The sequence below is a fragment of the Terrabacter sp. GCM10028922 genome (assembly GCF_042666095.1).
In the GTDB taxonomy this organism is placed as follows: Bacteria; Actinomycetota; Actinomycetes; order Actinomycetales; family Dermatophilaceae; genus Terrabacter.
The window spans coordinates 114,325-341,583 of record NZ_JBHTFG010000006.1 but is presented as its reverse complement, the minus strand read 5'-3'; the positions used below and the strand labels follow the sequence as shown (position 1 = coordinate 341,583).

205 protein-coding genes, 6 tRNA genes, 1 other RNA gene and 3 pseudogenes (1 of these 215 only partly in view) are annotated in these 227,259 nt (G+C 70.0%); 90 read left to right on the top strand and 125 right to left on the bottom strand.

Annotated elements, in window-relative coordinates:
- Positions 1 to 33: 33 nt before the first annotated feature.
- The 6 genes from obgE to ACFQU3_RS06440 form a co-directional block, all read right to left on the bottom strand.
- Complete coding sequence (gene obgE / locus ACFQU3_RS06465; protein ID WP_385907892.1) at positions 34 to 1,626, bottom strand: GTPase ObgE; 1,593 nt, start codon at positions 1,624 to 1,626, stop codon at positions 34 to 36.
- A gap of 131 nt (positions 1,627 to 1,757) precedes the next feature.
- A complete protein-coding gene (gene rpmA, locus ACFQU3_RS06460) occupies positions 1,758 to 2,027 on the bottom strand; it encodes a 50S ribosomal protein L27 (protein WP_030200289.1) in 270 nt (89 codons plus the stop codon).
- A gap of 47 nt (positions 2,028 to 2,074) precedes the next feature.
- A complete protein-coding gene (gene rplU, locus ACFQU3_RS06455) occupies positions 2,075 to 2,383 on the bottom strand; it encodes a 50S ribosomal protein L21 (protein WP_188031777.1) in 309 nt (102 codons plus the stop codon).
- A 124-nt stretch (positions 2,384 to 2,507) separates the two neighbouring features.
- Positions 2,508 to 5,723 (bottom strand): Rne/Rng family ribonuclease, encoded by a 3,216-nt coding sequence (locus ACFQU3_RS06450; protein WP_385907890.1) that lies wholly within the window; start codon positions 5,721 to 5,723, stop codon positions 2,508 to 2,510.
- Between the two features lie 209 nt (positions 5,724 to 5,932).
- Complete coding sequence (locus ACFQU3_RS06445; RefSeq protein ID WP_385907888.1) at positions 5,933 to 6,706, bottom strand: TIGR03936 family radical SAM-associated protein; 774 nt, start codon at positions 6,704 to 6,706, stop codon at positions 5,933 to 5,935.
- 46 nt (positions 6,707 to 6,752) lie between these two features.
- Positions 6,753 to 7,523, bottom strand: a complete 771-nt coding sequence (locus ACFQU3_RS06440) for a lysophospholipid acyltransferase family protein (RefSeq protein ID WP_385907886.1) — start codon at positions 7,521 to 7,523, stop codon at positions 6,753 to 6,755.
- A 78-nt stretch (positions 7,524 to 7,601) separates the two neighbouring features.
- Here ACFQU3_RS06440 and ACFQU3_RS06435 point away from each other — a divergent pair, with 78 nt between their 5' ends.
- The 7 genes from ACFQU3_RS06435 (at position 7,602) to ACFQU3_RS06405 (ending at position 16,014) form a co-directional block, all read left to right on the top strand.
- Entirely contained in the window at positions 7,602 to 8,825 is a 1,224-nt protein-coding gene (locus ACFQU3_RS06435; RefSeq protein WP_385907885.1) for a DUF2207 family protein, read from the top strand.
- A gap of 96 nt (positions 8,826 to 8,921) precedes the next feature.
- Positions 8,922 to 11,588 (top strand): valine--tRNA ligase, encoded by a 2,667-nt coding sequence (gene valS / locus ACFQU3_RS06430; protein WP_385907883.1) that lies wholly within the window; start codon positions 8,922 to 8,924, stop codon positions 11,586 to 11,588.
- A gap of 97 nt (positions 11,589 to 11,685) precedes the next feature.
- The gene (locus ACFQU3_RS06425; protein ID WP_385907881.1) at positions 11,686 to 12,429 is read left to right on the top strand and encodes a DUF4129 domain-containing protein; all 744 of its coding nucleotides are present in this window, start codon (positions 11,686 to 11,688) and stop codon (positions 12,427 to 12,429) included.
- On the top strand, positions 12,426 to 13,061 hold the full coding sequence (locus ACFQU3_RS06420; protein WP_385907879.1) for a hypothetical protein: 636 nt from the start codon (positions 12,426 to 12,428) through the stop codon (positions 13,059 to 13,061). The genes ACFQU3_RS06425 and ACFQU3_RS06420 overlap by 4 nt, the downstream gene beginning before the upstream one ends.
- A 4-nt stretch (positions 13,062 to 13,065) precedes the next feature.
- Entirely contained in the window at positions 13,066 to 14,055 is a 990-nt protein-coding gene (locus ACFQU3_RS06415) for an AAA family ATPase (RefSeq protein ID WP_385907877.1), read from the top strand.
- Between the two features lie 5 nt (positions 14,056 to 14,060).
- Positions 14,061 to 15,374 carry a DUF58 domain-containing protein gene (locus tag ACFQU3_RS06410; protein WP_385907875.1) on the top strand — a complete coding sequence of 438 codons (1,314 nt, stop codon included), beginning with the start codon at positions 14,061 to 14,063 and terminating at the stop codon, positions 15,372 to 15,374.
- Positions 15,375 to 15,387: 13 nt separating this feature from the next.
- On the top strand, positions 15,388 to 16,014 hold the full coding sequence (locus ACFQU3_RS06405; RefSeq protein ID WP_385907873.1) for a hypothetical protein: 627 nt from the start codon (positions 15,388 to 15,390) through the stop codon (positions 16,012 to 16,014).
- A 10-nt stretch (positions 16,015 to 16,024) separates the two neighbouring features.
- Here the strand turns inward: ACFQU3_RS06405 and ACFQU3_RS06400 are convergent, their stop codons facing one another.
- Both ACFQU3_RS06400 and ACFQU3_RS06395 read right to left on the bottom strand, forming a co-directional pair.
- Positions 16,025 to 16,207 (bottom strand): hypothetical protein, encoded by a 183-nt coding sequence (locus ACFQU3_RS06400; RefSeq protein ID WP_385907872.1) that lies wholly within the window; start codon positions 16,205 to 16,207, stop codon positions 16,025 to 16,027.
- An 86-nt stretch (positions 16,208 to 16,293) separates the two neighbouring features.
- Positions 16,294 to 17,061 (bottom strand): tetratricopeptide repeat protein, encoded by a 768-nt coding sequence (locus ACFQU3_RS06395; RefSeq protein ID WP_385907870.1) that lies wholly within the window; start codon positions 17,059 to 17,061, stop codon positions 16,294 to 16,296.
- Positions 17,062 to 17,214: 153 nt separating this feature from the next.
- Between ACFQU3_RS06395 and ACFQU3_RS06390 the strand changes: the two genes are divergently transcribed.
- Positions 17,215 to 17,856, top strand: coding sequence for a TetR/AcrR family transcriptional regulator C-terminal ligand-binding domain-containing protein (locus ACFQU3_RS06390; RefSeq protein WP_385907868.1), 642 nt, complete (start codon positions 17,215 to 17,217; stop codon positions 17,854 to 17,856).
- Positions 17,857 to 17,928: 72 nt separating this feature from the next.
- Positions 17,929 to 19,476, top strand: a complete 1,548-nt coding sequence (locus tag ACFQU3_RS06385; protein WP_385907866.1) for a DHA2 family efflux MFS transporter permease subunit — start codon at positions 17,929 to 17,931, stop codon at positions 19,474 to 19,476.
- A gap of 117 nt (positions 19,477 to 19,593) precedes the next feature.
- Here the strand turns inward: ACFQU3_RS06385 and ACFQU3_RS06380 are convergent, their stop codons facing one another.
- The 9 genes from ACFQU3_RS06380 to tig all read right to left on the bottom strand — a co-directional run bounded on the left by ACFQU3_RS06380 (position 19,594) and on the right by tig (position 27,423).
- Positions 19,594 to 20,232, bottom strand: coding sequence for a hypothetical protein (locus ACFQU3_RS06380; RefSeq protein WP_385907864.1), 639 nt, complete (start codon positions 20,230 to 20,232; stop codon positions 19,594 to 19,596).
- Between the two features lie 46 nt (positions 20,233 to 20,278).
- Positions 20,279 to 21,556, bottom strand: a complete 1,278-nt coding sequence (gene clpX, locus ACFQU3_RS06375; protein ID WP_385907862.1) for an ATP-dependent Clp protease ATP-binding subunit ClpX — start codon at positions 21,554 to 21,556, stop codon at positions 20,279 to 20,281.
- Between the two features lie 149 nt (positions 21,557 to 21,705).
- A complete protein-coding gene (locus ACFQU3_RS06370) occupies positions 21,706 to 22,368 on the bottom strand; it encodes a hypothetical protein (protein ID WP_385907860.1) in 663 nt (220 codons plus the stop codon).
- A 133-nt stretch (positions 22,369 to 22,501) separates the two neighbouring features.
- Complete coding sequence (locus ACFQU3_RS06365) at positions 22,502 to 23,425, bottom strand: DUF559 domain-containing protein (RefSeq protein ID WP_385907858.1); 924 nt, start codon at positions 23,423 to 23,425, stop codon at positions 22,502 to 22,504.
- Positions 23,426 to 23,574: 149 nt separating this feature from the next.
- On the bottom strand, positions 23,575 to 23,829 hold the full coding sequence (locus ACFQU3_RS06360; RefSeq protein ID WP_385907856.1) for an acyl-CoA-binding protein: 255 nt from the start codon (positions 23,827 to 23,829) through the stop codon (positions 23,575 to 23,577).
- Between the two features lie 107 nt (positions 23,830 to 23,936).
- Positions 23,937 to 24,590: an ATP-dependent Clp protease proteolytic subunit gene (locus ACFQU3_RS06355; protein WP_385907854.1), complete on the bottom strand. Its 654-nt coding sequence runs from the start codon at positions 24,588 to 24,590 to the stop codon at positions 23,937 to 23,939.
- 33 nt (positions 24,591 to 24,623) lie between these two features.
- Complete coding sequence (locus tag ACFQU3_RS06350) at positions 24,624 to 25,229, bottom strand: ATP-dependent Clp protease proteolytic subunit (protein WP_385908284.1); 606 nt, start codon at positions 25,227 to 25,229, stop codon at positions 24,624 to 24,626.
- Positions 25,230 to 25,513: 284 nt separating this feature from the next.
- The gene (locus ACFQU3_RS06345) at positions 25,514 to 25,897 is read right to left on the bottom strand and encodes a hypothetical protein (protein WP_385907852.1); all 384 of its coding nucleotides are present in this window, start codon (positions 25,895 to 25,897) and stop codon (positions 25,514 to 25,516) included.
- 158 nt (positions 25,898 to 26,055) lie between these two features.
- Positions 26,056 to 27,423, bottom strand: coding sequence for a trigger factor (gene tig / locus ACFQU3_RS06340; protein WP_385907850.1), 1,368 nt, complete (start codon positions 27,421 to 27,423; stop codon positions 26,056 to 26,058).
- 150 nt (positions 27,424 to 27,573) lie between these two features.
- Between tig and ACFQU3_RS06335 the strand changes: the two genes are divergently transcribed.
- Positions 27,574 to 28,107 (top strand): hypothetical protein, encoded by a 534-nt coding sequence (locus ACFQU3_RS06335; protein WP_385907848.1) that lies wholly within the window; start codon positions 27,574 to 27,576, stop codon positions 28,105 to 28,107.
- On the opposite strand, the gene ACFQU3_RS06330 is transcribed toward ACFQU3_RS06335, so the two are convergent.
- Together ACFQU3_RS06330 and ACFQU3_RS06325 are read right to left on the bottom strand one after the other, a co-directional pair.
- Entirely contained in the window at positions 28,097 to 28,396 is a 300-nt protein-coding gene (locus tag ACFQU3_RS06330) for a DUF2087 domain-containing protein (RefSeq protein WP_385907846.1), read from the bottom strand. The two genes, ACFQU3_RS06335 and ACFQU3_RS06330, sit on opposite strands and share 11 nt — an antisense overlap.
- Before the next feature lie 502 nt (positions 28,397 to 28,898).
- Positions 28,899 to 28,972 (bottom strand) — tRNA-Gly (locus ACFQU3_RS06325).
- A 107-nt stretch (positions 28,973 to 29,079) separates the two neighbouring features.
- Between ACFQU3_RS06325 and ACFQU3_RS06320 the strand changes: the two genes are divergently transcribed.
- Positions 29,080 to 29,153: transfer RNA gene (locus tag ACFQU3_RS06320), tRNA-Pro, on the top strand.
- A 160-nt stretch (positions 29,154 to 29,313) separates the two neighbouring features.
- Here ACFQU3_RS06320 and trmB read toward each other — a convergent pair.
- From trmB to ACFQU3_RS06300, 4 genes are all read right to left on the bottom strand, one after another.
- The gene (trmB, locus tag ACFQU3_RS06315; protein ID WP_385907844.1) at positions 29,314 to 30,048 is read right to left on the bottom strand and encodes a tRNA (guanosine(46)-N7)-methyltransferase TrmB; all 735 of its coding nucleotides are present in this window, start codon (positions 30,046 to 30,048) and stop codon (positions 29,314 to 29,316) included.
- A gap of 101 nt (positions 30,049 to 30,149) precedes the next feature.
- Positions 30,150 to 31,265 (bottom strand): PP2C family protein-serine/threonine phosphatase, encoded by a 1,116-nt coding sequence (locus ACFQU3_RS06310; RefSeq protein WP_385907842.1) that lies wholly within the window; start codon positions 31,263 to 31,265, stop codon positions 30,150 to 30,152.
- A 47-nt stretch (positions 31,266 to 31,312) separates the two neighbouring features.
- Positions 31,313 to 31,795: a ribose-5-phosphate isomerase gene (locus ACFQU3_RS06305; RefSeq protein WP_385907840.1), complete on the bottom strand. Its 483-nt coding sequence runs from the start codon at positions 31,793 to 31,795 to the stop codon at positions 31,313 to 31,315.
- Between the two features lie 116 nt (positions 31,796 to 31,911).
- On the bottom strand, positions 31,912 to 32,583 hold the full coding sequence (locus tag ACFQU3_RS06300) for a DsbA family protein (protein WP_385907838.1): 672 nt from the start codon (positions 32,581 to 32,583) through the stop codon (positions 31,912 to 31,914).
- Between the two features lie 140 nt (positions 32,584 to 32,723).
- Between ACFQU3_RS06300 and pepN the strand changes: the two genes are divergently transcribed.
- The 4 genes from pepN to ACFQU3_RS06280 all read left to right on the top strand — a co-directional run bounded on the left by pepN (position 32,724) and on the right by ACFQU3_RS06280 (position 37,671).
- Positions 32,724 to 35,297, top strand: a complete 2,574-nt coding sequence (pepN, locus tag ACFQU3_RS06295) for an aminopeptidase N (protein ID WP_385907836.1) — start codon at positions 32,724 to 32,726, stop codon at positions 35,295 to 35,297.
- 196 nt (positions 35,298 to 35,493) lie between these two features.
- Positions 35,494 to 36,417 carry a mechanosensitive ion channel family protein gene (locus ACFQU3_RS06290; RefSeq protein WP_385907834.1) on the top strand — a complete coding sequence of 308 codons (924 nt, stop codon included), beginning with the start codon at positions 35,494 to 35,496 and terminating at the stop codon, positions 36,415 to 36,417.
- An 89-nt stretch (positions 36,418 to 36,506) separates the two neighbouring features.
- A complete protein-coding gene (locus ACFQU3_RS06285; RefSeq protein WP_385907832.1) occupies positions 36,507 to 36,893 on the top strand; it encodes a globin in 387 nt (128 codons plus the stop codon).
- Positions 36,894 to 37,047: 154 nt separating this feature from the next.
- Positions 37,048 to 37,671 (top strand): hypothetical protein, encoded by a 624-nt coding sequence (locus ACFQU3_RS06280; protein ID WP_385907831.1) that lies wholly within the window; start codon positions 37,048 to 37,050, stop codon positions 37,669 to 37,671.
- A 10-nt stretch (positions 37,672 to 37,681) separates the two neighbouring features.
- Here ACFQU3_RS06280 and ACFQU3_RS06275 read toward each other — a convergent pair whose 3' ends face one another.
- Together ACFQU3_RS06275 and ACFQU3_RS06270 are read right to left on the bottom strand one after the other, a co-directional pair.
- Positions 37,682 to 38,089 carry an NUDIX domain-containing protein gene (locus ACFQU3_RS06275; RefSeq protein ID WP_385907830.1) on the bottom strand — a complete coding sequence of 136 codons (408 nt, stop codon included), beginning with the start codon at positions 38,087 to 38,089 and terminating at the stop codon, positions 37,682 to 37,684.
- Complete coding sequence (locus ACFQU3_RS06270) at positions 38,086 to 39,297, bottom strand: FAD-dependent oxidoreductase (protein WP_385907828.1); 1,212 nt, start codon at positions 39,295 to 39,297, stop codon at positions 38,086 to 38,088. The genes ACFQU3_RS06275 and ACFQU3_RS06270 overlap by 4 nt, the downstream gene beginning before the upstream one ends.
- Before the next feature lie 55 nt (positions 39,298 to 39,352).
- Here ACFQU3_RS06270 and ACFQU3_RS06265 point away from each other — a divergent pair, with 55 nt between their 5' ends.
- Entirely contained in the window at positions 39,353 to 39,838 is a 486-nt protein-coding gene (locus tag ACFQU3_RS06265) for a MarR family winged helix-turn-helix transcriptional regulator (protein ID WP_385907826.1), read from the top strand.
- A gap of 67 nt (positions 39,839 to 39,905) precedes the next feature.
- Here the strand turns inward: ACFQU3_RS06265 and ACFQU3_RS06260 are convergent, their stop codons facing one another.
- Positions 39,906 to 40,760 carry an LLM class flavin-dependent oxidoreductase gene (locus ACFQU3_RS06260; protein ID WP_385907824.1) on the bottom strand — a complete coding sequence of 285 codons (855 nt, stop codon included), beginning with the start codon at positions 40,758 to 40,760 and terminating at the stop codon, positions 39,906 to 39,908.
- A 111-nt stretch (positions 40,761 to 40,871) separates the two neighbouring features.
- Between ACFQU3_RS06260 and ACFQU3_RS06255 the strand changes: the two genes are divergently transcribed.
- The 5 genes from ACFQU3_RS06255 (at position 40,872) to ACFQU3_RS06235 (ending at position 47,670) form a co-directional block, all read left to right on the top strand.
- Positions 40,872 to 42,701, top strand: coding sequence for an alpha-amylase family glycosyl hydrolase (locus ACFQU3_RS06255; RefSeq protein ID WP_385907822.1), 1,830 nt, complete (start codon positions 40,872 to 40,874; stop codon positions 42,699 to 42,701).
- 136 nt (positions 42,702 to 42,837) lie between these two features.
- Positions 42,838 to 43,191: a hypothetical protein gene (locus ACFQU3_RS06250; RefSeq protein ID WP_385907820.1), complete on the top strand. Its 354-nt coding sequence runs from the start codon at positions 42,838 to 42,840 to the stop codon at positions 43,189 to 43,191.
- Positions 43,188 to 46,070 (top strand): hypothetical protein, encoded by a 2,883-nt coding sequence (locus ACFQU3_RS06245; RefSeq protein WP_385907819.1) that lies wholly within the window; start codon positions 43,188 to 43,190, stop codon positions 46,068 to 46,070. The genes ACFQU3_RS06250 and ACFQU3_RS06245 overlap by 4 nt, the downstream gene beginning before the upstream one ends.
- 76 nt (positions 46,071 to 46,146) lie before the next feature.
- Positions 46,147 to 46,827, top strand: a complete 681-nt coding sequence (locus ACFQU3_RS06240; protein WP_385907817.1) for a hypothetical protein — start codon at positions 46,147 to 46,149, stop codon at positions 46,825 to 46,827.
- A 51-nt stretch (positions 46,828 to 46,878) separates the two neighbouring features.
- Positions 46,879 to 47,670, top strand: coding sequence for a glycerophosphodiester phosphodiesterase (locus tag ACFQU3_RS06235; protein ID WP_385907815.1), 792 nt, complete (start codon positions 46,879 to 46,881; stop codon positions 47,668 to 47,670).
- Positions 47,671 to 47,727: 57 nt separating this feature from the next.
- Here ACFQU3_RS06235 and ACFQU3_RS06230 read toward each other — a convergent pair whose 3' ends face one another.
- Together ACFQU3_RS06230 and ACFQU3_RS06225 are read right to left on the bottom strand one after the other, a co-directional pair.
- On the bottom strand, positions 47,728 to 48,366 hold the full coding sequence (locus ACFQU3_RS06230; RefSeq protein WP_385907813.1) for a hypothetical protein: 639 nt from the start codon (positions 48,364 to 48,366) through the stop codon (positions 47,728 to 47,730).
- On the bottom strand, positions 48,363 to 48,866 hold the full coding sequence (locus tag ACFQU3_RS06225; protein ID WP_385907812.1) for an acyl-CoA thioesterase: 504 nt from the start codon (positions 48,864 to 48,866) through the stop codon (positions 48,363 to 48,365). Before ACFQU3_RS06225 ends, ACFQU3_RS06230 begins: the two co-directional genes overlap by 4 nt.
- 123 nt (positions 48,867 to 48,989) lie before the next feature.
- Between ACFQU3_RS06225 and ACFQU3_RS06220 the strand changes: the two genes are divergently transcribed.
- Both ACFQU3_RS06220 and ACFQU3_RS06215 read left to right on the top strand, forming a co-directional pair.
- Positions 48,990 to 51,131 (top strand): RecQ family ATP-dependent DNA helicase, encoded by a 2,142-nt coding sequence (locus ACFQU3_RS06220; RefSeq protein WP_385907810.1) that lies wholly within the window; start codon positions 48,990 to 48,992, stop codon positions 51,129 to 51,131.
- A 53-nt stretch (positions 51,132 to 51,184) separates the two neighbouring features.
- Complete coding sequence (locus tag ACFQU3_RS06215) at positions 51,185 to 52,153, top strand: acyl-CoA thioesterase (RefSeq protein WP_385907808.1); 969 nt, start codon at positions 51,185 to 51,187, stop codon at positions 52,151 to 52,153.
- A 32-nt stretch (positions 52,154 to 52,185) separates the two neighbouring features.
- Here the strand turns inward: ACFQU3_RS06215 and treZ are convergent, their stop codons facing one another.
- The 10 genes from treZ to ACFQU3_RS06165 all read right to left on the bottom strand — a co-directional run bounded on the left by treZ (position 52,186) and on the right by ACFQU3_RS06165 (position 66,186).
- The gene (treZ, locus tag ACFQU3_RS06210; protein WP_385907806.1) at positions 52,186 to 54,006 is read right to left on the bottom strand and encodes a malto-oligosyltrehalose trehalohydrolase; all 1,821 of its coding nucleotides are present in this window, start codon (positions 54,004 to 54,006) and stop codon (positions 52,186 to 52,188) included.
- Positions 54,003 to 56,465 carry a malto-oligosyltrehalose synthase gene (gene treY / locus ACFQU3_RS06205; RefSeq protein ID WP_385907804.1) on the bottom strand — a complete coding sequence of 821 codons (2,463 nt, stop codon included), beginning with the start codon at positions 56,463 to 56,465 and terminating at the stop codon, positions 54,003 to 54,005. The genes treZ and treY overlap by 4 nt, the downstream gene beginning before the upstream one ends.
- Entirely contained in the window at positions 56,462 to 58,633 is a 2,172-nt protein-coding gene (gene glgX / locus ACFQU3_RS06200; protein ID WP_385907802.1) for a glycogen debranching protein GlgX, read from the bottom strand. Before glgX ends, treY begins: the two co-directional genes overlap by 4 nt.
- A gap of 277 nt (positions 58,634 to 58,910) precedes the next feature.
- A complete protein-coding gene (locus tag ACFQU3_RS06195) occupies positions 58,911 to 59,891 on the bottom strand; it encodes a siderophore-interacting protein (RefSeq protein ID WP_385907800.1) in 981 nt (326 codons plus the stop codon).
- Positions 59,888 to 60,841, bottom strand: coding sequence for an ABC transporter ATP-binding protein (locus ACFQU3_RS06190; RefSeq protein ID WP_385907798.1), 954 nt, complete (start codon positions 60,839 to 60,841; stop codon positions 59,888 to 59,890). The genes ACFQU3_RS06195 and ACFQU3_RS06190 overlap by 4 nt, the downstream gene beginning before the upstream one ends.
- Position 60,842: 1 nt before the next feature.
- Positions 60,843 to 61,934, bottom strand: coding sequence for a FecCD family ABC transporter permease (locus ACFQU3_RS06185; RefSeq protein ID WP_385907796.1), 1,092 nt, complete (start codon positions 61,932 to 61,934; stop codon positions 60,843 to 60,845).
- Positions 61,931 to 63,025, bottom strand: a complete 1,095-nt coding sequence (locus ACFQU3_RS06180) for a FecCD family ABC transporter permease (protein ID WP_385907794.1) — start codon at positions 63,023 to 63,025, stop codon at positions 61,931 to 61,933. The genes ACFQU3_RS06185 and ACFQU3_RS06180 overlap by 4 nt, the downstream gene beginning before the upstream one ends.
- A complete protein-coding gene (locus ACFQU3_RS06175) occupies positions 63,025 to 64,080 on the bottom strand; it encodes an iron-siderophore ABC transporter substrate-binding protein (RefSeq protein ID WP_385907792.1) in 1,056 nt (351 codons plus the stop codon). The genes ACFQU3_RS06180 and ACFQU3_RS06175 overlap by 1 nt, the downstream gene beginning before the upstream one ends.
- A 202-nt stretch (positions 64,081 to 64,282) precedes the next feature.
- Positions 64,283 to 65,041 (bottom strand): SDR family oxidoreductase, encoded by a 759-nt coding sequence (locus ACFQU3_RS06170; RefSeq protein ID WP_385907790.1) that lies wholly within the window; start codon positions 65,039 to 65,041, stop codon positions 64,283 to 64,285.
- On the bottom strand, positions 65,041 to 66,186 hold the full coding sequence (locus ACFQU3_RS06165; protein WP_385908282.1) for an acyl-CoA dehydrogenase family protein: 1,146 nt from the start codon (positions 66,184 to 66,186) through the stop codon (positions 65,041 to 65,043). The genes ACFQU3_RS06170 and ACFQU3_RS06165 overlap by 1 nt, the downstream gene beginning before the upstream one ends.
- A 97-nt stretch (positions 66,187 to 66,283) precedes the next feature.
- On the opposite strand from ACFQU3_RS06165, the gene ACFQU3_RS06160 reads away from it, so the two are divergent.
- Entirely contained in the window at positions 66,284 to 66,916 is a 633-nt protein-coding gene (locus ACFQU3_RS06160) for a TetR/AcrR family transcriptional regulator (protein WP_385907788.1), read from the top strand.
- Positions 66,917 to 66,933: 17 nt separating this feature from the next.
- Here ACFQU3_RS06160 and ACFQU3_RS06155 read toward each other — a convergent pair whose 3' ends face one another.
- Positions 66,934 to 67,617 (bottom strand): YitT family protein, encoded by a 684-nt coding sequence (locus ACFQU3_RS06155; RefSeq protein WP_385907786.1) that lies wholly within the window; start codon positions 67,615 to 67,617, stop codon positions 66,934 to 66,936.
- Between the two features lie 62 nt (positions 67,618 to 67,679).
- On the opposite strand from ACFQU3_RS06155, the gene ACFQU3_RS06150 reads away from it, so the two are divergent.
- Positions 67,680 to 69,113 carry a PLP-dependent aminotransferase family protein gene (locus tag ACFQU3_RS06150; RefSeq protein WP_385907784.1) on the top strand — a complete coding sequence of 478 codons (1,434 nt, stop codon included), beginning with the start codon at positions 67,680 to 67,682 and terminating at the stop codon, positions 69,111 to 69,113.
- Positions 69,114 to 69,187: 74 nt separating this feature from the next.
- Here the strand turns inward: ACFQU3_RS06150 and ACFQU3_RS06145 are convergent, their stop codons facing one another.
- The 7 genes from ACFQU3_RS06145 to ACFQU3_RS06115 all read right to left on the bottom strand — a co-directional run bounded on the left by ACFQU3_RS06145 (position 69,188) and on the right by ACFQU3_RS06115 (position 77,444).
- A complete protein-coding gene (locus ACFQU3_RS06145) occupies positions 69,188 to 69,793 on the bottom strand; it encodes a GNAT family N-acetyltransferase (RefSeq protein ID WP_385907782.1) in 606 nt (201 codons plus the stop codon).
- A 63-nt stretch (positions 69,794 to 69,856) separates the two neighbouring features.
- The gene (gene ettA / locus ACFQU3_RS06140; protein ID WP_385907780.1) at positions 69,857 to 71,539 is read right to left on the bottom strand and encodes an energy-dependent translational throttle protein EttA; all 1,683 of its coding nucleotides are present in this window, start codon (positions 71,537 to 71,539) and stop codon (positions 69,857 to 69,859) included.
- A gap of 103 nt (positions 71,540 to 71,642) precedes the next feature.
- Entirely contained in the window at positions 71,643 to 72,251 is a 609-nt protein-coding gene (locus ACFQU3_RS06135; RefSeq protein WP_385907778.1) for a single-stranded DNA-binding protein, read from the bottom strand.
- 180 nt (positions 72,252 to 72,431) lie between these two features.
- A complete protein-coding gene (locus tag ACFQU3_RS06130) occupies positions 72,432 to 74,126 on the bottom strand; it encodes a YfjP family GTPase (protein WP_385907776.1) in 1,695 nt (564 codons plus the stop codon).
- Positions 74,123 to 75,832 (bottom strand): dynamin family protein, encoded by a 1,710-nt coding sequence (locus ACFQU3_RS06125; RefSeq protein WP_385907774.1) that lies wholly within the window; start codon positions 75,830 to 75,832, stop codon positions 74,123 to 74,125. The genes ACFQU3_RS06130 and ACFQU3_RS06125 overlap by 4 nt, the downstream gene beginning before the upstream one ends.
- Positions 75,833 to 76,124: 292 nt before the next feature.
- Positions 76,125 to 76,197, bottom strand: a tRNA-Arg gene (locus ACFQU3_RS06120).
- Positions 76,198 to 76,253: 56 nt separating this feature from the next.
- Positions 76,254 to 77,444: a PrsW family intramembrane metalloprotease gene (locus ACFQU3_RS06115; protein ID WP_385907772.1), complete on the bottom strand. Its 1,191-nt coding sequence runs from the start codon at positions 77,442 to 77,444 to the stop codon at positions 76,254 to 76,256.
- Positions 77,445 to 77,523: 79 nt separating this feature from the next.
- Between ACFQU3_RS06115 and orn the strand changes: the two genes are divergently transcribed.
- The 3 genes from orn to ACFQU3_RS06100 all read left to right on the top strand — a co-directional run bounded on the left by orn (position 77,524) and on the right by ACFQU3_RS06100 (position 78,774).
- Positions 77,524 to 78,147 carry an oligoribonuclease gene (gene orn / locus ACFQU3_RS06110; RefSeq protein WP_385907771.1) on the top strand — a complete coding sequence of 208 codons (624 nt, stop codon included), beginning with the start codon at positions 77,524 to 77,526 and terminating at the stop codon, positions 78,145 to 78,147.
- A 145-nt stretch (positions 78,148 to 78,292) separates the two neighbouring features.
- Positions 78,293 to 78,368, top strand: a tRNA-His gene (locus ACFQU3_RS06105).
- 333 nt (positions 78,369 to 78,701) lie between these two features.
- Positions 78,702 to 78,774 (top strand) — tRNA-Lys (locus ACFQU3_RS06100).
- 13 nt (positions 78,775 to 78,787) lie between these two features.
- Here ACFQU3_RS06100 and ACFQU3_RS06095 read toward each other — a convergent pair.
- The 3 genes from ACFQU3_RS06095 to ACFQU3_RS06085 all read right to left on the bottom strand — a co-directional run bounded on the left by ACFQU3_RS06095 (position 78,788) and on the right by ACFQU3_RS06085 (position 81,208).
- Entirely contained in the window at positions 78,788 to 80,275 is a 1,488-nt protein-coding gene (locus tag ACFQU3_RS06095) for a tyrosine-type recombinase/integrase (protein ID WP_385907769.1), read from the bottom strand.
- Positions 80,276 to 80,284: 9 nt separating this feature from the next.
- Positions 80,285 to 80,494, bottom strand: coding sequence for a helix-turn-helix transcriptional regulator (locus ACFQU3_RS06090; protein WP_385907767.1), 210 nt, complete (start codon positions 80,492 to 80,494; stop codon positions 80,285 to 80,287).
- A 138-nt stretch (positions 80,495 to 80,632) separates the two neighbouring features.
- On the bottom strand, positions 80,633 to 81,208 hold the full coding sequence (locus tag ACFQU3_RS06085) for a TetR/AcrR family transcriptional regulator (RefSeq protein ID WP_385907765.1): 576 nt from the start codon (positions 81,206 to 81,208) through the stop codon (positions 80,633 to 80,635).
- A gap of 94 nt (positions 81,209 to 81,302) precedes the next feature.
- Between ACFQU3_RS06085 and ACFQU3_RS06080 the strand changes: the two genes are divergently transcribed.
- Together ACFQU3_RS06080 and ACFQU3_RS06075 are read left to right on the top strand one after the other, a co-directional pair.
- Positions 81,303 to 81,467 carry a hypothetical protein gene (locus tag ACFQU3_RS06080; RefSeq protein ID WP_385907763.1) on the top strand — a complete coding sequence of 55 codons (165 nt, stop codon included), beginning with the start codon at positions 81,303 to 81,305 and terminating at the stop codon, positions 81,465 to 81,467.
- Between the two features lie 109 nt (positions 81,468 to 81,576).
- A complete protein-coding gene (locus ACFQU3_RS06075) occupies positions 81,577 to 82,266 on the top strand; it encodes a DUF981 family protein (protein ID WP_385908281.1) in 690 nt (229 codons plus the stop codon).
- A gap of 414 nt (positions 82,267 to 82,680) precedes the next feature.
- On the opposite strand, the gene ACFQU3_RS06070 is transcribed toward ACFQU3_RS06075, so the two are convergent.
- Positions 82,681 to 83,385, bottom strand: a complete 705-nt coding sequence (locus ACFQU3_RS06070) for a hypothetical protein (protein ID WP_385907761.1) — start codon at positions 83,383 to 83,385, stop codon at positions 82,681 to 82,683.
- A 1,133-nt stretch (positions 83,386 to 84,518) separates the two neighbouring features.
- Here ACFQU3_RS06070 and ACFQU3_RS06065 point away from each other — a divergent pair.
- The 4 genes from ACFQU3_RS06065 (at position 84,519) to ACFQU3_RS06050 (ending at position 86,821) form a co-directional block, all read left to right on the top strand.
- The gene (locus ACFQU3_RS06065) at positions 84,519 to 84,854 is read left to right on the top strand and encodes a hypothetical protein (RefSeq protein ID WP_385907759.1); all 336 of its coding nucleotides are present in this window, start codon (positions 84,519 to 84,521) and stop codon (positions 84,852 to 84,854) included.
- Between the two features lie 343 nt (positions 84,855 to 85,197).
- Positions 85,198 to 85,773: a GTP cyclohydrolase I FolE gene (folE, locus tag ACFQU3_RS06060; protein ID WP_385908279.1), complete on the top strand. Its 576-nt coding sequence runs from the start codon at positions 85,198 to 85,200 to the stop codon at positions 85,771 to 85,773.
- 142 nt (positions 85,774 to 85,915) lie between these two features.
- Positions 85,916 to 86,260, top strand: coding sequence for a hypothetical protein (locus ACFQU3_RS06055; RefSeq protein ID WP_385907758.1), 345 nt, complete (start codon positions 85,916 to 85,918; stop codon positions 86,258 to 86,260).
- Between the two features lie 222 nt (positions 86,261 to 86,482).
- On the top strand, positions 86,483 to 86,821 hold the full coding sequence (locus ACFQU3_RS06050; protein WP_385907756.1) for a LuxR family transcriptional regulator: 339 nt from the start codon (positions 86,483 to 86,485) through the stop codon (positions 86,819 to 86,821).
- Positions 86,822 to 86,879: 58 nt separating this feature from the next.
- On the opposite strand, the gene ACFQU3_RS06045 is transcribed toward ACFQU3_RS06050, so the two are convergent.
- The 10 genes from ACFQU3_RS06045 to ACFQU3_RS06000 all read right to left on the bottom strand — a co-directional run bounded on the left by ACFQU3_RS06045 (position 86,880) and on the right by ACFQU3_RS06000 (position 98,798).
- Positions 86,880 to 87,350, bottom strand: a complete 471-nt coding sequence (locus tag ACFQU3_RS06045) for a hypothetical protein (protein WP_385907754.1) — start codon at positions 87,348 to 87,350, stop codon at positions 86,880 to 86,882.
- 8 nt (positions 87,351 to 87,358) lie between these two features.
- Positions 87,359 to 89,155, bottom strand: coding sequence for a glycoside hydrolase family 15 protein (locus ACFQU3_RS06040; protein WP_385907752.1), 1,797 nt, complete (start codon positions 89,153 to 89,155; stop codon positions 87,359 to 87,361).
- Between the two features lie 39 nt (positions 89,156 to 89,194).
- Complete coding sequence (locus tag ACFQU3_RS06035) at positions 89,195 to 90,106, bottom strand: hypothetical protein (protein ID WP_385907750.1); 912 nt, start codon at positions 90,104 to 90,106, stop codon at positions 89,195 to 89,197.
- 229 nt (positions 90,107 to 90,335) lie between these two features.
- Positions 90,336 to 91,673: an FAD-dependent oxidoreductase gene (locus tag ACFQU3_RS06030; protein ID WP_385907748.1), complete on the bottom strand. Its 1,338-nt coding sequence runs from the start codon at positions 91,671 to 91,673 to the stop codon at positions 90,336 to 90,338.
- A gap of 127 nt (positions 91,674 to 91,800) precedes the next feature.
- On the bottom strand, positions 91,801 to 92,586 hold the full coding sequence (locus ACFQU3_RS06025; protein WP_385907746.1) for a DUF2877 domain-containing protein: 786 nt from the start codon (positions 92,584 to 92,586) through the stop codon (positions 91,801 to 91,803).
- A complete protein-coding gene (locus tag ACFQU3_RS06020; protein ID WP_385907745.1) occupies positions 92,583 to 93,977 on the bottom strand; it encodes a DUF1116 domain-containing protein in 1,395 nt (464 codons plus the stop codon). The genes ACFQU3_RS06025 and ACFQU3_RS06020 overlap by 4 nt, the downstream gene beginning before the upstream one ends.
- A 20-nt stretch (positions 93,978 to 93,997) precedes the next feature.
- Complete coding sequence (locus ACFQU3_RS06015) at positions 93,998 to 95,563, bottom strand: argininosuccinate lyase (RefSeq protein ID WP_385907743.1); 1,566 nt, start codon at positions 95,561 to 95,563, stop codon at positions 93,998 to 94,000.
- Positions 95,560 to 96,582 carry a 1-aminocyclopropane-1-carboxylate deaminase/D-cysteine desulfhydrase gene (locus ACFQU3_RS06010; RefSeq protein WP_385907741.1) on the bottom strand — a complete coding sequence of 341 codons (1,023 nt, stop codon included), beginning with the start codon at positions 96,580 to 96,582 and terminating at the stop codon, positions 95,560 to 95,562. The genes ACFQU3_RS06015 and ACFQU3_RS06010 overlap by 4 nt, the downstream gene beginning before the upstream one ends.
- A complete protein-coding gene (locus ACFQU3_RS06005) occupies positions 96,579 to 97,937 on the bottom strand; it encodes an adenylosuccinate lyase family protein (RefSeq protein WP_385907739.1) in 1,359 nt (452 codons plus the stop codon). Before ACFQU3_RS06005 ends, ACFQU3_RS06010 begins: the two co-directional genes overlap by 4 nt.
- Positions 97,938 to 98,027: 90 nt before the next feature.
- The gene (locus ACFQU3_RS06000) at positions 98,028 to 98,798 is read right to left on the bottom strand and encodes a phosphosulfolactate synthase (RefSeq protein ID WP_385907737.1); all 771 of its coding nucleotides are present in this window, start codon (positions 98,796 to 98,798) and stop codon (positions 98,028 to 98,030) included.
- A gap of 64 nt (positions 98,799 to 98,862) precedes the next feature.
- On the opposite strand from ACFQU3_RS06000, the gene ACFQU3_RS05995 reads away from it, so the two are divergent.
- Positions 98,863 to 99,885: an AIR synthase related protein gene (locus ACFQU3_RS05995; protein ID WP_385907735.1), complete on the top strand. Its 1,023-nt coding sequence runs from the start codon at positions 98,863 to 98,865 to the stop codon at positions 99,883 to 99,885.
- 124 nt (positions 99,886 to 100,009) lie between these two features.
- Here the strand turns inward: ACFQU3_RS05995 and ACFQU3_RS05990 are convergent, their stop codons facing one another.
- Entirely contained in the window at positions 100,010 to 100,408 is a 399-nt protein-coding gene (locus tag ACFQU3_RS05990; RefSeq protein ID WP_385907733.1) for an OsmC family protein, read from the bottom strand.
- A 119-nt stretch (positions 100,409 to 100,527) separates the two neighbouring features.
- Positions 100,528 to 101,097, bottom strand: coding sequence for a cupin domain-containing protein (locus tag ACFQU3_RS05985; RefSeq protein WP_385907731.1), 570 nt, complete (start codon positions 101,095 to 101,097; stop codon positions 100,528 to 100,530).
- 257 nt (positions 101,098 to 101,354) lie between these two features.
- Here ACFQU3_RS05985 and ACFQU3_RS05980 point away from each other — a divergent pair, with 257 nt between their 5' ends.
- Positions 101,355 to 101,720, top strand: a complete 366-nt coding sequence (locus ACFQU3_RS05980; protein WP_188031493.1) for a DUF488 domain-containing protein — start codon at positions 101,355 to 101,357, stop codon at positions 101,718 to 101,720.
- 118 nt (positions 101,721 to 101,838) lie between these two features.
- Here ACFQU3_RS05980 and ACFQU3_RS05975 read toward each other — a convergent pair whose 3' ends face one another.
- From ACFQU3_RS05975 to ACFQU3_RS05965, 3 genes are read right to left on the bottom strand one after another with little or no spacing between them, the layout of a single operon-like run.
- On the bottom strand, positions 101,839 to 102,354 hold the full coding sequence (locus tag ACFQU3_RS05975; protein ID WP_385908277.1) for an MSMEG_0567/Sll0786 family nitrogen starvation N-acetyltransferase: 516 nt from the start codon (positions 102,352 to 102,354) through the stop codon (positions 101,839 to 101,841).
- A gap of 11 nt (positions 102,355 to 102,365) precedes the next feature.
- The gene (locus ACFQU3_RS05970) at positions 102,366 to 103,556 is read right to left on the bottom strand and encodes an MSMEG_0568 family radical SAM protein (RefSeq protein WP_385907729.1); all 1,191 of its coding nucleotides are present in this window, start codon (positions 103,554 to 103,556) and stop codon (positions 102,366 to 102,368) included.
- Positions 103,553 to 103,954, bottom strand: coding sequence for a hypothetical protein (locus ACFQU3_RS05965; RefSeq protein WP_385907727.1), 402 nt, complete (start codon positions 103,952 to 103,954; stop codon positions 103,553 to 103,555). The genes ACFQU3_RS05970 and ACFQU3_RS05965 overlap by 4 nt, the downstream gene beginning before the upstream one ends.
- A gap of 92 nt (positions 103,955 to 104,046) precedes the next feature.
- Here ACFQU3_RS05965 and ACFQU3_RS05960 point away from each other — a divergent pair, with 92 nt between their 5' ends.
- The 7 genes from ACFQU3_RS05960 (at position 104,047) to ACFQU3_RS05930 (ending at position 111,340) form a co-directional block, all read left to right on the top strand.
- Positions 104,047 to 105,576, top strand: coding sequence for an FdrA family protein (locus tag ACFQU3_RS05960; protein WP_385907725.1), 1,530 nt, complete (start codon positions 104,047 to 104,049; stop codon positions 105,574 to 105,576).
- Entirely contained in the window at positions 105,573 to 106,739 is a 1,167-nt protein-coding gene (locus tag ACFQU3_RS05955; protein ID WP_385907723.1) for an MSMEG_0565 family glycosyltransferase, read from the top strand. Before ACFQU3_RS05960 ends, ACFQU3_RS05955 begins: the two co-directional genes overlap by 4 nt.
- A gap of 113 nt (positions 106,740 to 106,852) precedes the next feature.
- Entirely contained in the window at positions 106,853 to 108,217 is a 1,365-nt protein-coding gene (locus ACFQU3_RS05950) for an amidase (RefSeq protein WP_385907721.1), read from the top strand.
- A gap of 39 nt (positions 108,218 to 108,256) precedes the next feature.
- Positions 108,257 to 109,084 carry an amidohydrolase family protein gene (locus ACFQU3_RS05945; RefSeq protein ID WP_385907719.1) on the top strand — a complete coding sequence of 276 codons (828 nt, stop codon included), beginning with the start codon at positions 108,257 to 108,259 and terminating at the stop codon, positions 109,082 to 109,084.
- A gap of 130 nt (positions 109,085 to 109,214) precedes the next feature.
- On the top strand, positions 109,215 to 109,700 hold the full coding sequence (locus tag ACFQU3_RS05940; protein ID WP_385907717.1) for an MSMEG_0572/Sll0783 family nitrogen starvation response protein: 486 nt from the start codon (positions 109,215 to 109,217) through the stop codon (positions 109,698 to 109,700).
- 130 nt (positions 109,701 to 109,830) lie between these two features.
- Complete coding sequence (locus ACFQU3_RS05935) at positions 109,831 to 110,826, top strand: universal stress protein (protein WP_385907715.1); 996 nt, start codon at positions 109,831 to 109,833, stop codon at positions 110,824 to 110,826.
- Between the two features lie 118 nt (positions 110,827 to 110,944).
- The gene (locus ACFQU3_RS05930) at positions 110,945 to 111,340 is read left to right on the top strand and encodes a carboxymuconolactone decarboxylase family protein (RefSeq protein ID WP_385907713.1); all 396 of its coding nucleotides are present in this window, start codon (positions 110,945 to 110,947) and stop codon (positions 111,338 to 111,340) included.
- A gap of 3 nt (positions 111,341 to 111,343) precedes the next feature.
- On the opposite strand, the gene ACFQU3_RS05925 is transcribed toward ACFQU3_RS05930, so the two are convergent.
- The 3 genes from ACFQU3_RS05925 to ACFQU3_RS05915 all read right to left on the bottom strand — a co-directional run bounded on the left by ACFQU3_RS05925 (position 111,344) and on the right by ACFQU3_RS05915 (position 114,633).
- Positions 111,344 to 112,525 carry an FAD-dependent oxidoreductase gene (locus ACFQU3_RS05925; protein WP_385907711.1) on the bottom strand — a complete coding sequence of 394 codons (1,182 nt, stop codon included), beginning with the start codon at positions 112,523 to 112,525 and terminating at the stop codon, positions 111,344 to 111,346.
- A 55-nt stretch (positions 112,526 to 112,580) separates the two neighbouring features.
- Positions 112,581 to 112,961, bottom strand: coding sequence for a VOC family protein (locus ACFQU3_RS05920; RefSeq protein WP_385908275.1), 381 nt, complete (start codon positions 112,959 to 112,961; stop codon positions 112,581 to 112,583).
- Positions 112,962 to 113,355: 394 nt separating this feature from the next.
- Positions 113,356 to 114,633 carry a PucR family transcriptional regulator gene (locus ACFQU3_RS05915; protein WP_385907709.1) on the bottom strand — a complete coding sequence of 426 codons (1,278 nt, stop codon included), beginning with the start codon at positions 114,631 to 114,633 and terminating at the stop codon, positions 113,356 to 113,358.
- A 544-nt stretch (positions 114,634 to 115,177) separates the two neighbouring features.
- Between ACFQU3_RS05915 and ACFQU3_RS05910 the strand changes: the two genes are divergently transcribed.
- The 3 genes from ACFQU3_RS05910 (at position 115,178) to ACFQU3_RS05900 (ending at position 118,413) form a co-directional block, all read left to right on the top strand.
- Entirely contained in the window at positions 115,178 to 115,624 is a 447-nt protein-coding gene (locus tag ACFQU3_RS05910) for a hypothetical protein (RefSeq protein WP_385907707.1), read from the top strand.
- A gap of 460 nt (positions 115,625 to 116,084) precedes the next feature.
- Positions 116,085 to 117,872, top strand: coding sequence for a cytochrome c oxidase subunit I (ctaD, locus tag ACFQU3_RS05905; protein ID WP_385907705.1), 1,788 nt, complete (start codon positions 116,085 to 116,087; stop codon positions 117,870 to 117,872).
- A gap of 133 nt (positions 117,873 to 118,005) precedes the next feature.
- Positions 118,006 to 118,413: a RidA family protein gene (locus ACFQU3_RS05900; protein WP_385907703.1), complete on the top strand. Its 408-nt coding sequence runs from the start codon at positions 118,006 to 118,008 to the stop codon at positions 118,411 to 118,413.
- An 85-nt stretch (positions 118,414 to 118,498) separates the two neighbouring features.
- Here the strand turns inward: ACFQU3_RS05900 and ACFQU3_RS05895 are convergent, their stop codons facing one another.
- The 4 genes and pseudogenes from ACFQU3_RS05895 to ACFQU3_RS05880 form a co-directional block, all read right to left on the bottom strand.
- On the bottom strand, positions 118,499 to 119,497 hold the full coding sequence (locus tag ACFQU3_RS05895; RefSeq protein ID WP_385908296.1) for a hypothetical protein: 999 nt from the start codon (positions 119,495 to 119,497) through the stop codon (positions 118,499 to 118,501).
- A 69-nt stretch (positions 119,498 to 119,566) separates the two neighbouring features.
- Positions 119,567 to 119,830, bottom strand: a pseudogene (locus tag ACFQU3_RS05890) (AAA family ATPase); the annotation flags it as partial.
- A complete protein-coding gene (locus ACFQU3_RS05885) occupies positions 119,746 to 120,099 on the bottom strand; it encodes an AAA family ATPase (RefSeq protein ID WP_385907701.1) in 354 nt (117 codons plus the stop codon). The gene ACFQU3_RS05885 and the pseudogene ACFQU3_RS05890, both read right to left, overlap by 85 nt.
- Before the next feature lie 525 nt (positions 120,100 to 120,624).
- A complete protein-coding gene (locus ACFQU3_RS05880) occupies positions 120,625 to 121,722 on the bottom strand; it encodes a DMT family transporter (protein ID WP_385907699.1) in 1,098 nt (365 codons plus the stop codon).
- A gap of 225 nt (positions 121,723 to 121,947) precedes the next feature.
- Here ACFQU3_RS05880 and ACFQU3_RS05875 point away from each other — a divergent pair.
- The 3 genes and pseudogenes from ACFQU3_RS05875 to ACFQU3_RS05865 all read left to right on the top strand — a co-directional run.
- Positions 121,948 to 122,079: pseudogene (locus ACFQU3_RS05875) on the top strand (IS110 family transposase); the annotation flags it as partial.
- A gap of 641 nt (positions 122,080 to 122,720) precedes the next feature.
- Positions 122,721 to 122,846 carry a hypothetical protein gene (locus ACFQU3_RS05870; protein WP_385907697.1) on the top strand — a complete coding sequence of 42 codons (126 nt, stop codon included), beginning with the start codon at positions 122,721 to 122,723 and terminating at the stop codon, positions 122,844 to 122,846.
- 9 nt (positions 122,847 to 122,855) lie between these two features.
- Positions 122,856 to 124,673, top strand: a complete 1,818-nt coding sequence (locus ACFQU3_RS05865; RefSeq protein ID WP_385907695.1) for an amino acid permease — start codon at positions 122,856 to 122,858, stop codon at positions 124,671 to 124,673.
- A gap of 23 nt (positions 124,674 to 124,696) precedes the next feature.
- Here the strand turns inward: ACFQU3_RS05865 and ACFQU3_RS05860 are convergent, their stop codons facing one another.
- Entirely contained in the window at positions 124,697 to 126,652 is a 1,956-nt protein-coding gene (locus tag ACFQU3_RS05860; RefSeq protein WP_385907693.1) for an APC family permease, read from the bottom strand.
- An 80-nt stretch (positions 126,653 to 126,732) separates the two neighbouring features.
- Between ACFQU3_RS05860 and ACFQU3_RS05855 the strand changes: the two genes are divergently transcribed.
- The 6 genes and pseudogenes from ACFQU3_RS05855 (at position 126,733) to ACFQU3_RS05830 (ending at position 131,452) form a co-directional block, all read left to right on the top strand.
- Positions 126,733 to 128,196 (top strand): DUF4118 domain-containing protein, encoded by a 1,464-nt coding sequence (locus ACFQU3_RS05855; RefSeq protein WP_385907691.1) that lies wholly within the window; start codon positions 126,733 to 126,735, stop codon positions 128,194 to 128,196.
- On the top strand, positions 128,193 to 128,888 hold the full coding sequence (locus tag ACFQU3_RS05850; RefSeq protein ID WP_385907689.1) for a response regulator: 696 nt from the start codon (positions 128,193 to 128,195) through the stop codon (positions 128,886 to 128,888). The genes ACFQU3_RS05855 and ACFQU3_RS05850 overlap by 4 nt, the downstream gene beginning before the upstream one ends.
- A gap of 115 nt (positions 128,889 to 129,003) precedes the next feature.
- Complete coding sequence (locus ACFQU3_RS05845; RefSeq protein ID WP_385907687.1) at positions 129,004 to 129,786, top strand: ABC transporter ATP-binding protein; 783 nt, start codon at positions 129,004 to 129,006, stop codon at positions 129,784 to 129,786.
- Positions 129,783 to 130,544, top strand: a complete 762-nt coding sequence (locus ACFQU3_RS05840) for an ABC transporter permease (RefSeq protein ID WP_385907685.1) — start codon at positions 129,783 to 129,785, stop codon at positions 130,542 to 130,544. The genes ACFQU3_RS05845 and ACFQU3_RS05840 overlap by 4 nt, the downstream gene beginning before the upstream one ends.
- A gap of 133 nt (positions 130,545 to 130,677) precedes the next feature.
- Positions 130,678 to 130,827, top strand: a pseudogene (locus ACFQU3_RS05835) (MerR family transcriptional regulator); the annotation flags it as partial.
- A gap of 310 nt (positions 130,828 to 131,137) precedes the next feature.
- Complete coding sequence (locus ACFQU3_RS05830; protein ID WP_385908294.1) at positions 131,138 to 131,452, top strand: hypothetical protein; 315 nt, start codon at positions 131,138 to 131,140, stop codon at positions 131,450 to 131,452.
- 647 nt (positions 131,453 to 132,099) lie between these two features.
- On the opposite strand, the gene ACFQU3_RS05825 is transcribed toward ACFQU3_RS05830, so the two are convergent.
- Positions 132,100 to 134,118 (bottom strand): phosphocholine-specific phospholipase C, encoded by a 2,019-nt coding sequence (locus ACFQU3_RS05825; protein WP_385907683.1) that lies wholly within the window; start codon positions 134,116 to 134,118, stop codon positions 132,100 to 132,102.
- A gap of 53 nt (positions 134,119 to 134,171) precedes the next feature.
- Positions 134,172 to 135,275 (bottom strand): glycerophosphodiester phosphodiesterase family protein, encoded by a 1,104-nt coding sequence (locus ACFQU3_RS05820; RefSeq protein ID WP_385907681.1) that lies wholly within the window; start codon positions 135,273 to 135,275, stop codon positions 134,172 to 134,174.
- A 238-nt stretch (positions 135,276 to 135,513) separates the two neighbouring features.
- On the opposite strand from ACFQU3_RS05820, the gene ACFQU3_RS05815 reads away from it, so the two are divergent.
- Together ACFQU3_RS05815 and ACFQU3_RS05810 are read left to right on the top strand one after the other, a co-directional pair.
- Positions 135,514 to 139,458, top strand: coding sequence for a Pls/PosA family non-ribosomal peptide synthetase (locus tag ACFQU3_RS05815; protein ID WP_385907679.1), 3,945 nt, complete (start codon positions 135,514 to 135,516; stop codon positions 139,456 to 139,458).
- Complete coding sequence (locus ACFQU3_RS05810) at positions 139,458 to 140,822, top strand: M1 family metallopeptidase (protein ID WP_385907677.1); 1,365 nt, start codon at positions 139,458 to 139,460, stop codon at positions 140,820 to 140,822. Before ACFQU3_RS05815 ends, ACFQU3_RS05810 begins: the two co-directional genes overlap by 1 nt.
- Before the next feature lie 38 nt (positions 140,823 to 140,860).
- Here the strand turns inward: ACFQU3_RS05810 and ACFQU3_RS05805 are convergent, their stop codons facing one another.
- Positions 140,861 to 141,565, bottom strand: coding sequence for a 4'-phosphopantetheinyl transferase family protein (locus ACFQU3_RS05805; RefSeq protein WP_385907675.1), 705 nt, complete (start codon positions 141,563 to 141,565; stop codon positions 140,861 to 140,863).
- A gap of 388 nt (positions 141,566 to 141,953) precedes the next feature.
- Here ACFQU3_RS05805 and ACFQU3_RS05800 point away from each other — a divergent pair, with 388 nt between their 5' ends.
- Both ACFQU3_RS05800 and ACFQU3_RS05795 read left to right on the top strand, forming a co-directional pair.
- On the top strand, positions 141,954 to 142,211 hold the full coding sequence (locus tag ACFQU3_RS05800) for a three-helix bundle dimerization domain-containing protein (protein WP_385907673.1): 258 nt from the start codon (positions 141,954 to 141,956) through the stop codon (positions 142,209 to 142,211).
- Between the two features lie 269 nt (positions 142,212 to 142,480).
- On the top strand, positions 142,481 to 143,959 hold the full coding sequence (locus tag ACFQU3_RS05795) for a DNRLRE domain-containing protein (protein ID WP_385907672.1): 1,479 nt from the start codon (positions 142,481 to 142,483) through the stop codon (positions 143,957 to 143,959).
- A gap of 149 nt (positions 143,960 to 144,108) precedes the next feature.
- Here ACFQU3_RS05795 and ACFQU3_RS05790 read toward each other — a convergent pair whose 3' ends face one another.
- Positions 144,109 to 145,464, bottom strand: a complete 1,356-nt coding sequence (locus tag ACFQU3_RS05790) for an alkaline phosphatase PhoX (RefSeq protein WP_385907670.1) — start codon at positions 145,462 to 145,464, stop codon at positions 144,109 to 144,111.
- 293 nt (positions 145,465 to 145,757) lie between these two features.
- On the opposite strand from ACFQU3_RS05790, the gene ACFQU3_RS05785 reads away from it, so the two are divergent.
- From ACFQU3_RS05785 to ACFQU3_RS05745, 9 genes are all read left to right on the top strand, one after another.
- Positions 145,758 to 147,317, top strand: a complete 1,560-nt coding sequence (locus tag ACFQU3_RS05785; protein ID WP_385907668.1) for an alkaline phosphatase D family protein — start codon at positions 145,758 to 145,760, stop codon at positions 147,315 to 147,317.
- Positions 147,318 to 147,558: 241 nt separating this feature from the next.
- The gene (locus ACFQU3_RS05780) at positions 147,559 to 149,151 is read left to right on the top strand and encodes an Hsp70 family protein (RefSeq protein WP_385907666.1); all 1,593 of its coding nucleotides are present in this window, start codon (positions 147,559 to 147,561) and stop codon (positions 149,149 to 149,151) included.
- A gap of 298 nt (positions 149,152 to 149,449) precedes the next feature.
- Entirely contained in the window at positions 149,450 to 150,049 is a 600-nt protein-coding gene (locus ACFQU3_RS05775; RefSeq protein WP_385907664.1) for a TetR/AcrR family transcriptional regulator, read from the top strand.
- Positions 150,050 to 150,188: 139 nt separating this feature from the next.
- A complete protein-coding gene (locus tag ACFQU3_RS05770) occupies positions 150,189 to 151,838 on the top strand; it encodes a glycosyl hydrolase (RefSeq protein ID WP_385907662.1) in 1,650 nt (549 codons plus the stop codon).
- 32 nt (positions 151,839 to 151,870) lie between these two features.
- Positions 151,871 to 152,134 (top strand): helix-turn-helix domain-containing protein, encoded by a 264-nt coding sequence (locus tag ACFQU3_RS05765; protein ID WP_385907660.1) that lies wholly within the window; start codon positions 151,871 to 151,873, stop codon positions 152,132 to 152,134.
- An 87-nt stretch (positions 152,135 to 152,221) separates the two neighbouring features.
- Positions 152,222 to 152,827, top strand: a complete 606-nt coding sequence (locus ACFQU3_RS05760) for a helix-turn-helix domain-containing protein (protein ID WP_385907658.1) — start codon at positions 152,222 to 152,224, stop codon at positions 152,825 to 152,827.
- On the top strand, positions 152,820 to 153,476 hold the full coding sequence (locus tag ACFQU3_RS05755) for a B3/4 domain-containing protein (RefSeq protein ID WP_385907656.1): 657 nt from the start codon (positions 152,820 to 152,822) through the stop codon (positions 153,474 to 153,476). Before ACFQU3_RS05760 ends, ACFQU3_RS05755 begins: the two co-directional genes overlap by 8 nt.
- 138 nt (positions 153,477 to 153,614) lie before the next feature.
- Positions 153,615 to 154,304 (top strand): FMN-binding negative transcriptional regulator, encoded by a 690-nt coding sequence (locus ACFQU3_RS05750; RefSeq protein ID WP_385907655.1) that lies wholly within the window; start codon positions 153,615 to 153,617, stop codon positions 154,302 to 154,304.
- A gap of 118 nt (positions 154,305 to 154,422) precedes the next feature.
- The gene (locus ACFQU3_RS05745) at positions 154,423 to 154,881 is read left to right on the top strand and encodes a methyltransferase family protein (protein WP_385907653.1); all 459 of its coding nucleotides are present in this window, start codon (positions 154,423 to 154,425) and stop codon (positions 154,879 to 154,881) included.
- Positions 154,882 to 155,277: 396 nt separating this feature from the next.
- Here the strand turns inward: ACFQU3_RS05745 and ACFQU3_RS05740 are convergent, their stop codons facing one another.
- Entirely contained in the window at positions 155,278 to 156,069 is a 792-nt protein-coding gene (locus ACFQU3_RS05740) for an alpha/beta fold hydrolase (RefSeq protein WP_385907651.1), read from the bottom strand.
- 130 nt (positions 156,070 to 156,199) lie between these two features.
- The gene (locus ACFQU3_RS05735; RefSeq protein ID WP_385907649.1) at positions 156,200 to 156,598 is read right to left on the bottom strand and encodes a CBS domain-containing protein; all 399 of its coding nucleotides are present in this window, start codon (positions 156,596 to 156,598) and stop codon (positions 156,200 to 156,202) included.
- 408 nt (positions 156,599 to 157,006) lie between these two features.
- On the opposite strand from ACFQU3_RS05735, the gene ACFQU3_RS05730 reads away from it, so the two are divergent.
- Entirely contained in the window at positions 157,007 to 157,369 is a 363-nt protein-coding gene (locus ACFQU3_RS05730) for a nucleoside deaminase (protein ID WP_385907647.1), read from the top strand.
- A 52-nt stretch (positions 157,370 to 157,421) separates the two neighbouring features.
- Positions 157,422 to 158,447, top strand: coding sequence for a molybdopterin-dependent oxidoreductase (locus ACFQU3_RS05725; protein ID WP_385907646.1), 1,026 nt, complete (start codon positions 157,422 to 157,424; stop codon positions 158,445 to 158,447).
- A 73-nt stretch (positions 158,448 to 158,520) separates the two neighbouring features.
- Here ACFQU3_RS05725 and ACFQU3_RS05720 read toward each other — a convergent pair whose 3' ends face one another.
- Positions 158,521 to 158,757 carry a hypothetical protein gene (locus ACFQU3_RS05720; RefSeq protein WP_385907645.1) on the bottom strand — a complete coding sequence of 79 codons (237 nt, stop codon included), beginning with the start codon at positions 158,755 to 158,757 and terminating at the stop codon, positions 158,521 to 158,523.
- Positions 158,758 to 159,096: 339 nt separating this feature from the next.
- On the opposite strand from ACFQU3_RS05720, the gene ACFQU3_RS05715 reads away from it, so the two are divergent.
- Positions 159,097 to 159,483 (top strand): J domain-containing protein, encoded by a 387-nt coding sequence (locus ACFQU3_RS05715; RefSeq protein ID WP_385907642.1) that lies wholly within the window; start codon positions 159,097 to 159,099, stop codon positions 159,481 to 159,483.
- 44 nt (positions 159,484 to 159,527) lie between these two features.
- Here the strand turns inward: ACFQU3_RS05715 and ACFQU3_RS05710 are convergent, their stop codons facing one another.
- Positions 159,528 to 160,598 (bottom strand): carbohydrate kinase family protein, encoded by a 1,071-nt coding sequence (locus ACFQU3_RS05710; protein WP_385907640.1) that lies wholly within the window; start codon positions 160,596 to 160,598, stop codon positions 159,528 to 159,530.
- Between the two features lie 143 nt (positions 160,599 to 160,741).
- On the opposite strand from ACFQU3_RS05710, the gene ACFQU3_RS05705 reads away from it, so the two are divergent.
- Complete coding sequence (locus ACFQU3_RS05705) at positions 160,742 to 161,767, top strand: tagatose 1,6-diphosphate aldolase (RefSeq protein ID WP_385907638.1); 1,026 nt, start codon at positions 160,742 to 160,744, stop codon at positions 161,765 to 161,767.
- Positions 161,768 to 161,926: 159 nt separating this feature from the next.
- Here the strand turns inward: ACFQU3_RS05705 and ACFQU3_RS05700 are convergent, their stop codons facing one another.
- Positions 161,927 to 162,751 (bottom strand): alpha/beta fold hydrolase, encoded by an 825-nt coding sequence (locus ACFQU3_RS05700; RefSeq protein WP_385907636.1) that lies wholly within the window; start codon positions 162,749 to 162,751, stop codon positions 161,927 to 161,929.
- Positions 162,752 to 162,949: 198 nt separating this feature from the next.
- Here ACFQU3_RS05700 and ACFQU3_RS05695 point away from each other — a divergent pair, with 198 nt between their 5' ends.
- Positions 162,950 to 163,771, top strand: a complete 822-nt coding sequence (locus ACFQU3_RS05695) for a hypothetical protein (RefSeq protein WP_385907634.1) — start codon at positions 162,950 to 162,952, stop codon at positions 163,769 to 163,771.
- 15 nt (positions 163,772 to 163,786) lie between these two features.
- Here ACFQU3_RS05695 and ACFQU3_RS05690 read toward each other — a convergent pair whose 3' ends face one another.
- From ACFQU3_RS05690 to ACFQU3_RS05675, 4 genes are all read right to left on the bottom strand, one after another.
- On the bottom strand, positions 163,787 to 164,128 hold the full coding sequence (locus tag ACFQU3_RS05690) for a GroES family chaperonin (protein WP_385907633.1): 342 nt from the start codon (positions 164,126 to 164,128) through the stop codon (positions 163,787 to 163,789).
- A gap of 39 nt (positions 164,129 to 164,167) precedes the next feature.
- Positions 164,168 to 164,419, bottom strand: coding sequence for a DUF3618 domain-containing protein (locus tag ACFQU3_RS05685; RefSeq protein ID WP_385907631.1), 252 nt, complete (start codon positions 164,417 to 164,419; stop codon positions 164,168 to 164,170).
- A 27-nt stretch (positions 164,420 to 164,446) separates the two neighbouring features.
- Complete coding sequence (gene bcp, locus ACFQU3_RS05680) at positions 164,447 to 164,920, bottom strand: thioredoxin-dependent thiol peroxidase (RefSeq protein WP_385907629.1); 474 nt, start codon at positions 164,918 to 164,920, stop codon at positions 164,447 to 164,449.
- Between the two features lie 156 nt (positions 164,921 to 165,076).
- Positions 165,077 to 165,157: transfer RNA gene (locus ACFQU3_RS05675), tRNA-Leu, on the bottom strand.
- A 79-nt stretch (positions 165,158 to 165,236) separates the two neighbouring features.
- On the opposite strand from ACFQU3_RS05675, the gene ACFQU3_RS05670 reads away from it, so the two are divergent.
- Positions 165,237 to 165,638: a RidA family protein gene (locus ACFQU3_RS05670; RefSeq protein WP_385907627.1), complete on the top strand. Its 402-nt coding sequence runs from the start codon at positions 165,237 to 165,239 to the stop codon at positions 165,636 to 165,638.
- 12 nt (positions 165,639 to 165,650) lie between these two features.
- On the opposite strand, the gene ACFQU3_RS05665 is transcribed toward ACFQU3_RS05670, so the two are convergent.
- The 6 genes from ACFQU3_RS05665 to clpS form a co-directional block, all read right to left on the bottom strand.
- Positions 165,651 to 167,216, bottom strand: a complete 1,566-nt coding sequence (locus ACFQU3_RS05665; RefSeq protein WP_385907625.1) for a molybdopterin-dependent oxidoreductase — start codon at positions 167,214 to 167,216, stop codon at positions 165,651 to 165,653.
- Positions 167,213 to 167,833, bottom strand: a complete 621-nt coding sequence (gene rdgB / locus ACFQU3_RS05660) for an RdgB/HAM1 family non-canonical purine NTP pyrophosphatase (protein ID WP_385907623.1) — start codon at positions 167,831 to 167,833, stop codon at positions 167,213 to 167,215. Before rdgB ends, ACFQU3_RS05665 begins: the two co-directional genes overlap by 4 nt.
- Positions 167,830 to 168,570 carry a ribonuclease PH gene (rph, locus tag ACFQU3_RS05655; RefSeq protein ID WP_385907621.1) on the bottom strand — a complete coding sequence of 247 codons (741 nt, stop codon included), beginning with the start codon at positions 168,568 to 168,570 and terminating at the stop codon, positions 167,830 to 167,832. The genes rdgB and rph overlap by 4 nt, the downstream gene beginning before the upstream one ends.
- 207 nt (positions 168,571 to 168,777) lie before the next feature.
- Positions 168,778 to 169,545: an MBL fold metallo-hydrolase gene (locus ACFQU3_RS05650; protein WP_385907619.1), complete on the bottom strand. Its 768-nt coding sequence runs from the start codon at positions 169,543 to 169,545 to the stop codon at positions 168,778 to 168,780.
- Between the two features lie 57 nt (positions 169,546 to 169,602).
- Entirely contained in the window at positions 169,603 to 170,328 is a 726-nt protein-coding gene (locus ACFQU3_RS05645; protein WP_385907617.1) for a DUF2017 domain-containing protein, read from the bottom strand.
- Positions 170,328 to 170,633, bottom strand: a complete 306-nt coding sequence (gene clpS / locus ACFQU3_RS05640; protein ID WP_385907615.1) for an ATP-dependent Clp protease adapter ClpS — start codon at positions 170,631 to 170,633, stop codon at positions 170,328 to 170,330. Before clpS ends, ACFQU3_RS05645 begins: the two co-directional genes overlap by 1 nt.
- Before the next feature lie 133 nt (positions 170,634 to 170,766).
- Between clpS and ACFQU3_RS05635 the strand changes: the two genes are divergently transcribed.
- Positions 170,767 to 172,017 (top strand): nicotinate phosphoribosyltransferase, encoded by a 1,251-nt coding sequence (locus ACFQU3_RS05635; RefSeq protein WP_385908273.1) that lies wholly within the window; start codon positions 170,767 to 170,769, stop codon positions 172,015 to 172,017.
- A 3-nt stretch (positions 172,018 to 172,020) separates the two neighbouring features.
- The gene (locus ACFQU3_RS05630) at positions 172,021 to 172,635 is read left to right on the top strand and encodes a nicotinamidase (protein WP_385907613.1); all 615 of its coding nucleotides are present in this window, start codon (positions 172,021 to 172,023) and stop codon (positions 172,633 to 172,635) included.
- A 39-nt stretch (positions 172,636 to 172,674) separates the two neighbouring features.
- Here ACFQU3_RS05630 and ACFQU3_RS05625 read toward each other — a convergent pair whose 3' ends face one another.
- Both ACFQU3_RS05625 and ACFQU3_RS05620 read right to left on the bottom strand, forming a co-directional pair.
- Positions 172,675 to 173,346: an IclR family transcriptional regulator gene (locus ACFQU3_RS05625; protein ID WP_385907611.1), complete on the bottom strand. Its 672-nt coding sequence runs from the start codon at positions 173,344 to 173,346 to the stop codon at positions 172,675 to 172,677.
- A 4-nt stretch (positions 173,347 to 173,350) separates the two neighbouring features.
- Positions 173,351 to 174,622 carry a homogentisate 1,2-dioxygenase gene (locus ACFQU3_RS05620; RefSeq protein WP_385907610.1) on the bottom strand — a complete coding sequence of 424 codons (1,272 nt, stop codon included), beginning with the start codon at positions 174,620 to 174,622 and terminating at the stop codon, positions 173,351 to 173,353.
- Positions 174,623 to 174,703: 81 nt separating this feature from the next.
- On the opposite strand from ACFQU3_RS05620, the gene ACFQU3_RS05615 reads away from it, so the two are divergent.
- The 3 genes from ACFQU3_RS05615 (at position 174,704) to ACFQU3_RS05605 (ending at position 177,745) form a co-directional block, all read left to right on the top strand.
- A complete protein-coding gene (locus tag ACFQU3_RS05615; RefSeq protein WP_385907608.1) occupies positions 174,704 to 175,564 on the top strand; it encodes a hypothetical protein in 861 nt (286 codons plus the stop codon).
- Positions 175,561 to 176,799 (top strand): fumarylacetoacetase, encoded by a 1,239-nt coding sequence (gene fahA, locus ACFQU3_RS05610; RefSeq protein ID WP_385907606.1) that lies wholly within the window; start codon positions 175,561 to 175,563, stop codon positions 176,797 to 176,799. Before ACFQU3_RS05615 ends, fahA begins: the two co-directional genes overlap by 4 nt.
- Before the next feature lie 148 nt (positions 176,800 to 176,947).
- Positions 176,948 to 177,745, top strand: a complete 798-nt coding sequence (locus tag ACFQU3_RS05605) for a DinB family protein (RefSeq protein WP_385907604.1) — start codon at positions 176,948 to 176,950, stop codon at positions 177,743 to 177,745.
- Positions 177,746 to 177,802: 57 nt separating this feature from the next.
- Here ACFQU3_RS05605 and ACFQU3_RS05600 read toward each other — a convergent pair whose 3' ends face one another.
- The 3 genes from ACFQU3_RS05600 to hppD form a co-directional block, all read right to left on the bottom strand.
- Positions 177,803 to 179,365: a DHA2 family efflux MFS transporter permease subunit gene (locus ACFQU3_RS05600; protein WP_385907603.1), complete on the bottom strand. Its 1,563-nt coding sequence runs from the start codon at positions 179,363 to 179,365 to the stop codon at positions 177,803 to 177,805.
- 197 nt (positions 179,366 to 179,562) lie between these two features.
- A complete protein-coding gene (locus ACFQU3_RS05595; protein WP_385907601.1) occupies positions 179,563 to 180,381 on the bottom strand; it encodes an RDD family protein in 819 nt (272 codons plus the stop codon).
- 57 nt (positions 180,382 to 180,438) lie between these two features.
- Positions 180,439 to 181,671: a 4-hydroxyphenylpyruvate dioxygenase gene (gene hppD, locus ACFQU3_RS05590; RefSeq protein ID WP_385907599.1), complete on the bottom strand. Its 1,233-nt coding sequence runs from the start codon at positions 181,669 to 181,671 to the stop codon at positions 180,439 to 180,441.
- Positions 181,672 to 181,779: 108 nt separating this feature from the next.
- On the opposite strand from hppD, the gene ACFQU3_RS05585 reads away from it, so the two are divergent.
- The 3 genes from ACFQU3_RS05585 (at position 181,780) to ACFQU3_RS05575 (ending at position 185,012) form a co-directional block, all read left to right on the top strand.
- Positions 181,780 to 182,289: an Lrp/AsnC family transcriptional regulator gene (locus tag ACFQU3_RS05585; RefSeq protein ID WP_385907597.1), complete on the top strand. Its 510-nt coding sequence runs from the start codon at positions 181,780 to 181,782 to the stop codon at positions 182,287 to 182,289.
- Positions 182,290 to 182,376: 87 nt separating this feature from the next.
- A complete protein-coding gene (locus tag ACFQU3_RS05580; protein ID WP_385907595.1) occupies positions 182,377 to 183,687 on the top strand; it encodes an alpha-amylase family glycosyl hydrolase in 1,311 nt (436 codons plus the stop codon).
- A 404-nt stretch (positions 183,688 to 184,091) separates the two neighbouring features.
- Entirely contained in the window at positions 184,092 to 185,012 is a 921-nt protein-coding gene (locus tag ACFQU3_RS05575) for an aminoglycoside phosphotransferase family protein (protein WP_385907593.1), read from the top strand.
- Between the two features lie 99 nt (positions 185,013 to 185,111).
- On the opposite strand, the gene ACFQU3_RS05570 is transcribed toward ACFQU3_RS05575, so the two are convergent.
- From ACFQU3_RS05570 to ACFQU3_RS05535, 8 genes are all read right to left on the bottom strand, one after another.
- Positions 185,112 to 186,962, bottom strand: coding sequence for a bifunctional metallophosphatase/5'-nucleotidase (locus tag ACFQU3_RS05570; protein ID WP_385907591.1), 1,851 nt, complete (start codon positions 186,960 to 186,962; stop codon positions 185,112 to 185,114).
- A gap of 137 nt (positions 186,963 to 187,099) precedes the next feature.
- Complete coding sequence (locus tag ACFQU3_RS05565; protein ID WP_385907589.1) at positions 187,100 to 188,860, bottom strand: DEAD/DEAH box helicase; 1,761 nt, start codon at positions 188,858 to 188,860, stop codon at positions 187,100 to 187,102.
- A 139-nt stretch (positions 188,861 to 188,999) separates the two neighbouring features.
- A complete protein-coding gene (locus tag ACFQU3_RS05560; protein ID WP_385907587.1) occupies positions 189,000 to 189,965 on the bottom strand; it encodes a zinc metalloprotease in 966 nt (321 codons plus the stop codon).
- Positions 189,966 to 190,108: 143 nt separating this feature from the next.
- Positions 190,109 to 190,450 (bottom strand): DUF3039 domain-containing protein, encoded by a 342-nt coding sequence (locus ACFQU3_RS05555; RefSeq protein ID WP_385907585.1) that lies wholly within the window; start codon positions 190,448 to 190,450, stop codon positions 190,109 to 190,111.
- Positions 190,447 to 191,298, bottom strand: a complete 852-nt coding sequence (locus ACFQU3_RS05550) for a glutamate racemase (RefSeq protein ID WP_385907584.1) — start codon at positions 191,296 to 191,298, stop codon at positions 190,447 to 190,449. The genes ACFQU3_RS05555 and ACFQU3_RS05550 overlap by 4 nt, the downstream gene beginning before the upstream one ends.
- A 10-nt stretch (positions 191,299 to 191,308) precedes the next feature.
- Complete coding sequence (locus tag ACFQU3_RS05545; protein ID WP_385907582.1) at positions 191,309 to 191,869, bottom strand: YqgE/AlgH family protein; 561 nt, start codon at positions 191,867 to 191,869, stop codon at positions 191,309 to 191,311.
- A 29-nt stretch (positions 191,870 to 191,898) separates the two neighbouring features.
- On the bottom strand, positions 191,899 to 194,175 hold the full coding sequence (locus ACFQU3_RS05540) for a DEAD/DEAH box helicase (protein ID WP_385907580.1): 2,277 nt from the start codon (positions 194,173 to 194,175) through the stop codon (positions 191,899 to 191,901).
- A gap of 287 nt (positions 194,176 to 194,462) precedes the next feature.
- A complete protein-coding gene (locus ACFQU3_RS05535) occupies positions 194,463 to 194,822 on the bottom strand; it encodes a VanZ family protein (RefSeq protein ID WP_385907578.1) in 360 nt (119 codons plus the stop codon).
- A 70-nt stretch (positions 194,823 to 194,892) separates the two neighbouring features.
- On the opposite strand from ACFQU3_RS05535, the gene ACFQU3_RS05530 reads away from it, so the two are divergent.
- Both ACFQU3_RS05530 and trxA read left to right on the top strand, forming a co-directional pair.
- Entirely contained in the window at positions 194,893 to 195,516 is a 624-nt protein-coding gene (locus ACFQU3_RS05530; RefSeq protein ID WP_385907576.1) for an SIMPL domain-containing protein, read from the top strand.
- 81 nt (positions 195,517 to 195,597) lie between these two features.
- Entirely contained in the window at positions 195,598 to 195,996 is a 399-nt protein-coding gene (gene trxA, locus ACFQU3_RS05525) for a thioredoxin (RefSeq protein ID WP_385907574.1), read from the top strand.
- Between the two features lie 30 nt (positions 195,997 to 196,026).
- Here trxA and ACFQU3_RS05520 read toward each other — a convergent pair whose 3' ends face one another.
- Positions 196,027 to 196,512 carry a GNAT family N-acetyltransferase gene (locus ACFQU3_RS05520; protein ID WP_385907572.1) on the bottom strand — a complete coding sequence of 162 codons (486 nt, stop codon included), beginning with the start codon at positions 196,510 to 196,512 and terminating at the stop codon, positions 196,027 to 196,029.
- 139 nt (positions 196,513 to 196,651) lie between these two features.
- Positions 196,652 to 197,018: a transfer-messenger RNA gene (ssrA, locus tag ACFQU3_RS05515) on the bottom strand.
- A 295-nt stretch (positions 197,019 to 197,313) separates the two neighbouring features.
- On the opposite strand from ssrA, the gene ACFQU3_RS05510 reads away from it, so the two are divergent.
- Positions 197,314 to 200,688 (top strand): pyruvate carboxylase, encoded by a 3,375-nt coding sequence (locus ACFQU3_RS05510; protein WP_385907570.1) that lies wholly within the window; start codon positions 197,314 to 197,316, stop codon positions 200,686 to 200,688.
- 120 nt (positions 200,689 to 200,808) lie between these two features.
- Entirely contained in the window at positions 200,809 to 201,384 is a 576-nt protein-coding gene (locus tag ACFQU3_RS05505) for a hypothetical protein (protein WP_385907568.1), read from the top strand.
- A gap of 7 nt (positions 201,385 to 201,391) precedes the next feature.
- On the opposite strand, the gene ACFQU3_RS05500 is transcribed toward ACFQU3_RS05505, so the two are convergent.
- Positions 201,392 to 202,237: a winged helix-turn-helix transcriptional regulator gene (locus tag ACFQU3_RS05500; RefSeq protein WP_385907566.1), complete on the bottom strand. Its 846-nt coding sequence runs from the start codon at positions 202,235 to 202,237 to the stop codon at positions 201,392 to 201,394.
- Positions 202,238 to 202,290: 53 nt separating this feature from the next.
- Between ACFQU3_RS05500 and ACFQU3_RS05495 the strand changes: the two genes are divergently transcribed.
- Positions 202,291 to 203,487, top strand: coding sequence for an MFS transporter (locus ACFQU3_RS05495; RefSeq protein ID WP_385907564.1), 1,197 nt, complete (start codon positions 202,291 to 202,293; stop codon positions 203,485 to 203,487).
- 21 nt (positions 203,488 to 203,508) lie between these two features.
- On the opposite strand, the gene ligD is transcribed toward ACFQU3_RS05495, so the two are convergent.
- From ligD to ACFQU3_RS05410, 17 genes are all read right to left on the bottom strand, one after another.
- Positions 203,509 to 205,122 (bottom strand): non-homologous end-joining DNA ligase, encoded by a 1,614-nt coding sequence (ligD, locus tag ACFQU3_RS05490; RefSeq protein ID WP_385907563.1) that lies wholly within the window; start codon positions 205,120 to 205,122, stop codon positions 203,509 to 203,511.
- A gap of 90 nt (positions 205,123 to 205,212) precedes the next feature.
- Positions 205,213 to 207,189 (bottom strand): DUF2207 domain-containing protein, encoded by a 1,977-nt coding sequence (locus ACFQU3_RS05485; RefSeq protein WP_385907561.1) that lies wholly within the window; start codon positions 207,187 to 207,189, stop codon positions 205,213 to 205,215.
- Between the two features lie 104 nt (positions 207,190 to 207,293).
- The gene (smpB, locus tag ACFQU3_RS05480; protein ID WP_385907559.1) at positions 207,294 to 207,767 is read right to left on the bottom strand and encodes an SsrA-binding protein SmpB; all 474 of its coding nucleotides are present in this window, start codon (positions 207,765 to 207,767) and stop codon (positions 207,294 to 207,296) included.
- A gap of 170 nt (positions 207,768 to 207,937) precedes the next feature.
- The gene (locus tag ACFQU3_RS05475; protein WP_385907557.1) at positions 207,938 to 209,440 is read right to left on the bottom strand and encodes a M23 family metallopeptidase; all 1,503 of its coding nucleotides are present in this window, start codon (positions 209,438 to 209,440) and stop codon (positions 207,938 to 207,940) included.
- A 191-nt stretch (positions 209,441 to 209,631) separates the two neighbouring features.
- On the bottom strand, positions 209,632 to 210,537 hold the full coding sequence (gene ftsX, locus ACFQU3_RS05470; protein ID WP_385907555.1) for a permease-like cell division protein FtsX: 906 nt from the start codon (positions 210,535 to 210,537) through the stop codon (positions 209,632 to 209,634).
- Positions 210,538 to 210,561: 24 nt separating this feature from the next.
- Entirely contained in the window at positions 210,562 to 211,470 is a 909-nt protein-coding gene (gene ftsE, locus ACFQU3_RS05465; protein ID WP_385907553.1) for a cell division ATP-binding protein FtsE, read from the bottom strand.
- A 170-nt stretch (positions 211,471 to 211,640) separates the two neighbouring features.
- Positions 211,641 to 212,228 carry a hypothetical protein gene (locus ACFQU3_RS05460; protein ID WP_385907551.1) on the bottom strand — a complete coding sequence of 196 codons (588 nt, stop codon included), beginning with the start codon at positions 212,226 to 212,228 and terminating at the stop codon, positions 211,641 to 211,643.
- 162 nt (positions 212,229 to 212,390) lie between these two features.
- On the bottom strand, positions 212,391 to 213,503 hold the full coding sequence (gene prfB / locus ACFQU3_RS05455) for a peptide chain release factor 2 (RefSeq protein ID WP_385907549.1): 1,113 nt from the start codon (positions 213,501 to 213,503) through the stop codon (positions 212,391 to 212,393).
- 365 nt (positions 213,504 to 213,868) lie between these two features.
- Positions 213,869 to 214,393, bottom strand: a complete 525-nt coding sequence (locus ACFQU3_RS05450) for a M57 family metalloprotease (RefSeq protein WP_385907547.1) — start codon at positions 214,391 to 214,393, stop codon at positions 213,869 to 213,871.
- Between the two features lie 307 nt (positions 214,394 to 214,700).
- Positions 214,701 to 215,219, bottom strand: coding sequence for a lamin tail domain-containing protein (locus ACFQU3_RS05445; RefSeq protein ID WP_385907545.1), 519 nt, complete (start codon positions 215,217 to 215,219; stop codon positions 214,701 to 214,703).
- Between the two features lie 194 nt (positions 215,220 to 215,413).
- A complete protein-coding gene (locus ACFQU3_RS05440) occupies positions 215,414 to 215,920 on the bottom strand; it encodes a pilus assembly protein TadG-related protein (RefSeq protein WP_385907543.1) in 507 nt (168 codons plus the stop codon).
- The gene (locus tag ACFQU3_RS05435; RefSeq protein ID WP_385907541.1) at positions 215,917 to 216,393 is read right to left on the bottom strand and encodes a pilus assembly protein; all 477 of its coding nucleotides are present in this window, start codon (positions 216,391 to 216,393) and stop codon (positions 215,917 to 215,919) included. The genes ACFQU3_RS05440 and ACFQU3_RS05435 overlap by 4 nt, the downstream gene beginning before the upstream one ends.
- The gene (locus tag ACFQU3_RS05430) at positions 216,393 to 216,929 is read right to left on the bottom strand and encodes a TadE family protein (protein WP_385907539.1); all 537 of its coding nucleotides are present in this window, start codon (positions 216,927 to 216,929) and stop codon (positions 216,393 to 216,395) included. Before ACFQU3_RS05430 ends, ACFQU3_RS05435 begins: the two co-directional genes overlap by 1 nt.
- Entirely contained in the window at positions 216,926 to 217,141 is a 216-nt protein-coding gene (locus ACFQU3_RS05425) for a hypothetical protein (RefSeq protein WP_385907537.1), read from the bottom strand. Before ACFQU3_RS05425 ends, ACFQU3_RS05430 begins: the two co-directional genes overlap by 4 nt.
- A 55-nt stretch (positions 217,142 to 217,196) precedes the next feature.
- Positions 217,197 to 218,174: a type II secretion system F family protein gene (locus ACFQU3_RS05420; RefSeq protein ID WP_385907535.1), complete on the bottom strand. Its 978-nt coding sequence runs from the start codon at positions 218,172 to 218,174 to the stop codon at positions 217,197 to 217,199.
- Positions 218,171 to 219,037 (bottom strand): type II secretion system F family protein, encoded by an 867-nt coding sequence (locus ACFQU3_RS05415; RefSeq protein WP_385908271.1) that lies wholly within the window; start codon positions 219,035 to 219,037, stop codon positions 218,171 to 218,173. The genes ACFQU3_RS05420 and ACFQU3_RS05415 overlap by 4 nt, the downstream gene beginning before the upstream one ends.
- Positions 219,037 to 220,275: a CpaF family protein gene (locus ACFQU3_RS05410; protein WP_385907533.1), complete on the bottom strand. Its 1,239-nt coding sequence runs from the start codon at positions 220,273 to 220,275 to the stop codon at positions 219,037 to 219,039. The genes ACFQU3_RS05415 and ACFQU3_RS05410 overlap by 1 nt, the downstream gene beginning before the upstream one ends.
- Positions 220,276 to 220,561: 286 nt before the next feature.
- On the opposite strand from ACFQU3_RS05410, the gene ACFQU3_RS05405 reads away from it, so the two are divergent.
- The 3 genes in view from ACFQU3_RS05405 to ACFQU3_RS05395 are tightly spaced (at most 7 nt apart) and all read left to right on the top strand, a layout consistent with a single transcriptional unit that may run on beyond the window.
- Positions 220,562 to 225,112, top strand: a complete 4,551-nt coding sequence (locus ACFQU3_RS05405) for an FtsK/SpoIIIE domain-containing protein (protein ID WP_385907532.1) — start codon at positions 220,562 to 220,564, stop codon at positions 225,110 to 225,112.
- A gap of 7 nt (positions 225,113 to 225,119) precedes the next feature.
- Complete coding sequence (locus ACFQU3_RS05400) at positions 225,120 to 226,799, top strand: HAD-IIIC family phosphatase (protein WP_385907530.1); 1,680 nt, start codon at positions 225,120 to 225,122, stop codon at positions 226,797 to 226,799.
- Positions 226,792 to 227,259, top strand: partial view of an MBOAT family O-acyltransferase gene (locus tag ACFQU3_RS05395; RefSeq protein WP_385907528.1) — the 5' end (the start) only. Its footprint extends 747 nt past the window's final position; the window shows 468 of its 1,215 coding nt (coding positions 1-468); the start codon lies at positions 226,792 to 226,794; the stop codon falls past the right edge of the window. The genes ACFQU3_RS05400 and ACFQU3_RS05395 overlap by 8 nt, the downstream gene beginning before the upstream one ends.

Sequence of the window (227,259 nt, the reverse complement as noted above, 5' to 3'; positions counted from 1 at the left end):
AAGCGCCCACTCGACGGTGGAGACAAGGATGGGTCAGGCGTCGTCGGACGTCGTGTCGGCCTTCGTGTCGGACGTCATGTCGGACTTCGCGTCTGACTTCGTGTCGGGCTCGGTGTCGCCGTCGCGCAGCTGCCAGAGGCCGGCGCGCCGCTCGGCCTCGAGCTCCTCCTGCGTTGCGGCCCGAGCTGCGTAGCGGTCGCGCTGCGCCTCGCGCTTCTCGTCGCGCGTCGGACGGGAGGCCTCCGACAGGCGCAGGTCGGTGCCGCGCGAGCCGAGCAGCTCTGCGCCGGCCTGCAGCGTGGGTTCCCAGTCGAAGACGACGGCGTCGTCGGTGGCGCCGATCACGACGGTGTCGCCCGCCACGGCGCCGACCTTGTAGAGCTCCTGCTCGACACCGAGACGGCCCAGACGGTCGGCGAGGTAGCCGACGGCCTCGTCGTTGCTGAAGTCGGTCTGGCGCACCCAGCGGATCGGACGGTCCCCTGTGACGCGGTAGAAGACCCCGTCGGGGCCGTTCTCCTTCGTGACCGTGAAGCCCCGGTCGTCGACCGAGCGCGGCCGCAGGACCACGCGCTTGGGCAGGACCTCCCCGACCTCCTTGCGGGCGGCCTCCACGTGGCGGGCCATCGCGAAGCTCAGCTCGCGCAGGCCCAGGTGAGCGACGGCCGAGACGACGAAGACCTCGAGGCCGCGCGCCTCCAGGTCGGGCCTGACCATCTCGGCCAGCTCGCGCGCCTCGGGGACGTCGGCCTTGTTGAGCACGACGATGCGCGTGCGCTCGGACAGGGGCCGGCCGCCGAGGTCGGCGTCGGGCACGTAGAGCGAGAGCTCGTTCTCGATGACGTCGAGGTCGGTCATCGGGTCGCGACCGGGTTCGAGCGTCGCGCAGTCGATGACGTGGACGAGCACCGAGCAGCGCTCGACGTGGCGCAGGAACTCGAGGCCGAGCCCCTTGCCCTCGTGAGCACCCGGGATGAGGCCGGGCACGTCGGCGACGGTGAACCGGCTGGACCCGGCCGTGACGACGCCGAGGTTGGGCACGAGAGTCGTGAACGGGTAGTCGGCGATCTTCGGCCTGGCCGCCGACAGCACCGACACGAGCGAGGACTTGCCGGCGCTCGGGAAGCCGATGAGCGCGACGTCGGCGAGCGACTTGAGCTCGAGGACGACGTCGATCTCCTCTCCCGGCTCCCCGAGGAGCGCGAAGCCCGGAGCCTTGCGACGGGCGCTCGCGAGGGCCTTGTTGCCGAGGCCACCACGACCGCCGGCGGCGATGACGTGCTCGCTGCCCATGCCGACGAGGTCGACGATGATGTGGCCGGAGGAGTCCTTGACCACGGTGCCCTCGGGCACCAGCAGCACGAGGTCGTCGCCGTCGGCGCCGTTGCGCTCGTCACCGGCACCGGGCGCGCCGTTGCCGGCCTTGCGGTGCGGGTGGCGGTGGTAGTCGAGCAGCGTCGTCGACGAGGGGTCGACGCGGAGGATGACCGAGCCACCGCGCCCGCCGTTGCCGCCGTCGGGCCCGCCGAGCGGCTTGAACTTCTCACGCTTGACGGAGGCGACGCCGTGCCCGCCCGCGCCGGCGCTGAGGTGCAGCACGACACGGTCGACGAAGGTCACTGCCATGGGAGGTCACTCTTCCAGATGAGGGTGGGCGGACGGCATACGCCGGCTGGCGAATGCCGTGCGCCCGGGAAAGGCGGAAGGGCGGGCCCCGCGGGCCCGCCCTTCCGGTACATCAGTGGTGATCGAGGCGATCACTCAGCGGCAGCGGTCTCCGGCTGCTCGATGTTGACCGTCTTGCGGCCACGCTTGGTGCCGAACTTGACCGCGCCGGCCACGAGGGCGAACAGCGTGTCGTCGCCACCGCGGCCGACACCCTCACCCGGGTGGAAGTGCGTGCCGCGCTGACGGACGAGGATCTCGCCCGCGTTGACCTTCTGGCCGCCGAAGCGCTTGACGCCGAGGAACTGTGCGTTCGAGTCGCGACCGTTGCGGGTCGAGGACGCACCCTTCTTGTGTGCCATGTCAGTAACTCCTTGGGAAGTCTGTGCCGAGCCGGGTCAGGCGTCGATCACGCGTTGATTTCGGTGATCTTCACCTGGGTCAGCGGCTGACGGTGGCCCTGACGCTTGCGGTAGCCGGTCTTGTTCTTGTACTTCATGATGACGATCTTGGGGCCCTTGGCGGCCTTGACCACCTCGGCCTTGACCGAGACCTTCGACAGCTTGTCGGCGTCGGACGTGACGGTGGTCCCGTCCACGAGGAGCAGCGGCGTGAGCTCAATGGCATCGCCGGGCTGACCCGTCACCTTGTCGACGAGCAGGACATCGCCCACCGACACCTTCTCCTGGCGACCGCCAGCGCGAACAATCGCGTACACAGTGAAACTCACTCTCTCATCAGGGTTGGGAACGCCACTTTCGGCACCGGCCCGTCAACACGGGCCCGGTGGGCGCACCAAGGAAGAAGATTACCGGCTGGAGAGGTCCAGCTCCAAACCGAGGTCAGGCGCTGCCGACGCCGGTGTGGTCGCCTGCCGGCTCGCCACCGGAGTGCGCGGTGGCACGCGGTGGCCCCGCAGGCGCGACGACGCGTCCACGCCGGCGGCGTCCGCGAGCTGCGGGCTGCACCTCGACGGCCGCCTCGATCGGCGTGGGGCCATCGGACGCGACGGTCACCTCGACCGCGGTGGCGCCCGCGGTGGCGCCACCCTCGTCGGTGGTGTCGGTGGTGTCGGTGACGTCGGACTCGAGCTCGACGTGCGCGCCGCCCTCGGTGCCCTGCGCGTCGTCGCCCGGTCCCGCCTCGTGCGCGTCGTCGCCGGCCCATGGGCCGTCGTCCTGCGGGAATGACTGCTCGCGCTGCTCCGTGTGCTCCCTGTGCTCCGCCTGCTCGGCCTCGGGCGTCTCCCGGGGCGCCTGCTCGGGCGAGGTGTGGGCCGATGCCTGCACCTCTGCGACGGCCTCGGCCGCCGCCTCACCCGCCGGCTGGCCGGAGGCGCTCTTGAGCGCCGCGGCGTGTGCCGCAGCCGCGATCTGGGCCGCCGTCGGGCCGCTGCTCTTCGGTTCGACCGGGGCCGAGGCCGCTGGGTGCTGGGACTGCTGGGACTGCTGGGACTGCTGGCCGGACTGCTGGTTGCCGGCGCCGCCCTGGCTGCCACCCCGGCCGCGACGTCGGCTGCCGGCCGCACCGTCACCCTGGTTCTGGTTCTGGTTCTGGTCCTGAGGGTTGGCACCGCGGTCGACGGGGTCGGCGTGGATGATGAAGCCGCGCCCGTTGCAGTGGTCACACGTCTCGGAGAAGACCTCGATGAGGCCCGAGCCGACTCGCTTTCGGGTCATCTGGACGAGGCCGAGCGAGGTGACCTCGGCGACCTGGTGCTTCGTGCGGTCACGGCCGAGGCACTCGAGCAGTCGGCGCACCACGAGGTCGCGGTTGCTCTCGAGGACCATGTCGATGAAGTCGATGACGATGATGCCGCCGATGTCGCGCAGCCGGAGCTGTCGCACGATCTCCTCGGCTGCCTCGATGTTGTTCTTGGTGACCGTCTCCTCGAGGTTGCCTCCCGAGCCGACGAACTTGCCGGTGTTGACGTCGACGACGGTCATCGCCTCGGTGCGGTCGATGACGAGGGAGCCACCGGACGGCAGCCAGACCTTGCGGTCCATCGCCTTGGCGAGCTGCTCGTCGACGCGGTGGTGCGTGAAGAGGTCCTCGGCACCGGTCCACTTGGAGACGCGGTCCGCGAGGTCCGGGGCGACGGACGCGATGTACGGGTGGATCTCGTTCCAGGCCTGGTCACCGGCGACGACGAGCTGCTTGAAGTCCTCGTTGAAGACGTCGCGGATGACACGGACCGTGAGGTCGGGCTCGCCATGGAGCAGCATCGGCGCCTGTCCGCCGGCCACGGAGCCGGTGCCGCCGTTCTTCTTCTTGCCCTTGCTCTTGCCCGCCCGCGGCGTCGACGCCGCCTCGGCCTTGGCCTGGATGTCCTCCCAGGTACGCGTGAGGCGCTCGACGTCGGCGCGCAGCTCCTCCTCGCTCGCCCCCTCCGCGGCAGTGCGGACGATGACGCCCGCGGAGTCCGGCACGACCTCACGCAGGATCTTCTTGAGGCGGGCGCGCTCGGTGTCGGGCAGCTTGCGGCTGATGCCGGTCATCGAGGAGTTCGGCACGTAGACGAGGTAGCGGCCCGGCAGCGAGATCTGGGACGTCAGGCGCGCGCCCTTGTGTCCGATGGGGTCCTTCGTGACCTGCACGAGGACGGTCTGGCCGGAGCTGAGGGCGTTCTCGATGCGCTTGGGCTGGTTGGCCTCCAGGCCGGCGGCGTCCCAGTTGACCTCACCGGCGTAGAGCACGGCGTTGCGGCCCTTGCCGATGTCGACGAACGCCGCCTCCATCGAGGGCAGGACGTTCTGCACGCGGCCGAGGTAGATGTTGCCGGCCATCGAGACGTTCGTGGCCTGGTCGATGTAGTGCTCGACCAGGACGCCGTCCTCGAGCACACCCATCTGGGTGCGGCCGTCCTTGTTGCGCACGACCATGACGCGGTCGACGGCCTCGCGGCGGGCGAGGAACTCGGCCTCGGTGATGATGGTGCGCCGACGTCCGGCCTCGCGCCCCTCGCGGCGGCGCTGCTTCTTGGCCTCGAGCCGGGTCGAGCCCTTGACCGCGACCGGCTCGTCGCTCTGGCTGCGCGGCTGGCGGACGCGGGTCGACACGTTGGGGCTGTCGTCGCCCGAGTCGGCGGACGAGCCTGCCCTCCGGCGCCGCCGGCGACGGCGGCTGGTGCCGCCCTCGTCGTCGGTGTCCTGCTCCGCCTCGTCGGTGTCGGCGTCGGACGCCTCGCCGCGGTCGCGGTCCTCGCCGTCCTCTCGCTCCTCGCCGGCGTCGCTCGCGTCGGTGTCGCTCTCCGGCCCCTGGTCCTGGGTGTCGTCGTCGGAGGCGCGGCCGCGGCGGCCCTTGCCACCACGGCGGCGGCGCGAGCGGCGCGGAGCGCCCTCGTCCTCTGGCTGCTCGTCGGACGAGGCGGACTCCTCGTCGGCCTCCGCCGTGGGCTCCTCGTCGAGCTCAGCGATCGGCTGCTCGACCGCGGGAGCGGGGGCGCCTCGACGACGCCGCGTGGGCGTCGCCTGGCTCGCGTCGGGTGCCTGGAAGAGCACGCTGAAGCTGGGGACGACGGCGGCGGGGCGCTCGTCGAGCCGGTCGAGCTCGTCGAGGGAGTGGGCATCCGCATCGCTGCTGGTCACGGAGTCGTCATCGAGGTCGACCATCGCGTCGACGTCGACGAGGGCGTCAGCCGTGGTGTCGTGGGCGGGCTCGAGAGCACCGTCGTCTGCGGGCTGCACCTCGGCGACGAGCTCCTCGACCGCGGCTGCGGCCCGGTCGGCCTTGGTGCGTGAGCGGCGCTTCGCCGGGGTCGCGGGCGCCTCGTCGGCCTCCGCCTTCTTGCGCGCGGCCCGCTTGCGGGCCGGCCGCTTGATGGGCTCGCCCGCGTCGGCGGTCTCGACCTCGGCCGGTGCAGCATCGGCCGGCGCGCCGGTGTCGTTGCCGGCCAGAGCTGGATCGGTGGTCGGGTCGGTGGTCGGCGCGGCGGCCTTCTTGCTCGTGCGGCGCGTGGTGCGGCGCCGTGGAGCCGGTGCCGCGTCGGTGGCCTCGGCGGCGAACAGCGTGGCGTCGTCGGCGCCGGTGTCGGTGGAGCTGGTGTCGTTGGTTGCCATCAGGCAGCCTCCCGTCAGGTGCGGTGTGACCCACACGCGGCCGGGGCCGTCGACACCGCACGAGTGCGGTTGCAGTCGTCGCGCCGCATGTGCGACGGGACGGAAGTCGTCTCGCTACACCCGAAAACGGTTCGCGCTGGGCGCGGCCCCGTGATCGAATGCCGTCGACGTTCTTGTCGGCAGCCGCTTCGCCGTCGTGACCTGGCAGGTCACTCCAACGGGTCGGTCACCCTCGCGGTTGCGGTGTCGAGCGGTCCCTGCGCCAGACGCGTCACCAGAGGTGAACGCGGAGGCTGCAGGTCGGCGATCTCACGCAGCGCGGTCAGAATGTCGTCGGGGCGTACAGCAGGTGTGGTGTGCCGCACGACCATGCGCAGTATCGCACAGTCGGGCCCCACCGCGTGAGTCGCCACGGTGTCGGCGAGCGCATCCGAGGGGGTCAGCACGCGGGCCGACACGATGGAGCCACGCACGTCGAAGGTGCGCGGACCCGACTTCGTCAGGCGTGTCACCTCGGCGGTGTCGCGCGACAACAGGGCCTCCACGGCCGCCTGAAGCACCTCGATGGGCAGGCCCTGGAACTCGAGGACCCAGTCGCTCGCCTCGAGCCGGTCCGCCAGCGCGCCGGGCGCCGCCTCGACCACCTGGAGGATGTCGATCCCCTCGGGCAGGGCCTCGTCGAGCGCGGCCCGGACCGACTCAGGCTCGACGCGCTGGGTCACCGAGATCTCGAAGTACTCGGCCTCGCTCGCCGTGCCCGTGGCGGCGGCGTTCGCGTAGCTGATCTTGGGGTGAGGGTGGAAGCCCGCCGAGAACGCCATCGGCACGTCGGCACGCCGCAGCGCGCGCTCGAGGGCGCGCTGGAAGTCTCGGCTGGAGGTGAAGCGGAGCCGCCCCCGCTTCGTGTAGCGGATCCGGAGCTTCTGGACCGCGGGGTCCGGCGCCGGACCCTCGGGGACGCGCTGACGTGCCTGACGAGCCATGCCCGGAAGGCTACCGGCGTGCCGCGGCGGCCCCGACCGGCCAGGTCTAGGAGGAGAAGCCGCGTCGCTCGTCCGCCCTGCGCTGGCGCTGGGCCGCGTCTGCCTCGTCGAGACGGGTGGCCTCGGCCAGGGTCGGGGCGGTGCCGCCCATGCTCGCCGGGAGGTACTTGAGGTCGGGACCGGTCAGGGGTTCGTAGGCGGCCCGCGCGATCTGCAGCAGGTCGGCCATGACGGACTTGTACTGCGCGGTGACGGCCTCCGGGTCCGCGTCGCCGGCAACGGGGATCGGCTCTCCGACGGCGATGACGATCGGCACACCCGTGCGGCCCAGACGCTTCGGGTGCCCCTTGGTCCAGACCCGCTGCGACCCCCAGATGACGACGGGCAGGATCGGCACGCCGGCCTCGGCGGCCATCCGCGCGGCGCCGGTCTTGAACTCCTTGAGCTCGAAGGACCGGGAGATCGTGGCCTCCGGGAACACGCCCACGATCTCGCCGGCCCTGAGCGCCTTCACCGCAGCTGTGTACGACGTGGAGCCCGCGGTCCGGTCGACCGCGATGTGCTTCATGCCGCGCATGAGGGGGCCGCTGACCGGGTGCGAGAAGACGCCGTCCTTGGCCATGAACCGCACGAGGCGGCCGGACTTCTGCGCCGCGAGGCCTGCGTAGGCGAAGTCGAAGTAGCCCGTGTGGTTCACCGTCATCACGGCGCCCCCGGTGCGGGGGACGTTGTCCTCGCCGAGGATGGTGAACTTCAGGCCTTGCATCGCGAACAGCCCGCGGGCAAAGCCGATGACGGACGAGTAGACGGGCTCCATGGGGACACTCTGCCCTGCGCCGCTACGCTTCGGCACGCCGATGGGGCATCGGACGAGTCACACGAACAGGGGACGACCGTGACCACCAGCATGGGGTATGCCGTCGCGCCGGCTCTCGTGGACCGCGACACCCTCGTCGGCGCATCCGTCCTCGGGCTCGTGCCAGTGCTGCTCGCGGGCGTCGTCGTCCTCGTCAAGTGGTGGCGCGGGCGCGACGAGATGTTCGACGCGGTGACCCCTGGCCTGCTGCCCGACGACCCCGCGAGCGCCGCGCGCCACCGCGTACGGGGTGGCGAGTGGTCGGGCACCGTCGCGCCGGCCTTCGCTCCCCCGCGTGACGTGCGCCCTGGCGTCGTGGGCACGGTCGTCGACGGCGTCGCGCACGCCCACGACGTGAGTGCAACGCTGCTCGATCTCGCCGTACGCGGCTGGCTCCACATCGTCCAGGTGTCGGGGGGCTCCGAGCGCGACTGGGAGCTGCGCCGCACGACCCCGCCACCGGCGGAGGCGCCGACGGCCTTCGAGCGGCTCCTGCTCGACCGTCTCTTCGAGGGCCGCGACCGGGTGCGCCTGTCGGCCCTCAAGGGATCCTTCGCGATGACGATGCGCGAGGCCCAGATCGGTCTCTACCGGGAGGTCGTCGACCGAGGGTGGTACGCCCGTCACCCCCGGGCCCGCAACGGCCGGACCCGCGCGATCGGCCTGCTCGTGCTCGTGCCGCTGACGGTCGTCGCCGCGGTCGTCGTCCTGGCCGGGCTCGTCGACGGGCACGACTGGTCCCTGACGCCCGTCCTGGTCGGGCTCGTCGCCGCGCTCGTCGTGCTCGCCCGCTGGGGCGGGGCGCGCACGCCTCGCACGGCCGAGGGCACGGCGCTGCGCATCCAGGCCCTCGGCTTCCGCGAGTACCTCGCGACGGCGGAGGCCGACCGGCTGCGCTTCGAGGAGAAGCGGGCCCTGCTCAGCAGCTACCTGCCGTATGCCGTCGCGTTCGGTCTGACGGCCCACTTCGCCGCGCTGCTGCGCGACCTCGCGAACGACAGCCACTGGACCGACTACGTGGACGGGCTCTCGTGGTACGACTTCGGCGGCTGGGGCAGTGACGGTGGTGACCTCTCGCTCGGCGACGCCCTGGTCGACATCGGGGACACGACGACCGGGCTTGCCGACGTCGGCGACGTGTTCGACGGTGTGGAGGGCTTCACCGACGCGACCGACTCGCTCTTCTCGTTCGAGGGGCTGTCCGGCTGCGGAACCGGCTTCGACGGCTGCGACGGCTGCGACCTGCCCGGTTGCGACCTCTGAGCGGGCCCGTCGCCCGGCCACCCGGCATACGTCCGCTTGGCTCGCACGGTGAAAGACGGTCGAGGACACCCCTGCGCCCATGGAAGGATTGACCGCATGACTGACGCACCTGCACGCACGACCTCGCGGATCCCCGAGCGCCCGACGCTCGAAGGCCTCGAGGAGAAGTGGATGCAGGTATGGAAGGACGAGCGCACCTACGCCTTCGACCGTGAGAAGGCGCTGTCCCTGCCTCGCGAGCAGGTCTTCGCCATCGACACGCCTCCGCCGACCGCCAGCGGGTCGCTCCACGTCGGCCACGTGTTCTCCTACACGCACACGGACTGCATGGCCCGCTACAAGCGGATGCAGGGGTTCGAGGTGTTCTACCCGATCGGCTGGGACGACAACGGCCTGCCGACCGAGCGCCGCGTGCAGAACTACTACGGCGTGCGCGGCGACGCCACGCTCCCCTACGTCGAGGGCTACGAGCCGCCCTTCACCGAAGGTGTCGACGCGAACGGCAAGGCGATCAAGGCGGCCGACCAGCAGCCGATCAGCCGCAAGAACTTCATCGAGCTGTGCGACATCCTCACGGTCAAGGACGAGGTGACCTTCGAGTCGCTCTTCCGCCGCCTCGGGTTCTCGCTGGACTGGGGGATCACCTACCGCACCATCGACGAGCGGTCGCGCACTGTCGCGCAGCAGGCGTTCCTGCGCAACCTCGAGCGCGGAGAGGCCTACCAGAGCGAGGCCCCGGGTCTGTGGGACGTGACGTTCCAGACCGCCGTCGCGCAGGCCGAGCTGGAGGCGCGCGACTATCCCGGCGCCTACCACCGGGTCGCGTTCCACCGCCCCGACGGCACCCCGTTGTACATCGAGACCACGCGCCCCGAGCTAATCCCGTCGGTGGTCGCGCTCATCGCGCACCCCGACGACGAGCGCTACCAGCCCCTCTTCGGCACGACCGTCACCTCGCCCCTCTTCGGTGTCGAGGTGCCCGTGGTCGCTCACCGCGCCGCGGAGATGGACAAGGGCGCCGGCATCGCCATGTGCTGCACGTTCGGCGACCTCACCGACGTCATGTGGTGGCGCGAGCTGCAGCTGCCGATGCGTTCGCTCATCACCCGCAACGGGCGCCTCCAGGCGGAGACGCCGGAGTGGATCGCCGGAGGCCCGGGCGAGGCGCTGTACGCCGAGTCGCTCGCGACGAAGACCACCTTCAGCGCGCGTGAGGCCGTCGTGGCGGCCCTGCGCGAGTCCGGCGACCTCGACGGCGAGCCGCAGAAGACCCAGCGCAAGGCGAACTTCTACGAGAAGGGCGACAAGCCGCTCGAGATCGTGACGTCGCGCCAGTGGTACATCCGCAACGGCGGCCGCGAGGCGCAGCTGCGCGGCAAGCTCGTGGGGATGGGCGACGAGGTCGACTTCCACCCGCCCTTCATGCGCTCGCGCTACACGAACTGGGTCGAGGGCCTCAACGGCGACTGGCTGATCTCGCGCCAGCGTTTCTTCGGCGTGCCCTTCCCGGTCTGGTACCCCGTGACCGCCGAGGGCGAGACCGACTACGACCACCCGATCGTGGCACCCGAGGCGGCGCTGCCCGTCGACCCGCAGATCGACGTGCCCGAGGGCTACGACGAGTCCCAGCGCGGTGCGGCCGGTGGCTTCGTGGCCGACCCCGACATCATGGACACGTGGGCGACGTCCTCGCTCACGCCGCAGATCGCCGCCGGGTGGCCGGTGCGCGAGGGCGCTGCCGCCGATGACGACCTCGGTTCCGACGAGGCCCTGTTCACCGCCCTGTTCCCCTACGACCTGCGCCCCCAGGGGCACGACATCATCCGCACCTGGCTCTTCGCCACGGTGACGCGCTCGTACTTCGAGCACGGCACGGCGCCGTGGAGGCACGCCGCGATCAGCGGCTGGATCCTCGACCCCGACCGCAAGAAGATGAGCAAGTCCAAGGGCAACGCCGAGACGCCCGAGGACGTCGTCAAGGCCAACGGCGCCGACGCCGTGCGCTACTGGGCCGCCTCCGGTCGCCTCGGCACCGACGCGGCCTACGACACCGGACAGATGAAGGTCGGCCGGCGCCTCGCCATCAAGGTGCTCAACGCGAGCAAGTTCGCGCTCGGCTTCGGCGACGTCGAGGGCGAGCTGCACGCCGCGGTGACGCACCCCCTCGACCTCGCGATGCTCGCCACGCTCGGGGACGTCGTCGACAAGGCGACGGCCGGCTTCGAGGCCTGGGACTACACCCGCTCGCTCGAGGTCACCGAGACGTTCTTCTGGACGTTCTGCGACGACTACCTCGAGCTCGTGAAGGACCGCGCGTACGGCGGCCAGGGCGACGAGGCCGCTGCGAGCGCGCGCGCCGCCCTGCGCCTCGCGCTCGAGACCCTGCTTCGCCTCCTCGCGCCGTTCATCCCGTACGCCACCGAGGAGGTCTGGTCGTGGTTCGGGGAGGGCTCGGTGCACCGCCAGGCCTGGCCCGTGCGCGACGAGCTCCCGGCCGGTGGCGACGCCGCGGTGCTCACGTCGGTGAGCACCGCACTGGCCGGCGTGCGCAAGGTCAAGTCCGAGGCCAAGGTCGGCATGCGCGCCGAGGTCCGCACGATGACGCTCGTCGCCCCGGCCGCGTCGGTCGAGCACGTGCGCGCGGCCGAGGCCGACCTGCGCGCGAGCGGTCGCATCAGCGAGCTGGCATACGCCGAGGGCGAGACCGTCGAGGTCCGCGATGCCGAGCTCGTCCCCGTCGAGAAGCAGCCCGCCCAGGCCTGACCCGCCCACGAGCACGTCGTCGTCCCGACCTATCGGGACGACAACGATCGGCGCGCATCCCGACCCCCGGAGGCACGGGAGGCATAAGGTCACGCACATGTCGAGACGGGGGGTGCAGGGCACCGTCGTGGGCGGCGCCGTCGTCATGGCGGCGCTCGTCGTGGCGGCGTCGGGCCGGCCCGTGCCGCTGCTCTCGCGCCCCGTCGACGACCGCACGGTCACCCGACTCGAGACCGTGACGTCCGACGTCCCGAGGCCACCGACGGCCACCACCGCGACGAGCGCCCCGCCGCTGCCCTTCGAGCCGTCACCGTTTCTCGTCGCGCTCGTCCAGATCGTCGTCGTGCTCACCGCCATCGTCGTCCTCGTCGTCATCGCGCAGCTGCTCCGGTCGCTCCTTCGGCGGCGGCCGCACCTCGCCCAGCACGAGGAACCCGACTTCGCCGTCCCGCTCGTGCCCTCCGAGCTGCTCGAGGCGGCCCGTGACCGGCTCCGCGACCTCGAGACCGGTGAGCCGCGCAACGCGATCGTCGCCGCATGGCTCGGCCTCGAGACCTCGGCTGCCGCCACCGGGCTGCCCCGGCAGCCGGCCGAGACCTCGACCGAGTACACCGAGCGCGTCATCGGGGTCTGGCCCGTCGACTCCCGGCGGCTCGGCGACCTCGCGACCCTCTACCGTGAGGCTCGCTTCTCGGTCCACGAGCTGGGCGAGGCGCACCGGCGGCGCGCGATCGCCGACCTCCGGGTGCTCGTCGACGACCTCGACCGCGTGGCCGCGCAACAGGCCGTTCAGTCCGAGACGGCCGCGCCCCGGCATCCGCGTCGGGAGGAGGAGGCGTGAGCACCGAGCCGGACGGCATACCTCCTCGGACCCGCCGGGAGGCGCGGGACCGCGCGGCGGCCGCCTCGGGACGCCCGCTGCCTCGCGGAGCGGTCCGCCGCGAGCCGACCCGGCTCGACGCGTTCAGGCGTGCGTTCCTGCCGTGGCGGCGACGGGTCGTGGGTCTCGCGCTCACGTGGGCCGGGGCGTCCCTGTTCATGGCGGCGCTCGGGCTCGCGCCCGACGTGCCCGTCATCCTCGCGATCCTCGTCGCCGGCGCGCTCCTGCTGTGGCACGCCGTCGACCACACGGCGCCGCAGCACCTCACCACGTGGCCCCTCGTCGACGGGGACATCGGCGGGCAGGGGCGCGGCAACGACTTCCGCGTCACCAACCTCGCCGGACGGCTCGAGGCGGCGAACACCCGCGGCGAAGGACGCGAGAGCGTCGTGCACGACCTGCACGTGCAGCTGCAGGTCCTCATCCGCGAACGCCTTCACGCCAGGCACGGCATCATCGCCGAGGAGGAGCCCAGATGGGCCCAGGGCGTCACGCCGCCAGAGCTGTGGGACCTGCTCGTCGGCCTGCCACCACCCGACCTCTACCGCCCGCAGCGCCTCGACCCCATCCTCCGAAGAATCGAGCAGTGGTAACCCCATGACCGAGATGAACCTGGCCCGAGTCAGCGAGCTGAGCAGCGCCGTCCTCGACGAGGTCGACCGTGCGGTCGTCGGCAAGCGCGAGGCCCTGCGCCTCGTCCTGTCCGGCATCCTGGCCGGCGGGCACGTGCTCATGGAGGACTTCCCGGGCCTGGGCAAGACGCTCGCGGCGCGCAGCTTCGCGCAGACCCTCGGGCTCGAGTTCAAGCGCGCGCAGTTCACGCCGGACCTGCTGCCCGGCGACATCACCGGCTCCTTCATCTATGACCAGCGGGCCGGCGAGTTCGAGTTCCGAGCCGGGCCGCTGTTCGCGGGTTTGCTGCTCGCCGACGAGATCAACCGCACGCCGCCGAAGACACAGGCCGCGCTCCTCGAGGCGATGCAGGAGAAGCAGGTGACCGTCGAGGGCCGCACGTTTCAGCTGCCGCGGCCGTTCCATGTTCTAGCGACGGCGAATCCCGTTGAGTACGAAGGCACGTACCCACTTCCCGAGGCGCAGCTCGACCGCTTCCTCATGCGCATCTCGTTCGGCTACCCCACCCTCGACGAGGAGTGGCAGATTCTCTCCAACCGGATGGCGCGGCAGCGCGAGGAGCAGGAGCTCGACCCGGTCGTCGACGCCGACCGGCTGCTCGCGATGCAGGCGGCGATCGAGGCGACCGTCGTCGACGAGTCCGTGGGGCGCTACTGCGTCTCGCTGGCCGCCGCGACCCGCGTCCACGGCGACGTGCTCATGGGCGCCTCTCCACGCGGCGCGCTCGGGCTGTTGCTGTGCGCCCGGGCGTATGCCGTCGTCGACGGCCGCGACTACGTGACCCCGGAGGACGTCAAGGCCGTCGCCGTACCGGTCCTCGCCCACCGCATCACGGTCAAGCCGGAGCTGTGGATGAGCAACGCCACCGGCCGCAGCATCGTGGAGAGCCTCCTGCGCACCGTCGCGACGCCATCGGCGCGCGAGCCGCTCGGCACCGACCCGTCGCTGGGCTGACCGTCGTGCAGACGTGGCGACCGCACGGCACGGCCACCCGCCACCTCGGCGGCTGGGCGTCGACCGCCGCGCACCAGCGCGCGATCCTCCTCGCTGCCGGTGGGGCGATCGTCGCCGTCGCCGGCCGCCGCGCCGACCTGCTCGTCATCGTCGCCCCGCTCGTCACCGCCGCCCTCTGGGGGCACCTGGCCCGCCCACGGGCCGAGGTCACCGGCACCGCCCGGCTGGGCGACACGACGGTGCGCGAAGGGGCCGTCACGGGCCTGCACGTGCGCATCCAGCCGGCCCTGCCCGACGTCCACGGGCTCGTCACCGTGGCCAAGGCACCGTGGATCGAACGCAAGCCGTCGAGCGGCATCGCCGAGCTCGAGGACGGGGCCGCCTCGATCGGCCTGCGCTCCACCCGGTGGGGGCGGCGCCGCGTCGGCACGGTGAGCATCGCGCTCGTCAGCACGTGGGGCGCCTTCCGCGTCGGCCCGGTCGACCTCCCCGACCTCGACACCGCGACCCTCCCGCTGCCGGCGGCGTTCGACGCGAGCGCTCCCACGCCGCATCCACGCGGCATCGTCGGCCTCAACCGGTCGAACCGGCCCGGGTCCGGCTCCGAGTTCCACACGATCCGGCAGTTCCACCCCGGCGACCGGCTCCGCCGCATCCACTGGCCCACCTCGATGCGCACGGGAGCGCTGCACGTGACGTCGACCTTCACCGACGAGGACGCCCACGTCTTCCTCCTCGTCGACTGCTTCAGCGACCTCGGGCCCCGCGAGGGCATCGACGGCCGCCCGACGAGCCTCGACGTCACCGTGCGCGCCGCCGGCGCGGTCAGCGAGCACTTCCTGCGGAGCAACGACCGCCTGACCCTGCGCACGGTCGGGGCCGCGGCCGTACCGACCCTGGGTGTCGGCTCGGGCACCAACCACCTGCGACGGGTCCTCGACACGCTTGCCGCCATCTCGCCCGCGACGGAGCGGCGTGACACCGGCGAGCAAGCGATCCGCGGCGTCGACCCCATGGCCCTGTGCCTCGTGCTGTCGCCGCTCATCGAGACGACGATGGTGACGCTCGCGCACCGGCTCGCGGCGCGCGGCATGACGGTCGTCGTGGTCGACACCTTTCCCGACCACCTCGTCGACGACCCGACGAACGTCTACCAGGCACTCGCCTGGCGTGTCCGGCTCCTGTCCCGCGACGCCGAGGTCCACAGCCTTCGCCTGCGCGGTGTACCAGTGGTCCCGTGGCGGGGCCCCGGCTCACTCGACCAGGTGCTGCGCGACATCGCCCGCAGGGCGTCCGCCCCCCGAATGACGAGGCGGTGACGAGGCGGTGACGATGGACGACGAGACCCGCGAGACCCCCGGTACGGCTCGCCCGGCTCCGCCCGACGGACCCCTGCCACCCGTCACGCTCGCGCCACCGGTGCGCCGCACGGTGCACTTCGGCGCGGGACGGGAGTGGTCCCTGAGCCAGCTCGGAGCCACGGCCGCGGCCGTCGGCGGGGTCGTCGTCTACCTCGCGAGCCTCTCCCTGGCCGTCGGCGGCTTCGACTCCCTGTGGTGGGCGCTCGCAGCGCTGCCCCTCGTCACGATGGCGTGGGCCGGCTCGGCGGCTCCCCTGCTCTACTGGGCGCTGCTGCTCTACGGGTGGTTCACCCTCACGCCCGCCGGGAGCTTCTCGTGGTGGTCCCTGCCGGCCGCGGCCGGACTCGCCGTCGGTCACGCGGCCGCGGCCCTGTCGGCGTCGTCGCCCCCCGCCGGGTCGTTCACGGCGCGGACCGCGAGGCGCTGGGTCCGGCACACGGCGATCGTCTCGGGGACGGCCGTCCCCGTCGCGGTACTCGCCGGGCTGCAGGTGGGCCGTTCCCTCGGGATGGTGCAGGCGGCATACGTCATCGGGCTGGGCGGCGTGGCCGCCGGCCTCTGGCTCGTGCGGACCAACCCGCCCGCCCCGCGCGACTGACGACCGGTACTCACCGACGGCGCGCCCGCGTGCGGACGTAGGCGGCCAGGAGAGTGACGACCACGAAGAAGCCGATGACACCTGCCGCAGCGACCGCGGGCTCGGAATGCTCGACGGGCACGACCGCGAGCAGCACGACCCCTCCCCACGTCGCGACCCAGTAGGAGATCAGCGCCCCACCGCCGCTCGGCATCCGCCGGACCATGCGAAGCCACGCGGACCATCCGCCCGGGACCCGGTGGCCCAGGAGCCGTCGGACCACCCAGGCGTTGAGCGATGTCAGGCCACGAAGACGCCGAACCGAGCCCACGGCTGCACGGCCCGGTCGAGCAGCAGCCCCTCGAGGAACCCGACCGCGATCGTCATCCACCAGGACCGCGCCAGCACCCGGATCAGCAAGGCGTCGTAGTTGCGCCGGACGAGGTCCTGCTGTGGGTCCTCGGCGAGGGCCGCCACGAGATGTCGGCGCCCTGCGGACAGGCGTCCTCGGTTGAGCTCGAAGGCGGCGAGGTTGTTCTTCGCGAGGACATGGAGCGGGTCGATCCGCAACGCCTCCTCGTAGGCCTTCCGCTCCTCTTCGCGGCGACCGACAGCCCCGAGGCACAGCCCGAGGACGTTGTGGGCGTCGGCGGACTGCGGCGCGGCCCGGACGGCCTGGCGGGCGTCAGTCACAGCCTGCTTGCGGTCCTCGTGGCCGCCGAGCCGCAGGATGTTCGCTCGCGTGGCGAAGGGCAGCCAGTGGTGCGGTGCGAGCTCGACGGCAGCGTCGGCCGCGGCCCGAGCCGCGTCGTGCAGTCCACGCTCCGCGCAGAGATCGGCAGCGACGACGTGGTTCCACGCCTCGTCCGGCGCGGAGCGGACGGCCGCCCGTGCTGCAGCGAGAGCGGCGGACCGGTGCCCCTGCGCCCGGAGGGCGAGCGCGAGCTGTCGCAAGGCCCGGTCGTCCCCGTCGTGGGCCGCGAGGTAGTCACGAGCGCGCGACTCGGCCTGCGCCCACCTCCGCAGGCCGAGCAGGTGCTCGATGCGGTCGAGCTCGGTCTCGTCCATGGTTCGGGGTCCTCGGGTCGTGCGAGGAGGGGCTCGGCGGGGACAGCGCGCCAGACAGTACCGGACGGGACGTTTGGCTTTCTGCGGATCGCGGTCTACTCTGGCGATGAAACGAAACAGTTTCGTTTCATCCAGAAGGATCCGAGGTGAGGGATGGGCACGGCGCGAGCGAGCGACACCGTCGGCGATGCCGCACACGTCAGCCGTCCTCGGGTCGCCGGTGACCGCGAGGTCGAGATCCTCGAGGCGGCGATCGAGGTCCTGCGCGAAGCGGGCTACGACCGGCTGACGTTCGACGCGGTCGCCGCAGCCGCGCGCGCCTCCAAGGCGACGCTCTACCGTCGCTGGCCGCACAAGCGCGACCTCGTCATCGACGCCCTCGGCCTCTTCATGAACTGCGCCGCCGAGCAGGACCCCGACACCGGGTCGCTGCGTGGCGACCTGCTCGCCCAGGCCTGCGCCGACGGTGGCCTCGACGACGAGGTCGTCATCGGCACGTGGAGCGCCCTGCTCCCCGTCATCCACCGCGAGGCCGAGCTGGCCAGCGGAATCCACGAGCGGTTCCTGGCCCCCAAGCTCGCGGCCACCCGCTCCATCTTCGAGAACGCCCGAGCGCGGGGCGAGATCGGCGCCGACGCCGACCTCGAGACCCTCCTCATGATCCTTCCGTCCCTGTCGATCCACGAGGCGCTGCTCTCGGGATCACGACCGGGGCCGGACCGCATCGCCGAGTTCGTGGACACCGTCGTCCTCCCGGCGTGCGCCGCCACGCTCACGCCGCCCAGCACCCGCTGAGTGTCCGCCCGAGCGCGACCGCACCCACCACCCCAGTACGTCACGCACGCCTTGCCATCGAGAGGAACACCCATGTCGTCGACCACGGCCCTACAGGTGCACGAGCCCGCGGGCGAGTTCACCTCCCACGACACCCCACCGAAGCGCCTGGGCCTCGCGCTCTTCGTCATCTGCGCCGCCCAGCTCATGATCGTGCTGGACGGCACCATCGTGAACATCGCGCTCCCCCACATCGAGGCCGACCTGGGGTTCAGCCAGGCCAACCTCCAGTGGGTCGTCACGATCTACACGCTCGCCTTCGGTGGCGTGCTGCTCCTCGGCGGCCGCCTCGGTGACCTCTACGGCCGTCGCCGCCTGTTCGTCTGGGGCGTCGCGCTCTTCACGCTCGCCTCCCTCGTGGCCGGCATCGCCCAGAACGAGGCCATGATGCTCGGGGCCCGCGCCCTGCAGGGTCTCGGTGGCGCGCTCGCAGCGCCCAACGCGCTCGCCCTCATCACGACGACCTTCCCCGCGGGCAAGGAGCGCAACCGCGCCATGGGCGTCTTCGCCGCCATGTCGGGCGCCGGTGCCGCGATCGGGCTCATCCTCGGTGGCGCGCTCACCGAGATCGACTGGCGCTGGAACTTCTTCATCAACCTGCCGATCGGTCTGGTCGTCGCCTGGTTCGCACAGCGCATCCTCACCGAGTCCGAGGACGGCCGGGGCTCCCTCGACGTGCCCGGCGCGGTCACCTCGATCGCCGGTCTCTCCTCGCTCGTCTACGGCCTGACGCACGCTGCAAGCACGTCGTGGAGCGACACGACGACGGTCACCTACCTCGCGGTCGGCGTCGCGCTGCTCGTCGCGTTCGTCGTCATCGAGATGCGCACGACGCACCCCCTGCTGCCGATGCGCATCCCCGGCGACCGCACCCGCGGCACGTCCTACTTCGTCATGCTCATCGTCGGCGCCGGCATGTTCGCGATGTTCTACTTCCTCGGCATCTACATCCAGAGCATCCTCGGCTACTCGCCTCTCAAGACGGGTCTCGCGTTCCTGCCGTTCTCCGTCGGCATCGTCGTTGCGGCGCAGGTCGCCTCGCAGCTCATCGCGCGGACCGACCCGCGCTGGATCTCCGGCGCCGGCGCCGGGTTCGCGACGCTCGGCATGTGGGGCTTCACGCACCTGACGCCCCAGAGCACGTATGCCAGTGGCCTGCTTCCGTGGATCGTCGTCCTCGCGTTCGGCCTGGGCCTGATCTTCGTGCCGCTCACGCTGACCGCGGTGCACGGCGTCGCGCACGAGGACTCCTCGGTGGCCTCGGCGGTGCTCAACACCATGCAGCAGGTCGGTGGCACGCTCGGCCTCGCGACCCTGAGCACGATCTTCGTCAACAACCTCAATGACAAGGTTGCGGAGCTGACCGCGAAGCTGCCCCAAGGCGGCCCGGCCCCGACCGAGGAGCAGCTCGCCGCCGCGCAGAAGCTGATCGCCGACGAGGCGTTCGCGTACGGCGCGAGCCGGGCCTACCTCGTCGCGGCCATCATGATCGCGGTCGGCGGCGTCGTCACCCTCGTCGCGCTCAACGTGCGGCACAAGGAGCTGGCCAACGACGGCGCCGAGCCGGTGCACATCGGCTGACCCCCCAACGTCGAGGGGCCAGATCTCGCGGTGTGCGACGAGTCGAAGGGCCACTGTTCGTGACGAACCGTGGCCCTTCGACTCGTCCGGAGTGCAAATCGTGGCCTCTCTCGACGGTCAGGAGGGTGAGTCGTCCCACACCGCCGCCCAGGGCACGTCCCAGCCCCCAACGGCCAGACGGCGCTCGACGAAGGCCTGCCGCGGCAGGTCGATGACCCGTCCGGACGACGGCTCGTAGACGTCGAGCTCCTGGCCGCCAGTCGGCGGCATGACGAGGACGACGTGCCTCGGCAACCACGCGTTGCCGACGTAGAGCAGCGCGGGACGGCCGTCGCGCACCCGCGCGCGGAGGGCGGCATACGTCTGCTCCAACCCCCCGCGGCCGCGGTGGCGGAACCAGGCGACGTCGTAGTCCGCCTCGGGGTCGGCGGCGCCGTACTCAAGCTCGTGCCGGGCACCCCAGGGCGGCGTGCCGAGGGCCCGCGGCCACGGCAGCTGCAGCCGCCGACCGGCGCCGAGGACCGCGTTGGTGCGGGAAGCCACGACCTGCTCATAGGCCGCGAAGCGCTGCGCCTCGGTGCCCGCGTCGGGTACGTCGCCGTCTCGGGCGTCCTTGCGTATGCCGTGCCGGATCCACTGCGCGAAGGCGGGGTTGACGAGCATGCGGGCGATCGTCAGGGACGCGGACCCGCACGTCGTGTGCGTCTGCTGACCGGGCGCGTGGTCACCGGCGCGGAGTCGGAAGGGAGCTGCCACGGGTCAGCCTCCGTTCAGGGGCGCCGGACGCGAGCGGCCTTCAGGGTCAGGCGGATTCCTTGCGCTGGCGCTTCGGCCGGGGCTCGGCCTCGCGGCGCACGATCGTCGGGTTGACGTTGTCGAGGACGACCTCGCGCGTCACGACGACGCGTGCGATCTCGTTGTCGCTCGGCACGTCGAACATGACGGGGAGGAGGACCTCCTCCATGATGGCGCGCAGCCCGCGGGCACCGGTGCCGCGCAGGAGCGCCTGGTCGGCGACCGACTCGATCGCGTCCTCGGTGAACTCGAGCTCGACGCCGTCGATCTCGAACATCTTCTGGTACTGCTTGACGAGCGCGTTGCGCGGCACCGTGAGGATGTTGACGAGCGCCTGCTGGTCGAGCGGTGCGAGCGTCGTGAGCACCGGCAGTCGGCCGATGAACTCCGGGATGAGGCCGAACTTCAGCAGGTCCTCCGGCATGACGTCGGAGAAGCTGTCGGCGAGGTCCTTGGGGTTGTGCAGCGGCTGGCCGAAGCCGAGGCCCTTGCGACCCGAGCGTGACTCGATGATCTTCTCGAGGCCGGCGAAGGCGCCGCCGACGATGAAGAGCACGTTGGTCGTGTCGATCTGGATGAACTCCTGGTGCGGGTGCTTGCGCCCGCCCTGCGGGGGCACCGACGCGGTCGTGCCCTCGAGGATCTTGAGGAGCGCCTGCTGCACGCCCTCACCGGAGACGTCGCGCGTGATCGACGGGTTCTCGCTCTTGCGGGCGATCTTGTCGACCTCGTCGATGTAGATGATGCCGGTCTCGGCCTTCTTGACGTCGTAGTCGGCGGCCTGGATGAGCTTGAGGAGGATGTTCTCGACGTCCTCGCCGACGTAGCCGGCCTCGGTCAGGGCCGTGGCGTCGGCGATGGCGAACGGGACGTTGAGCATCTTCGCGAGGGTCTGTGCGAGGTAGGTCTTGCCCGAGCCGGTCGGACCGATGAGCAGGATGTTGGACTTCGCGATGTCGATGTGCTCGTCGTCGCGCTTGACACCCTCACCGGCCTGGATGCGCTTGTAGTGGTTGTAGACGGCGACCGCGAGCGACTTCTTCGCGACGTCCTGGCCGATGACGTAGTTCTCGAGGAAGTCGAAGATCTCGCGCGGTTTCGGCAGGTGGTCAAGGCCCAGCTCGCTGCTCTCGGCGAGCTCCTCCTCGATGATCTCGTTGCAGAGGTCGATGCACTCGTCGCAGATGTAGACACCGGGGCCGGCGATGAGCTTCTTGACCTGCTTCTGGCTCTTTCCGCAGAAAGAGCACTTGAGGAGGTCTCCGCCTTCTCCGATGCGTGCCACCGATTCGCTCCTGGTTCGTCGGCCCCGAACGCTGGGGTGCGCTCGGCAGACCCCAACCTAGGGGGCCGACTCCTATTAGACGACGCACGGGGCCGCCCCCGCTCGCGCAACGCCGTTTGTCCGCTGATGGCGGACAAACGACGCCGGTGTCACTTGAACGGGGTTCCAGTCGAATCGGGCTCTGCGACGGGGCCATCCGTGCGGGTGCGGCCGCGGTGGCGACCCACAAGCAGGCCGACCAGAACGGCGAGTCCGACACCGCAGATGCACAGCAGGAGCAGGCCCACGAGACCGACGAGCACCATCCCCCACGGCGAGGCCCACCATCCGTCCGAGGGTCCCTGCTCGATCTCAGCGCTGCCGGGCACAGCGCCGCTCACACCTGGCGGTCCACCCGGCCCGGCGGCACCGACCAACGCGGCCGCCTCGGCCGATCCGATGGCGGCAAGGTCCTGGCACCCGCCCGCTCTCAAGCCGGTCCCGTTGACCTCGAGCGCGAAGACGTAGGTGCCTCCTGCGCTGACGTCCTCGTGGGTGTACGTCGTGGCCACGACGTGGGCCGTTCGCGGCGCCTGGCCCTTGTGCACCGACACGACCTCGATCGTCCACGCGACGTCGTACGGAGCGTAGTTCGGAGCCGGGTCGTCGATCTGCGCAAGCCGACCGGTCAGGACGACGTCGGAGTCGGCGACGATCTGCGGCGCATCGCGTCCGGCACACGACGCACTCGCAGGCGGTGTGCTGGAGATGACCGACGCGAGAGCCACCGCGACCAACCGGGCGAGCCGACCGGCCCGACCCCTGTGCCTCATGCTCGCAAAGTACGCCGCTCCTGCGCTGTGCACGTTCGCGACGATCCAGCCGTGGCTGGATCGTTGCGGCCGACCAGCGTCGATCCCCGCAACCATCCAGCCGCGGATGACCTGTCGTGGGACACGCCACGCGTCAGCCGGGTTCGGCGATGTCGTCGGGCAGGCTCGGGAAGTGCTGGCGCCACGCGTCGCGCAGGACTGGCACCGACATCCCGCACTCGCGCATGGCGGCTCGGATGCGATGCAGCGTGCGGGCTGGTCTGCGATGGAGGTCGCGCGCGATGACGACCACGATGCGCCAGCCGTTGGTGTCGAGCCACTCGCGCCGGTCCACGTCGCCCGTCCACTGCTGCTGGGACTCGACGTGCTGCCAGCCGTCGTACTCGATCACCAGACGGTGGTCCGGGTAGCTGAGGTCGAACCGGTAACGAACCTGCCCGTCAGCCCAGTGGATCCTGTGGTTGACGACGGGTTCCGGCAGGCCGGCCAGGACCAGGAGCAGGCGCAACCGGGACTCCATGGCGGAGTCGACCTCGTCCCTGACGAGCCCAGCCGCGCGGCGGGCGAGTCTGGCCCCCGCGCCACGATGGGCCGTCGCCGCAACGACGAGATGCCCCGGCGTCAGCCGCTTCCGCTTGACGAGCGAGTCTCCGAGCACGACCAGGTCCACCAGCCCGAGGTGCGGTGCAAGGTCGAGGAAGGTCTGGACCGGGGTCGTGACCACCAACCCCCGCCACGTCGTCGTGCGTCCCGAGGCGCTCGCCCGGTGGGCCTTGATCCCGTCGACCTGAGGACGGCGGTTCGGACACGCGAGGTGCACGAAGCCGTCGTCCGGCACGACGCCGCCCCAGAGCCGCGCCGCGCTGTGGTGCGAGACCGTCGCACCCGGCGCGACGAGCAGAGCCGCTCGTGCCATGAGCAAGGGCGTCAGGGTCTGCGCTCGGTCGACGTAGACGTCGTGGAACAACCGCCGGAAGGCCGGGGTGCGCAGGTGCCAGTCGGTCACTCCGGGCGGTCGCTGGCAGCGCCGAAACGGAGTCGGCTCCTTCGCAGGCATGCCGTCGATGGTGCTCCGTCCGGCGGACGCACGACCCCCGCCGTCCACAGGCCGCAACCATCCAGCCGCGGGCGGTTCCTCGCGGCCGAACCACCCGCCCGGCCGCACCCATCCAGCCGCGGGCGGTTCCTTGCGGTCAGCGCCTCATGTCAGCCGGCTGCGAGGTCGCGGACGATCGCGACGTACTGCTCCTCTGCGGCCTCGGCCGGCGTGCCGGAGAGCTTGGCCCACGCGTCGTACTTGGCCCGCCCCACCGGGTTGGTGAAGCCGGGCCGGGAGCCGCTGACATCACCTTCGGTCACCTGCTTGAAAAGGCCGTAGAGCCTCAGCTTGACGTCGTTGCCGGGGTCTGTGGTGAGGCCCTTGACCGTCTCGACCGCCTGCTCGAACTCCGCACTCGCCATGACCGGTCCTCCCATGCTCGATGTCAGGTCTCCCCCATCCAAGCAGGTATGCCGTGGGGCCCGGTCGGACGGACCGGGCCCCACGGCATACGTGCGAAGAGCGGAGCTCAGACCTCGAGCGAGGCCTTGCGCGAGGCGAGCACCTCGTCGATGAGGCCGTACTCCTTGGAGTCCTCGGCGGACAGGATCTTGTCGCGCTCGATGTCGCTGCGGACCTGGTCCGACGTGCGGCCGGTGTGGTGCGCGAGGGTGTCCTCGAGCCACGTCCGCATGCGCAGCACCTCGTTGGCCTGGATCTCGATGTCGGAGGCCTGGCCGTAGTCGCCGCCCGAGAGCGCCGGCTGGTGGATGAGGATGCGGGCGTTCGGCAGGGCGAACCGCTTGCCGGGGGCACCGGCCCCCAGGAGCACCGCGGCGGCCGAGGCCGCCTGACCGATGACGAACGTCTGGATGTCGGGCCGGACGAACTGCATCGTGTCGTAGATCGCCGTCATCGCCGTGAACGACCCACCGGGGCTGTTGATGTACATGAGGATGTCGCGGTCGGGATCGAGCGACTCCAGCACGAGCAGCTGGGCGATGATGTCGTCGGCCGACGCGTCGTCGACCTGCACGCCGAGGAAGATGATGCGGTCCTCGAAGAGCTTGTTGTAGGGGTCGGACCGCTTCATGCCGTAGGAGGTGCGCTCCTCGAACTGCGGCAGGATGTAGCGGCTCGACGGCTGGGCGCCCGCAAGGCGGTTGATGGGTTCGATGTTCATGCGTGTTGTCTCCAAGTCCTCGTCGGCCGCAGGTCAGCTGTCGCTCTTGGCGTCGGCCTGGCCGACACCGCTCGTGCCCTCGACGGCCTGGTCGGAGCGGCTGAAGACGTGGTCGACGAAGCCGTACTCCTTGGCCTCCTCCGCGCTGAACCAGCGGTCGCGGTCGGAGTCCTTCTCGATCTGGTCGACCGTCTGGCCGGTGTGCTCGGCGATGAGCCGGGCCATCTGCTGCTTGACGTAGAGCATCTGCTCGGCCTGGATCTTGATGTCGGTCGCCGTGCCGCCGATGCCGCCCGAGGGCTGGTGCATCATGACGCGCGCGTGGGGAGTGGCGTAGCGCTTGCCCTGCGTGCCGGCCGAGAGCAGGAACTGGCCCATCGAAGCGGCCATCCCCATGGCGACGGTGGCGACGTCGTTGGGGATCCAGTTCATCGTGTCGAAGATGGCCATGCCGGCCGAGATCGATCCACCCGGGCTGTTGATGTACAGCCAGATGTCCTTCTCGGGGTCCTCGGCCGACAGCAGCAGCAGCTGCGCGGCAATGGCGTTCGCGTTGTCGTCGCGCACGTCGGAGCCGAGGAAGATGATCCGCTCCTTGAGCAGGCGGTTGTAGATGTGGTCGTCCAGACCACCCGGCATGCCGTTGCCGTTGGCGGAGGTCTCCGAATTCACCGTGTCTCCATCGTCGAAGTGGTCCAGCCCGGACCACTGGAGGTGGCGCCGGCTGGCTCGTCACTGACCCTAACGCCCGACGCCGTGAGCAGATTTCCCGAACCACACTCTGTTCGCCGTGAGCGCACAAGCCTGAGCGGACCGCGCGCAACCACGCACGTGGGACACGCGAGGGACCCCGCCCACGTATGCCGTGTGGCGGGGTCCGCGACGCGCCCTGGCGTCGCGACTCGTGTCGCGACTCGTGGTCCCTACTCGTTCAGGCCGTTGTCCTGGCCCGAGTCACCGCCGCCGCTGTAGCCGGGCACGCCGGCCTCCTCCGGCGCGGCACCGGACGGGTCGCGCACCGCCTCGTCGGCGTCGTCGAGCGCGTTCTCACGGGAGGGCTCGACCGCGGTGCTCCCGTCGAGGTTCCCGCGGTCCTGGTCCGAGTCGTCGACGCCGGGACCCTGCCCGGACATGTCGTCCTCGGTCGTGCCGAGGTCGCTGCCGCCACCCGGGTCGCCCGACGGGTCGACGGTCTGGTCGTCCCCACCGATCTCGCCTGGGGTCTGGGCCGCCCCGCCCGGCTGCTCAGCCAGGGCTTCGGCGGGGCTCTCGGGGCTCGAGTCGGTCAGGTCGTCGAACGCTGTCATGTCAGGCTCCTCACCGGGGGGTCACGAAACGGTGGCCGCCGTGGTCGACGGCCATCCATCACGTACCCCGGGGCCCTGCGGACCTACCAGCCCCCGACGTGCGGCTGGGCCGGCCCCCGTGCGGGAGCCGGCCCAGCGGCATTCGTGATCGGTGACGCTCAGGCGTCGGCCTTCTCGGCCTTGTCCTCGACGGCCTCGGCCGGCGCGGCGGCCGCGTCGCCCTCGTCGGCCACGGTCTCGACCGCCTCGTCGTCCTCGGGGCCGGGAACGGCCTCGTTGAGGTCGATGACGTTGCCGGCGGTGTCCTTGACGGAGACCTTCTCGAGGACCGTCGCGAGCGCCTTGCGGCGGGCGACCTCGGCGACCATGGCGGGGATCTGGCCCTCCTGGTCGAGCGACTGGGCGAAGGCGTTCGGGTCCATGCCGTACTGCTGCGAGCTCATGACGAGGAACTCGATGAGCTCCTGCTGCTGGACCTGCACCTCCTCCTTCTCCGCGATCGCATCGAGCACGAGCTGGGTCTTGAGGCCCTTGCGGGTGCTCTCGTCGACCTCGGCGCGGTGCTCGTCGTCCTCGAGGCGACCCTCACCCTCGAGGTGGCTCTGCACCTCGGCCTCGACCAGGCTGTCGGGGATCGGCACCTCGACCTTCTCGAGGATGGCCTCGAGCAGCTGGTCGCGGGCGGCGACGCCCTGCGCGAACTTCGCGTCGACCTCGGCCTTGGCGGTGAGGTCGGCCTTGAGCTCCTCGAGCGTGTCGAACTCGGACGCCAGCTGGGCGAACTCGTCGTCGAGCTCGGGCAGCTCGCGCTCCTTGACGGCGGTGACCGTGACGGTGCAGTTCGCGTCCTGGCCCTCCTGGTCGCCACCGGCGAGCGGGGCGGTGAAGTCCTTGGTCTCGTCGGCCGTCATGCCGATGAGCGCCTCGTCGAGGCCCTCGAGCATGTTCTTGCTGCCGACCTCGTAGGAGACCCCGGTGACGGAGTCGATCTGCTCGCCGTCGATCTCTGCGGACAGGTCGATGGAGACGAAGTCGCCGTCCTGGACGGCACGGTCGACGCCCTTGAGCGTGCCGAACCGGGCGCGCAGGTCGGTGAGGCGCTGCTCGACGGCCTCGTCGTCGACCTTGGCCTCGTCGACCGTGACCTCGATGCCGGAGAAGTCGGGCAGCTCGATCTCGGGGCGCTTGTCGACCTCGGCCGTGAACGTGAAGTCCTCGCCGTCGGTGGCCGGGACCTTGAGGTCGGTGATCTCGGGCTGGCCGAGGGGGCGGACCTCGTTGTCCTCGAGGGCCTGGCCGTAGAACGTCGGGAGGGCGTTGTTGACGGCCTCCTCCAGCACCGCGGCGCGGCCGACGCGCTGCTCGATGATCCGGGCCGGAACCTTGCCCTTGCGGAAGCCGGGGACCTGGATGTGCTCACCGATGTGCTTGATGGCCGCGTCGAGGCTCGGCTTGAGCTCCTCGAACGGGACCTCGACGGTCATCTTGACCCGGGTCGGGCTGAGGGTCTCGAGCGCACTCTTCACTGCGGGGTACTCCATTGGGGTGGTGCCGACGTGGTCGTCGACGGTGGACGGACGGGCCAGCGCACCATGCTATAGGCCACGGGGCCGTTGGCTAAATGCGCGGATCGTCGGTGGGCAGGCCGCGGGGCACCCCCACCTATGCTCGGGAGGGTGAGTGACACCCCGAGCACCCCGTCCGGCCCCTTCACGTCCGCCGGAAACGCGGCCCTGCGCCCGATCCAGATGGTGGCCGTCGCCGTCGGTATGGGCGCCCTCATGATCAGCGCGGTGCGCATCATCGTCGACCCCTCGGCCCCGCTGCCGTCGCCGTGGGCGGTCGCGCTCGTGCTCGTCGTGCTCGTCGGCTCGGCGACGCTGATCCGCTACGTCGGGTACGCCGTGCCGTCCCTCCCGCACGGCCTGCCGCGCGAGAACGCCGAGTCGACCAGCCTGCGCTACTTCACGTCGACGACGACCCTGCGTACGGCTCTCGCCGAGGCACCCGTGCTCGTGGCCTTCGCGTGCTCGTTCGCCTTCACGCCGCACACGTGGCTGCCCCTGCTCATCGCGCTACCCGGTGGGCTTGCGCTCTTCTGGGTGCACGGGTGGCCGTCGCCGCGCACGGCTGCGGCAGTCGAGGCGGGCCTGGAGGCCGACGGGGCTGAGTCGTACCTCTCGGAGGCCCTCGGCTTCGTCAGTCGCTGACCGTGCCCCCGCTGCGCCAGTAGAGGCCGCCGGCGCGGTCGAGGAAGCCCTCCTCGACGAGGTAGCGGCGCAGGGCAGCGACGTCGGGGTGGAAGACACGCAGCCGGTTGTTGACCTGGCTCTCGTCGTACTTCTCCCCCGGCTCGAACTCCTGCGACAGCAGGTCGAGCACGACGAGACGCTTGCGGATCTTCGTCGGGATGCTCGTCAGCGCGCCTTCGGGCGTGAGGAACACGCGCAGCACCGCGTCGCGGTCGCGAAGAGCATCCTGCAGGTCTGGCCGGAACATGCCGTCAACGCTAGGCCGAAGCCGCCCGGGGGCTCCACCGGTTAGTCCTCCCCTGCACCCGCGCGGGCCCGGCTTGCCGTGCGAGCCGGGCCCACGCTCTGCCTGTCACCCCTCGTCACCCTCCGGGGCAGGACGGCGGCGCCTTGAGCGGCGCGCCCGCCCGGTCGCCGGGCCCTGAGTTCCCGGGCCCGCCACCGACGTTGTTCTGGCCGGGCGAGCATTGCGTCGAACCCGGACCGGGCGGTTCCGCGTTGGCCGAGACTGCCCCGGCGAGACCCACCGCACCGGTCAGAGCGGCGGCTGCGAGGCCGGTCATGATCCTGTTCCCCAACATGGGACTCCGTTCCAGCTCCCTCGCGGTGCGCCGGGACTCCCGGCACTGGGAGCTTGTCTGGTGTCTGCGACATACCCACGTACACGGTGCAATACCCTGATTTGCCATAAATGGTGCTTATAGGACATGAGAGAGGCCCACCCGTCGTGAGCCGAGTGGGCCACTGCGTGGAGCGGGCGACGAGAATCGAACTCGCGTAATCAGTTTGGAAGACTGAGGCTCTACCATTGAGCTACGCCCGCAGGCCGCCGTCGGTGCCGGCGATCCGAGGCGCTAGCCTACTGGTTCGCCTCCGGTCCGCCGAAATCGACCCGTCCAAGCGGGTGTTCGTGTGTCCGGAGCGGCACGACGGGGCATGGCGCAGTTTGGTAGCGCGTCCGCTTTGGGAGCGGAAGGTCGCAGGTTCAAATCCTGTTGCCCCGACTCATCGACAGGCCCGGCTGGTAGCGACGAAGTCGCCTCCAGCTGGGTCTGTCGTTCGTCGGGGCACACAGGATGCCGGGAGCCGGAGCGCATCGACGCGAGGTACGAGCGGCGAGACGCGACGACGGCGTCCTGTTGCCCCGACCCGTCGACACCTCGGTCACACGAGATCCAGCCGAAGCTCGTTGATCGTGCGGCCGGCCGCGATCCCCTTGGCCTCGAAGCCCGCTCGCGGTCGCCACGAGGGCCGCTCGACACGGCGAGCCTCGAACCGCGGGTGCCCTGACACCTCGGCGAGGACGTGCTGGGCGTAGTAGTCCTGGTCGGTGGCGATCAGCACGTGGCCGCCCGGCTTGAGGACGCGCGCGACCGTGTCCAGGTTGGCGGGGCTGACGAACCGGCGCTTCGTGTGCTTCTTCTTGCGCCACGGGTCGGGGAAGAAGAGGTGGACGGCGTCGAACGCGTCGTCGGCAGCACGGTCCTCGAGGAAGAGGACGGCATCGCCGATCTCGACACGCAGGTTGGGCACGCCGGCTTGGTCCGCGTCCGCGAGCATGCGCGCGAGCCCTGGGGTGTGGACGTCCATGGCCACGATGTCGTGCTCGGGAAACGCGGCGGCATACGCGATGGCGGCGTGGCCGTGCCCGCAGCCGATCTCGAGGACGACAGGGGCGGTCCGGCCGAAGGTGAGAGCTGCGTCGAACGGGCCTTCGGGGAGGGCGCGGGCGGGGGCCAGCCGTTCGACACGGTCGCGGGTGAGCGTCGAGAGCCGGCCGCGCCGCACGAAGGTGCGCACCCGCGCAGGGGTCACGTCAGGCGGCAGGTCCGGCACGGTCGGCTCCCTGCGCGGGGTCGCGGCGCCCTGCCGGGTCGTGTCGCTGGGGTGCTCGGTCACGCTGGCATCGTAGTGAGGTCTCGCATCGACTCCCACGTCGCCGGGTCGCCGCCCTCGCGTGCCGTCTTCTGCCGTCGCCTGCCGTCGCCTGAGCGCCCCGGTCAGGTGCGCCAGATGGTGACGACGGCGCGGTCATCTCCCAGGCCCGCGGCGGCCTGGTCGCACAGTCGCTGGGCCAAGCCCTCGAAGCCGGTTCGGATGAACGACTCGGCCCGCCCGAGCATGCGGTCGATGCCGTCGACGAGGGCCTTGTCGCGCGTCTCGATGACGCCGTCGCTGTAGAGCACGAGGGCGTCTCCGTGGCGGATCGTGCCGCTCTCGCGGGGATACTCGGCGTTCTCGATGACGCCGAGCAGCGGTCCGCGGCCACCATTGAGCATCCGCCACCGTCCCGACCCGGCAGCGAACTGTGCGGCAGCCGGGTGGCCGGCGTACCCGATCGTGAAGTTTCCGGTCTCGAGGTCGACGGCGACGTGCACGGCCGTGGCGAAGCCCTCGCTCCACCGCAGTCGCAGCAGGTGGTTGTTGGCCGACTGGAGGAAGGCGCGGTCGCTCATCTCGCCGAGCAGGCCGCCGAGCGCGCCGGAGAGCAGCAGGGACCGGGCGCCGACCTCGCGGCCCTTGCCGGACACGTCGACGAGCGCGACCTCGAGGGTGCGGCCGTCGGTCGACCGGCTGGCGACGACGAAGTCACCGGAGAACCCGTCGCCGTACGCCGACTCGAGCGCGACCTCGGCGCCCCAGGACGACGGCAGGGGCGGGAGCTCGCCCTGGGCCCGCAGGCGGTCGCGCATGTCGACGAGCATCGACTCGCCGGTGACGCCGCTGACGCCGACCTGGGCCCGCGCGTGCGAGAGCCAGATCATGAGCAGCATCGTCGCGACGGTGACGATCTGCGCGCCCGGCGTCGTCGGCTTGTCCGAACCGAGGTAGGCACCGACGATCGCCATGGCGAGGAACAGGCCGATGTAGACGACGAGCAGGAACCGTGGCTCGAGGAACAAGCCGGCCGCCACGACGATGAGTCCGTAGACGCCCCAAGGGATTTCGTCCGGCCACATGTACACGGCGGCGGTCGCGAGAACGCTGAGGAAGAGGAAGAACGTGACGAGCGCCCACGGGGCGCGGCTGAGCCACGGCCCCAACAGGCGAAGGCGCCGGATCGGTCCGGCAGCGTAGCGCGGCCGGCGAGAGACCATGCTCTCGTTGATGGCCACGTGCCTCCCTCTATCGGCTCGAGGGGACGGGCCGGACACGGCCGTTCTCAGCGCGCGTCCGAGTCCGGCAAAGCCGGCAAGTCTCCCGTGATCTCGTACGCGGAAACCATACCCACACGGCGGCTGTGGCGCTCCTCATCGGTGAACTTGGTGGCGATGAACGTGTCGACGATCTCCTTCGCGACGGCGTCCGACGTGAAGCGCGCCCCGATGGACACGACCTGGGCGTCGTTGTGCTCGCGGGCGAGGCTGGCGAGCTCTGCGTTGTAGGCGAGAGCGGCCCGGATTCCCTTGACCTTGTTGGCCGCCATCTGCTCGCCGTTGCCCGAGCCGCCGAGCACGACACCGAGCGAGCCGGCATCGCCCGCCACCGCCACGGCCGCGCGCAGCACGAAGATCGGGTAGTCGTCCTCGGCGTCGTAGGCGAACGGGCCGTGGTCGACGACGTCGTGGCCGGCGTCGCGCAGGTGCGCGAGCAGGGACTGGTGGAGCTCGTATGCCGCGTGGTCGCCGCCGATGTGGATGCGCATGTCCGTCCTTGGGTGCGTCTTGGGGTGGTCGAGGGAGATGGGTCGAGCAGATGGGTCGAGCAGATGGGTCGAGCAGATGGGACGTGCCGGGGCTGGAAGGTGCTGCCGGTCCTGCGTCAGGTGAAGATGGGCCCGAGCGTGCGCGTTCGCTTCAGCTCGAAGAACCCAGGGGTCCGGGCGACGAGCACGCAGCCGTCCCAGAGGTTCGCGGCATCCTCGCCCTTCGGGGCGGGCGTGACGACGGGCCCGAAGAAGGCGACCCCGCCGATGGCGATGATCGGGGTGCCGACGTCGGTGCCGACGAGGCTGATGCCGCGCTTGTGGCTGCGGTGCAGCGCGGGGTCGTACTTCTTGTGGTGCGTCTCCTTGGCGAGTGCCGCGGGGAGGCCGACCTCCTCGAGGGACTCGCGGATGACCTGGTCGAAGTCGTTCATCTTGCGCAGGTGGATACGTGTGCCCATGGCGTCGTAGAGCGGCTTGATGACCGACGGGCCGTGCGCCTCGGTGGCCGCGACGATGACTCGGACCGGCCCCCAGGCCTCGTCCATCCGGGCGCGGTAGGCGGCGTCGAGGTCGTGGCGGTGCTCGTTGAGGACGGCGAGGCTCATGACCGACCAGGTCACCTCGATGTCGCGGAGCCGCTCGACCTCCATCAGCCACCGGGACGTCATCCACGCCCACGGGCAGATCGGGTCGAACCACATCTCGACGGACTCCTTCGGCGAGCCCCCGGTCGCGCTCCGACCCGTGTCCGTCGTCGCCTGCGTGCTGTCGTTCGCGTCGGCCATGTGGCCCATCATGGCACTGCTGTCGGCACGGCCAACGCAGTGGTGGACGACCCCCCCTTCCGTGCGAGGATGGCCCGCGACGACGCCGTCCGACCGATGCTGCGTCGCGCCCGAAGCACCTGCCACCAGGAGGTCCCCACGTGCCCGGCAAGAACCTGACCCGCGACGAGGCGGCGAGCCGCGCAGCCATCCTGCGCGTCGACTCCTACGACGTCCGTCTCGACCTGACGACGGGTCCGGAGACCTTCCACACCGTCACCACGGTCACGTTCTCGTGCACCGATCCCGACGCCGACACGTTCATCGACCTCATCGCCGACTCCGTCGAGCGGGTGACGCTCAACGGTGTCGACCTCGACCCGGCCGAGGTGTTCGCCGACTCGCGCATCGCGTTGGCCGGCCTCGCGGCCGACAACGTGCTCACGGTCGACGCGACCGGTCGATACACCAACACCGGTGAGGGCCTGCACCGCTTCGTCGACCCGGTCGACAACGAGGTCTACCTCTACACGCAGTTCGAGGTCCCCGACTCCCGTCGCATGTACGCCGTCTTCGAGCAGCCCGACCTCAAGGCGTCCTTCCGGTTCACGGTGACGGCGCCGGCGCACTGGAAGGTCATCTCCAACTCCCCCACGCCGGCCCCCGAGGCGGCTGGGGTCGCCGACGGCGTCGAACGTGCGACGTGGTCGTTCGAGCCGACGAAGCGGATCTCCTCCTACATCACGGCGCTCATCGCGGGCCCGTACGACGAGGTTCGCGACGAGGTGCAGACGCGTGGCGGGGTCGTGCCCCTCGGTGTCTTCTGCCGCAAGTCGCTGACGCAGTACCTCGACGCCGACAACATCTTCGACTGCACGAAGAAGGGCTTCGCGTTCTTCGAGGACGAGTTCGACCAGCCCTACCCCTTCGAGAAGTACGACCAGGTCTTCACGCCCGAGTACAACATGGGCGCGATGGAGAACGCCGGTGCGGTGACGTTCGTGGAGGTCTACATCTTCCGTTCGAAGGTGTCCGAGGCGAAGGTCGAGCGTCGCGCGCTTACGATCCTGCACGAGCTGGCGCACATGTGGTTCGGCAACCTCGTGACGATGAAGTGGTGGGACGACCTCTGGCTCAACGAGTCGTTCGCCGAGTGGGCGTCGACGACGTGCCAGGCCGAGGCCACCGAGTGGACGAGTGCGTGGACGACGTTCGGCACGTCGGAGAAGGCCTGGGCCTACACGCAGGACCAGCTCTCCTCCACGCACCCGATCGCCGCGGACATGCGTCACCTCGAGGACGTCGAGGTCAACTTCGACGGCATCACGTACGCCAAGGGCGCGTCCGTGCTCAAGCAGCTGGTGGCGTACGTCGGCCGTGAGCCGTTCGTCTCGGCCCTGCGTGAGTACTTCAGGAAGCACGCCTGGGGCAACACGACCCTCTCCGACCTGCTCGGCGAGCTGGAGAAGGCGTCGGGTCGCGAGCTGACGGAGTGGAGCAAGCTCTGGCTCGAGACGGCGGGTGTGAACACGCTGCGTCCCGTCTTCGAGGTCGGTGCCGACGGCCGCTACAGCACCTTCGCCATCGCCCAGAGCGCGACCGAGGAGCACCCGACGCTGCGGCCCCACCGCATCGGCATCGGGCGGTATGCCGTCCGCCGCAGCGAGGGTGGCGACGTGCTCGAGCGCATCGGCTACGACGAGGTCGACATCGCCGGTGAGAGCACAGAGATCTCCGAGCTCGTCGGCCAGGAGCAGCCGGACCTGCTCCTGCTCAACGACGACGACCTCGCGTACGGCAAGATCCGCCTCGACGAGCGCTCGCTCGCGACGGCTCTCTCGCTGCCGCGCGGCTTCCGGGACTCGCTGCCCCGCTCGCTCGTCCTCGGCGCGACGTGGGACATGACCCGCGACGGCGAGATGCCGGCCCGCAACTTCGTGCGGTTCGTGCTCGAGTCGCTTCCGGGCGAGACAGACTCGACGCTGCTGCGGGTGCTCCTCGGCCAGGTCTCGACGGCCGCTCGTCTCTACACGGCGCCCGAGCACCGGGCCGAGACCGGCGCGCTTCTGTCGTCGTCGCTGCGCGCGCTCGCCGAGTCGGCCGAGGCCGGCAGCGACGCCCAGTTCCAGCTCGTGGAGGCGTGGGCCGCGAGCACGGCCGACATCGGCGACGAGGAGCGCCTCCGCGCCCTGCTCACCGGCGACGCGTCGCTGCCCGGCCTCACGGTCGACACCGAGCTGCGCTGGACCTTCACCAAGGCACTGGCCGCTCTCGGCGTCGCCGACGCGGTCGAGATCGAGACCGAGCTCGACCGCGACCCGACGTCGACCGGCAAGGAGCGCGCGGCCGAGGCACTGGCCGCCCGACCGACAGCCGAGGCCAAGGCGGACGCGTGGGCCAAGGCCGTCGAGCGCAACGACCTCTCCAACCAGATGGTCGAGGCCGTGAGCGCCGGCTTCCGCCGGAGCGTCGACGTGTCCCTCCTCGAACCGTACGTCGAGCGCTACCACGACATGCTCGTCGATGCGTGGGCCGAGCGGAGCGTCGCCATCGGCGAGCGCGTCGTCGGCGGCTTCTACCCGTTCGCGCTCGCGAGCCAGGAGCTGAAGGACGCCTCGGACGCCTGGCTCGCCGCCCACCCTGACGCGGCACCCGGCCTCGTACGCACCGTCGCTGAGAACCGCGACACCATCGCTCGCGCGCTCGTCGCCCAGGAGCGCGACCGCCGCGGCTGACCCACGCTGCCGGGCCGACACGAGTCGGCCCGGCACCGCCCTCCACCAGCTACCGACCCCCGACTGAGACGCTGTGATCGACGCCCTCACGAACCTGACCACCCGCACACCCGCTGCGACGCTGACGGCCCTGACGGCCGCGCCTTCCAGCACGACGCCGCCCAGTCCGACCCCGTCTCCCCGCGAGGAGCTGCCGGTGACGCTTTCGATGCCCGACCTGTCGACCCTCACGTGGTCCGGCGTCGGCGACTGGCTCGTCGGCACGCCGCTGCTCATCATCACGGTGCTCGTCGTCGGCTTCGTCGCCCGGTTCCTGGTGCACCGGCTCATCAAGCGCGTCGTCATGACGGCGACGTCGCGCCGAGCCGAACGGTTCGCGAGCCTGCCGGGCGCCGGCCGTGCCCTGCAGGCCGTCGGCGTCGCGAACGCCCGCCACGTGCAGCGCACCCAGACGATGGGGGCCCTGCTCAAGAGCATCACGACGTTCGTCGTCGGCGGCATCACGGCCCTGACGGTGCTGTCGCTCGTCGGCATCCCGCTCGGCCCGATGCTCGCCTCGGCCAGCGTCGGCGGCGTGGCCCTCGCCTTCGGTGCGCAGAGCCTGGTCAAGGACTTCCTGTCCGGTGTCTTCATGATCGTCGAGGACCAGTACGGCGTCGGCGACGTCATCGACACCGGCGAGGTGGTCGGCACGGTCGAGAACGTCTCGTTGCGCGTCACGCAGCTGCGCGACGCCAACGGCATGACCTGGTACGTCCGCAACGGCGAGATCATCCGCATCGGCAACAAGACGCAGGGATGGTCGACGGCGCTCGTCGACATTCCCATCGCCTACGACCAGGACGTCGAGAAGGCGATCTCGGTCATCCGCGACATCGTCAGCGTCATGGACGAGGACGAGGCGTGGAAGGACATCCTCCTCGAGCAGCCCAACGTCGTCGGCGTCGAGTCGATCGCCAACGGCACCATCACGATCCGCATCATCGCCAAGACGGTCGCCAACGAGCAGTTCGGCGTGCAGCGCGAGATGCGCGAGCGGGTCAAGGTGGCCTTCGACCGCGCCGGCGTGCGCAGCCCGCTGCCGGTCATGCCGCCCTACGGGGGCGCCGCTCCGCAGTGAGGCGGGCGCGACTGACCGGCTCGACTGACCGGCTCGACCGACCGGGGCCGTGGCGCGACCGTGCGCACGCCTCTGGGAGACTGGCCCGCGTGACGTACTACGACGACTTCGGCGGCCACGAGACCTTCGCCAAGCTCGTGCGCGAGTTCTACCGGGGAGTCGCCGAGGACGAGCCGCTCCGTGCGCTCTATCCCGAGCAGGACCTCGGCCCGGCCGAGGAGCGACTGCGGATGTTCTTCGAGCAGTACTGGGGTGGCCCGACGACCTACTCCGAGCAGCGCGGGCACCCGCGGCTGCGGATGAGGCACATGCCCTTCCAGGTGACACCCGAGATGCGCGACCGCTGGCTGCTGCACATGATGAACGCCGTCGACACCCTCGATCTCGCACCTGACGACGACGACCGGCTGCGCGACTACCTCACGCGGGCGGCATACTCCCTCGTCAACACGCCCGGCCCCGACGGCACGTTCTGAGGCGCGCGATCCCGCCCCACAGGCCAGCGCACGACTCACAGCAAGTCACAGGCCATTCACGGGGCACTGACCCCACGCCGGTGCTTCCCTTGAGTCACAGCACAGCACAGCCATCGTCGGGAGCGATCGCGACGACACGACGAAGGGACGCGACATGGTGTCGATCAACAAGCGAGTGGCGAGCGTCGCCGCGGTCGGGACAGCAGCTGTCGTGATCGGGCTCGGCGTGTCGCAGGTGGCACGTGCCGACGACACCACGACCCCCACGACCTCGGCGACCTCGGCGACCTCGACGCAGGGCAGCGCGAACCAGGGCACGACGGACGGCACGCCGGGCAGCGGCAAGGGCTGGGGACCGGGCGGTCGCCATGGCGGCGGCATGGGCATGGGCAAGGGCATCGGCAAGGGCGTCGACCTCTCGGCCCTCGCCAGCAAGCTCGGTGTCGACGAGACCAAGCTCGCGGACGCCCTCAAGGCCGTCCGTGACGAGCTCAAGGCGTCGCGAACGGCAGGCCAGGGCAAGGCGACCAAGCCGGACGCCGCGGCCCTGCAGGACGAGTTCGCGAAGAAGCTCGCAGCCAAGCTCGGCATCGATGCGGCGAAGGTGAAGACGGCGTTCGCCGACCTCGGTGCGGCGCACGAGGCGGAGGAGCAGAAGGCGTTCGACGACCGACTCGCCCAAGCCGTCAAGGACGGGACGCTGACCCAGGCCGAGGCCGACGCCGTCAAGAAGGCCGCCAAGGCCGGCGTCATCCGGATGGGCCACGGCCCTCGCTGACGATCGCCCCTCAGCTCACGGCGAGGTGCGTGCGCAGGGCCGGCAGCACATGGTTGCGAAGCAGCGGCGCAAGGGCGTTGGGCAGGTCGTCGTGCAGTCCCAGCCAGCGCTGTTCGGCGATCTCGGCGAGCGGCGAGGGGGTGTGCCCCGCGTCGAGATGCGCCACGAAGACCGTCGCGTCGACCCAGGCGCCGGGCTCGTTGGCCGCCACGTCGTGGAACCGGCCCAGCGGCTCGCCGTGCGCCGAGACGTCGACGCCGACCTCTTCGCGCACCTCGCGGACCGCTGCCTGGCGCGCGCTCTCCCCCGGGTCGATCTTGCCACCGGGCAGCATGAACCGGGCCGAGCCGGCCTTGCGGACGGTCAGCACCTGCCCGTCGCGGACGAGGCAGTACGCGGCGGTGACAAAGGTCGTCATGCCCCCGACCGTAGCGCCGGGTCGGCTGCCGGCTCCCAGCGGACCCGGTAGCCGGTGACCCACGCGCTGGAGCGCTCGGTCACGACGAAGCGGAAGAGGAGGCGCATCATGGCGTCACGCACGGTCCGGCCGGCCCGACCTGGGATCTTCGAGCTGCTGCTGCGGGCGCCGGCCGCCACGATGCGCTCGACGCGGTCGCGGCGTGCACCCTCGTAGGCCACCAGCGCGTCCTCCAGAGAAGCGGTGTCGCGCAGGCAGGTCGCGAGCACCACGGCGTCCTCCAGCGCCATCGAGGCGCCCTGGCCGGAGCTCGGCGAGGGTGCGTGCGCCGCGTCGCCGACGAGGACCATCCGGTCGCGCTGCCAGTGGGCGACGCGCGGCAGGTCGTGGGTGTTGTCGGCCCAGAGCTCGAGCCGCCCCGTGCGCACGAGCTCGGCCGCCGGACCGGCGTCGTCGGCGAGCAGGTCGATGAGCCAGGCGCGCCAGTCCTCGGCACCTCGGTGCGCCCGTTCCCCCGCGGTTATCGCCGGACGCGGCACGTTGACGAACCACACGACGTCGCCGTCCGGGGTCGGGTGCGCCCCGAAGAACGCCTTGGAGCCGAAGACGAAGTGCCACTGGGACGCGGGCAGGACCGTCGCGACGGGTGTGCGTTCCGTGATGCCGCCGAAGTTCGTCAGTCCGACGTAGCGGGCGGGCGCGGCGCCGGGGTCGATGAGGCGCCGCACGAGCGAGTGCACGCCGTCGGCGCCCACGAGCAGGTCGGCGTCGAGGCTCGACCCGTCATCGAGCTGCGCGCGTATGCCGTCCGGCCGGCTGTCTGCGCCGACGACCCGGCAGCCGCGGCGTACCTCGACTCCCCGCCGCTGGGCCTCGTCGAGCAGGGCGAGGGCCAGTCGCGAGCGCTTGAGTGTCACGGCCACGGTGCCGTCGTCGAGCGGCACCCCGAGCGAGAGGCTGCCGAGGACCGAGCCGGTCGCCCCCACCATCACGTTGCGCTCGCTCCGGAAGCCGAGGCCCGTGGCGAGGGGCCGGGCGCCCAGCAGGTCGAGGGCGTGCAGACCGTTCGGCGCGAGCGTGAACCACGAGCCGGCGTCAGGGTCGGCGCGCGGCCAGGCCTCGAGGACCGTGACGTCCACCCCGACCTGCTGGAGCGCGAGTGCGGTGGCCGGCCCGGCGATGCCACCTCCCACGACGAGTGCCTTCATCTTGGTAGCCTTTCTTACGAGAATCAAATGTTTCGATATTCGAAAGGCTAGGTCGATGTCCGCGGTTCGTCAACCCGCCCGGGAGCAGCTGCTCGACGCCCTCGGCACCGCGATGCAGCAGTACCAACGCTCGGTGCAGGCCTTCGACGACACGGTCGGACGGCGCCTCGGGCTCGGACCGGCCGACCTGCGCTGCCTCGACTGGCTCGTCGACGGGCCGAAGTCCGCCGGCCAGCTGAGCGCCGCCACCGGGCTGCGCCCCGCCGCCACGACGGCCCTCATCGACCGTCTCGCCCAACGCGGGTTCGTCCGCCGGCTGCGCTCGGAGTCGGACAGGCGCACCGTGCTCGTCGAGATGACCGAGGAGGGTCAGGCACGGACGTGGGAGGCCTACGGCCCGCTCGTGCGGGCCGGACAGCCGCTCCTCGCGGCCCTCTCGACCGAGCAGCTGGAGTTCCTCACCGACTACCTGCGGCGGATCACCACCCTGACCGACGAGCACCGCGACCTGCTGGCGCGGCAGGGCCCGGCGGACGGCTGACGCTGGGGCACGAGCCGGGCACACGGCATACGCCGGGGCCGGCAGCGGTCCGACTCGCACCGGACGGTCAGCGTCGCGTGGGCGGACCCGCCTCGACGCGGCGACGGACCTCGGCGAGTCCCTCGGGACCCTGCGGGACGTCCCACCAGCTCTCGACCCACCAGGTCGCACCCGCCTGCTCCCAGGAGGTCGGATCGGCCGGTTCGAGGCGGGTGAACGAGCCGAACGAGTCGGCCTCGATGACGACGTCGTAGCCCTCCCACGACAGGCCCTGTCCCTCGCGGAGGTGACGCACCTGCGCGACGACAGCCGCGAACGACTCGACGGTCTTGGGTCGGCCGTCCGGCGGGTGGATCGCAGGGATCAGGCCCTGCCAGCGGGCCGCCCGCTCGAGGGACCGTTGGCGGCGGGAGCCCGACGTCGGGGCGCCCACGACCCAGACCGGTGGGTGGGGGCGCTGCGGGGTGGGCGGTGGCACCAGGAACTCGTTGGGCGCCGCGCTGTAGTACTCGCCCGCATAGGTGAAGGTGGCCGCATCGCCGAGCAGCCCCGCGTAGATCGCGAGGCACTCGTCGAGCTTCTTCGCCCGGACCGCTCGGCCCTCGTCGGCCTCGTAGGCGGTCCATCCGGGGTGCAGGGCGCCCAGGCCGACCGACATGAACGCCCGACCGCCGCTGATGCGGTCGACCGATCCGACCTTCGAGGCGAGGTCCCACGGGCGATGCCGTGCGGCGGGCGTCAGCAGCGTGCCGAGGCGGATCCGCTCGGTCACCATGGCCGCCGCGCCCAGCTGGACCCAGGCGTCGACGCCGTAGAGCGCCTCCCAGCCGAAGACCGCGTCCCAGCCCCGGTCCTCGGCCAGGCGGGCCAGCTCGGCGAACTCGCGCTCGGTCGCGTAGGGGATGACGAAGCCGGTCCTCATGTCTCGTTCCTACCAAGCGGCACCGACATGGGAACCCGCCGCGAAACCGCCATGCAAGAAGTTGCAAGACTTTCTTTGAGTTTCGGGTTCGATGAGGAACGATGGTGGCCCGTGACGCGATCAGCAGCCCAGACCCTGAACCACCTCGAGCACGCCTCGGAGAGCGACCTCGACGTCCGTGAGGACGCGACCCCGGTCCATGCTGCGGACCGGCCCGACGCCGCGTGGTGGCGGCACGCGGTGATCTACCAGATCTACCCCCGGTCGTGGGCCGACGCCGACGGCGACGGCATGGGCGACCTCCCCGGCATCACGGCCCGCCTGGGTCACCTGCGCGAGCTCGGCGTCGACGCCGTCTGGCTGTCGCCCTTCTACACCTCTCCCCAGGCGGATGCCGGCTACGACGTCGCCGACTACCGCGACGTCGACCCGCTCTTCGGCACCCTCGCCGACGCCGACGCGATGATCGCCCGCGCCCACGAGCTGGGCCTCAAGGTCATCGTCGACATGGTCCCGAATCACTCGTCCGACGAGCACGTCTGGTTCCAGGCGGCGCTCGCGGACGGCCCCGGCTCGGCGGCGCGCGAGCGCTACCTGTTCCGTGAGGGCCGCGGCGAGCACGGCGAGCTGCCCCCGAACAACTGGGAGTCGGTCTTCGGCGGTGCCGCGTGGACGCGCGTCACCGAGGCCGACGGCCGTCCGGGCCAGTGGTACCTGCACCTCTTCGACCCCAAGCAGCCCGACTTCAACTGGGAGCACCCCGAGGTGCGCGCCGAGTTCGAGTCCATCCTGCGCTTCTGGCTCGACCGGGGCGTCGACGGCTTCCGCGTCGACGTCGCGCACGGCCTCATCAAGGAGCAGGGCCTGCCCGACACCGAGGAGGAGCGCACCGTCATGCTCGGCCACGCCGAGCACGAGGTCGTCGACGGCAGCGCCGTCGGGGAGGCGACCGCCGGTCCCGCCGCCGAGAAGCCGCGCATCGACCACACGAAGCGCAGCCCGATGTGGGACCAGGACGGCGTGCACGAGGTCTACCGCACCTGGCGCACGATCCTCGAGTCGTACGGCACGCCCGACCGCATCCTCTGCGCCGAGGCGTGGGTCGAGCCCCAGGAGCGCGCCGTCAAGTACGTCCGTGACGACGAGATGCACCAGGCCTTCAACTTCGACTTCCTGACCGCCGCGTGGACCGCCGAGGACCTGCGGGCGGTCATCACGTCGTCGCTCAGGGCGGCCGACTCGGTCGGCGCGCCGTCGACGTGGGTCCTGTCGAACCACGACGTCGTGCGCCACGCGTCGCGTCTCGGTTTCGCGCCGGGCACGCCGCGGATGAACGGCATCTCGGCCACCGATCCGCAGCCCGACCGCGCGCTCGGCCTGCGTCGCGCCCGCGCCGCGACGGCGCTCATGCTGGCGCTGCCGGGCGGTGCCTACATCTACCAGGGCGAGGAGCTCGGCCTGCCCGACTCGACCGACATGCCCGCCGAGTTCCGCCAGGACCCGACGTTCGCGCGCACCGCGGGTGCCGAGATCGGCCGCGACGGCTGCCGCGTCCCGATGCCGTGGTCCGCCGACGCTCCGTCTCTCGGCTTCGGTCCGAGCGAGCGCACGTGGCTCCCGCAGCCTGACGTCTACGCGGACTACGCCGTCGACCGCCAGGTCGGTGTGCCCGGCTCGACACTCGAGCTCTACCGCTCGCTCCTCGCGACCCGTCGCGAGCTCTCCCTGGGCCGGGGCTCGCTGGCCTGGGTCGAGGGGTATGGCGACGACGTCGTCGCGCTGACCAACGGCTCGTCCCAGCGCGAGCGCGTGCTCGTCGTGACCAACCTCGGCCCGGCGCCGGTTGCCCTGCCCCAAGGCGCCCACGTCCTCGTCTCGTCGGCGCCGCTCCTGGACGGCCGCGTCCCGACCGACACGACCGTGTGGGCCTCCTGGGCCTGAGCTCCCGAGCGTCGCTCGCTGAGCTGACACCTGGCTGCGCGCGTGAGGCCCCGTCCCTGCGAACGGGGCCTCACGGCATACCCGGGGCTGTGGATGACGACCGGGTGGCGCCGCCGGTTTCTCCTACGGTCGGGACATGACGCGCTACGTCCTCGACACCGACGGCGTGACCCGTGAGCGGCTCGCACTCGCCGACGACCCCGCGCAGCTGCGGGAGTGCGCGTCGGTCGTCGCCGCCACGAGCGCGGCCGCCATGAGTGCGGTCGGGCCGGAGGGCGGTTACGTGCGTACGGCGTTGGAGCGGTTCCGCACGGTCCACGCCCACGCACTCGACGCGGTCGCGGACGCTGCCACCGCACTGGGCGACCGGCTCGACCGCTCGACCGTCGAGGCCCGGTCAGTCGAGCTCTTCGTCACCACCGCGCTTGCCGAGGCCGCGACCAGCCTGCCTGCCGCCATGAGCGGTTCGAGCCATCCGGGCACTCCGTGAGGGGCGTCCCCGACGTCGACCGGAGGTCATCGGGCATACCGGGAGAGGTGGCCCTACCGTGCCCCAGTGGCAACTCGGGCGAGCTGCGCTCCGCCGCGAGGTCGCTCGATCGCGCGGCCGCCCGCGCGCGGTCGACGACGACCGTCGGAGGCACCCTCGGGCTGCGTCTCGATGCCGTCTGGACAGGCGACGCAGCCACCGCGGCCCGGTCCGAGGCCGATGAGCTGGGGCGCCGGTCCCGAGTTGTCGTCGACGGGCTCACGACCGCGGCTCGTTCCCTCCTGTCGTATGCCGCCGCGCTCGACCAGGCGTTCGGCCGCACTCGTGCGCTCCAGCGGCAGTGGGATGCGCTCGACGCGGATTACGCACTGGCCGCGCTCCGCGTCTCGGGCGCAACCGACCCGACCGGTGTCCTGGGGGTGCTGGGGCTCGAACGCGCCGAGGTGGAGCGGGCGGCGGGTCGGGCGCGACTGAGCCGCTCCCACGCCGGGGTCCTCGATGAGCTCCGGGCCGCTGCCAAGCGGTGTGCCCACGTCGTGGCCGGGGTCACGGACGCCACCCTTCCCGGCGTCGCCCCGGCGACGCCGGCGAACGTCCGCGACGCCGTGACCGGCGGCCTGTGGTTCGCCGACGGCGTCGTGTCCGCGCGGGCGTCCCAGACCGCCGCCCTCAGCGATGCCGTGCTCATGGGTCGCGCACTTCGGAGGGGCGAGGAGGGTGGCAGCCGCAGCTCGGGCAGCTGGGCGGACGATGTCGCCGTCGCGCAGGTCGTCCGCCGGGTGCGCGAGCACGTGGACGACCCGGTCTACGCCCAGGCGCTGCTCGCCGAGCTCGGCGTGGACGGCCTCAGCCGGCTGCTCATCGAGATCGGGGTGGCCGGCGGCCCGACGTCGGGCGCGCACGTCGACACGATGCGCGACCTGCTCGGCGCATTCGGGTCGATCGTCGTGACAGCCGCCAGCCACACCGTGCCCGTCGGCACCGACCCACGCACCCGCGCTCAGCTCGCCTCCGGCGCGGCGCTGTTCGCCGACGACCTCGTGGCAGGCGTCTCGACGATCCACGCGGACGCATCCGGACGGCATCGCGCCACGGGTGCATGGCTGCTCGGTCAGCTCCTTTCAGGAGCCCGCGCCGCCGGCGACGACAGGCGGCTTGCGGCCCGGGTGGTGCGACGCGCCGCGGCGGCTGCGGCCACGGCCGAGATCGCCGAGACCCGAGACGCCGACCTCGAGCTGCAGCACGGCACGACGTTGCGGGCCGACGGAGACGCCGCGTTCGCGTCGTGGTTCGATGACGCCAGCCGCACCGGCGACACCCTGCACATGCTCCTGTCGGAGGTGGGTGACGACCCCGCGGAGCAGGCCTCCGTCCTGGCTGAGCCGCTGCCCGACTCGTCGACTGCCGGCCGGGCTCTCGCGAACGCTCGCGGTGACCGGATCACCCTCGGCGAGCACCTGGTCCGACGCTGGATCACCTTCGAGGCGAGCGGCATCGAGAGCCACCCGGACCTGCGCCTCGCGACCGACAGTGACCTGCTGCGCCTCCTGCCCAGCGTCTCGTCGGCGACGTCCGCAGCGGCTGCGGAGACCCGGGCGCGGGTCATGCTCGAGCTGTCGCGCGCGAGCTCGTTCGCGATGGCCGACGCCTCGACGACGCGCCTCTACACCAGGGCCACCGCCCCGGTGGAGGGCCTCGTCGTCGAGTGGTTCTCGGCGATGCGAGCCAACGTCGACCGCGCCCTCGCCGCGCCGCCCTTGGCCGCCCGGACCGGCTACGCCACCGAGACCGGGGAGGGCCTCCAACCAGCACTGGACGCCGACGAGCTGACCGGCGTCATCGCAGCCATCACGATCGACACCGGAATGGGCCTGCACGCCAAGGATCCGGGCGCGGGCTATCACCGCCTTGTCGAGAGCGAGATCGCGTGGATCCAGACGTCGATGGCCGACGGGCGTGACGTCGTCGGTGACGTGGCCCGCCTCGGCTTCCTCGACCAGTCGGCGTCCGCAGCACTGGTTGCGGTCGCCCACCGCCAGGACGAGCTCAACCGCGCGGCGTGGCAGGGCCTCGCCGAGGCCGGGCACGTCATCGACGAGATCCGCCGTGGGGGCCCGGCCGGTCTCGTGTCCATGGTGCGCACCTACGCCGAGGGCGGGACGATGCGCACGACTAGCGACGACCTGGCCATCGCGCTCGGCCGCTCACACGTCGAGCTCGCCCAGACGGAGCGTGACGACTCCCGTCGCACCGAGCTCCTCATGCGTATCGAGGCGATCACCGGCGGCTGCACCGAATTGCGGTCGATGATCGCGATCGGGGCCGCACGGGCGCCCCTACTGCCCACCGCGCCCAACCTGCGCGCTGCTCGCGCCGCCGAGATCCGGGCGGCCGCGGACGCGGCACTCAGGGACAACGTCAGCCGTGCCTTCGGGTCCGCCATGGAACGCCTCAAGAACCGTGGACCGGACCGGGCTCATATGACGACGCCCGGCACGCCGAGAGCGCGAGGTACGGTGACCGGCGTCGAAGGCCGCAAGGTCAAGCCACATGAGCGAGGGACGGCAGACAGGCTTGCTGAAGCCGGCCACGACGTGCACTTCATCTTGGAGACCGGGGTCGGCAGGTCGGCTGATGCATTGGTCGACGGCGAACAGTGGGAGTTCAAGACAGTGAACGGCACCAGTCAGGAGACCGTGACGCAGCAGCTGCGCAAGGGACGCAAGCAATCACCACGCATCGTCCTCGACCTGGTCAAAGGCACACTGAGCGAGGACGAGGTCCTGAGGCAGGTAGATCGAGCGCAACAGCGGTACGGCGGGTTGCAGAAGGTCTGGGTACTGACCGCTGACGGCCGTGTCATAGAGAGGAGCTTCTGAGGTGTCCATCGACTGGCTCTTGAACGTGGAGATGCCTCTCGCAGAGGTTCGCCGACTCTGCCAGAGTCTTCCCGGAGTGCAGGTCACGACCGAGCAGGACGACCTCACCCTGTCCTTCCCCAGCGGCACGGCGTGGGTGTACGACGCCACACCCGACGACGGCACGGACATCGTGATGTGTGACCACTCAGAACGCGTCCAGTGGCTCCTCTGGGAGCACTTCGCCACGCGCACCGATGCACCGATGCACATGTGGCAGCTCTTCGGGTTGCTCGTCGTGGAGCGCGTCTCGACGGGGACGAACGGGCGGCCGGGCCTCGAGACGTGGAACACCCGGGAACTCGCCGCGCTGCTCACCCGCGAGGCCCTCGTGCGACCACTCGAGGCCAGCCGGATCCACGAACTCGTCGCGCAGACCTACCGGGGCGACGCTCGTGATGTCGGCTTCCGCTCTGCGGAGCTCGCGGCGGAACTCGTCCGCCACGAGGTCCTTGTCCCCGGAAATCTCGTGGGCGACCGGTTCCGCCCTTGGGCCGGCACGTTCGACGACCTCAGTGACCGCGTCCACCAGACGTGGCCCGACGCCGGCGCAGCATCCCGAGCGAAGGCGGGCGTCATCGCGTTCGCCCCCGGCCGCAAGGCGCAGGCCGCTGCTCCGAGGGACGACGTCGACACGAAGACGCTCACCGCCTGGATGCGTGAGGCGGACACGGAACAGGCCGCTGACGGCTCGTGGGTGTACACGGACCAGCCGTGACCGTCCCGAGACCGAGCTCGACGGACAGGACCGCCGGATAGCCTCGGCCTCATGGTGACGTCACGGCCCTACCTCGACCGGACGCCGGTGGCCCTCGCCCACCGTGGCGGGGCGCTCTACGGACCGAACGTCGGGCTGGAGAACACCATGACCGCCTTCGGCAACGCCGTCGCTCTCGGCTACACGCACCTCGAGACCGACGTGCACCTGACGCGCGACGGGAGGCTCGTCGCTTTCCACGACACCGTGCTCGACCGCGTCAGCAACGCCCGCGGCCGCATCCGCGACCTCCCGTGGTCCCAGGTCGAGCACGCGGTCATCGGGGAGGCCGAGCACGTCCCACTGCTGACCGACGTGCTCGACACATGGCCCGACGTGAACCTCAACATCGACCTCAAGGCGCCCGGCACGGCAGCACCTCTGTGGCGCCTCATCGAGGAGCGTGGCCTGCACGACCAGGTCTGCGTCGGCTCCTTCTCGCAACGCAGCATCTCGCAGTTCCGGCGCCTCTCTCGGGGCACCGTGGCGACCGCGGCGGCCCAGGTCGGGACGGCGCTCGCCCGGTTCGGACCCGGCTGGGTCACGGCGATGGTGCGCACCCCGGCAGACGTCTTCCAGGTGCCGGCCGCCCTGCCCGTGCGCGGGCGGAGCCTGCCCGTCGTCACCCGCGCGCTGGTGGACGTGGCCCATCGGCACGGCAAGCAGGTCCACGTGTGGACGGTCGACGATGCCGACGAGATGACGCGCCTGCTCGACCTCGGGGTCGACGGGCTCGTGAGCGACCGCATCGACGTGCTCAAGGACGTGCTCGTCGAGCGCGGCCAGTGGACGGGGCGGGACTGAGCGGCTCGCCCGGAAGCGCGGCCGCGTGCGTATCTGACGGCAGACGAGGTGGCACGCTCAGCGCGCGAGCACGTGACCTCGGGCGGTGCTGAGACGGGTCCACCGGCCGTGCGCCGCGATGGACGCGGGCTCTCCGGGAGTCGTGAAGCCGAGGACGTGCGCGCCGAAGGCCAGCCCGGCCGCGATCGGCGGCACGGTCTCGCTCATGGCACCCCACACGCGGCGCCGCAGTGCCTCCACCGCGTGGCCGCCGGCAGCCTCGGGTGTGCCCTCGGCGACGTCCGAGATCCCTTGGCGCGCAATAGAGTCCACGACCTCACCGTCGAGTTGACCGACCGGCTCCCAGCCGTCGCGAGGCGGCGTGAGCCCGCTCCACGGCGCACGGACGGTGGTCGGCGGGATGCTCAGCACCGAGCTGCCCCCCTCGCGCGCGAGACGGTCGGCCACTGACGCGAAGGACACGGTCGTGTCCGCCGAGCCCGACGGCTCGATGGCGACGACCCGCATGCCGAGGACCGTGCCTTCGCCCATGAGGCCGCTGCCCTCGATGACGGCCACGGTCGCGATGAGCAGCCGGCCGAGCACCTGCAGGCGTACGGCCCCGTCGGGGTTGGCGCGGCGCGCGCGGCCGAGGTAGGTGCCGAGGTCGGCGAGCCCACGAGGGTCACCGAAGTCGACGGTCGGCGTGATGGTCACCGGCGCCGCCTGCGGAAGGGCGCGGGGTCACCGACGTGCAGCTGCAGGGACGCACGCTCCTCCGGACGCATGCGTCGCGGTGACGCGTCGGCGAAGTCGTAGAGCGCCAGCTCGGTCTCGGCGACGGCGTAGATGTTGCGCCCGCCGGGGGCCTCGACGCCGTCGGGATCGGTGACGATGTAGGCGACGTCGAAGCCCGCACCGCCGACGCGCGAGACCCACATCTGGATCTCCACCGGCTCGTGGCGGAAGCCCAACGGCCGGCGGTACTCGATCTCGTGCCGCGACACGAGCACACCCTCGTCGAGGAGCGACTTGTCGCCCGCTCCCCCGCCGTCGAACCAGTCGCGGAACGCGATGACACGCGCGTCCTCGAGCAACCGCAGGAACTGCACGTTGTTGATGTGGGCGTACGCGTCCATGTCGGACCAGCGCAGCGCCACCCGCGCGGCGTACGGCGTGCCGGTCGCCTCCGTCGTCTCGCTCACGGTCTCGCTCATGCCCCCATCCTTCCAGCCACGGCCGGGCGGCCGTCGTCCACATCCCCCGCGCGGACGCACCGGTGGTCCACAGCCCGGGTATGCCGGGTGGCCACGTCGGTGCGGCCCCGTAGGTTGGTGCCCATGTCGACCTCCCCCGCCGCCCCGCCAGCAGCCGACGTCGACCTCGGTCTGCGCGAGACGGCCACCACAGCGTTGCGCCGACTCGTCGGCCGCGACGACGTCGACTTCCGCGACGGGCAGCTCGAGGCGATCAACGAGCTCGTGAGCGGCCGGCGGCGCGTGCTCGTCGTGCAGCGCACCGGGTGGGGCAAGTCGGCGGTCTACTTCGTCGCGACGGCGTTGCGCCGTGCGGAGGGTGCCGGCCCGACCGTCATCGTCAGTCCCCTCCTCGCGCTCATGCGCGACCAGATCGCAGCCGCCGAGCGGGCCGGCATCCGCGCCGTGACGCTCAACTCGACCAACGCCGAGGAGTGGGGCGCGGTCTCCGGCGCGCTCGCCCGTGGCGAGGTCGACGTGCTGCTCGTCAGCCCCGAGCGGCTGAACAACCCTCGTTTCCGCGACGAGCAGCTGCCCGCGCTCGCAGAGTCGTGCGGCCTGCTCGTCGTCGACGAGGCGCACTGCATCAGCGACTGGGGGCACGACTTCCGGCCCGACTACCGACGCATCCGCGACCTGCTGACGACGCTTCCCGAGCGCACGCCGGTGCTCGCCACGACCGCGACGGCCAACGCGCGCGTCGTCACCGACGTCGTCGAGCAGCTCGGAGCCGGAGGCCGTGAGGTCCTCACCCTGCGCGGCGCGCTCGCCCGCGCGTCCCTGCGCCTCGGCGTGCTGCCGCTCGCGGCCCCTGAGCAGCGCCTCGCCTGGCTCATCGCGCATCTCGGCGAGCTGCCGGGGTCCGGCATCGTCTACGCGCTCACGGTCGCCGCGGCCGAGGACGTCGCCGTCGCGCTCCGCGAGGCCGGTCACGAGGTCGCCTCGTACACCGGTCGCACCGAGCCGGCCGAGCGCATCCGCCTCGAGGAGGCCCTGCGCGACAACCGGGTCAAGGCCCTCGTGGCCACGTCCGCGCTCGGCATGGGCTTCGACAAGCCCGACCTCGGCTTCGTGCTCCACCTAGGGGCGCCGTCGTCGCCAGTCGCCTACTACCAGCAGGTCGGTCGCGCGGGCCGCGCCACCGACCGCGCGGACGTGCTGCTCATGCCCGGCCCCGAGGACAAGGACATCTGGCGCTACTTCGCCTCGGCGTCGATGCCACGCCAGGACCAGGCCGACGCCGTCGTCCGCGCCCTCGCCGAGTCGCCCAAGCCCCTGTCCACCATCGCCCTCGAGTCCATCGTCGACGTCCGCCGCACCCGCCTCGAGCTGCTCCTCAAGGTGCTCGACGTCGACGGTGCCGTGCACCGCGTGCCGGGCGGGTGGACCGCCACCGGCCAGCCGTGGACCTATGACGCCGAGCGCTACGGCCGGGTCACCGAGGCCCGCGAGCGCGAGCAGCAGCTCATGGTCGACTACGAGCGCACGGACGGATGCCGCATGGCATTCCTCCAGGAGTGCCTCGACGACGACTCCGCCGAGGCCTGCGGACGGTGCGACCGCTGCGCCGCTCCGTGGTTCGACACGACGATTCCCGAGGCCGCGGTCAACACCGCACGCTCGCGACTCGAGCGGCCCGGGGTCGTGCTCGAGCCGCGCGCCCAGTGGCCCACAGGCATGGACCGGCTCGGCGTGCCGCTCAAGGGCAAGATCGCGCCGTCCGTCGCCATGAGCGAGGGGCGCGCCGTCGCCCGCCTCAGCGACCTCGGCTGGGGCCAGCGCCTGCGCGAGCTGCTTCGCGGAGAGGACCGCGAGGTGCCGGCCGAGGTCCTGCGTGCCTGCGTCGACGTGCTCGCCGGGTGGGGATGGGCGCAGCGCCCCGCGGCCATCGTGTCCGTGCCTTCGCGGCGCCGCCCCCAGCTCGTCGAGTCGCTCGCCGCCGGCCTCAGTCAGCTCGGCCGGCTGCCCGACCTCGGGGCGCTCGACCTCGTCGACGGAGGCCCGGTCGGCGACCCGGGCGGCAACAGCGCGTTCCGTCTGGCCAACGTCTGGGGCCGGGTCGCCGTCGGCCCCGAGCTCTCGGCGTCGCTGGCGGGCATCCCCGGTCCCGTGCTCCTCGTCGACGACGTCAGCGACTCGAGGTGGACCCTCACGGTCTGCGCCGGCCTCCTGCGCGAGGCCGGCGCACCGGCCGTGCTCCCGATGGCCCTCGCGCTGGAGGCGTGACCCACACTGCTGCCGGAGGCAGGCGTGCAGGACGGGCGGCTAGGGTCGACCCTGTGAGTGCTGACCTCGCCTTCGAACCGCGACCGCTGCCCCCGCTCGAGGACCTCCTCGAGGTGCTGAGCCTCAAGGACGTCGGCACCGCCCAGATCGCCGTCACCGACGTCCTCGGCCGCGACGCCGCCGAGTCGATCGGTGCGACGTCCGCGCGCGTGTTCGAGGGCCGCAGCCAGAAGATGCCCCACGGGCGGGTCTTCGGCGGGCAGGTGCTCGCCCAGTGCGTCATGGCGGCCGGCATCACGGTGCGCGACGTCAACGACGGCGACGGCCCGCGGCCCATCCACTCGCTCCACGGCTACTTCATGCGTCCGGGCGATGACACCCTGCCCATACGGTTCGCGGTCGAGGAGATGCGCGACGGCAACTCGTTCTCGACGCGCCGGGTCCACGCCGTGCAGAAGGGCGCACCCATCATGTCGATGGTCTGCTCGTTCCAGGAGCGCGCGGGCGGTCTCGACCACCAGGACGCGATGCCCGAGGTCGCCGGCCCCGACGGACTGACCTCGCTCGCCGACGCCTTCCGCGGCATCGACCACCCCGGCGCACGGCACATCGCCGAGGACCGTCCCATCGAGCTGCGACCCGTCGAGAGCAACATCTTCCTCGACGCGGGGTCCGAGCAGGTCGCGACGAACCACGTGTGGATGCGGGCCATCGGGGAGCTCCCGGACGACCCGCTGCTGCATGCCGCCGTGCTCGCCTACTCGAGCGACTACTCCCTGCTCGAACCCGTGCTCCGGCGTCACGGCCTCGTCTGGACCGACCGCCGCCTGCGCGTCGCGAGCCTCGACCACTCGATGTGGTTCCACCGAGACGTCCGCGCCGACGAGTGGCTGCTCTACGCGCAGCAGTCGCCGTCGGCGACCAGCGGCCGGGGACTCTCGATCGGCGAGATCTTCAGCCAGGACGGGGCGCTCGTCGCGACGACGGCCCAAGAGGGCATGGTCCGCGTCAAGGAGAGCTGACCGGACCGGACGGGGGCCGAGGCCGCCGGCGGTCAGACCGTGCGGACGACGGCGACGTCGTGGCCGTCCAGACCGACGCCGTGGCCGTCGATGACCGGGGCACGCCCCCACGAGGCGAGCACGTGACGCGCCTCGCGGCCGAACGGCACGACCTGGGCGCGCCCGGCGAAGTTGGCGACGACGTGCACGGCACCCCGGGACAGGACCAGCCACTGTGCGGCCTCGTCGAACGTCACCGACGTCTCACGCAGGTCACCCGAGGCGACGTCGGGCTGCGTGCGGCGCACGCGGATCAGCTCGCGGTAGAAGTGCAGCATCTCGATGTGCCCGGGGGCCGTCGGCTCGCGCCAGTCGAGGACGCTGCTGGCGCGCGTGGCCGGGTCCTGCGGGTCGGGAACGTCGGCCTCGTCCCAGCCGTGGGCCGCGAACTCGGCGCGACGTCCGGACCGCACCGCGTCGCCGAGCCACTCCTCCTCGAACGAGGTGAAGAACGTGAACGGGGTGCTCGCGCGCCACTCCTCCCCCATGAAGACCATCGGTGTGTACGGCGACAGCAGGTAGAGCGCTGCTCCGACGGCCTGCTGCCCGGGAGAGACCTGGTCGCTGATCCGGTCACCGGTGGCCCGGTTGCCGACCTGGTCGTGGGTCTGGAGGTAGGCGAGGAACTCGTGGCCGGACCGGACCTCCGGGTCGACGCGCGCACCCCAGGTCGTCCCACGGAAGGTCGACATGCGCCCGTCGTGCAGGAACGCCTCGGTCAGCGTCTTGGCGAGCACCGAGATCGGGCCCCCGTCGGGCCAGGCCTCGGTGCGGCCCGCGAAGTCGGCGTAGTAGCCCTGGGTCTCCCCCGTCAGGACGACGTGGAGCGCGTGGTGGATGTCGTCGTCCCACTGCGCGCTCATGCCACGACCGCCCTCCGAGGTGGGCGTCACCATGACCGGGTCGTTGAGGTCACTCTCCGCGACGAGGTCAAGCGGCCGACGGAGCTCCTCTGCGAGAGAGGCCGTTTCGTCGGACAGCTGCGCGAGTACATGGCGGTCCGAGCTGTCGTACAGCGCGTGCACGGCGTCGAGGCGCAGCACGTCGACGTGGAAGTCGCGGAACCAGCGCAGCGCGTTGTCGACCACCCAACGACGCACCTCGTCGCTGCCGTCGGCATCGAGGTTGACGGCATCACCCCACGGGGTGGTGTGGCTCGGCGTGAAGTAGGGACCGAACTCCGCGAGGTAGTTCCCCGTCGGGCCGAGGTGGTTGTAGACGACGTCGAGGCACACCGCGACGCCGCGGCTGTGGCAGGCGTCGACGAAACGCTGGAAGGCGGCGGGACCGCCGTACGCCTGATGCACGGCATACGGCGCGACGCCGTCATAGCCCCAGCCGTGCGTGCCACCGAAGGCGGCGACGGGCATGACCTCGACGACGTCGGCACCGAGCTCGACGAGGTGGTCGAGGTGGGCGATCGCGGCGTCGAAGGTGCCCTCCGGCGTGAACGTGCCGATGTGCAGCTCGTAGACGACGCCGCCGAGCACGCCGCGCCCGTCACGGGTCCCGGGCCACGCATCGTCACCCCACACGTGTGCCGCCGCGTCGAACGTGCGACTCGGTCCGTGAACGCCGTAGGGCTGCCAGGCACTGCGGGGGTCGGGTCGTGGCTCACCGCCGTCGAGGCCGAACGAGTAGTCGAGCGGGCCTGTGGTCCCCGACGGTGGGGTCCACGCCCACCAGCCGCCGTCCTCTGCGGTCATGGCGTGCCGCTGGGGCCTCGCGTGTGGCTCCGCAGCGGTCACCGGGCTGACGAGCACATCGACGGCGGCGGCCGCCGGTGCCCAGACGCGGATCGTGTCGGTCGTCATGCGTCGTGCCGTACCCGGACGAGCAGTGCCACCGGCAGGCCGCCGCGCCCTTTCGCCGCCTGGCCGTCGGGGTCACGAGCCCCGACGACGTCGGCGATCCGGGTGGGCCCACCGGCGAAGGTGCGCGCGGACACGACGTCGCACCACGGTCCCTGCGGCAGCTCCACCGTTGCGTCGCCGAACCCGCCGGCGTCAGCCAGCCGACCGGCGAGCCGCGTCACGACGGTGACGACGTCGACGCCCTCGGACGTCCCGCGGCCGTACGCGACGACGTGCTCGGAGGTCGCCGCCAGTGGCACGTAGGTCGCGTCCTCGCCGGTGAAGCACTGGGGCCGCTCGCGGCGAGTGCGCAGGGCTGCCGTCGTGACGAGCAGCTTCTCGTCGGACAGGTCTGCCGGGGCAGCGCCGCCGTCGAGTCGCGCCAACCGCGCACGTCGCTCGGCGTAGTCGACGAGGCGCCGGTTGTCGGGGTCGACGAGCGAGAGGTCGATGAGATCCGTTCCCTGGTAGACGTCCGGCACCCCCGGCATGGTCAGCTGCACGAGCTTCTGCCCCAGCACGTTGGCCCGCGTCTCGACCCGCGTGCTCTCGAGCCACGACTCGATGTGCGCCACGACGTCGGGCGTCGACACCACGCCCGACACGAACTGCGCCACGGCGTCCTCGTAGGCCTCGTTCGGCTCGGTCCAGCGGGTGTACAGCTTGGACTCGCGGATCGCCTTGAGGGCGTAGCCCTGCAGCCGCTCCTCGCTGATCGGCCACGCGCCGACGACGGTCTGCCAGAGGAAGTACTCGGTGAGCACGTCGAGCTCGGCCGTCCGCACCGGTGCGGCGAGGTCGCGGGCCGTGCGCACCCATCCTGCCCACGCCTCGGGTCGCTCGGCGAGGACGAAGAGCCGGGCCCGCACATCCTCCGCCCGCTTGGTGTCATGGGTCGAGAGCGTGGTCATGGACTGCGGCCAGGCGCCGAGGAGATCCCCCGCGAACCGGTGGAAGTCCTGCGTCGCGAGTCCCACCCGGCGCGGGTCACCCCCGACCTCGTTGAGCCCGACGAGCCGGACGTAACGGTAGAAGGCGGTGTCCTCGACGGCCTTCGCCATCGCAGGACCGCACGTCTGCTGGAACCGGACGACGAACTCGTCGCGCGCCTCCGAGTCGGCGACGTCGCCCTTGCCCAGCGCGAGGTCGACGAGGCCCTCGACGCATGCGCGGTCGAGGGCCTCGTAGCGAGCGCCGGCCCCCTCGTGCGCGGCCACCTCCAGCGGCTCGGTCTCCGTCCCCAGGCGGGGGTGGCCGGGCCGGACGTACACGCGGTAGCGGTCCATCCCCACGAGCATCGCCTCGAGCACCTCGCGCGCCGCCGCCCGGTCGAGGTCTGGCCGCGCCCGCGCGACGAGCCGCATGAGCCGGTTGACCTCGGTGGCGAGCATGACCTGCACGACCCAGCGCTTCGACTCCGTCACTATCGCGTCGAGGTCCTGCCGCTCGCCGAGCAGCTCGGCCGACAGGTCGTCCAGCGGGGCCGCTCCTGCCGGGTCGACGAACAGGGCGCCGATGCGCAGCAGCGCGTCGTAACCGGTCGTCCCCGCGGAGCGCCAGGTGTGCGGCAGGGGCTCGTCACCCTCGAGGATCTTCTCGACGACCACCCACGTGTCGCCCGTCGCCTCCGCGAGCCGCTCGAGGTAGCCCTCCGGGTCGGCGAGACCGTCCGGGTGGTCGATCCGCAGGCCGTCGATCTCGCCGGCCCGGATGCGGCCCACGAGCAGGGCGTGCGTCGCGTCGAACACGGCGGGGTCCTCCACGCGCACCGCGATGAGCGAGGTCACGTCGAAGAACCGCCGGTAGTTCAGCTCGGAGTCCCCGGTGGTCCAGGACGCGAGGCGGTAGTGCTGGGCCTCGAGCAGCTCGCCCAGCGGCATACCGTGGTCGGGACCCACCGCGAGAGGGAACACGTGGTCGTAGTAGCGCACGACCGGCTCCCCCGCGTGCTCGGCGAGGGTGATCTCCCCCGCGGCGAGCACCTCGTCGAGCGGCGCCCCCAGCACGGGCATGAGGATGCGCCCGCCCTGCGCGTCCCAGTCGACGTCGAACCACGAGGCGTACGCCGACTGCCGGCCCTCGCGCAGCACGGACCACAGCGGCCGGTTGAGCGAGAGCGGGGTCGGGGTCGTCATGTGGTTCGGCACGACGTCGACGACGACGCCGAGACCGGCCGCCCGAGCAGCCGACACGAGGCGGTCGAAGGCCGGGCCGCCGCCGAGACCCTCGGCGATCCGGCCGTGGTCGATGACGTCGTACCCGTGCTTCGAGCCCGTCGTCGCCTGGAGCACCGGCGACAGGTAGAGGTGGGTGACGCCGAGCGCGGCCAGGTGGTCGACCTGCGCGACCGCGTCGTCGAGGGTGAAGCCCGGCTCGAGCTGGAGCCGGTGCATCGACACGGGTGCGCTGGCGTACCTCACGCGGTGGCCTCCTCCGTGACTCCGGGGACGATGGGCGAGACGACCTCCCGCGGGCACCGCAGCACGACGATGCTGCGCGGCTGCACCTGGATCTGCCACGTCGGGTCGAGCGGGTTGGGCTCGACCTCGTGCAGCGCCGTGTCGATGACCGGGATCCACTCCGCGCCGTACTCCTCGTCGGGGAGCGTGAAGGTCAGCGCCTCGCTGTAGGCGTTGAAGATCACGAGGAACGAGTCACCGAAGATCTTCTGGCCGCGAGGGTCGGGCTCGGGGATCGCGGAGCCGTTGAGGAAGACCATGAGCGACTTGGCCTGGCCGTTGCTCCACGCCTCGTCGTCCATGTGCTCTGCGTTCGGCATGAACCAGGCGATGTCACCCAGCTCGCTCTCGCCGCCGTGGGCGGGGCTGCCGGCGAAGAAGCGCCGGCGGCGGAACACCGGGTGCTCGCGGCGCAGCTTCACGAGGGACTGCGTGAAGGTCAGCAGCTTCTGGTCGTCCTCGTCGAGGATCCACTGGATCCACGAGATGTCGTTGTCCTGGCAGTAGCCGTTGTTGTTGCCGCCCTGCGTGCGGCCGAGCTCGTCACCGTGCAGCAGCATCGGCACGCCCTGCGAGAGCAGCAGCGTCGTGAGGAAGTTGCGCCGCTGGCGCAGCCTCAGCTCGCGGATGTCGCGGTCGTTGGTCGGGCCCTCGACGCCGCAGTTCCACGAGCGGTTGTGGCTCTCGCCGTCGTTGTTGCCCTCGCCGTTGGCCTCGTTGTGCTTCTCGTTGTAGGACACGAGGTCGCGCAGCGTGAAGCCGTCGTGGGCCGTGACGAAGTTGATCGACGCGATCGGCTTGCGCCCGGAGTGCTCGTAGAGGTCGCTGGATCCCGTGAAGCGAGAAGCGAACTCGCCGAGTGCACCGCCCTCGCCGCGCCAGAAGTCGCGCACCGTGTCACGGAACTTGCCGTTCCACTCGGTCCACAGCGGCGGGAAGTTGCCGACCTGGTACCCACCCTCGCCGACGTCCCACGGCTCGGCGATGAGCTTGACCTGGCTGACGACGGGGTCCTGCTGGATGAGGTCGAAGAACGCCGACAGCTTGTCGACCTCGTGGAACTGGCGGGCGAGTGTCGCGGCGAGGTCGAAGCGGAAGCCGTCGACGTGCATCTCCGTCACCCAGTAGCGCAGCGAGTCCATGATCAGCTGCAGCACGTGCGGGCTGCGCATGAGGAGGCTGTTGCCGGTGCCGGTCGTGTCGTAGTAGTGGCTGAGGTCGTCGCTGACGAGGCGGTAGTAGCTGTTGTTGTCGAGCCCGCGGAACGCGAGCGTCGGTCCCATGTGGTTGCCCTCGGCCGTGTGGTTGTAGACGACGTCGAGGATCACCTCGATGCCCGCTGCGTGCAGTGCGCGCACCATTCCCTTGAACTCGAGGACCTGCTGCCCGCGCTGCCCACCGGCGGCGTAGCCGTTGTGCGGGGCGAGGAAGCCGATGGTGTTGTAGCCCCAGTAGTTCGACAGGCCACGCTCGATGAGCGGTGCGTCCTGGACGAACTGGTGCACCGGCATCAGCTCGATCGCCGTGATGCCCAGGTCGAGCAGATGAGTGATCATCGCCGGGTGGGCGATACCGGCGTACGTGCCGCGGATCTCCTCCGGGATCTCCGGGTGCAGCATCGTCAGGCCCTTGACGTGGGCCTCGTAGATGACGGTCTCGTGGTACTCGTGCCGCGGCGGGCGGTCGTCGCCCCAGTCGAAGAACGGGTTGATGACGACCGAGTGCATCGTGTGGTGCACGCTGTCCTGCGTGTTGATCTTCTTCGTCGTCGCGGCCTTGGGGTCGCCGAACGTGTACGAGTAGAGCGACTGGTCGTTCTCGGCCTGGCCGTCGATCGCCTTGGCGTACGGGTCGAGGAGGAACTTGCTCGGGTTGCAGCGGTGTCCGTCCTGCGGCTCGTAGGGGCCGTGCACCCGGAAGCCGTAGCGCTGGCCCGGCTGCACGTACGGCACGTAGCCGTGCCACACGAACCCGTCGACCTCCGGAAGCTCGAGGCGCGTCTCGTTCAGGTCGTCGTCGACGAGACACAGCTCGATCCGCTCGGCAACCTCCGAGAAGACGGCGAAGTTGACTCCCGTGCCGTCGTAGGTGGCGCCCAGAGGGTAGGGCTTGCCGGGCCAGATCTCCATGGAGCTTCTTCCGTCGTCGGTCGCGGCACCGGGCCGCGGCGCCACGGCGTGGCGACGTGCGGACGACTGTGGCCGCTCGCCGCATTCTTCCCTGCCCCGCCCCATGGGGCGCAACACGGGTCGTATGCCGGTCGGCCCGCCGGGGCCCGCTGAGCGGTGCCTCCGCCCCCGTACCCGCTCACGGCGCGGCCGGGACGAACCGGGTCGGTCCGGCCCGGGGCGCGGACACGGGCCACCCGGCTCCCCCGAGACGCCGGGTGCCCGCCGCCCACCGGGATCAGCTTGCGCGACCCTGCTTCCAGTAGCCCATGAAGGCGACCTGGTGGCGCGGCATGCGGCCCTCGCCGACGAGGAGGCGGCGACAGGCCTTGACGGTGTCGGAGTCTCCGGCGACCCACGCGTACGTGTCCTCCGGACCGAGCCGGGCTGCCGCGTCGTGCGACGCCGTCACGTCGTCGCCGGACGAGCTGTAGACCGGCGTCTCCCACACGTCCTCGTCCACGTCGGCGGCGAGGCCCAGCGACGACAGCTGTGCGACGCCGCGGCCGTCCGTGTCGAGCCGCAGGCACTCGCGCAGGAGCGCGATCGTCTGCTCACCGCGCTGCCGGTGACCGCGCGCGACCCAGTGCGCCTCGATGCCGGCGGGGACGCGCACGTCGAGGAAGTCGGTGGCGTCCGGCACCTCGATGACCGCGACACCCTCCATGCCCTGGGGCAGGGTCTCGACGATGGAGGCGAGCGCGGGCAGGGCCGTCTCGTCGGCGACGAGAACGATCCGCCGGGCCGAGCCCGGCGAGAACTCGATGCCGCCGAAACCCCGCTCGTGTCCGCGGCGGGGAGCGAGCAACCCGATCTCGTCGCCCACGATGGCGTTCGCCGCCCACATGCCGGCGGGACCGGCGGCAGCGCCACCGTGGTCGTCCGGGCCGTGCAGGACGAAGTCGACGACGAGCTGGCGGTCCTCGCCCTCCCCCTCGACCGCGCGGGCCGTGTAGGTGCGCACGTGCCCGCGTTCCTCCTCGGGCAGGGCGAGCCATCCGGCATACCAGTTGTCGGGGTCGATGCGGTGGGTCGGCACGGGGTGACCGGTCGAGGGGACGACGAGCTTGACGCGCTGGTCGAGCGTCGGCCCCTCGGGGCCGAGGTGCTCGAACCCCTCACCGCCCAGCCGGACTCGCACGAACGACGGGCTGAGCCGCTCGACGCGGCGCACCACAGCGGTCAGCAGCAGGACAGGATTGACGGCAGTCGTGGTCATGCGGGGGCTCCGGTCTGCTGGTGGGTCGAGGTCGGCACGACGAGCGGTGCGCCCGTCACGGGGTCGGCGATGACGCGGCTGCCCAGACCGAAGACGCGGGCGACGAAGTCCTCGTCGACGAGGTCGGCCGGTGCGCCGCTGCCGACGAGACGCCCGTCGCGCATGGCGACGACGTGGTCGGCGTATCGCGCCGCGAGGTTGAGGTCGTGCAGCACCATGACGACCGTCGTGCCCTGGGTGCGGTTGAGGTCACGCAGCAGGTCGAGCACGTCGATCTGGTGCGCGACGTCGAGGTACGTCGTCGGCTCGTCGAGCAGCACGATGTCGGTCTGCTGCGCGAGCGTCAGCGCGATCCAGACGCGCTGGCGTTGGCCGCCCGAGAGCTCCTCGACGTGCCGTTCGGCGAGCCCGACCGTGCCGGTGGCGCGCATGGCCTCCATGACGGCCGCGTCGTCGGCGGCCGACCACCGGCGCACGAGCGTGTGGTGCGGGTGGCGCCCACGCCCGACGAGGTCGACGACGGTGATGCCCTCGGGCAGCGGCGGGCTCTGCGGCAGCAGGGCGACCCGGCGCGCGAACTCCTTCGGCCGGAGCGACCACACGTCGTCGTGGCTGTCGGTCGACGCCAGGTGCACGTGGCCCTCCGTCGGCCGGAGCAGCCGTGACAGGCCACGAAGGACCGTCGACTTGCCGCATCCATTGGGTCCGACGACGACCGTCACCTTGCCGGCGGGCACGTCGAGGTCAAGGCCCTCGACGACGCGCCGGCCGTCGTAGGAGAGGGTGAGCCCGCGAGCGCGCAGGGCGGGCGCGTCCTGCTGCGGGGGGACGTCACGGCGCTGGGATGCCGTCCCGGACGTCGGGTCGAGGGCCTGGGCCGCCTCGGCCGCGTCGAGCGCGTGGGCCGCCTGCGCGGCGATGGTGGCGGGGCGCAGGGTCGTGGAGCTCATGTCACGCCTTTCCGGCTCGGCCCGCGGTGATGATGACCGCGATCATGAGGGGGGTGCCCAGGGCACCCGTGACGACGCCGACCGGGAGGTTGACGTCGGGAATGAGGTAGTCGCCCGCGAAGTCGGAGACGACGACGATGACGGCCCCGACGAGCGCGGCGGCCCACAGCGACGGGCGGCCGCCGCAGAGGCGCCGGGCGATGGGGCCGGCGAGGAACGCCACGAACGCGATCGGGCCCGTCGCGCTCGTGGCCACTGCCGCGAGCGCGACGGCGACGACGAGCCCGAGGCGCGCGCGTCCGGCCGGAGCCCCGAGCGTCGTCGACAGGTCGTCGCCGAGCTCGGCCAGCCGCATCCATCGGGCACACACGGCGAGGAGCGGAGCGAGCACGAGCACGGCGAGGGCGAGCAGCCCGATGACGGGCCACGTGGCCCGGGCGAGGCTGCCGGTGAGCCACACGAGAGCGGCCTGCGCGTCCTGGATCGACGTGCGCGTCATGACGAACTGGATGACGCTCGAGAGGAGGGCGGCGATGCCGATGCCGACGAGGACCATGCGCTGGCCGGCGACCAGAGTCCCCCGGCCCACGGCATACATGAGCAGGCTCACGGCGAGCGCTCCGGCCAGCGCCGCAGCGGGCAGCCAGATGCCCTGGGCGTCGAGGAAGGTGAGCGCGATGACGGCCGCCGCTGAGGCACCGAGGCTGATGCCGATGATGTCGGGGCTCGCAAGCGGGTTGCGCAGCGTCGTCTGGAACATCGCGCCGGACGCGCCGAAGGCCATGCCGGCGATCGCGCCGACGAGGGCCCGCGGGAGCTTGGCCTCCATGACGATGAAGGAGGCGCCCGGGGCGTTGGGCAGCGTCTCGCCGCGAAGGATCGGCACGAGGTCGGCGAGCGCGACGACGTAGTCGCCGAGCAGGACACGGACGAGCACGGCGCCGAGCGTCGCGACGGCCAGCCCGGCGATGACGAGCCGGACCCGGCGGAGAGGCCGGCGCCGGGCTCGGACGACGCGCGCGAGGTCGCCGGTGTCGGCCGAGGCCCGGTCGGTGGGAGGGGGCCCGGGACGCAGGGCGAGGTCGGTGGTCACAGGCTCGCCATCCGTCCCCGTCGCACGAGCACGACGAAGAAGGGGACGCCGACGACGGCGGTCATGATGCCGGCCTGGACCTCGCTCGGGTGTGCGACGAGGCGGCCGACGACGTCGGCGGCGAGGAGAAGCGTCGGCCCTGCGACGAGGCACACCGGGATGATCCGGCGGTGGTCCGGTCCGACGACGAACCGCGCCACGTGCGGCACGACGAGCCCGAGGAACCCGATCGGTCCGGCGAGAGCGGTCGAGGCACCACACAGCACAGCGACCCCGACGGCGACGGTGGCACGGGCGAGGACGACGTTCTCGCCGAGCCCGCGCGCGAGGTCGTCACCGAGCGCGAGGGCGTTGAGCTGGCGGACGGCGAGCAGCACGACGACGAGGCCGGTGACGAAGAACGGCAGCACCGTGCCGACGAGGTCGAGGCCGCGACCGCCGATGGTGCCGACCTGCCAGAAGCGGAACGAGTCGAACGACTGCTTGCTCGAGACGAGAAGACCGGACGACCAGCTCGCGAGGCCGGCTGTCACGGCCGCGCCGGCGAGCGTGAGGCGAAGTGGGGTCACGCCGCCTCCGGCGAGACCGGCGAGGGCGTGGACGAGCACCGCCGCGACGCCGGCGCCGGCCATGGCCCACCAGACGTAGCCGGTGAGCGACCCGACGCCGAAGACCGCGATCGCCACGACGACGGCGAGCGCGGCGCCGGCGTTGACGCCGAGCAGCCCGGGGTCGGCGAGCGGGTTGCGCGTCAGGCCCTGCATCGCGGCGCCGGCGACGGCCAGGGCCGCGCCGACGAGGAGGCCCACGGCCGTCCGGGCCAGCCGGGCCTCGATGATGCCGCGGTCTGCCACGCCCTCGCCGTGCCCCGTCAGCACCTGCACCACGTCGCCGAGGCCGATCGCCTTGGATCCCAGGGTGATCGAGGCGACGAGTGCTGCAGCGAGCACGACGACGAGGGCTGCGGTGAGCAGCGGGGTGCGTCGACGCGCACGCCCGTCCGGGCGCCGCGGGCTCGCCCCGACGACCGCACGGGTGGGTGCGGCCGGAGCCGTCCCACCCGCCCCGTCGGCGGTCTGCGTCTCGGTCATCAGGCGGCGTCGGCCTTGTCCACCGCGGCCGCGACGAGCGGCACGAACAGCTCGGTCATGTACGGGATGGACAGGGGCGTCGGGGAGCTCATCGTCAGGCCCACCTTCTGGTCCTTGGTCGCCACGAGCGCGCCCGACCTGATCGCGGGCACCTGGCCGATGAGCGGGTCCTTCGTCATGACACCGACCTCGGAGTCCTCGGTGATGTAGGTGAGGAAGACGTCGGACTTCAGCGCCCCGGCCTGCTCGGCGCTGACGCTCAGGTAGAACTCCTTGGAGCCCTTGGCCCGCTCCTCGACGAACGGCGCGTTCTTCATCCCGAGCTCGGTGAGCATCTGCGGGCGCAGGTCGCTCGGCGTGTAGAAGCCGATCTGCGACAGGTCGGTCGGCGCGATGTAGCCGTAGATGAAGGTCTTGCCGGCGAGCTGCGGGTACTTCGCCTTGGCGGCGTCGAGGGCGCCGACGGTCTTCGCCTCGACCTGCTCGGCCTGCTTCGTGCGGCCCAGCGCCTTGCCGATGGTCTCGAGCGACTCCTGCCACGGCGTGCCGTAGGCCACCTTGGGGTAGGCCACGACAGGTGCGAGCTTCGAGAGCTTGGCGTACTCGTCCTTCGTGATGCCGGAGTTCGTGGCGAGGATGAGGTCCGGCTGGAGCTTCGCGATCTCCTCGATCGGGTTGCCGTCGGCGTCGTCGAAGCGGGTGGGCTGGGCACCACCGAAGGTCGCGAGCTGCTTGTCGAACCAGTCCGTCGAGAGGTTCTTGTTACCGCCCCACGTGACCTTCGGGGCCCCCACCGGCGCGACGCCGAGGGCGGCGACGTGGTCGGCGTCGGACCAGCCGAGCGTCACGACGCGCTGGGGCTCCTTGGTGATGGTGGCTGTGCCGAAGGCGTCCTTCAGGGTGACGGGGTATGCCGCGGGGTCGGCGCCCGCGGCCCCTGCGGCGCTGCCGACCGGAGTCCGGGCGGCACTGCCACCGGTCGGGCCGGTGGTGCAGCCGGTGAGGACGAGGACCGCAGCGGCTGCGGTCGCGAGGGCGCTTCTGAGGCGGGACACGATGACGAGGTCTCTCTGTCGGTGACGGGGGCCTGGCCATCCCTGCGGACAGTGCCCGAGATGGCATTAGGTAAGGCTCACCTTAGTAAGCGTCACCTAACTGCTGTCAAACTCGGCCCGGCATGCGTCCGGCCCCGTGCGCGTGCACGGGGCCGGACGGCATACGACAAGGGTGAACGACTCTGTCACACAAGAAGATCGGCTACAGCGCGCCACCGAGGGTGACGCCGCCGTCGATGGTCAGGGTCTGGCCGGTGATCCACGACGCGTCGCTGCTCAGCAGGAAGCTCACCGCACCTGCGATGTCCTCGGGCAGGCCGAGCCGTTTCATCGGGTACGCGCGCACGACCTTCTCCTCGCGCCCCTCGTAGAGCGCTTCGGCGAACTTCGTCTTGACGACCGCCGGGGCGACGGCGTTGACGCGGACGTCGGGACCGAGCTCGTAGCCGAGCTCGGTCGTCAGGTGGATCAGGGCCGCCTTGGACACGCCGTACCACCCGATCACGCCGCTCGCGCCCTGCCCCGCGACCGATGCGAGGTTCACGACGGCACCCGGGTGGGCCTCGTCGCCGAGACCCGCTGCCACGGCCTTCCTGATCCATGAGAACGCCGCGACGACGTTGACGTCGAGCACCTTGCGGGCGACGTCGAGCCCGGTGTCGAGCATCGGACCGTACGCCGGGTTGATGCCCGTGTTGTTGACGAGCAGGTGCAGCCCGCCGAACGTGGCAAGGGCCGCGGCCACCACCTCGTCCTGGTGCGCCTCGTCGGCCGCGTTGCCGGCGATCCCGAGCGCGCTGTCGGGGCCACCGAGCTGCTCGACAGCCTCGGCGAGCGCCTCGGGTCTGCGCGCCGTGATGACGACCTTCGCGCCCTCGGCGACGAGGCGCTCGGCGATGCCGAGACCGATGCCGCGGCTCGCGCCGGTGACGATCGCGACCGCTCCGTCGTGCACTCCCATCAGAAGCCGAGGTCCCGGCCGATGAGCTCCTTCATGATCTCGTTGGAACCGGCCCAGATCTTCGTCACGCGCGCGTCACGCCAGGCACGGGCAACGCGGTACTCGTTCATGAACCCGTAGCCGCCGTGCAGCTGCACGCACTGGTCGAGCACGTCGTTCTGCACCTGGGAGCTCCACCACTTGGCCTTCGCGGCGTCGACGGCGGACAGCTTGCCCTCGGCGTGCGCGGCGACGCAGTCGTCGACGTAGGCCTCGGCGACCTCGATCTTGGTGACGAGCTCGGCCATGAGGAACTTGTTGTGCTGGAAGGCGCCGATCGGCTGGCCGAAGGCCTTGCGGTCCTTCGCGTACTGGATGGTCTCCTCGAGGATCGCCTTCGCGTGCGCGACGTTCGAGACGGCAGCACCGATGCGCTCCTGCGGCAGGCGCTGCATCATCGCGATGAAGCCCATGCCCTCCTCGCCGAGACGGTTCTCGTCGGGCACACGGACGTTGTCGAAGAACAGCTCCGCCGTGTCCGACTCGTCCATGCCGACCTTGTCGAGCTTGCGCCCGTTGTTGAAGCCCTCCATGCCGCGCTCGACCATGAACAAGGTGATGCCCTTGGCACCCTTCGACGGGTCCGTGCGGGCCGCGACGATGACGAGGTCGGCCTGGTAGCCATTGGTGATGAACGTCTTCGAGCCGTTGAGCACCCAGGAGTCGCCGTCGCGCACGGCCGTGGTCTTGAGGGCCGCGAGGTCGGAGCCGCCCGAGGGCTCGGTCATCGCGATCGCGCAGATGAGCTCGCCGCTCGCCATCCCGGGCAGCCAGCGCTGCTGCTGCTCCGCGGTGCCGAGGTCGACGATGTAGGGCGGGCACACATCGGAGTGGATGCCGAAGCACGAGCTCGTCGCCGCGTTGAAGCGCGACATCTCCTCGGCGACGATGGCGTTGAAGCGGTAGTCGTCGACGCCCGCACCGCCGAACTCCTCGGGGATGTCGAAGCCGAAGAAGCCCTGCTTGCCCGCCTCGGCCCAGATGTCCCGCGGGATGGACTTCAGCTGGATCATCTCCTCCGCACGCGGAGCGAGCGTGCGGGCGACGAACTCGCGCGCCGACGCGCGCATCGCCTCATGGTCCTCGTCGTAGATGTTGCGGGGCATGGCGTCCTCCATCGGCGTGCTCACGGTTACGACGCGCCTGTACCGCTCGGTAACTAAGCGCTTGCTTAGTCTGACTCCGCTGCGGCATGCTGTCAACGTGCCGCAGCCCACCACGACCCCGCCGCCGCCGAGCGCCCCGACCTCCGATCCGGACGCCTCCACCGTCGAGCGGCTGATGCAGGCAGCGGCCCACGCGTTCGCCGACAAGGGCTTCCACGCGACGACGACGCGCGACATCGCGTCGGGCGCGGGGCTCTCACCGGCCGGGGTCTACGTGCACTTCGGCTCCAAGGAGGAGCTGCTCTTCAACCTCAGCCGCAGCGGGCACGAGTCGGCACTGCAGCTGCTCCGCGGCGCGATCGCCGACGGCCCGACGCCCGCCGACCAGCTCGCCAAGGTCATGAGCCGCTTCTCCGAGTGGCATGTCGAGCAGTACCAGGTGGCTCGCGTCGTGCAGTACGAGCACCACCACCTGACGCCCGAGCACCACGCCGAGGTCCTCGCCCTGCGCAAGGAGATGGACTCCCTCGTGCGCGACGTCCTCGACCGCGGCGTGGCCGACGGCACGTTCACCGTCGACGACAGCGCCGACACGGCCCTGGCCCTGCTCTCGATCGTCGTCGACGTGGCGCGCTGGTACTCCCCCACGATCCGGCGCACCCCGGCCGAGATCGGTGCGACGAACGCGGCGCTGGCGCTGCGCCTCGTCGCCGCCACGCACGAAGCGTGAGCGCTGCCCGCGCCGGCTCAGGAGGCGGCTGACGCGACGAGCGGTCTCGGCTCGGTCGGAGCCGGCTCGAGCTCGATCGTCAGGCGGGGCAGGAAGAACTGGACCAAGGGCCCGATCGAGACGGCATACAGCACGGTGCCGAGACCGACGGGCCCGCCGAGCAGCCACCCGACGGCGAGGACGACGACCTCGATGGTCGTGCGCACGAGCCGGATCGACAGCCCTGTCCGCCGAGCGAACCCGGTCATGAGACCGTCCCGCGGGCCGGGGCCGAGCTGGCTGCCGATGTAGAGGCCGCCCGCGACACCGTTGAGCACGAGACCGGAGAGCAGCAGCGGCACCCGCGCCCACAGCGACTCGGGGGCGGGGATGAGCGCCAGGCCGGCGTCCGCGGCGAGCCCGATGACGATGACGTTGGCGACCGTGCCCAGACCCGGCCACTGGCGAAGCGGCACCCAGAGCAGGAGCACGAGCGCCCCCACGACGATGGTCATCTGCCCGAAGGTGAGCGGTACGTGGTTCACGAGGCCTGCATGGAACACGTCCCAGGGGTCGAGGCCGAGCGTCGAGCGGATCATCATGGCCATCGAGACGCCGTAGAGCGTGAGCCCGAGGAGGAGCTGGGTGACTCGGCGGGGCAGTCGCCCGGCACGCAGCTGCTGGAGCGGCGTGAGGTTCTGGAGGGGCACGTGGCGTCTCATGGCGACCATCTTCGCGCACGACTGGACTGATTTTTGAGAGCCAATCGTGCGACAGTGGACCCATGCGCACCGTCTCCGCCCGGTCCTTGGGGCTCCTGCTCGGGTCAGAACCGCTGGCCCGGCCTGCGTACCGGTCCCTCGCCGACGCCATCCGGCGGCTCATCAGCGACGGCCGTGTCCTCGTCGGCACCCGCCTACCGAGCGAGCGGGCGCTCGTGAGCGAGCTGGGCCTGAGCCGCACCACGGTCGGGGGCGCGTTCGAGGCCCTGCGCGAGGAGGGCTTCGTCGTGACGCGGCGCGGCTCGGGCAGCGTGGCCGCCCTGCCGACCGGCCCGTCCGGACTCGCGACATCGAGCGCGGGCCTCATGCCCGCCGACCTGCCCGACGACGTCATCGACCTGACGTATGCCGCCCTCCCGGCCGCCTCGGGGGTGACGGCGGCGTACGAGCGCGCCCTCGTCGAGCTGCCCCGCCATCTGGCCTCTTCTGGCTACAACCCGCACGGGCTGCTCGAGGCCCGTCAGGCGATCGCCGAGTGGTACGAGAGCCGAGGACTCCCGACCGATCCCAACCACGTGGTCGTCACGTGCGGCGCCCATGCCGGGCTGTCGTCGGTGCTGCGCGCCCTGCTCGACCCGGGCGACCGCGTCCTCGTCGAGTCGCCGACCTACCCGAACGCGCTCGTCGGGGTGCGGCGCTCCGGCCTGCGCCCGGTCGCCTACCCGGTCGACCCGCTCGGCTGGGACGCCGAGTCGCTCGAGCTCGCCCTTCGGCAGGGTGGCGCCCGCATGGCGTACCTCGTTCCCGACTTCCAGAACCCCACCGGCCGGCTCATGACCGAGGCGGAGCGAATGTCGGTGGCGACCGCGCTCCGCACGGCCCGGACCCAGCCGATCATCGACGAGACCTTCGTCGAGCTCGGCCTCGACACGCAGCCACCGGCGCCGTTCGCGGCCTCGTCGCGAGACGCGATCACGCTCGGCAGCGCGGGCAAGACCTTCTGGGGCGGGCTGCGGGTCGGGTGGGTGCGGGCACCCGCGCCGCTCGTCTCCCCCATCCTCGAGGCGCGCCACAGCCTCGACCTCGGCACCGCGGTGCTCGAGCAGCTCGTCCTCGTCGAGCTGCTGCGCGCGGGCGAGCCGGTGCTGGCGGCGCGGCGGGCCGAGGCGAGGCTGCGCCGCGACGCCATGGTGACCGCGCTGCGCACGTACCTGCCCGACTGGCGGTTCCGGGTGCCGGAGGGAGGGTTGAACCTCTGGTGCGAGCTACCCGTCGAACGCGGCGACGCGCTGGCGCGAGCGGCTGAGGGCGTCGGCCTGCGCCTCGCGCGGGGAACGCAGTTCGGCGTCGGCCCGGGGATGGACCGCTTCGTGCGCGTGCCGTACTGCCGGCCCGCCGACGAGAGCGACGAGGTCGGGCAACGGCTCGCTGAGGCGTGGCAGCTCGCCCTCGGGAGCAGCTCGACCCGCGAGCCCGCCACGCCGCTCATCGCCTGAAGGCACAGCCTGCCGATGCGTGCCCCTGGGGCGCACCTGGCCCCGCCCCGGACGACGCGACCGGGCCTGACGCGTCAGAGGTCCAGGCGCATGACCGGACGGGTGGCGCCCGTGCGCCCGACCACCCGGAAGCCCGACCGTTCGAACGTGGACGCCGCGCCGTGGTAGAGCTCCGAACCACCCACCCGCGTCGTGCGGGCGGCCACGTCGACGGGGTGGCCGACCACGGCTCGCGCACCGGCGTCACGCGCCGCGGCGACAGCGGCATCGAGCAGGGCACCACCGATCCCCCTACGGCGGTGACCCACCTTGACGACGAAACACGTGACGGCCCAGACGGAGTCGTCGTCGAGGTCGTCGACGAGGCGCTTCATGTCACGGTTGGCCGTGATGCGCGGGAACGTCGTGCGTGGTCCGATCTGGACCCAGCCCACCGGGTCACCCACCGGCCCGCGGGGATCGTCCGCGTCGCCGTAGGCGACGAGACCGACCGGGGCGCTTGCCGAGGCGACCTGCGAGCGGAGCGCGGCCCGGTTGCGCTGCGCCGACATGGTGTAGGCCGACCCCGTGGTGAGGAAGTACTGGCACCAGCACCACGACGGGGCGCCGCGGGTACCGAAGACCCCGGCGAGGTCGTCGAAACGATCCGGGGTGATCTGGTGGATGACGACATCGGCCACCCCGTCAGTCTGCCCGACCGTCTGCCCGAGCGGGGCGCCGAAGGTCGACAGCGCCCGACGGGATCAGTCGCGCGTGAGCTTGCGGTAGGTGACGCGGTGTGGGCGGGCAGCCTCGGGGCCGAGGCGCTCGACCTTGTTGGCCTCGTAGGACTCGAAGTTGCCCTCGAACCAGTACCACCTGGCGGGGTCCTCCTCCGTGCCCTCGTAGGCAAGGATGTGCGTCACCACGCGGTCGAGGAACCAGCGGTCGTGCGAGATGACCACGGCGCAGCCCGAGAACTCGAGCAGGGCGTTCTCCAGCGAGCCGAGGGTCTCGACGTCGAGGTCGTTGGTCGGCTCGTCGAGCAGGAGGAGGTTGCCGCCCTGCTTCAGCGTCAGCGCGAGGTTGAGGCGGTTGCGCTCACCACCGGACAGCACGCCGGAGAGCTTCTGCTGGTCGGGGCCCTTGAAGCCGAACTGAGACACGTAGGCGCGGGAGGGGATCTCGACGTTGCCGACCTTCATGTGGTCGAGCCCGTCGGACACGATCTCCCACAGGTTCTTCTTCGGGTCGAGGCCCTCGCGACCCTGGTCGACGTAGGAGATCGTGACCGTGTCGCCGATCTTGACCTCGCCGCCGTCCGGCTCCTCGAAGCCGACGATCGTCTTGAAGAGCGTGGACTTGCCGACACCGTTGGGCCCGATGACGCCGACGATGCCGTTGCGCGGCAGTGAGAACGACAGGTTGTCGATGAGAACGCGGTCGCCGAAGCCCTTCTTGAGGTTCTTGACCTCGATGACAGTCGAGCCGAGACGCGGGCCTGGCGGGATCTGCAGCTCCTCGAAATCGAGCTTGCGGGTGCGCTCGGCCTCGGCCGCCATCTCCTCGTAGCGGGCCAGGCGCGCCTTGCTCTTGACCTGACGGCCCTTGGCGTTGCTGCGCACCCACTCGAGCTCGGTCTTGAGGCGCTTCGCCAGTTTGGCGTCCTTCTTGCCCTGGATCGTCAACCGCTCGGACTTCTTCTCGAGGTAGGTCGAGTAGTTGCCCTCGTAGGGGTACAGACGTCCGCGGTCGACCTCGGCGATCCACTGGGCGACGTTGTCGAGGAAGTAACGGTCGTGGGTGACGGCGATGACGGCACCCGGGTAGGACTCGAGGTGCTGCTCGAGCCACTGCACGGACTCCGCGTCGAGGTGGTTGGTCGGCTCGTCGAGCAGCAGCAGGTCGGGCTTCTGCAGCAGCAGCTTGCAGAGGGCGACGCGGCGGCGCTCACCACCCGAGAGGTTCGTGACCGGCGAGTCCGGCGGCGGGCAGCGCAGCGCGTCCATCGCCTGCTCGAGCTGGCTGTCGAGGTCCCACGCGTCGGCGTGGTCGATGTCCTCCTGCAGCTTGCCCATCTCGTTGAGCAGGGCGTCGTAGTCGGCGTCGGGGTTGGCCATCTCGGCGGAGATCTCGTTGTAGCGGTCGAGCTTCGCCTTGATCTCGCCAGCGCCCTCCTCGACATTGCCGAGAACGGTCTTCTCCTCGTTGAGCGGCGGCTCCTGGAGAAGGATGCCGACCGTCGCGCCGGCCGCGAGCCGCGCCTCGCCGTTGCTCGGCTGGTCGAGTCCGGCCATGATCTTGAGGATCGTCGACTTGCCGGCGCCGTTGGGGCCGACCATGCCGATCTTCGCGCCGGGGTAGAACGACATCGAGACGTCGTCGAGGATGACCTTCTCGTTGTGCGCCTTGCGCGCTCGGGTCATGGTGTAGATGTACTCGGCCATGTCCAGAGGCTATCGGCCAGCGAGCGCGTCACCGAATCGGCGTCCTCGGCCCCGGCTCGCCCCTCCTGCCCTGCGGTGGGTGGCGGCACGACCTCATGACGCGTCAGGCGGAGAACGGCGCGACGACCTCGTAGTCGTCGGTCTCGGGGTCGCCCGTCGCGAGCACCTCGTCGCCGCCCGTGCGCGCGGTCTCGCTGCCGTCGCCATCGGGGTCGTAGTCGTCGTCGACGACGCCGTCGGCGTCCACGTGGGCCGGCCGCTGGGACGCACCCTCCGCGTCACCGTCGGACAGGGCCCGAAGGGTCGCCTGGACGTCGGGGTCGGCGGTGCGGTCCTGGCCGAGCGCGGCGGCGCGGCTCACCCGCTCGAAGGTCGCTCGGCCCCACGACAGGTCGTGGCCGATGTGGTCGGCGTCGATCTCGGGCGACAGCCGGGGCTGGCCGTCGCTGCCGACGTACTGCTTGATCGCGACGTTCCCCTCGACGATGACCGGGTGCCCCTTGCGCAGCGCCGCGGCTGCGTTGGCGGCGAGCGCGTTGAAGGCGATGACGCTGTAGAAGCTCGTGTCGCCGTCGAGGTAGCGACCGTCGGCCGTGCGCCGGTAGGGCGTCGTGGCGATGCGGAAGGTCGTGAAGACGCTGCCGTTGCGGCCTTGCCTCTCGACGGGCTCACTGACGACGTTGCCGTGCACGGTGATACGGGTCTCGTTCATGGGGGTGCTCCTTGCGTCCGCGGCGGCCTCGCGCCGCCTGGACCCACCATCGAGGGTGCGTCCCCCGCCCGACATCCCGGTTCACCGAGCTGTGGACACGACGGGCTCCGCGCCGGGGGATGTGGACAGCCGCACGGGACGCGGGACGCTCCCCCGCACCGCTGCGCCGCCCGCAGGTTGTCAGCCTGCTGCGGCCTCGAGGTGCTCGCGCGTCTCCCGGTGACGGACGAGAACCTCGTCGATCGGGATGAGGATGTGCTCGTCGGCCACCGCCGCGACGGACTCGGAGAGCCGCTTGCCGATGACGGTCCGCCGGTGACGGGCGCCGACCCTCGCCCACCAGCGAGACACGATGCCGAGCCCGACCCCGAGCAGCAGGCCTGCGATGAGCATGACGAGCGGGAAGGGCAGGATGCCGACGGCCGGTGTCTCGGGCCGCGGCAGCTGCAGCAGCGCGAAGACCCAGAGCACGGCATACCAGGCGAGCCCGACAAGGGCGACCAGGCCGAGCACCCACTGGAGAAGGTTGACGACGAACCACCACACCGGCCGGCGGGCCCGGAGCGAGGTGCCGATGATGGCTCGGTCGAGGGCGTCACCGAGGGTGCCCTCTCCGCCGTCGACGGCCTCCTCGACGGCCTGCGCCCAGCGCACCGGAAGGTCGTCGGATGCGTGCCGCACGAAGGTACGTGTCGCGAGGTCGACCGCCGACGCGGTCGAGACGCTCGGGGCCGGGATCGACGTTCGGCCGAGGACGGCGCGCACGTCGGCGCCGTCGATCGCGACGGGGATCGGCGGGCGGCCACCCGTGCGGTCGAGGCGCAACCGTCGGAGCGGATCGGCCGCGAAGCCCTTGGTCCACCGCGCGAAGAGCCACCCGGTGTGCGCGAAGGCCTCACGGCGGTAGTCGCGCGCCACGGCGTCGAGCACGATCGGCACGCCCGCCGCCCGGGCCAGGGCCGCGTCGAGCCGGGAGCGCTCGAGCTTGCCCACGTCGGCCTCCGAGTCCGCGACACCACGGCGCAACCGCGACGCGACCCCGACGATGTCGGCCTTGAGTCGCTGACGCGAAGCGGCATGTCCCGCAACGGCGTTGGCGAGACGCTGGGTCAGTTCCGGCACGCCGTCACCGGTGACCGCGGACGTCGCAAGCACGGTGGCGTCGGTGACGCCGTCGGCGACGAGCAGCTTCCTGAAGTCCTTCGTCAGGGTCTTGAGGCCCTCCGCGGTGAGGCGGTCGGACTGGTTGAGCACGCCCAGGGTCACGGCGTCGTGCTGCGACATGAGGCTGACGAACTCGTCATGGAGCCGCGCGTCGGCGTACTTCTGCGGGTCGGTCACCCAGACGAAGACGTCGACGAGCTCGAGGACGCGCTCGGCCTCGCGGCGGTGGGACACCTCGCGCGAGTCGAAGTCGGGCAGGTCGAGAAGGACGAGCCCGTCGAGCGACCCCACGACCTCTCGGGGTCGGTCGCCGGCGGCACCTGCGGTAGGCCCCTCGACGACGTGCCTCGCCTCGACGCCGAGCCAGTCCAGCAGCTCGGAGGCATCAGCGTCACCCCAGATGGCGGCGGTGGGGCGCGAGGTCGTCGGGCGGCGGGCGCCGATCGTCGCGACGTCGGCACCGACCAACGCGTTGAAGAGCGAGGACTTGCCGCTGCCCGTCGCGCCCGCGAGGGCGACGACCGTGTGCTCGCCGGAGATGTTGGATCGCTCGACCGCCTTGTCGACGGCGCGCCGGGCCAGCTCGACGTCGGACGGGTCCAGCTCGTCGGCGCCCGACACGAGCGCCATCGACAGCTCGGTGGTGCGCGTGCCCAGCTCGGCGGCCGAGACGGTCGGCACCGTGGCCCGGCCCATGCGGACGGGGCTCATCGCGCGGCCCTGACGGCAGCCGCCGCCGCGGCCAGCTGCTGGGTCTGGTCGGTGTCGACCTTCAACGTCGTGACAGCTCCTTCGTAGCGGGCGAGCTCGGCGGCATACAGCTCGTCGACCCGGACGACCAGCTGCTCGCGAGCCTTCCGGGCGAGCTCCCGGACGGCCTGGTCGCCGAAGACGGCCTCGAGCAGCTTCTGGCCGACGACCGCGGTGCCCCCGGCGATGCCGACCTCGGCGCCGGTGATGCCGGCGGTGCTCGCGAACGTCACGAGCATGAGGACGACGCCGAGGCCGTTCACGCCGTAGGCCATGATCCGGGCGGTCGTGCGGCGGTCGCGTCCCTCTTCGCGGACCATCTCCAGGATGTCGCCCTGCCAGTCGCGGACAAGACGCTGGATGCGTGACTCGATGTCGGCGCCGGAACGGACGAGGTCGGGGTGAGCGACGAGCAGCTGGTCGCCGCCGGGGAGCGTCCGCCAGGCCCGCGCGATGGCGCTCGCCGCGAGCTCGGCCTGGTTGACGACGAGCGACTCGACACCGGACTGCAGTGCCTCCCCGAGGTGGTCGGCCCGCGCCGGCTCGCCCTTGAGGAACGAGGTGAAGCGGTCACGCACCCGCGACACGGTCGACTCGACCTGCCGGAAGAACTCTCCCGTGCCGACGAACTCCTGCCAGCGAGCGAGCACCTCGCCGCGCAGCAGCGTGCCGTCGACCATGCCCTCGTGCACCCGCGTCGCGGCGTCGTCGTATGCCGTGCGCGCCACGTCGACGAGCGACTCCCCCGCCGCCGTCTGGTCCTCCGTGGCCGCAACGAGCGACCGGGTGCGCGCGTCGAGCGACACCAGCGCACCCTGCAACGTCTGGCGGACGACGTCGGCGCGCGCCTGCGCGTCACCTGCGAGCGCCGCGAGCCAACCACGCAGGCGTTCGGTCTGGTCGGCGGGGAGCAACCCGTCGCTGAGCTCCGACTCGACCACGGTGAAGATCGGGGCCTGGTCGAGACCCTGCTCGCGCAGCATCGTCGCCAGGTGCGTGCGGATCTCGTCAACCGCGCCGGGCGGCACGCGATCGAGGACGACCGCCACGGCCGTGCCGCGCTCCGACGCCTCGCGCAACAGCTCCCACGGCACGGCGTCGGCGTAGCGCGCGGCCGTCGTGACGAAGATCCACAGGTCAGCCGCGGCAAGGAGCTGGGTCGCGAGATCGCGGTTGGCCTCGACGACGCTGTCGATGTCGGGTGCGTCGAGCAGCGCCAGGCCCGCAGCGACCTCGTCGGTCGACACGAGGCGCACAGCCCCAGGACCGTCCGACGACGAGTGCCGACCGGTGATCCGGGCGAGCCCCGGCAGGATGCGTTGCCCGGAGAACCACGCCGCGTCGGAGGGGTGGTGCACGAGGACCGGCGACCGGGTCGTCGGGCGGAGCACACCCGGCAGCGTGACCTCGCGGCCGACGACGGAGTTGACCAGAGTCGACTTGCCGGCACCGGTCGAGCCACCGACGACGGCCAGCAGCGGTGCGTCGAGCGACGTGAGCCGAGGGATGACGTAGTCGTCGAGCTGGTCGAGCAGCCGGCTGCGCGTCAGCCGGGCAGCGCGTGCGCTCGGTAGGTCGAGCGGAAGGGTGGCGTCGGACACGGCAGACCGAAGGGTCTGGACCGTCGCGAGGAGACGGGCATTGCCCACCCCTGAATCACCTGCCACGCCGCAATCCTTTCGTGTCGCGCGCACACAACCAAACCGAAAGGCGGCGCGTGTGCACGACATACCCCGAGTCGTGATCTGACCGTGCCACCCGCGGACCGGATCCGGTCCGCGGAAGAGCGGCGACGGCATACGTGGCGATGATCGAACAACCGTGGAGCGAAGACGATTCCCGTCCACGGCGACGTATGCCGTGTGCGGCGCGAGCGCTCCTGGGCGGGAGCGAGTGGGCTGTCGCGCCTTGCTCCGCTGCGGCTTCACAGCCTGCTTCGCCCAGCGCCCCTTCGCCCAGCGCCCCCGGCAGGACTCGAACCTGCGACCAAGAGATTAGAAGGCTCTTGCTCTATCCGCTGAGCTACAGGGGCCGGTCGCCCGATGCGGGCGCCGTCCAATGATAGGCATCCGGGACACGGTGCCCACGTCAGGTGACCGGCGACCCGATGAAGTCGCGCCGGTGTGCCGTGATCGCCTCGAGCAGCACCATCTCGCGCTCCGACGCCCCGACCTCCGCCGTGCCGTGCACGAGCCGGGAGCGCAGCAGCGCGAGGTCGCTCGCACTGTCCTGGAACGCATCCATCGAGCGCTTCGCCGGACGGCCACCGTTCTGCCGGGCCCAGGCTCGCGCGGCTCGCCGCAACCGCAGATGGGACAACATCGTCACCTCGGCATGCGTGAGCCAGCCGGCATCGGCGTACGGCGACAGGTAGCGGCCGATGAGCCGGCCCTCACGGCGACGCAGCCAGAAGAGGAACCCGACGAACGCGAGGAAGAGCGGCACCTGGTAGGTCACGTACGCCTCGAAGAAGCCGTCCATGCCCGCGAGGGCCGACAGGTTCCACAGCCCGTGGAGCAGCATCGCGCAGGCCCAGCCTCCGAGAACCGCGACCGCACGGACGGCCGGACGGCGTGCGGTCACCGCGATGCCGATGCCGATGCCGGTGAGCGACGTGAAGAGCGGATGGCCGAAGGGTCCCATCAGTCCGCGCACGAGGAAGGTCGACGTGAGCCCCTCGCTGCCGTACTCGTCGTACGCCTGGCCGAGGTAGAGGATGTTCTCGCTGAAGGCGAAGCCCGCGCCGATGAGGCCTGCGTAGACGATGCCGTCGATGATCCCGTCGAACTCGCGGCGACGGAGCAGGTAGATCAGCAGGATGCCCAGACCCTTGAGCGTCTCCTCCGTGATCGGCGCCAGGTACACGGCGCCGGTCTCGAGCGGGTCGGTCCAGCGTGCCTCGACGAGCAGCTTGAGGCCGAAGGTGTTGAGGAAGAAGGCGCCGACGACCGCGACGAGCGCGCCCCAGAGGAACGCGAAGACGATGTAGCGCACCGGCTCGGCCTCGTAGCGGTCGAGCCAGAGGAACGTCGGCACGATGACGAACAGCGGGATGATCGCCATGAGCACGGAGGTGACGAGCGTCTGTGTGGTCAGCCGCTGGCCGAGGATGCCCAGCAGGACCAGGAGGCACACGAGGAACACTGAGGCGGAGACGCCGATCGTGAGGGCGGTGCGCAGCATCGGCCTCCGGGTCGGGTTGCGGGCCGGGCTCCACTGCTGCACCTGCCCGCCCGGGGTGTCACCCGGGTGCTGCGTCGTCACGTCCCCTGAAGTCATGCAGGCAGGCTAGTGCAGCCGGCCGCGTGCACACCCGAGTCGGGCGGACGCGCCCACGTCTGGCCCCTATGGTGGACGCGTGAGCGACACCAACCACCGAGCCATCGCCGACCGGATCATCTGGATCGACTGCGAGATGACGGGCTTGTCCCTGAAGTCCGACGCCCTCGTCGAGGTCGCAGCGCTCGTCACGGACTTCGAGCTCAACCAGCTCGGCGACGGCATCGACGTCGTGATCAAGCCGCCGGACGAGTCGCTGGAGCAGATGGACGACTTCGTCCGCGACATGCACACGACGTCCGGACTGATCAACGAGCTCGACTCCGGCGTGACGCTCCACGAGGCCGAGCACATCGTCCTCGACTACGTCCGCACCTTCGTGCCCGAGCCCCGCAAGGCGCCCCTCGGCGGCAACACGGTCGCCACGGACCGCGGGTTCCTGTCGCGTGACATGCCGGTGCTCGAGTCGTACCTGCACTACCGGATCATCGACGTCAGCTCGATCAAGGAGCTGTCGCGCCGTTGGTATCCCCGCGTCTACTTCAACGCCCCGAAGAAGTCCGGCGGGCACCGTGCGCTCGCCGACATCCGCGAGTCGATCGCGGAGCTGCGCTACTACCGGGAGGCCGTCTTCGTACCGCAGCCGGGTCCCGACAGCGCCACCGCCAAGGCGCTCGCGACGGCCCACGTCATCGAGCACTAACCCCGGGACGGGGCCTGCCGGCATACGAAGAGCGCCTTGGATATGCCGCCTGGCGGGGTGGTCACGAGCACCCTGCGTCAGCCTGTACGATTGTCGACGCCGTCCCACGACGCCGAGCCCTCGGGCCCGGCTCGTGCTGTGCATGGTGGGTGTAGCTCAGCTGGTAGAGCACCTGGTTGTGGTCCAGGTGGCCGCGGGTTCAAGTCCCGTCACTCACCCCACGGAGAGCCCCCGACCGATCCGGTCGGGGGCTCTCGTCGTCCCATGCGCCACAATGGTGGGCATGCTCATAGGGAACAAGAAGGCCCAGCGAATCACGGTCGGCGTCATCATCGGCGCCATCGTCATCAGCCTCGCGCTGTCGCTCATCTCGACGGCGAGCGCGACGCTCTAGAGGCCGCAGGGACGCTTCAGGAAGGGGACCCGCGTCGGCCGAATCGGCCGCCCTCGTGGGCCCGCTCGCACCTCGAACGGCCACGCGCGGGCGCCGGTCGGGCGGGTCCGTCGGCCGATTTTGTACGGGTGCGGGACGGCTGCTAACGTTTCCCCTCGTTGCGCCGCTAGCTCAATTGGCAGAGCAAGTGACTCTTAATCACTGGGTTCGGGGTTCGAGTCCCTGGCGGCGCACTATCTATGCAGGTCAGGAGCCCGGCCCTTTGGGCCGGGCTCTACTGCTGTCCACGAAACCGGCCACTTTTGGCTCGGGCGCGTCGGTGCTCAGTGCTTCCTCCAGCGCAGCCGCGGCGGCGCGGTTACTCGCGCCGCGCCCCATGTAGACGTCCATCGTGAGCGACGGCCGAGCGTGGCCGAGCTGGTCGGCGATCTGCCGCGCCGAGAGCCCGGCATCGTCGAGGATCGTCGCGTTCGTCTTCCGGAAGGTGTGCGAGGTGATCCAAGCCAGAGCATCCATATCCATGGGCCTCGACGCCTCCTCAGCTAGCAGGATGAGCTCGCTCCGGCCACGCTGGGTGACCCGGTAGAGGTCGGCCAAGGCGGCTACATCCTGTGGCTCCAGGCGCACCCTGCCCGACTCGACGAGCTCGACTCGCGTCCTTGGCCAAGCGAGGGCCTCTGCCACGTCCTGGCGCGACTTTGCGGCGGTTCGTCTGGCTCGGGCGAGCGCGGCGCCGAGGGACTGACGGGCCTCGTTCCCTCGCGGTGCCCGCGCGCGGCGAAGGTCTCGGCGGACGTTGTTGGGGTCGCGGAAGCCCCCGAGGGCATCACAGAAGACGGGCTCTTCCGGCCTGATGCCTCGGGCACGGCGCGCGGCCAGCATCTCCAGGCACCAACCCGGAATCGCGAGGATCCGCTGCCCGGCCGCCGACTTCGTCGGCCGCCGCACGAGGCCCTCCCCTGTCACCCGCATCACCTGTCCCGTGATCGCCACCAGGGCGGCATCGACGTCCACCTCCGACCAGAGCAGACCGAGGGCTTCACCGATCCGAACGCCAGTGGCCAGCAAGAAGACGGTCAGGTCGGGAAGATCGGCGGCGACCGCCTGGGGATCGCGTGACAGCATGGCGAACCACTCGCGACGCTCATCGTCGCTGAGCGCTCGCGGCCGGCGCTTGGGGGTGGACGGGACGGTGTCCGCGTCGCGCACCGGGTTGGTGACGATGGCGCCGTGACGGGCTGCCACGCCGAGCACGCCCGAGATGACGCTTCGACTCGACCTCGCCGTAGGCGCCCCTACACGGCTCTTGATCGACTGGATCACTCTGTCGACCAGAGGAGTGGTGATCTCGCCCAGCCGAACCTCACCGAGCGCAGGCAGAACATGCTTCTCGAGCTTGTTGCGGTAAGCGTCACGTGTACTCGGCGACCGGCGGCCATCTGCCACCTTCGCGTCGAGCTGGTCGAGCCAAAGCGCGGCCGCGACGGAGAAGCGGTCCGTCGACTTGAGCGTGCCGCCATGGCGGGCACTGGCGCGTTCGCGCAGCTTGACGAGCAGGTTGGCCTCGGCGGCGCTTCTTGTCTTTCCCTCTGCCTTGACCTCCCGAGTGACGCCATCAAAGTCTCGGAACTTGGCACGAGCCCGATACGACAGGGGCCTTCCCGCGTCGCTCTTTGTCGCTGGACTGACCCCAATGCGTCCCCACGATCCCAAGGGCAGCGGTTGCCTAGCCATCACGCGGCCTCAGGACGCGGCCTGCTTGCGGCTCTCGACCCACGCGACGACCTCTTCGGGAACGTAACGCAGATGTTTGCCGATCCGCGCGCACGGCGGCCCATGCCGCTCGAGCCGCCACTTGTACAGCGTTTTGATCGGCACCGCCAAGTACTCGGCCACGTCCTCCACACGCCAAAGCGGCCTCGGCCGGGGTGCGGGCGCCTCCACATCCGTCATCGTCCTCTCCCTTCAGGATCGGGATCGTCGCCTCTCGACGCGCCTACTGACGGACAACGGGCACCCCGGGTCACTATCGCTCGTCATCGAGACCGGAGACCCACGAAGCGGCGTTGATTCTCGTAGACATCCCGACCATCACGACCCGGAGGGAACGCGGATGCCGCGCAGCAGCAGGTCTATGACACCGTCGGCCCAGCCGGGGCGGGCACGCCCGTACTGAAGGAGCTCGCCGAGGTAGGCGCCGAAGACCAGCCCAGCGAGCGCTTCCGCGTCGGCACCCCGTCTGATGCGGCCCTCGGCGACGTCCGCGTCGATCTGGCCCTGCAGGGCCTTCAGCCTTCGCGTCAGTCGGGCCCGGAGCGCCGCGCTGAACACCGGATCCGAGTCCGCAAGGACCGCGGCGACCACTCCGCGCCCGAGCTGCTCCTCGACCAGCCCCCGAACCTGCTCCAGCAGCCAGCGGAGCTTGTCCTCCACCGGCAGCTCCGCGGCCGGGAAGGGCTCCTCGCCGAACAGGGCGATCGTCGCCGCGATGAGCGCCTCCCGATTCCGGAAACGCCGGTAGATCGTCGTGCGGGCCACCCCGGACCGGGTCGCGACCCCGTCGATGTGAACCGCCTCGGGACCCTGCTCACGCAGCAGCTCCAGAGCCGCGCGAGAGATGCGCTCATCGACGCTCCGGTCGCGGGGACGTCCGGGTGAAGAAGCCATGTCGATCCTTCCGGGAACAAAAGACTGTGTCATTACGCTACACAGATTGTAGCGATATTCACGCGACACCACCGCTCCAAGAAGGAGGTTCCCCATGACCCCGAACGAAGTCCTGGTCCCCGGCGCCCTCGCGATCCTGTTCGTGGTCGCCTGGTTCGTCTTCGGCGTGATCGACGCGACCCGTGACGACCGACCCGTCCATCACACCGACCCGACCGGCCGGACGCCGGCCAAGGCCAACCCGGCCCGTCACCGCTGAACCAAGCGCGAGGGCGCCACCGTGCCCACCGGCCGACACATCACACGCATGCACCAATCAACGAGAAGCGGACCCGCAGCTGGCCCGCAAGGAAAGGAGAGTGGACGACATGGTCGTCTACAACGAACTGGTCGCCATCACGGCAGGCGCGGGACTACTGGGATTCGCCTGGTTCCTCACCCACCTCATCCGGGGCAGACGCATCGACAGCGAAGGCTGGGCCGCCTTCTTCGGCGTCACCGGGCTGCTGCTGCTCGTGCTGGGCCTGCACACCACGGTGACGTGGCCCTTCGGCGGCGACGGCTTCGAGTACGCCAACATCGCCTTCGGCCAACCTGCCGCAGGGTTCGGCGCCCTGCTCCTGTTCGCCGCCGTGTACCTGTGGCGCCACCGCGCGCTGTTCGCCGGCGAGATCGACGAGGCCAACGCAACCGCCATCGCCGCGCTCAAGCCGGTCGCCGTCTTCGTCGGCGCACTCGGCCTGGCCATGGGGGTCCTGGCCATCACGTTCGTCCGCTTCCAGCTCGGCGCCGCTCCCCCGCAGGAACCGATCAGTGGCCGGTTCGGTCACCTGCCGATCCTCGAAGCGTTGTTCCTCGGCGGGCTGTGGGGCGTGGTCGCAATCGGCGCGCTGCTCTTCGCGATCGCGCAGCTGGCCAACCGGCCGCGGCTGCTGCCATGGGCCGTCCGGGCCTGGATCGTCGGCGGCATGGTGTTCCTGCTCTTCGGCGCGATGAACTTCTACACGCACATCGGCATGTACTACAACATCGCCCACGGGACCATGCACGAGTGGTGACCTCGGCTCCTGGGAGGGTGACGAGGTTGAGTCCAACGGCGCAAGAGAGAGCCCCGGTCACGCCGGGGCTCTCTCTTGCAGACGAACCTCCGAACAATCCGAGTCCCAGTCTGCGCGGACCGGGGAAACGCCGTCGTCCGCGGGCAGGTCTATCCTCACTCGACCGCCGACTCCGCCCGTTTTCGCGCATCGTGACGGACTAGAAATGAGGACGACCGCCCACTCCGCCCTACTCGGGAGCGTTGCCACTCATTCGCGGTGGTGACGTCACCCCTACGGACCATGTCGAGATCTGCACTTCGCGTTCGCGGCGGAACTTCCAGCAAGCGCACGCTCACGTGAGGCGGGAGCGAACCCTGACCAACGGGACGGAACTGTGCGAGTGCATCCAGTGATGCTCCACGTGCCGGGCTCTCAGCAGTCCTGGCCCCGGGTGAGCTCATCCCAGTCGATCGCCGGGCTGTTGACGCGGCTCTCGGCGAGGTAGGGCAGAGGATTTCCCGCGGCCCTGGGTCCCGAAGCGAGCCACGCCGCGAGACCGTTCCGATTGCGTCGCTCGAACTCGTCAAGAAAGCGTTGACGCGCTGCAACCGCGCCCATCATCTGTATCCAAGATGAGGAGTCTCGCAACGCCCAGTAGCTGGCAAGCCACGCCTGGCACAGCTGCTCGTCGTTGAGCAGGGCAGGTTCTACGAGCCCCGGGGCTGGTCGGAACTGCAGACTCGTATTGGCGAGCGCGTCGTCCTTCGGGACCGTCTGCCCTGTCGATGGATTCAAGAGATATCGCCGCAAGTGGCTCCAGGCATGCGCCGCGTACGGTGAGCTCACGAGGAGAAGGAGGGCCAGCGGAAATACGCCGGGGCCTAGCAGCGATGCGAACCCGACGAGGGAACCGGCCACCGCCCCTGCCGCCAGACCGCTCCTGAGCAGCCACCCCGCACGATCACTATGAGATCGCGCTCCATCTCCGCCGAGGACCAGGAGCGTCAAGATGGTGCCCATGACTGCGATGCCGACGAGAGTCACCAGGGCCGCAGGGGAAAGGACCAAGGCGGCGACTATGCCGACGACGGCAAGCAATGTGACCACAGCCAGCCACGCGAAGCGATACGCCTTCATTGCACTGCCCACTCGACGTGGCGGCCCTTGCGGCACCCGTCATGCAACGGTGGGAGATCCGGCCACCTGCGGTTCGATGCATGCCTCATGACAGCCTCACCAGTTCGGGGGTGGGTCACTCGCTGGGAAGGATTGCACCCCCCACTCGTCAACGATGTCCCAAGGGGCTAGTTCCGGGCCGATGCTGTCGTTGGTCGACTTCGCCGCCACCGTTTGTGGCCAAGGGCACGAATGGGCCCCGAGAGCGGTATGCACCGGCAAGCAGCGGGAGCCCCTCTCGAGAGCAAGAATGCCAATGATCCTGGAAACTGGTGGCTGGGGATCTGGAGGGCGAGCTAGCGTCATGGAGGCTCCTTTGACGAACGTGGTTGGGGCCCGGATGACAAAGGGTTCGGGGGCTCGGAACTCACACTGGCGCGTCGGTGCCTCGACCGACAGGGCCGCGCCCGGCCAAGTTCTGCCCTCGTTGTTGCAGGCGCCGGGCAACCTCTGCTCCGTAGATGCGATGCGGCGAAGCAAGGATCCAGGCTTGGGCCAGGTCCAAGCCGACGGCCAGAAGACCTGCGCCCTTCTCATCGGCAGACGCGGAACGCTGACGGCGATGCCCTTCTCGGCTCCCTGATTCCATCTGGCGCGCCTTCGACCTCTGCCATCGCGTGCGCAGGGTTCCGATGGCCGGCCATCACGCGTGGCGGAACGGCTACGGCTCGCCCTAGATCGAATCCCCTTCAGGAGTCGGCAGAATCGCTGATTGCAACGACACCAAGAGCGCGTACTGGAGCGGCAATCAGTTGGGTTCGCGGCCTTGGGTCGAATCCGCATTCCCTTGCCGATCATCGGCAAGACAACCAACACCAGTCCTGCCGCAACCTGGCCTGTGCGCCAGCCTGCGGCGGCCATACGTTCGAGGAGATCCAGTCCAGGACTTTCCCAGGCGCCGCACAAAGGAGGCGAACATGCCCCTCGTGAATGATGGGACAGGAGTTCCAGAGGACTCACGCGCGCATCCGGGGGTGCTGCTGACTCCCCCTGGCGACGGTGGCAGGCCCACCGCCAGCCTTCCTCACATCGGGTCTCGGGCCCTACGAGCGCCACGTCGAGTCGGCCGGGCAAGTTCCGGCGCTGTTGTGAGCATGAGTCCGGCGAGCGCTCAACCGCGCAGCGAAACCTGCCGTGGCCTATGCGAGTTCGGTGGGCTGACTGAGTGGCATCACGACCGGCTTCTCGTCATCGTCGGTGACCCTGATGGGCTTCTGGAGCTCATCGAGATCGCCGTGACCTGGGCTGAGCTCGACTACTCGCGTCAGCCACTTATCCCTCCACACCGGTGGATGAGCTTCCTCGACAGTCACCACTGGTCGGATCCGCAGCGTGCCGAGCGCATCTTCAGCATCGCGACCGACGTCGCCATGACGGCCACTCGCGCTGCGACCGGCTCACTCCCCGGGCTGAGCGACCTGTCGCTGTAAAGCGTGCGGCGAAACGGCTCATCGAATATGGCTGCGCGGCGCCTCCTTTTAGAACCACGGCCCTGGTTCATGGGAGCCTTCGGCCCATAACCAGGTTCTTGCCCTCGAAGCAAGGGAAGGGATCCTCGGTGCCGTGGGGTGTGGACTCGCGCGTTCAGTGCTTGCATCCGTTTGGAAAGCCTTCGACACACACCCATGGCCGTGCCTCTCATGCGGACCACGAACAACACCGTAGTTGTTTCGACAGGCCCACGACCGCGCGCGCCCGCAAGGAGCAGACCCCGTGATCCCCATCTCAGCCCAGCACGAGCCAGACGTGACCACGGTGGAGCGCCCCCAACATCTGCGGGTGATCAGCCAGGGCCCGCACATCGAGCTCGACGCCGCCGAGCATGCAGTGAGGGCGTTGCTGGTTGCTCTGGGCCAAGATCCCGATTCCGAACATCTGCGCGAGACACCAAGGCGGGTCGCCAACGCCTACGCGGAGCTGTTGACCCCCGAGGCCTTCGACCTCACCACTTTTCCCAATGACGAGGGCTACGACGAACTCGTGCTGGCGCGAGACATTCCCTTCCAGTCGCTGTGTGAACACCACCTGTTGCCGTTCCAGGGTGTGGCGCACGTCGGCTACCTGCCCGATCGAAGAATCGTCGGGTTGTCCAAGCTCGCACGTCTGGTCCAGCGGTTCGCGCGCGGGCTGCAAGTACAGGAGCGGCTCACCAAGCAAGTCGCCGACAGCCTCGATTCACATCTGCACCCCAGAGGTGTTGGCGTCGTCATCGAGGCCGAGCACCAATGCATGTCCTTGCGCGGCGTACGGGCACACGGCTCCCGCACGCTGACATCGGCCCTCCACGGGCAGCTGCGTCACGACACCGCTACCCGCCAGGAATTCTTCGCCCTGGCCCACGCGCGGTAGCCGGCGGCTCTACGAAAGGCAGCCTGATGACGACGTCCGACATGTTCGTGACCGTTGGCGCCGGCCTCGCCGGCGCCAAGACCGCCCGAGCCCTCCGCGAGAAGGGCTTCGGCGGCAGAGTGCTGGGCCGCACCCACCCGCCATGCACGGCGTCGTCCCGACACTTCCGAACCTCCGCGACGATCACAGCCTGGATATCAGGATCATGACCAACCAACTACGAGTCGAACCGCTCGGGGGCCACGACTATTTGGTCCGAGTCCGCGAGGGTGAGGAACGGGTCGAAATCCTGATCCAGGCAAGCCCCGATGTTGTTGAGCGACTTGGGCTTGGCGGGCTCGCCGAGGCTCGCATCGTCGAGGCCACCGCAGCGTTCCTCATCGAGCGACAGCTTGCTGCTGACCTGCCGCAAGCACTGGACTTGGATGACGTCGCGGCCGCGTATGACAACTACCTCAGCGAACTCGAACGGCGCCTGTCCCCATGACGGTTTGTCAGGGCACCGTGCGTTGCGATGACGAGGGCCCGCTCGTCGTCGAGGTCCTCAAAGAGCTACAAGCCACAAGAAGGCAGGCACGCCGTCATCAGCCACACGCGACCATTGCGGCCTACGAACGGGGACCCGATCGTCTGTCATCAACAGCCGGGGCCTGATCGGCCCAGGCGGGCGTTGATCCCGAACCCGCAACCAGCATCTTGGAGTATCCCAGTGGAGACGACTTCTCTGACGTTGACCGTCCACCAGCAGCTCCAGGCTGCACGGCAAGCGAGCGGCGGCCGCAGCGCCCGCACCGTCTACGGCGGCCGTGATTGCGCCTTGCGCCAGACCGTCATCGCTTTGGTTGCGGGGCAGCACCTGGATGAGCACGAGAACCCCGGCGAAGCGACCGTGCATGTACTGCATGGCAGGGTTCGGCTGGCCACCACGGAAGCTTCGCGGGAGGGCTCCCCCGGCGAGCTGCTCGTCGTGCCTGATGCGAAGCACACCCTCGAGGCGCTGGAGGACGCGGCCGTTCTCCTAACCGTCGCCAAGCACGGACTCGGCTGAGGCTGAGCTGCACTGCCGCCACGGGTGGCGACACGCCTTGTGCCGCACGTGAGTCTTGTCAGCGGGCGAGGGTGAGGAACATCGCGATGATGGTGCCGTAGCCGATGTGGGCGAACAGGCTGACGACGGGGGTTCGAACGCCGTAGTTGCGGGCCATGAACCCAGGCGGCTCCAGCAGCGAGACTGTGCCTGCATCGGAGGACGTCGTTCCCATCCGCGGGTGCACCAGCGGCAGCAGTACGTTGACCAGAACCGTGCCGGCGAACAGGCCGTGTCCGAGCCCGAACGCCGCTCCGAGCCACCAGTCGGAGCGGCCGAGCGCGACGAACAGCCCGTAATAGCCCACGGCGAAGATCTGCCCCATGACGAAATGGGCGAGGTAGCCGAGCGCCTTGGCTCGCGTCCGGTCCGCGGTGATCGCGGTGCCCAGCAGGAACGGCAGGTCCATTCGGGTCAGGTGGAACTCGCTGGCTGTGCGTAGCACGGTGGTCAGCAACAGGGTCCCGGCGAAGCCGCCGGCGAGCGCCACCCACACACTCATCGGGGCTTCTCCCCAGCGATCGTCAGGGCCGCGCTGATGAGTGACAGGTGGCTCAGTGCCTGCGGAAGGTTGCCGAGGAACGCTCCGGTAGCGGGGTCGATCTCCTCGGCGTAGAGGCCGACGTCGTTGGCGAGGGCGACCAGCTCGTCCATCAAGGCGGTTGCCTCTGAGACACTTCCGGTCCGTGCCAGCGCCTCGGCGAGCCAGAAGGAGCAGCTGATGAAGGCGCCCTCCCCGCCGCTGAGGCCGTCGCCGCCGCTGTAGCGGCGTACATAGCAGCCGTGCCCGAGTTCGCGACGAACCGCGGCGACGGTGTCCGCCCAGCGCGGGGAACGAGCATCGCCGTACCCCGACAGGAGACCCAGCAGCACACTCGCGTCGAGTTCTTCACCGCCGGCGAAGCGGACGTAGCTCTTCAGCTCGCTCGAGTAGCACTCGCGTTCGATGAAGTCCGCGACCGCGGCGGCCTGTTCGAGCCACCGGCCCTTGTGGCGGGCCGGGATCAGACCCTGCTCGGCCAGGCGCCCAGCCCGGTCCAACGCAACCCAACACATCATCTTGGAGTGGGTGAAGTGCACCGGCTCGCTGCGCACCTCCCAGATCCCCGCGTCCGGCGAGCCCCACAGGTGGCAGACCAGGTCCGCGACCTGGGCAAGGCGCCGGCCGATGTCGGCATCCACCCGGTGGCCGGCCCCCGCATAGAGCCACGCCGTCTGCAACAGCTCACCATAGGTGTCCAGCTGAAGCTGCGCCGCTGCAGCGTTGCCGACCCGGACTGGTCGTGAAGCCCGGTAGCCGGGCAGCGGCAACGTCCGCTCGCGGGCGAAGGCTCCACCGTCGAGTCGGTAGAGCGGCTGCAGCCGTGGGCGGGTTAGCTGTGAGGCGTGCATGAGCCACCAGAAGTATGCCTGCGCCTCGGGGGCGCAGCCCAGGCGGAGCAGTGCGTCGAGGGTGAAGGCGGCGTCGCGGACCCAGCAGAAGCGGTAGTCCCAGTTCCGCACCCCGCCGATGTCCTCGGGCAGGGAGGTGGTCGCGGCGGCTGCCAGCGCCCCTGAAGGGGCGTGCACCAACAGCTTGAGCGCGAGCGCGCTGCGGGCCACAGGGTCTTGCCAGGGGCCCTCATAGCGCCCGCCACCTTGCCAGGCCCGCCACGTCGCCAGGGTGGTGGCGTACCGCTCATCGAGCTCCTCGCGAGCGGGAAAGATCAGTGGCTCCTGGTGGGCTGCGCACAGCGCGATCACCGCCTCCGATCCCGGACAGGTCTCGAACGTGCCGCCGACCCAGTCACTGCCGGTCTCGATCTCGCCGGCGTCGAACGTGCAGATGGCGATGGCGTCCGCTCCCGAGGAGAACACCGGGACGTCGTACCGCCGGGCCAGTTGGGTGGGCCGCTGGCCGTCGCCGAAACGCGGCCTTGCGCGCCAGCTCATCACCACGTGCCCCGCCACCCCCTCGACCCGGCGCTGCAGCTCACGCAAGGGAGACAAGCCCGCGTCGCCATTGAGGCTCATCGCGTCCAAGAGCCGCACGACCCCGTCGGTGGTGGTGAAGGTGGTTTCCAGCACGTTGGTGCCCGGTAGGTACCGGCGGGAGACCTCAAAAGTTGCGGTCGGGGTGACCGTGAGGCAACCACCGTGTCCCGCGTCCAGCAGGGCTGCGAACATGCTCGGCGAATCCAGGCTTGGCACCGCGAGCCAGTCGATCGCACCATCCTCGGCCACGAGCGCCACCGTGCGACCATCCCCGATCGCCGCGTAGGACCGCAAGGGCGCATAGCCGTCGTCTCGTTTCATGAATGTCCACCCTGACGCGAAAGTGCAGGCACACCAGAGTCACCCACTGGGGCGCTCATGCTCCGCCGCGAGCTGCCGCAGTCCCGCGTGCACTTCATCGAGAGTTGCGCCCCATGGCACTACCGTCATCGGTCCGTCTTGGACGACTCCTTCCTCGATGTCGCAGCATTTGGTGAGGATGCGGTCCTGACCTGGCTCCGCGAGGTCCCGCGGGCACATCTCGACGTTTGGTGGTTCGTCGCCGTAGAAGTGCCGATGAATCTGGCGTGAACGTTTACAGCCTACGAGCACCCAGTCGTGACGGGGAGGTCGCTCGTCGAGGTAGTAGACCCTGCTGTCTTCGGGGGCGACCCCACTGCCCCGGCACGGGAGGAGGTACTGCTCGGCCGGCTGGGTGGCCGAGAGTTCGAGTAGGTCGAAGATCTGGGGCTCGAGCACGATCGGTGGCAGGTCTTCGGCTACCTCGAGCACGCGACGGGCCTGGTCGAGCAGTTTGGGCGGGTACGGCGGCGCCACCTCGGTCAGCCGTACCGTGATCGGCGCGGCGTCCATGATGAAGCTGACGTGCTCGTACATGCCATGAACGATGACGCACCGAGTGTCGGAGGCGTCCCGCAAGGCGGCCCGACAGAGCTGGCTCGGGATGCCTAGATCGACCTGCGGGTCGTGGACGAACGCGGCGTCGTCGGGTCCGGCGAGCAGCTCGACCCGCGTGATCGGCGAGAACAGCGGCTCTCGCGAGGCTGTTTCCACCTGGAGCAGGGCCACGTCGACGCTGCCCTGGAGATGCACGACCACATATCCAGTTCGCCGGTACGCTTCGCGCCCCTTGAAGTGCTTTCGCAGCCGGGCCTCGGTCAGCGGGAAGTCGACGGTGGTAACCGCCACCTCGCGATACCGAACGGGCATGCGGTTCATCACGCGCTGCGGCTCGTCCATCACGAGGATCACGGACCCCATTGACGCCGATGGCTGCCGGGCATCGCCAGGATGATGAAATGCTTGATTCCCCACGGCAGGCGGCGGTAGAGCGGCACGAACAGGTACTTCCAGAAGATCACCTGCGGGTTCCTTGGCCCAACCGGAGGGGGCCGACCGAGGTATCGCTGCGCCAGCTCTGCCTGTACGGCCTCGAGCAGGTACTTCTGGGAGTTCGTCCGAAGCCAGCCAGAGAACCTGGTCATGACTGGCCTGCCGCTGTCAAACCGTTCTGCGCGGCCAGAGCCATGGGTTCGTTGAGCGCGCCCATCGCCGGTGAGTAGACGTTCTCCATCCACGCGATGTCATGCAGGGTCATCCCCTTGCGGGCGGCCATCGCGAGGAAGTCGCAGCGCTCCTTCACGCCTTCGCCGCCCACGAGCTGTGCACCGATCAGTCTGAGACTGTTCGGCTCCGCAAGCAGCTTCACGCGAATCTTCTTGAAGTCTGGGTAGTAACGGGCGCGCGAGATACCTTCGGCGACACCCATCACGAACGGAATTCCCAGGGCTCCGGCAAGCGCCTCGCCGAAGGACACCCCGCCGATCATCCACTTCCCCCCGACCAGCCCCCACGGCACGAAGACTGGTGAGTAGGTTCGCAGCCTCCCCGCCGCGCCGCTTCCCGCGACCTTGCCTTGCGCGTACGCGTGACTGCCGGAAAGCCCTTGGACCGGCACACGGGTCGTCCCCTGTGGCACCTCGACACAATCGCCTGCGGCGAAGACGTCGGGCGCCGAAGTCCTCATGTGCTCGTCCACGATGATTCCACCGGTGGAGCCCAGCTTGATGCCTGCCTGTGCCGCCAGGTGGTTGTTCGGCAGCTTCCTGGCACCGATGACGACCATGTCGACAGGGATTTCCCCCTCGGAACTCTTGACGGCGTGTACTCGCTCGGTTCCCAGAAACGCCTTGATCTGAGTGTTCAGGTGGATGTGCACGCCCATCTCGCGCCATGACTCCTCCACCGGGGCCATGATGTCCGGGTCGGCGATCTCGGCCATGGCCCACGGATGGGGGTCGACCAGGTGGGTCTCGATGCCTCGACGTGCCAGTGCGGTTGCCATCTCGACGCCGATCGGCTGGGCCCCGGCGATGACCGCACGTTTCACCGTGTTGAGGACGTCATCCCAGGCTTGAGCCGCCCGGATATCTCGCACGTAGTACAAGCCGTCCAGGTCTCCGCCGGGGATGTCGGGTCGCTCGTACTGGAAGCCGGTGCCGATGATGAGGCGGTCGAACCCGATGTCGGGCTGGCCGGGCACCTCGACGGTGTGCTCGGCGAGGTTGATGGCGCTGACCACCGTCTCATAGTGGATCTCGAACCCTTGCGCCTCGTAATGCTCCTTGCCGAGCAGGATCAGCCGGTCAAAAGAGTCGATCTCCCCCCCGTGCACGTACGGGATACCGCATGGGCTGTAGGCAACGTCCTGCAGCTCGGTGAAGACGATGACACGGGCGTCCGGATCTACCTGCTTCGCGGCGCCGGCGGCACCCATGCCGGCCGCGCTTCCTCCGATGACCACGATGGTGTTCGTCATCGCCTCATCCCTTCGCCTCAACGGTCGTGCATGCGTCAGCCCCTACTTCTGGACCATCGATGCAGCGGCATTTAGTATCAGAGTCAAAGCGTACACTATAATTGATGCCCAGGCGTTACGGATCGCGTCATGGCCCAGGCGCCGGAGGTAATTCAAGGAGAGCTGCTCGCAGGCCGTAGGCCAGGGCGGCACCCGACGAGCTACCGAAGTGACACAGGCGCTCCGCCGCCGCGCTGACAGCGCCGTGGTCACCCCTCGCCAAACCATGGAGCAGATCGTGAGCGGGTTCGATGCACCGACCTTGGGCAGCGCATGTAAGGAACGCGCTCGCGATGTCGTTCGTCCTCGCGAGGTGCTTGCGCTGCACGTGCGTCCACGCGGCCATCCCCGACGCGCCCCACATCGCGCGAGCCACGAGTAAGACTCCGGCCATCATGTCGTCGCCGGCCGGTGTGAGGCCTGGTCCGCGACCTCCGACCTCAGCCGCGAACGTGCCCACGTCGCCGCGGCGCAAGGCGGTTACCGCGGCGGCGCCGAGCTCCGCACGCCCCACCGTTCCGACGTCAAGTGCTGGTCCGAGGTCCGGGAGCCAGCACCGCGCGCCCCCACGGGCGCGAGCCAGCGACGCTGCCGGCGGGAGCTGGGGCGACCAGATGGGCGCGTCCAACAAGATGCAATGATCACCGATGCGGAGCCTGTGTCTGTCCACCCACACCAGGCACTCCGGGCCAATATCGGGCAGGGTCTCGACGCGGACATGGAGTGGTCCGCGCGGCGCGTCCGTCGGGACCAACACGACGAGCCCGCCCGGAACCACCAGGTAGATCGCGCGATCAAAGACCGCGCGCACACGCCCGGAGCCAAGGGTGCACAGCACCTGAGTCGCATCGATCCCGACGTCCACTGGCCTCATGTGAGATGCTCCGCGAGGCCGAGGACAGCGTCGGTGAAACAGTCCAGCGGTGCGGTGGCGACGCCGGCACCAACCTGCCCGGTTCCGGCACTGACGTGCAGAATCCCGGTGTTCACCTTTGGCGTCTGGCTGAGTTTCGCGATCAGGCGTGCGTCGACGCCCACGGGCGTCCCGCGCATGTCCAGGGTTGGGAGTTTGAAGCGGCTGCTTTCACCCTGGCAGATGTCGGCCATGTTCTCTGTGACCTCTGCTGCGCCAGCCATGGTCCCGCCCAGGAAAGCGGCGACCGCGGGTGAGCCAGCGGCTGCCGCTCCCCCGAGGCCGATCAACTCGAGCACTGCGCTGTCGCCGATGTCACGTGCGCCGCTGTCCGGTCCGAAGCCAGGGTTGTAGAGCGCGTCTCCGATCTCGGGAGCTTCGGCGAGGAACCACGTCGACGACCCGGCAAGGCGCACCCCGAACGTCGTCCCGTTGCGAGCCATGGTCGTGACGATGCTGCTGTCGTTGACCTGCTCGGCCCACATGGTCAACGACTTGGCGGCCGCCATCGCCAGGTTGAGGAAGAACAGGTGGTTGGCCGACAGGAAGCGGCCGAGTTCCACGGCCGCTGCGCCGCTGGCTGCGACGAGTTGCGGGAGCAGGTGTCGGATGAGCAGGTTCGTGCTTGCTTGGGTACGCATGTGGACGTCGTCGCCCATGGCGAGGCCTTGGGCAGCAAGGCTGAGGACGTCGACCGGTCCTGACTGCGCCACAGCGGCAGCGAGTAGAGGTCCGGCGACGTCGCGCAGGAACCGTAGACGCGCGATCGCCGCCTCGGTCTCTCGGCCAAACCAGGCCACGTTCCCCGAGCCCTGGTTGATGGCCGAGAACGCCCGTGTACCGCCCGCCTGGTTGTCCACCACCAGGACGGGCATCGACGGGCCGAGCGCGGTTGCCATCGGAAGCACCGTGTCATGCAGATTGGCCGGTTCCAGATGAACCCTGCCCGAGCGCAGTAGAGCGTCCGCCTCTGCCGGGTCCGCGGCCCATCCTTCGGCGACAGTGGCGGCTCGCATTGAACGTCGCAGCGGATCGCAGACGTCCGGCCACTCGATGGCTGGTCCGCAGTGCAGCAGGGTGCGCCGGTCGACGTCGGGCAGAACGTCGCCAGCCGTGGCCACGGCTGTCCACAGCGGCACACCGGTGTCGAGCCGTCGAAACACTTCGGCGTTGGCGGCGTCGATTCGCGCAGCGTGATCACCGAGCAACGTGGTGAGTGCCCTGATCAGCCGCACGTCGCCGCCGGCGGGGATACGCCAGTCCAGCTGGGCCGCCGGCCGGCCTTGGGTTTCCACTGCGTCTGCGAACAGCTGCAAGCCGACATTCACGACGGCGATCTCGGTGGGAAGCACGGCAGGAGTGGGTCGTGCGGTCATAGCGAGCCTCCACGTTTGGGTGCGGGATGTGCGGGTGCCGGATCGACTCCTGCGTTGACGGCGGCCGTGGCGCGTGCCAGCAGGTCAAGCTCGGCAGCGGCGAAGCCGCTCAGTCGCGCGGCGGCGTCCGCCGCAAGTGCCGTGGCATCGGCGAAGGTGGTCTCCAGCATCCGCTCGACCGCCTCAGGTGCTGCGCCGCCCACGGCCTGGCGAGAGGCGACGATCTGCGCCGGGTCCAGCACTGCCTGAAGGTCGGAGTCGATCAGCCCCCAGCTCGCCCCGGTGCGGCCCTCCGCAGCCGTGTTGAGCATGTCCGCCGTGAGGTCGAGTCCGCGCAGGCCGACTCTGCTCGCGTCGCGCACCACATCGCCGACGACGAAGTAGGCGGTGCGGTAGTCGACGTGCCGAATCTGCGTGAGGTGTTCGGCCAGGTCGGTCGCTTGTGTGTACCCCTTGACGAGCTCCTCCCGCAGGTTGTCGGCGTTGACGTGCAGGGTGCGCACCACGCCGGTCATGAGGGCCGTCACCCGGATGGTCAGATCGAGAGCGCGGGGTACTTCGCCGTAGGCAAAGATGAAGTTGTCGCTGCGCGCGGAGGGGCTCTTGGTGACGGCAAGGAATCCCGTGAGTCGTCCGATCAGGACCCCGGAGGCGCCCCGGACGATGGAGAGCGCGTACGGGTTGCGCTTCTGTGGCATCAGCACGCTCGACCTGCTGTAGCTGTCGTGCAGGTCCACAAAGTTGAACTCGCTGCTGGAGTAGATCTCCAGGTCCTCGGCAAGTTTGCTCTGGTTCGAGACCATGCTGGTGCCGATCGCGAGCACCGCGATCAAGTCGTCGACCCGCCACATCGCGTCGCGGGTGTGGCCGATGACCGTGTCGAACCCGAGCGTGCGTGCCAGCGCCGTCCGGTCCTGCTGCAGTCGCGTGCCGTTGACGCAGCCGGCACCCCCTGGGCTGGCGTTGATCTCGGCGAGTTCGGCGAGCAGGCGATGCGCATCGCGCAGTGCTGGCTGCGCGAAGGACAACAGGTAGTGGCCGAACGTGGAGGGCTGGGCCTTCTGCAAATACGTTTGGTCAGCCATCAGCGTGTGTACATGCCGTCGCGACAGCCGTGCGGTCTCCTCGACGAATCGGGACGCTTCCCGAACGAGGTGTGCGATCTGGGTTCTCAGGTGCAGGCGAAGCGCGATACGTGCGGCCTCGCGGCGAGGTCGGCCCGCGTGCAGCCACCCGGCGGTGTCACCGATCCGGTCGACGAAGAACCGCTCTCGGGAGTTGTACGGTTCGCCGAATGCCGCGTCGTACGGAAAGTCCTCGGCATCGGTTTCGTGGGCCTCGAGCAGCAGCTTCAGGAGTGCGCGTTGGGCGTGCTCGGGGATGATCCGACGCTGGGCCAGGTCCAGGACGTGGGCCATGTCGGCCAGGTTGTAGCCGCGGTGCAGGATGGGGGCGTCCTCGTTCTCGAGCGCGAAGCCGGACGCGATGAGTTCAGGCGCCGCCGAGGTTTGCGGTCCGCCCACTCGTCTGCCCGACGCGGGATCGGGTAGATGCCTGGTCACGACGTGATCCCGGAAGTCCGGTCGCCTGTGCACGAGGCGGCGAACCCTGCGCCGGAGGTCACGTAGCTGCTGATCGCGCCGGCCAAGCCGCCTGTGTGCCAGAAGACGACCGGCGGGCCCTCGATTGCGAGCTGTCGTAATGCAACAACGAAGGCGGCCGCCGTGTAGTCGCAGTCCAATACGAGCCCTTCGGTCTCCAACGCTAGTACTGCGGCCGCCCGTTCGTTGGAAGTGGAGTGGCTATCCCCATGCAGACCGCCCGGCCCCTGATTCAGTTTCAGCGTGGCTGGGTTGGGCATGGCTACGCCGAGCTCTCCAGCGCAGCCGCTGATGAGCGTGCGCACGTGCGGTATCAGCGTCGCCCGCGGCCGGCTGACCGAGACCCCGGTCAATCTCCATCGTGCGTCCAGTTGGCTCGCACCAACGAACAGGCCGGCGATGCTGGCGCCAGAGCCCACGGCCATCACGATGCGAGCCCGTTCATGGCCTTCGGCGGCCAGCTGCTCGGCCAGTTCCTGGGCCGCACGGGCAAAGCCCAGGCTGCCGATCGCATTGGCGCCGCCGCGCGGTATCGCCACTGCGGACCGTCCGTCGTGATTCAACTCGCCAGCTCGATCCCGGATCCGGTCGTCGAGCTGCTCACGTGGTCCGCCGCTGAAGGACAGCTGCGCGCCGCTGGCCACGGCCATTGCAAGGTTTGCGGCGGTGGGCGGTGGGGGGTGCCCCGGCAGGACGATGTGACAGCCAAGCCCTCCTGCTCGGGCGGCCACCGCGGCGCCCTGACAGAAGTTCGATCCAGCGGCGCCCCCCACGACAAGGGTGTCGTGACCGTGCGCCATCGCATCGCCTAGCAGGTACTCGAGCGGGCGGGCCTTGCTTCCTGCCAGCGCAAACCCGCTGAGGTCATCGCGCTTGATCAACAGCGGGCCAAGCCCCAGTCGCGCCTCCAGTCGGCTGGCTCGGACCAGCGGGGTCGGCCAGGACCCAAGTTCCAGGCGTGGCTGGTCATACAGAGTCACGGTTCTTCCTTCTCGAAGCGCGCGGCGTACGCGCGATGAAGCAGCAGGTCGACCATCGCGCCCGCTGAACCCGTTGCGGGTCGCCTGGCCCAGGCTGCGACCTCCGCTGGCTCCAGGCCGGCTCGGGCGGCGACGGCCGCCGTCAGACCAGGCGCGCCTGCCGAACGAGTGGTCACCACCTCGGCCAACAGGGCCTGCGCGGCCTGCTTTCCCCGCAGCGCGGACAAGGCAGCGAGGATCTGCTCGGACTGCAGGTTCTCACCGCCCGCTGACAGGTTGCGTGCCATTGCCTCCGGATCGACCTCAAGACCCCCGATGACAGTGCGGGCTTTGTCGAGGGCTGCAACGGTGAGCTCGCACACCTCGGGCAGCGACACCCACTCGGTCTTCCAACCGCGCCCGTCTCGCTCGTGCTGCTGGTCCATGGCCTCGAGCAACAGACCCGAGTGTGCGCGCACCAGACGCGACAGCGTGTCGAGATGCTCGCTGCCCTCGGGGTTTCGCTTGTGCGGCATGGTGATGCTGCTGACGCCACCGCGAACGACACTTTCGCGTAGCTCGGCGATCTCCGGGCGGGACAGCTCGTAGACTTCGCCACCGATCCGGGCGAGTGTGGCGCACACGAGGGCCAGCACATGGGCAAATTCAGCGATTCGATCGCGGCTGGTCAGCCAGGAGATGCCAGGGTCGTCCAACCCCAGTTCGGCGCAGAAACGACGGCGCAGTTCGAGTCCGTCGCTGCCGTAGAACCCCAGCACACCGACTGCGCCCGCCAGTTGGCCGACCGCCCATCGGCGCCGACCCTCACGCAGTCGATCCTGGTGGCGACGCAGCTCGTCGGCCCATCCCGCGACTTTGAAACCGAAGGTGGTTGCGGCGCCCGGCTGTCCGTGTGTGCGCCCGACCATGATGGTGTCCCGATGAGCTGCCGCCATCTGGAGCAGGGAGCCCTCCAACGCCCAGAGCCTGTCACCTACGAGGGTGCCGACATCTCGAAGCACCAGACCAAACCAGGTGTCGGTGACGTCTTGGACGGTCGCGCCGTAGTACACATGCTCGGACGCAGGCGCCGGGACTATGCGCTGCAGCTCGTGAATCAACCCGATGGTTGAGTGGCCCGTCTGCCGGGTCGCAGCCGCGATCCGTTCGAGGTCGAGCCGCCCCGCGTCGGCGCACTCGGTGATCGTCAGGGCGGACTCGGTCGGGATGATCCCAAGAGAGGCCTGGGCATTCGCTAGCGCCACGAGTATTTCGAGCCAGCGCTGCAGCCTGTCCCGCTCTTCGAACAACCGATCCAGGTCAGGAGCGGTCCACAGGTGTCGGTAGATCACCGAGTCAGCCATCCGGGTGCTCATGTCATCTCCTACGCCAGTGATGGAGGCGTCGGCCACCTTCTGCGGCAGCCTCTCCCGGCGACCGCGTCTGGCGCCTATGAGCGAGGGGCCTCACCATGACGCTGGCGCCGGCCGGATCACGGCAGTGTCGGCGCGCAGGCCCAACCGCAGAGCCTCGAGGTTGACGACGTCGTCAAGGGCAATGTTGCCGACGTTGACGTCGGATCCGAACCGGCTGATGCACCAGGCTTGCTGGTCCCTGCGGGGCGCTTCGAACAGGAGGCGTTCCGGGCCGGCCACCCCGACCACAGCATCGACAATCTCTTCGATCACCTCACCGCTCGCGTCATATGTGCCGACTGTCCCGCTCTCGCGGCCTTCGGTGATCACGAGCCATGCACCGGCGGCGAGGTCATGCCTGACTTCGTCCTTCCATTGCCAGAGATCCAGGCGCCGCGCCGGATCCTTGAAGCCCACTTCGGTGAGGACGGTGAAGGATCGCGCAGCTCGAGCGATGAGTCGAGTCTTGTCCGCGAGCGACATCGGCATGACTCCTCGTGAGACCTCCACGAGGGGCACGCCGACTTCCGCCGCCCATGCCATGCATTCCTCGACGCGGCCTTGACTCCAAGCGATCTCCAGCAGAGTGCCGCCAAGGCAAGCCTGCACGCCGTGCCTGGCCAGAAGCGTGAGCTTGGCGTCCAACTCACGGTCCAGGTACGCGGTGCCCCATCCGAACTTCCAGATATCGACGAATTCTCCAGCCGCCTCGAGGAGGGCACGGGTCTGGGACACGGGAAGCCCTTTGTCGAGAACGTGGGTCAGGCCGGTCGCGCGGGGCTTGCCCGGTCGTAGTGGAAGGCTCAGGAAGTCCGGCGACATGTGTCCTATAGTAGACGTCACGAGCATGATCCGACAAACACATCAGGCGAGAGGTCAGTGGTACATGATGCGCGCAGCACCGTCGTCAACGCCGTCGCCGGCTTCCATCGCACCATCGCCCGAGATCAGGGGGACACGTCCCGAGCTTGCAGAACTGGTCCTGATTGCGCGCGAGCATCCCGGCCTGCTGGGCAAGTCCGTGATCGGGCTGGTGTCCGACGTGTTCGGGCCGAGCGACTGGCTCAGTGGACCGGGCGACGACGGCGCCGCCATCCCCCTGGCTGGAACGAACGTGATCGCCTGCGGCGAGGCGCTCTGGCCGCCCTTCGTGGCGAGCGATCCATACGGCGCTGGAGTTGCGGCAGTACTGACGAACGTGAATGACCTGGCGGCGATGGGGGCCACGCCTCTTGGCATCATCGACACGATCGTCGCCGACGACAGTGTCGCTCACCGGGTTCTCCAGGGAATGCGATACGCCTGTGAGATCTACGGCGTCCCGCTGCTCGGCGGCCATCTCACCCGAGGTGACGGCGCGCCATCGGTGTCCGCGTTTGGCATCGGCTGCGCCTCACATCCGCTGTCCGTCGCCAATATCCGGTCTGGGCAGCGCCTCGTGTTCGCCTGCGCGGTCGAGGGCGACATGCGAGAGGACTTTCCATTCTTCCGGTCCTTCGACGTGCGGGCTGAAAAGGTCGCCGGCGATGTCCGAGTCCTCGCCGACGTGGCCGACAGTGGTGCCTGCGTTGCGGCGAAGGACGTCAGCATGGCTGGTTTCGTTGGTTCCCTCGCCATGCTGCTCGAGCACGGTCGGTTCGGCGTCACCGTCGACCTTGACAAGGTTGCGCGGCCGCGGGGCGTGCCGATGCACCGCTGGCTGAGCTGCTTTCCCAGTTTCGGCTTCCTGCTGTGCGTCCCGTCGGGTCGCGAGGATGACTGCCTCCGGCCGTTTCATCAGCGCGGGCTGAAGGCTGATGTCATCGGCGAGATCGACCCCGGCGGGCAGGTCGCGCTCCGTCGAGGCGCTGAACGCGTCACAGCTTTCGACCTCTCCACCGAGACAGTGACCCGCTTGCGTCGCGCGTAACCGATCCGAGGACGCATGAAACCGTCACGCCGCGCCGCCGAGCCAGCGAGACTCGGCTACCCCGAGACTCGGTTGGGCTGGCGACAAGGGCGGGCGACCCATCCGATGACAGACCCGGCGCCTCCTACCCCGTCGTGATGCTGACGTTCACCGCCTCGCGCAGCGTGTTCGTCACGTAACAGACCCGCTTGGCTGCATCGACAAGGTCCTCCAGCTCCTGGGGAGTCGGGCCGGTGACATGGACTCGGATGTGGAGCGCGTCGAAGCGTAGTCCCGCGTAGTCACCCACGACGTTCACTCGTGCGCGGCCCAGCGCAACTCCGCGCCTGCTGGCGCTGTGTACCAACGCCAGTGTGAAGCAGGATGCAACCGACGCCAGGAGTAGGTCCGTAGGCCCCGGGGCGGCCCCGGTTCCGCCAACCGATTCGGGTTCATCGACCGCCAGGCTGAAACCCTCAACCTCCACGTCGCACCGCAGGGGCCCAGGGAGCCACGAGGCATGGGCGCTACGGCTGCTCAACATTGCCACACCTCCGTCGATACACTATCCGCATCAGAGTATACATTATAGTATACGCCGCTGGTTCGCATGACCTAGAGGAGCACCCCAGACCGTCGAGGGCGCGTCGGATGGATGCCGCCTCAGTGCAGCGACGGAACCCGGAGCGAGATCCACACGGCCTTTGCGGGCCGCGCCGAGGGATTGCGCCAGCGGTGTGGATGATCCGTACGGAGATGCAGAGAGTCTCCTTGGCGGAGTTGGTAGGTGGTGTCGATCTCGAACTCCATGGAACCGCTGAGCAGGTACACGAGCTCCTCCCCCGGCTGCGCGAGGGGGGCCTTTCCGCTGTCCAGGCCCGGAGCGATCGTGACGATGGCCGCAGAGAGGGCGAAGCGGCCGAACGGCCCGGCGAGATTCTGCCTGTTCACGCCGTCGGGCGAGGGAAGCAGGTCGTCTCGATCTTTGGCCCGAACAAGCACAGCCGGCGCCGTGTCGTCGGCGCCTTCCTCGATGAAGTAGCCCACCGAACGGCCGAGCGCCCGAGCAAGCTTCATCAGGGTGGTGATCGTCGGGACCATGGCGTTGCGTTCCATCTTGTGGATCGCCGCCGCGGAGACGCCGGATCGCTCCGCCAGCTGCTGCAGTGAGAGCCCCTCGCCCTGGCGCAAGAGATAAATCTTTGGCCCGATGCCCGCAATGACCTCGTCCAAGGCGTCCCTCGCTCCTCTTGTCGACTCATGGCCGTAGCGACCTGTCCCGAGTAGGATAGATGATGTTCCGTCCATCATCATGGAGGCACACCGACGGGGATCAGCATGCGGCAGACCGGGCGCGCGTCCAGCGATCGGCCCCAGGTCCTATTCGAGAGTTTGATGGTCTCGGTGCGTCACCAGCCTTCGCATCCGCCCACACGGACTGCTTGGTCCCACCCAGTGCGGCAGGCGCCCGAAGAGGAGGAGCACGACGAATGAAGAAGAAGCCGACCGTCACGGCGGCGCGGGTCTATGACACCCCAGCCCAGACCGATGGCACTCGCGTCTTGGTCGACCGCGTCTGGCCACGCGGTGTGAGCAGGGAGAACGCGCACATCGAGCACTGGTGCAAACAGGTCGCCCCCTCGACCGAGTTACGCAAGTGGTACGGGCATGAGCCGGCGCTGTACGACGAGTTCTCGCGTCGCTATCGTTCCGAGCTCGAGGATCCCGTGCGTGCAGCAGCCTTGACGCAGCTTCGGGCACTGGCCCAGTCACGGCCTCTGACTCTCGTCACGGCCACGAAGGCACTTGAGATCAGCCAGGCCGCCGTCCTCGTTGACGTCATTCGAGGGTCATGAGGTCCTGACCGGCCCGTCGGGACAGGTCCCAACCGGGTCGTGGGGCATCACGTCTGAAGCGGTCACTCGCTCGGCAGCGGGGCCTGGAAGCTCGAAGACGTCACAGTGGCGAGCCGGCTCACTCTGGCGTGACCTTGTCACCATGCAGCGCAATCTGCATCGGCTGGTGACGCAGCCCCAGATAGTCTTCGGCTTCCTCGTAGGCCGACCACCCGAGCCTCTCGAAGAACCGCACATTGGCCAGCTGAATCTGAGCGATCATCCGCTGTCCCCCGTGTGAGCGGGCATAGGCGACGGCGTACCGCACCAGGGGCGCGCCCGCACCGCAGGTGCGAGCGGCTGGGAGAACTGCCAGCCGGTCCCCCTTCCAGAGTCCAGTGTGTTCGTCGAGCGGATACAGCCGGACCGTCCCCACAGGCTGACCGCGCTTGAACGCCAACACCCGAACAAGGTCCTCACGTCGGTCATGCGCATCGAGATCGGATCCGACGAACATCCCCTGCTCCTCAACGAAAACAGCATGCCGAATGCCACGGTGCATCAAGCGTTCTTCATCGGTGCGCGCCTCTGCGCAGACAACCTCGGCAGGCAAGCCGGGGGCCGCGGTAGCGGGTTCAGCGGATGCCGGCGACACAGGCCGGGCGTTCACGGCGATCCCCGATGTGTCGGCATGGGCAGGACTGCTTGGAGGCTGCTGAGCGCCGAGCAAGCCTGGCAGCGCGCACAGCCGGCCGACACCATGCTGGAGTCCATCCCACGCATGGCCATGTAGGCCGCGACCCGTCGGTAGACGCTCTCGGTATACGCCGCTGACGGGGGAACCGCATCCTGCATGAGGCTGCCTGCCACGGGACGTAGCGGCACCACGAACGGGTACACACCCATGTCGATGGCCCGCTTGCAGCCGGCAACGGTCAGCTCGACGTCCTCGCCCATGCCGAGGATCACGTACGTCGACACCTGCCCCTCGCCGAAGAGAGACACGGCTCGTTCCCATGCGGTGAAGTAGCCTTCGATCCCGGTGCGCGCCTTGCCCGGAGCCACTCGCGCAAGCACCTGCGGGTCGAAGGTCTCGACATGGATGCCGACCGAGTCGATTCCCAGGCCATGGACTTCGTTGATGACATCCAGATTGCGAGGTGGCTCGAACTGGACCTCGACCGGTAGCCCTGAGCTCTCCTTGACCGCGTTTCCGCACTTGGCGACGTACCTGGCACCGCGGTCCACGCCATTCGAGCTACCGGTCGTCAGCGTCGCGTCGACAGCGCCGTCTAGCGTGCGAGCCGCGACAGCGACCTCCGCGAGCTGCGCCGGCGATTTCTTCACCATCGTGCGGCCCGCATCCAACGACAGCTCGATGCCACAGAAGGCGCACTGGTCCGGTGTCGCCCAGTAGGAGCAGGTCTGCACAACCGTGCTGGCAAACGAGTCAAGATGCATGAGCCCGATCTGCCAGTACGGCACGCCATCGGCCGTGGTCAGGTCGTAGAACTTGGGTCGCGGAGCGCCTTGGGCCGCTGCCAACCGGACCCCGTCGCGGTAGATCCCGTATCCGGCGTCTTCCCACTTGAGGACATATGGCGAGGCGAGGGCCTGCACGCTCACGGTCGGAACGGTCACGGCCACGCCCTCGATCCAGAGCATTCCGGAATCGGTCGGCCCGGCGCCTCCCTTACGGGTCTCGAGCTGGGCCTCTACCCGCAGGCCCACGCTCTGCAGTTCGACTATCAGCTCGGCAACGTGCGTGGGGACGGGCTGAGGCTGGGAGGGGGTCTCGGCCGGCGCAGTGTCGGCGGGCGCAGGGTTGCTGCCCCGGGTGGTCCTTGCGATAGTCATGGCTGGCCGCCTTGACGCGGTTCGGGTCCGGCGTCCGGCTCACGTGCTGCCAGGTCTCTGAAGCGATGGGCGCGGGCGGCGTCCAGGGCGGTGCCTGGATCGAAACCGGAGCTGGTCGCAAGTGCTGTGGAAGGGCACTGGGCCAGGACGCCTGCGGCGTCCACGTGCGTGAGCTCGGCAACCGTCCCGCATTCGCGGCTCAGCACTTGCGCCGCCTCGTGTACCAGCGTGACGGCCGTCTTATACAGGTCGGCGTCGACCATGATCAACGGGTACAGGCGACGCTCGGCCGCTCTCCATCGCGTCACTGCTACCGGCTCATCGCGGGCCTGGCCCTGGAGGAGCTGCTGGTTCTCGTCAGCGACCTTGGTTCCCCTGGAGGAGTTTGGCTTCATCATGACATCTACTATAGTGAATGCATGAATCGTATGCTAGAGGCTGCGCGAGTCAGGGGGCCGTCGAGGCACCTACGGGCGCAAGAGGTCACAGCATGACCAGCGACGTACGGATCTTCTACGACACCTATGTCGATTCAGTCATGCAGCTGAAGGCCACTCGCGCCATGACCGACATCGTTGGCGTCGAGTGGGCCGCAGCGGCAATGGCCACGCCAGCCAACCAGCAGACACTGACGTCGGAGGGGTTCGCGACCACGGGTATGGGCTCGGCAAATGACCTCTTCCTCGCGGTCCGGGGAGCCGACGATGCCGTGGTGCAGGGCGCCCTGTCGGCGGGGGCGGACATCATGTTCGCCAGCCGGCACAGCAAGGACGGCACGGCACACCTGCGCGCCCACCGCACGATCGGCCGGGCGGCGCGTGAACGGCCCGACACCAACGTTGCCATCATCTCGGTGCCCGGCGCGTATGCGGCGCTTGAAGCCCACGAGGCGTTGACTGCCGGCCTGGATGTGTTGTTGTTCAGCGACAACGTCTCCGTCTCCGATGAGGTGGCCCTGAAGGAGCGCGCCGCGGGCCTCGGTCACCTCCTGATGGGCCCCGGGGCGGGTACGGCAATGCTCGGCGGCACTGGGCTCGGCTTCGCCAATGTGGTCGATCCCGGCCCGGTGGGCATCGTGGCGGCGGCCGGAACGGGTGCGCAAGAGGCCATGAGTCTGCTCGACCGATGGGGTGTCGGCATCTCGTGCGTCATCGGGCTCGGTGGCCGCGACCTGTCCGAGGCCGTCGACGGCCAGATGGCGAAGGCGGCGATCGAGTCCCTTCGGGCCGACCCAGGCACCGAACTGATCTTTCTCGTGTCGAAGCCGCCTGCCGAGCGAGTTGCTCGGGCGGTTCTTGCGACAGCCGACGACTTCCCGCTCATCGCAGCGCTGGTCGGCCGCGCGGCTGACGCAGGCCCGATCACCGGGCGGCGAGTGGCTCGGACCCTCGAGGCAGGCGCCTTGGAGGTCTTGGACCTGCTCGGCGTGGAACGCCCAGACTTCCTTGGTGCACTACAGGAGCAGGTGGCGGGAGCCTGCGAAGGTTTGGCGGCTGGACGCACCCTGGTCCGAGGCCTCTTCTCCGGGGGGACACTCTGTTACGAGTCGTTGGTTGTCCTCGGCGATGTTCTGGGCCCGGTGTATTCGAACGTCCCGCTGGATGATTCGCTTCGGGTGCCTGCGCCCCAAGGCAGCCACATCTGCCTCGATCTCGGTGAAGAGGAATACACGGTCGGTCGTCCCCATCCGATGATCGACCTGCAGGCACGCGTGGAGATGGTCGATGAACAGGGGCGCGATCCGGCCGTCGCAGTGATCCTGCTGGATGTCGTCCTGGGATTCGGCGCGCACCAGGATCCTGCGAGCCAGCTCGCGCCGGCGTGCGCACGGGCCGTCCAACATGGCGCCTCGGTCGTCGCCTATGTGCTCGGCACGCACCAGGACCCGCAGGGCTACGTCCGCCAGTGCGCGATGCTCAAGGACGCGGGCTGCATCGTGCCGGAGACTGCCGCCCGCGCTGCGTACTCGGCCGCCGCGATCGCAAGGCGCGACGCCTCGCTCGTCACGAGGCAACCATGAGCACCGCAGAGATCGGCCTCGTCACCTACTCCACCAAGCCGCGCGGAGGTGTCGTGCACACCCTGTACCTCGCGGAGGCGCTCATGGACGCGGGTGTGCCCGTTCACATCGTCACCCTCGGCGAGTCGGGTTCCGGCTTCTTCCGTCCCACGCGCGTTCCGTACACCGTCGTTCCGGCCCCTCCCCATGCGGACACGCTGGAGCAGCGCGTGTTCGACTCGGTCGATGCGCTCGAACGTGGTTTGCGGTCCCTGGGGCAGCGCTTCGCGCTCATGCACACCCAAGACTGCATTTCGGCGCGAGCGGCAGCCCGCGTCCGCGACAGCGGCTTCGGGCCACGTGTCGTGCGCACCGTTCACCACATCGACGACTTCACCACTCCCGCGCTGATCGACTGTCAGCGTCAGGCCGTGCTAGAGCCGGATGCAGTGCTGGTCGTCAGCAACGTCTGGCGTGAGCAGCTCTGGCGCGAGTTCGGCGTCGATGCCCAGGTGGTGCACAACGGCGTCGACGTCGGGCGCTTCGCGCCGATCGCCCCGGAGCGCAGGGCAGAGCTCCGGTCACGTGTCAACGCGGCCGGCCGATTCCTCTTCCTCGCCGTTGGCGGGGTTGAGCCCCGCAAGGGCAGCACCTACTTGTTCGAGGCACTGGCCCGCTTGCATACGCGAATGCAACCGACACCGGTGCTGGCCGTGATTGGCGGTCAATCCTTCCAGGACTATGAGCGATACCGTGCCGATGCGTTGGGGCAACTGGCGCATCTTGGGCTCGCTCTCGGGTCGGACGTGGTTCTGCTCGGGACCGTCCCGGAGTCGGAGATGGCAGCCTGGTACCGCGCAGCCGACGCATTGGCTTTCCCGTCGGTCAAGGAGGGCTTCGGCCTCGCAGTCCTCGAGGCGATGAGCGCCGACCTGCCAGTGGTCACCAGCGACCTACCGGTGTTCCGTGAGTACCTCCACGCTGGCCGCGACGCTCTCATGGCTCCGGTCGGGGACGTCCCGGCATTGTGCGACGCCCTGCACACGGTGGCGACCAATGCCCAGCTACGCCGCGCCCTTGTCGAGGCGGGTCGGCCGATCGCCGCGCGATTCAGCTGGCAGGCGTCCGCTCACGAGCACCGGGCCCTGTATTCGCGGCTGCTGTCCACAACCCAGCAGGCATGAAGTCCCGCCCCATAGTTTCCGAGATTCCGAATTCGAACGCGGGAGAGTGCGTGAAGAGACCAGAGGCAGTCGTTCGGGCGGGTCATGCGGCACCGCCAACCACCCTCGTCGAGATGAGCGCTGCCATCCGCGAGGGCCACGTCACGTCGGCCGAGCTTGTTGTTGCGGCGATCCGATCCATCGAGGCATGGCAACCGCTCACGAACGCCGCGAGCGACGTCTGGCCCGAGGAGGCGCTCGCCGCGGCTCACGCACTTCCCGCCCAGGCGGTTGGGCCGCTGCACGGCGTGCCCGTACTGGTGAAGGACTTGTTCGACGTGGCCGGTCACGACACCACCGGGTGCTGCGAGGCGTTCCGCGGAAACCTCGCCACTGCGGACGCGTTCGTTGTCACGCGGCTTCGGGAAGCTGGCGCGATCATTGTCGGAAAGACCAACATGCATGAACTGGCGGCGAGCGGCACCAACCACATCTCCAGCTGCGGTCCGACCCGAAACCCTTGGGCGCCAGACAGGTTGACTGGAGGATCAAGCGGAGGCTCAGCTGCCGCCGTGGCCACAAGGAGCGTCCCATTTGCTCTAGGAACCGATACCGCCGGCTCGATCAGAGTGCCCTCCTCGTTCTGCGGGACGGTGGGGCTGAAGCCAACTCACGGGCGCATTCCGATGGCCGGGGCGATGCCCCTCTCCCCCAGTCTCGGCTGCATTGGTCCGATGGCCGCCACGGTGGAGGACGTCGCGTTGGGTTACGCCGTTCTGACCAACCAGCACCAATCGATCCCGGCGGTTCAGCAGAATCTGCGGGGCGTGCGGATCGGTCTGGTTCACGATGGCTACTTCTCCCGCATGATCCATCCCGCCATACGTGGGGCCCTCGGTCATGTCGCTGATGTGCTCGCGGCGGCTGGTGCCACACTCGTGGAGTCCCACCTGCCGAATATGGACGGAGCCCTACACACCTGGGGCGACATCGCCTGGCCTGAGTTCGCGGTCTCCTACCCAGATCTCGACCTGCACCGGGTCGGTCGTGAAATCGTGGGACATTACCGCTACGGGCAGCACCTGAGCGCAACCGACCAGGCTCTTGCCCATCAGCACGCCGCGCGGATCCAGGCGGAGTTCGCGACTGCCCTTGGCGACGCCGATGCACTTCTGCTACCGGCAACGGCCTATCCCGCACCGCGTTTCGTCGACGAGGAGATCGTCCTGGGGGATGGGGAAGCCCTGAATGTGTTCCGAGGCGGTCCGGTCTGGTTCACCTGTCCGATAGATATCGCCCTTCTTCCGGCGCTCTCATTTCCCGCCGGTTTCGACACGGCCGGCTTGCCACTGGGGGTACAGCTGGTCGGGCGATTCGCCGACGAGTGGACCCTGCTGCGCATCGGTCTCGAATTTCAGGCGCGGACCACCCATCATCTGCGCACACCCCAGTTGTCGCCCTCCCGACCTACTCGCCAGGAGCGGAACGCCACCCACTGACATCTACTATCCGACATGAATCTGTAGTATGATAAACGCATGGTTCAACAACTTGTACACGACGCTCACCGCCACATCGGCCTCCTCCCGGCCTACCCGTTCTACGGTGGCCCGCCGGTACACCCGGACACGTCCGCGCGAGGCACCATCGCCGACCTTGTTGCCGATCTACAGTCCGAAGGCACGGAGCGGGCGCTGGTGCTTCCGAACTACGGAGTTCCTGACGCCGCAGTGTCGTTCGCGTTCAACGAGCTGGTGCTCGAGGCCGCCGCCAAGGATGACCGGATCCGGTGCGGGCTGTGGGTCTCACCCCGCCCGCAGGACACTGAGCTGAATCTTGCGGCACTGGCTCACGCCGGCGAGAAAGGAGTCAAGGTCCTCAAGACGAGCTTCCTGCTCGGCGGCCGGGCCGATGACCCGGAGTGCCGGCCGCAGCTCGACCACATTTTCGACACTGCCCGCCGACACGGCCTCGTGGTCCATGTCCATACCTCTTCTGGTGGAGCTTCCGACATCGACGAGATCGGTTCTCTCGTAGACCGCTATGGAGACGACGTCAAGATTCACCTGGTACACCTCGGCGGCGGAGTCAGCGCGCACATCAAGCTGATCGGGAGCCGACTGTTCGACTGGATCGAAGCAGGAAAGCAGGTGTACACCGATACCAGCTGGGCCGTCGGCTTCGCGCCGCGCTGGCTGGTGCAGGAGATCGAACGACGCGGAGTCGGCCACGACCGTCTGCTGTTCGCGAGCGACGAGCCCTGGGGCGATCACGCGGGCGAACTCGCGCGCCTTCGGGCGGCAGCTGGCGATGGTGAACTCGCCAACTTGATCCTGCGCGGCAACTTCGAAGCGCTCTATGACTGACGTTCTCCGGAGCACGGGCACGACCTAAGTGCCCGATGGTTCTCGCCCGCGGCACGTTCGATCATTGCGCGGTCCAACCCTTTGACTCACCCAAATGCATCATTCAGAAGATCAGAGAAGGGGCATCCCCATGGCAAGTATCGTCGGAGAACGGGTCAATGTAGGCGACGCTATCGTCGACTACGAGGACAAGGTATTCCCGGATCATCAGGCAGAGCCCGGACAGAAGGCGTTCGTCTTCTATCACTGCGTGCCGTTCGAAAGCTCGGCCTCGCTGGTGAACCTGCTGACCGCGACACGGATCCTGCGCAAGGGTTTCGAGACGCACATCATCATGTTTGGCCCCGGGTCGCTGGCCGCTGCCGCTACGAGAGGCTTCCCCAAAGTCGGCGATGAGGGCTTCCCTGGAAACATGAACTACAACAACCTCCTGCAGAGGTTCATGGACGAAGGCGGCCATGCTTACGCGTGCCGATTCTCGGCCGCAGCTCTATACGGCATGCGGGAGATCGACATGATGGCGGGCGTGAAGCCAATCAACCCCAAGGACGTGCTGGACGCCGCCATTACGGCATGGCGCGAGCGAGCGCTAACCCTCAACACCTGGACCATGTAGGGAGCTTCGGCAAGCCAGCACCGCGGACATCAACGGCGTCCAGGCGCTACGCGTTTCACGACGACGCAAAGCCGCGTTGACAGCGGGGGCCAGGGACGGCCCAAGGCATACAACCGCCACGGAGGTAACGATGAGGCCGCGAGATACTGCAACACGCATCGTCGCCGGTGTCGATGGGGGTCACACATCCGTCCACGCGCTGCGATGGGCTTGGCGTCAAGCACAATCAACCGGCGCCACGCTGTCCGCTGTTATGGCCTGGGATCAGCCCGCCCTCTACGCCGACGCCGCCTACGCCGGAGTCGCAGCCCCCTTCGTGGACTGGGAGGGGGCCGCACGCTTGCACGTTGAAGACACCATTCGCGAGACGGTTGGTGAGGACGGTTTCCCGGGTGTGACTCCAGTCGTCACCTGGGGCCGTCCAGCCACCGTCCTGATGGAGGCCGCCGCTGACGCCGACCTCTTGGTCGTCGGCACTCATGGCCACGACGGTTTCATCGGGACGCTGTCGGGGTCCGTCAGCCTCCACCTCGCGCATCACGCACCATGCCCTCTGACGATCATCCCATCGCCGCGCGATGCCCGGCCGCCATCACCCAGAGTCGGCAAGATCGTGGTGGGCGTCGACGGCTCACCGCCATCGCTTCAGGCGCTGCAGTGGGCCTCGCATCAAGCGAAAGCAACCCTGGCTCGACTCGAGGCGGTCATGGCCTACGCCAGCTCAAACCAACCAATCAGCCCGACGGGCGCTCCCGGGGGCAATCCTTACGGCTGGCGAGGCAAGGCCGACCTGACGCTACATCATGCAGTCGTCGATGCACTGGGGTATCAAGCCGCCAAGGAGGTGACCCAAACGGTTCTCGAGGGTCACGCTCTACCGGCACTGATCGCGGTCGCCACCGACGCGGACATGCTGGTCGTGGGCTCCCGCGGCCACGGCGCTCTCGCCGGAATGCTGCTGGGATCAGTGAGCACCCTGCTGAGCGAGCACCCGCCGTGCCCGCTCACCATCATCCGCCCCACCACAAGCACCAACCCCCCAACAAGGCCCCATGCCAGCTGGCAGCGTCGCGCGCGCTCAGAGTCGAGTTCTGATGTCGAGCACGGACATTTCTGGCACCCATGAATGCCGGCGATCGGAGCACTTGGGGCCCGCAGGTCGCACGCGAAGTTCGCGGACGACGGCCGCTGCAAACACCCACGAACAGCCAGAACCACATCCGTATCCAACCAGGAGATGCCCAATGAGCGAGTCGATGTATCACCCGACCACGCCGGAGATCGCCGCCCGACGCAAAGAGCTCGCACCCGGCATTCACCACGCGTTCGAGGCGTTCAGCCGCGCCGTATTCGACGAGGGATCGCTACCTGAGAAGACCAAGCAGCTGATCGCAGTCGCGGTCGCGCACACCACCCAATGCCCTTACTGCATCCAGGGCCACACGCGCCTGGCCCATCGCAAGGGCGCAAGCGACGAGGAGATCATGGAGGCGGTTTGGGTCGCGGCTGAGATGCGCGCCGGCGGTGCCTACGCCCACTCAACACTGGCCCTGCATGCCCTTGAGGCGATGGCCACCTCGCGCCCGGTGAGTCACGAGGCGTCGCACGCGACTACGGTCCGCGGCCCAGGCAACGTCTAGCCCTCACGCCGACGACCTCGGACGGAACCGGTCTGCCCGAACAGTGCTACGGAGCGGTGGAATGTGTGAGCCGTAGGGAAGAGGATTGGTGAAGTAGGCGGCCAGTTCTTCGGCGACCACGAGCTGCGCGGAGCGCCAAGGTGGCTGGTCATGGATGTGGGCGCGCCAGCCTGTCCCGGCGATCAGGTAGGCCTCCAGGTACAGCGGCTTGTCACCGGTGAGCAGGGCGCCGCGCAGCAGCGGTCGCAGGGCGGCCGGGGCTGGGCCGCCGCCAGCAAGGTGAGCGATGCCGGCGGCGGCGGTGTCGGCCTGCTGTGCAGCGAGACTGCCGTTCTTGACCGGCAGGTCGGTGGCGTCGCCCGCAGCGAAGATGTGCCCACCCGTGTGGCGCACTCGACATCGTTGGTCCACCGAGATGAAGCGATCGACGGCGTCGCCCGGAATGCCACGCAGGTTCGGCCCCGTGATCGTCGGCAGGGTGACGATCCGGTCCGGGCGCAGGTCGATGCCGGCGGGCTCGAGATGCAGCAGCTGCGGCCCATCGACGCGGGCCCGAGTTCGGGTGTGCAGTGCGATCCCCGCCTCGCCCAGTAGAGCCTCGACTCTCCTGCCCACCTCATCGCCGAATGCGTGCAGCGGCCGAGGCTGTGGCGTGACGACCGCGATGCTTGGGCGCAGTCCGCGGTCGTGCGCATGCTTGGCTGTCAGCAGCGCGAGTTCATAGAGCGGCAGCGGCCATGACGGCCCTGGGGGCTCGCTCAGGACAACGTTCCTGATGGCGCCGATGTCGAGCTGTTGGACGATCTGCCTATACAGGTGGCCCGAGGTGCGATCGCTGAACACGGAAACATGAGGATTCGGCGTGCGTTCCCGCCCGCCAGGCGCGAGCAGCAACGCGTCGTAAGGCAACTGCCGCCCGCCCACAGTGTGCACGGTGCGCGCGGGCAGATCGACCGACGCGGCCCTGTCGCGGACCCAATGGGCTCCGGTGTCCTCCACGATGCGCTGGATCGGGTGGCGTTCTGCCTCGCCCAAGCCGAACGGCACCAGGACGGTGCGCTCGCGATAGATCAGCTCCTCACCAGGGCACAGCAGATTGAGCACGACTGTGTCTCCAGCCAGTCTGCGCAAGCGCAACAGGGCCTCTATGGCGGCGACGCCGCCGCCGCAAATCAGGACTGTCATAGCGTCCATATCAGTTACTCCAGGCGAGACCCGTCTGACGGCCGGCCGCGCCATTTCAGTTGTATAGGCGAGGGGCAATAACGGAGCGCGGCAGCATTTCGGGAGTCGGGTGGGCGATCACAACATCAATGCCGTCCGGGTCATGGCCTCGCACGAATGTGACTCCCCCGCTGCTGTATCTGTCGGGGTGGCCGCCGCGCTCCCTCAGGACGCCCTCCACGTTTTCGAGTGCCTCAGCACTGTCTGTGGACCACATCAGGCAATGGAGTCCGATGTGTCCCGATGGACGCTGCGCCCTACCGCCCTTTGCGACGAGGTATATCTGGAAGCCGCCTGTAGTGACAAGCAGAGCGGCATCCAGATCGCGGATGGCTACCCTGCATGTGAATACGTCGCGATAGAAATCCACTGACCGGTCCAGCTGTGCGACGAACATGACCGATGACGCAAGTCGCGCAAGCTGCTCCATTGTTCCTCCCTTCTCGACGCCTCTATCCGGTTGCCTTCATCGTCGCCTGAGTCGAGCCCGTGGTGATCAGCGGCTGACGGACTCGCCTTCTGTGCGCCCGACCCAAAACTTCTAGATCGGGGCAAAACGTGAATTGTGGATCCGAAAGGCTCGAGCGGCCCGTTGATTGCACGCCCCGGGCGCCACTACTATCACCGATTTTGCGCTTGAGTACGGGAGACGGCACTGTCAGCCGCCGGTCGACTTCAGACGCGTTTGTTGCTTCAGGGCGGCAAGGTGACGCGCCGGGGGTGCAACCGGGCTATGTCGATGCTCACGGGCAGGCGGTGTACGCAGTCGGGCTCCGGGCCGCCAAGCTTGATTAGTCGGAGCGTAGCGCCGCACTCGGGTCGGGCAGTTCGTGCTCAGGCCATCCCAGCAGCTTGGCGCCCAGTACCGCAGCATTCAAGATGAACCGATGCGAGGGGTCGACGGGATCATGGGCGGTCAAGGTCCTGACTCGATCCAGCCGGTAGGTGACTGCCCGAACGGATAGGTGCATCCGCTGAGCCGTCGCCGTGTTGACGCCGCCACACTCGAAGTACGCCTCCAGGGTGTCGAGAAGCGGCCGGGCGCCACCGCGTGCCTCGCGGAGCGGGTCCAGAACCGAATGGACAAGGTCAACGATGGCCGGCTGGTCGCGGAACAAGACCCGATAGATGAGGAGATCCTGGCCTTCGACCACCGGACTCGTCAGCTGCATGCGCGCCGCGGTGATGAGGCCCTCCCTGGCCTCCTCATAGGAGCGCGCGATCCCGTAGGCACCTGGGTGAGCCCGACCCACGGCCACACGCCAAGGCCCTCCACGTCGTAGGCGGCTGAGCTCGGCGTGGATGAGCCCGCCGAGAGTATCTGTAGGACTGGAGCGTCGGCTGGTCCTCTTGTCGACTGGCGGCGTTTCGCCGGGAGCAAGGACGACCACGAGCCCTTCCTTCGTCGTCACGAGCACATCCCGGTCCCCGACACGGTCCACAACCACGCGCTCCAACGAACGGGTAGCGGCCTCTATCGACGACAACCGCTGTCCTGGCCGCGCCAAGGCCACCCGATGCGCGCGGGTCAAGTCCAACCCGAATGGCTCCGCACGCTCCACCAACTCACCCAAATGGGCATCACCACGAAGCAAGTCCTCGATGAGCTCTCGCCGATTGGTTTCCTCCCATCGGACCATCTCACGACCCGCTTCAGCATGTCCCTCAGCGAAGGTTGCCACGGCCTCCTCCATGACCTGCAGCAGGGCTTCCGCAGCTGCCCGCACCGCAGCGCTGTTGCGTTCGCGGACAACCGCCGGCAGCTCGAGCCACACCCGCCGTGCAGCGGAGAGATACAGATCAGCCCCTCGCCTGGTGGAGATGCCCGACTCGGCCGCACGTCGCCCCAGTAGACGCACCGCCTCTAGGTCGCTGCGGGCGGGGCGTTGTCCGAATGTCGCCGCATGGGCGAGCATCGGGAGGTAGTCACCGAGGAACTCCTCCGGCACATTGCCGGCGTCGCGACTCGCCCCCTTCGCCACATCCTTCAGCCACTCATCCCCGGGGGCCGTAGCCTGCAAACCTTTCCGAGCCGACCGGCTGGCATTGGAGTCGCCGATGTCTTCCATGGACGTCCGTTCGCTTGCCTGATGTTGCCCCACCAGTAGACGCCCGATTGCCGACGACCGGCAAGCAGCTGCCGAAGGTCTCGACGGTCGCCACTGCCATGACCCGGATCCGTCTCGGCGCGGCACAGGACAGCCCCATGTAGGGCGCACCCGCAGTCGCGCCTGGCTTCACCCACCGCATCCACACAGGGCTCAGGCGGCAACCGAGGAAACAACCGCTTCGTCACCACATCAGACGACCAAACTGTCGGCCCGCTCGTTGCTGCCAGTCGGAAGCGAGAGGGCCAGGTTGTTGGCCGGTCATGGACAGTGGCAGGTCGGCCTCGTTGCGGCACAGTGGACTTAACGCATTGGCAGAAGGGACCGGGGGAAGACGTAGCTCCCCGGCACAAGCGCAGCCGCCGCACATGGGCATTGGGCCCCGCCGGTGCCCACAGCGGCCAGGGGCGGGTCGGCAGCTGCTCCGTTTCCCACGGAACGATCCACCAATGACACGAGCGCCCGGTTATCTCCGTGCCAACCAACCACTAGTAGACAGGTGCTGATGATGGGTATCATCCCCCGGCCCCACGACGTCGCGACCCCCGTGCAGGGAGGATCCACATCGCGGCAAGCGTTCCTTCTGTTGCGAACCGTCTTCACGGTGGCCCCGATCGTATTCGGGCTGGACAAGTTCGCGAACGTGCTTACCGATTGGCCCAACTATCTGGCCCCGTGGATCAACGACCTGATCCCTGGGACGGCCCAGCAGGCAATGTACGCCGTCGGAGTAGTCGAAGTCCTTGCCGGCGTTGCTGTGGCATTGCTGCCGCGCTTTGGCGGGCTGCTGGTTGCTGCATGGCTGGCCGGCATCATCGTCAACCTCCTGTCGATCCCCGACTACTACGATGTCGCGCTCCGCGACTTCGGCCTTCTTGTCAGCGCACTGGCCCTCTCACGGCTCGCAGCAGAGCACTCACCGCGCACGCTCCGAAGCATGGTTGGACGATGACGACGACGATGACGCCTCGGCGCATCTCAAGCGGCTCAGACGAAACGTCCGCTCCCGGCAAGCCATTGAGCGCCCTATCGATCCGGGAGCTCCTGCAGCAGCTAGCCGCGTCTGAGGACGCGCTGCGCGATCTACAACCGCTGGTCGCAGACCCGGACGCGACCCTTTCCACTCCGAGCCGATTTCCCATCTTGGTTCGGCAAAGGGCCTTGATCCGGGAACTGCGCCTCCGCCGGCTCGCGCTGCGGCGACGGGCTCGATTTGCCCACCTCGGAGCCTAGAGGGAGGCGTAAACCTGGCCGGTCAGACGAAGAAGATTGGCCAGGGGGCCGAACCCGAATGGACGCCCGGATGGCGTGTCGCCGTGTCGAACACGAATCGCCGCATTCAGGCGCCGCGACGGCGCGGAAGCAATTGAGCCGGGGACCTGGTGCAGAACCAGCTCTGCCTTGGAGGCTTCATGACGACAGTCCAGCAATCTCATGGCCACGTGGAAGTGGAGGAGTCCGGCGGCGTTCGCCCGACTGCGCGGCTGGCCAAGGGCCAGACGTTCGTGAAGTGGGTGACGACGACCGACCACAAGGTCATCGGCAACCTCTACTTCATCACGTCGTTCGTCTTCTTCCTGCTCGGCGGCATCATGGCGCTGCTCATCCGCGCCGAGCTCCTCGCCCCGGGCCTGCAGGTCGTCGACAACCCCGACCAGTACAACCAGCTGTTCACGATGCACGGCACGATCATGCTGCTGCTGTTCGCGACGCCGCTCTTCGCCGGCTTCGCCAACGCCGTGATGCCGCTGCAGATCGGTGCGCCCGACGTGGCGTTCCCGCGCCTCAACATGTTCGCGTACTGGCTCTACCTCTTCGGTGGCCTCATCGCGACGGCAGGCTTCCTGACGCCGGCCGGTGCAGCCGCGTTCGGCTGGTTCGCCTACGCGCCGCTCTCCGACGTCAGCTACACGCCGGGCCTCGGCGGCGACCTGTGGGTCTTCGGCCTCGCGTTCGCGGGCTTCGGCACGATCCTCGGCGCCGTCAACTTCATCACGACGATCATCTGCATGCGCGCGCCCGGCATGACGATGTTCCGGATGCCGATGTTCACGTGGACGGTCCTCATCACAAGCCTGCTCGTCCTCATGTCGTTCCCGGTGCTTGCCTCGGCGCTGCTGGCGCTCGGTGGTGACCGCCGCTTCGGGATGCACATCTTCGACGCCGAGAACAACGGAGCGATGTTGTGGCAGCACATGTTCTGGTTCTTCGGGCACCCGGAGGTCTACATCATCGCGCTGCCGTTCTTCGGCATCATCAGTGAGGTCCTGCCGGTCTTCTCGCGCAAGCCTCTGTTCGGGTACAAGACGATGGTGTTCGCGACGGTCGCCATCGCCGCGCTCTCCGTGACGGTCTGGGCGCACCACATGTACGCCACGGGCCAGGTGCTCCTGCCGTTCTTCGCCATCATGAGCATGCTCATCGCGGTGCCGACCGGTATCAAGTTCTTCAACTGGATCGGCACGATGTGGGGCGGCAAGGTCACCATGCACGCCCCCATGTTGTGGGCGATGGGCTTCCTGATGACCTTCCTGTTCGGCGGCCTGACCGGCATCATCCTGTCCAGCCCGGCCCTCGACTTCCACCTCACCGACAGCTACTTCGTCGTCGCGCACTTCCACTACACGGTCTTCGGCACCGTGGTCTTCGCGATGTTCGCCGGCTACTACTTCTGGTGGCCCAAGCTGACCGGCTGGATGCTCGACGAGACGCTCGGCAAGATCCACTTCTGGATGCTGTTCATCGGCTTCCACATGACGTTCCTCATCCAGCACTGGCTCGGCGTCGAGGGCATGGCCCGCCGTTACGCCGACTACCTGCCGGAGGAGGGCTTCCAGCTCGCGAACATCATCTCGAGCGTCGGCGCCTTCCTGCTCGGCGCGTCGATGATCCCGTTCGCCTACAACGTCTGGAAGACGTGGCGCAGCGCGCCCCTCGTCGAGTCCGACGACCCGTGGGGCTACGGCGCCTCGCTCGAGTGGGCCACGTCGTGCCCGCCGCCGCGCCACAACTTCACGTCGCTGCCGCGGATCCGGTCCGAACGACCGGCGTTCGACCTGCACCACCCCGAGGCCGCGCCTTGGCAGAAGCCGAAGGTCGGGCTTGCAGAGACCACGGGGCGATCCCAGCTCGACGGAACACGTGTCAACGCGTCGTCGACCACCAAGGAAGGCGCTACCCCCGGCACCCAGCGCGAGTGAGGTCCAAGCGCCCGAACGCTGTGAGGCCAATCCGCGAGCTCAGACTCGCCTGCCCGCAGTGAAATGGTGTCCACGGGGCCAGTGACGGGAGCCAGGCGATAGTCTTCGTGCCTCACGATGTGCCGCCCGTAGCATGATCGACGCCATGGATCATTTCATACGGCCCAACGGCTCACCCCCGGCAAACGGCTACAGCCACGCGGTCGTCTTCGCCGGAGCGATGGTCGCTGTCTCGGGTCAGGTTCCTCTGGATGCCTACGGCAATTTGGTCGGTAGAGAGGACGCTGAGGCCCAGGTCCGGCAGGTCTACGCCAATCTGATCACCGCGCTGGCTGCGGCAGGCTCCGGCCTGGAGCACGTGGTCAAACTGACGGTCTATCTGACCGATCTGGACGATCTGGGCGCGTTCCGCAATGTGCGAGACGAACACCAGGATGCAGAACACCCGCCCGCCTGCTCGTTGGTGCGTGTTGCTGGCCTGGTTCACCCAGACTTCCGAGTCGAGATCGACGCATTGGCTGTGGCACCGAGCGTGGGGTAACCCATCGGCTGGAGGAGGGTGCGTCCGAAGGTAGGCACACTCTGTGACGTCAAGTGCCGCAAGTCCAGGAGCGATCCGTACGGCGTCATGCGCGGGGGTATGCCCCGCTGACCGTCCTGGATCGATGCTGTTGATCGAGTTGAGGCTCGGCGTCGACGGTCCTGTGGCGAGCGAGTTTCGACTCCAGTAGGAGGAGTCGGTTGTGCGTCTCGGGCGACTCGACCGGCTCTCCAAGCAACCCGATCACGCCACCGATGTTGATGCCGAGCCGCTCGGCGTGGTGGATACCGGCGAGGAGTGGTCGCCACCGGTCGGCGCGTTTGGCGGCCTCGATCTCCTCGGGCGTGATGCCGGACCTGATGAGGTCTTGGGCCAGCGGCGTCTCCCGGTTGTGGACAAAGATCGCGGCGCCTTCGGCGTCGAGCCGGGCCGGGCTTTCGGCTGCTCGCTCTCCATCGCGGCGTGTTTCGGAGGCGGACGTGTCGGCACCCGAGTGCGCGAGGACCTGCTTGAGGACCTCCACCGGCTCGACCCCGACGGGCTCGTCGTGGGCGGTGGCGAGGTCCGGGTCGTACATCGTGTCGACATAGAGCCGGTTGCTCTCGCGGCCGCGGGTGGCCATCACGTAGAGCGGTTCGCGCGTCGTCGTGGCGGTGACGTACGCCTGCGCGGTGTCGACGGTCCGGCCCTGGGCACGGTGCGCGGTAGTCGCGTAGCCGAGCTCGACGTGCTCACGCATGTAGCCGGCCGGCAGGACGGCGACTCCCCCACCGGTCGGGCGCCGAACTCGCACTGAGCCGTCGGCGCGGATGGCGGTCACGGTCCAGGTGTCGCCGTTCTTCACCCACGCGCCGGAGGTGGCCAGGTCGCGCTGGTTCAGGCGGGTGACGACCACATCCCCCACCCCGATCGTCGCTCCCCCGGCGATCGCCACACCGGCATCCGTGACCTCGCCCGCGGCCACCCGGTCGGCACGGGCGCGAGCGTTGAGGTCGGCCACCGTCTGCGCGTCGGCCGCGACCATGATGGACTGCTTGCCGGCCTTGATGTCGGCCCGCCAGGCCTCGTAGAGCAGGTCGAGCATCGACTCGCGGTCGCCCCCCTCGACGCGACCGTGACGGGCGTACAGCTCCGCCGCCGTGGGCCGCCCCGCGCGCAGCCCGAGTGATGCGTCGCGTTCCCACTCGTACCGGAACCGGCGCGGCGCACATTCATCAGGTGCGGGGGTTCGTCGCGGTCGGTCGCGACGAGCTTGAACGCACCCCCCCGCAGCCACCGGCGACAGCTGGGCCCAGTCCCCGACGAGCAGCACCTTGGCGCTGGCTGCTCGGCCTAGGCGGTGAGGGCGTCGAGCTCGAACGTGCCGGCCATCGACGCCTCGTCGACAATGACCAGCTGCCCCGGCTTCAGCCGCCATCGGTCCATCTCGGCGGCCACCGTCCTGGCCCGGCGGGTTAGTGCGCGGGTTCGGAGTGAGGGGCTGGCCCGGTCCAGCCGCGCCGCCAGGCGGTCCAGCTCCTCCAGTCGTGCGGGCTGCCGGGCGGCCTCGGTCAGCCACTTGGTCGTGTTCTCGGTCGGCACGCCCACCGCCTCCGCCAGCACCTCGGCGGCGGCCGCTGACGGCGCCAACCCGACGACGGACCCGGGACCGAACCTGGCTTCCCACCCGGCGCGGACCCCGGCCATCGCGGTCGACTTTCCCGTACCGGCCGGCCACGGTGCTCCCGGACCAACAGCCTCCTGTACCGGGCCTCCACAGCGGTCGTCCTGCCGATCTTCACCCAGCGCTCCCGGACCATGGCATAGGTCACCATCCGCATGCCGCCTCCGGACCGGACCGCCGCCTCCCATCGCCTGTTGGATTCGCAGCTCACGCGGCGGGCGGTCGAGCGCCCAGTCGCACTTGCGGCGGCGCTGCTCTCGGACTGCCACCTATCCGTGCGTTTCCAGTGCACGCATATGGAGGTGGAGCGTCCACGAGTGCTGTGAGCACAACCTCAACCGCGCCTCGGGAATGGCTGGGTCTTCGAACCAATACACGTCACCGCGTTGGAACGGACCTCCCTTGACGAGCATCCGCCTAGAAGCCGGACTCGGCGAACAGCCGTCGCTGATCGGGTGTTCCTTGCGCCCCGCCGTCTCACGCAGGTCCAGCTTGTCTCGACGCCGAGGTGTTTCCCGCTTCGCTAATTGCACAGACGCTCGACAGCGTCACTCTCCAGGTGCAGCGTCATGTTCGTGCCTCTCGTCACTCGGGATGGACGAAGCGTCGGCGCCCACGCCCGCCCTGACCTGCTGTCGAGTCGGCAGCCCGATGACGGCAACGGCGGTCACGCCGACGGCGGCGCCGATCAGCTGCGGTCCCCCGACGTGCTCGCCCAAGACACCGACGCCAAGGGCGACCGACACCACGGGCACCAGGTACGTGATCGAAGCACCCACCGTGGCCCCAGCGTCGCGAACGACGTCCAGCTGGAGGGCATAGGCGATGGCTGTTCCGATCACGCCTAGGACGAGCACGGCCAGCACTGGCATCAGCGTGAACTCGTCGGCCGTGTGGCCGCCCCACGGTGTCACGTACTCGTCCCGGTTCAGCCACCACCACGCCAGCAGCACCGGAAGCATCAAGCCCGCGCCGGCCACGAGCAGCGCCGTTGGCACCGACAGGTGGCCTGCATCGCTGTCCTGCATGAACCGGCAGTAGTAGGCCCAGCCCAGCGCCCAGCTCGCTGCCGCTGCCAAGGACATGCCGAAGCCGAGGGCGTCCGGGCGACCCAGTGACTGCCAGGGCTCCATGATGATGACCACCCCGGCGAAGCCGGCGAGCACCGCCATCATCTTGTACGGCGCGGGCCGGTCGTGGGGCACCAGAAGGAAGCCGAACAGAGCGGCGAAGAGCGGAGTCGTCGCACTGCCGATGCCGGCGAGGCCGGAGGAGACCCGTTCCGTCGAAGCCACGAACAGAATGCAGGGCAAGGTAGCCAGCAGCCCGCCGGCGACGAGCGGGTGCCACCAGCCGCGCACTGAGTGGGGCAGTCGCCCTCCCCTCACGTGGAGCGCCCCACAGAGGATTGCCGCGCCGACTACCAGGCGGAACGTCGCGACCTGAACCGCGGAGAAGCTCTGAAGCCCCACCTTCATGAACAGGAAATTGGAGCCACAGATGGCGGCGAGCAGGACGAACTTCACTTGCCATGTGATGGAGGTGCGACTCGACGAGGGGATTTCGTCGTGCGCCGCGGTCGTGGTGGTGGACAGGGTGTCTCCGGTTTCGATCAGGGCACCGTCGCTCTCCGCCGCGGTCGCCACGGACGACCGGGGCGAACTGCGTGTCGCGCTTTCTGATGCAGGTAGGTCATCGGCTCGACCGCTGTGCCATATCGCGAAACAGTCGATCGATGTGGGACAAAGCATAGATTCCCAACACCCACCCTTGTCAACGATTGGCGGAAGGCCGGCGAATCAGCATTCGCCCCTCATGACGGTCCCCCGCACTTCTGCGCGGACTCGACGGACCTGTCGCCTCCGGACCGCGGCACCAGCCACCACGCCGCCCTGCGCCAGCTCGCCAACCGACTCGTCGGGATCCTCCACGGCTGCCTTGAGACCCACACCCACTACGACGAACAACCGGCCTGGGACCACCACATTCACAAGGCCGCTTGACGCCGGCAGAACCTGGGATGTCTGCCGGGCTCTGCGCGCTTGCGAGGAGCCCTATCCGCTGATTCGGTGGAGGCCGTGCCGATGGCATGTCGATTTCGGGCCCGTCCCGCGACGAACCGCCATCGCCGCCCCGAAGTCGCGCCCGCTCTTCCCACTGGCGTCGCGCACGAGTCGTCACTTCCCTTCGCCTTCGTGCCCGACGACTCGAATCGCCCAGCCGTTCGAGAGCAAGGGGCCGCTCGTGACCCGCAGCGCCGGGACTCAGGAGGCCGCGTAACCGTCCGCGTTTGGACGGGAACCAGCCGGAAGGAACGCGACACGAGGAGCGCCCCTCGACCGCATACCTGCAGGTCAAGGGCTTTTGCGGGCATGGGTGGGACGCGACGCGCCGAACGCGCCGTGACTCGCTGGGTTCGGGGTTTCTTCGTTGTCAATGTCGGCCGTCGTGCCACAGGAGATAGACCAGATGGGCCAGTACGGCTACGCCGGTGAGGATGACCATGGTGTTCTCGATCATGGGCACTCCTCTTCCAGCGCCGATGGGTCAAGGGCAGAACGTCGGCCCCTTGACGACTGGTTCTGACGCGTGGTTGACACCCAGCACGATGAGGGCTCGGCTCAGGCCCATAGACTCGCCCGCTGTGACTACGCAACAGCGCGAGCGCACCCCGTTCACCCGGTGGCTGCTTGACGCCGACGAGGCCGACACCGGCGGCTACTACGAGAGTGAACGGGAGGCCACGGCGAAGGCGCACGTGCAGCCGTAGTGGCGCGTCATGTGCCTGACTGGCGTCGACTACTTCTCCACCCTCGGCTACCAACCCGGGATCGCCGCGCTCGCCGCCGGAGCGCTCTCGCCGGTGGCAACCCTCGTGCTCGTGCTGATCACGGTCTTCGCCGCGTTGCCGATGTACCGCCGGGTCGCGGAAGAGAGCCCGCACGGTGACGGCAGCCTGTCGATGCTCGAGCGGCTGCTGTCGTACTGGCCGAGCAAGGTGCTCGTGCTGTGCCTCATCGGGTTCGTGGCCACCGGATTCATCATCACGATCACGCTGTCGGCCGCCGACGCCACGGCCCACCTGATCGAGAACCCGTACCTGCACGAGGCACTCGAAGGTCGCAACGTGGTCGTGACCCTCGCGCTGCTCGTCGCCCTGGCCGGTGTGTTCCTCAAGGGCTCCAAGGAGGCGATCGGTGTCGCCGTGGTCCTCGTCGTCGCCTACCTCGGTCTGAGCCTCGTCGTCATCGGTCGCGCCGCGGTCGAGCTGGGCGACCACCCGACGGCGTTCAGCGACTGGACGAGTGCGATGACGCTCGAGCACTCCGCTCCGTTCGGGATCATCGGCGCGGCTCTGCCCGTGTGCCCGGCCCTGGCGTTGGGACTGTCGGGCTTCGAGACCGGCGTCGTCGTCATGCCCCTCGTCAAGGGGGACGCGGGCGACACCGAGGCGCACCCGGTCGGGCGTATCCGCAACGCCAAGAAGCTGCTCACCACGGCTGCCCTCATCATGAGCGTCATGCTGCTCGGGTCCTCGCTCGTGACGACCCTGCTCATCCCGCACGAGCAGTTCGAGCCCGGCGGCGAGGCCAACGGGCGTGCGCTCGCGTACCTCGCCCACGAGCTGTTCGGTGACGCCTTCGGCACCGTCTACGACGCGGCCACCATCGGCATCCTGTGGTTCGCGGGGGCATCGGCCATGGCCGGGCTGCTCAACATCGTGCCGCGCTACCTGCCCAGGTACGGCATGGCTCCGGACTGGGCGCGTTCCACCCGCCCGCTCGTCCTGGTCCTGTCGTTCATCGCGGCCGTGGTGACCCTCGCGTTCGGGGCGAGCGTCGACCAGCAGGCCGGCGCATACGCCACCGGCGTCCTCGCGCTGATGACCTCCGCTGCGATCGCCGTGTTCCTGGCCGAGCTGCGCCGGGGCCACCGCGGCACCGCCGCCTTCTTCGCCGTCGTCAGCGCCGTGTTCGTGTACACGTTCGCCGTCACGATCGTCGACCGCCCAGAGGGCCTGCTCATCGCCGGTGTCTTCATCGCCCTGATCGTCGTGATCAGCGTCTGGTCCCGCATCGCCCGCTCCACCGAGCTGCGCGTGCTGCAGGTGGTCTACGACGACGGGGCCCGGGCGATGCTCGACGACGCTGCCCTCGGCCCGCAGCCGATGCGCTTCATCGCCAACAAGCGCCAAGCCGGCGACCGGGATGAGTACCGCGAGAAGTCGCTGGAGATCCGGATGTTCAACCACCTCAACGCGCGGCAGGGCGCGATCTTCCTCGAGGTCGAGATCAGCGACGCCAGCGACTTCGAGACCACCGTGCACGTGACGTCCGAGGTGGTCGGCGGCCACCGCGTGCTTCGTGCGACAGGGCCCTCGGTGCCGAATGTCCTGGCCGCCGTGCTTCTCGATGTGCGCGACCGGATGAGCAAGCCGCCGCACGCGTACTTCGAATGGAGCCAGAAGGCCCCGGGCCAGAACGTGCTGCGATTCCTCATTGCCGGCGAGGGCGACGTCCCACCGCTCGTCCACGAGATCCTGCGCCGCGCCGAGCCCGAGGAGAGCCGACGTCCGCACATTCACGTCGGCGGCTGAGCCTGCGGTCGCGGTTCGAGACCTCATGCGCGACTGACCTCCGCGTGCTCATCGGTGTCGGCCGCCAGGTGGTACGGGACGCTCGTCACCACGACGCCGGGCAGGGTGAGCAGCCGGAGCTTGAGCCGCAGGGCGCTCTGGTTGTGCAGGATGCCCTCCCACCAGCGGTCGACGACGTACTCGGGGATGAAGACGACGACGAGGTCGTGCGGGTTGTCCGTGCGCAGCCGCATGACGTGGTCCACGACGGGTGTGGTGATGTCTCGGAACGGCGAGTCGAGCAGGGTCAGTGGCACTGGCAGGTCCGCCTCGCCCCAGTCGTCCTCGATGGTGCGCGCCTCTTCGGGGTCGACACAGACGGTGAGCGCGGTGAGCGATGACGGGCGGGTGGCGCGTGCATAGGCGATGGCGCGCAGCACCGGCTCGTTGACGCGCGACACCAGCACGATGGCGTGGACCCGGCTCGGCAGCAGCCGCGCGTCTCTGGTGGGGCTGAGCTCTTGGGTGACCTTGGCGTAGTGGCGGTTGACGGCGCGCATCAGCAGGCAGAGCAGCGGCACTGCGATGACCACGAGGTAGGCGCCGCCGGTGAACTTGGTGACGAGCACGATGACGAGGACGAGTCCGGTCAGGGTGGCGCCGAAGGCGTTCAAGAGCCGGGCGCCGTTGATGCGGCGCCTGACTCCTGGGGCGATCACGACCTGGAGCTCACGGTTCCAGTGCCGGACCATGCCGACCTGGCTGAGGGTGAAGCTGGTGAAGACGCCCAGGATGTAGAGGTGCAGCAGCTGGTCGACATCCGCGTGGTAGGCGACGACCAGCAGACCGGCGACCAGGGCGAGCGCGACGATGCCGTTGCTGTACGCCAGCCGGTCGCCTCTGGTGCGTAGCTGCGTCGGCATGAGCCGGTGTTGTGCCAGGAGCGACGCGAGCATCGGGAAGCCGTTGTAGGCGGTGTTGGCCGCGAGGATGAGCACCAGCGCGGTCGATGCCTGCACGAGATAGAACATCACGCTTCCCGCGCCGAAGACCGCCGATGCGAGCTGGGCGATGACGGTCTGCTGGGGGTCCGACTCGCAGTCGCCGCGGAACCCGATCAGGTCACACGTCGTGTCTGCGACGTGGACTTTGGCGACGATGGCCAGGACCGTGATGCCGACGAACATCGCCACCGCGAGGGCCCCCATGGCGACGAGGGTTCGGGCCGCGTTGCGTGACTTCGGCGTACGGAAGGCGGGGACGCCGTTGCTGATGGCCTCGACCCCGGTCAGGGCGGTGCACCCGGAGGAGAATGCCTTGAGCGCGAGGAAGAGCAGCGCCAGGCCGGTCAAGCCGGTCTGTTCGGCGTGCACGGAGTAGCCGGCGCTCTCGGCCACCGGCGCGTCCCCGAGGAGCGCCCGGATCAGGCCGAACGCGCTGACGGCCAGGATGCAGGTCACGAACACGTAGGTCGGCACAGCGAACGCCCGTCCCGACTCGCGTGTCCCGCGCAGGTTCATGAGGGTCAGAGCCGCGATGACGGCGACCGCGATGGTGACCCGCTGGGCGTTGAGGGCGGGCACTGCGGAGATGACGTTGTCGATGCCGGCGGCCACGGACACGGCGACGGTCATGACGTAGTCGACCATCAGCGACGCGGCCACGACCATGGCCGCGCCCTGGCCGAGGTTGTCACGCACCACCTCGTACGACCCGCCGCCGCTCGGGTACGCCATGACAACCTGCCGGTACGAGATGACCACCGTGATCAGCAGCACGACGACGGCAGCCGCCATCCACGGCGTGAGGTAGAGGTACGCGAGGCCCCCGAGCGTGAGGACCTTGAGGATCGCCTCGGTGGCGTAGGCGACGGATGAGAGGGGGTCGGAGGCGAAGATGGGAAGGGCGATGCGCTTCTGCAGCAACGTCTCCTCGAGGTTCTCGTTGCGCAGGGGACGACCGACGAGCAGGCGCTTGGCCGTGGACAGTTGATTGAGCACCTCTCGACGCTATGGGCGCGTCCGCATAGGTGTTGCAAGGGAGTTCGGTCCTGCCGCAAGGATTGCGCAAGGATGGCTGCGTGACCGAAGACGTGGGTATGCCGCTGGGCGCGCTCCCCGAGCTGTCCACCGTCAGTGGCCTGCCCCGCGCGCGTCGGCTCACCGGGCTTGCCTTGGCGGTCGTCCTGCCCGTCGTCATCACCACGGGCCTGGTCGCCCTCGGCCCGGGTCTCGGTCTCGCTGGTGACTCGTTGGCTCTGCTGCTGGCCGTCATCGTCACAGCCCTCGTCGGCGGCCTGTGGTCAGCGATCCTCTGCGCGCTGCTGAGCTCCACCCTGCTCAACTACTGGTTCATCCCGCCGGTGCGCACGCTGGAGATCGGTCAGCCCCACAACATCTGGACAGTCGTGGGTTTCGTGGTGGTCGGGCTGCTGGTCAGCGGTGTCGTGCACCGGGCCGCTACGACGGCCTCGACGGCGGCACGAGCGGCCGCCGAGGCACGGACCCTCTCGGAGGTCGCGCGCGCGACACTGCGCGGCGAGGACGCCCTGCCGACGCTGCTCGAGCAGATGCGGCGGGCCTTCGGGATGACCTCGGCGAGCCTGCTGCGCCGAGACCCGGCCGCCGCGGAGACGTGGCACGTGGTCGGCTCACGAGGCCCGGACGCCCCCCGGGAACCGGCGACGGCCGATGTGCACCTTCCCGCCGGAGAAGACCTCGTCCTCGCCCTCTCGGGACGCCTGCTCGGCTCGTCGGACCGAGCCATCCTCGGTGCCTTCGCGGCTCAGGCGCAGGCGCTGCTCGAACGGGACGAGCTGGCCCGCAGCGCTGCCCTCGCCGCTCGGCTCGAGGCATCCGAAGGGCTGCGAGACGCGCTGCTCGCTGCCGTCGGACACGACCTGCGCACGCCGCTCGCTTCGGCGACGGCCGCCGTCACCAGCCTGCGCAGCCGAGACGTCACATGGACCGACGACGAACGCGACGAGCTTCTCGCCACGGCAGACGAGTCGTTGACCCGGCTCGCCTCGCTGGTGTCCGACCTGCTCGACCTGTCACGCCTGCGCGCCGGAGTGCTCACCGTCCTGCACCAGACGCTGTGGCTCGATGAGCTCCTTCCCCCGGTCCTTGACGAGCTGGGTCCCGACGCGGCGAACGCGGTCATCGACCTGCCCGATGAGCTGCCCGCGGTCGTCGGGGACGCCGCGCTCGTCATGCGCGTCCTGGTCAACATCATCGGCAATGCCCTGCGTCACGGAGGTCCGGACGCTGCACCCCCTGTACTGACGGGCCGTGCCTGTGGCGACCGAGTCGAACTCCACGTCATCGACCACGGCCGCGGCGTCCCCGAACGGGACAGAGAGCGCATCTTCAGTCCGTTCCAGCGGCTCGGCGACACCGACAACACCTCGGGGCTCGGCATCGGCCTGGCCCTGTCCCGTGGGTTGGCCGAGGCGATGGGTGGGACGCTCACGCCCACGGAGACCGCCGACGGAGGGCTGACCATGGTGCTCGCCCTGCCCACCGATCCGGGAGCCGAGCAGTGACTCGCGTCCTGGTCGTCGACGACGACCCCCAGCTCGCCCGCGCGCTTCGGATCAACCTGCGCGCCCGAGACCACGACGTGCACGTCGCGACCTCGGGCGCCGAAGCCCTACGAACCGTCGCGTCCGTCTCCCCCGACCTGGTCATCCTCGACCTGGGGCTGCCCGACCTCGACGGCGTGGAAGTGATCCATGGCGTACGTGGCTGGAGCGATGTGCCCATCATCGTCCTGTCCGGTCGTGGCGCCGGCCAGGACAAGGTCGCCGCCCTGGACGCAGGAGCCGACGACTACGTGACCAAGCCCTTCGGCATGGACGAGCTTCTCGCACGAATGCGCGCCGTCACCCGGCGATCGCTCCCCGGCGACACCGCCCCGGCGCCGCGTGTCGAGTTCGGCGACGTCACGGTCGACCTCGCAGACAAGGCCATCACCCGGACATTCGGTGACGGCGACACGCAACCGGTGCACCTGACCCCCACGGAATGGAGCCTGCTCGAGGCGCTCGTCCGGCAGCCAGGCAAGCTCATGTCCCAGCGACAGCTGCTCGCCCAGGTATGGGGACCCACATCCGTGAACCAACCCGCCAACCTCCGGCTCTACATGACCCAACTGCGCCGAAAGCTCGAACCGGAACCGACCCGCCCCCGCCACTTCCTCACCGAACCGGGGATGGGCTACCGATTCCGCCCCTGATCAGCCGTGGGTAGGGGGGTATGGCGCGCCCGCGGCCCGTATGGGGCGGCGCAGAAGACGCCGGCGAAAATGAGACTTGACCTTGACGCAGGGTCAGGGTTGCAGGCTTGCGGTCATGACCACGAAACCAGCCATCGAGATCGTCGGGCTCACCAAGTCCTACGGCGACCATGCGGTGCTCAGGGGCGTAGATCTGAGCGTCCCCGCGGGCACCATCTTCGCCCTGCTGGGCTCCAACGGCGCCGGCAAGACCACCGCGGTGAAGATCCTGTCCACGCTGCTCAAGGCCGACGGCGGGACCGCGACCGTCAACGGGTACGACGTCGCCACCGAGCCCGCGAAGGTCCGCGAGTCGATCAGCCTCACCGGACAGTTCGCCGCCGTCGACGAGATCCTCACCGGGCGGGAGAACCTCGTCCTGGTCGCCCAGCTGCGACGTCTCAGGAACGCAGGCCTGATCGCCGACGGCCTGCTCGCTCGGTTCGCGCTCACGGACGCGGCTGGGCGAAGGACGGCGACCTATTCCGGCGGCATGCGCCGGCGCCTCGACATCGCGATGAGCCTCATCGGCGACCCGCCCGTGCTCTTCCTCGACGAGCCGACGACCGGCCTTGACCCACAGTCCCGGATCGAGGTCTGGAAGACCGTGCAAGAGCTCGCTGGTCACGGCACCACGCTGCTGCTCACGACGCAGTACCTCGACGACGCCGAGCATCTCGCGGACCGGATCGCGGTCCTTCACGAGGGCCGGATCATCGCCGACGGCACCCTCGCCGAGCTCAAGCAGCTGCTCCCGCCGACCGAGGTCGAGTACGTCGAGAAGCAGCCGAGCCTCGAAGACATCTTCCTCGCTATCGTCGGCCACGACGGCCCCTCACAGGCAAGGACCCAGGGATGACCACCTACTTCGTCCACGACACGACCGTCCTGCTCAAGCGGTCCCTGCGCCATATCCTGCGCAGCCCGGACACGATCATCACCACCGCCGTCACACCGATCGCGATGCTGCTGCTATTCGTCTACGTCTTCGGCGGCGCGATCGATGTCGGCGGCAGCTCATACGTCAACTACCTGCTGCCCGGGATCCTGCTCATCACGGTCGCATCCGGCATCGCCTACACCGCTTTCCGGCTCTTCACCGACGTCTCGGGCGGCATCTTCGAACGGTTCCAGTCGATGCCGATCACCCGGTCGGCCGTGTTGTGGAGCCACGTGCTGACCTCGGTCGTGGCGAACCTGACCTCGCTCGTGCTCGTCGTCCTCGTCGCGGTGGCGATGGGCTTCCGCTCCGGTGCCGGAGTGCTGGCCTGGCTCGCGGTGCTCGGGATCATGGTGCTGTTCACGCTGGCGCTGACGTGGCTGGCCGTGATCCCCGGGCTGACCGCGAAGTCGGTCGACGGCGTGAGCGGGTTCTCCTACCCGCTGATCTTCCTGCCCTTCATCAGCTCGGCCTTCGTGCCCACCTCCGGCATGCCGGGCCCGGTGCGCTGGTTCGCAGACCACCAGCCGGTCACCTCGATCGTCAACACCATCCGGAGCCTCTACGCCGAACAGCCGCTCGGCAACGACGGCTGGATCGCCCTCGCCTGGTGCGTCGCCCTGCTGCTCGTCGCGTACGCGCTCGCGATGCGCACTTACCGCAGCAAGGTCGCCTGACCCACCCCACCGACGAACAACGCAGTTGAGACACGAGTTCTGGAATGAGCACTTGCGCGGCACCACGTCGTACCTGGGCAGTGGCGCGCGTCGCTCAACCGCGACCTGGCCAGGAAGCTCGCAGAATAGGGCCATGCTGACGATCAGCCAGATCGCGTCGTACGCCGGCGTGACGGTGCGCGCGGTCCGTCACTACCACGCCAAGGGGTTGCTGCCCGAGCCCGGGCGCGACCACTCGGGCTACCGGCGCTACGACGCGGCCGCGGTGGTCGACCTCGTCAAGATCCGCACCCTCGCCGACGCCGGCGTCCCGCTCTCGCGAGTGCAGGAACTCCTGGCGGCGGGTGGCCCGGAGTTCGCAGCGGCAGTCGAGGACATCGACCGCCGCCTGCGCGCCGAGATCCGGGAGCGCCAGCGTCACCGGGAGCGGATTGCCAAGCTCGCAGCCGGCGAGAGCCTGGCCCTGCCGCCCGAAGCGGTCGCGTACCTCGACCGGATGCGCGAGCTCGGCTTCCCGGGAGCGGGTGATCGAGGTCGAGCGCGACAGCTGGATCCTGATCGCTGCCCAGATGCCGGGCGCAGTGCGGGCCCTCATGGCGATCAAGCACGCGCAGATCGAGCCCGAGGTGCTGCGTCGGCTGTATCTCGACATCGGGGACCTCGCCGACTGCGGGCCCGACGACCCGCGGCTGCCCGCGCTGGCGGACCGGGTCGCCGCCTTCATCGAGGCGGCGGCAGCCGAGGCCGAGGGGATGGAGGAGGAACACCCCGTCAGCGACGACGTGGTCGCGCTGCTCGACACGGCGTTCGTCGAGTCGTTCCCGTGCGCGCACCGCCTCCTCGAGCTCCTCGAGGAGCGCGGCTGGACGGGCTGGACCAACATCAGGCGCAAGGACCCCGCCGTGTGATCCGGAGAGTCATCCAGGTGCAGCGCCCGCTGGGTCGTCCGGGCCCGCCGTCGGCAGCGTTCCAGAGGTTGCTCGTGGGGATGGGTGCGAGGAGTGTGGGAGCTATGAGCCTTGAAGCCTGGTGGCCCCTCCTTCGACAGGAAAGCCGCGACTGGCTTGTCGCCAACAACGGGGCAACGCTCGACCCGCCAGTCCTGGATGATCTCGTCCGAGTGGGAGGCTCTCTCCCCGCTGGCGCGTGGTGGCTGCACGACACCGGGCCGGATGGCTTCCAGCTCTCAGACGCGGGAGTGGACTGGGTCGAAGCCGTGGCAAACGGAGAGCATCCCGAGCCCCCGCCAGGTCACTGAGCACGTAGTGTCCACAGTCGAGTCGGACGTCACCGGGACGAGTGTCTCCGCTCGACTGGTCACGTTCATCAACAGCAAGCAAGGCCAGCGCATCGTCGGCAACCAGGCAGTGTTCCTGCCACTCCGCGGCTTCCAGAGCGCGGCCTCGGCCGAGCAGTGGCTGAAGAGGCGAGGGTGGCCGATGAACCACGCGCAGCACTTGAGAGCGGAGGCAGAGTGCCCTGACCAGGCTTGACGCCCTGCGGTCATGCCAATTCGGCATGACTGTACGTGTACACGAGTGGACGAGCGGCCCGGTCAGCCCTCGACGACGCCACCAAGGGCGGGTTCGCTGATGGAGGGGTGTCCGTTCTCGAGATGACCGGCGAAGGCACGCAGGAACGACGTGTCCCCCGCAACAACCGTGAGGTCGTACCAGCCGCCAGTCGCGGTCGTGTCGATGACGACGGGTCGAATGCCGACCCTGGTTCGGTCGCCGTACGCATTCTCGAGAGTGACCTCGATGCCACGCGGCGCCTCGACGGCGACGGAGAGGCGCTGGGTGCGACCGACCCGGGTCAACTCGACTCGGACTCGGTCGGTGCCGATGTTGCCGGCATAGCGGCGGAAGAAGCCGTTCGGGCCGTGGAGGTGGATGTCATACTCCCCCGTGACGGGCCATGTGGCTCGCAGCTCGTCGCCGGAACCAATGGTGTAGCTGTGCGGCGCGCCGGCGGGCTCGATGAGCCGGGCCTGCACATGCACGCCACGGCGGCCGAGGTTGTCGAGGTCGACGGTGATGGCGCCGCTCGTCCGGTGCTCACGGACGTCGAGGTCGTATGGGGTCGGGCGCGCTGGGCGGGTGCCGGGCTCCTGCGACGGCATCGAGCCCTGGCGAGGAGGCGTGGGCCGGTAGTCGGGGTGGCGCTGGTCGTCGAACGGCTTCCAGCTGGTCGTGCTCGGCAGGGTCGGCACCTTCTCGACCGTCTTGGAGAAGTCGAACGCCGATGTCAGGTCGCCGGCGACGGAGCGTCGCCACGGGGTGATGTTCGGCTCGTCGACGCCGAAGCGAGCCTCCATGAGCCGAAGGATCGAGGTGTGGTCGAACGTCTCGGACGCGACCCAGCCGCCCGTGCTCCACGGCGACACGACGAACATCGGCACCCGCGGGCCCATCCCGTACGCGCCTGGGCCATGCTCGCCGTCATAGAACTCGTGGTCCGTCGGCACGGTCGAAGCGCCAGGAATGACAGGCGAGTTCGCGTGTGGCGGGACGAGGTGGTCGAAGAAGCCGTCGTTCTCGTCGTAGGTGATGAGCAGGATCGTCTTGGCCCACACCTCGGGGTTCGAGGTGAGGGTGTCGAGGACCTTGGAGATGTACCAGGCGCCGTAGTTGGTCGGCCAGTTCGAGTGCTCGCTGAACGCCTCGGGTGCCGCGATCCAGCTGACCGCGGGCAGGGCGTCTGCCTCGACGTCGCGGCGCAGCAGCTCGAAGTAGTCCTGCCCTTCGGTGGCCTTGGTGCCGACCCGGGCCTTCCGGTAGAGCGGGGAGTCGGGCGCCGCGTTGCGGTACGCGTTGAAGTAGAGCAACGAGTTGTCGCCGTAGTTTCCGATGTAGGGGTCGGACGTCCAGCCCCACGAGCCGGCGCCGTCGAGCCCGGTCCCCTCGTCCTGGTAGACCTTCCACGACACGCCCGCCTGCTCGAGCCGCTCCGGGTAGGTGCGCCAGTCGTAGCCGAGCTCGTCGTTGTAGAGGACCGGTCCACCGCCCTTGCCGTCGTTGCCGGTCCAGCCCGACCACATGTAGTAGCGGTTCGGGTCGGTGTTGCCGATGAACGAGCAGTAGTACGCGTCGCACACCGTGAACGCGTCGGCGAGCGCGTAGTGGAAGGCGGCGTCCTGACGTTTGAGGTACGCCATCGTCGTCGTTCCCTTGGCGGGCACCCAGCCGTCGTAGTGCCCCCTGTTGACCGCGGCCTGGCCGTCGGTCCAGCTGTGCGGCAGGCCTTCGAGAAAGGCCGCGCCGAGGTCGTCGACGCTCGGATGGAACGGGAGGATGTCGCGCGTGCCGTCGGACTGGTGCCACACGTTCATCCCGCTCGGGAGCTGGACTGGGTGCGGGTCTCCGAACCCTCTGACGCCGCGGAGGCTGCCGAGGTAGTGCTCGAAGGAGCGGTTCTCCTGCATGAGGACGACGATGTGCTCGACGTCCTGCAGGGAGCCGGTGGCGCGGTTGGCGGGGATCGCCGCCGCTTTGGCGATGCTCTCGTTCAGCATCGTCGCTGCTGCGGCGCCGCCCGCGATCTGGAGGAAGCGGCGACGGTCGAGGTTGACCATGGGAACTCCTGGGTCGTGGAGGGGACGGTGGAGGGCGGAAGAGCGGTGCCGGCTCAGCGGGGCGTGTATGCCTTGGGCAGGCGCATGCCGCGGTCGACCATGAGTTGCCGAACCCGGTTGGGGTAGTTGGTGATGACGCCGTCGACGCCGATGTCGATGAGCGCATCCACCGTGGCGGGGTCGTCGCACGTCCAGGGGATCACCTTGAGCCCGCGCGCGTGGGCCGCCGCGACCATGGCCGGGTCCGGGTAGAAGCGGAAGCCGGTGTCGCCGACCTTCCCGTTCTGCGGGAAGCCGTAGTTGGGCGAGAGCGCGGTCAGCCCCGGCACGGCGGCCGCGGCCGTGGCGACGAAGTCGCCGCCGAAGTCGTCCGAGTCCACGCCACCGAGCCACGGCGAGGCGCCGGGCTTGCCGACCTGCAGGAAGTCGTAGTTCGTCAGGGCGACGAGCGGCCACGTCGGCGCGAGCCGGTGCATCTCGTTGAGCGCACCCCAGTCGAACGACTGGATCGTGACCTGATCCTCGATGCCGGAACCGCGGATCTCCTCGAAGACCCGACGCACGAACAGAGTGCGGGGCGCTGTCTGCTCCGGCGCGCCGGCCTCGACCTTGGTCTCGATGTTGAGGCTGACCTGCTTGGCGTCGTAGGCCTTGACGAGGTCGAGCACGTCCTTCAGCTCGGCCATTCGGAAGCCGACCACCTGCTCCTGCTCAGGAAAGCCGGGCAGCTGCTGGTAGCCGCAGTCCACGGTCTTGATCTGGGCGAGCGTGAGGTCCTTGATGTACTTCCCGACGTACGGGTATGTCGGGTCACCGGCCGCGACCGGGGCCGTGTCGCGGCACTTCTGGGCGTTGACCTGGCGGTCATGGGTGACGACGACCTTCTCGTCCTTCGTCACCTGCGTGTCGAGCTCGAGGGTGGTCACGCCGAGGCGCATCGCTTTCGCGAAGCCCTCCAGCGACTCCTCGGTCGTCATGCCGATCCCACCGCGGTGGGTCTGGAGGTCGAACTGGGTCTTCTGCGGGAGTATGCGCTGCCCAGCCACCGCGCCGGAGGTGCTGGTTGCCTCTGTTGCCGCTGCCACGGGCGAGCCGGTTGCGCCCACTGCGACGGTGCCTGCGAGCGCCAGGGTGGTGACGACAAGACGCACGTGCATCGGAGATCCTCTGCTCTGGTCAGTTCTGACGTCTCGACCGTAGGGAGCAAGTCCGGGCAGGTTCGTGCCAACGACGTGGCGGGCTCGTGAACCGTTGCCGAACACCCGAGCCGCTGGCCCAGCCCTTGCCACGGGGTGTGCGCGCCGCGAAGGGACACGCAGCACCCTCCGTTAACCCGGCCCGTCTACGGTCCGTCCTGTGAGCCCGTGCGCCGGCACGGGACCCGAGGAGTAGTGCGTGAACGATCCCCTGCTGGCTGGCGCCCGAGCAGCGCCTCCGAGGACGCTGGTGGACATCTTGGCCGAGACCACCGCCAAGCATCCCGACGCTCCGGCTCTTGACGACACCAGGACGGTCCTGAGCTATACGCAGCTGACCGAGCAGGCCATGCGCACCGCGGCCGGACTCGCGGCCGCCGGCGTACGCCGAGGCGACCGCGTCGGGGTGCGTGTGCCCTCCGGGACGGTCGACCTCTACATCGCGATCCTCGGCGTCCTGCACGCCGGAGCCGCGTACGTTCCGGTGGACGTGGACGATCCCCAGGAGCGGGCGGACCTCGTGTTCTCAGAGGCGGCCGTCTCGGCGGTGATCGGGGCAAAGCGTCAGATCGCGGTCCCGTCGAACGTCAGGTCTCCCACCCCTCCCAGCACACGGGACGCTCCTGAGGAGCCGACCATCGTGACGATCGATGACGACGCGTGGGTGATCTTCACCTCCGGGTCGACCGGCGTACCCAACGGTGTGGCGGTGTCCCACCGCTCGGCCGCTGCCTTCGTGGACGCCGAGTCGCGGATGTTCTTGCAGGACAGCCCCATCGGGTCCGACGATCGCGTACTCGCCGGCCTGTCCGTCGCCTTCGACGCCTCGTGTGAGGAGATGTGGCTCGCCTGGGGCCACGGCGCTTGCCTCGTCACGGCGCCGCGCAGTCTCGTGCGCACCGGCATGGACCTCGGGCCGTGGCTCGTCGCCCAGGACGTGACGGTCGTGTCGACCGTGCCCACGCTCGCTGCACTCTGGCCGGCCGAGGCCCTCGAGCCGGTGCGCCTGCTCATCTTCGGCGGGGAGGCATGCCCACCAGAGCTCGCTGAACGCCTGGTGGCGCCCGACCGAGAAGTGTGGAACACCTACGGTCCCACCGAGGCCACCGTGGTCGCGTGCGGTGCCCGGCTCGACGGCACCACGCCGATCCGCATCGGCCTCCCCCTCGACGGCTGGGACCTTGCCGTCGTCGGCCCGGACGGCCGGCCGGTCCAAGTGGGAGAGACGGGGCAGCTCATCATCGGCGGAGTCGGGCTCGCTCGCTACCTCGACCCCGCCAAGGACGCCGAGAAGTACGCCGCCATGCCGACCCTCGGATGGGAGCGGGCCTACCGCTCGGGTGACCTCGTGGTCAACGACCCCGACGGGCTCGTCTTCGTCGGACGCGCGGACGAGCAGGTCAAGCTGGGTGGGCGACGGATCGAGCTCGGCGAGGTGGACGCGGCCCTGCAGGGGTTGCCGGGCGTCTCGGGAGCCGCGGCCGCCGTCAAGACGACGACGGCCGGAAGCCAGGTGCTCGTCGGGTACGTCGTTCCCGAGGACCCCGACAGCTTCGACCGCACCGCGGCGCTGGCCCGGCTCCACGAGGAGCTGCCCGCGGCGCTCGTGCCGACGCTCGCGCTTGCCGAGACCCTGCCGACCCGCACGTCCGGCAAGGTTGACCGGGCGGCGCTGCCCTGGCCGCTGCCCGGGGCCTCCACCGACGAGCCGACCGACCTCTCGGGGACTGCCGCCTGGCTGGCCGGCCACTGGGCCGCGGTGCTCGGCACCGACGTGCGCACCGCGGACGCTGACTTCTTCGACCACGGTGGTGGCAGCCTGTCATCCGCCCGGCTCGTGTCCCTGCTGCGCGAGCGCTATCCGACGTTGACTGTCGCTGACGTCCACGCCCATCCGCGCCTCGGCGCGCAGGCCGAGCTGCTCGACAGCATGACGCCCAGTGACGCGTCCGCCGTCGACCGCGTCGTGCGCCGGATTCCCCGTCGCACGCAGCTCGTCCAGACCCTCGTCTCGGTCATCCTCCTGACCGTCAAGGGCCTGCAGTGGCTCGTCGCCCTGGCCACGATCACCGAGCTGCTGCGCCTCGCGGGCCTCGCGACGTGGACCGTGCCGGTGTCGTGGTGGGCACTCGGGGTCGGCTGGCTGGCGTTCATCACGCCGGTGGGACGGATGGGCCTGTCGGCGCTGGCCGCCCGCGCCCTGCTCGCCGGCGTGCGTCCGGGCACGTATCCGCGCGGGGGCTCGGTCCAGCTGCGCCTGTGGGCCGCGGAGCGATTCGCCGACGCCATGGGCGCTGTGACGATGGCCGGTGCACCGTGGATCGTCTACTACGCCAAGCTTCTCGGCGCGTCCATCGGTTCGGGCGTCGACCTGCACTCTGTCCCACCCGTCACCGGAATGTTGACGATCGGCTCCGGCGCGAGCATCGAACCGGAAGTCGACCTCTCCGGCTACTGGCTCGACGGCGACGTGGTCCACGTCGGCCCGGTCCACATCGGTCGTGATGCGATCGTCGGCGCCCGCAGCACCATCGGACCCGACGTGCACATCGGGCGCGACGTGATCGTCGAGGCGGGGTCGTCCGTCCTGAAGTCCGTGCGCCCAGGACGTGTCGTCGCCGGCTCCCCCGCTGAACGCGTCACCGCACCGGGCCACGCCGGCTGGCCCACCACTCGCCCACCGAACGCTCCCGCTTGGGTCGCTGTCTACGGCATCTCGGGCGTCGCCCTCTCCCTCCTGCCGTTCGTCGCGCTGCTCCCGGCGGTGGCCCTCATCGGCGGCACGGTCGCCCGGGCCACGGACGCACGCGCCGCCACCGTCCAGGCATTCGCCGCGGTGCCGCTCCTGACGGTGACGGCGCTGGTGACCCTCGCCGCCACGACGATCGTGCTGGTGCGGCTCTTGGGGATGGGGCTGCGGGAGGGGTACTACCCCGTGCGCAGCCGGGTCGGGTGGCAGGTGTGGGCTGTCGAACGACTCCTCGACCAGGCCCGTACGCTCCTGTTCCCGATCTACGCCAGCCTCCTGACACCGGCGTGGCTGCGGGCCCTCGGCGCCAAGGTCGGCAAGGACGTCGAGGCGTCCACCGTGCTCCTGCTTCCCTCGATGTCCTCCGTCGCTGACGGAGCCTTCCTCGCCGACGACACGATGGTGGCCGGGTACGAGCTCGGCCACGGCTGGGTGCACATCGCCCCGGCCAAGATCGGCAAACGCGCCTTCCTCGGCAACAGTGGGATGACGGCCCCCGGGCGTCGCGTGCCGAAGCACGGGCTCGTGGCCGTGCTGTCCGCCGCACCGCTGAAGTCGAAGGCCGGATCGAGCTGGCTCGGCAGCCCACCGGTGCGACTGAGGCGACCACCGCAAGGGTCGGACGATGAGCGCACATTCGCACCGCCCTTGCGGCTGAAGGTGGTTCGCGGTTTCGTCGAGCTGTGCCGCATCGTCCCGGTCATGGTCACCGTCGCGATCGGCGTCGCCGTGCTCGTAACCCTCGAGTGGCTCACGAGCGGCCTGGGCCTGTTGGGCGCCGCCGCCCTCAGCGGCGTGGTGCTCGCAGCGTCAGGGGCGGTCGCGGCCACTGTGACGACTATCGCGAAGTGGACCGTCGTGGGGCGGATCGGCGTCGTCGAGCATCCCTTGTGGAGCTCGTTCGTCTGGCGCAACGAGGTCGTCGACACCTTCGTCGAGATGGTGGCCGGGCCGTGGTTCGCCTGGACAGCCACGGGCACGCCGGCCATCAACGTCTGGCTGCGCAGCCTCGGCGCCCGGATCGGACGGGGCGTCTGGTGCGAGACCTACTGGCTGCCTGAGGCCGACCTCGTGCGCCTCGGAGACGGGGTGACGGTCAACCGGGGCTGCGTCCTACAGACCCATCTCTTCCATGATCGAATCATGAGCATGGACACGGTCACGCTCGACGACGGCGCCACGCTCGGGCCCAACGGCGTCATCCTCCCCGCCGCCAGCATCGGCGCCGCTGCCACGGTGGGGCCTGGATCCCTGGTCCTGCGGGGCGAGTCCGTGCCGCGCGGCAGCCGCTGGACCGGCAACCCGATCGCGCCATGGGCCGACGCCGCCGGGTCGCGTGCCGGGTCGCGTGCCGGGTCGACGGCACCGGCTCACGGCATCGGGGACCGTGCTTGATGGGCGGTGGCTTCACCGGTCCGGTCCCCGTTCTCACCGACCCGTACACCCCAGACCGGGGCGACCCGGCATACGAGGTGACCCACTACGACCTGGACCTCGACTACAAGGTGTCGAGCAACCGGCTCTCCGGTCGGGCGGTCCTGGACATCGTGGCCCTGGAGGACCTGCGCCGCCTGGTCATCGACCTCGTCGGCCTGCGCGTGCTCAAGGTCTCGGTCGGCGGCACTGCCGCGAAGTGGACGCACCGCGGTCCCCGCGTCATGGTGACCCCCTCGGTTCCACTGAACCGCGGCGAGCGCACACCGGTGGCGATCACGTATGCCGGCACGCCCGGTCCCGCCTCGACCCGCTGGGGAGACGTCGGCTGGGAGGAGCTGAGCGAGGGTGCACTCGTCGCGGCCCAGCCCAACGGCGCCCCCACGTGGTTTCCGTGCAACGACCACCCCCGGACGAAAGCCACCTTCCGGTTGTCGTTCGAGTGCGACTCTCCCTACGACGTCATCGCGACGGGCACCCTCGAGTCGACGCGGGTGCGCGGCAGCCGGACCCGCCGCGTCTTCGTGCAGGACGTGCCGATGGCGACGTACCTCGCGACCGTCCATGTCGGGCGCTACGTGCGCCGCGACCTTGCCCCTGCCCCGGTCCCGATCACCGTGGCGCTCCCGCCATCACGAGAGCAACCGGTCCTGCACGACCTGGCCCGCCTACCCGAGATGACCCGCCTCTACACAGCGCTCTTCGGCCCGTACCCCTTCGACGACTACACGGTCGTCGTCACCGCCGACGACCTCGAGATACCGCTCGAAGCCCACGCCTTGGCGACCTTTGGGCCCAACTGGCTCGACGGCGAGCGGCGGCACGAGCGCCTCGTCGCACACGAGCTCGCCCACCAGTGGTTCGGCAACAGCCTCACCACGGCGAACTGGGCCGACATCTGGCTCAACGAGGGCTTCGCCTGCTACGCCGAGTGGCTGTGGGCCGAGCATGCCGACGACGTGCCCGCCGACGTCAACGCGACCACGCACTGGGCACGCCTGGCCCGGCTGCCGCAGGACATCGTCCTTGCCGACCCGGGACCCGACCTCATGTTCGACGACCGGGTCTACAAACGGGGCGCGCTGACCCTGCATGCACTCCGGCACCACACCGGCGACACGGCCTTCTTCGGAATGCTCCGCGACTGGGTGACGTCAAACCGGCACGCCACTGTCAGCACCGACATGTTCATCGACCACGCCGTGGCGCACTCAGCCAGGGCAGCTACCGATCGGCTCGGAGGCGAAGCCGGCGTGCAGGCCGGCAAGGCGACGCGGGAGCTGCTCGAGACCTGGCTGTGGAAGCTGCCCCTGCCGGCACTGTGACCGCTGGACCGACCACCGCTGCAGACGGGATCGCGTCGTCAGTGCTGCCTGACCTCGACGACGCCCGGTCCCAGGGCGACGGCCACGGCCACGGCATACGCGTCATCGACAGGAACGTCGACAACGGTGACCCTCGGCAGCCCGGCCACGAGCTCCTCGGACAGCCCGGTCGACGGCGTGCGGACGCTGGCCGGGTCGACGCGTAGACCGACGCCGAGGGCCTTGAGGGCAGCTTCCTTTCGCACCCAGGCGGTGACATCGGATGACGGTTGGTCGCGCCGCCCATCGGCGTCGAACGCGCGATCGTCCGGGTGGAGCGCGACCTCGACGTATCCCGCGAACGAGGCTGCAGCGTGCGGCTCCACGTCCACGCCGACCGGTCCCGAGCGGCTGAGGGCGACCGCCACGAGCGACGGGGTGCGGCTCAGCGACAGGTGCACCGACGGGTCGTCGAGAAGCCGGGGGCGCCCATGCTGCTCGCCGCAGTCGTCGCAGGTGCGGTCGAAGCGCAGCGTCGCTGGGTTGTGGCTCAAGAGCCGGCCGATCTGGGTGCGGGCCAGGAGGTGGCCCGCGGCGTACGAGCGGGCAGCATCAACGTCGGCGAAGCGGTCCCAACGCTGACGTTCGACATGGTCGAGAACTGAGTCCTGGAGTGTCGCGCCCGCGCCGGCGTTGTCGGCGAGCACGGCCGACGTCTGGCGGACCCACAGGTCGACGACCGAGGGCATCATGGAGAACACCATGTCACCTGAGGGTGAACAGATGTCCTGTCGGCTTGCGGCTCCGTCGGCGGACGCTTCGCCGTCCGCCATGGAGGTGAGGGCTGATCGTTTCGCACGCCTGGCGAGGTGGGTCGGGACCCTCGGCTGCTGTCGCGGGCGGCAGCGTCCGGCCGCACCGCGCCTTGAGCAAAGGTTTCCTCGCCGACTCTCTGGAAGGGTTCACGTTGCGCTGTCGGCGTCTGCTCACACGCATTGCCTGCAGCGCCACGCACACAACGGACAACTTCGCGAGAGCCGCCAGGACCGCAGTGGCGCGCGTCTGAGCCGGTGAGGCCGGCGCGAAGACCCGCGTGGTCATCCTTTGGTCGGTGCCTTGCGGGTACGGCTTGTTAACGCTCACCATGTGCGGATGGATGACCGGCACGAAGCGGAAGCGTTACGAGCAGTCCAGCAGCGGCTGAACGACGAGTTTCGTCATCTGGGCGAGGAGGTCGTCGAGGCCGCCATCCGCATCGCCCATTCGCAGCTGGGCGGCCCGATCCGGGACTTCGTGCCCGTCCTGGTCGAGCGCATCGCTCGAGAACGCCTCGTGGAACTGCGGGACCACCCATCGCCGGCGACCCCCGCACCTGCTGTCCCGCCCGGGCGGTCGGCCCAACTGGCCTAGCGTCCAGGGCCACGGCACGTTCGCAGAGGCGCGGTCGGACGTCCGTGAACGGGTCCGAGTGCACCCAGGTGCGACTTGCCGCCGAGGCTCGAGAGGTGAGTGTCACTCGCCAGTGAGGTCCTGCCGCCTTGCGAGCACTCAACAGGTCCCGGCGCGTCGCGATCAGGGGACCTACGGGCAGTTGGTGAGGCAGAGTGGCAATGCTCCCAGGTTGCGGCGCGGCCCTGCGCCCCAGCCGGCCGCCACTGTGACGAGAAGAGCAATCCGCCATGACCTCTCGCCGTACTCGCAACGCCCTCGTGGCCCTCGGAGCCGTTTTCTCCGTGTCCGTCGCCGCCGCAGCACTACTCAGGGTCGTGGCGCCCAGTGACATGACCGCCACCATGACCTTCACCCCGACCGCCGACACGTACGTCGACAACCTCCACCCGACCACGAACTTCGGCACCTCGACCCAGCTCGGCGTCGACAAGTCCGAGGTCAAGAACCTGTTCCTCACGTTCGACCTGTCCGCCATGTCGGGCACCATCACCAGCGCCAAGCTGCGCCTGCACGTGGACGACTCCGGGAGCGCCGCCAGCACCACCGGTGGCACCTACAAGCTGATGAGCAACACCGCCTGGAGCGAGACCGGACCGACCTACAACCACCAGCCGGCCATCGACGGCGCACTGCTCGGGACGCTCGGCAACGTTGGCCGCAACTCCTGGGTCGAGCTCGACGTCACCGGCAAGATCACGGCGGGCGGCACCCTCAGCATCGCCGGCTACTCCACGAGCACCAACGGGGCGGACTACGACTCGCGCGAGACCGGCGCCACCGCTCCGCAGTTGGTCATCGCCATGGACACACCACCGGGCACCACGCCGCTGGCGACACCCGCTCCCCCGCCGGCCACTACGCCGCTCGCGACCACCACTCCACCGCCATCCCCGCGTCCGACCACTTCCACGGGGCAGTCGTCCGGTGACCCGGTCCTGGTCGGGGCTGGTGACATCTCGAACTCCGGCACCGGTGACTCGGCGACGGCCGCGCTCATCAACAGCATTCCCGGCACCGTGTTCACGACGGGCGACAACGTCTATGACGGTGGCACGCCCTCCGAGTTCAACACCTACTACAACCCCACCTGGGGGCAGTTCAAGGCGCGCACCAAGCCGGCGCCGGGCAACCACGAGTACCACACCGCCGACGCGGCCGGCTACTTCGGTTACTTCTTCGGTGGCCAGACCGCGGGCAACGAGTACTACTCCTACGACCTGGGCAACTGGCACATCGTCTCGCTGAACTCCGAGATCGCCCACAGCGCCGGGTCCGCCCAGGAGACCTGGTTGCGTAACGACCTGGCGAACAACACCAGACCGTGCACCTTGGCCTACTGGCACAAGCCGCTGTTCACGTCCGGCGCCAACCACTCCCCAGACACCTCCCAACGCCCGCTCTTCCAGGCGCTGTATGACTCCAACGCCGACGTGGTTGTGGCCGGCCACAACCACCAGTACGAGCGCTTCGCCCCGATGAACCCGACCGGCGGCGCGGACCCGACCCGCGGCATCCGCCAGTTCGTCGCCGGCATGGGCGGCGGGAGCCACTACTCCTTCGGCACCATCCAGCCGAACTCCGAGGCCCGCAACAGCGACACCTACGGCGTCCTGAAGCTCACCCTGCACTCCAACAGCTACGACTGGCAGTTCGTCCCTGAGGCCGGCAAGACCTATGGCGACAGCGGCACCACGGCCTGCCACTGACGGTCTCGTCAACGTCCCATCCCGCCGGCATGTACAAACGCCGACCCGAGGCCTCGTGGCCCCGGGTCGGCGCTCTGGGTCTCCCGGCCAGCTGGTCTCAGCTCACCGGACAGAACAGCCGTGCGGCGAACTACCGCACACGGATCGGACTACTTCCACGGTCCGGTGATCGCGAAGGTGTAACCATCGCCCTGGATGCAGGCGAACAGGACCTCGCCGTCCTGGGTGAAGGTCGGGCCGGCGAACTCCATCTCGCTCACGTCGTTGCGGGCCAGTGTGTACGCCTGGCCGGCCGTGGTGACACCGACGAGGTGCTGGATGCCGTCGCCGTCCTCAGCGAGGATCAGGCCGCCGTTGGGGTCAAGCGCGATGTTGTCGGGGCCGTCGTAGTTCGTGTCCGCCGCGGGGTCGGGATTGACCCCGAAGATGCTCTTGAGGGTCACCGTCTCGTTGCTTGGGTCGTAGAACCACACCTGTCCGTCGTGCTCGTTCTTGCTGCCGTCGCTGGCGCGGGCGAAGCTGGCGACGAAGTAGGCGCCCCCGTCACCCCAGTAAGCCCCTTCGAGCTTGCGGCTGCCGGTCACCTCGCCGGCCGCGAACTGCTTGCGCACCGAGGTGGTGGTGGCGAGAGGGTCCGGAACGTCCACCCACGTGACCTTGTACATCGTGCCGACCTTGGTGGCCTCGGACAGGTCAGCGACCCTGTGGGTGCCCTTGGTGCAGAGCATGGCCTGCAAGGTGCCCGCGGTGTCGCCACCCTCGGTCAGAGCGAGCGCGCGGAGCGCACCCTTGCCGGGCTCGAAGCCGGTCGGGGGGGTCCAGCGGTAGTAGAGGCCGTGCGGGCCATTCGCGTCCTCGGTGAGGTAGATCGTCCCGTTGGCCGGGTCGAGCGCGATGGCTTCGTGGGCGTAGCGGCCCAGGAACTTCAGCGGCACGGGGTGAAGGTTGGCGTTGCCGTCGAACGCGTCGACCTCGAAGCACCAACCATGGTCTTCGAGGAGCGCACCGCCCTTGCGCTGCTCGGTCTCCTCGCAGGTGATCCACGTGTTCCACGGGGTCCGGCCGCCGGCGCAGTTGTTGTGCGTGCCGGCGACGCTGACGTACTCCGAGAGGCGGTTGCCGTTCTTGTCCATGACGATCGTCGTGGTGCCACCACGCGCACCGGGGTCGAACGTGAGGCCGTCGAGCGCGGGGACGCCGTACGTCTCGCTGCCACCGATCTCGTGGTTCTGGACCATGGCCCAGGTGTCGCGGCTCTCGAACACCGCTGCCCCGTCGGGGTCGCTCGGCGACGGCTGGCCGCTCTCGAGGAGCGTCTCGCCAGCCTTGGCGATCACCTTGTACGAGAAGCCTTGTGGCAGGGAGAGGATGCCGGCCGGGTCGGGCACGAGAGCGCCGTACCCAGCCGCACGGCGCGCGAGAGCCTTGGCCTCTGGGGCGGCGATGGCGTCGATGCTGCCGGCGACGGCTATACCGAGGCTGGCGAATGCACCTGCTCGCAGCATGCCGCGACGGGAAATGGACGAGTCCACGTAGAACCTCCGGTGTGGTCGTTGGGCCTCCCATTCAAGTCACACGTCCCTGACGACAGCGGTTCTTTGTGCGACAAGTCGGCGAACAGCGGACGACTGGGGGACGACGGGGAGCCGTTTCCGTCGTACGCGCGCCCTGAGCAACTGCGTCGATGATCAGCCGGCCACCCGCAGAACGAGAACGCGCGGCTTGTGAACCAAGGCTTCGCCGAACCGGCGTCTCGCGGTTGCCCGGCGTCCACCACCGCCCGTGCAGCGTGGTGACCATGAGTCAACTGAACCGCCGCACCTTCGTCCTTGGCACCGCGGCCGGCGCGGGCCTGCTCGGTCTGCCCCGAACCGCCGGGGCTTCGGCCTCGCCCGCGCTGGTGGTGGCCGGACGACCGGCCCTGACATCCGGAGTCATGTCGGGCGATGTCACCTCCACCGGGGCGACGGTGTGGGCGCGCTCGGACCGGCCAGGTCGTCTGGTGGCCCTGGTCCACGGAGCGGGCGGCTCCAGGCTGCGGATCCGCGGCCCCCTCGCCACGCCCGACACAGACCTCACGGCAAAGCTCGACCTCCAGGGGCTCGCTCCCGGCCGCGAGCACATCGTGACGCTCGCCTTCGAGAACGAGGATGGACAGCTCGGCGAACACGCCGACCTGCGTTTCAGGACCGCCCCCGCCGGACCGGGCGCCACGAGCTTCGTCTGGACCGGCGACACGTGCGGGCAGGGCTGGGGGATCAACCCCGACCTCGGTGGCTTCAGGGCCTATGCCGCGATGCACGCGACCCGCCCTGACTTCTTCCTCCACTCCGGTGACACGATCTACGCCGACAACCCGATCGCCGAACAGGTCGTTGAGCCCGACGGACAGGTCTGGCGCAACATCGTCATCCCCGAGGTGGCGAAAGTGGCCGAGTCGCTCGCCGAGTTCCGCGGCAGGCACCGCTACAACCTCATGGACGAGAACGTCCGGGCCATGTACGCGGAGGTCCCGGTCGTCGCGCAGTGGGATGACCACGAGACCCACAACAACTGGTACCCGGGACAGGTCCTCACCGACGACCGGTACGCCGAGCGCCGCGTGGACGTGCTGGCCGCGCGGGCGAAGCAGGCGTGGTGGGAGTACCAGCCGATCAGCAACCGGCTCTCGGTCGCCCGCCAGACTGCTGCGGGCGTCCCCGGACGGATCTACCGGAAGCTGTCGTACGGCCGGCACCTCGACGTGTTCTGCCTGGACATGCGCACCTACAAGGACCCCAACACAACGGGACTCGAGCCGGCGCAGACCCACATTCTCGGCCCCGAGCAGACCGACTGGCTCATCCGCGAGGTGGCGGCATCCACGGCGACGTGGAAGGTCATCGCGAGCGACCTCCCGCTGGGTCTGGTCGTGCCCGACGGCCCGGTCAACCAGGAGTCGCTCTCCAACGGCGACCCGGGCACGGCACGCGGCAAGGAGCTCGAGATCGCTGCCGTCCTCAGCTCCTTCAAGCGGGCCCGCGTGCGCAACACGGTGTGGCTCACCGCCGACGTCCACTACTGCGCGGCGCACCACTACGACCCCACCCGCGCATCCTTTGCGGACTTCGACCCCTTCTGGGAGTTCGTCGCCGGACCCATCGCCGCAGGCACGTTCGGACCGAACACGCTCGACGGAACCTTCGGCCCACGGGCCGACTTCGTCAAGGCGGCCGACTACCCCAACCAGTCCCCCCGGCACGGCAACCAGTTCTTCGGGCACGTCGAGATCGATGAGGACGGTCGGTTCCGTGCATCGCTCCGCAACGCCGACGCTGAGGTGCTCTACTCGCGGACCCTGGACCCCGCGCCGAGATGACGGCGTCCTCGAGGCGAGCGCGCAGAGGCAGTCCGGCCCACGGCGTCGATGAGGATGCCGGGGCCATGGAACGTAGGGTCAGCCGCGCGCCCCGGACCACCTTCAAGTGCTCCCATCCTTGCCAGTCCCTGTCATACGATCTGGACGTTCTGTGACTGGACGCCCTGTCGGGCCGGCACCAACCTGCGCCGGCATCTGGGCCAGGCCTTTGGTGTCGGCGCCAGCGGCCTAGCCTTGACGCATGCATCTCGGCCTGGACTTCGGCACCACGCACACAGTCGTCGCCCACGCCGATCGCGGCAACTACCCAGTCGTGGCCTTCCTCGACGAAGACGGCGACGCCCGTGACCACTTCCCGTCCGTCGTCGCGGACGACGGCGGCACGCTGGTCTACGGCTTCGCCGCGCTGGAAGCGGCCCGACGCGGCATGCCGTCGGCCCGCTCATTCAAGCGCCTGCTCACCGAGCCTCGGATCACACCGGAGACGCTGATGCGCCTCGGTGACCGTGAGATGCCGCTCTTCGACGTGCTGACCGGGCACTTTTCGGCCGTGCTGGACGCGCTCCGGGCTGCGTCGAGCATCGAGGGCCGGCTAGACCGGACGGCCGCGCTCCGGGCGATGCTGGGCGTGCCGGCCCAAGCCAACAGCGCCCAGCGCTTCCTCACGCTGGAGGCGTGCCGACGCGCAGGGTTCGAGGTGGCCGGTCTGGTCAACGAGCCATCGGCCGCCAGCTTCGAGTTCGCGCACCGGCAGGCCCGCTCGATCACCTCCCGGCGCGACCTCGTCATCGTCTACGACCTCGGCGGCGGCACCTTCGACGCGTCGCTGCTGCGCCTGTCGGGCACCCACCACGAGGTGCTCGACTCCTTTGGCGTCAACCGACTCGGCGGGGACGACTTCGACGAGGCCCTCGCCACGGCTGCCATGCGGGCTGCCGGCCACGGGGCGACGGAGCTGTCCGAGGCGTCGTGGACGAGCCTGCTCGAGGAGTGCCGCGAGGCCAAGGAGCGCATCGGACCGCAGTCGCGCCGGGTTGCCGTCGAGGTGCCCGCACCCGATGGCCGGGCCAGCAGCGCGGTAACCGTTCCCGTCGACGACTTCTACGCCGCCGTGACCCCGCTTGTCGCGGCGACGACCGAGGCGATGGAGCCTCTGGTGCAGTCCCTGCGCTCGCCCGACGGGGAGGCTGACGAGCTGCATGGATTGGCCGGCATCTACATCGTCGGCGGCGCGAGCGGGCTGCCGCTGATCCCCCGGCTGCTGCGCTCAAGGTTCGGCCGCCGCGTGCACCGCTCGCCGATGCCGAGCGCCTCCACTGCCGTTGGTCTTGCCATCGCAGCCGACCCCGATTCGGCGTTCTCGCTGCGCGACCGGCTGTCGCGTGGCTTCGGCGTCTTCCGGGAGCGCGAGGGCGGGGCTGCCGTGTCCTTCGACCCGGTGCTGGACCGGTCGCTCCGTACCGCCGACGCGCTGAGCGAGCCAGGATCCGCCGAGCCGGTGGTGGTGACCCGCCGCTATCAGGCCGCTCACAACATCGGTTGGTTCCGCTTCGTGGAGTACTCCTCGGTCGACGACCAGGGCGAGCCCCGCGGAGACCTCACGCCAGTAGCCCAGATCGTCTTCCCGTTCGATCCCGAACTCCAGCGGACGGATCGCCGCACCGAGAGCGGCAACCCTGTCGATACGTCGCGGTTGCGCGAGGTGCCCATCGTCCGCTTCGAGGCCGGCCCGCTGCTCGAGGAGCGCTATACCGTCGACCCGGCCGGCATCATCGAGCTGTCCCTCACCGATCTCACGACCGGATACCGTCAAGAGCACGTGTTCCACGTCTGAGCCGGTCGGTCCAGACGAGAGGGACAGTCAATGCCGGTTCATGGCAGCGGGATCGTGTCGGCGACGACTTACCGACCTACCGCTCCCGGGCACCATTGGCCACCGTAACCACGACTCCGTGAGCCGAGCTCGGTAATTCCTTTGTAATCAGTCGCGATATCCGGTCCGAGCCCTTCTTGCATGCTGAGACGAGCGGCCACACCCTCTGACGCGCTGCGCCGGCGGCGGCGCCGGGCGATGGGTGACAGGATTCATTCGAGCTCGCCGACGTGAGGGTTTAGAGCAGGAGGCTTGCGCTGTGTCCGAAGGCCGTGTGGTGAGGCCGCGACGTCGCGGCGAGACGCTGCGGGGCGCGATTCTTGATGCGGCCTGGGTCGAGCTGCGTGAGCATGCCTGGTCGGGCTTCAGCATCGAGCGAGTCGCCGAGCGGGCCGGTACGGGCAAGGCCGCGATCTACAAGCGGTGGCCGAACAAGGCGACGCTGGTGCGGGAGGCGTCGGCACGGAAGGCCGTGCGCAGTGGCTCGGAGTGGGTGTCGACGGGATCGCTCCGCGAGGACCTGATTGCACATCTCGACAGCTCGGCGCGCTTCCTGGCTGGCCCTTTCGGGGAGTCGATACGCGGCCTCGTCAGCGAGCCGACTCTGCAGCGCGGCGAAGAGCTCGGTGACCATGGGCTCAACGGGCCCACCGTTGGGATCGTGGCCGCAATCGTGACGCGAGCTCGGGAGGAAGGGAGCCTCGGGCCCCGCCAGCCCGAGCCGTCCGTCCTGCACCTGGGCAACGCGCTTGTCGACTATCACTACCTGTTGAGCGGACGGGCCCCCACCCTTGATCTGGTGACCGAGATCGTTGACGCCATCTGGCTGCCCGCCCTCCGAGCGGCCTGCCACAGCTGACTCCAAGGACCGCGCCATGGATCCACGACGCATGGCTCGCCAAGCAGATAGAGAACGCAACGTTCTCTATTGACTGGGTTGGAGAGCCGCCCTACCGTTCCCGGTGACCGTTCACCTCCGGATCGACGATGGAGCCCACATGAACCAGCAGCCCGACGACTCCGCCCCTTCCCTGACCCGGCGGCATGCCCTGCTCGGCGGGGCGGCGGCCGCGGGGGCGGTCCTGAGTTCTGGCCTCTTCAGCTCCACCGCAGCTGCCGCGGCTGCCGCGCCTGGCGCGCCGGCCACGGGTCCGCGCGCCCTGGTGGACCTGACGCGAGGGACGTCGGCCTTCCCGCACGTGTGGGAGCGCGCCATCGCCGGGGACTGGGCCAAGCAGGCGCTTCGGCGCGACTACCAGGACCAGCTGTTCACGTGCCACGACGAGCTCGGCATCCAGTCCCTGCGCTTCCACGGCATCTTCAACACCTCCATGAGCACGGCCGACGCCACCTACAACGGCGGCCGCACCCGCAACCCGTCGTACACCCAGGACAACTACTCCTGGTTCAACATCACCCAGATCTACGACGCTCTGGTGGACCACGGCATGCACCCCTTCGTGGAGCTGAGCAGCATGCCCGAGTCACTGCAGGCGAGCGCGCCGCCCTTCCGCGGCCTCCTGTTCGACTTCAACCAGATGGCCCCCAAGGACTTCGCTGCCTGGGGGAACCTCGTCGGCGCTTTCGCCAAACACATGGTCGACCGCTACGGACTTGCCGAGGTCCGCACATGGCCCTTCGAGGTGTGGAACGAGCCGAACCTCTTCACGTTCTACGACGGCGACCAACAGTCGTACTTCAACCTCTACCGCGCCGCCGCCGAAGCCATCAAGAACGTCGACGCCTCCCTGCAGGTGGGTGGCCCGGCCACCTCCGCCGGCCAGTTCTCCTTCGGGCCGCCGCGCACACTCGGGACGCAGTACTACCGGGAGTTCATGCAGTGGGCGACAACCAACAATGTGCCGGTCGACTTCGGCACCGCCCACGGCTACGAGACCGACCGCGAAATCGGGCCAGAGGGGACCGCCAGCTTCTTCAGGCAGAACCGCGCCGACACCCCAGCGGGACTTCCGCTGTACATCACCGAGGTCAACGTGTCCTCGACGAACCACCCGAAGCTCGACACGTCCGAGGCGGCAGCCAGCTTCCTGCGTACCGTCGTCGAGACCGTCGGAGTCGTCGACGCCCTGGCCATCTGGACCTTCAGCGACATCTACGAGGAACTGACCCAGGCAGACAACCCGTTCCACGGCGGCTTCGGGCTGCAGACCATCCACGGGGTCAAGAAGCCGCTGTATCGGCTGCTGCAGATCCTGCACCACGTCGGTGACCGCCGGCTCCCCCTCGCTCTGACCGGGGCCCCGGCCACGGTGGGCGGCATCGCGGTGGCCAAGGACGACGGCGAGGTCGACGTCCTGCTGTACAACCATGCCCTCGCCGGCCCGAACCAGGCGCCCGCCGAAACCGCCACGCTCACCGTCAGCGTCAGCGGGGTCGCACCCGGCGCCAAGGCTCGAATCCAGTGCATCGACGAAGACCACACCAACCCATACCGCGAATGGCTGGACCTGGGCTCCCCCGAGTACCCCACCCGGCCCCAGCTGCGGGCACTCAACGACGCCAGCGAGCTCCACGAGCGCAACCTCGATCTCGACGGCAGCCGCGGCTCGCGAGAGGCCACCTTCACCATCACCCTGCCCGCAGAAGGCATCGCCGCCGTGCACATCGCCCAAGGAAGCCGCGCCTGACAGGCTCTGGGCTCCCCCTCCTTGCCGGCTCCGTGGACCACCCTCCGCAGGACGTGGCCGAACCGACGCCAACCTCCAGATGCCGGCTTCGCGTCGAGCCCTCGCGCCCAAAGGAACGTTTCGGGCGGGCGGCGAGTGCGCTCGTCCAGCCCGTGAGGCGGCCCGTTCCGCTCCGCGGGCCGGGCACCCTGCACAGCCGGATCGCTCGAGCCGAGGAGCTCACCGGGTTGGACCTCGACGTGGCAGACACTCGCGTGGCGCTGCGCCTGGCCCTGTCCACGCTTGTGGGTGAGTGAGGGTTGGCGCCCCTGATTCGCCTCCGGTCGCGCTGATCGGGAGCCTACCGCCTAAGAGTGCACTCCAGAGTGCACTATGCTGCACTCATGGATGATGACACGGCGGCGTTGGCGACGGCGATCGGCGAACGGGTCAGGCAGGAGCGCACCGCCCGGCAGTGGACGTTGGACCAGCTCGCGGCAGCCGCCGGGGTCAGCCGCCGGATGGTGGTCAACGTGGAGCAGGGCAGCGCCAACCCCAGCGTCGGGATCCTGCTACGGATCAGCGACGCGCTCGGCATCGGCTTGCCGTCGCTGGTCGACCTGCCCCGACCCCGACCGGTGAAGGTCACCCGACGCGGCGACGGCGCGATCTTGTGGGCCGGGGACCACGGTGGCCGCGGGATGCTTGTCGCGGGAACGGAACCACCGGACGTCGTGGAGCTGTGGGACTGGCTCCTGGGACCCTCCGACCGACACGTAAGCGAAGCCCACACGTCGGGCACCAAGGAGCTCCTCCAGGTCCACGAGGGCACGGTCGTGGTCGAGGTCGCGGAAACCTCGGTCGAGCTGGCCGCCGGTGACGCGCTCACCTTTCCCGGCGACGTCGCCCACTCCTACGCCAACCACGGCACGGAGGCGGCGAGGTTCTCGCTGGCGGTCTTCGAGCCCGGCGTCGGCTCCGGCCCCAGAGCCGAGGTGCCGCATGCCTGAGCTCACCGCCCTACGCACCGTCCTCGACGAGGCCCAGATCGACGACGCGGTGGGTGCCCTGCGGCCCGACTACCGCGTGATGCTCCTCGCCGTCGACGGCATCACGCCTGGCCCCAGCGACCGGTCCAGCGAGGCGCTGCTCCGGGCCGCGCAGGCCGCGGCCGTGACAGCACTGAGGGCCGGTCCCGTCGACCAGATTCCGCACGTGGCGGCGTGGCGCGAGGCCTACCGCGCGTTTGGGGCCAAGCCGCAGCGCACCCGCAACAGTCTCGAGGCTCTCCTGCGCCGGGCCCCGGACGGACTGCCACGCGTCAACCGCCCCACCGACGTGTACAACGCGATCTCGGTGCTGCACCAGATCCCGCTCGGCGGAGAGGACCTGACCCGGTACGCCGGGGCGCCACGACTGGTCCGCGCCACCGGCACCGAACCCTTCGACACCACCGCGGACGGTGCACCAGCCATCGAACACCCGGAGCCCGGGGAGGTCGTCTGGTGCGACGAGGTCGGCGTCACCTGCCGCCGCTGGAACTGGCGCCAGGCACGGCGCACCCAGCTCACCGACGACACCACCACGGCGCTGTTCATCCTGGACGCGCTGGCCCCGATGCCCTGCACGCGGCCGCCGACGACCTGCTCGCGCACCTGACCCCGCTCGGACCAAACGTCCACGGCGTACGCCGGGTCATCCATGCCAACGCCACCACGAACGCCACCACGAACGCCACCACGAACCCCACCACGAACCCCACCACGAACCCCACCACGAACGCCGAAGGACGCTGACATGCTCATCCACCCCTGGGACGCCGCGCTGGACCCTGCCGAGTGGCAGGACTGGCTCGCCTCCACCGAACGGTTCGGCGTGCTCGCGGTCAACAACCTCGACTCCGCCCAGGCCCCCGTCCTGGTCCCGACCCACTTCACCCTCGCCGGCGACGAGCAGGACGGCCGCGAGGGTCACGAGCTGCTCCTGCATCTGGCACGGCCGAACCCGGTCTGGCCGCACCTCGAGGCGGCCACCGAGGTCCGGCTCGCAGTGGTCGGCGACTACGCGTACATCCCCAGCCACTGGCGCGCCAAGGCCGGAGGCCCGGACGAGGACGGCGTGCCGACGAGCTACTACACCGCGCTGCAGTTCGTGTGCCGTCCCGTCGTCGTCGACGACCCCGAGGGCAAGGTCGCCATCCTGACCGCGCAGATGGGTGACCTCCAACCCGAAGGCGGTCACGCTGCGGTGGCCGTCGGCCAGGCGCCGTACGGCCGGATGCTGCCGGGGATCCGCGGCCTGCGGCTGCAGGTGCTGCAGGTCGACGCAAAGTTCAAGTACGACGACCACAACCCGATCGAACACCGCGAACGTGTCATCGACCAGCTCGAAGACCGCGGCCACGGACTCGACGCCACAGCGGCCGGGCAGCAGCGACGACGCCTGGCCGCCATCGGCGAATGGCGCCCCTCACGCAAGACCTCGTGATACCACCGTCCCCGCCGGTGGCTGAATGCCGCCGCCGATGCACGGATACGCCGCCGACAGGGCGGGCACCGGCGCTCCTGCGGTTGTCCTGCGTCGGATGGCCGCAGACGATTGCCTCATGGATGCCCCTGCGTATCGGATCTGGCCACCTGTTGCGCTGGGCGTCCCCCTGGTCGCCGGTCTCGTGATGACGGCGGCCGTCGGTGACCCGTTTGCCTTTGCAGGTCGTCCGACTCGAACGGCGGGGCTCGTGCTGGTGGGCGCGTTTCTCCTATGGAACGGATGGACGTTGTCGGTCATGGCGTCGAACCGAACGTCGATCCTGCCAGGCGGCGCGACGAGCGTGGTGCTCCAGTCGGGTCCATTCCGCCTCAGCCGCAACCCGCTGTACGTAGGACTGATCGCGTTGGATGCTGGCCTGGCGCTGCTGGCCGGATCGTTCTGGGCCTTGTTGTTCGTGCCGGTCGGGATCGCGTCATTGCTCTGGGGAGCGGTTCGGCCGGAGGAGCGCTACCTGGCAGGTAAGTTCGGCGCCGAATACGCGGCGTACCGCGCTCGGGTCCGCCGCTGGTTCTAGAAGCACGCGCACATGGCGAGCTGCGCTCGAGTTCGCCGCCAGAGTCGGGTCCTGCTTTCACACGTCGCCGAGACGTGATCGGTCGGCAAGGGGCTCAGACCCACCTCGACCGCCTGAGGCCGGGGCCGTGGCGCCCGAACGTCCCAACGGGTCACGAGTCCCGCGTAACGGTGGCGCACCGAGCCTCTGTCTCCCCACGGGGTCGCCGCAGGATCGGATGGCGTGCAGCCAGGCTGCGGCGAAGCAGTTCCGGACCTCACCCAAGCCCAATGCCTGACGAGGCAGTGCCGTGCGGGAGGACGCGAACATGGGTCGGGAGGAGTCGCGCAACCTGACCCGATCGCAGTGCAGTGCCCTCGGGCCCAGGCCCGGCCGGTGATGCGTCGAGTTCGGCTCTCAGCCGTGCCGGTCGAGAAACGCGGTGAGTTCCGCCCGGTACCGGGTTCGGTTGTCGCGGCGCACCGAGTGGCCCGCACCGGCCACGCGGACCGAGCGGAACTCGCCGGCCGCCACCTGAGCGCAGCGCGCGGCGTACTCGTCGGAGATCAGCGAGCCGCGTTCGGTGTCGCCGTGGATCAGCAGCACCGGGCAGGTGACCGCGGCCAGCACGTCGGTCAGCGGGGTCGCTCCCTGCTGCGGCTGGTCAAACAGGCGTGGGTTCAGCTGCGCCTTCGACACGGCCCACGGCTCGAGCTCGTCATCGGGCCAGTCGGGGTTCTCGGATCGGCAGTGCGCGATCCGGTCGGGCAGCTCCAGTGCTCGCGCGTCCGCGAGCCAGTTCGGCATGGACCGCGACCCACTCGGCCGGCCGGCACTCCGAGCTCCGGATGGCGGATCCTCCAGCACGAGCGCACGCACGACGCTCGGCTCGGCCGCAGCCAAGTGGGCGGCCGACATCGCGCCCATCGAATGGCCGACCACGACCACCCCGCCCTCGCGCGGCTGGCTCGACAGCACCAGCGCCGCATCGTCGTGGTATCCGCTATGACCGACCGGATTCTCGGGAAGCCCGGACTCGCCGTGCCCGCGCGCATCGATCGCGAGCGCCCGAATCCCAGGCACCTCCCGGAGCAGCGGCTCCCAGCACTGAGCAGAGTCGCTGAAGCCGTGCAGGAAGGCCACCTCGGCCACCGCCTCATCGGTCCGGTACCACGCCAGATGCGCCGTCCTGCCTCGTACGCCGAACATGGGACCCGACTCTAGTCCCAAGCCCGGACGCCGCATGGGCGGCGATCGGTCGTCGGTATGCCGGGCGTCGCGGTAGAAAGCCGTCCGGACGATGAGGTGTCCGGACGGCTTGCCTGGTCGTGAGGCGGCGTCACGCATGCGCGAAGACGCGCTCCACGAAGGTGCTCAGTCGCTTGTCGTCCAGGTGCTTCGCGAGATCGGCCTCACTGATCATGCCGACGAGCTGGTGATCCTCGATGACGGGCATCCGCTTGACCTGCTCCCGGCCCATCCTGTCCAGGATCTCGTCCATGTCCGTGTCGACGTCAACCCACGCGATGTGGCCTTGGGCAAGCTGGCCTGCCGTGCAGTCCTTGGCGTCCTTGCCCTCGGCGAGGCACTTCACGACGATGTCACGGTCGGTGATGATCCCGTGAAGCTTCTTGTCGTTGCCGCAGATCGGCAGAGACCCGACGTTCATGTCGCGCATCATCTGTGCGGCCTCAAACAGGGTCTGATCCTCGCCGATGCAGGTCGCACCGGCGTTCATGATGTCTCGAGCCGTCGTCATGTGTGCCTCCTCAGGCCGACTGGGTGGGAGGCGAGTGCGCCGGGAGCCAAAAGCGACGATGCCGATCCGGCGCGGTCGCCCAATCACCACTAGACACCCGCCACGCTGGGTCCGGCAAGTGGCGCGGGACGCGTCAGCGAAAGTGTGGCCGCGAAATCGCGACTGCCCGTCAGGCCTGCGAGGTCGAGACCTCAATCCCGCTGGAGGCGGGTCTGGTGACACGCGATCTCCAGTAGCAGGGCCCCCTCTACAGCTTCGACGACGGCCCCGCTGAGCGCCCGTGATTGTGCATCACATGCTTGGTGCGGGAGGAGTCATCGAGCGCGTACAGCGACAGGTCTCGGCCGTTGCCGGATCCCCTGAAGCCACCCCACCGGGGCGGCGCTCGTGCACGACGGCAAGCTGCTCGCGGTGGGGCGCAACCGGCGTGTACAGCAGGGCAGCGTCATCCGGCACGGCGAGACCGACTGCCTCGAGAACGCCGGCCGGCTGACCGCCAGGACGTACCGCGCAAGCGTGCTCTACACCACCCTCTCCCCCTGCTTGATGTGCGCGGGAACCGCACTGCTGTACCAGATTCCGCGCATCGTGGTCGGCGAGAACCGCAGCTTCGAGGCCTCGGAGGACCTGCTCCGGTCGCGTGGCGTCCAGGTGGACGTCTTGGACGACGCGGAGTGTCGCTCCCTCATGGACCGGATGATCGCGGAGAAGCCGGAACTCTGGAAGGAGGACATCGGCCTCGAGCCCTGAGAGCCGAGCCGGAACTGTCTGACGTGCGGGCCTCGCCGGGCACACTGGACGTATGGGCGTGTCGTCCCGGCCGAGCCGGCGCACCAACCTCGCGCTCCTCCTGCTGCTGGCGGGGGCTCTCGCGACCGGCTGGCTTGCCTTCGGGGTCGAGGGTGCGCCGCAGTCCCGGGCCGTGAGCGTGGTCCACGGCGTTCTGGGCCTCGGGATCCTCGTGCTATCCCCGTGGAAGACGGTGATCGTCCGACGGGGACTGCGCCGTCGACGCGGGCACGCTCTCGCGGTCGCGTTCGCCGTGGTTGTCGCCGTCAGTCTGCTGGCCGGGGTCGTGCACGCCGCGCTCGGTCCGCTCGAGGTTGCCGGAGTCAGCGCGCTCGACGTGCACGTCGCCTCCGCGGTCGCGGCCGTACCCCTCGCACTCTTCCATGTGGTCCATCGACGACAGCGGCCCCGTGCGACCGACCTGTCTCGGCGAACCGCGTTGAGAGCGATCGCCGTCGGCGGCACCGCGACCTTGGCGTACGGCGCGCTGGAGTCCGTCACGTCGGTAGCAGGTCTCCCAGGTGCACACCGTCGTGCGACCGGGTCCTACGAGATCGGGTCCGGCGTGCCCTCCGCGATGCCGGTCACGCAGTGGTTCACCGACGACGTGCCCCGCATCGACCTGGACACCTACGCACTGCTTGTCAGCCGACCCGGCCAGCCGACGCTGCGGCTCTCCTACGACGATCTGCTCGCGAGGGTCGGCCCGAACCAGTCGGCGGTCCTGGACTGCACGGGAGGCTGGTGGGCCGAGCAGGCTTGGCGCGGCGTCCGGCTCGACACGCTGCTCGGGATCCCGGACCACGGATCGATCGCTGTACGTTCGGTGACCGGCTACACCAGAAGGTTTCCACCCGACGACGCTGCGCAGCTGCTGCTCGCGACGCACGTCGGGGGTGTCCCGCTCTCGCCCGGCCACGGCGCGCCGGTCAGGCTGGTCGCCCCAGGACGGCGCGGCTTCTGGTGGGTCAAGTGGGTCGAACACGTGAGCGTCGAACCAGAGCCATGGTGGTCGCAGCCGCCGTTCCCCCTCCAGTGAGCCCACTTCCCTCCGCCCTGGAGGGGACGCCCCGAGTGAGGCCGATGATCGTGTCCGACGCTCACCACCGCCTTCATGCCCCTGGCTGCTCGCCGTCATCGCGGGGATAGTCATCGTCATCGTCACCCACGACCATCTCGTGCTGTTCGAGCCGGTCGACGGCATCAGCCGTGTCGTCGAGGGGTTCAAGGGTGTCGGCGAACAGGCCTTGCCCGGCGTCGGTCGTGGGCGCCGGATCGACGGGGATCTGCTGTTCCAGGCGGTCGGCTTCTGGAACGTCATCGCTGGGATCGGGTCGCTGCGCGGTCATCCTGCTCCGTCCCTCCTCATGGGCACAGATGCTTGATCCGGTCTTGTCACAGCATGTCACGAGTGCTATATGAAATCTATAGCGATCGCCATAGATCATGAGCCGCGGTCCATGGCCCACGCCAGACATCACGAGCTCGCGACGGAGGTGAAGAAAGTTCGTCTGAGGTCCGGAGAGCTCCCGGCCAGCGCGTTCGTCACGCACGCGTCTGACGTTCGTACGCGCGCGACGCCAGCGCCTTGACGGCGCCCAGTTCGCGCTGACCGGGTCCTCCACCCAGGACGGTGGCCGCCCCCTCGCGGTCTGGGAAGCCGCCCATCACCAGAGGTGATCATGACCATGGCCGTCGAACCGCGCGACCTCTATGCAGCCTTGGGGCTCAGCCGGGAAGCCACCCAGGACGAGATCAAGCGCGCCTACCGATCACTCGTGCGCCGGAACCACCCGGACACCAGCGGCCGCCAGGGAGCTGTGGACGGTACCGGTGCCGGTGAGACGCTCCGGCAGATCATCGACGCGTACGCGGTCCTCGGCGACACGCAGCGGCGAGCCGGCTACGACCGCAGCACCGCCGACACCACGGGCACGGAAAGCACCAGCGGGCCCGCTCGTCGGCAGGTGTCGGTTCACCGCCCAGCGCAACCGTGGATCCGGGTCGGTCCGGTGCTCTGGGACCCACGCGCCCGCCCACGCGCTCGAGCGCGTGGGGGCACCGACCCTGCGTGACAGCCCTCGATCGCAGAGGAGGCACAGCCTCGGGGCGCACGCACCTAGCCCCGGCCCTTCTCGTGCCCGGTGAGCCGGACGGGGAGATCGGCGAGGTCGCGGTCGATGCTGGCGATCACGTCAGGAGTGGGGCGCCGGCCGGACACCACGGCGGCCGAGCAGGCCATCGCGAGCGATCCGGAGCGTCGGGGCGACATGCCGGTGAGGATGCCGTAGAGCATCCCGGCAGTGGCTGCGTCACCAGCGCCGGTGGTGGTCGCCACGCGCTCCAGGACGTAGGGGCGCACCCACTCGCGCGCGTCCGCCCACGCGTGCGCGTCCGAGAAACCTCGGCCGGCGGCCCGCAGCCGGGCGCGACCCGCACCGCGCAGGAACACCCCCCGCGGGCCGGCGGTCACGGCGGCGACGGCTGCGCCCCAGTCGAGCAGCTGCTCGGCGAGCCGCTCGACTCCCGCGTCCTCGGTGGCGCCGGGCGCGGCCAGCTCGGGCAACGCCGAGGTGAGGTCTTCCACGCTGGGCGTGATGAGGTCGACCTGGTCCATAGACCCGCTGAGGACCTCCCGCCAGTCGAGCGACCCGGTCGGTGAGTGGCGGTCGATGACGGCGAGGTCCAACGACGTGGTGGCGCCCCGGGCGCGCAGCTGCCGCAGCATCTCACGCAACGGTGCTCCACCGTCTGCGACCAGTGTGGGGAGCAGGCTCGGGTAGCCCACATGCACGAGGTCGGGATCGTCGATGTCGCGCAGCTCGGTCCCGTCGAAGCGGGCGTTGCTCCCGACGTGGTGCCAGAAGGTGCGATCCGTGTGGGGGGTCTCGAAGACCAGGCTGTACGACGTGCGGCTGCCAGGGACGCGACGCAGGAACGGTGTCATGCCGGTCCGTCCGCTGATCGCGCGGCGGAGCAGCTCGCCGAGGTCGTCGTCCCCGACGGCCGCCACGACATCCACCGGGAGGCCGAGGTCGACGAGGTCGCCACCGGTATTGGCGACGCTGCCTCCGAGCCGGACCGACAGGGGACCCACCTCGAACAGGTGACCCGGGTCGATGTGCTCGTCGCCTGCCAGCCGAGGCGTCAGATCCACGCAGAGGTGGCCGGCAACGACGATGCGGCTCATGGCGCCTCCAGCGCGGTCGACCGATCTGCGTACGATACTCACCTCCACCACGACGGGGTAGTACGGCACGACGACTTCAACCGTCGAGGGCCACACAACGCACCCCGGCGTCGCAAGGGCTTCCCGAGACCCCTGGAGGGCTCATGAGTGACTGGTTGAGCGGTCGGAACAGCCTGGGCAAGATCCGGTCGCTGACGCGGATCGCGACTGCGGACGGGTTCATCGCCACTCTCGCGATCGACCACCCCGAGAACTATCTGGCGCTGCTCGACCCCGACTGGCGCCGGGTCACGTCCGCGGAGGTCACCCGCAGCAAGCTGGAGCTCATCGCAGCGGTGGCTCCGCACGCCAGCGCGCTGCTCGTGGACCCGCTGTGGTCGATGGCGCAGGGCATCGTCACCGGCGTCATCCCGGGCGACGTCGGGATCATCACCGGTATCGAGTCCCTCAGCTACAAGGCCGACGGCGGCTTCGGCACGAAGACGGCCGTGCGCGAGCACTGGACCGTCGAGAAGATCAAGACCCTGGGTGCCGACGGCGTGAAGATGGTCGTCTGGTGGCGACCCGATGCAGCCGACGCCGACGACATCCGCCGCACCGTCGAGAGTCTGGTGGCCGACTGCGACCAGCACCAGATCCCGCTCGTCGTCGAGCCGTTGTGGTACCCGGCGCAGGGCCAGGACCCGACCAGCGCGGCTGCCCGCGAGGAGAGGGTCGAGACGCTCGTCGGTGCGGCACGGGAGTTCGTGGGCCTCGGCATCGACGTCCTCAAGACCGAGTTCCCCGGCGACCTCCTCGAATCTCCCGAGGACAGCAGCGGTGAGGAGGCGGCGACACAGGCGGCTCGAGCCATCGACGCGGCCTGCGCCGGCACACCGTGGGTCCTGCTGTCCGGCTCGGGGACCTACGACGTCTTCCGCCGGCAGCTGGGGATCGTCTCGAGGGCCGGGGCATCCGGGTTCATGGCCGGCCGCGCGATCTGGACCGGCGCCGTGGGCGGGCCCGAGCGCGAGCGCCGCTCCGCAGCGGAACGTTGCGGGACGCGACTCGACGAGTGCCTCTCCATCGTGCGGGCAGAAGGCCGGCCGTGGCGGCAGCCCCCGCCCGTCGAGGAGGTCGGCGAGACCCTGACCGCGGGCTGGCACCAGGAGTACCTCAAGGCCCGGTGACGCCCGACGGCTGAGCCCGAACGGGCGAGGACCCCGGAAGCCGCGTGCCCATCCCCGTTCGGACGGGAACCATCGGAAAAGGACCCCCAACGGCGGCGAAAGTCGTCGCCGGTGGACGACGTCCACCCTTGGCGGCGACGTCAAGCAGTTCCACCACCATCAACGCTGGCTGACGAAGGCCACGATGTCGTGCGCGACGCGGCGGTCACTGGCGACCTGCAGGTGCCCCTTGCCCTCGTAGGCGATGAGGGTGCAGTCCGGGATGAGCCGGACGGTCTCCTCGACGATGTTCTGCGGAAAGAATCGGTCCCGGTCGCCACTGATCAGCACCACCGGCACCCGGATGTCCGGAAGCGCCCCGCGGGCGTCGAACGTCAGCTCCGACTCGGTCTCGACGAGCACGTCCGAAGTCGGGAACCTCTTCCCGGAGAACAGGCTGCGCGCGATGAGGGGACCCGCGAGCCGACGCAGCCAGCGGGTACCGTCGCCGGGCAGGGCGTACTCGGCGAACGCGGACCCGGCAGCGGCGAGATCGGAACGCGCCAGGGCGGCGAGGAGACGCCCGTCGACCTCCTTGCCCCATGCGCTGACCTCGGCTGCCGCCACGACGACGGCGAGCCGGTCGAGGCAGTCCCCCTGCCGTGCGGCCAGGTGCAGCGCGATCATCCCGCCGAAGCTCTCGCCCAGGACGAGGTCCACCCGGCCCCCGAGCTCGTCGACGATCATGGCGCCGACGTCGTCGGCCATGTCGGCGACCGTGTGTCCCCGCGGCTGGTGCCGGCGGCGCGTGACGTACCGGACGGCATACCCCGAGTCGACGAACGGGTCGAACCACCGCTGGGACGTGCGGGCCATCAAGCCGTCGGGGATCGAGCTGCCGGGCCCGCCCGGGAGGTAGAGCAGCGTCTTGGGCCCCGACCCCCACGTCGCGAAGTCCATCCCGTTCGCGAGGGTCCCTCGGCGTGCCTCCGGCCGAGCTGCCATGTCATTCACCGCCCTCGCCAGTCATCCCCAACCCACGGTCCCGCATCCGAGCGCAGCGGGAAAGGGCCGGGCCCCTTCGCCGCTGCCAAGTCCTCTACACCCAATCCGTGTATCAGGCTGACAGGTGCGGCCCTCCCTTGGACGATGGAAGAACATCCGGGGCGCGGGTGGCCGCGTCCCCGTCTCCAGGGAGCTGCGATGAGTACTCACGAGGCCGGCAAGTCCACCGAGAAGGAAGGCGGCAGGGACGTCGAGGTCGAGGTCATCGTCGAGCCCGACGTGCCGGGCGACGACCCCCGGCAGGGCGACCGAGGCATCGACGTGCGGGGTCCCGCCCAGAGCGTGCCGCTCGCCCGACGGTTCACCACGTTCACGGTCGACATGTGCACGCGCTTCGTGTGGAACGCCCTGGCGGCGCCGCGCCACTTCGGGCTCGACCACGCGCACGAGGCGTGGGAGCGAGCCAAGAACCGGCACACCGACATGGACGCGCCCGCCGGAGCACCGGTGTACTGGGGCGGCGGCAAGTTCGGTCACATCGCGTTGTCCGTCGGCGGCGGCAGGGTCCGTTCGACGGACTGGCCCGACAAGGGCGTGGTCGGCGAGGTGTCCATCGACAGGCTGACGCGCGCGTGGAACAAGCCGTACCGCGGCTGGTCGTCCGACTTCGCCGGCGTGCCGATCCCTGGCCTCGCGTCGGGGGCGTCGATCGCGGCCACCGGGGCCGCGGGGGGCGGCGCTGCCATCGACGACGAGGCGATCCGCCCGGGCAAGCGCAACGCGGCCGTCCGGCGCTTCAACAAGGCGTTGTGGGACTCGATGCCCGCCGACTATCGCGCGGCTCACCAGAAGGCGTGGATGAGCGAGGCGGCGGACCACTACGGTCCCGTCGCGCAGCAGGTCTGCTTCGACAAGTACCGCGCGCTCAACAAGAAGGACCCGAAGAAGTGGCCGCTGCCGACGAAGCCGGTCTGGCCGGGCCCCGGTCTGTTGCGTCACCTCGGGCTGCGCCCGGACTGAACGAGCCCGAACGCTTCAGAGGTAGAGGCCGGTCTGCCCGTCCTCGACGCGTTGGGCCGCCACGGCGTGGATGTCCCGCTCGCGCAGCAGGACGTAGTCCTTGCCGTGCAGCTCGACCTCGCCCCGGTCCTCGGGGTCGAAGAGCACGCGGTCGCCCAGCTGCACCTGGCGGACGTTGGCGCCCGTCGCCACGACCTCGGCCCACGCGAGTCGCTTGCCCACGGACGCCGTGGCGGGGATGAGGATGCCGCCACCGGAGCGCCGCTCCCCCTCGGACTCGAGGGAGACGAGGACGCGGTCGTGCAGCATCCGGACGGGGAGCTTGTCGGCCGACGAGGCGGCGGTCTTCTTGACCATGGCGCGGAGGGGTGCCGGTGGTGTCGCGGGGGTGCGGGCTCAGCGCCGGCGGCGCAGGAGCCCGATGGCGACCACGACGACGACGGCCGCGGCGACGACGGCCCCGATGCGCTCGATGCGCAGCTCACCGTCCTCGGTGTGGGTGGCGGCGTCGAGACGAAGGCGCAGGCCCTGGAGCTGGCGCTGCGCGATGACCTGCGGCTGGGCGCGGTAGGCCAGCTCGTTGACGGTGCCCTCGAGGCGCGCGCGGGCGGCCTGGATGTCCTGCTCGATCCGTGCGGTGTCGCTCATTGGCTTCCTTTCGGGGACGGTCAGACTCTAGTCGGCGATGGCGAGGTCGCGGCGGAGCTTGGCCACGTGGCCGGTCGCCTTGACGTTGTAGAACGCGTGGCTGACCTTGCCCTCCTCGTCGACGACGAAGGTCGAGCGGATGACACCCTCGACCGTCTTGCCGTAGAGCTTCTTCTCCCCCCAGGCGCCGTATGCCGTGTGGACCGCGAGGTCCTCGTCGCTCAGCAGGGGGAGGGTGAGGTGGTCGCGCTCGCGGAACTTCGCGAGCTTGGCGGGGGCGTCCTTGGAGATGCCGACGACCTCGTAGCCGTCCTTCTTCAGGGAGTCGAGCGACTCGCTGAAGTCGCAGGCCTGCTTCGTGCAGCCCGGGGTCATGGCCGCCGGGTAGAAGTAGACGATGACCTTGCGGCCGGCGAAGTCGGCGAGGCTGACGGTCGCGCCCGTGTCGTCGGTGAGGCTGAAGCCGGGGGCCCGGTCTCCGGGCTCGAGCTTGGACGTCACGATGTGCTCCTTCGTGGTCGGCGCGCGTGGACCAGCTGCGGCCCCTGGGGCCGGACGCGCACGAATCTCGCGCTGGACGAATGCTTTCGGGCATCGTATCGGTACGTCTCGTACCCGCCTCGGGCGCGTCACGAGCACGTCACCGGGAGGCCTGGGTGCGGACGGCGGGACTCGAACCCGCACACCTGAGGCACAGGAACCTAAATCCTGCGTGTCTACCAGTTCCACCACGTCCGCTCGGGGTGCGGGCCCCACTGTAGTCAGGGTCGGCACCACCGGCACGCAGCCACGGCACGGTGACGGCTAGCCTGCGCGCATGAGACGCACTGTCAGCACCGGGAGTCCGTGGGAGGGCGTGGTCGGCTACTCGCGCGCCGTCCGGGTGGGCGACGTGGTGCACGTGGCCGGGACGACCGCGATGCGCGACGGGACGGTCGTCGCCCCGGGTGACGCGTACGCCCAGGCGAGCGTGGCCCTCGGGATCATCGTCGCGGCCCTCGCCGAGTGCGGGGCCAGCCCGGCAGATGTCGTGCGCACCCGCATCTACGTCACCGACATCGGGGACTGGGAGGAGGTCGGTCGCGCGCACGGCGAGGTCTTCGCCGACGTGCGGCCGGCGTCGACGATGGTGCAGGTGGCCGCGCTCATCGACCCGGACCTGCTCGTCGAGATCGAGGCGGAGGCGATCGTCGACCCGGCGTCGCCCGCCGGCATCTGACGAGGTCGGGCCTCACTCGACCCGCACGTTGACGACGTGGATGCCGGTCGCTCCGTCGGGCGCGGGTGGCGCCTCCAGTGGCGACTGCACCTCCCCCGCTGCGTCGTAGGCGCGCACGCGGATGTCGTGGCTGCCCGGCGTCGCGTCCCACTCGTAGACCCACTGGCGCCACGTGTCGATGCTCGCGTCGACGGCGAGGCGCGCCTCCGTCCACGACTGCTGGTCGACCTGCACCTCGACCTTCGAGATGCCGGTGTGCTGGTGCCACGCGACGCCCGCGACGGCGACCGTGCCCGCCTTGACGACGGCACCGGCCCTGGGCACATCGATGCGTGAGGCCGTCTTGATCGGCCCGGTCGCCGACCAGCCGCGCGGCGTCCAGTAGGCGACGTCGTCGGCGTACGTCGTGACCTTGAGCTCGGTCACCCACTTCGTGGCGGACACGAAGCCGTAGAGCCCCGGCACGACGACCCGCACCGGGAAGCCGTGCTCGAAGGGCAACGGCTCACCGTTCATCCGGATGGCGAGGAGAGCGTTGCGGTCGTCGGTCAGCGCCGCGAGCGGCGTCGACGCCGTGAACCCGTCGATGCTCGTCTGCAGCACCATGTCCGCACCGGCCTTGGGCCCGGCCATCTTGAGCAGCTCGCGAACCGGCCAACCGGTCCACACAGCATTGCCGACGAGGTCGCCGCCCACCTCGTTGGACACGCACGTCAGCGTGACCGGCGCCTCCTGCATCTGCTTGCCCTGCAACGTCTTCCAGTCGATCTCGACCTCGCGGTCGACCATGCCGGTCACCGTGAGCCTCCACTCGTCGGCGTCGACGCGGGGCACCACGATGGCGGTGTCGATGCGGTAGAAGTCGGCGTTCGGGACGATGTACGGCGTGAGGCCCGGGATCTTGAGGTCCGCGCCGTCGGGGATGGCGAGCCTCGTGCCCTTGAGGGGCGTCGACTTGAGTGCGTCGCGCGACACCGTGGCCGCCGCGGAGTCACCCCCGAGGTAGCTGCCGACGTATGCCGCCACGGCACCGACCGCTCCCCCGAGGAGCCACCGACGTCCGGGGTTCGTGGCGCCCGGAGCGCGTGCTGCGGGTGCCGCGGCGCGGCTGAGGAACCACACGCCGCCGGCGGTCCCGAGCACGGTCGGCACGACGTCGAACGGGCCTGCGCCGGGTCGCGACAGCACGGCGGCCGCGCCGACGGCGCCGACGACCGCGAACACCACGAGGGCCGGGACGAGGCGCCGGGCCGCCAGCACGCCGATCGCCGCACACGCGAGCGCCAGCACGATGACGGTGCCGACCAGCAGGGCGCGCTTGTCGTTGGTGCCGAACGCCGCGATCGCGAAGTCCTTGAGCCACGGCGGGGTCCGGTCGATGAAGGCGCCGCTGACCGCGGCGATCGGCGCAGGCTGGCCCGATGACTGGCCGAGAGCCGTCAGGACGGAGGCGGCCAGCGTCGCGAGACCGACGGTGAGCAGCCCGGCCACGACCCCGTCGAGCGCTCCCCACCAGGCCGGGCGTCGGGCCGGGGGCGGGGTGGTCGATGGAACCGTGGCCGGGCTGGTCGTGGTCATGGCCTCAGGTGCTCCTTCAGATGTGGCACGAGTGCACGGAAGGCAAGCGCCCGGTGCGAGACGTGGTTCTTCTCGTCGGCGTCGTACTCCGCCAACGTGCGTTCGTCGCCGTCCGGCTGGTCGGACGGCACGAAGATCGGGTCGTAACCGAACCCGTTGGTGCCGCGCGGTTCGCGTGCGACGGTGCCCGGGAACCGGCCGAGCTCGGCGGCCGAGCGCCCGTCTGGAAGGACGAGGGCCGCCGCGCAGACGAACGCGGCCGCGCGGTGCTCGTCGCGGACGTCGCCGAGCTGGGCGAGGAGCAGCTCGAGGTTGGCGCGGTCACCGCGGCCGCCGGACCACCGGGCGCTGAAGATGCCGGGCGACCCACCCAGGACGTCGACCGCGAGCCCGGAGTCGTCCGCGAGCGCCGGCAGGCCGGTCGCCTGGGCGGCCGAGGCGGCCTTGAGGATGGCGTTCTGCTCGTACGTCACCCCGTCCTCGACGACATCCGGTGCGTCGGCGAAGCCGTCGAGCCCGACGATCTCGAGCCCGAGGTCGGCGCTGACGTCGGCGAGGATCTCGCGCAGCTCGTCGACCTTGTGCGCGTTGCGGGTGGCGAGGACGACCTTCGTCACAGGCTCGCCCCCTCACGCAGCGCGGCCCGCTGTCGGTCGGTGAGGTCGGCGCACCCCTTCGTCGCGAGGTCGAGCAGCTGTCCGAGCAGGTAACGGTCGAAGGGCTCGCCCTCGGCGGTGCCCTGGACCTCGATGAAGCGCCCGTCGCCGGTCATGACGACGTTCATGTCGGTACCGGCCGTCGCGTCCTCGGGGTAGTCGAGGTCGAGGACGGCCTGACCCCCCACGATGCCGACCGAGACCGCGGCGACCGAACCGGTGAGCGGCTGGGCGGTCTTGCCGATGAGGCCCTTGGCGCGGGCGTCCTCGATGGCGTCGGCGAGGGCGACGAAGGCGCCGGTGATCGCCGCGGTGCGGGTGCCGCCGTCGGCCTGCAGGACGTCGCAGTCGAGGACGATGGTGTTCTCGCCGAGTGCCTTGGTGTCGATGACGGCGCGAAGGCTGCGGCCGATGAGACGGCTGATCTCGTGGGTGCGCCCGCCGATGCGTCCCTTGACGCTCTCGCGGTCGGAGCGGGTGTTCGTCGCCCGCGGCAGCATCGCGTACTCGGCGGTGACCCACCCGGAGCCCTTGCCCTTGAGCCATCTCGGCACGCCCTCGGTGAACGATGCCGCGCAGAGCACGCGGGTGCGCCCGAACTCGACGAGGACGCTCCCCTCCGCGTGGTCGAGCCAGTTGCGCGTGATCCGCACCTCGCGGGTCTGGTCGGGGGCACGGCCGTCATGTCGGTCAGTCATGCCCACGAGGCTAGCCATGACTCAACGCTAGGCCTCAACCGCGTGGGCGACGACGGACCGGGGGCGACGTTCGTGGACCGTAAGGACGGGCCGGCCCGCCGCCGTACGTCGATGCCGACCTCCGGCCGCCGGGTGAAACTGCCCACTCGACGTGATGGTCGAGTGGGCACTTCCACCCGGCGCGGTCGGTATCCGCGCCCCGGGCTGTCACACCGTGTAGGTCGCGCCGGGGTCGGCGAGCTCGACCTCGCCCGGCCACACGGCCGCGGCCTGCTCGCGGCACACCTCCGGGTCGTTCCAGGCCGGGATGTGCGTGAGCATGAGGCGCCGCACTCCCCCGGCGCGGACGGCTGCCTCGGCGGCCCGGCGGCCGGACAGGTGGATGTCGGGGACCGTGTCTCGGCCGTCGACGAACGCAGAGTCGGCGAGCACGAGGTCTCCCCCCGTCATGAGCTCGGTGAGCGCGTCGCAGGTGTCGGTGTCGCCCGTGTAGACGAGGGTGCGGCCGTCGGCCTCGACGCGGAAGCCGTACGCCTCGATCGGGTGGTTGACGCGGACGGGCGTGATCGTGAAGGGCCCGACGGTGATCGCCTCGCGGTGCTGGAGGTCGTGGAAGTCGAAGACACCGAGGACGTCCTCGGTGTCCCCGCCGCCGTAGGCGCGCGCGAGGTGGGCACCCGTGCCGTGCGGGCCCCACACGGGCATCTGCTCACGACCCGGGCCACCCGGGACGTAGCGCATCATCACGTAGAGCCCGCACATGTCGATGCAGTGGTCGACGTGCAGGTGGCTGAGCAGCACGGCGTCGACGGCATACGGCTTGATGTGCCGCTGGAGGGAGCCGAGCGCGCCGCTGCCGAGGTCGAGGACGATGCTCCAGATGCGGCCCTCGTGCTCTGTGCGCACGAGGTAGGACGAGGCGGGCGAGCATGGCCCGGCGAAGGATCCCGAGCACCCGACGATCGTGACGTCCACGGTGTCGAGCCTAGGTGAGGGGGCCGACGCCGGCCGGGGACCGGGACGTCGGGTGTGTCACACCGCCCCGCGACCGGTTCCCTCGTCGTCCACGTCGTCCCCGTCGTCGAGGTCGTCGAGGTCGTCGTCGTCCACCTCGTCGTCGTATGCCGTCTCGACCTCCCCGAGGTCGGTGCCCATGAGCGCGTGGGTCAGGGTCTCCTGCAACCAGGTCAGGAAGTCGTACCACGCCATGGCGTAACCGAGCGGGTCGTCGTCGTCGATGTCGTCCATCGCCGCGTGCAGCGCCTCGGCGTCCTCCTCGGTGCGCATGCCCATCCGCTCGCCGAGCAGCAGGCGGACGTCGGTGAGGGCCATGAGGAACGCCGGCGCCTCGCGGGCGTCCAGGGCGATGCGGCTCCCCGTCGCGGCAGACAGCGCGCCGACGGCGACGTCGAGGTTGCCGCTCTTGCGCTGGCGCAGCCCCTCCTCGGTGAGCCGGCGGAACTCCGCCGCGATCTCGTCGTCACCGCGGTGTGCCGTCGGCAGCAGGCGGTCGAGAGCGGGGTCCCTGTCGGCGAGGGTCGAGTCCGCCCGTGCGCCAGTGTGTCCGGGAGCCTGGTCGGCCGCGCCGAGCGAGACCCCCATCGAGGCGACGAGGTCGTCGAAGGCGTCGCCGGTGGACTCGACCTCGGGCGAGAGCAGGGTCCGGGTCTGCTCCATCAGACCTCTGAGCACGGTGCGCTCGGTCGGGTCGAGCAGCGCGACGTAGCGGTCGTCCTCGCGCAGGAAGGCCCGGGCCATCACTCGTCCTTCTCGAACGTCGCCCAGAGGCCGTAGCCCTGGAGTGCCTCGGCGTCGCGCTCCATCGACTCGCGCGGGCCGTTGGAGACGACGGCCTTGCCCTTCATGTGGACGTCCATCATGAGCTTCTCCGCCTTGGGTCGCGCATACCCGAAGTACGTCTCGAAGACCCACGTCACGTAGGTCATGAGGTTGACGGGGTCGTTCCACACGATCGTCACCCAGGGCACGTCGGGGGCGACGACCTCCTCGGTGGATGTCACCTCCTGCTCGACGGGAGCGAGGGAGAGAGTCGGCGCAGTCACAGAGCCACCCTAGGTCCAGCCGGGCCCGGGCAGGCGGCCCGGGAGTCCACGTCCACCTAGGCTGAAGGGCGTGAGCCCGACGAGCCTTCGCGCCGCGAGCACGGCGCTGCTGACCGACCACTACGAGCTGACGATGCTCCAGGCAGCCCTTGCCTCCGGCGAGGCGCACCGCCGCTGCGTCTTCGAGGTGTTCGCCCGGCGGCTGCCCGACGGCCGGCGCTACGGCGTCATCGCCGGCACCGGCCGCGTCCTCGAGGCGCTCGAGAACTTCCGCTTCGGCGAGGAGGAGCTGCGCTTCCTCGCCGACACTGGTGTCGTCGACCGGCCGACGCTGGACTGGCTCGAGTCCTACCGCTTCTCCGGTGACATCAGCGGCTACGCCGAGGGCGAGTGCTACTTCCCGCAGTCGCCCGTGCTCGTGGTCGAGTCCACCTTCGCCGAGGGCGTCCTCCTCGAGACCCTGGTCCTGTCGATCCTCAACCACGACACGGCGATCGCCTCGGCGGCCTCGCGCATGACCAGTGCGGCCGGTGACCGCCCTTGCATCGAGATGGGGTCGCGGCGCACGCACGAGGGCTCGGCGGTCGCGGCGGCCCGGGCGGCGTACGTGGCGGGGTTCGCCGCGACGAGCAACCTCGAGGCGGGGCTGCGGCACGGCGTACCGACCGCCGGCACCGCGGCCCACGCGTTCACCCTCCTCTACGACTCCGAGAAGCAGGCCTTCACGGCCCAGGTCGAGTCGCTGGGCAAGGGCACGACGCTCCTCGTCGACACCTACGACGTCAAGACGGCGGTCGACCTGGCGATGGACATCGCCGGGCCGGGACTCGGCGCCGTCCGGCTCGACTCGGGCGACCTGCTCATCCAGGCGCGCGAGGTGCGCGCCCAGCTCGACGCCGCGGGCAACAGGGAGACCCGGATCCTCGTCACGTCCGACCTCGACGAGTACGCCATCGCCGCCCTCGCGGCCGGGCCCGTGAGCGGCTACGGCGTGGGCACGGCGCTCGTCACCGGTTCCGGCGCCCCGACGGCGTCGATGGTCTACAAGCTCGTGCAGCGCGAGGACGCCTCGGGTCAGATGCAGGGCGTCGCGAAGAAGAGCAAGGACAAGCTGTCCGTCGGCGGCCGCAAGTGGGCGATGCGCCGACGGGACGAGGACGGCGTTGCGCAGGCCGAGGTGATCGGCATCGGCGAGGCGCCGCGTGACGACGGCGACGACCGCCCGCTCATGGTCGACCTGGTGCGCGACGGTGAGGTCGTCGACCACCAGGACATCCACGAGGCGCGTGCCCGCCACAGTGCGTCGCGAGCCGAGCTGCCCCGGGTCGCGACGCAGCTGTCGCGGGGCGAGCCCGTCATTCCCACGATCTACGAGGAGGACTGAGCCATGGCCGAGTCCACGCGACCGGACACCAAGCGGGCGTTGATCATCGTCGATGTCCAGAACGACTTCTGCGAGGGCGGGTCGCTCGCCGTCGCGGGTGGCGCCGAGGTGGCGCGCGAGATCAGCGAGCACGTGAGCAGGCACGCGGCGGACTACGACCACGTCGTCGCGACGGCCGACTGGCACGTCGACCCGGGCGAGCACTTCGCGACGAACCCCGACTACGTCGACACGTGGCCGGTCCACTGCGTCGCCGGCAGCGAGGGCGCGGAGTTCCACCCTCGTCTGGCTGGGGCGCTCGGTCACGTCGAGGCGGTCTTCCGCAAAGGTGAGCACGCTGCCGCCTACAGCGGTTTCGAGGGCAGGTCCGACGACGACGAGAGGTCGGGCCTCGCCACCTGGCTCAAGGAGCGCGGCGTCCGGCGCGTCGACGTCGTCGGCATCGCGACCGACCACTGCGTGCGTGCGACCGCGATCGACGCGCGCCGCGAGGGGTTCGAGACGACCGTGCTGCTCGACCTGACGGCCGGCGTCGCCCGGCCCACGACCGACGCCGCGCTGGCGCAGCTGGCCGAGGTCGGCGTCCGGCTCCGCGGCACGCCCACCGTCGCCGGCTGAGGCAGCGGCCACCCTACGGCTGCAATGGTGGTGGCTGGGTCAGCGCAGGACTGCCCTGAGGGCGCGGGCCGCCCGCTCGAGTCGCGGACCCACGGTGCGCGCGTCGAGCGGCTCGAGGGACACCACGCCGACCGAGGCCTCGACACCACCCGGCGTGGCCCCGACCCCGACCGCCAGCGGCACCGCGAGCCCGTGCGCGCCGGCCTGGAGCTCGCCGTCCGTCGCGACGGGACCGGGCTGGCCCGCGCGACCCGCGAGGATGGCCCGGCCCGCCGCGCCCTGGTCGAGCCGGTGGCGGGCACCCGAGCGGTAGGCCACGTGGAAGTCGGTCCACGACGGCTCGACGACGACGAGGGCCAGCGCCTCGTCGCCCTCGGCGATGGTCAGGTGGGCGGTGGCGCCCACGGCATCCGCGAGCTCGCGCAGCACCGGGCGTGCCTCGCTCCGCACGATCGGGGTCACGGCCGAGGCCAGGCGGCTGACGCCGAGGGCGAGCCGCACGCGCCCGTCGGCCGACCGTGACACGAGATGGTGCTCCTCGAGAGTCGTGACGAGGCGGTACACGACCGGCCGGCCGACGCCGAGGGCAGCGGCGAGCTCGGTGACCGTGAGGCCCGCCGACTCACCAGCCGCGAGAACCTCGAGCACGCGTATGCCGCGATCGAGCGTCTGCGAGGTCTCGGCCCTCGGCGCTCCGTCGGAGCCGGCCACCGGTTCAGCCCTCGGAGTGGACGCCACCGGTAGCGGGCCGGGCCATCCCCTTGGACCACGACGTCGCGTACAGCCCGTCGTCGACGGCGCGACCGCCCTCGCCGAGCTCGAGCGGGCGGAAGGTGTCGACCATGACAGCGAGCTCGTCGAAGCGCTCGACGCCGATCGAGCCCTCGGTCGCGCCCGGCTGCGGGCCGTGGGCGTGGCCACCGGGGTGCACGGAGACGGAGCCCTTTGCGATGCCCGAGCCCTTGCGCGCCTCGTAGTCGCCGTCGACGTAGAACATGATCTCGTCGCTGTCGACGTTCGAGTGGTAGTACGGCACGGGGATGGCGAGGGGGTGGTAGTCCACCTTGCGCGGCACGAAGTTGCAGACGACGAAGTTCGCGCCCTCGAAGACCTGGTGGACAGGTGGCGGCTGGTGGATGCGGCCGGTGATCGGCTCGAAGTCGCGCACGTTGAAGACGTACGGGTAGAGGCAGCCGTCCCAGCCCACGACGTCTAGGGGGTGGAACGGGAGCGTGTGGATCGTGCCGACGATCCCACCCGGCCCGTTGCCGCGGTGCTTGATGTAGACCTCGGTCTCCTCGTCCGGACTCGCGCCGATGTCCTCGGCGAGCAGCGGTCCGGCAGGTTGGCGCAGGTCGCGCTCACAGTAGGGCGCGTGCTCGAGCAGCTGGCCGTACCTGCTGAGGTAGCGCTTCGGCGGCGCGATGTGGCTGTTGGCCTCGATGCAGTAGACGCGGAGCGGGTCCTTCGTCGAGCGCTTGGGGAGCCAGCGGTGCGTCGCGGCCCGCGGGATGATGACGTAGTCACCCTCGCCCACCTCGAACGAGCCGAAGACGGTCTCCACGCGGGCGCGGCCGCGCTCGACGTAGACGCACTCGTCGCCGATGCCGTTGCGGTACCACGGGCTCACCTGTGCGGCAACGGCGTACGAGATGCGCACGTCGCCGTTGCCGAGCACCAGCCGACGCCCGGTGACGACGTCGGTGCCGCGGACCGCCTTGGCGTCGAACAGGTCGTGGAGCTTGAGGTGGCGCGGCGTCAGCGGGTGGTTGGGTGTCGTCGACTGGTCGGGCAGGTCCCACACGGCAGCGCCGGTCGTCGTCGACGGGATGTTGCGGTGGTAGAGCAGAGAGCTGTCGGAGGAGAAGCCCTCCTCGCCCATGAGCTCCTCGTAGTAGAGCTCGCCGGGCGTCGCGCCCTTCCCGGGGCGGCGATGCTGGGTGTGCCGCTTGGGCGGGATGCTCCCGACGGCCTGGTAGTGCGCCATGGCGAGTGCCTCTCCATCTTGTGCGTCCGATAAACGGACACTGGTGTATCGCTATTGCAACAGTGGAGTACGCTCCCGGTCATGTCAAGGACGCCGTTCGCGCCGCTCTTCGACCGCATCGTCGACGACGCCGCGGTCTTTCCTCCCGGCTTGGCGCCCCTCGAGGCCGCCGTGCGCGACCACCTCGACCGACGCACCGGGCCGTATGCCGCCCACATCGGTCCCCTGCTCGTGCCCGCGACCAGCGCGGCCGAGGTCGCCGGCCTCGCCGCGGCCGACGAGCGCACCGAGGGAGCCCCGCTCGAGGTCGGCCTCGTGATGCGCCCCGGCAGTCCGGTGCAGCCCCTGCTCGAGGCTCTGGAGACCCTCCACGACGACACCCGTGTTCTCGTCACGGCCGGCGAGCTCGGCTGGTCCAGCGAGTGGCGGCAGGTCCTCGCGGCCGAGGTCCCCGTCGTGGTGGAGGTCGGGCTCGGAGAGGACCAGGAGCGCGCCCTCGATGACCTCGCGGCGGCCGTCGACGACGACCACGACGTCACGGCGAAGTTCCGCACCGGCACGACGCCGACGTGGCGCTGGCCCGACGAGCGTGTGCTCGCAGGGTTCCTCGACGCCGTCGTCCTCCGGGCGCTGCCCTTCAAGCTGACAGGCGGCCTGCACCACGCGGTGCGTGGAAGGTACGACGGCGAGCCGATGCACGGTCTGCTCAATGTCGTCCTCGCCACCCACGAGGCCGTTCACGGCGCCGAGGCGGACGACCTCGCCGGCGAGCTGGCCCGCCAGGACGCCGAGGTGCTCGTCACGGCCGTGTCGGGCCTCGGCACCCTCGACGCAGAGCGCGTCCGCGAGAGCTTCACCGCCTACGGCTGCTGCGGTGTCCTCGACCCCCTGACCGAGCTCGGGGCCCTCGGCCTCATCCCGACGAAGGAGCACCAGCGTTGACGACCCGGAGCACGTGGCTCGACCTGCCCGCCGACCACCCGTTCGGCATCGCCAACCTCCCCTACGGCGTCTTCAGCACCGCCCACGGGCCCGAGCGACGTCGACTCGGTGTCCGCATCGGCGACCTGGCGCTCGACCTCGGTGCGGCCGTCGACGTGGGCGCCGGCATGGCCGAGTCCCCCGCGATCACGGAGGCGTTCCGCTCGCCCAGCCTCAATTCGCTTCTCGCCCTTGGTCGCCCGGCATGGTCATCCGCCCGGGACTGGGCCACCGAGGCTCTGACGGACGAGTCCCTCCGCTCTCGGGTCGAGCCACATCTCCACCACCTGGACGACGTCGTGCTGCACCTGCCGATCGAGGTCGCCGACTACGTCGACTTCTACGCGAGCGAGGACCATGCGAGCAACGTCGGGCAGATCTTCCGTCCCGACAACGCCGCCCTCCCCCCGAACTGGAAGCACCTGCCCATCGGCTACCACGGCCGATCCGGAACCGTCGTCGTGTCGGGCACCGACGTCGTGCGTCCGACGGGCCAGCGCAAGGGCCCCCAGGACCCCGCGCCGGTCTTCGGACCCAGCAGCCGCCTCGACATCGAGGCCGAGCTCGGCTACGTCGTGGGCGGGTCGACGAGCATCGGCTCGCGCGTGTCGGTCGACGAGGCCACCGACCACCTCTTCGGCGTCGTGCTGCTCAACGACTGGAGTGCCCGCGACATCCAGGCCTGGGAGTACGTGCCGCTCGGCCCCTTCCTCGGCAAGTCCTTCTCCACGTCGGTCTCGGCCTGGGTGACGCCCCTCGACGCGCTCGATGCAGCCCGGGTTCCCCTTCCGGGACAGTCGGACCCGCAGGTTCTGCCCTACCTCACGGGAGACGCCTTCGGCCTCGACGTGCACGTCGAGGTCCGCCTCAACGGCACCGTCGTCTCACGCCCGGAGCACGCGGGGATGTACTGGTCCCCCGCGCAGATGCTGGCCCACCTGACCGTCAACGGCGCCTCGATCCGCGACGGCGACCTCTTCGGCTCCGGCACCATCAGCGGTCCGAGCCGCGAGACGCGCGGGTCGCTCCTCGAGCTGACGTGGAACGGCACAGAGCCGCTCATCCTCGACGACGGCACGACACGCGGGTTCCTCGAGGACGGCGACACGGTGACGATGACGGCCTGGGCGCCCGGGCCCGACGGGGCGCGCATCGGCCTCGGTGAGTGCACGGGCACCATCCGCCCGGCGCTCTGACCGACCCTCTGACTGACCCTCCGACCGGCCCTCCGACCGGCCCTCCGGCCGACCCTCCGACCGGCCCTCCGGCCGACCCTCTGACCGGCCTCGAGCCTGGCGGCCGTTCCGGGCGCCGAACGTCCGGACCACGACTAGCCTCGGCCACATGACCGACTTCTCGGGACAGGACCTGCGCGACTCCCGCTTCCACCGCGTCGACCTCACGGGATCCGACTTCTCCTTCGCCGACCTCGCCCACGCCCGGTTCCGGGACACCGCGCTGCGCCACGTCGTCATGCGCGGCGTCGAGCTGGAGGACGTCGAGATCTCGGGTGAGCTGCTCAACGTGCGGATCAACGGCGTCGACGTGGCTCCCCTCGTCGAGGCCGAGCTCGACCGGCTCGACCCCGATCGGCCCAAGATGCGCCCCACCGAGCCCGACGGCTTCCGCGAAGCGTGGGATCTCGTCGAGCGGCTGTGGGCCGGCACCGTCGAGCGTGCCCGCCGGCTCGAGCGTGTCGACCCCGGACTGCTCCACGAGTCGGTCGGCGGCGAGTGGTCGTTCATCGAGACGCTGCGCCATCTCGCCTTCGCCACGGACGCGTGGGTGCGCCGCGGCGTCCAGGGCGACCCCACTCCCTGGCACCCCCTGGACCTGCCGTGGGACGGCATGAAGGACACGCCGGGTGTTCCGCGCGACCGGGAGGCGCGGCCGACCCTGGACGAGGCGCTCGAGCTGCGACACGACCGGATGGCGACGGTCCGGCGGGTCGTGGATCGCCTCACGGAGGACGAGCTCGACCGGGCCACGACACCCGTGGACGCAGCCGGCTGGCCGCCTCCCGGCGAGTCGTTCCCGGTGCGGGAGTGCCTGCTCGTCGTGCTCAACGAGGAGTGGTACCACCGGCTCTTCGCCGAGCGCGACCTCGATGTGCTCGAGGCACGCACGTCCGAGCCCGGCTGACGGGTCGAGGTGCTCCGCCGCGCGCGGACACGACGCGGCGGAACACCTCGTGCGGGCTCAGTGCAGGACGACCGGAGCCGCGGCCGGGTCGTCCTGGAGCAGTCGGGACTGCTCGTGGCGACGCGGCAGGAACCACGCCGCCACGAGGGTCGCGGCGCAGAGGACGGCGGCGATGAGGAACGTCCTGCCGTAGACGTCGGCGAGCTCCGCGACAGCTGCCGTCAGGCCCTGCTCGCCGAGCTTCTCCTTGATCGTCGGGTCGAACTGTGCGGCCAGCACCGCGCCCGCACGCTGGGAGGTGTTGAGGTAGTTCGTGAAGACGACCGAGATGACCGCGACGCCGATACTGCTCGCGATCTGCTGCGTGATGTTGAGCAGCGTCGAGCCACGGGCGACCTCGTGGTGGGTCAACGTCTTGAGCGCCGAGGTCATGATCGGCATCATCGTGCCGCCCATGCCGAGGCCCATGAGGAACAGCACCGGGATGAGGTAGCCCCAGTACGACGTGTCGGGCCCGACGTTGGTCAGCAGGAACATGCCGACGACGATCGCCGCGAGGCCGAAGGGCACGATGCGCCCGACGGGGATCCGGTCGGCGAGCGCGCCCGCGATCGGCATCGTCAGCATGGCGCCGACGCCCTGCGGGACCATGAGGTACGCCGCATGCATCGGGGTCTCGAACCGCACCTGCTGGAGGTACTGGGGCACGAGCAGCAGCCCGCCGAAGAACGCCGCCGCGAAGAGGAACATCGTGATGATCGCGACCGTGAGGCGGCGGTTGGAGAAGAGCCGCAGGTCGAGCAGAGGGTGCTTCGGCTTGAAGCTGTAGACGACGAAGACCGCGATCATGGCGACCCCGATGAGTCCGGGCACGATCACCTTGCTAGAGCCGACGGTGCGCTCCCCCGGGATCGAGCTGACGCCATAGAGGAAGAGCGCGAGACCCGGCGACATGAGCAGCATGCCGATGACGTCGAAGGACTCGGACGGCTCCGGGCGGTCGCCCGGCAGGGCCCAGAGGGCGTAGACGACGGCGAAGACACCGATCGGCACGTTGATGAGGAAGATCCAGTGCCACGAGTAGTTGTCGATGAGCCAGCCACCGAGGATCGGGCCGAAGATGGGGCCGAGGAGCATGGGGATGCCGAGCACGGCCATGAGCCGGCCCATGCGCTCGGGCCCGGCGGCGCGGGTCATGATCGTCATGCCGAGCGGCATGAGCATGCCGCCCCCGAGACCCTGGAGCACGCGGTAGGTGATGAGCACCTCGATGGACCCGGCCGTGGCGCAGAGCGCCGACCCCGCCGTGAAGAGGATGACGGCGAGGATGTAGAGCCGCTTGGTGCCGAAGCGGTCGGCCGCCCAGCCCGTCAGCGGGATGACGGTCGCGAGAGCAAGGGTGTAGGCCGTGACGGTCCACGCGACCGTGGAGTAGGCGAGCGGCTGCGACGGGTTGGTCGAGAACTCGGTCTGGAACTTCGTGAGCGCGATGTTGACGACGGTGATGTCGAGGATCGACATGATGGCCCCGAGCACGATGACGCCGGCGACCTTGAGAACGGCACCGTCGAGCTTGTCGGGATGCCCCGAACCGACAGGTGGTGCAGCAGAAGCAGACAAGGTGGACTCCGAGTTTCTCCAGAGTTGGGACGGCGTCGCCGCCGTGGCCCGCGGGGGTGCCCGGGGCAGCGTCCATTCTGGCGCCGACCCCTGACAGTGGCGCAACCGACTTCTGCCCGTGGCTGACGGCCACCGAGGGACGACGAGAGCCGGGCCGGTCGTCCGCGACGACCGACCCGGCATACGGACGGGGCGGCTCAGCCCTGGCTGCGGGGCTGCTTGCCCTCGACCACCTGGGTCTTCGCGACCTTGTCGTGCAGGGCCTGGCGCTTGTCGTCCCACAGGGGCCAGAGGCCGTCGAGGAGCGACAGGAACGGGACGACCTGGCTCGCCAGCGGCACGAGCCGGCGCAGCACGGCCGTGCCGAGCGGCAGCGGGCCCGGCTGGTCGGCGCGGCGCACACTGATCCCGAGGGCCATCTTGCCCGGCGTCTGACCGGTCGTGGTCCAGAAGATGAGGCAGTACGCGGACGTGACGAGCCACAGGACGATGGAGAACTGGACGGCGGGCCCGGTCATCTCGTTCTGGATCTCCACGAGCCGCGCCTGGTTGCCGGCCTGGGCGGCGGTCATCATCTCGTCGAAGAGCCCGCCGAGGCGAGGGGTGGCCATCCACCCGATGATGCCGCCGACGACGGCGAGGATGATCCCGTCGAGGATCCACGCACCGAACCGCTTGCCCCAGCTCGCGAGCGGCACGCCGTCGGCGGTCACGCGGATGTTGTGCATCCACTGGGCGCTCGCCGGTGCCTGCTGGTAGTACTGCTGCGGTGCCTGCGACTGGCTCTGCCAGCCGCTGCCCTGAGGCATCGGGGTCGTCGGCGTCGGGGCGCCCGCACCCGTGCGGTCGGGCGGTACCTGTCCCGGCTGGCTCTGCTGCGGCAGTCCGATCGTGCTCTGCGACGCCGTCGGCGACTTCCGCGGCGCGGTGTGGTTGGTCCACGTGACGCCGTCCCAGTAGCGGAGCATGTCGGGGTTGCTCGGGTCGTCGTACCACCCGGAGGGCTGCTGGCTCATGCCCCAACTCTCCCATGTGGCGGCGGCTCTTCGGCCGAGGCGTGGCGGCTCACGCGCTCAGAGGTTGCCGCGCTTGTCCTGCTCGCGCTCGATGGCCTCGAAGAGCGCCTTGAAGTTGCCCTTGCCGAAGCCGAGGGAGCCGTGCCGTTCGATGAGCTCGAAGAAGACGGTCGGGCGGTCGCCCAGCGGCTTGGTGAAGATCTGGAGCAGGTAGCCGTCCTCGTCGCGGTCGACGAGGATCTTGCGCCTCTGCAGCTCCTCGATCGGCACGCGCACGTTGCCGATGCGCTCGCGCAGCTCAGGGTCCTCGTAGTAGCTGTCGGGCGTCTCGAGGAACTCGACACCGTTGGCGCGCAGGGCATCCACCGACCCGAGGATGTCGTTCGTCGCGACGGCCAGGTGCTGGGCGCCGGCACCACGGTAGAACTCGAGGTACTCGTCGATCTGGCTCTTCCGCTTCGCGACGGCAGGCTCGTTGAGCGGGAACTTGACGCGGTGGTTGCCGTTGGCGACGACCTTGCTCATGAGGGCGGAGTAGTCGGTCGCGATGTCGTCGCCGATGAACTCGGCCATGTTCACGAAGCCCATGACGCGGTTGTAGAAGGCGACCCACTCGTCCATGTGGCCGAGCTCGACGTTGCCGACGATGTGGTCGAGCGCCTGGAAGAGGCGCTTGGGCTGGCCGTCGCGCCTCACCCACGCGGACGAGGTGGTCACGTAGCCGGGGAGGTACGGGCCGGCATACGTCTGGCCGCCGACGCTGCGCTGGACGAGGGTGTGGCGGGTCTCGCCGTACGTCGCGATCGCGGCCGTGCGCACGGTGCCGTGCTCGTCGGTGTGGTCGGCCGGCTCCTGCAGCACGGTCGCGCCCGCAGCCCGCGCCTGCGCGATGCACCTGTCGACGTCGGGCACCTCGAGGGCGATGTCGACGACACCGTCGCCGTGGCGGCGGTGGTGGTCGGCGAGCGGGCTGTCCGGGTCGACGGCGCCCTTGATGACGAAACGGATCGACCCGCTCTTGAGGACGAACGACTTGTGGTCGCGGTTGCCGTTCTCGGGGCCGGAGTAGGCGACGAGCTCCATCCCCCACGCGCTCTGGTAGTAGTGCGCGCTCTGCGTGGCGTTGCCGACGACGAAGACGATCGCGTCCCAGCCGGTCACAGGGAAGACGTCGGTGTTCTCGTCGTACTCGACGAGACCCACGAGCTGCTTGAGCTGCTCGAGGTCGAGGTCTGCCTCACGCTCCTGGTCGGTGAGGTCGGGGGTCTGAGACGGCATCGTGTCAGTCATGGAAGTGAGGGTGAACCACGCGACGCGGGTGTGCAACAGGGCCTCCCTTGGTTGAGCAGCATGCACAAAGTGCTGGCCGTATGCCCTTTCGTACTGGACACTTTGTCCATGAGCCTGCCCGTCTCGCCAGCAACCCGCGCGCCCGTCGACGCGCTCGACTGCCGCATCCTGCTCCTACTGCTCTCCGAGCCCGGCGTCGGCGTGCTCGGTGCGTCCCGTCGCCTCGGCGTGGCACGCGGCACCGTGCAGGCCCGGCTCGACCGGCTCCAGCGCACGGGCGTGCTCCGGTCGATGGCTCCCGACGTCGACCCGGCCGCCCTCGGCTACCCGGTGACGGCGTTCTGCACGCTCGAGATCCGGCAGGGCCGCGGAGGACACTCCCCCGTCGTCGAGCACCTCGCGGCGATTCCCGAGGTGCTCGAGGCCCACACGATCACCGGCTCGGGTGACGTGCTCATCCGGATCGTCGGGCGCGACAACGCCGACCTCCAGCGCGTCATCGACCAGGTCGTCGACGACGCGCACGTGACGCGGGCATCCACCGTGATCTCGCTCGCCACGCGGCTCGACCACCGCACCATCCCGCTCGTCGAGCACCTCCTCGACGCCTCCTCGTGACGTTGACACGCTCGACCCAGCCGCAACGGGCGCACTCGCCCACCGGACCCAGACACCCGAGCCCTCGACCCCGACCAGGAGCCGCCCGTGACCACCAGCCCGTACCTGCCGAGGCCCGAGATCGAGGTGACCCACCCCGAGTGGAGCCGCAGCGCGGCGATCTACCAGGTCAACCAGCGCCACTTCACGCCCGAGGGAACCTTCCGGGCGGCCGAGGCGCACCTGCCGAGGCTGCGCGACCTCGGCATCGACATCGTGTGGCTGATGCCGGTGCACCCGATCGGCGAGCGCAACCGCAAGGGCCGTCTCGGCAGCCCGTATGCCGTCAAGGACTACTACGCGGTCAACCCCGAGTTCGGGACGCTCGAGGACCTTCGCCACTTCGTGGCCACGGCGCACCACCTCGGCCTGCACGTCATCCTCGACTGGGTCGCGAACCACACGGCGTGGGACAACCCCCTCGTCGACGAGCATCCGGAGTGGTACGCCCGCGACTGGAAGGGCGACTTCCGCCCGACACCGTGGTGGGACTGGGACGACATCATCGACCTCGACTACTCAGAGCCGGGACTGCGCGAGTACATGACCGACGCCATGAAGTACTGGGTCCGAGAGGCCGACGTCGACGGGTTCCGTTGTGACGTGGCCGGATTCGTGCCCGTCGACTTCTGGGACAACGTCCGCCGGGAGCTCGACGAGATCAAGCCGGTCTTCATGCTCGGCGAGTGGGAGTCGCGCGACCTGCACGTGCGGGCCTTCGACATGACGTACGGCTGGAGCTGGAACGAGGCCCTGCACAAGATCGCGCAGGGCACGGCCGACGTCGAGGCGCTCAAGGTCTACTACGCCTGGAACGACCGCTTCTACCAGCGCGACGCCTACCGCATGCTCTTCGTCAGCAACCACGACAAGAACGCCTGGGAGGGCACCGAGTACGAGCAGTTCGGCGATGCGCTCGTGCCGGCCATCGTGCTGTCCGTCGTCAGCGAGGGCGTGCCCCTCATCTACAACGGGCAGGAGGCGGGCCAGGACCGCCGCCTTGCCTTCTTCGACAAGGACGACATCGAGTGGCGCGAGGACGAGCAGGGTGAGCTGTACCGCCGGCTGCTGAGGCTCAAGAAGCAGCACCCCGCCCTGTGGAACGGCGCCGCCGGCGGTCGGATGGTCCGGGTGCCGAACTCGGCCGAGGAGGCCGTCCTCGCCTTCGTGCGCGCCGTCGGCGACGACCGCGTCTTCGCCGCCTTCAACTTCTCGCCCGAGGAGCGCACGGTGGTGCTCGGCGAGGGACCTCAGGCCGGGACGTGGCGCGACGCCGTCACCGACGAGCCCGTCGAGCTCGCTCGGGGCCAGGAGTACACGCTCGCGGCGTGGGGGCACCAGGTGCTCGTCGGGGACTGACGGCGGGGACTGACGGCGCAGCCACACGGCGGGGACTGAGGCCGTGACGGCGGGGCCTCGGGCACCCCTCCACGAGCAACCCGAGGCCCCAGACGGCACTGAGGTCTGCTGCCGTCACCTGGTAGACGATCGAGGTCTCGAATCATGACGCATTCACGCCGAAAGGGGGGACGCGCCAGGCCCTGATCCGAGAAGATGGAGGTGCGTACCCGTCGGTGCTCCCCTGTCCCGGCGGGTACGCCTCTGCGCCGACGTCCCCACCCCGTCGGTCGGCTCGCCAGGAGCGTCCCGCTGTCCTCCCAACCGGCTGGACGCTCCTGCGCGGTGCCACTCGGCGCGGGCGAGGGCCCGGAGTCGTCGATATCCACTGGCGTCGGGCGCCCGTCTGCTGAAGGGTTCGGGACGTGACGTCGAGCCTGCACGACGACGAGGTGGCCCTGGCCGAGCGCGCCATCCGAGACCTGCTGCGCGACCAGTGTCCGCAGTGGGCGGAGCTGGAGCTGGCCCCGGCCGGGGCGGGCACGGACAACAGCCTGTACCGGCTCGGCGACGACCTGCTCCTCCGGCTCCCGCGCACGCCCGGGACGGCGGGTGCGGTGGCGAAGGAGCAACGCTGGCTTCCCCGGCTCGCGCCCCACCTGCCGGTGGCCGTACCCGAGCCGGTCCACCAGGGCCGTGCAGGTCCGGGCTACCCGCTCCCGTGGTCGGTCTACCGGTGGATCGAGGGAGACGAGGTGCGGGAGGACACGGTCGACGACTGGGACGCGCTGGGCCGCGACCTCGCGGGCTTCGTCGCGGCCCTGCAGTCGGTCGACCTCATGGGCGCGCAGCGGACCGGCGACCTGAGCTCGTACCGCGGCGGCGCCCCCGTCGACATCGACGACTTCGTGCGCCGGTCGCTGGACGGCTGCCGTGGCCTCGTGGAGCTCGAGGGCCTCGACCTCGACGTGAACAGGCTCGAGGAGCTGTGGCAGCACGCGCTCACGTTGCCGGCGCCTGCCTCGGACCACGTGTGGCTGCACAGCGACCTCAAGCCGACGAACCTGCTCGTGAGCGGGGGCCGGCTCGCGGCGGTCATCGACTTCGGCGGCCTCTCGGTCGGGCACCCGGACGCCGAGCACGCGCCCCTGTGGGACCTCCCGGCAACCGCCCGCGACGCCTACCGCGAGGCCCTCGAGCTCGACGATCTCACCTGGCAGCGTGCGCGGGCCTGGGCCCTCGCTGTCGGGGTCAGCGGCGTCCCGTACTACTGGGTCACCTACCCGGCGTTCGTCGACGAGTGCCTGCGCCGTCTGCAACAGGTCCTCGCCCACGCGCCGAGCTGAGGCGTGCGCGTCCGATCGCGCAGACACGGTTCGATCCGGCGAAAGGTCGCCGGATCGAACCGTGTGCACAGGTACGGGGCGCGGCCCCGGGTCGGCCAGTCAGCCCGTGACGGTGACCGGGCTACCGCCGCTGACGAGCTTCCAGTCGAGGCTCGTGAAGGCTGCCGGGTCGATGACCCTGTTGACCGTCGCCCAGTCGATGAGCATCTGGCGGATCTCGATCTGCCGGTTGTAGACCACCGGTGCCGAGCTCACGTGCGGGAAGCCGCCGCCACCGGACTGGCGGTAGTTGTTGATGGCGATGACGAACCGTGCATCCGGCGCGACCGGCGACCCGGCATACGACAGGCCGACGATGCGTGAGCCCGTCGGCTTGGCGATGTCGATGTCATAGGTCAGGTCGGCGTCGAGGCCGCCCATGATGTCGTAGTTGTAGTCGGGCGTGCCGTTGGCGTTGGTCACGTCGGCGGCCGCGAACGGCCCGGTGCCACTGACCTGCCTGAAGTAGCTCGCGCTCTTCTCGAGGTAGTCCTTGACCTGCGAACCCGTCAGGACGATGCCGAGCAGCGTGTTGTCGTAGATGTAGAGCCCCGCCACGTCGCGGATCGTCACGTCGCCCTGCGGGATCGCCGCGAGCGCGTTGAAGGGCGCGGCGATCGACAACACCGGGAGCGAGGCCTCGGGCGTCCCCGCGAGCGCGGCCTTGACGGCATCCGCCTGGACGTGGTTGATGAAGTCCATCGCCGGGGTGTCCTCGTAGCGTGAGGTCGCCGCCGACATCGCCTGGGTGCACGTGCCGATGACTCCGTTGACGTAGCCGAGCACCTTCTCGTGCGCGGCCTTCACCGCCGCGACGACGGCCGGGTCCTCGGGCGCCACGTTCGAGTTGTAGAGCAACGCCGAGGACGCCACGACCTTCCACTCGCCACGGACCTTCTGCACGTCGAGCGACATCTCGGTGACGCGCTTGCCCCAGAACAGCGGCTCGGAGAGGAGCACCTGCTGGCCGGTGACCGTGTTGGTGACCTTGCGCTCGGCGACCTCCACATGGGCGTGGCCCACGAGGATGGCGTCGATGCCGGGGACCTCCTCGGCGAGGATGACGCTCGCGTTCTCGACGTAGGGCAGCGCGTCGCCCCACGAGGACTGGCCGTTGGTGCCCGAGTGGCACGAGACGATGACGACGTCGGCGCCCGCGGCCTTGAGGCGCGGCACCATGACCTTCGCCTGCTCGACGATGCCCGGGAACCTCACCTTGCCCTCGACGTTGGCCTTGTCCCAGATCGCGACACCCGGCGTGACGAGGCCGAGGATGCCGACCTTGATCGCCTTGGTGTCGGGCAGCTTGACGGTCCGGATGACCCATGGCTTGAAGACCGGGGCGCCGGTGTTCCAGTCGACGGAGTTGGCCGACAGGAGCGGGAAGGTGCACTGCTTCTCGAACGCACGCAGGGTGTCCAGGCCGTAGTTGAACTCGTGGTTGCCGAGGGCGGCGGCGTCATAGCCGACCTCGTTCATGGCTGCCGCCATCGGGTGGGTCGAGCCGCCCGTGATCGGGTCGATCTTGGCGTAGTAGTACGCGAGCGGCGTGCCCTGGATCGTGTCGCCCGCGTCGAGGGTGATCGTCGTCGCGGCGCCGACCTCGGCCCGGCGGGCCTTGATGATCGAGCTCGCCTTGGCGACGCCGATGTCGTTGTTGCCGGAGTCGGTGAACTCGGCGTTCTTGAAGTAGTCCCAGTTGAAGACGTTGCCGTGCAGGTCGGTCGTGCCGAGCACGGTCAGGCGAACCACCTCAGCGTTGCTGCCGGGACCGGTGGCGGCCGGTGCGGCGAAGGCCGAGGTTGCGGTGCCGGCCGTGGCGAGGCCGGCACCGCCGACCGCGGCGAGGGCCAGCAGCTGGCGGCGCGTCGCGGCGGAGCCGAGAGGGTCTGGGGTGGAGTCAGTGCTCATGTCGTCCTTCGTCCGTCAGGTGCTCGATCGGAGCAGTCCCGTTCACAGCTGCGCGGCTCGCCCCCGAGGCGCAAGGCATGACCCTAACCCGACATCTCGGGGCGAATGGGGCCAGAGAGGGACGGGATCGTCAACCGTCAGCGACGGCCCACGAGCCACAGCCGGATCTTGTCGATGCGGTCGGAGACCTGGTCGGAGGACGCGGCTGCGAGGTCGGGCCCGCCGCAGACGCGACGCAGGTCCATGTGGACGTTGGCGTGCGGCAGACCCTTCTGCCGTGCGTACGTCGAGACGAGCTTGTTGAGCTCCTTGCGCTGTGCGGCGAGAGCCCGGTGGGCCGCGACCGGCATCGGCGCCTCGGCGCCCTTGGGTGCCTTCCTGACCTGACGGCTCTGCCGCTCGCGCAGGAGCGCTGAGACCTGGTCGGGCTCGAGCAGACCGGGCAGGCCGAGGTACTCCTCCTCGGCCTCGGAGCCGATCTGGGCGTGCATGCCCCACTGCTGCTTGTCGAACAGGACGTGGTCGAAGTGCGCGTCGGACTCGAGCGCCTCGAACGCGCCCTCGTCGAGCCCGGCCCCCGCCTTCGCGTCGCGGTTGGCCTCGTCGATGAGCGCCTGCTCCTCCGCCCACATCTGTCCGATGTCGTCGGGGTTGGGCTTGCGGTCGAGCGCGTGGTCGCGCTGCTCCTCGAGCCGCGACGCGTGGTCGAGCACGACGGGCACCGACGGGAGGAAGACCGAGGCCGTCTCCCCGCGCTTGCGGGCACGCACGAAACGCCCGACGGCCTGGGCGAAGAAGAGGGGCGTCGACGTCGACGTCGCGTAGACACCGACGCACAGGCGCGGCACGTCCACGCCCTCGGACACCATGCGCACGGCGACCATCCACCGCTCGTCGCTCGCGCCGAAGTCCTCGATGCGCTTGCTCGCCCCCAGGTCGTCGGAGAGCACCACGGTGGGAGCCTCGCCGGTCAGCTGACGCAGGATGGCGGCATACGCCCTCGCCTGGGTCTGGTTGGAGGCGATGACGAGCCCGCCCGCGTCCTCGACGTGGCGGCGGACCTCGGTGAGGCGCCGGTCGGCGGCGGCGAGAACGGCCGGGATCCACTCGCCCTTGGGGTCGAGCGCCGTGCGCCACGCATGCGCCACGAAGTCCTTCGTCATCGGCTCGCCGAGGCGCGCCTCGAGCTCGTCGCCGGCCTTGGTGCGCCACCGCATGCTGCCGCCGTACGCCATGAAGAGGACCGGGCGCACGACGCTGTCGCGCAGGGCCTCGGCATAGCCGTACGTGTAGTCGGACGAGCTGACGAGCGTGCCTTCGGCGTCGAGCTCGTACGTGACGAACGGGATGGGCGAGGTGTCCGAGCGGAACGGCGTACCCGTGAGGCTGAGACGGCGGGCGGCGGGCTCGAACGCCTCGCGGATGCCGTCGCCCCAGCTCTTGCTGTCGCCACCGTGATGGACCTCGTCGAGGATGACGAGCGTCGGGCGCGAGGTGGTCAGCTCGCGGTGGAGGGTCGGGCGGGAGGCGACCTGGGCATACGTCACGGCGACACCGTGGTAGTCCTCGCTGTGCCGGCCGACGCTGTTGCTGAACTTCGGGTCGAGGCTGATGCCGACGCGCGCGGCCGCGTCGGCCCACTGGGTCTTGAGGTGCTCGGTCGGGGCGACGACCGTGACGCGCTGCACGATGCCGGCCCCCAGCAGCTCGGTGGCCACCCGAAGGGCGTACGTCGTCTTGCCGGCGCCCGGCGTCGCGACGGCGAGGAAGTCGCGCGGCGACTTGGCCAGGTAGAGGTCGAGGGCCTCCTGCTGCCAGGCGCGCAGCTTGCTGGCGGTACCCCAGGCCGCCCGCTCCGGAAAGGCGGGTGGGAGGTGGAAGGCGGCCCCTGAACTCATAGGCCGCCCACGGTATCCGGTCGCCTCCGGCGACATGCCGAGGCCCCGCCAAGTTGGCGGGGCCCCGGTTCGTTTGGTATGGCTCCTCAGTTCGTATGCCGCAGAGCGGGATTCGCAGCCCGGTCAGCCGGGTGCGGGGTCAGCTGCCGGCGCGGTAGGCCGTCCACTGGGCCTGCATGCGCGTGACCTGCCCCGCGGTGAAGGTGTTCATGCACGAGTCGTAGGTGTAGTCCATGAAGTTCTTGATCGGGTCGAGGCCGGGGCTCGTGCACGTGTCGCGACCCGTCGGGCACTGGTAGGCGGGGCTGGCCTCGGCCGGGGTGTCGCTGACGTAGTCGCCGTTGCCCTTACAGCCCCCCTGGAAGGTGTGGTAGAGCCCCACCCAGTGGCCGACCTCGTGCGTCGCGGTGTCGCCCTGGTTGTAGTTCGCTGCGCTGCCGCCGGGGAGCGAAGCGGTGAGGACGACGACGCCGTCCATGACGTCGTAGCTGCTCTTGGGGAACGTCGCCCAGCCGAGCAGGCCCTGGCCGATATTGGCCGAGTAGAGGTTGAGGTCGGCCATCGTGCCCTTGCGCAGGGTCGACTTCATGCTGCGCTCCGCGGACGAGCCAGGAGTCACGGTGTACCACGAGGCGTTGCTCGTCGAGTCGGTGCCGGCGAGCGAGAAGCTGAGGCCGGTGCCCGCATACGCGTTGTTGAGGACGTTGACCTGGCTGCTGATCGTGCTGCTGCTGACGGCCCCCTGCGTCCCGTTCGTGATGGTGTGCCAGTAGACCTTGACCGTCGTGGGCACGAACGCCCCCGTGCCGGGCTTGCCCTTCGCGCCGTCCCTGACGACCTTGCCCGACGAGTCGCGCGTCAGGCCCTTGGCCGCGAGCGCCCGAGTGAGGGCTGCCTCCTGGGCGCGGACCTGCGCCTCGGTCAGCTCGTGCGGGTCCTTGGCCGTGCCGTGCGCACCGCGGGCACCGACGGCGCCCACCTCGTGCGGGTCGACGCACGGGGCGGAGCCGTGGTCGTCGCGCACGGGCGCGGCGTGGGCCGGCGCCGTGAGCGAGGCCGCAACGAGCGCGAGCGGCGCCGCGAGCATCAGGGAGCGAAGCTTCATGGGGTGACCTTTCTCGATCCACGCGACCCCCGATCGGGCGTCGACCCCAGCGACTGTAGGTACGCGAAGACCATGGCGGCGCCCAGCCGGGTAAAGAACCCGTCAGGAAAGACAGGTCGCGCGGCCACCGCCTCAGGAGTCCGTCAGGACCCCGCGCCACCACCACCGCTGCCGCCGCCGTTGTCGCCACCGCCGCCGTCCTGCGGCTCGCGGAGACCGTCGTAGATCTCCTTGCACACGGGGCACACGGGGAACTTCTGCGGGTCGCGGTTGGGGACCCAGATCTTGCCGCAGAGCGCGACGACCGGCTCACCCGACAGTGCGCTCTCGAGGATCTTCTCCTTGCGCACGTAGTGCGAGAAGCGCTCGTGGTCGCCCGGCTCCTGGAGCTCCTCGCGGACCTCTTCACGCTCGATCGTGGCCGTGCTCGTGCGACGCAGCGGCTGCGGCTCGGGCTCGAAAGGGTCGGGAGGCATCGTGCTCATGACGAGAGTGTATGCCGCCCTGCCGCGCTCCGAAGGAGCCGCTCGCCCGCCGGGAAGGCCCCCCACGAGGTAGGCAGAGGACCGGCTCTGCCGCTCATCAGGACCGCGTCGACGCCGGCCTCGGGCACCGACGGGTCGGGCTCGAGACCGATGCGTCGCAGCGTCTGGCGGGCCACCGCGACCGGTGAGTCGAACACGGTGACACCGTCGCCCAGGGCAGCGACGACCCGGTCGACGACGAGTCCGTAGTGGGTGCAGCCGAGCACCAGCGCACGCACTCCGGCGGGGGTGTGCGACGCGGCGTACGCGATGCAGTCGTCGATGGACCGGTCGTCGCCCGACTCGATGGCCTCTGCGAGGCCGAGGGCCGCGACCGGATACGTCTCGACGTCGGCAGCGAAGGCGTCCACGAGGCCACGCAGGTAGTCGCTCGACGTCGTGGCCGCGGTCGCCCAGACGGCGACGGGCCCACCGCCGGCGGCGGCCGGCCGGATGGCGGGCACGGTGCCGACGACGGGCACGCCGGGCTCGAGCTCGGCCCGCAGCGCGTCGAGCCCGTGCACCGAGGCGGTGTTGCAGGCGACGACGATGGCGTCGGGCCGGTAGGGCAAGGTCGCTCGGGCCGAGGCGAGGATGAGCCGTTGCACCTCGCCGGGCGTGCGCGGCCCGTAGGGCATGTTGTCGGGGTCGAGCGACAGGACCAGCCCGAGGTCCGGGCGCAGGGTGTGCAGGGCGTCGGCGTAGCCGAGGAGACCGAGACCGCTGTCGACGAAGGCAACTCGCCTGGTCGACTGCGAGGCCTCGGCCCTCGGCTCGTCAGCACCGCCCTCGCCGCGCGCGGCGTCCACGACGTCCACCTCAGTTCATCGACGGGTCGTCGGGGAAGTTCGCGACGTAGGCGAGGCTGTCGCGCTGGCGACGGAGCACCTGGTGCCACAGACGTTCGGGCTCGGGGGTGAACGCGTCACGCACCTCGGCGTCGACGACGTACCAGTCGCCGCGCAGGATCTCGTTCTCGAGCTGGCCGGACTCCCAGCCGGAGTAGCCGGCGAAGATCCGAAGTCCGGCGAGCTCTGCAGCCACGACGGGGGTCGGCACGTCGAGGTCCACGAGGCCGATCGATCCGAAGAGACGCTTGACTCCCAGAGGCTCGGGCTCGTCACCCGGCACGGTGACGATGCCGAGCGCGGACGACGTCGACACCGGCCCGCCCTGGAAGAGGACGTGCGGCGCGGTGACGACCCGCTGCCAGCCCGGCAGGACCGAGTCCACCTGCGCCGACAGGGGCTTGTTGAGCACGACACCCTGGGCACCACCGTCGTCGTGGTGGAGCAGCAGGACGACGGAGCGGTGGAACACGTCGCCCCCGACGGACGGGGTCGCCACGAGGAGGCGGCCGGTGTGGAACGTCGAGCTCACGGGCCCCAGCCTTCCACACCGGCATCGTCTCAGAAGCGAGCGCCCCGGCGTGCCCCACGGTCGTCGTCGCCCCACCGGGAGACGAGGCCGTCACCGCGGTCGTTGCGGTGTCCACGACGGTCATCGCGACGGTCGTCACGACCGCCGCCGTGGTGCGGCCGGAAACCGCCACGCGAACCCTGCCGCGGGCCACGCGCGCCGGCCGGGCCGCGACGGTGCTGCTTCGGGCCGGCGATGAGGCGCTGGAACTCGTCCTCGGCGATCGCGACGCCGCTGGGGGTCGAGGCACCGGTGGCCGCGATGGTCGCGTCGCCGGGCGTGGCCCGGACGGGCGAGATCTCGAGGCCGGCGTCCTTGAGCTGGCGCTCCATCGTGCGGCGCTGGTGCGGCAGCGCCAGGGTCACGACGGTGCCCTTGTCACCGGCGCGGGCCGTGCGGCCCGAACGGTGCAGGTAGTCCTTGTGGTCGGCCGGCGGGTCGACCTGCAGCACGACCGACACGTCGTCGACGTGGATGCCGCGGGCGGCGACGTCCGTGGCGACGAGGACCGGCAGCGTGCCGTCACGGAACGCGCCGAGGACGCGGTTGCGCGCACCCTGGTTGAGCCCGCCGTGGAGCGCGGCCGCCATGACGCCCTGCTCGCGCAGCTGCAGCGCGATGCGGTCGGCGCCGAGCTTGGTGCGGCAGAACACGACGGTGCGCCCGTCGCGGTTGGCGACCTCGGCCGTGATGACCTTCTTGTGCTGCGGGTCGATGAGGAGCACGTGGTGGTCCATCCCCTCGACCGACGCGGTCGCGTCGTTCGTTGAGTGGGTCACGGGGTCGGTGAGGTACTTCTCGACGAGGGCGTCGATGCCGCGGTCGAGCGTCGCGGAGAACAGCAGGCGCTGGCCGTCGGCGGGGATCCGGTCGAGGGTGGTCGTGATCTCGGCCATGAAGCCCATCTCGGCCATGTGGTCGGCCTCGTCGAGGACCGTGATCGCGATGTCGTCCATCTCGACGGCGCCGCGCTCGAGCAGGTCGTTGAGGCGGCCCGGCGTCGCGATGAGGATGTCGACGCCCTTGTTGAGAGCGTTGATCTGCGTCGTGTAGCTGAGGCCACCGGCGACGAGCTTGTGGCGGAGTCCGACGACGTGCACGAGCGGCTCGAGCGCATCGGAGATCTGCATCGCGAGCTCACGCGTCGGCGTGAGGATCAGCGCGTGCGGACGACGCGGGTTGCGCGGAGCCTGGGCCTCGAGCAGGCGCGTGATGACCGGCAGGCCGAACGCGAGCGTCTTGCCGGAGCCGGTCTGGCCGCGGCCGAGGACGTCCTTGCCCGCCAGTGCGTCGGGAATCGTCGCGGTCTGGATCGGGAAGGGCGAGGTGATGCCCTCCCGCGCCAGGCGCTCGACGATCCGCTCGGGCAGGCCGAGGGCCGCGAAGCCGTTGTCGGGCGCCACCTCGACCGGTCCGTCGGACACGTCGGCGCGGGTCGCCTTGGTCCAGTTGTCGGCGTCCATGCGCTCGGCCTCGGCGTCCTCGAAGCTGACGGGCGCCCGGTCCGCGAAGCGGTCGGCGTCGCGCTCGAAGCGCGGACGGTCGAAGGACGGGCGGTCGTCGCGGCGCTGGAAGCCACGGTCACCGCGGTCGTCACGGCGCTCGAACGACGGGCGGTCGTCGCGGCGCTGGAAGCCACGGTCGTCGCGGCGCTGGAAGCCACGGTCACCGCGGTCGTCACGACGGTCGGCCGAGGGACGGTCGAAGGAGCGACGCTCGCCCCGGTCGTCACGGCGCTCGAACGACGGGCGGTCGTCGCGGCGCTGGAAGCCACGGTCACCGCGGTCGTCACGACGGTCGGCCGAGGGACGGTCGAAGGAGCGACGCTCGCCCCGGTCGTCACGGCGCTCGAACGACGGGCGGTCCTCGCGGCGCTGGAAGCCCCGGTCGCCGCGGTCGTCACGACGGTCGGCCGAGGGACGGTCGAAGGAGCGACGCTCGCCCCGGTCGTCACGGCGCTCGAACGACGGGCGGTCGTCGCGGCGCTGGAAGCCCCGGTCGCCGCGGTCGTCGCGGCGCTGGTAGCCACCACGGTCGTCGCGACGGTCGTCACGGCGGTCGTCACGGCGGTCGGACGAGCGGTGCTCGTCACGCGGTCCGCGCCACTCGCGGCCGCCGACGTGCGTCGTGCTCGACGACGCGGGGCGGGAGCTCTTGCCGGCCGCGCCGGGCTTCTGGCCGCGGTGCGGCTTCTTGGCGGCCGCCGACTTCTTCTCGGTGGTCCAGCGGGCCTTCTTGGGCGCGCCGGAGGGGGTGTGCTTGGGCATACGTGTTCAACTCTCTTGACTCGAGCAGACTTCGCCTCGAGCCGTGAGTCACAAACACGACCATGCAGACGAGCCTCAGGCGCAGCTGTGTGCGCCCCATGTGTACCGGTGCCCGGCATCTGTGCCGTCCGGTGATCGGATCCGCTCCGCGTCGGTGCCGGGCCACGCCTTCTGGCACGGGCTTCCGGTGGGGTGTCACCTCGTCGGAGGAGCCTGCCCACCGGGCATCACCGGCGCCATCTCCCCCGTCGTGATCCGAGGAGACCTCGGAGTCGGATGACGAAAGTCTACCAGCGACGAAGGAGCGGCCCGACCACGAGGGCCGCTGCCCCGAGCGCCACACCCGTGAGGTCGACCACGACGTCCCATGCGTCGCCGGAGCGCCCGGGCAGCAGAAAATGCTGCGCGGCCTCGCTCAGCGGCGCGTGCAACGCGAAGACGAGGACGGCGGTCCGCACGGACCCGAGGGCGCGCGCCACGGCATACGTGGGCACGGCGAAGACGACGAGGTGGACGACCTTGTCGGTCCAGCTCACGGGCACGTCCACGGTGACGACGGGCCAGTAGAGGACGAGCAGCTGCACGACCACCGCGACGACGGCGAACCCGACGGGGCCGCCGACGGGGCGCTCTCGCAGGCTCGTCATGACACTGCAGTCTAGGTAGGTTGCGATGAGGCCCCGACGACGCGTCCCGGGCCATGACGAGAGGAACCCCATGGCCAAGCGCACCGTGACCGTCAACGGCAGTGGTCGGGCTTCGGTCTCCCCCGACGTCGTGCGGCTCGACCTGCGGGTCGGGCACGACGCCGACGACGTCGCCGCGGCCCTTGCCGGAGCCACCGAAGGCGTCACGAAGGTCGGGGCCGTCGTGCGCGACCACGGCGTCGCAGACGCCGACATCCGCACGCTCGACGCCGGCGTCAACCAACGCTGGGACAACACCGGCGTGGCCGTCGGCTTCACGGCGCAGCAGCGGCTCGCCGTGACGGTGCACCACCTGCAGCTGGTCGGCGAGATCCTCGCGGCCGCCGCCGGGGCTGTCGGCAACGCGCTGCTCGTCGACTCGGTGCGTCTCGACGTCTCCGACCGCTCGGACGGGCTGCGCCGGGCACGCGACTCGGCGTTCGCCGACGCCCGCGACAAGGCCCAGCAGTATGCCGCGCTGTCCGGAGCGGAGCTGGGTGCGGTGCTCGGGGTGGCCGAGGCCGGCGCGGTGCCGCTGCAGGGACGCGGGATGAGGCAGATGGCGATGGCCGCGGACTCCGCCGGCGGCATGCCGGTCGAGGGTGGCGACCTCGATCTCGGCGCGAACGTCACGGTGACCTGGCAGCTGCTCTGAGCGGCGCGCGCCGTGCCGGCCGTGACCGGGCACGCACGCCCGGACCGGAATAGCTGCCGCACCCGAACCGTTGGGAGAGACATGGCTACCACTGACCTGACCGCGCAGTCCTTCGAGAAGACCGTTCTCGACAACGACATCGTCCTGGTCGACTTCTGGGCCTCCTGGTGCGGCCCGTGTCGCCAGTTCGCCCCGGTCTACGACGCCGCATCGAGCAAGGGCGAGAACGACGGCATCGTGTTCGGCAAGGTCGACACGGAGGCGGAGCAGGCGCTCGCCTCGGCCGCCAACATCACCTCGATCCCGACGCTCATGGCGTTCAAGGAGGGCGTGCTCGTCTTCGCCCAGCCCGGCGCCCTCCCGCAGTCGGCCCTGCAGGACGTCATCGAGCAGGTCAAGGCGCTCGACATGGCTCCGATCAAGGAGCAGATGGCCGCGGAGGCCGCTGGTGCCGGCTCCGCCTCGGCCGAGCAGGCCTGACCCTCCGCGCACCACGCAGCACCTGCCCTCTCACACGGGCAGGTGCTTCGTCATCTCCACCGACGTCGGCCGCGTGTAGCCCTCGTGGCTGTTGACCGCCGTCCGCACGAACCCCCACGCCGCGAACGTCGCATGGTTGCCGACGAGCTCGACCCGGGTCTCGAGGCGCAACCGGCTCACGCCGAGCTCGCGGGCCCGCTCCTCGACGACCGCGAGCAGGGCGCGGCCGACGCCGCGACCGCGGGCTGCCTCGTCGACCGCGAGCTTGCCGAGGTAGAGGGCTTCGCTCTCGCGGCGCACGAAGCAGCAGCCGACGAGCCGCCCGCCGTCGAGGGCGAGCAGGCACGTCTCGACGCGGGCCTTGTCGGCCAGCGACTCCGCGGTGAGGCGGTGCGCCGACGACGGCGGGTCGATGACACCGTCCATCGAGGCGAAGGCGCCCCGGATGAGCCCCAGCACCGCGGGCCACGCCTCGAACTCGGCGCCGGCCTCGACCACTCGAACCGTCGGTGTCACGCGCCGAACCTAGCGCGACGCGCCGGGTCGGCGACACGCACGTCCGCGGCCCGGGAGCACACGGCATACGCCAGGAGGGCGCCCCGCGAACGGGACGCCCTCCTGCTGACGACGACAGCGTGACGTGGCCACCACGAAGTGGTGGAGGTGGCGGGAATTGAACCCGCGTCCGATGACGAGAAACCAGGGCTTCTCCGGGTGCAGTGCGCTACGGCTTTTCTCGGCCCCAGGGCTCGCACGCACACGTCCCCTGACAGGCCCAGTTGAGTAAGAGTCCCGCGCAGCCCCTCAACATGACTGCGCAGCAAGTCCCCTAGCTGACGCCAGGCACTGAGTCGGGAACTAGCTCAGGCTGACGGACTTCGAGGCTCGCTCAGGCGGCGAGGGCGAAGTCGGTGCGCTTGGAGTTGGCACCTATTGTTTTGCAAGGAGCGTTTACGAGATAACCCTGCATCCTCGACCCGCTTCCCCTGGTGTGTCGACCACCGTCGAAACCGATCACCCCCATGGGGGTGTCCACGTCACGCTGTTGAGTTGTCATCCTGCGGTCCACCGAGGTGGAGCCATCAGTATGCAGGAGGAACGCTCGGACGGTCCAAGCCATTCCCGTCGCGCTCCACGTCGCGATGCCCCGTCGCGTTGCCCGCCGCGCGGCCGGCACGCGGTCGGCACGCGGCCGTCGAGCGCCGTCCCGCGATCGGGACACGGAACCGGGCTGCGTGAGGCCGCCACTAGGCTGCCCACCGTGGTCGACGCCGACCACGACCGCGCACGCAGTCGCCCCCACACCCTGGAGGTCCGATGTTCCGCAAGGTTCTCGTCGCCAACCGAGGCGAGATCGCCGTCCGCGCCTTCCGGGCCGCGACCGAGCTCGGAGCCCGCACGGTCGCCGTGTTCCCGTACGAGGACCGCAAGAGCGAGCACCGCCTCAAGGCCGACGAGGCGTACCAGATCGGCGAGCCGGGCCACCCCGTCCGCGCCTACCTCGACCACGAGGCGATCGTCGCGCAGGCCGTCGCCGCGGGCGCCGACGCCGTCTACCCCGGCTACGGCTTCCTCTCGGAGAACCCGCTCCTCGCCGAGGCGTGCGACGCCGCCGGCATCACGTTCGTCGGCCCGCCGGCCTCCGTGCTCCACCTCACCGGCAACAAGGCGCGCGCCATCGCGGCCGCGCGCGACGCGGGGCTGCCGACGCTGCGCGGCTCCGAGCCCGGCACCGACCTCGACGCACTCCAGGCCGCGGCAGACGACATCGGCTTCCCCGTCTTCGTCAAGGCGGTCAGCGGTGGCGGCGGCCGCGGCATGCGCCGCGTCGAGACGAAGGAGGCCCTGCGCGAGGCCCTCGAGGCCGCACAGCGCGAGGCCGAGTCAGCCTTCGGCGACCCGACGCTCTACCTCGAGGAGGCCGTGGTCAACCCGCGGCACATCGAGGTCCAGGTGCTCGCCGACCGCACCGGCGAGGTGCTTCACCTCTTCGAGCGTGACTGCTCGCTCCAGCGCCGCCACCAGAAGGTCGTCGAGATCGCGCCGGCGCCCAACCTCGACGCCGGGATCCGAGACCGGATGTGCGCCGACGCCGTCGCGTTCGCCCGGTCGATCGGCTACGTCAACGCCGGGACCGTCGAGTTCCTCCTCGGCGAGGACGGCCGCTACGTCTTCATCGAGATGAACCCGCGCATCCAGGTGGAGCACACGGTGACCGAGGAGGTCACCGACATCGACCTCGTCGTCACGCAGATGCAGATCGCGTCGGGCGAGACGTTCGCGTCGATGGGCCTGCGGCAGGAGGACATCCGCACCAAGGGCTTCGCCATGCAGTGCCGGATCACCACGGAGGACCCCGCCAACGGGTTCCGTCCGGACGCCGGCACGATCACCGTCTACCGCTCGGCGGGCGGCAGCGGCGTGCGGCTCGACGGCGGCACGGTCTTCGTCGGCGCCGAGATCAGCGCCCACTTCGACTCGATGCTCGTCAAGCTCACCTGCCGGGGCATGACCTTCCCGATCGCGGTGCGTCGAGCCCAGCGAGCGCTGGCGGAGTTCCGCATCCGTGGTGTCTCGACCAACATCCCCTTCCTCGAGGCGGTGCTCGCCGACCCGGTCTTCCAGCAGGGGCTCGCCACGACGTCGTTCATCGACGAGCGACCCGAGCTGCTCTCGGCCAGGGTCAGTGCGGACCGTGCGACGAAGCTGCTCACCTACCTCGCCGACCTGACCGTCAACCAGCCGAACGGGCCGGTCACGACCCGCGTCCGACCCCGTTCCAAGCTGCCAGCCCTGCCGAACGCCGCCGTACCCGAGGGCGCCCGCGACCGTCTCCTCGCGCAGGGACCGGCCGGGTTCGCCCGCGCACTGCGGGCGCAGAACGACGTCGCGGTCACCGACACGACGTTCCGCGACGCGCACCAGTCGCTCCTCGCGACGCGCATGCGCACGCGCGACCTGCTTCACGTCGCCAGGCACGTGTCGTACCTGACTCCGCAGCTGCTGTCCATGGAGGCCTGGGGCGGGGCGACCTACGACGTCGCTCTGCGCTTCCTCGCCGAGGACCCCTGGGAGCGCCTTGCCGCTCTGCGCGAGGCGATGCCGAACATCCCGCTCCAGATGCTGCTGCGCGGTCGCAACACCGTCGGCTACACGCCGTACCCGACGGCCGTGACCGACGCCTTCGTGCGCGAGGCCGCCGAGACCGGGCTCGACATCTTCCGCATCTTCGACTCGCTCAACGACGTGTCCCAGATGCGCCCGGCGGTCGAGGCGGTGCTGGGGACCAACACCAAGGTCGCCGAGGTCGCGCTCTGCTACACGGGCAACCTCATGTCGCCCAGCGAGAAGCTGTACACGCTCGACTACTACCTGCGCCTCGCCGAGCAGATCGTCGGCACCGGCGCGCACGTCCTCGCGATCAAGGACATGGCCGGGCTGCTCCGGGCGCCTGCCGCCGCGCGCCTCGTCACGGCCCTGCGCGAGCGTTTCGACCTGCCGGTGCACCTGCACACCCACGACACCGCAGGGGGTCAGATCGGCACCCTGCTCGCCGCCATCGGCGCAGGTGTCGACGCCGTCGACGCCGCGACGGCGACGATGGCCGGCACGACGAGCCAGCCCTCGCTCTCGGCGCTCGTCGCCGCGACCGACGACACCGAGCGACCGACCGGGCTGGACATCGGCAACGTGTTCGCGCTCGAGCCCTACTGGGAGGCCGTGCGCCACCTCTACAAGCCGTTCGAGTCGGGACTCGACTCGCCCACGGGCCGGGTGTACTTCCACGAGATCCCCGGTGGCCAGCTGAGCAACCTGCGCCAGCAGGCCATCGCGCTCGGTCTCGGTGACCGCTTCGAGGCGATCGAGGACATGTACGCCGCGGCCAACCGGATCCTCGGCAACGTCGTCAAGGTGACGCCGAGCTCGAAGGTCGTCGGCGACCTCGCCCTCGCGCTCGTCGGCGCCGGCGCCGACCCCGACGACTTCGAGCACGACCCGCAGAAGTACGACATCCCCGACTCGGTCATCGGCTTCCTCAACGGCGAGCTCGGCGACCCGCCCGGTGGCTGGCCCGAGCCGTTCCGCACCAAGGCCCTCGCCGGCCGCCAGTCCAGGCCACGCCTCACCGAGCTGACGGCCGAGCAGGAGCAGGCTCTCGTCGAGCAGCCGCGCCGCACCCTCAACCAGCTGCTCTTCCCCGGCCCGACGAAGGAGTTCGAGAGCTCGCGCGAGTCCTACGGCGACCTGTCGGTTCTCGGCACGGTCGAGTTCCTCCACGGCCTCGAGCAGGGCGAGGAGTACGAGGTCGAGATCGAGCAGGGCAAGCGGCTGCTCATCGGTGTCCAGTCGGTCGGTGAAGCCGACTCCAAGGGCATGCGAACCGTCATGTGCACGCTCAACGGACAGTTCCGTCCGATCCAGGTGCGGGACCGCTCCGTCGAGGCCGACGTGAAGTCCGCCGAGAAGGCCGACCCTGGCGCGGCCGGTCACGTCGCCGCCCCGTTCGCAGGCGTCGTGACCCTCGCCGTGGCCGAGGGCGACACGGTCGAGGCCGGCGGCGTGGTCGCGACGATCGAGGCCATGAAGATGGAGGCCAACATCACGAGCCCGACGGGCGGCACCGTCTCGCGCGTCGCCATCGGCACGCACCAGCAGGTCGAGGGCGGTGACCTGCTCGTCGTCATCAGCTGACCGACGACACCCGGGGCACGTATGCCGTCCGGGGTCGGGCGGCACATGCCCCGTTCTCCTGTGGCGCCCACCCCGGCCTCGCTAGGCTCTCTGTCCTCGGGCAGTCAGAGCGGGTGCCTCATGGGCGATCTCGAAGAGCCGGCCGGACCGTCGGCGACGAAGGCCCGTGGCGGGCTCAGCGTGACGGGTTGGGCGGCCGTCACGGCACTCGGCGCTGCCGGGATCACCGCGGCCGCCACCCTCGTGACGCACTTCGTCCCGCCCGCGGGCTCGCCCCAGCAGGCGGTCGGCGCGTCGTCGCTGACCGGGTCCGGCGCCGGCCCGACGCCTGCCCCTGCCCCGGTGCCCGCACCACGGTCGACACTGCTCGAGCAGCTCACCGGCACGTGGACCGGCCCCGCACGTGCTGGTTCGAGGCCGTTCACCCTGACGCTCGTCGTCACGAGCACCTGCGCGGAAGGCGAGGCGTGCGGCACACTCACGAGCGACCTGCTCCCGTGCGTCGGCAACATCAGCCTCGTCCGCGTCGGCGACGGACCGTCCTTCGAGTTCGCGACCGGCTCGTTCGGCGACGGCAGCTCGGCGTCGTGCGAGCTGCGGCCCGGCGGGGACTACTTCGTCCTCGGCGACGACGTGCTCGCCTACCGCACCGGTTACGACGGCAGCCTCAGCGGCACGCTGCGACGCGCGCGCTAGGTGCCGGTCACCTGCCGGGTGCGAGCTCGCGCACGAGCCGGAGGGCGTCCTCGACGGAGCCCGTGACGTCGGGGATCGGGAAGAGCGTGGCCCGCACGACCCGGTCACGGTCGACGACGAGCGTCTGCCGCTTGAGCCGCGTCGTGCCGCCCACCCGGAACGTCGGCAGGCGCAGCGCGGTCGCCAGTTCGAGGTCGGCGTCGGAGACGAGCGGGAAGCGGATGCCGTTCGCCTCGGCGAAGACCCTCTGCTCCTTTGGGCGCTGGGTCGAGACCCCGACGACGGCCGCCCCGAGGTCCGCGAACTCGCCGAGCCGGTCGCGGTAGGTGCACGACTCGAGGGTGCAGCCGACACCGCCGGGGATCTCCTCGGCTCCCGGGAACGCGTTGCCCGGGTAGCAGTAGACGACAGTGAGCGGGCGGTCGGCGACGGGATCGAGACCATGCAGCTGCGGGACGGCTTCTCCGACAAGCGCTCTCACGCGTGCCACCTCGTTCGAGCCGGCGTCGGCATCCGCCCTGGGCAGGCCGTCGCCGAGCAGCCAGGTGTCGCCGAACTCCTGGAGGGCGCTGAGCACCGGCAGCGCTCCGCGACCGAGCTCGGTGAGGACGTACTCGTGCCGCGGCGGCCGCTCGGAGTAGGCGCGCCGCTCGAGCAGTCGGTCGACCAACAGGGCATCGAGCCGTTGGCTGAGGACCTTGCGCGAGATGCCGGTCTCGGCCACGAGCTGGTCGAACCGGGTGCGGCCTCCCGCGACGTCCCTCAGCACGAGCAGGCTCCACGGGTCGCCGAGGACCCCGACGGCCTGCGCGATGCCGCAGGGGTCGTCGGGACGGGCCGGTCGCCTCGTCATGGGCTCATCGTAACTGAGTTTCCAAAAGAGACTCACTGTGGTGTGATGACCGTGTGCGAGATCTGCGAGCCCTGCCGCGAGTCGTCTGGGTGCTGGCTGCAGGTCGGTTCGTCAGCTCGGCCAGCTCCTTCCTCATGCTGTTCCTCGTCCTGTACCTGACGGGTCCGCGCGGGCTCGGCGTCGTGCCCGCCGGCGTGGTCGCCGGGTCGAACGGCGTGGGCGCACTGCTCGGCAACGTCACCGGGGGGCGCTTCGGCGACCGGTACGGCCACCGGCGCGTTCTCCTCCTCACCGCGAGCGCCGTCGGCGTCGTCACGATGCTCATCCCCTGGCAGCCGGTCTGGTTGCTGGCGGTGACCATGCCCCTGACGGGCTACCTCGGCGCCGTGGCCTCGCTCAGCCAGGGCGCCCTCGCGGCTCTCGCCGTGCCGTCGGGCTCGCGACGGTCCTCGGTCGCGGTGAGCCGTGCCGCCTCGAACGCCGGCTTCGTCATCGGGCCGCCGATCGGGGCCCTGCTCGCGGCGCGCGGCTACGACACGCTCTTCGTCGTCGACGGCGTCCTCACGCTGGTGCTGCGCCACGTCACGTCGCGCTTTCTGCCCGACGAGGCCCCGGTCACCCGGGAGCCCGATGCCCCGGCCGGCCTGTGGCGTGCCGTCCGGGCGGACCGGTCGCTGTGGCTGCTCCTGCCCGGGGTCGTCCTCGTCGACCTCGTCTACCGGCAGCTCTACTCGACCCTGCCGCTCCACCTGCGCGACCACGGCCAGCCGCTCGCCCTCTACACGGCACTGATCGCGATCGGCTCCGGCCTGATCCTCGCGCTCGAGATCCCGGTTGCCCTGTGGTTGCGCCACGGACCGGCCATCCCGATCATCGCGTCCGGATACGCCTTGGTGGCAGTCGGGTTCGTCGTCTTCGGCCTGACGTGGCTCGGCGTCGCAGTCACCGCCGTCGTGGCCATGGTCGTCCTCACCGCCGGCGAAATCCTCTACAAGACGACGGCGACGGCATACGTCCTCGACGCCGCCCCGGCCCACCTCCTCGGGCAGTACCAAGGGCTCTACACCGGTGCCGCGACGAGCGGCACGATGCTGTCGGCTCCGCTGGGCGGCATCGTGTATGCCGCCCAGCCGGGTCTGCTCTGGCCGCTCTGTGGCGTCGTGGCCGGCGTCGGAGCCGTGCTCGCGCTCGCGTCCGCGCGGGTCGCCTCGCCAGCGAGCGATCGCGTCGGCGCCACGCTGCGGCGGTAGCCGACGCGACCCGGGCGTCGCTCACGTGACGCGTGGCAGGACCTGGTCGTGCGCGAGCACCCCACGGAACACGTCGCCTCGCTCCTCGAGTCGCTCGAGCACAGTCCGGATCGTGTACCGGTCAGGGCGTAGGTCAGGATCGTCGAGCTCTTCCCACGTGATGGGCGCCGAGACCGGCGCCCCGGGAGCCGGGCGCGGACTGTACGGGGCCACGAGCGTCTTGTTCACGGCGTTCTGGGTGTAGTCCAGACGAGCGCGACCGCCGCGCTGGCTCTTCTGCCACTTCCAGCTCACGAGCTCCGGAAGGACCGCTCCGACGGTTCTCGACACACGCTCCACCCACTCGCGCGTCTCGTCGAAGCCAGGGCCCGAGCTGATCGGGACCCACACCTGCAGCCTCCGGCGGCCCGTCAGCTTGGGGTAGGCCCTGATCCCAAGGTGCTCGAAGGCGGTGCGGTGCAGCCGCGCGAGCTCCAGGACCTCGGGCCACGACGTCTGCTGCCCGGGGTCGATATCGAAGAGGGCGTAGTCGGGGCACTGCGGTGCGCGCGTGGGCGACGTCCAGGGATGCCACTCGAGCGCGCCGAACCCGGCCGCCCAGACGAGCGCGGCGGGCTCGTCCACCACGAGGTACGTCCGCGTCTCCCCGGGGTCAGCGTCCGGGTTGTCCCAGCGGGGCAGCCACGCCGGGGCACGTTCGGGAACCTCTTTGTGCCAGAACCCCTTCGCATCGGCTCCGTCCGGGTACCGATGGAGGTTGAGAGCTCTGCCGCGCAGGTACGGCAGCAGCACCGGCGCGATCCGCGCCGTGTACGCGAGGAGCTCGCGCTTGGTCACAGCGCGCTCTCCGCTCCGACCGGGGAAGAGCACCTTGTCGAGGTTCGTGACGCGCAGCGTCCGGCCGAAGACGCTCCAGCGGCCTTCCGCGCCCAGTCCCGCGAGCTCGTCGAGCTCCTCGTCCGACAGCGGCCGCCCCGTCGCCCCCTGCACCGGGTGCGCGGCCTCGGACGGTGGCTCGTCGGAGTGCCACACGGCGTCCGGCGCCGCCTTGACCTCATCGTTCGTCCGACCGCTCATGACCGAGGTGTCGAGCGACTCGGGGTCCCACCCCTTCTTCGCATACCTGTCGTGCTTGTGCACGAGCAGCCACTGCTCCTTGGCCGAGCTCGATGCCGACTGGCCGCTTCGCACGAGCGCGAAGCGCCCGAGCAGCCGCTCGCCCGTCAGGTCGAAATGGAGCTCGCCGTCCCGGACGGCGCGGCCGGGATCGTCCGTGCCGTGCGGCTCCCACGTGCCGCGGTCCCACACGATGACGTCCCCGCCGCCGTACTCCCCGGAGGGGATGATCCCCTCGAACCACTCGTACTCGAGCGGGTGGTCCTCGACGTGCACGGCGAGCCGTCGCACGTCCGGGTCGAGGGTCGGGCCCTTCGGCACCGCCCAGCTGACGAGGACACCGTCGATCTCGAGTCGGAAGTCATAGTGCAACCGCCGTGCACGATGTCGTTGCACGACGAAGCGGCGCCGCCCGTCGGCCTCCGTGACCGGGACGCGGCCCACCGGCTCGGCCGTGCGCGAGAAGTCACGCTTCTGCCGGTAGGGCTCGAGCGGGTCGGACGTCTTGGCCTTCGCCATGTCCAGCGCATACCCGGTCCGCCGGCCGGCGCTCGTGCGGCGCCTGCCGCGGCAGCGCGTGACTGGACCCGTCGTGCGCGATCCCCAGCGTCACCAGGAGCCGGACGACGACCCGCCACCACCTCCACCGGAGAAGCCGCCACCACCGGAGAAGCCCGACGAGCCGGACGACCCAGGGGTCGAGGTGAAGGTGCCGGTCGAGGTCGTCGAGAAGGAGTCCACGCCGTCGGCGATGCTGGTGAAGTCGGGGAACGTGCTGCCGCTCCAGACGTACCAGGTCGGCATCGCGAGCGGGTGGTTCGCGGCCTCGGCCGCCTTCGCGACCTCGGCGAACGTCGTGGCCCACCTGTCCGCGACACCGAAGACGACGGCATACGGAAGGTAGCGGCTGAAGATGTTGCTCGCTTCCTCGAACTCGATCTGCCCCGCCTCAGCGGTCGTGAGGTACTCCTTGAAGCCGAGGGACTGGGCGAGCACGGCGGAGCCCTCAGCCGTCTTGGCCGCCATCCGGCCGCCGAGGAACCACACGATGAGGCCCGCCACGACGAGTCCGACGCCGAGCGCCACTCCCCCGCCGAAGCCGCCACGCAGGATGGCACTCACGGCGGGCCGGCCGTAGAAGAGCACGAGGCCGCCGAGGACGGCGATGACGAGGCCCAGGCCCTGCCAGACGCCGCGCTGGGTCTGGGGCGAGGAGCGGAACCAGCCGCGTTGCACGACCTCGGCGTACATCGAGGACTGGACGCGCTTGAGCGTGCTCGCGAAGGTGTTCTTCAGCTCCGAGAGACGCACGACGTCGCCCCGGCTGGAGAAGATCCGGTCGAGCAGCAGGCTCTCGTAGGGCAGCAGGTGCTCGGTCGGCGGCGGTGGGAGCCTCGTCAGGGTCCAGTCGGTGCGGCTGAACATGCCGCCGGCGTCGTTCTCCTCGATGCGCAGGAAGCCGCGCACCGCGAGGTCGATCACCGTGGCCGACACGTCGATGGGGTTGGCCGTCTCGTCGAGGATCGTGCCGACCATGCCTGGCGCAACGCCCTGTGGCGGCGCGAACTGCACGGCGACCGTCGTCCTGCCGCCGCGGGTCGTGACCGCCCCTGGGGTGCCGTCGCCGACGGCCCCCGTGCCGAACGACGGCGTGAGCCCTGGTGTGAGGTCGGCGTAGCGCTCGTCGCGCCCGCGCGTCCACACGAGCGTGCCCATGACTGCAAGGGCCAGCACGGGGGCGCCGATGCCTCCCACCCAGGCGGCTGCGTTCGCGGCGGGCGCGGCGTCGGAACCGATGGAGGACTCGGAGTCGCCCTGTCGCACGTCCGGCCGAACGTCTCCGAAGGCCGAGGCGGGGTACGAGGCGATGACCGTCATCGCCTCGCCCGAGCCGAGGCCCGACGCCGAGAAGCGGGACGGGTTGCCCGGTGAACCCTGGCACGCCGTGTCGGACCCCTGCTCGCCCTCGAAGCACAGGACCTTGGTCGCAGCCGCCGGCGCGTTGACCGTGACAGAGACGCGGTCGCGCTCGGTGAACTCGTTGGTCCCGAAGACGTTGTAGTTGAGCTCGACGGTGTCGGCCGCCGCCGTGCCCGTCGCGGGCGTGCCGTCGGCGGTGATCGGGTTGAGCACGTCGTGGAGGGTGTAGCTCACGCGGTAGACCTGCGTGCCGCTCGTGTACTGGTCAGGGTCGCCGATGCGGATCTCCTTGGCGGCCCCGTTGTCGCTGACCCGGAACGCGTCCGGGGCACCGCTCGGGCTCGTCACGGCGACATCGGTCAGCTCGTAGTAGCGGTACCGGTCGGCCTCGTCGTTGTAACCCATCCGCACGACGATGTTGCGAAAGATCCCGCGCCGCTGCTCACCGTTCGGGAACCGCCACGTGATGGTCTCAGTGACCTTCATGCTGCCGTCGGGCTGGACGTCGTAGACGGCGACGTAGGAGTCCATGCCCTCGTCGCCCGCCGCGTGCGCCGCACCCGCCGGGACGACGACCCCGGCGAGGAGCAGCAGGCCCCCGAGCAGGACCCCCAGCACCCCCAGGCGCCGGGCGCGCGTCGCGCTCGATCCGATCGATCCGCCCATCGGGGTCCCTCCACGTCGTTGGTCCCTTGCATCCTGACACCGGACGCGGCGGGTGCGCGTCCGGTTCCGGGCCGCCGCACGTCGTGTCGGGGATGTCAGGGCGGTCAGCGCCGACGGTTGGCGGCGCTCAAGGCCCGGTCGGCCTCGCGCCGGTCCTGCCGCTCGCGCAGCGCGTGGCGCTTGTCGTACGCCTTCTTGCCGGTGGCCAGGGCGATCTCGACCTTCGCACGGCCGTCCTTGAAGTAGAGCGAGAGCGGCACGATGGTGCGCCCGCTCTCGCGGGTCTTGTGCGCGATCTTCTCGAGCTCGGCACGGTGGAGCAGCAGCTTGCGCTTGCGCCGCGGCGCGTGGTTGTTCCACGTGCCGTTGAGGTACTCGGGGATGTGGACGTTCTCGAGGTACAGCTCGTCGCCGGTGAACATCGCGAAGCCGTCGACGAGCGAGGCCCGTCCCATCCGCAGCGCCTTGACCTCGGTGCCGGAGAGGACGATGCCCGCCTCGAAGGTGTCCTCGATGAGGTAGTCGTGCCGGGCCTTGCGGTTGCTCGCGATGAGCGACCGCCCCTTCTCCTTGGGCACCTGACCGTCCTTCCGACTCGGTGTACGCGCGACTGCTCGCGCCTGCGCGACCGCACCGTGCGGTCAGCGCACCAACGCTACCCCGAAGGTAGCCACGACTCGGAGTCGGTTTTGCGCGGACGCAGTGCACGACGCATTGCACGACGGCGTGCGCGTCGGCGCCCGCGGGGTCAGAGCCAGTTGCGCGGGTTGACCGGCGTGCCGTCCTCGTAGGTGCCGAAGTGCAGGTGGCAGCCCGTCGAGTAGCCCGTCGTGCCCGAGTAGCCGATGAGCTGGCCACGCCTCACCGAGCCGCCCCACTTCACGATGCTCGACAGGTGGTTGTAGCTCGTCACGAGGTCGATGCCGCGGTGGATGCCGTGGTCGATGAGCACCTGGTTGCCCCAACCGCTCGCGCGCCAACCGGCGCGGATGACCTCACCCGGCGCGGCGGCATACACCGGCGTGCCGCAGGCGATGCCCCAGTCGAGGCCGTCGTGGAGCATCCACTTCTGCAGCACCGGGTGCCAGCGCATGCCGAAGCCCGACGTCGTCGGGCCGATGGCCGGGTAGCTGAGGTAGTTCGACGGCGTCGAGTCGCCCTGCACCGGCGGAGGCGTCTTCGGGATGTAGACCTGGCCACGCTTCTTCGCGGCGGCGGCCTTGGCCCGCTCGGCGCGGATCTTCGCCGCGCGCTCGGCGCGAAGCTTGGCGAGGCGCTTCTGCTCGGCGATCCGGGCCAGACGGGCCCGCTCGGCGAGGATCGCCTGGAGGCGAGAGGACTCGGCGCGGGCCGAGCTGAGCGCCGCGGCTTCGCTCTTGCGCTGGACGGCGAGGTCGGCGGCAAAGGCGGACTGCTTCGACCTCAGCTGGTCCAGCTGCGCCTTGGCCGCGGCGGCGTTCTGCGCGGCGATGACCGCGTTGTTCTTGGCGATGATGGCCTGGTTCTTGGCCTGGGTCGCTGCGGCAGCTGCAGCCTCGGCCGCCCTGAGCGCGGCCTCGGCCTGACGCTTCAGCTCGGCGATCTCGCCGCGCACCGATGTGAGATACGCGCGGGTCGAGGTGTTGTCGGCCGTCATCGCCGCGAGCTTGTCGATGGTGTCGCTGGCGACGGCGCTCGCGGTGTCGGCCATGAGGAGACGGTTGGCGAAGTCCTCGGGTGAGGTCGAGCCGAAGACCATGCCGAGCTGGGACTCCTGGCCCGAGCCCTGGAAGACCTCGGCGGCGTACGAGTCGAGGGCATCCTGGCTCGTGACGAGCTCGGCCCCGCTCTTGGCGAGCTGCTCCTTGGCGCGCTGCTCGTTGGCCAGGGCGACCGCGAGCTTCTGCGCGACGGCCTCGTTGTGGGCGCGGGCCTTGCCCTCGGCGGCGATGGCGCGGGCCTCGGTGGCCTCGGCGGCGGCCTGCGCGGCCTCGGCACGGGCCTGCGCCCCCTGCGCCGCGACGACGCGCTGCTGTGCGAGCGGCATCGCGGCGTTGGTGCGCTCGAGGTTGACGTAGGCGCGGGCGAGCGAAGCCTTCGTGCCCTCGAGCTGCTGGCCGAGCTGCGCGATCTTCTTGTCGTTCTTCTTCTTCTGGTCAGAGACCGAGTCGGCGCGCGCGACGAGCGCCGTGCCCACGGAGACGGAGCATGCGAGGACAAGCCCAGCGGCCGTCAGCTTGGTCGCGGGCTTGCCCCTCTCAGAACGCCTCATGAGCCACATATGTTCCATTGGTACCACACGTCACTGAGGTTGTGCAGATATCAGCGCAAACATGACTTTCTGCCCCCTTGAGTAGTGGATGCTCGGCGAGCCCCCAAGGGGCGCCGAGCACGACCGGACCAGAATGCGCCGTGACCGCCTCGGAGTCTTGGGATTAGGGAAATCTTGCGTAAACCGGGCGTTCAGACGCGCAGGTAGCGGCGCAGCGTGACCCACGACGTGAGGCTCGACAGCACGACCACCCCGACGACGATGAACGGCGCGACGTAGTACACGTCAGGCACCCCGATGAAGGCCGTGTCGGTGAGGGTCTGGCTGAGGAAGCCCACGACGCCGTAGCGGACGGTGGCCCACAGCATGCCCATCGCGAGCACCGCCCCGAAGACGCTCGCAAGGACCGTCTCCATGACGAACGGGAACCGGATGGTGAAGTTCGAGGCGCCGACCAGACGCATGATGCCCGTCTCGCGCCGGCGGCTGAAGGCGGTCTGGCGGATCGTCGTCGAGATGAGCATGACCGCGGCGAGGACCATGAGCGAGGACAGCGCGATCGCGGCCCACGAGACGGTGTTCATGAAGGTGAAGAACTTCTCGAGGAGCTTCTTCTGGTCCTGGACGTCGGCTACTCCCGGCATGCCCTTGATCGAGCTCGCCACGACGTCGAACTTGTTGGCGTCATTGAGGTTCACGCGGTACGAGTCTGCGAAGTACGACTCACCCGCACGGGCCAGCGGAGAGTTCTTGTAGGTCTGCTTGAACCGCTCGTACGCCTCGTCGCGCGACTCGTAGTAGACCTCCTTGACCGTCGGCTTGAGCGCCTCGAGCTCGGCCTTGATCGCCGTGCGCTGTGCTTCGGTCGTGGGCTCGCCTGCGCAGTTGGTGAACCGGGTCTTCTCGGCGCAGAGCATGACCGTGACCTGGACGCGGTCGTACCAGTAGTCCTTCATCGTGTCGACCTGTCGCTGGCCCATGAGGCCGAGGCCGAGGAGGTACATCGAGATCATCGTGACGATGACGACCGACACCGCCATCGACAGGTTGCGCCGCAGGCCGTTGCCGATCTCGCCGAGCAGGAACTGGAATCGCATGTCGTGTCTCGCTCCGTCTCGCGCTCAGCGGTCACTCGTCTGGATGGCCTTGCGCCGACGGAAGATTCCGCCCTTCGGGCGCGGCGCATCGGCGTCCCGACCGATGGGCGGCAGCGCGTCGGGGTCGTCGTCCTCGTCACCGTCGTCGTAGGCCGTCGGGTCGGCGTCGTCGAAACCGTCGGCCACCTCGGGCTCGTCGGCGCGGCGCGGTGCGCCGGTCTCCTCGTCGAGACGGATGCGCGGGATGCTGCCCGTCGTGTAGTCGCCGGCCTCCATGTCGCTGACGAGCACGCCACGGTCGAGGCGGATGACACGCTTGCGCATGGCGTTGACGGTGACGGTGTCGTGGGTCGCCATGACGACGGTCGTGCCGGTGCGGTTGATCCGGTCGAGCAGCTGCACGATGCCGAGGCTCGTGTCCGGGTCGAGGTTGCCCGTGGGCTCGTCGGCCAGCAGGATCGGCGGGCGGTTGACGAAGGCCCGTGCGATCGCGACGCGCTGCTGCTCACCACCGGACAGCTGGTGCGGCATGCGCTTCTCCATGCCTGCGAGGCCCACGAGCTCGAGGGTCTCGGGCACCGTCTGGCGGATGCGGGCGCGGCTGCTGCCGAGGACCTGCAGCGCATAGGCGACGTTCTGGAAGACGGTCTTGTTGGGCAGCAGGCGGAAGTCCTGGAAGACGCAGCCGATCTCGCGGCGCAGGGCCGGCACCTTGCGCTCGGGCAGTCGGTCGAGCTCGCGGCCCGCGACGAGGATGCGGCCGCGGGTGACGTCCTGCTCCTTCATGACGAGCTGCATCATCGTCGACTTGCCGGAGCCCGAGGTGCCGACGACGAAGGCGAACTCGCCGCGCGGGATCTCGAGGCTGACGTCGTCGAGCGCCGGACGGGTCGTCCGCGGGTAGGTCTTCGTGACGTTCTCGAAGAGGATCATGCGTCGGGCCTCGACTCGTACTCGGCATCAGCAGGACTGCGGCTGGGCTGGGTCCGCGCGTGCCGGCATACGTCGGCACTCAGGGACCGCCTACGAGGCTACGTCCGGCAGGGGTCAAACCACCGGAAAACGGCAGGTCCGGGCGTGGCGACCCGCCCCTTCCAGCCGGCTCAGCAGACGAGCGTCGTCAGGCCCGGCGCCGACTCCGCCCCCGAGCGGTAGAGCTTGCCCCAGCCCTGCGTGCACAGGGCCGTCGTGCGGACCGGGGTCGAGTAGCTCAGCTGCTGGCGGGTGGCGCTCGCGGTGAAGCCCCGGGTCTCGGGCTCCCCGCGGACCGCGATGCCGGCGTACGAGCGGTAGGCGAAGCCGCGGTCGTGGTACTGGTCCCAGACGTAGACGGACGCGAAGTTCATCCACGCGGAGCCGCTCGCGTCACTGCACCAACCGATGAGCTGGCGCACCGTGAAGGCCGACATGCCGAGGTCCGAGACGACTTTCCTGTCGCCGATCTGCCGCACGCTGCTGCACGGTACGGACGTCGAGCTGACAGCAGCGACCGCGGCGGCGACCACACCCCTGGCGGCGACGCCCGTGGCGGCGCCCCCGGCAGGGACGACGGACGGAGCGGTGGAGGCGTTGGACGTGGAGGATGTCGTGGACGTGGCGGACGCCCAGGCGGAGGCGGTAGGGGCGAAGGTCACGAGCACGGGGGCGACAGCGGCGGCCAGCGCCGTGAGGATGCGGTGGAGGGCGGGCATGGAGGAACCTCTCGGGCAGGCGTGAGTTGCGCCGACCCGCCCTGGGCGGAGCTCACCGGGAGGTCAGTCCAAGCCGCGGACCACCGTCGGGTGGAGCCGACGACGCGACCCTACGAGCGCTGAGCCCGCTTCGCCCGTCGAAAACCGGAGATCGTCCGGATGTCAGACCTCGGCGCGCTTCTGCCCGATCTGCCAGCGGATGCCCGCCTCGATGAAACCGTCGATGTCGCCGTCGAAGACGGCGGTCGGGTTGCCGGTCTCGTACTCGGTGCGCAGGTCCTTGACCATCTGGTACGGGTTGAGCACGTACGAGCGCATCTGGTCGCCCCAGCTCGCCTTGACGTCGCCCGCCATCTCCTTCTTGACCGCGGCCTCCTCCGCCTTGCGCTGCAGGAGCAGGCGCGACTGGAGGACGCGCAGGGCGGCGGCGCGGTTCTGGATCTGCGACTTCTCGTTCTGCATCGAGACGACGATGCCCGTCGGCAGGTGCGTCATGCGCACGGCCGAGTCGGTCGTGTTGACACTCTGGCCGCCCGGGCCGCTGGAGCGGAAGACGTCGATCTTCAGCTCGTTCTCCGGGATCTCGATCGAGTCGTCGCTCTCGATGAGCGGGATGACCTCGACCGCGGCGAAGCTCGTCTGGCGGCGGCCCTGGTTGTCGAACGGGCTGATCCGCACAAGACGGTGCGTGCCGCCCTCGACGGAGAGGTGGCCGAACGCGTACGGCACGTTGACCTCGAAGGTGGCGGACTTCAGGCCGGCCTCCTCGGCGTACGAGGTATCCATGACCTTGGTGGGGTAGCCGTGACGCTCGGCCCAGCGCAGGTACATGCGCATGAGCATCTCGGCGAAGTCGGCGGCGTCGACGCCACCGGCGCCGGAGCGGATCGTGACGACGGCCTCGCGCTCGTCGTACTCACCCGACAGCAGGGTGCGCACCTCGAGCTCGCCGATGTCCTTCTTCAGCTTGGCGAGGTCGCGCTCGGCCTCCTCGAGCGTGGCGGCGTCGTTCTCCTCCTGGCCCATCTCGACGAGGGTCTCGAGGTCCTCGATGCGCTGGTCCATCTCGACGACCCGGTCACGCTCGGAGTTGGCGCGGCTGAGCGCGCTCGTCACCTGCTGGGCCTTGTCGGGGTCGTCCCACAGATCCGGGGCGGAGGCCTGCTGCTCGAGGTCGTCGATGGTCTTGGCGAGCACGTCGAGGTCGGTGACCCCGCGCACGGAGTCCATCGTCGCGCGCAGGTCCTTGATCTCTTGCGTGAAGTCAACAGCCACGATGGGTCAGCCTACGGCAGCGGGCAGGCCCCGGCGTACGCGTGGGGTCGGCCGGGCAGCGCTTCCCATCGACGGCGTCAAGCGGTCGGGTGAGGATGCGGGAACCGGCCCCTTTCCGGACTCGAGGGAATCCAGGGAAGGCCCTGCGTGGGGCTCCGACCACTACAAGGACGGCACGATGCGGCAGTTCCCTTCCGGCACGCGTACCTCACGGCGCTCACACCATGACGACGGCTTGCTGAGCGTCGGTTCCTCGGCCGGGAGGCATGGGGCGCGGGATCGGGGCATGGCATCGGGGCCACGGCATCAGCCGTGGCCCCGATGTGGTTGCGGTGCAAGCTCCCCCGAGCAGATGCTGCGCTGGATCAGTAGTTGCCGGCCATCCAGCGGATGTCCGCGGCGCTGGGACGCGTGAGGGCGGTGTTGGAGTTGGCCGACGGGTACATGACGCTCTTCGTCGACGTCGAGTGCGGCAGGCCGCCGCAGTGGCCGAGCTCGTGGATCGCGAGGTGCTCACCGACATTGAGTGTCATGAAGAGCGGGTCGAGCTTGACGGTGCACGCAGTGATGACGCCACCGCTCGAGACGACGCTCGCGTCGCCGACGGCGCCGTCGATCGTCGACATCGCGGCGGAGACCTTGATGTTGGCCTTGGCCGAGTCGCTCGTCATGGATACGTTCCACCCGGACTTGCGCCACTCGGACACGGCCTCGGACACCTTGTAGGAGTTGTTGCCGCCGGTGCCGTCGTAGACGAGGGCCGGGGACACCCAGTGGCCCCAGTACGCCGCGACTGCCGCGGTCGGGGCCGGCTTGGCGGCCTGGGTCGGGGCGGCCACCGCGAGGGCGAGGCCGACTGCTGCGAGTACGACGAAGATGATCCGCTTCATGTGCCTTCTCCTGCTGTGGGGGTTCTGCTGGGGGCTCAGCTCTGATGTGGCTCCATGCGGTTTTGTCGGACAGACGCCGAGACCACCCGTACGGGGAAGTGGTCTCGAGGGGTATTGGCGCTGTTTGTCCAAATTATCGGACTTATGCATTGTTGAGGCTTTTTTGACGGTTTCTTGACCTCGACTGGGAGTTTCTTGGTTTTTCCTCACAGGTCCGTCCCGGGGCTGAAACGGCCGATGGCCCGCCCCCCGGGTGACTGGGGCGGGCCATCGACGGTCGGTGCGTGCCGCACGAGCGGCAGCGTGCTCAGCAGTACGTATAGGTGCCTGACCGCGACCAGGAGCACGTGTCGACGGTCGTGCCGTAGGCGTTGCGGAGGTATGCCGTGTCGCCCGTGTTGTTCCAGACGTACCAGCTCCGGTTGTAGTAGCGGTGCGTCGAGCTCGCCGTTCCGCGTCCGGTGTGAATGGTGACGACGGCCCCGGCCTTCAGCGTGAAGGAGGGGAACTTGTACGTGTAACCGGTCTTGTCGCGCAGAGTCCATCCCGTGAGGACACGATTGCTGCGGGTGGTGTTCTTGATGACGACGAACTCGGCGTTGAGGCTCGTGTTGCTACCGGTATCGGAGCCGGGTGAGTCGTACTGGACCTTGTAGATCAAGATCGCGGGCAATGCCTGCGCCGAGGTCGCGGTGGCGATCGGCGCCGCCACGGCCAGGGCGGCGGCGGTGGCAGCGACCAGGGTCCTGGTGGCCGCCCTGCTGGCTCCCTTGGTGGCTGCCTTGGCGGCTGGGCTGTTGGCTTCCCCGATGGTGAACGTGCGCACGGTGTGTCCCTGTCTGTCGCGGCAATGCGGGTGGCGCCGCCCGAAGGACGGCGCCACCGCTCCCTGTCTGAGACGCGGGCGCGCCACCGGCATTGGACGTGCTGAGGCGGCGCGGGCGTCGTGGACGGACGGTAGTGCGCAAACGGCGCGGGCGTGACCGTTTTGCCAGATTTGCACGCCTGCTGGTGGGAGTGTCAGCCGAGCGGTGCGCGGGCCCGCGACGTGACGGTGATCGTGACGTTGCCGCCGAGGGAGTCGAGCACCCAACCGCTCATGGGAAGGGTCGCGGTGGCCTGGACCGTGACCACGGCCGTCGACCCGTCCGCGACGCCGGTGTCCGGCACGACAGACCAGGCCGTGATGCCGGGTGGCATCGGCGTCCGGGCGAGGTGGGCTGCGGCCGCCTCGGCCACGGACACGTCAGTGAGCGCGAGCCGGTCGACGACGCCGTGCTCGTACGCGGAACGCTCGTCGAGGGCGTCCGCGGCATCGAGGGCGGCTGAGTCGGCGGCGTCGAGCAGACGCATCCGCGCGAGCTGCGCTGCAGTGACGTCGATGGCTCCGAGGACCAGAAGTGAGACCAGCACGAACAGACCGAGGACCAGGATGCCGATCTGCCCTGCTTCGCTCCGGCGATCGACACCGAGGCGGCAGCCGACGTGGCGGACCCTCCCGGCGAGCCCCACGGCATACCTGCTCATCGAGCCACGAACCGGTCGACGGTGGCGACGTGTGTCGACGAGACGGTGACCGACGCGGGGACGTGGTTCGCGATGAAGTCGGGCACGAGCGGCAGCTGGACCTCGATGGTTGCCGTGGAGGTCACGGAGCCGTCGGGCCTCAGACAGGGTGTGCCGTCGCACGCGACGTCGACCGAAGCTCCCGTGTCGAAGGAGAAGTCGTCGAACGCGAGGGAGCCCGCCGCCCGGGCGCGAGCGAAGGCCACGTCGTCGTTCGGTGCCGTGACGAATGCACGGCCGGCTTCGCGGCCGGCGAGGGACGCGGAGAAGGAGGCAGCCTGGATGCGTGCGGCGGTCAGGACGAGGTACGTGAGCGGCAGCAGGAGAAGGACCCCGAGGAAGATGAACTCGAGGATCGCGCGGCCCTCGTCTGCCGAGGCGGAGCTGGTCCGCTGCCCGCGCGAGACGCGCCTGACCAGGAGCTCGACTCGCATCACGGCTGATCCCCAGCGACGACCTGCTCCTCGCTGAAGGCCCGGCCGGACACCGTGAGAGAGCCGGACGGTCCGATCGGACCGATCACCGGAAGTGGCGCCGAGACCCTCACCTCTACGACGCGGACCCCGGAGGCAGTGACTGAGCGCGAGGCGCTGACGTCCTGGGCGAAGGACGCGCCCAGGGCATTGGTGATGAGCGACTCAGCGCGCGCGATCCCGTCGGCGGGTTGGGCGTCTGCCCGCGACCCGAAGCGCGCGCCCTCCGAAGCCGCGGAGATCAGCGTGTTGCGCACGTAGAGAGCAAGTCCGAGCTGGAACACGCCCATGGCGACGAACAGCAGCAGGGCCGCCACCATGACGAACTCCGCTACGGCAGAACCGCGTTCGCGCGGGTGCGTCGCGGCGGCGGTGCGACTGGCAGGTGGCCCGTGGCCGCGGCGCGGCGTGCCGGCCGCCCAGCGCTCGAGGCTCAGCAGCGAATGGACGTGCCATCGTGCTGGGACAGACCCCCCGCCGTGGCCTCGCGGTCTCACGGTCCCTTGACGTCCGAGATGGCCTCGCTGAACAGGTCGCCGAGCTGCGGACCGGCGATCGCCCAGAGCGCTGTGACGAGCCCGGCCGTCATGATCGTGACGAGGACCCAGCCCGGGACGTCGCCACGGTCTCGTGGGCCGGCGATCCGGCCGGCGACGGCGTCCCGGAGTGCGGCGCGGGCCTGGACCTGAGCGGTGATGATGCGGTTCATCTCTTCTGTCTCCCTGTCGTGGACGTGCGGGTGTCGTGTGGGCCGGTCGCCGGTCTCACAGCCTGAACCGGAGGAAGCTGAGCCCTGGGTAGAGCGCGAACAGGACGGTGACCGGGAGGGTCAGGAAGACGATCGGGACCATCATGTAGATCTCCTTGCGTCCCCCTTCCTCCATCAGGGCGCGGCGCCCGTCCTCGCGCACGTCCTGAGCCTGGGCTCGAAGCACCTCGGCGAGCGGCGTGCCGCGCTCCACCGCCACGACGATCCCGTCGACGAAGCGCGTCAGGCTCATGAGGCCGGTTCGGTCGGCAAGACCCTGGAGGGCCGTCGGCAGGTTGGCGCCGGCGCGGGCGTCGGCAAGACATCGCCGCAGCTCGTCGGACAGCTCCCCGTGCGAGAGGCGACAGACGCGTTCGAGCGCCCCGACCGCCCCCTCCCCCGCACTCACGGCGAGCGCAAGCAGCTCGGCGACCGTGGGGAACTCGGTGAGCATGCGAGCCTCCCGACGCGCGGCCGCCCGGCTGAGCGCGTAGTCGCGCGCCGCGACGCCCCCGAGGACGCCGACGAGGACCATCGCCACCAGGACGGGCACCGGGAAGCGCCGCTGGGCCACGGCAACCACCGCCGTGAAGACCATGCCGCCGAGACCGCCGAGTGCCCCGAACAGGACCTGCTCGGCCCGGAAGCGGTCCACGTCCGCAGGGAGTCCGGCCCGGAGCTGACGGCGCGCCACCGAGGGTGCGCCGCCGAGGACCGCGTCGACCCGGGCGCCGAGACGGCCCACGTACGGCGCGAACAGCTCACCGAAACCGAACGGTCCGCGAGCCGGCGCGGGCCGCGTCAGCAGGCTCGACGGACGCGGCGTGTCACGCAGGTAGGGCTCGAGGCGGTCGTCGAGCGTCGGACGCCGGCTCGCCGGAAGGCCGGCAACGACCAGGGCGAGCCCGGCCAGCATGAGCAGGCCCGCCGTCGCACCCACCCAGGACCAGCCGTCGCCGAGGAGTGCCACGACCTGGTCCGCGGCGGCGTTCATCGCAGCACCCGTTCTTCCTCGGGCAGACGGCCGATCCAGATCATCGCCCGGTAGGCCACGACGCACAGTCCGGCGCCGACGGCGAGGACCACCCATCCCGTGGGCGAGGAGTACGCCGCCAGTGAGCCCCCGTTGAGGGCGAGCAGGCCCAGGATGACCCACGGCGCGCCCGCCGCCAGCCGGGCGGCGTTCACCGTCCAGCTCTGTCGCGTCTCGAGCTCGGCCCGCGTGCGCGCGTCCTCGCGCAGGAACGACGACAGGGTTCGCAACAGCTTGCCGAGATCGCTTCCTCCGACCTCGCGCGCGATGCGGAGCGACTCGACGATGCGGTCGCCGACGGGGTCGCTGAGCCTGTCCTTGAGCCGGTCGAGACAGTCGTGGAAACGGCCCGTCGTGCGGTAGTCCTCGGCGAACGCCGCGAAAGCCGGCCGCAGCTCGGCAGGGCCACGTGCAGCGAGCTGCGACAGCGCCTCCGGCAGTGCAAGGCCAGCACGGACGCCGGACGTCATGTTGTCCACGACGTCGGGCCAGAGGTCACGAAGCTTGCTGCGGCGCTTGCGTGCCCGCCCGCGGACGAGTGTGAGGGGCACACCGCCGGCCATCACGGCGAAGCACAGTGCGATGGGGACGACGCGCACGACAGCCAGGACAAGCACGAACGCGACCGCGAAGAGCACGACGGACCCGACGACGACGTTGCCCGGCGTCAACGAGGTGTAGCCAGCCTGCGTGAGGTGGTCGCGCAGCTCCACCATGAAGCCGCCGCGGTCGGTCTTCTCCCGTGTCTGCTCCAGCGGCCAGAACGACCAGTAGACGAAGAAGACGCCGACCCCGAGAAGGAGACCGATCGCAAGCGGGGACATCATGAGTCCGTCTGGGCCAGGAGTGCGGCCACGTCGTAGCCGGCCCGCTCGAACGCCTCGCGGTGTGGCGGAAAGCCGTCGGCACGGCGAAGGGCGCCGGCTCTCGTGACGAAGAGGTCGGCGACCTCGATCACGTCGCCTTCGGCTCGACCCGGCACCGCGACGATCTCACGCACGCGTCGGACCCCGTCGCGCTCGAGGGCGACGTGGACGACGACATCGACCGCTGCTGCGACCGTCGGCACGACGAAGCGGCTCGACACGTTCTCGCCGGCGAGCAACGGCAAGGTACACATCTTCGTCACGGCCTCGCGGGCGCTGTTCGCGTGCACGGTGCACATCCCGGGCACCCCGCTGTTGAGGGCGATGAGCAGGTCAAGACTCTCCTCCTGCCGCACCTCACCGACGATGATGCGCGACGGGCGCATCCGCAGCGCCTCCTTGACGAGGCGTCGGAGCGGCACCTCGCCGGTGCCCTCGAGGCTGGGCTGCCGGCACTGCATCGCGGCCACATCGCGCTGCGGGATCTTCAGCTCGAAGACCTCCTCGCACGTGACGATGCGCTCGCGCGGTGGGATCGCGGCCGCAAGGCAGTTGAGCAGCGTCGTCTTGCCCGCCTGCGTGCCACCGGCCACGAGGACGTTGAGCCCACTGGCCACCGCCGCCTCGAGGAAGGTCGCCGCCTGGCGGGGCATGGTGCCGAGCCGGACGAGGTCATCGAGGTGATCGGCCTTGACGACGAACTTGCGGACGTTGACCTGCCAGTGGGTGCGGCTGATGTCGGGGATGACGACGTGCAGTCGGGATCCGTCCGGGAGCGTCGCGTCGACGAACGGGCTGCTGAGGTCGACGCGACGCCCGCTGCTCTTGAGCATGCGCTCGACGAGGTCGCGGACGTCGTCGGTGGTCAGGATCGTCGGTGTCAGCTCCGCCACACCTCCGCGCGCCACGAAGACCTTGCTGGGCTCGTTGATCCAGATCTCCTCGACCGCCGGGTCGTCGAAGTACTGCTGGAGAGGCCCGTAACCCGCCACGACAGCGAGGATCGAGTGCACGGCCAGTCTTTGGTCACCGAGCGACGGCAGCCCACCGTGGAGGGAGCGCTCGTCGTAGTCCTGCACCGCGTCCTGGACGAGCCGACGCACGGCCTTGGTGTCGCTCGCCGGGTCGAGTCCGGAGCGGCGGATCAGCTCGCGCACCTCACCCTCGACGTGGCGCACGGCTTCCTGTGTCGACATGCTTCCCCTGACCCCTGTAGTTCCTTCGCAGGACATCCTGCCGGGAGTGTCCCGATCTGGCCTGTTCAAGCTAGACCGAGCGCCAGACGTCCCGTGCGCGTCATCCACAGGATCGCGCGTGCCGCGCGATGCGAGCGTCCCGCGCCCCCCGGTGCATTCAGCCGCGATGAACCGGGCACTTTAGCCGCCGGCGGGCCCGGCGGCCGGTGTCCTCCACAGCTGTGCACACAGCCCGCCGGGTATCGCTCCTCTGCGCTCTGATGGCACCTCGCAAGAAGGGAGCGCCGTGCGTCTCACCATGTCCGTGGTCGTCCTCACCCAGGCCGGAGGGCAGCGCCGTCACGTCACCATCGAGGCGCCCTCCGGCACCCCGTTCAGCATGGTCCGCGCCGACCTGGCGGCCGCCTTGGGCGGTGGTGACCAGGTGCTCTCCTTCGCCGTCGACGGACAACCGGTCGACGACGCGACGCTCGGACGACCGCCGCTGCTCCAAGGGGCCCTGCTCACCGCGGGGGCGCCCGGGACGGCCGTGCCTGTCCGTGAGACGAGTGGCGTGGTCGAGATGAGGGTCGCGGGCGGATCGGGTGCAGGTCGGGTCTGGAGCGTCGGGCGCGGACAGCACGTCATCGGTCGGGCGGCGTCGTCGTCGATTCGCCTCGACGATCCCGGCATCTCGCGCGCCCACGCGGTCATCGACGTCCGCTCGGACGGCGTCCGCGTCCGGGACCTCGAACCGACGAACCCGTCGCTGCTCGACGACACACCCCTGTCCGCGCCAGGCGCCCCGCTCCGCGATGGTCAACGCCTGCGCATCGGTTCCACCACGCTCGTGCTCGGCCCGTCGCCCGTCCGCAGCGGCCGTCACGACGTGTCCGACGGTCGCGTCCTCGTCCACCGTCAGCCGAGGCTGCGCGACTCCCGAGCACCGACCACAGTCGCCTTCCCCGAGAGTCCTCGCCGCCCGGAGCACGGCCGCATGCCCCTGCTCACCTCTCTCGCCCCGCTCGTCCTCTCCGGCGTGCTCGCGCTCGCACTGTCTTCGCCTGCCCTGCTTCTCTTCGCGCTCATGTCGCCGGTGCTCCTGCTCGGTCAGTGGTGGAGCGACCGGCGCGCGGGGCGTTCGTCCCACCGACGGCAGCTCCGCCAGCACGCCGCTGAGCTGGCAGTGGCCCGCGAGCAGCTCGCGGAGGCCGCCCTGGCGTATGCCGTCCGCCTCCGTCACGAGCACCCTGACCTGGCCGAGGTGGCTGCGGTCGCCACGAGGCGAGGCACCCGACTCTGGGAGCGGCGCCCCGGGGACGGCGACCATCTCGTGGTGCGCGTCGGCACGGCACGGCAACGAGCGGCGCTCGACTGCGTCGGTGCGTCGGCCGAGCCCGCACCGGACGTCGACGACCTACCTGCGGTGCTCGACCTCGGGCGGCTCGGCGTCACCGGCGTCGCCGGGCCACGCCCGCACCTGCTCTCGCTGGCGGGCTCGATCGCCGTCCAGGTCGCGACGTGGCACACGCCGAGACACGTGAGCCTCCACATCCTCGTGAGCACGGTGCAGCGCGCCACCGACTGGGAGTGGGTCGGCCACCTCCCCCACGTGGCCGACCTCGACATGGCGCCGCGGGTCGCCTCTGGTCGCGACGCCGTCGCCACGCTCGTATCCGCGCTCGTCGGACTCGTCGAAGAACGCCGCGCCGCCCACGTCACCCCGTGGGCGGGCACGGCTGCGACACCGGCGGACGTAGTCGTGGTCGTCGACGGTGCCGGAGACCTTCGATCCGTGGCCGGCCTGGCGGACCTGTTCCGCGACGGCCCCGCCGTCGGAGTGGTGTTCCTGTGTCTCGACGAGACCTTGGCGTCACTGCCGGCCGAGACGCGGATGACGGTCGAGATCGACACGACCGGCGCGTCGGCGTCCATGCGCGAGGACGGGCGCACCCTAGACCGGGTCGTGCCGGACCTTCCGACCACCGGCTGGCTGGAACGGGTCAGTCGCGCCCTGGCTCCCCTTGTGGACGCGACGCCGGAGGCGGGAGCGGCGTCGCTGCCGCGCGAGGTGTCGTTCGCCGCGCTTCACCGCGCCGCCGGCGTCGATCCCCTGACACCGGAAGGGATCTCGACGTCGTGGTCGCGGAGCGTCGGCCGGCCACGAGCGTTCCTGGGACAGACGCCGGACGGGCCGCTCGCGATCGATCTCGCCGTCGACGGCCCGCATGTCCTCGTCGGCGGCACGACGGGCTCCGGCAAGTCCGAGCTGCTGCAGGCCCTCGTCGCCGGGCTCGCAGTGACGAACCGACCTGACGAGCTCGCGTTCGTCCTCGTCGACTACAAGGGCGGCTCCGCATTCAGCGAATGCGCACGCCTCCCCCACACCTCCGGGCTCGTCACCGACCTCGACGGCCACCTGACGACGCGTGCCCTGACGTCGCTCGAGGCCGAGATGAAGCGACGCGAGCGCCTCCTCGGCGAAGCGGGCGCGAAGGACCTCGACGAGTACCGCCGTGAGGCCCGCGTATGCCCTGGGCTCCCTCCCCTCGCACGGCTCGTCATCGTCGTCGACGAGTTCAAGGCGCTCGCGGACGAGTACCCCGACTTCGTCGCCGGGCTCGTACGCATCGCGGCACTCGGCCGGTCGCTCGGACTGCATCTCGTGCTGGCCACCCAACGCCCGGCCGGCATCGTGTCGGCCGACATGCGGGCCAACATCGCGCTCCGGATCGCGCTCCGCGTGCGGGACCGGACCGACAGCGACGACGTCATCGACTCGCCCACCGCCGCAACCCTCGACCCGCGCGCGCCGGGTCGAGCCTGCCTCCGGACCGGTGACCGCGGGCTGGTGACGGTTCAGACGGCCTACCTGGGACGCCCGGCCGCCAGCGCAACGGCTCCGGCGGCCCCGGTGCGCCTCGTCCTCCACGACGGGCCGTTCGCGCAGGCGGCCGCACACGGCGGCGACCTCGAGAGCCCTGACAGCCCGACCGAGCTCGCGATGCTCGTCGAGTCCACCCGCGTCACAGCGGCCCGGCTCGGGATCAGGTCGGCGCCTCCGCCATGGCTTCCCCCTCTGCCCGACGTCGTCGGTCTCGCCGACGTTCTTGTGCAGCAGACCGGCCCGAGCGATCCAGCCACGGCCGTCCCGCTGGGGCTCGCGGACGTCCCGGAGGAGCAACGACGTGAGGTCCTGTGGTGGCGGGTCGGCGAGGACGGACACCTCGGCATCGCTGGCGGACCCCGCTCCGGTCGGTCGAGCGCTCTCGTCGCCATCGCCCTGCGCGTGGCGTCCACGACCCACCCGTCCGACGTCCACGTCCACGTGATCCAGGGAACGAGTGGGCCGTGCGCCGCTCTCGACCGGCTCGCCTGCGTCGGCACGGTCACCACGACGACCGACCCCACGACCGCCCGACGACTGGTGTCGCGTCTACTCGGCGCGGTGGACGGTTCCGAGCACCGTCCGCGACACACGGTGGTCCTGGTCGACGGCTGGGAGACCGTCGAGGAACGCCTCGCGAGCGTGGACCACGGGGCGACCGTGGACGACCTCCACCGGTTGCTGCGCGACGGTCCGGCCGCCGGCGTGCAGTTCGTCATCAGTGGCGGTCGGGCCGTCCTCTCCGGCCGGCTGCCCGGGGTGCTCGACCGTCGTCTCGTGCTGCAGATGCCGGACCCTCTCGACCTGACGCTCGCGGGCATCGCGCCCGAGCCGGCGGGAGTCACGCGCCCGCCGGGCCGGGCCGTCGACGTGCAGACCGGCCGACAGGTCCAGCTCGCGCTGCCCGGTCCCGACCCGTCGACCGCGTCCACCATGGCCGCCGTCGACGACGTCACTCACCTGTCCGCCCGAGATGCCGCGAGCACCTCCGGAGCCAACGCCGACGGCCTGCCGTGGAGGTTGGTTGCCCTCCCCGATCGGGTCGGGCTCGCCGACGTCTCGGCCCCTCCGGACGGCGCCGATGCCCTGGTCCTCGGAGTCGGCGGCGACACCGCGACAGCCCTCCCGGTCGACGTGTCGGTCCACCGGAGATGGCTCGTGGCCGGCACGCCGCGGTCCGGGCGTTCCAGCGCCTTGGCCACGCTGGGCGAACAGCTGGTCGCCAACGGCCGATCCGTCGTGGCCGTCTGCCCTCGACGTTCGCCCCTGTGGGTGTGGGCGCAGACCCGCGCCTGCAGAGTGCTCGCGCCGGGCGATGGCGACGTCCTCGTTGCCGCTCGCCGCCGCGACCCGGACCTGTGCATCCTCGTCGATGACGTCGAGCTCGTCGAGCGCACCGCCGTCGAAGAGGCACTGCTGCAGACCGCACGTCTGGTCGACGACACCGACGGCCTCGTCGCCGTGGCCGCGGACCTGGCCCGCGCCGGCACCGCGTTCCGTGGTCTCGTCCCCGAGATCGCGCGCGACGGGTGCGGCCTCATCCTCTCGCCCTCGGCACCGTCAGACGGAGACGTGCTCGGCGTGCGACTCGACGACACGGGCCGGCATCGAGCCGGGCGCGGCTTCCTCGTCACGGACGGGCAGGCGCACCGCTTCCAGGTCGCGCTGGCCGACCTGACCGAGCTTCCTGCGGTAGGTTGCGCCGTAAGCGCTCGTCGCACTGGGAGCCCGCTCATGACTGATCGACTGCTTGAGACCTTTTCGAAGGGACTGAAGGTTCCTGCGTCGCAGCTGAGCGACGAGACCAGCCCCTCGAACACTCCTGCCTGGGACTCCCTCGCGGCGATGGAGATGGTCGTCCTCATCGAGGACACGTTCGACGTGCGGCTCAAGACGTCCGAGATCATGAGGATGCGCTCGATCGGTCTCGCGCGAACCGTCCTGCGGGGCAAGGGCGTCGAGGACATCTGAGTCTGCGATGAACGAGCGCGGGAGCAGCGTCGTGGGCGTCACTGCCAGCTTCACCCCGCACCCGCTCGTCGAGCCGATGCTCGCCGCCGCCCCTCCCGGCACCGAGGTCGTCATCGCGGACTACAACCAGGTCCACCAGACCCTGCTCGACGTGACGACGAGCTTCGACCGCCCGCCCGACCGACTGGTCGTCCTCTGGCGGATCGAGGACGTCTTCGGACCGGCGATCACCGAATGGGTCGTCGAGGACGGCGACCCGAGTGGTCTACGCGAGGACGTGCGCCAGCTCGGGACGCTCGTGGGGCAGGCGGCCGCGGCACACGGCATACCGCTGGTGGTCTCGACGCCACCGGTGCCGACGTTCGTGTGGCTCGACCCGCTCGACGCACGCAGCAGCGTCCGGCTCGCCGTGCTCCACGGACGGCTCGTCGAGGCTTTCGTCGACGGGATCGGCGAGGCTCCCGTGACCGTCGTCGACCTTGCCGCCCTCGTGCGCCTGCACGGCACGACCATCGCGTACGACACGCGCAACGACCTGATGTACCACCAGCCGTTCACCAGCCGGTTCGCGCAGGCGTTGGGGACCCTCGTCGGCGAGGCGCTCAGCGCTCTCGGCCGGCCCACCCCCAAGGTTCTTGCCGTCGACGCCGACAACACGCTGTGGGGTGGGATCGTCGGCGAGGACGGCCCCGAGGGCATCGTCATCGGGGACAGCTTCCCCGGCAACGGCTACCGCGCCCTCCAGCAGGGACTCGTCTACCAGGCGGCGCACGGCGCCCTCATCGCGCTCCTCAGCAAGAACAACGGCCCCGACGTCGACGAGGTCTTCGCCCGCCGGGCCGGCGATCTCGTCCTGTCCCCCGAGCACCTCGCCGCTCGGCGCGTCGACTGGAACGCCAAGGTCGACAACCTCCGAGAGGTCGCCGACGAGCTCAACCTCGGCACTGACGGTTTCATCCTGCTGGACGACAACGACGTCGAGCTCGACGAGGTGCGCCAGCGGCTCCCCGGCGTCCAGGTCGTCAAGGTCGGCGACGAGCCCGAGGACGTGGCCGAGACCACGGCACAGCTGACCTCGTTCCGGTTCGCGCGGGTCTCGGCCGAGGACCGCGGCCGCACGGCGATGATGCGGGTCGAGACCGGCCGTCGCGACGCCGCCGCGCAGGCGCCCTCCCACGAGGACTTCCTCCGGTCGCTCGGGCTGGTCGTCCGGGTCTTCGCGCCGGGGCCGTCCCACGTGGCCCGAGTCGCGCAGCTGGTCAACAAGACGAACCAGTTCAACCTCACGACGATCCGCCGCGACGACGCCCAGGTCGCTGCCCTCGTCGCCTCCGCCGACCACCGGGTGTACGCCGCCGAGGTGTCCGACCGCTTCGGCGGCTACGGGCTCGTCGCGGTGGCCGTGGTCGAGTGCAATGACGACGCTTGGGACGTCGAGACCTTCCTCATGAGCTGCCGCGTGCTGCGCCGCGGGGTCGAGGACGCGATCCTCCAGTGCGTCGCCGACGACGCCGTGGCCGCCGGCGCGACCAGGCTGCGCGGCTCCTACCGGCCGACCGCGAAGAACAGCCAGGTCTCGACGTTCTACCCCGACCGCGGCTTCACCACGATCGCGGAGGGGCGGTTCGAGGCGCCCCTGCCCCTGGCGTTGGTGCCCGACCACGTCACGGTGCGTCGCGATGCTTGACGGTGACCCGTTCCTCTACTTCTCCGACCTGCTCGTCCTCACGGTCGTCCTCGTCCCGCTCTACTTCCTGGCCCCCTGGGCACCGGCCCGCCTGCTGCTCCTCGGCCTCTCCGGCGCCTACCTGCTCTTCCTCATCGCGCCCAGGCTTCTGGCGCTCTACATCCTCTTCTGGGTCGGCGTCTACCTCCTCCAGCTCGCCGCGACCGCGTGGCGAGACAGGCCCACGAGCTGGGTGCTGACCACCGTGCTCGTGCTCGTCGCCCTGGCGCCGCTCGTCGTCTGGAAGATCCGGCCCGAATGGTCGGTCACCGGCTTCAACATCGGGATGAACGGCGTCGTCGACCGGCTGAGCCCGTGGACGGGTGCCATCGACCGCGTCCGCAACCTCATCCTGCCGATCGGCCTCAGCTTCGCGACGTTCCGTGCCGTCGACCAGATCGTCAAGGTGCGGCTCGAGATC

Coding starts and splice junctions, on each gene's coding strand:
- ACFQU3_RS05630 (WP_385907613.1), top strand. CDS start 172,021: ATGGCCGAGTCCACGCGACCGGACACCAAGCGGGCGTTGATCATCGTC.
- ACFQU3_RS06350 (WP_385908284.1), bottom strand. CDS start 25,229: ATGCCGGGTGGTCTGGACGACCACATCTACAACCGCCTGCTCAAGGAG.
- ACFQU3_RS06180 (WP_385907794.1), bottom strand. CDS start 63,025: ATGACCGAGACGCAGACCGCCGACGGGGCGGGTGGGACGGCTCCGGCC.
- ACFQU3_RS06005 (WP_385907739.1), bottom strand. CDS start 97,937: ATGAGCACCCGGATGGCTGACTCGGTGATCTACCGACACCTGTGGACC.
- ctaD (WP_385907705.1), top strand. CDS start 116,085: ATGACGACAGTCCAGCAATCTCATGGCCACGTGGAAGTGGAGGAGTCC.
- ACFQU3_RS06070 (WP_385907761.1), bottom strand. CDS start 83,385: ATGAAGGCGTATCGCTTCGCGTGGCTGGCTGTGGTCACATTGCTTGCC.
- ACFQU3_RS05585 (WP_385907597.1), top strand. CDS start 181,780: ATGAGCCTGCCCGTCTCGCCAGCAACCCGCGCGCCCGTCGACGCGCTC.
- ACFQU3_RS05400 (WP_385907530.1), top strand. CDS start 225,120: ATGAACGAGCGCGGGAGCAGCGTCGTGGGCGTCACTGCCAGCTTCACC.
- ACFQU3_RS06250 (WP_385907820.1), top strand. CDS start 42,838: ATGACGCGCTACGTCCTCGACACCGACGGCGTGACCCGTGAGCGGCTC.
- ftsX (WP_385907555.1), bottom strand. CDS start 210,537: ATGCGATTCCAGTTCCTGCTCGGCGAGATCGGCAACGGCCTGCGGCGC.
- ACFQU3_RS06190 (WP_385907798.1), bottom strand. CDS start 60,841: ATGAGCTCCACGACCCTGCGCCCCGCCACCATCGCCGCGCAGGCGGCC.
- ACFQU3_RS06355 (WP_385907854.1), bottom strand. CDS start 24,590: ATGAACATCGAACCCATCAACCGCCTTGCGGGCGCCCAGCCGTCGAGC.
- ACFQU3_RS06330 (WP_385907846.1), bottom strand. CDS start 28,396: ATGTTCCGGCCAGACCTGCAGGATGCTCTTCGCGACCGCGACGCGGTG.
- ACFQU3_RS05825 (WP_385907683.1), bottom strand. CDS start 134,118: ATGGTCAACCTCGACCGTCGCCGCTTCCTCCAGATCGCGGGCGGCGCC.
- ACFQU3_RS05410 (WP_385907533.1), bottom strand. CDS start 220,275: ATGTCGACACAGGAAGCCGTGCGCCACGTCGAGGGTGAGGTGCGCGAG.
- ACFQU3_RS05950 (WP_385907721.1), top strand. CDS start 106,853: ATGAGCGCTGCCATCCGCGAGGGCCACGTCACGTCGGCCGAGCTTGTT.
- ACFQU3_RS06195 (WP_385907800.1), bottom strand. CDS start 59,891: ATGACCACGACTGCCGTCAATCCTGTCCTGCTGCTGACCGCTGTGGTG.
- ACFQU3_RS05705 (WP_385907638.1), top strand. CDS start 160,742: ATGAGTGACTGGTTGAGCGGTCGGAACAGCCTGGGCAAGATCCGGTCG.
- ACFQU3_RS05980 (WP_188031493.1), top strand. CDS start 101,355: ATGAAGAAGAAGCCGACCGTCACGGCGGCGCGGGTCTATGACACCCCA.
- ACFQU3_RS05635 (WP_385908273.1), top strand. CDS start 170,767: ATGCTCCAGGCAGCCCTTGCCTCCGGCGAGGCGCACCGCCGCTGCGTC.
- ACFQU3_RS05615 (WP_385907608.1), top strand. CDS start 174,704: ATGTCAAGGACGCCGTTCGCGCCGCTCTTCGACCGCATCGTCGACGAC.
- ACFQU3_RS05790 (WP_385907670.1), bottom strand. CDS start 145,464: ATGCTGCGAGCAGGTGCATTCGCCAGCCTCGGTATAGCCGTCGCCGGC.
- ACFQU3_RS05960 (WP_385907725.1), top strand. CDS start 104,047: ATGACCAGCGACGTACGGATCTTCTACGACACCTATGTCGATTCAGTC.
- ACFQU3_RS05805 (WP_385907675.1), bottom strand. CDS start 141,565: ATGGTGTTCTCCATGATGCCCTCGGTCGTCGACCTGTGGGTCCGCCAG.
- ACFQU3_RS06055 (WP_385907758.1), top strand. CDS start 85,916: ATGCACGGCGTCGTCCCGACACTTCCGAACCTCCGCGACGATCACAGC.
- ACFQU3_RS06395 (WP_385907870.1), bottom strand. CDS start 17,061: ATGGACGAGACCGAGCTCGACCGCATCGAGCACCTGCTCGGCCTGCGG.
- ACFQU3_RS05755 (WP_385907656.1), top strand. CDS start 152,820: ATGCCTGAGCTCACCGCCCTACGCACCGTCCTCGACGAGGCCCAGATC.
- ACFQU3_RS06220 (WP_385907810.1), top strand. CDS start 48,990: ATGTCGACCTCCCCCGCCGCCCCGCCAGCAGCCGACGTCGACCTCGGT.
- ACFQU3_RS05740 (WP_385907651.1), bottom strand. CDS start 156,069: ATGTTCGGCGTACGAGGCAGGACGGCGCATCTGGCGTGGTACCGGACC.
- ACFQU3_RS06360 (WP_385907856.1), bottom strand. CDS start 23,829: ATGGCGAGTGCGGAGTTCGAGCAGGCGGTCGAGACGGTCAAGGGCCTC.
- ACFQU3_RS06085 (WP_385907765.1), bottom strand. CDS start 81,208: ATGGCTTCTTCACCCGGACGTCCCCGCGACCGGAGCGTCGATGAGCGC.
- ACFQU3_RS05620 (WP_385907610.1), bottom strand. CDS start 174,622: ATGGCGCACTACCAGGCCGTCGGGAGCATCCCGCCCAAGCGGCACACC.
- ACFQU3_RS05895 (WP_385908296.1), bottom strand. CDS start 119,497: ATGCTCGACCTGCTCTACGAGGCCTGGCGGGCCGACATCAAGGCCGGC.
- ACFQU3_RS06265 (WP_385907826.1), top strand. CDS start 39,353: ATGTCCGCGGTTCGTCAACCCGCCCGGGAGCAGCTGCTCGACGCCCTC.
- ACFQU3_RS06260 (WP_385907824.1), bottom strand. CDS start 40,760: ATGAGGACCGGCTTCGTCATCCCCTACGCGACCGAGCGCGAGTTCGCC.
- ACFQU3_RS06275 (WP_385907830.1), bottom strand. CDS start 38,089: ATGACGACCTTTGTCACCGCCGCGTACTGCCTCGTCCGCGACGGGCAG.
- ACFQU3_RS06065 (WP_385907759.1), top strand. CDS start 84,519: ATGAGTCCGGCGAGCGCTCAACCGCGCAGCGAAACCTGCCGTGGCCTA.
- ACFQU3_RS05770 (WP_385907662.1), top strand. CDS start 150,189: ATGAACCAGCAGCCCGACGACTCCGCCCCTTCCCTGACCCGGCGGCAT.
- ettA (WP_385907780.1), bottom strand. CDS start 71,539: ATGGCCGAGTACATCTACACCATGACCCGAGCGCGCAAGGCGCACAAC.
- ACFQU3_RS05700 (WP_385907636.1), bottom strand. CDS start 162,751: ATGGCAGCTCGGCCGGAGGCACGCCGAGGGACCCTCGCGAACGGGATG.
- ACFQU3_RS05840 (WP_385907685.1), top strand. CDS start 129,783: ATGACCACCTACTTCGTCCACGACACGACCGTCCTGCTCAAGCGGTCC.
- ACFQU3_RS05715 (WP_385907642.1), top strand. CDS start 159,097: ATGGCCGTCGAACCGCGCGACCTCTATGCAGCCTTGGGGCTCAGCCGG.
- ACFQU3_RS05970 (WP_385907729.1), bottom strand. CDS start 103,556: ATGACTATCGCAAGGACCACCCGGGGCAGCAACCCTGCGCCCGCCGAC.
- ACFQU3_RS05785 (WP_385907668.1), top strand. CDS start 145,758: ATGAGTCAACTGAACCGCCGCACCTTCGTCCTTGGCACCGCGGCCGGC.
- ACFQU3_RS05555 (WP_385907585.1), bottom strand. CDS start 190,450: ATGAGCACGATGCCTCCCGACCCTTTCGAGCCCGAGCCGCAGCCGCTG.
- ACFQU3_RS06370 (WP_385907860.1), bottom strand. CDS start 22,368: ATGAGGCACAGGGGTCGGGCCGGTCGGCTCGCCCGGTTGGTCGCGGTG.
- ACFQU3_RS06345 (WP_385907852.1), bottom strand. CDS start 25,897: ATGACAGCGTTCGACGACCTGACCGACTCGAGCCCCGAGAGCCCCGCC.
- ACFQU3_RS05475 (WP_385907557.1), bottom strand. CDS start 209,440: ATGAGGCGTTCTGAGAGGGGCAAGCCCGCGACCAAGCTGACGGCCGCT.
- ACFQU3_RS05595 (WP_385907601.1), bottom strand. CDS start 180,381: ATGAGCCAGCAGCCCTCCGGGTGGTACGACGACCCGAGCAACCCCGAC.
- ACFQU3_RS05885 (WP_385907701.1), bottom strand. CDS start 120,099: ATGGCCGGGGTCCGCGCCGGGTGGGAAGCCAGGTTCGGTCCCGGGTCC.
- ACFQU3_RS06150 (WP_385907784.1), top strand. CDS start 67,680: ATGCGCACCGTCTCCGCCCGGTCCTTGGGGCTCCTGCTCGGGTCAGAA.
- ACFQU3_RS06090 (WP_385907767.1), bottom strand. CDS start 80,494: ATGACGGATGTGGAGGCGCCCGCACCCCGGCCGAGGCCGCTTTGGCGT.
- ACFQU3_RS06000 (WP_385907737.1), bottom strand. CDS start 98,798: ATGTCGCCGGACTTCCTGAGCCTTCCACTACGACCGGGCAAGCCCCGC.
- ACFQU3_RS05500 (WP_385907566.1), bottom strand. CDS start 202,237: ATGACGAGGCGACCGGCCCGTCCCGACGACCCCTGCGGCATCGCGCAG.
- ACFQU3_RS05670 (WP_385907627.1), top strand. CDS start 165,237: ATGAGACGCACTGTCAGCACCGGGAGTCCGTGGGAGGGCGTGGTCGGC.
- ACFQU3_RS05535 (WP_385907578.1), bottom strand. CDS start 194,822: ATGACGAGCCTGCGAGAGCGCCCCGTCGGCGGCCCCGTCGGGTTCGCC.
- ACFQU3_RS06040 (WP_385907752.1), bottom strand. CDS start 89,155: ATGAAACGAGACGACGGCTATGCGCCCTTGCGGTCCTACGCGGCGATC.
- ACFQU3_RS06425 (WP_385907881.1), top strand. CDS start 11,686: ATGTCGAGACGGGGGGTGCAGGGCACCGTCGTGGGCGGCGCCGTCGTC.
- ACFQU3_RS06385 (WP_385907866.1), top strand. CDS start 17,929: ATGTCGTCGACCACGGCCCTACAGGTGCACGAGCCCGCGGGCGAGTTC.
- ACFQU3_RS05420 (WP_385907535.1), bottom strand. CDS start 218,174: ATGAACGCCGCCGCGGACCAGGTCGTGGCACTCCTCGGCGACGGCTGG.
- ACFQU3_RS06280 (WP_385907831.1), top strand. CDS start 37,048: ATGGTGTCGATCAACAAGCGAGTGGCGAGCGTCGCCGCGGTCGGGACA.
- ACFQU3_RS05540 (WP_385907580.1), bottom strand. CDS start 194,175: ATGCCCAAGCACACCCCCTCCGGCGCGCCCAAGAAGGCCCGCTGGACC.
- ACFQU3_RS06300 (WP_385907838.1), bottom strand. CDS start 32,583: ATGGCCGACGCGAACGACAGCACGCAGGCGACGACGGACACGGGTCGG.
- ACFQU3_RS06450 (WP_385907890.1), bottom strand. CDS start 5,723: ATGGCAACCAACGACACCAGCTCCACCGACACCGGCGCCGACGACGCC.
- ACFQU3_RS05915 (WP_385907709.1), bottom strand. CDS start 114,633: ATGGAAGACATCGGCGACTCCAATGCCAGCCGGTCGGCTCGGAAAGGT.
- rph (WP_385907621.1), bottom strand. CDS start 168,570: ATGACTGACCGACATGACGGCCGTGCCCCCGACCAGACCCGCGAGGTG.
- ACFQU3_RS05900 (WP_385907703.1), top strand. CDS start 118,006: ATGATCGACGCCATGGATCATTTCATACGGCCCAACGGCTCACCCCCG.
- ACFQU3_RS05845 (WP_385907687.1), top strand. CDS start 129,004: ATGACCACGAAACCAGCCATCGAGATCGTCGGGCTCACCAAGTCCTAC.
- ACFQU3_RS06440 (WP_385907886.1), bottom strand. CDS start 7,523: ATGGAGCCCGTCTACTCGTCCGTCATCGGCTTTGCCCGCGGGCTGTTC.
- treZ (WP_385907806.1), bottom strand. CDS start 54,006: ATGACGACCGACACGATCCGCGTCTGGGCACCGGCGGCCGCCGCCGTC.
- ACFQU3_RS05820 (WP_385907681.1), bottom strand. CDS start 135,275: ATGCACGTGCGTCTTGTCGTCACCACCCTGGCGCTCGCAGGCACCGTC.
- ACFQU3_RS05800 (WP_385907673.1), top strand. CDS start 141,954: ATGGATGACCGGCACGAAGCGGAAGCGTTACGAGCAGTCCAGCAGCGG.
- ACFQU3_RS05925 (WP_385907711.1), bottom strand. CDS start 112,525: ATGACAGTCCTGATTTGCGGCGGCGGCGTCGCCGCCATAGAGGCCCTG.
- ACFQU3_RS06405 (WP_385907873.1), top strand. CDS start 15,388: ATGGACGACGAGACCCGCGAGACCCCCGGTACGGCTCGCCCGGCTCCG.
- ACFQU3_RS05760 (WP_385907658.1), top strand. CDS start 152,222: ATGGATGATGACACGGCGGCGTTGGCGACGGCGATCGGCGAACGGGTC.
- ACFQU3_RS05920 (WP_385908275.1), bottom strand. CDS start 112,961: ATGTTCGTCGCACAGCTGGACCGGTCAGTGGATTTCTATCGCGACGTA.
- ACFQU3_RS05940 (WP_385907717.1), top strand. CDS start 109,215: ATGGCAAGTATCGTCGGAGAACGGGTCAATGTAGGCGACGCTATCGTC.
- ftsE (WP_385907553.1), bottom strand. CDS start 211,470: ATGATCCTCTTCGAGAACGTCACGAAGACCTACCCGCGGACGACCCGT.
- ACFQU3_RS06155 (WP_385907786.1), bottom strand. CDS start 67,617: ATGAGACGCCACGTGCCCCTCCAGAACCTCACGCCGCTCCAGCAGCTG.
- ACFQU3_RS05745 (WP_385907653.1), top strand. CDS start 154,423: ATGGATGCCCCTGCGTATCGGATCTGGCCACCTGTTGCGCTGGGCGTC.
- ACFQU3_RS05935 (WP_385907715.1), top strand. CDS start 109,831: ATGAGGCCGCGAGATACTGCAACACGCATCGTCGCCGGTGTCGATGGG.
- ACFQU3_RS05945 (WP_385907719.1), top strand. CDS start 108,257: ATGGTTCAACAACTTGTACACGACGCTCACCGCCACATCGGCCTCCTC.
- ACFQU3_RS05710 (WP_385907640.1), bottom strand. CDS start 160,598: ATGAGCCGCATCGTCGTTGCCGGCCACCTCTGCGTGGATCTGACGCCT.
- ACFQU3_RS05830 (WP_385908294.1), top strand. CDS start 131,138: ATGGCGATCAAGCACGCGCAGATCGAGCCCGAGGTGCTGCGTCGGCTG.
- valS (WP_385907883.1), top strand. CDS start 8,922: ATGACTGACGCACCTGCACGCACGACCTCGCGGATCCCCGAGCGCCCG.
- ACFQU3_RS06305 (WP_385907840.1), bottom strand. CDS start 31,795: ATGCGCATCCACATCGGCGGCGACCACGCGGCATACGAGCTCCACCAG.
- ligD (WP_385907563.1), bottom strand. CDS start 205,122: ATGGCGAAGGCCAAGACGTCCGACCCGCTCGAGCCCTACCGGCAGAAG.
- ACFQU3_RS05865 (WP_385907695.1), top strand. CDS start 122,856: ATGTGCCTGACTGGCGTCGACTACTTCTCCACCCTCGGCTACCAACCC.
- ACFQU3_RS05530 (WP_385907576.1), top strand. CDS start 194,893: ATGGCCAAGCGCACCGTGACCGTCAACGGCAGTGGTCGGGCTTCGGTC.
- ACFQU3_RS05750 (WP_385907655.1), top strand. CDS start 153,615: ATGCTCATCCACCCCTGGGACGCCGCGCTGGACCCTGCCGAGTGGCAG.
- ACFQU3_RS06130 (WP_385907776.1), bottom strand. CDS start 74,126: ATGAGCCCCGTCCGCATGGGCCGGGCCACGGTGCCGACCGTCTCGGCC.
- ACFQU3_RS05415 (WP_385908271.1), bottom strand. CDS start 219,037: ATGTCCCCGCTTGCGATCGGTCTCCTTCTCGGGGTCGGCGTCTTCTTC.
- trxA (WP_385907574.1), top strand. CDS start 195,598: ATGGCTACCACTGACCTGACCGCGCAGTCCTTCGAGAAGACCGTTCTC.
- obgE (WP_385907892.1), bottom strand. CDS start 1,626: ATGGCAGTGACCTTCGTCGACCGTGTCGTGCTGCACCTCAGCGCCGGC.
- ACFQU3_RS05695 (WP_385907634.1), top strand. CDS start 162,950: ATGAGTACTCACGAGGCCGGCAAGTCCACCGAGAAGGAAGGCGGCAGG.
- ACFQU3_RS06365 (WP_385907858.1), bottom strand. CDS start 23,425: ATGCCTGCGAAGGAGCCGACTCCGTTTCGGCGCTGCCAGCGACCGCCC.
- ACFQU3_RS05460 (WP_385907551.1), bottom strand. CDS start 212,228: ATGCCCGCCCTCCACCGCATCCTCACGGCGCTGGCCGCCGCTGTCGCC.
- ACFQU3_RS05780 (WP_385907666.1), top strand. CDS start 147,559: ATGCATCTCGGCCTGGACTTCGGCACCACGCACACAGTCGTCGCCCAC.
- ACFQU3_RS05720 (WP_385907645.1), bottom strand. CDS start 158,757: ATGACCGCGCAGCGACCCGATCCCAGCGATGACGTTCCAGAAGCCGAC.
- ACFQU3_RS05505 (WP_385907568.1), top strand. CDS start 200,809: ATGGGCGATCTCGAAGAGCCGGCCGGACCGTCGGCGACGAAGGCCCGT.
- ACFQU3_RS06415 (WP_385907877.1), top strand. CDS start 13,066: ATGACCGAGATGAACCTGGCCCGAGTCAGCGAGCTGAGCAGCGCCGTC.
- ACFQU3_RS05910 (WP_385907707.1), top strand. CDS start 115,178: ATGATGGGTATCATCCCCCGGCCCCACGACGTCGCGACCCCCGTGCAG.
- ACFQU3_RS06225 (WP_385907812.1), bottom strand. CDS start 48,866: ATGAGCGAGACCGTGAGCGAGACGACGGAGGCGACCGGCACGCCGTAC.
- ACFQU3_RS05735 (WP_385907649.1), bottom strand. CDS start 156,598: ATGAACGCCGGTGCGACCTGCATCGGCGAGGATCAGACCCTGTTTGAG.
- ACFQU3_RS06390 (WP_385907868.1), top strand. CDS start 17,215: ATGGGCACGGCGCGAGCGAGCGACACCGTCGGCGATGCCGCACACGTC.
- ACFQU3_RS05795 (WP_385907672.1), top strand. CDS start 142,481: ATGACCTCTCGCCGTACTCGCAACGCCCTCGTGGCCCTCGGAGCCGTT.
- ACFQU3_RS05435 (WP_385907541.1), bottom strand. CDS start 216,393: ATGCGAGTCGAGCTCCTGGTCAGGCGCGTCTCGCGCGGGCAGCGGACC.
- ACFQU3_RS06445 (WP_385907888.1), bottom strand. CDS start 6,706: ATGGCTCGTCAGGCACGTCAGCGCGTCCCCGAGGGTCCGGCGCCGGAC.
- ACFQU3_RS05990 (WP_385907733.1), bottom strand. CDS start 100,408: ATGTTGAGCAGCCGTAGCGCCCATGCCTCGTGGCTCCCTGGGCCCCTG.
- ACFQU3_RS06025 (WP_385907746.1), bottom strand. CDS start 92,586: ATGAGGCCAGTGGACGTCGGGATCGATGCGACTCAGGTGCTGTGCACC.
- ACFQU3_RS05565 (WP_385907589.1), bottom strand. CDS start 188,860: ATGAGTTCAGGGGCCGCCTTCCACCTCCCACCCGCCTTTCCGGAGCGG.
- rpmA (WP_030200289.1), bottom strand. CDS start 2,027: ATGGCACACAAGAAGGGTGCGTCCTCGACCCGCAACGGTCGCGACTCG.
- ACFQU3_RS05955 (WP_385907723.1), top strand. CDS start 105,573: ATGAGCACCGCAGAGATCGGCCTCGTCACCTACTCCACCAAGCCGCGC.
- glgX (WP_385907802.1), bottom strand. CDS start 58,633: ATGGAGATCTGGCCCGGCAAGCCCTACCCTCTGGGCGCCACCTACGAC.
- ACFQU3_RS06400 (WP_385907872.1), bottom strand. CDS start 16,207: ATGCCGAGCGGCGGTGGGGCGCTGATCTCCTACTGGGTCGCGACGTGG.
- ACFQU3_RS05810 (WP_385907677.1), top strand. CDS start 139,458: ATGGGCGGTGGCTTCACCGGTCCGGTCCCCGTTCTCACCGACCCGTAC.
- ACFQU3_RS05965 (WP_385907727.1), bottom strand. CDS start 103,954: ATGATGAAGCCAAACTCCTCCAGGGGAACCAAGGTCGCTGACGAGAAC.
- ACFQU3_RS05725 (WP_385907646.1), top strand. CDS start 157,422: ATGGGCGTGTCGTCCCGGCCGAGCCGGCGCACCAACCTCGCGCTCCTC.
- hppD (WP_385907599.1), bottom strand. CDS start 181,671: ATGACTGACACGATGCCGTCTCAGACCCCCGACCTCACCGACCAGGAG.
- ACFQU3_RS06170 (WP_385907790.1), bottom strand. CDS start 65,041: ATGGGAGTGCACGACGGAGCGGTCGCGATCGTCACCGGCGCGAGCCGC.
- ACFQU3_RS06030 (WP_385907748.1), bottom strand. CDS start 91,673: ATGACGAACACCATCGTGGTCATCGGAGGAAGCGCGGCCGGCATGGGT.
- ACFQU3_RS05665 (WP_385907625.1), bottom strand. CDS start 167,216: ATGACCACGACCAGCCCGGCCACGGTTCCATCGACCACCCCGCCCCCG.
- ACFQU3_RS06115 (WP_385907772.1), bottom strand. CDS start 77,444: ATGACTTCAGGGGACGTGACGACGCAGCACCCGGGTGACACCCCGGGC.
- ACFQU3_RS05645 (WP_385907617.1), bottom strand. CDS start 170,328: ATGGCCCGGGCCTTCCTGCGCGAGGACGACCGCTACGTCGCGCTGCTC.
- ACFQU3_RS06080 (WP_385907763.1), top strand. CDS start 81,303: ATGACCCCGAACGAAGTCCTGGTCCCCGGCGCCCTCGCGATCCTGTTC.
- ACFQU3_RS05510 (WP_385907570.1), top strand. CDS start 197,314: ATGTTCCGCAAGGTTCTCGTCGCCAACCGAGGCGAGATCGCCGTCCGC.
- ACFQU3_RS05605 (WP_385907604.1), top strand. CDS start 176,948: ATGACCGACTTCTCGGGACAGGACCTGCGCGACTCCCGCTTCCACCGC.
- ACFQU3_RS06270 (WP_385907828.1), bottom strand. CDS start 39,297: ATGAAGGCACTCGTCGTGGGAGGTGGCATCGCCGGGCCGGCCACCGCA.
- ACFQU3_RS05440 (WP_385907543.1), bottom strand. CDS start 215,920: ATGAGCAGGTATGCCGTGGGGCTCGCCGGGAGGGTCCGCCACGTCGGC.
- ACFQU3_RS05485 (WP_385907561.1), bottom strand. CDS start 207,189: ATGGGCGGATCGATCGGATCGAGCGCGACGCGCGCCCGGCGCCTGGGG.
- ACFQU3_RS05425 (WP_385907537.1), bottom strand. CDS start 217,141: ATGAACCGCATCATCACCGCTCAGGTCCAGGCCCGCGCCGCACTCCGG.
- ACFQU3_RS05450 (WP_385907547.1), bottom strand. CDS start 214,393: ATGAAGCGGATCATCTTCGTCGTACTCGCAGCAGTCGGCCTCGCCCTC.
- ACFQU3_RS06075 (WP_385908281.1), top strand. CDS start 81,577: ATGGTCGTCTACAACGAACTGGTCGCCATCACGGCAGGCGCGGGACTA.
- ACFQU3_RS06235 (WP_385907815.1), top strand. CDS start 46,879: ATGGTGACGTCACGGCCCTACCTCGACCGGACGCCGGTGGCCCTCGCC.
- ACFQU3_RS06135 (WP_385907778.1), bottom strand. CDS start 72,251: ATGAACGAGACCCGTATCACCGTGCACGGCAACGTCGTCAGTGAGCCC.
- ACFQU3_RS06165 (WP_385908282.1), bottom strand. CDS start 66,186: ATGCCCCGCAACATCTACGACGAGGACCATGAGGCGATGCGCGCGTCG.
- ACFQU3_RS05930 (WP_385907713.1), top strand. CDS start 110,945: ATGAGCGAGTCGATGTATCACCCGACCACGCCGGAGATCGCCGCCCGA.
- ACFQU3_RS05995 (WP_385907735.1), top strand. CDS start 98,863: ATGATGCGCGCAGCACCGTCGTCAACGCCGTCGCCGGCTTCCATCGCA.
- ACFQU3_RS05690 (WP_385907633.1), bottom strand. CDS start 164,128: ATGGTCAAGAAGACCGCCGCCTCGTCGGCCGACAAGCTCCCCGTCCGG.
- ACFQU3_RS05570 (WP_385907591.1), bottom strand. CDS start 186,962: ATGAGCACTGACTCCACCCCAGACCCTCTCGGCTCCGCCGCGACGCGC.
- ACFQU3_RS06095 (WP_385907769.1), bottom strand. CDS start 80,275: ATGGCTAGGCAACCGCTGCCCTTGGGATCGTGGGGACGCATTGGGGTC.
- ACFQU3_RS05685 (WP_385907631.1), bottom strand. CDS start 164,419: ATGAGCGACACCGCACGGATCGAGCAGGACATCCAGGCCGCCCGCGCG.
- ACFQU3_RS05560 (WP_385907587.1), bottom strand. CDS start 189,965: ATGAAGCTTCGCTCCCTGATGCTCGCGGCGCCGCTCGCGCTCGTTGCG.